We start from the raw sequence: 230,686 nt of genomic DNA on the forward strand, positions 1-230,686 counted from the left end.
TCGTAGCGAACCAAGAGCACTCAAGAAAAGGCCTAAACCTTTCCAAAGATTGATGTGTCATCGATCAAAATTTAAGGTCTCGAAATCCAGAAAAAACAAAGGAAAACCGAAGAAGAAAACGGTCGATAAAGCCGCTTAAGTCCGTGCCATTCTGACATGACCCGTTTTCAACCTGCAAGCTAAAAGATGGAGGTCAATGTTCGGACGATAACTCTAAGAGCTGACATGGAGCGAGGAACGAGCGGAATTGCTCAGTCTCGCTTGGTTATACCGTAAACGCTAAATACTATGATAATATCAAAATACCAAAGACTGTTGCTGGAAAACCTAGCGGAAGACATGCAATGGATGTATGACGACTCTAATTCTAGCGAACGTCGAACCTTAAAGATTTTGGAACGCAAAGGGCTAGTGATTATTGATAGGGATGGAGACGAGTGGTGCGTTCGGCTTCATCCGAAGGCACACAATTTTATTTCGGTATAACATAGGACATATCCTCTTTACTTATGAATACCATGATACCTTCAACTCAAATTCAGCGATCACCCCATTTTACGCGAGTAATAGAAATATTACCATTTGGAATACGATCTACTTTTCTATTTGAACTATCAGATTCCACACGCCAGACGCTAAAACTTCGCTCAAAAGAACAACAAGCCAGCAAAGCGCATAATGAGAAGATCTTTGGCCCTAAAGGGATAACAACTGGTCGAGTATTCTTTCGTTCCAATCCTCTGACGACACTGCAAAGTGAATTATAAACACCTGCTGGCGAATTAACCGAATACTCAACAACATCCCGAGCAGGAAATAATTCGAACAGCCCAAGATTAGTATCATCAATTGCCTTAGTATACTGGGGGTCATGATCACACGGCCTGAAGATGATACACTGACGAGGTTCTTGCTCCTCAATAACCCCCAAAGCAACGTCTCTCTCATATCCAACGCCAAGTATTACAGAGGTGGGGCCTGCTGCAGAGAGATTACTACCAACAAAGTATGGAGTAATATAATTATTAAACACGATTGGACCATAATGTTCCAAAGGAGCACTATATTCCGCGTGAGAATATACAAAATCACAAACTAAGGATAGTCCTTCCACATGATACAAATGATCTAATTCAGAAACAACTTCAGCTAAGATCGCTTTTGGCATGCTCGAATAATCGACAACTAATCTATCACCATCAGCTATCTGTCCCCGAAACAATGCAGAAACCTCGGAAGAAGCTACTTCAGCAAAAGCCCCAACATGCTCCTGCCAGCTGTTACAATCGTTCAACCCATCGAGTGCGATTAAATTTAATTTAGAAATCGGTCGTTTACAAAATTTACTAGAGTATGAATGCGAACTTCTGCTCTCATGGCTTCGGCAAAATAACCCGAAGGCATATCCATCCAACTGTTTGGTGCTATCGACAATTCTTAACATTTTTCTAAAATTCAAAACTAGTTTGAGTGGAATCGCCTACTAATCTCCGATCCTTAGTTCTATCCGACAGTAGTAAACCTAGCGCTTGATTACTCCCTTTTCGAAGCGGAATTTTATATTCCGTTGCTAATAAATAGGAAATACGAAAACGCTTCCCAGCAAGACCAGTTATCAGTTCCTTTCCTGCCGAATCCGGACAAAAAACAAACGCACCTGAACTCAATCCATCAGCAATTAAATCAAAATGAGTTTCAGCAGTTTTCTCATCTAATGTAAAAGATTGAACAGGTTCAGGAATGAAAGTTCGTTCGTAAACATAACTTTCGATTTTCCCACCAATAGTATCAACTAGATCCATCAAATTTTTCTCATTATAAGAAGCCCCCACCATTACAGTTTTCAACTTCGCTCGAAAGCGATGCCGTGCCGCTTCAATAATTTTAGACTGAACTGAAGTATCTATCAAGACCGCGTCTTCACTACCTTCCGAATTACTACCAATAGCCTTAACAAGTTCACTCATGCAACCAATAATCCATCGAGGATTACCTTCAAATATAGCACAAAATGCTCCCCATCCCGTGTATAGCTCATGTTTCTTTCGGCTTCGGCCTTTCTGATCGAGACCATAATAATCGCGAAAAGCTACAGTAGGAAACCCTTTCCTAATATATGAAGCTCGCTGAGTCGGCGACAAATCTTCTAAAGAATCTACACGTATGCCTTTGTTATCACAATACTCCTGAAACCCTGGATCATTTTTGTATGCGTGACTCAAGACTCCCAAGCGAGCTGGGTCCTTTAAATAGTCTACTTGATCATCTGAAAATGGCGTAAGCCCAAAAACTTCTTCTACAGAAAAAGACTTCTTAAAATGACGATTCAATAAATCACTAACCAATTCTTTAGTGAATTTCTCAGATGCACGCTTCTCATGATACCACAATGGGATGACTTCAAAGTCCTCTTTTTCCGAAGCGTCTCGTTCACTACCTCGCAATCTGGAAGCAGTCGCGCAAAAAGGACTCATTGATAACTTAAAAATAATAAGTTTACTGGTGCTCCTAATATACTCTAACAGATCCTCTTGTAGGAATTGCGGAGCAAGTTCTAACTCATCAAAACATAATGCCCACATTCTATCAGTGTCTTCATAGCTACGATTGAACGTTTCAAGAATCGCCGGCAGATAGCTCATAAAATCCAAGAAGAAAAAATCCCTAAACTCTGAGAGTCTATCTTGGTTAAAACCACCGTCCAAATATAAAGTGCTTTTGATTAGTTTCCTACAATGAACTGATCGTAGCACTATTGCAGCTCGAATCGAATCAATGTAACTATCCGCTTCGACAAGTCCTAGGATGTCAGACAGGAAAGCACAAACTTTTTGTTCTTTTTCATGACTATCCTCAAGCGCCAAAAAGCCCAATTCATCATCTTCATTCAGTCTCGACTCCCAAGAATCCAAAAAGGCGAGCAAAACTTTTTCAGTAATAAGTGACTGAATAATATACTCGCCAATTTCACCATCAGCAGACGATTCGACTTCCTGTAAAAACTTGAACCATTGTATATCGGTGGGAATAAATATACCGACAAAGTCAACGTGCGCCCGATAACCATCGGCATGCTCCGACCGCCAAGCGCTCAACGCTTTAACTTGTAACATCTTTAATAAGCTCGTTTTACCGCTACCACGAGGTCCAATAACCAAAGCATGGTTTCTAGAAACTAGAGAGTTATACTGTTCAGATGGAACAAATCGTTCAGCAACCTCAACCTCCGTCCAAGATCTGGCATTGAAAGCTTCATATATTGATGGTGCATTCATATTTTTCTAAAACGTTGCTTAGCGCCGTGATAGGCAATGCCATGCACATGCCTTAAATTATACTCTAATTTTTTACGGACGATTGGATCCAAATAGCGAAGCATGGGGAATTTCTCAATCAATACTGATAAATTAAGAAAGACATCACTTTCGCCAAAAGCGTCTGCGATTTGGCGACACAAAACACGAATTTGCGGCCGATGGCCAAAACCACAGATATCCGGAAGACCTCCTTCTGCTACACTAGGTAACCAGCCATTCACTTTGTCCCACTCATAACTTTCGATTGTTCCGAGCAGACCATTTTCGTTAAAATCATCAACCAAAAGTGTCACAAAGTGAATTTGGTTTTTACCATCTTTACCATAGTCACCAAATGGGTATGCTGACGCGCTACCTGAAGAAAGTAAGATCGGAGAATTAGCACTTCCCCTAGAATATTGTAACTTCGCAAAATGCTTATGCCCATAAATCACGAGCCAATCACCATAGTTCCCGTGGTCCAAAATGTGAATTAACTCATCCCCATTTTTTATATAATCACCATCACCTTGCTTTCCTTCTGATTGCCCTTGCGGGGGGTGATGGCACACTAATACATTGATATCGCAGGACTCACTAAGCAGATCATTTTTTAAATCATTTAGAGTTTTATCTGAGAGTCGACCGTAAGCTGACTCACCTGAACTTTCATGAAAACCACAGCTATTAAGCAATACGAACCGAATTCCACTTCGTTTAAATATACAATAGTGACGTGCCCAATATTGATCCCACAGAGACTGCTCTAATACAGGAAACTGAGGACTAAGCCCCTGAAGAACTCCCTTACAGTCTGCTTTATCATACAAGCGCTCTGAGTCCAAGTCGTGGTTACCCGCTGTTGCTAATACACTAGCTCCACAAATCCCTCCAATGTCCGCTAACTCCTTCCACCCAAAACGGATAGAATCTGGATCAGCAGCATCGCCAAGGTCGCCAGGGCAGACTAAAAAATCACAAGTCAAGTTATTCTGATAAAGGAAGTCCTTCAAGTCATGCAGTGGACCTTCATTCGGCTTCAAAACATCCACAAAAGAAGCAACTTCGACAGTTTCATTCGCGGAATTTGAGACATGTAAGTCGGAACAGATCAGTAATTTAATTTCCGCCATATTATAAAAATATTCGATTCGAAATAATTAATTCATCTACAACCTTTCTGTTACTACTAAAACTAGCAACCTGACGTCTCACCGACACACATTCTGAGTTCCAACGCCTTGCTATAGTAGCAATCTCGACAGTATCAAGATAGGAAAGAATAAAATGTGCCCCACGTTGGTCGATAAGTTCAAGGGCTGCTCCTAAACGTTCAATGTCCAGGCATGAAAATGCACCGACACCATATTCACCACGGTCAATCCGTCCGCTATAATCATAAGGAGGATCTAAATACACGAAGTCTCCTTCTGCTACATTTCTCAAGCTTCTAAAAAAATCTCCTCGAATAATCTCGGTCTTCTTCAAACTTTTGGATGCGCACCGTAATTCATCTTCAGTCGGCAATGCTCCAACTCTAGTCCCCATCGGCACATTAAATTCGCCCCGCATATTCGTCCGATAAATCGCATTAAAAGACAATCTGTTCAGATACAAAAAAAGAGCAGCACGCCTTAACTTTTCCGGCTGCTCATTATATTCAGCGCGGTATTGGTAATATGATCCGTCATTTTGATCCAATGTTGAAAATTCACGGTGAAGCTTTCTTGGCTGATACTTTAATTGTTTATAAAAATTAATCAGATTATCATTCAAATCTCCGATAACAGCACACTGAGGCTGAAGCTTAAAAAAGACACAACCAGACCCAAAGAATGGTTCAATATAACGGGCAGTGCACAACTGTTGAATCCGAGGCATCAACTCCGGCAACAACTTTCGCTTGCTTCCAGCCCACCGTAATGGGGGTGAAGGTGACTCATCATTAAGCATTTTGATACATAGGCGATTCAATTAGATGTGCTTAGGCTAGCAGACTAGTCGATAGTAAAAGTCACTCACTCCCCTTCGTCGATCAGCTTCTTGAGCAACTGATCCAGCATGGCGGGATTGGCTTTGCCTTTGGTGGCTTTCATGACGGGGCCTTTCAAGGCGTTGAGTGCCTTTTCGTTGCCGTCTTTGTATTGGCCGACGGCTTTAGCATTACCGGCGATGGCTTCGCGGCAGAGGGCTTCGATCTCGCCGGTGTCGTTGCTTTGCTTGAGGCCTTTCTTCTCGACGATGGCGTCGGGCATCTCGCCGGTGGCGAACATTTCGGTGAAGACTTCTTTGCCGATCTGCTTGGAGATGACGCCTTCGTCGATGATCTTGGCCAGGGTCGCGATGTGTGCGGGCGTGAGCTTTGACTGACCGACGGAGTGCGCGGATTCACCATGCTCGGAAACGGCGGACAGCTCGCGGAGCAAGTCGTTGGTGATGTAGTTGGCGATTTGCTTGGGCGCGTTATGCGTCTTGAGGGCTTCTTCAAAGAATTCGCTCAGTTCGCGGTCCACACAGAGCACGGAGGTAATGGTGAACGGCAAGCCCAGCTCTTCTTGGTAGCGGCGTTGTTTGTCCAATGGACGCTCGGGCAGCTCGGCTTCGAGCTCGGCCACGCGGGCACGGTCCATTTGCACGGGCATCAAATCGGGGTCCGGGAAATAGCGGTAGTCGTGGGCCTCTTCTTTGCTGCGCAGGGAGAAGCTGGTGCCGCTCTCGACATCCCAGCGGCGGGTTTCTTGGGTGATGCTGCCGCCCTCTTCAAGGATCTCGGTCTGGCGCTCGATCTCGTATTCGATCGCGGCCTTGACGTTGGAGATGGAGTTGAGGTTTTTCATCTCGGTGCGGGTGCCGAGCTTGTCGGAACCGACGGGACGCAGGGAGACGTTGGCGTCGCAACGCATTTGGCCCTTCTCCATGTCGCAGTCAGAGATACCAGCATAGACGATCATGTTGCGCAAGCAGTTGAGGAACGCAACGGCCTCGGTGGACGAGCTCATGTCGGGCTCGGTCACGATCTCGGCCAGCGGCACGCCGGCGCGGTTAAAATCGATCACGGTTTCGAATGCTTCGTGAGTGAGCTTGCCGGGGTCTTCTTCGAGGTGGATACGGTTGAGCGCAACCCAGCGGTGCTCGCCTTCGACGTTGCGCGAGGGGCCGGGGAGTTCGATCTCGACCTTACCTCCGATGCAGAGCGGCTCTTCGTTTTGCGTGAGTTGGTAGTTTTTGGGCGAGTCGGGATAGAAATAGTTTTTACGGTCCCACTTGCAGACCTCCGCGATCTCGCAGCCAAGCATCAGGCCAAGCTTGGCGCACTTCTCGATCGCGGTGTGGTTGAGCACCGGCAAGGTGCCTGGGAGGCCAAGCACGACGGCGTCGGTCAAGGTGTTCGGCGCGGCGCCATATTCGTAAGGCGCAGCGGTGAACATTTTCGTGCGGGTTTTGATTTGAACGTGAATTTCAAGTCCGATGACTGCTTCGTATTGCATGATAATAAAATGGCTGATGAGTGGCTTAGGGTGCGTAATTTTTAACCGCAGAGAGCGCTGAGGAGGACAGGAGCTAGGATTCTGCGTGATTGTTCACGACTCGACGGATACCGTCCTTTAAGAGTGGCACGTTGAAGTTAATGAGATACCCCAAACTACAACCTGATAGCTTTAGATAAGTCAGTAATTGGGCGAGATGAATGCTGTTAAGGTCATCTACGACTTTTAGCTCCAGAATAATCTGATCCTCAACAATGACGTCGATGCGATAGGCTTCGTCTATTTCCAGCCCCTTGTAGTGAATGGGTTGCTTCTGCTGTCGGACAGCCTTGATGCCCTGCAAATTTAATTCATGGGCAAGACAAGCCTCATAAGTGCTCTCTAATAACCCGGGGCCTAACTCCCGATGCACTTCGATGGCTGCACCAATGATTTTCTCACTCAACTCATTCATATCTCTGTGTCCTCAGCGAGCTCTGCGGTTAATAAATACGTTGTTAAAGTTTGGGTGTTTGTTGCGCATAATCATGCGCTTTTTCGAAGGCGTTGGCGACGGCGAACATGTCGGCTTCGCCGAAGGCTTTGCCAATCACCTGCAGGCCGATCGGCAGGCCGCTTTCGGTGAATCCGCTGGGCACGGAAATCGCAGGCAGGCCGGCGAGATTGACCGAGATGGTGTAGACGTCGCTCAAATACATGGCGAGTGGATCGTCGGCACGCTCGCCGCGTTTGAAGGCGGGCGTCGGCGAGGTGGGCGTGAGAATGGCGTCGACTTGTTCGAAGGCTTTTTCAAAATCGCCCAAAATCAAGCGACGCACTTTCTGCGCGCGCAAATAATAGGCGTCGTAGTAACCGGAGCTAAGCACGTAAGTGCCAAGGATGATACGGCGCTTCACTTCGTCGCCGAAGCCTTCGCCACGGCTCTTGGTGAACAGTGCCATGGCGTCCTTGGCCTCTTCGCTGCGGTGGCTGTAGCGCACGCCGTCGAATCGGGCGAGATTGGAGGAGGCCTCCGCAGTCGCGACGATGTAGTAAACTGGCACTGCCAGCTCAGAGTGCGGCAAAGAAATGTCTACGATTTCGCAGCCTTGGCTCTTATACCAGTCGATGGCTTTTTCGATGTTGGCCTTCACTTCGGGGTCAATACCTTCGCCGAAAAATTCCTGCGGCACGCCGAGTTTCCAAGGACCTTTCTTTTCTTTGAGCGCGGCGGCGTAATTGGTTTCCCCCTGCGGTGCGATCGAAGTGGAATCGAGATCGTCCTTCCCCAGCATGGCTTCCATCAGGATAGCTGCGTCTTCCACCGTGCGGGCAAAGGGGCCGACTTGATCGAGTGAGGATGCAAAGGCGACCAAGCCGTAGCGCGAAATGAGTCCGTAAGTAGGCTTCATGCCGACCACACCACAAAGCGCGGCGGGTTGACGAATGGAGCCACCGGTATCGGTGCCGAGAGTGGCGATCGCCTCCCCTGCTGCCATCGCGGCGGCGCTGCCACCAGAGGAACCGCCGGGAATAGTTTCCAAGTCCCAGGGATTGGCAGTGGTTTGATAAGCCGAGTTCTCCGTCGAGGAGCCCATGGCAAACTCGTCCATATTCAAGCGCCCCCAGATCACGGCACCCGCTTCGCGCAGCTTGACGATGCAAGTCGCGTCGAAGGGAGACACGTAGTTCTCCAGCATCTTGGAGGCGCAGCGCAGCGGCTGATCTTTGACTGCGAGCGTGTCTTTGATACCGATCGGAATGCCATCGAGCGGGCCAAGAGCCTTGCCCGCCGCACGACGCTCGTCGGACGCCTTGGCCTGGGCCAGTGCATCCTCCGCATCGGTGGAGAGAAAGGCTTTCACCTGTGCGTCGACTGCAGCCGTGCGGTCAATCACCGCTTGGGTGATTTCGACGGATGTAGTTTCACCCGCTGCCAACATGGCAGCAAGTTCGGAAATGGTTTTGAAATGAAGGTCGGACATTCTATGGATGAATAATGACTAATAAATAATGGCGAAGAATACCTGCATTTATTCGACGACTTTGGGAACGACGACTTGGTTGTCGCGCGACTCAGGGGCCATTTTAGTCAGCACCTCGGGCGCGTAGGTTTCGCCGGGCTGGTCGCCTTCGCGCCAGACATTGAATACGCGGTGCGCGTGAGCCATCGGCTCGACGCCATCGACGTCCACAGCGTTGAGCTTATCAAAGTAGCCCAGGATGTCATCCAGCTGAGTTCCCAGCTTGGCTTTCTCTGCGTCGGTCATATCCAGACGCGCTAAGTTGGCGACGTAATCAATGTCAATATGTGGTGTTTCGGACATAATGCCTATCTTTGAAACGGAACGCACGTGCTCAGGCAAGGGCACAAAGCAAAAAAATGCGTTTTTAGGTTCAGCCACTGCGCGCGCCAAACTCAATCCAAAGGCTTTTGCTCAGCAATCGTGCACGAGGCAATCATCCCCGTAGCAGAGCCTCGCCTTGGCAACTACGAAGCCAGCACCCACTTTTCAACTCGACAGTCAAAGCCTCCAAGATCGACGACATGCCTGGCCTTCAACTTTAGCGAGCTCACTGGACTGTCTATTTTCAATGGATTGATAAACACCAGTCGCCCCCCAGGACACAGTGTTTTGGCTGCAATATGATAAAGTTCGAGGATGAGCCCCTTTAAATCCTCAGTTCGGACTCGGCGCCCCAAGGGTGGATTTGCTATGATTAAGCTAATGCTCCCGGATGCGATGCCCGTGATTTTCTCATAGTTACGAAAATCACCACGACGAAGCTCCACAATGTCATTAGAGAGCCCTGCCGACGCAAAATTCAGACGGGCCGCCTCAATCGCATTCTCATCAATATCCGTGGCCAGAATTGACGCCACCCCTCCTAGTCGGGCTCGCTCAATCAACTCTAAGCCTGAGCCACAGAATGGATCCCAAACAACATCGTTCGCTTGAACGCCAGCCAACTGCGCCATCGCAGCAGCCAAAGGCGGGTGTGTGGAAGCCGGCACATCGTCCTTACGATAAGTAAACCGAGGATCTGGCAGTACCCGTGGTCGCAGCTCAACTGACAGTCCTACTTTCTCAGGATAGATTTCTATAGCCCAGGGTGATTGACGTGGGTCATTGAGTAAATCCGGGCACTGTAAGAAGGCTTCGTTGACAATTGATTGAACCTTACGTGCTGATACCTTGACACGCATAAACTGTAATCGATAGCGCGGCTGGCCCTGCGTAAGCTTCCGACACAACAATTGTGTTCGCTCAGACGCGATAATCTTAGCCAGCGCCTGAGTCTGCTTAGCTTCATTCTTAGCGACCACCCCCAACACAAAATGAATCGACCCTAAAGTACGCAATTCATACAGATCCTGCAACGTAAAAGGATGTAAGGCCGAAAGCGCGACACAACCTGGACTGGTACGAACAATTTTAAAGCGACCATTGAGCCTGGCATGCCGCTGTAATTCTTCGCGCACAAAAAGCTCCATACCACGCCGCGAACGCAAATGAATACGCAACTGACGCGTCGCCTTGATTTTAGCAGTGAGACGTATACGTGCCGGTGCTTCTTCCCGCGCAAGTTGCGCCTTCACCTTTTGCTCGACAGCATGCAAGACCTCATGCCCATCCGACAAAGACTCCAGCTTTTGTAGTGTGGCTTGGCCGCCGATCTTACTCAGCGTATGGCTCAATTGCTCCACTTCACGTGTACCTTCAGGCTTATCCAGCAGGTCCAGGACCGCTTTTTCTACTTCAACGCTACCGCCGATTTTAGGCAGAGCATTCATCGCGTAACGCCGGACCTTCTCCTCCTGATCTGTTAATAAACGAGCCAGCCACTCCCGAGTTTGCCGCTTCTGTTGTTGAGTTCCTTTCTCCAAGGCAACCACCCCAATCGCACGCACCAGCCCAACACGAGCGAGGCGAGTCTCCGCATTACCTGCATCAAAGCGTGGGACTTCGCGTTCCCACAAAACCTCCCAAGATTCTTTGCGTAACTGTTTATAAACTTCTTTAGCGAGATTATTAGATTGCTTCATTAGAAAATTGATGAGCCGGCAACATGAGGTACGATTCATCAAGGTCAACAAGCGTTCCCCCTAAATCCCCGTCCCAATGTCAGACACAGACATCTACAATTATTTGCTGAAAACCCGCTTAACGGTATTACCAAGTAAATACACCAATGCCGCAAGCAGGATAATTGTCGGTCCAGTCGGGAAATTGAGAGTATAGCTGAAGCCCAAGCCCAGGAATACAAAACTGGCAGTCAATGCGATTGAACACAGCAGCATCTGCCCTAAACTGCGCGCCCGTAATGAGGCAATGGCAGGTGGCAAAGTCAACAAGGCGATCACCAAAACAATCCCAACCAACGACACCAGAGTAACAACTGTAAGTGCAGTTAGCAGCAACAACAGCAAATACATACGATCCGCATGCACCCCCCGAATGGCTGCGAATTCCGAATCAAAGCAAACTGCAACAATCTGGCGATGCCAGAGCAAGAGAATGACAAGTATCAAAGTACCCACAACTCCGGCGATCCAAAGATCCGCAGAGGTCACTAACAAAATATCACCAAACAAGTATGCCATCGGATCCAAGTAGCCTGGTGTTCGGGAGATAAAGAGTAAACCAATTGCCATCCCAGTCACCCAAATAGCGCCTATCACAGCGTCCTCACGCTGCTGACTCCGCAATGAAACCCAAGCAATCACACTCGCAGCAATTAGTGCAGCAATCAAGGCCCCCAACATCGGATGAAGCCATGCAAAGCCCCACACTTCGCGTGCATAGAGTGCCGCACCAATTCCGCCCAAAACCGAATGCGCAATCGCAGCGGCCAAATAGCTAATACGCCGCGCCACAACAAAGGTCCCTACTGCACCAAGTGGGATGCTACCAATCAGCCCCAACAACAGTGCGTTGCGCAAAAATACCAAATCGGGATCAAACAGTGCACGAAAAAAATCAATCATCGGAGAATGGGCAAAAAATTGAGACGCGAAGATTAACCATGATGATGTCCCCCATGGCTGTCCAGATGCTCATGGTCATGCTGTACCATCCGCACCTCGTGGCCATATATTTCACGAATACGAGCTTCTGTCAGCTTGGCGGTAGGATGCACATGCACACAACGATTCACACAGACCACTTTAGGAACAGAGCGTGAGACAAAAGCCAAATCATGTGACACTGTAATCACGGTCAATTCACCTCCAAGCTTTTTTAAGCTATACATCAGTCGCTCCTCGGCAGCGACATCCACGTGCGCAGTGGGCTCATCCAAAAGAAGCAATTCCGTTTGAGCAACCAAAGCCCGTGCAATCAGAACAGCTTGACGCTGCCCCCCGGAAAGACTGGCAAAGGGTGCTTTTGCCTGATCGGCCAACCCCATTTTAGCCAAGGCATCCTGTGCCATCGCGCGGTCCGACTTAGAAACGAAACCAAAACTCCCGCGGCTCAAGCGCCCCATAAGGGCGACATCAAGTGCGGAGACAGGAAACAACGGGTCAAATTCAATCTGCTGTGGCACATAACCGACCCGGGTTCGTCCCAGCTGAGCCGGCTCTCCAAAGAGCCGTATCTCCCCCCGATCAGGAACCAACAATCCGAGCATCAGCTTGAGTAAGGTTGATTTCCCGCCCCCATTGGGACCAATCACACATACGGACTCACCCTGATATATGTCAAAATCTGCATCATCAATAATCAAGTTATGCCCATAACTAAACGACACTCCCTCAAAGCAAACCACAGGTTCTCCTGCATGCGCCTGACACTCACAATTGCTATGTGCCGAATCGCTCATTTCTTAAAGCTATCCTCCAAACGCTGTGCAATGTCTAGCATGTTACTGAAATAATCCCCGCTGAGCACATCAATTTCCACCACTTCCACATCTAATGCGCGGGCCAGTACGTTGGCACTGCTGTGTCCAAACTCAGGCTGAGTAAACACAGCATGCACCTGATCAGATTTAGCTGCCTGCACCAGTTCCGCAATTTGTTTCGCTGCAGGCTCACTGCCGGAACGCTCAATCGAGACTTGAACAATGCCATAGCGCTTTGCGAAATGGCCTAATGAGGGGTGGTTGATATAAAATCGCCGCCCTGCATAAGGCTGAAAACGAAGCGACAAATCTGCATCCAAAGCTCGCAGTTCAGCGCTAAGCGCCGCAGCATTGATAGTTAACAACTCGCGGGATTCAGGTGCTGCGACAATCATGGCATCCCGAACCTGGGCCACAAAACCAAGCATCCATTGCGGATCCATCCACAGGTGCGGATCCAGCTCTTCGTGCGAATGCCCTTGATGCGCATGTCCCGTCTCCTCTGAACAATGATGCAATTCCTGGATAAAATCAGCCGTCTGTACAAAACGCAACTGTGGCATGGAACGCTCCATCTTTGCGAGTATTCGACGTTCCAAAGGCATGCCAATTCCAAAATAAATATCCGCTTTGGCGAGCGCAGCCATTTGCGGCACACTCGGCGAATAAGTTTCCGGGCTCTGTCCGGGACGCACCATTAGTTGTACACTCGCCAATTCGCCTGCCACGGCCTGCACAATGGTTTGCTGAGGAAGCAGACTCACCCAAACCTCCAAACGCTGCGTCTCCTCCTCTTCGTGAGGTGCACAAGCCGCCAGCCACCAGACCAGCAAAAGTAAACATATAGTATATAATTGATTTCGCATATATCCGCTAAAAAATAAAGTCTAAGACAACACTTTGCGAAGAAACAGTGCTCGGTGCATTGGTGTCGATCCATGCAATTTCAAAGCAGCTCGATGTGCAGCCGTACCATAGCCCTTATGCTGTTCAAAACCATAGTCAGGAAACGTTTTTGCTAGACGCGACATGACGCGATCACGGGAAACCTTGGCTGCAATACTCGCCATCGCAATCGAAAGAGACTGACCATCACCTTTAATCACTCCCTCATGCGCATACGGGAAGGGCTTAAGTGGCCGGCCATCCACAATCAACTTCACATGAGTCGCACTTTCAAAGAGCGGGTCCGCTGCAGCTGGATGCGGTAAATGCCAGTCCACTGCCCGTGCCGCTAATTGATCAACAGCACGCCTCATCGCTAAGCGCGTGGCACCCAGTATATTAAGTTCTTCGATCTCCTCCACACTGCCCGAAGCAACTGCGAAGTCGATCAGTCCACTCATTTGCAAGGACTCCAATATCGCAAACTGCGCCTCTCGCGCCGTGGAGGATAGCTGCTTCGAATCATTTATAAAGGCACTGGCCTCGAGCGCCGCAGGTGAATCAAACAGTTGACGACTCAGGATGCATGCGCCAGCCGTCACCGGACCTGCCAAACAACCACGTCCCGCCTCATCAATACCGATGAGATGTGTCGCAGTGGCCAGTCGAGCGAGGTCATATTGCTGGAGTGAGTTCATTAATAAAAAAAGCGCAGCCCTACAGACTGCGTTCTTTCATGAAATGACCAAGATTTTATTTACTAAAGCTTAAAATGTATAGGTCACCGTCTAAACAGGTGCGAAAGCCTACTCTTCCCATGGCTCTGGCACGCGTTCTAAAAAAGGACGAAATTTTTGCTTATTGATGGACTTTTCATAGGCTTCTTCACCGCTGATTCGTTTAGCCATCAAATGCTCCATAATCGAGTCATCCAGCGGACGATTGCCTTTTTTGCGGCCGACTTCAATCATAGAAGGAATCTGAAAGGTCTTCCCCTCACGAATCAGATTAGAGATCGGCGTATCCACGACCAAAATTTCCAAAGCAGCCACACGCCCGGGTTCGTCGACTCGCTTAAACAAATTCTGTGAAACGACACCGACTAAAGCTTCCGCAAGTGTAGCTCGAACCTGATTTTGTTGCGACGAAGGGAACACATCAATAATGCGATCAACCGTTTTGGCCGCACTTGGTGTATGCAATGTGCCAAAAACCAAGTGCCCCGTGGCAGCAGCTTCCAGCGCGAGCGAAATCGTCTCCAAGTCTCGCATCTCTCCCACAAGAATCACATCAGGGTCTTCCCGCAAAGCGCCACGCAAGGCGCTCGCAAAGGACTTGGTATGCCCGCCCACTTCCCGGTGATTAATTAAGGCCTTCTTACTTTGGTGAACAAATTCAATAGGATCCTCGATCGTTAAAATGTGGTCAGATCGAGTTTTATTAGCCTGATCGATAATGGCGGCCAAGGTGGTCGACTTACCACATCCCGTCGGCCCGGTCACCACCACCAAACCCTTCTTCAGGCCCGCAAATTTACGACAGATATCAGGCAGCCCCAGTTGCTCTGCCGTTAAAATTTTAGCTGGAATAGTGCGAAACACACCCGCAATGCCCTTACTTTGTTGAAAATAATTCGCTCTGAAGCGTGCTTTATCAGCAAAACCAAGACCAAAATCAATATCCCCGGTTTCACGAAACTCGGCAATTTTATCTCCCGGGCAGATCTCATATAGCATCTCTGTCAACGCGGCATTGTCAAATGGCGGGTAATCCAACGATTCCAACTCACCATTAATTCGAATCAGCGGTGGATTACCTGCAGTCAGGTGCAAGTCAGAGCCTTTAAACTCAAGCATCGCATCAAAAAAAACATCTATCTGGGCCATATACCGTATATACATGCACAAAAAGGACGTAAGAATACAAGCTGTAAGTCAGCCTGTGCCGTTTCGAACATTCGCCTCCGCGTATTTGTGAAGCGAATTCTCCGCATAATATTACCATATACTTTTGGCCAGGAACAGCTCTGTCAACAGAAGGAGCGCACGACATGACCTAAAGCAAGGGGGACAACATCTAGCAAACTATTCCTGCAAATGATCTTCGCCGGCCACATGCCCATCGTCGTTAGCATCGCGATCGACATTCTTAAGCGTCCGGATCATATCGATCAAATCATGCACGCCTCCAATTAAGAACCAAACCGTGAAGGCAAGACCAACCACGATCGTGATAGAGACCTTAATTCCCCACCAAGTAATCCAAATAGAATCAGGAATGTCGACAAACATTGCGATGAGCGAACCAACTAAGAATACAGTGAAGAAGAACATCACCCATGCGATTTTGAAGATATAGATCGCCTTGTCTCCTCGAGTAAAATCATCGTTCACACCTAAACGACGCCAGATTTTATCACGCAAACGAAGCTCCACAGGTTCAGATACACTGGGAATGAGATCGCCAGGTTTAGACATCGGGTGATGCCCCACAGCCTCCACCGAATATTTCCCACGATGTAACAACTTATCCATGTCTACTGGCGGACGTTTCGAGAGTAAGGAGAAGAGAATATAGGAACTGCTTCCCGCGATAGCAACAATCAGCGACATTTGCATACCATTGAAAGGAAATTTTTCGGGTAATTCCTGCAACCAAATTAAGTTTGGATACGCAAGCTTCCAACCTTCAAGGAAGTGTGGCCAAATGATATTGCGCAACACCACTGCCGTCACGGCCAGCGACGAACCTATAATCATAGAAGCCCACGCACCTTCCACGCTACCGCGCTTCCAATATAAGCCACCAAGAATCACTGAGCCCGCTCCACCAAGGAAGATCGCTCCCGTGATCTGGAAATACATATAAATGTATTCATTCAGTGGGAATAGCAGACTGAAAAAGAAGGCAAACGCAGCGACGCCAAAAATAGCGCCACGTAGGAGTAACATATGCGCCCGCTTAGACAGGGGCTTCTTACGAAGGGGCATGACCACGTCTTGGATAAAGATACTCCCCCACGAGTGCAGGTAAGTGTCGTCGGTGGAAACCGCCGCCGCGATCACCACTGCAGCAAACATCCCCATCACTCCAACTGGCAAGAGTTGACTAATACCGACAGGCACCAGCATTTGCTTTTGAATTTGCTCACTTCCAATCGTCGCGATCGTCTCATTAACGACAGCCGCCTGCGGGGCAAATTCTGGCAGTGCCAACATCGCAAAAATATACAGCGGCACCAAAGTGCTCAGTAAGAACAGCACTTGTCCGCGAAATTCACCGAGAATACCCGCCATTTTCGCTTCGTGCGGACTTTTCGCAGAAGCGTTATAGCCTTGCGAACCCTGCCATGCTTTAAAGCTATAGATACTCAAGGCTGCCGAAATAAAGAAGAACCACATATTGAAGCCTTCAGTCTTTTCTTGTTTAAAGGGATTAATCCGTGATTGATCGGGCGCAGCGGTCTGCAGGCCTGTAATGAGATCACTCCAAGAGATCTGTGAGGCGACGACGAAAAAGATAACTAACAAGGCGATCTGCACAAACAACCCTTGGCAGAAGTCGGTGACCACCACTGCAATCTGACCACCCGAAAGCGTCAGAATCAGGGCTAGGCTCAACATGAATAACATCACTGGAGCCATCGTTGGCAGTTCCATTCCCAACAAAGTAAACTCAGTCGGCAGGCCAGTAAAATAGATCAAGAAACGTGCTGTAACCGCGGGAAAAATCCCGTAATTAAGAATGCCGGAGAAACAGGCAAGGAACCCCGCAAACACGCGAAAACGACGGCTGTAGCGCATCTCGAAAAACTGCGCCATCGTCATGGCTCGCGTTTCACGATAGCGATAGATGACAAAGCCAGACAACGCGAGAACCAAGCCCAAGGGTGCCATCAATGTGCCCCACCAAATCGCGGGAAAGCCTGCCTCGTAGAACTTCTCAAAGTTCGCGGCAATCGTGATCGCACCCAGGCCTGACATACCTGAGGCCATCGTTAACAAGTAACGACCACAGGAACGATTGGCCGCCAAAAAGTCGGCGACGCTGCGCGTCAGTTTGTGCGTTCCAAACGCAATAACAACCATCAGCAGCAAAAGCAACCCAATGATTGACCAGTCAATCCAGTGCATATTCATAAAATTTTTTAGGGAAAGTAGATTAAAGTATATGAAAGAAACAATGACTCCAAAGTCTCGTCAGCGAATAGAAAACAATGCCACTTCTTCAAGAACGGATGCGACATCCTCCGAACAACAGAGTACAACATCAGCTAAATGAGAGATTTTCTTAGTGAATCCCATAATGCTCGGAATGATAATTTATCGATAGTGGGATAGCTGTATATATTTTGAAAAATCCTTCCATTGTAGATCAAGCGATATTGATGAAGTCTGACTGCGTTAATCTGGCGACGCTTTTTCTTTATAAAGCTTAAAAGCTTCTCATTAATTTCCGCATACGGAATAGACCACTCATCAAAATTAGCAATTTGAGGTATAGCATTCCCCGTCTGCTTTACAGGAATAATCTTATATTTAAATCCTTCAGGACTGAAATCTATCTGCGCGATGATCGCCTCTTTATTCTCCTGCAGTTGCTTTAATTTCTTCTCTAAAATAGGTCCATCTTGATATTGGTATTTATACTGCAAATCTGGCATTATAAAATTGCCCAACCCATAGAAAATCACTCCATCACCATATTCCTCCATTCCTTGATATACATGTTGATGATGCCCAATAATGACGTCTACGCCTGCATCTATAATGGCATGCGCCATGTGAATTTGGTCATAGGTAGGATAAAACACGTTCTCAATTCCCCAGTGTAAATTCACCACAATATAGTCTACATTTTTTTGAATTGCCTCAATATCATGTAAAACATCAGGAAATGCTAACGGAGGAACTCCTAAAGAATCATACCTTGCCAGAAAATCAGAATTCGTTGTGACATCAACATAACTCAGACAAGCAATTCGACAGTTTTCATGCTCAAGGACTAAAGGTTTTCTTGCATCAAGCAAGCGATCACCATAGCCAAACCAACGCACTCCAAGTTCCTTAAATGTATCTATAGTGAGTTTGGCCCCCTTTTCTCCGAAATCACCAAAATGATTATTACCGACATTAAAGATAAAATTATCGACTGCTAAGGCCTCAAGCGATTCACGTCGAACAGGGAGACCTATCTTATGCACGCAGTCCCAATTCGGCTCAGTTATGGTACCTTCGAAATTTGCAATGGTATAATCAGCGTCATTAAGCAATTGCTGCACCCCCATCCATGACGAACTGAGGCGAAAGTCATCGGGTCTATAATTCTGAAGACAAATGTCCCCAGCAAAATTAATCTTCATGCTAGTAGATTCAATCATAATTTAGAGTCAGCCTTTACTATATTACAATTGACTGGAGCGACTAGGCATACGATCTACGCTTTAAGTTGCTTACGATGCTCTAAAATGGATTCCATCTCATCACGTGTACCGATTGCTGGTGCCGCATGAGCTTTAGCAAAGTCCAACATTTCTTGCGATACGCTAGACGCGATCACACTGTCACGCGCAGAAGGCAACCTAGAGTCATCTCCCGTATCGAGCGCCTCAGCAAATCGCTCACACATAACATCCGTCTTCTTGCTACCGTAATCTCCCTGCTTTATCTTCGTCGTATTCACGCCATGATACTCAATGGTAACAGTCTTCATGTCATGCTTCATACGAACCAGACCTTTAGTTCCGATCACTTCAATACCGCAACGCACAGTCCTGTCCTTCGCCATTTGCCCATACACAAAACCTTGAGTGATGTTAAAGACGACGCCATTCTCGAATTGACCATGCGCCGACAACCACCAAGGATCCTCCCAATCCCACATCCGCATCCCTTGCGCGTGCCACTCTTTATATTCACTGCCGGCATACCAACGAGCGACATCGACATAGTGCATACCGCAATCATGAAAAGGAGGCCCTTCTGGACTATGACCTTCAGTGGGCATTAAGCCCGGCGTCTGATGGTCAACGCTAACAATAGCGAGTTCTCCGATTTCTCCCGAGGCAATAAATGCCTGAATTTCATCATGATACCATGCGTTTCGATTGAAAATATCAACAGCCACCATAAGACCGGACGCTTCAATCGTCTTAAGTAATTCCCACTCACCCGCAATACTGTCTGCAAGCGGCTTTTCTGCAATCACATGCTTTTTAGCATTCAAAGCTTCCGTGAGTAACTTGGGACGAATATCGGCCAAAGTACAAATCGCGACTGCATCCACTGCGGGATCATTCAGCAAATCATCCAAATTTTTGGTGAACATGGCTGTCGGAATCAAGTCTCGCGCTTTTTCCAAACGCGCCTCATTTAAGTCGCACACATAGCCAACTTCCCACCGGTCAGATTCGATGAAGGAGTTCAAAAAGCGAAATCCCATTCCCCCCATCCCAACCACACCTATTGTATATTTCTTCATAATATTCTGTTCTAAATCTTAACTGATAAAAATTGAGCAAGAGAAAGCACTCGCTTAAACGTAGACTAGCTGATCAGGCTCTGAATTCAAATACGTTTCGGAAACCTTTTTGTTAATAGCATCCATCCCCTTTTCTATGTCAGCCCAAGAGACTTCCAGTGCTCGTTGAGAGTTTTTAGCAATCAGTGCGGCGGCCACTCCCGCCCCCTGCCCCATCGTGACTGCATTACCAGTCACTCGATAACTCGCATGTGCAAAAAAGTCACCACTAATACAACGCCCAGACAAGAGTAGGTTCCCAAATCCCTTAGCGATCAAAGCGCGATAAGGTATATCATAAGGCAAGGTCTTGGTTTTGTTCTCAGAAGCAAAATCCTGACTCACCTTATCATCGGTTGAATGCACATCAATACCAAAGCATACACGACAAATAGCATCTTCGTGACGAACTCCCTCAATTAAGTCCTGCATACGAACCACATACTCACCATGTATGCGCCTGCCTTCACGCACGCCAATCTGCTCTGCAGTGCCCACAATGTAAAGTTGATCCCAAGGCGGACCAAGACTGCGAAGAGCCGCCACTAATCGATGTATCTCAGCGCGTGCTGTCAAAGTAGCCGCAGAAATCTGCTCTGAGTTGACAGCTGAGACATCGTATTGGTGATTGGCCATCATCCCATAAAGTTCATCATGAATTTTAAACAACGTTGGTGCCGAGTAACTCGGGGCCACTCCCGCCCGCTTAAATTCAGCTAATAGTCGAGCCTTAGGCTCGCGCAGGCCACCGCCAATGAAGGGCTTAATTTCATCTTTTCTTACTCCGGACACCACAGCCATCAAACTCATGGGCTGACAACCACCATCTTCTGGTCGCCCCAAGTCATAAGAACAACCAGCAAAAGCTGCCAAGTCTCCGTCGCCTGTTGCATCAATAAAACAAGCGCCCTTGATGGCCTGACGACCACTCTTAGACTCTGTAATGACAACGTCGACATGATCACGCTGATCGCAACCGACTGCAACGATTCGCGTATGTATCAATACGCGTACTCCTGCTTCCAGCATCATCTCCTCCAATAAGAGTTTCATCTGCTCGATATCATAACCAAAACTGCGCCCATCTTCGACTCGGAGCGTACGTGCACCACGCTGATCCAATCGCGCTATAATCTCCTTCATTATGCCAGGCTTATCATGGCTATCAATCACCCAGCTCAACATACCAGCCGTCCACACGCCCCCGAGGCAACCATGCACCTCAATCAGTGTTGTCTTCGCGCCACTGCGCGCAGCGGATAACGCAGCCGCGATACCAGCCGGCCCCGAACCACAAACAACGACATCTGCCTGCTCCACCACTGGAATGGATCGACACTGTTCCTCGAAATAACTATTCTGATTCTTTTCTGGCATGGTTTCATTATTAAGAAATACTCCACCCATCCTTTAAACACACCATATATGCACACCAATGCACATGCATACCAATGCACATGCATACCAATGCACATGCTTAACATTGGTATGCATGCATCCAGAGTTTTGAACAATCCAGTATTCTGGAATAGTATTTATGATATGATTTGCAAATTCCCCCAACGTTCGAAGTTGCTACTTTTCCTAGCCCTAGCCTCGATATTTACCTACTCTGCCAGAGCATTAGACACTCGCTCGATTCAAGCCATTGGAGAAATGCTCCCGATCGAGCACCCATCGCTTTTCATCACACAGGATGAAGCCGACCAAATTCTGGAACAAGCAGAAGCCGACGAAAATTACCAGCAAGCACTGGATGCAGGCATTCTAAAGAATGCCATAATTGCCTACGCCGATTTAGGCCCAGATTCACTAGAAATCCCTCGGAAAGAATCGACACACCCTCACCATAAAATCATTCTGGACATGCAACATTTAGCAGTCGCCAGCTTGTTCACACAAAATCCAGCCTATGTAGAGCGTCTCACACAAGTCATGCTAGAGTATGCATCCTTCTACGAAACGATCACGCCTAAGCGAGGCAGTGCAGGACGACTCACCGCGCAATCACTGAATGAAGCCATGGTGATGGTTCAGTTGGCATGGATCTACGACATCATTTACCCCGCACTCAGCAAAGAACAACGAGAGCAGATCGAGAATCATTTGTTAAGACCAGGAGCGGAGCTGTTAATGGGGCAAGACCGCGGGCGAAGTAACTGGCAAACATGGCATAACGCTGCCTTGGCTTCGTTAGGCTTAGTCCTAAGTGACCACAACTATCTAAATCATGCAATCAATGGCCCATCGGGCTTTCTCTACCAATTGAGCAACTCCATCAATAAGGACGGATTATCGTATGAACTTTCGATCTCCTACCATGACTATGCAATGCACGCAGTTACCCTGCTAGCCCTTGCATGTGATCGCGCTGGTATCGACCTTTTCAACCAAGAAGATGGAAAGCTAGAATCATTTTATGCTGCCCCCATTTACTATGCCTACAGCAATTTAAAGCAGGCCCCCTTTCACGATGCACATCCTACTGCTCGTCTCAACATTGGCGTAACCTCATGGAATTATCCGTATGCATGGGAGCAATATCAAACCCCGGCCTTCCGCTGGCTATGGAAGCTACACAATAGTGTAGAAAAACGCGCTAAAAGTGAAAAACGCATTCCACCACTCATTGCCCAGTCAGTACTCGATTTTTCATCTCAACCACAGCCAGAGGTAGAAATAGATTCCTTCACTGTTGGAACGGATCTCCTATTCGATTCCAATTTGCGCAACGTTTTGGGCAGCACACTATTTGTAGATACGGGAATCGCGATCTTACGCGGGCCTGCAGGAGAAATTTCCCCCGAAATGTCGATGCTCTGGAAGCCCAATGGCACAGAAGCAGGACACCAGCACCCCAACAATTTGGCAATTGACTGGCAAAGTCCTTCCTACAGATGGCTATCTGCATCAGGAAAATGGGTCGGTTATTCTAGTCAAATGCACAAACAATGGGTCCAACAAACACTCAGCGATAATACCTTGGTCGTAGATGGAAAGTCGCAAAAGCCCGGTGGAGATGGAGTGCCAAACTGGAAATACGACGAGCCCAATGAAACCTCCGCAGGCAAGCTGCGAACTTTCACCAATAGCACCAGCTTCGGCTACGTCGATGCAGAGACCGAAAACGTGTATCCAGGCGTCCAACTGAATCGCCAAATCATCCACACGCAAAACTACTCCCTCGATCTTTTTCATGCAGAGTCGCAGGAGGAACACACCTATGATTGGTCACTCAATATCTCGGGCAGCTTGCGCTCCGCTACCACTGAATTCCAGCAAGAGGCCGATGCATTCGCTGACCGTGGAGTCGCCTACAAATACCTCTGGGATACACAGGTCGCACAGTTAAATAAATCAACGACCACCTATTGGATCGATCCAGATACCGTTGAAACATTCGCAGTCACCACGCTGCCTCAGACGGGAACAACTATGTACCTATCAACCAGTCCATGGAAGGACAGAGACCGATCCTCATTGATTGTTTCTAACAAAACCAAACATGCTGAATTCCTAAATATATGGCGGGCTTATGAAGACAATGATCCTATCAAAGAAATCATGCAGCCGGGACATGGCATTACTGCCATGATTACCCTCTCTTCGGGGTTAGTGGATGTCATCGCATTAGGGCGCGAAAAGACAGTTAAAGGCCCAATTGGAGGTATTGAAAGCTACAATGCGCACAGTCTTCTCGCTCGTATGTCGCATAGTGGTGATCCGCGCGACATTACCTTGGTCGAAGGAACTCGACTCAGTTTAGGGACCATATCGCTAAAGTTGGATTCGCCAGCCAACTGGAGTTTCAATAGAATCAACAACGACAGTTACCTCTTCATTTACGACAGCGCAGAAGAACGTCAGTTAAGCATTCAATCAGAAAAAAAATGGATTCTAAAACAACTCGATGCAAACGGCTCCATCGTTAAAATCATCGATCCAGATATTTCAAACATTTGGAAAGTTCGCCCCTTTACGAATTATTTACTAACTAGAGAGAATGACGATACGACAAAGCTCCCAGCACTGACAAAAACATTCCGACTTAATTAACTAGCACACAGCCGACACCGATCTTCAGACAACAGTGAAGGCCACTTTCATCGTACTTCAAAAATAGCACAAAACCAGTTTCTATGAGAAATCGTATTCTTACAATCCTAGCGATCACTATTTCAGCCGCCTTACAGCATAGCGCGGCAACCCCCATCTACTCAGAGACTTTCGATAACCGTGATGATAAATTCCCACAAGGCTGGTTCGATTCAAGCCACGGAACATTAACTCCGAAGGTGGTTGAAATTAGAAACAACGCTTTGTATATGTCTCGACCAGACCAAACCAATGACTCCGCAGCAACGCGCAATGCCCTGTATGCTGGATCAGGTTCTAGTGAGTTGACGGATTATACTGTTGAGGCATATTTTAAAAATAATCATGTAGCCAACCGCTCAGGAGTCATCGTCAGATGGCAAGACGATTCGATTACAAACTCGAACACGTTAAAAGGCTACTTAGCCACAATATACAATAACGAGATATACATTTCAAAAGATTCAAATCCCAATGGAGGCTTTAATCATCCAGACTACCTATTAGCGACAAACAAGTTAAATCGCCCTATTTTTGGTGATCAAAAGGTTCGTATAACATTTACTGTATCAGGATCGACCTTAACAGCCCGCGGCTATATAAAATCCAGAACGGGAGATTTTGATCGTCTCATCGGTGAAGTGACTACAACTGACAAAACTTATCAGCAAGGTTCGGCTGGAGTGATGTCGCGATTCCTATATCGAGGGCGCAGCACTCGATGGGATGACTTCTCCATAACAGAAATCTCCGGAAGTAAACAGTAGTTGAGATCTTTTACACAGATGAAGGAGTATAGCCGAGGTTCTTGCTGAAAGCACGGCTAAAGGTCGCCGCATCAGGGTAGCCAGCCCTCTCAGCGGCAAGTTGCACACTTAGCCCTTCCTCTCGAATCCACAGTGCAGCTCGTCTTAGACGACTTTGTCGTAAATAGCGTCCCAAGCTAATCCCAAATTCTTTTCGAAACCGCGCGCGCAGGTGACTCTCACTAATGCCTAACTGTCTAGCAACATCAGACACAGAAATGCCTGGTTGCGCCGAACACAACGCATAAATCCGCTCAAACAACGTATCTCGGTGTCTTACTGGTTGCGAGCTAGTTGACCAAAGCAAGCGTATTACCTCCAATAATTGAGCTGCAGCAATCGTCCCCGACACTTTCGAATACTGCATGGTCTTTATAAAGCATAAGAGCAATTCCTTCGCTTCTTCGCAAAGCGGTTGGATGGATGTGCAGGAATGGTCTGCAGGCGCATGTTCTGGCCAATCAAAGGTAACAAAAAGCCATCTCAAATTCGGCTCTGCATTTTTGTAACCATGCAAGCGCAATGGAGGAATCAATACAGCATGCCCCACAGGTATGGAAATAGAATGCTGATCCAGCTGCAAAGTCCCAGCCCCAGATAAAGCCACAACCAAAACCCACCGTTCATGTAAGCTAGGCTTATGACTCAGATGGCTCAACTGGTTTAGAGATTTCCTAACGAATATGAGCAAATTGTTCGGCAACTCTTCTGAAGAACGCAGCACCCCATCATAAAAGTTTTGCGGTTGTGACAGGCTATCGACCCTCTCTAACAGCGCTTGATCGTTCATCGTGGTTTTCATCGAAAATGCAAAATGATACATCGAAATGTCCATAGCAATCCTAAGTGCTAAACGGTAAACTACGACACTTATGAAAAATGACACAAAATCACCTATTGAATCGATGGAAGTTGGCGTGGGCCTAATCGGAGCAGGAATTAGATTCCTAAGTATTTTAAAGGAACTACTCCCTCTCTCGGCTGGGATACAAATTAAAGCGATCTACGACCCCCAAGAAGCTGCGGTCACGCGCTGCCAAGAACGCTTCGCAAAGGATGCAGTGGCTTGCACTTCAGTGGACGAACTCTGCGCACGAGATGATGTCGATTGGGTATTCATAGGCTCTTGGAACTCCAAGCATGCCGAACAAGCCATTACCGCACTACGTGCGGGCAAACATGTATTTTGTGAGAAGCCGCTGGCTCTCACAGCTGAGGAAGGCCTGTCAATCAAGCAAGCCTGTTTAGATAGCGGACGCACCTTTGCCTTAGGTCTGGTCCTTCGATATTCACCACTGTATCGTGCTCTGCATACCGCCATTCGCACTGGAAAAATTGGTAAAATCCTGAGCTTTGAATTCAATGAAACACTTAGTTTCAGACATGGTGGCTACATCCACGGCAACTGGCGAAGATTCACTGAGAATGCTGGACCCCATATACTAGAAAAATGCTGTCACGACATTGACCTAGCACTATGGCTGATCGACAGCTTGCCAGTCAAAGCCGCTAGCTTTGGAGGCCTCAATTTCTTCCTGCCGGAGAATGAACATCATCAAGAGAGATTGGGACCTGGTCCGAATGGAGAAGTGCCTTTTCAACATTTCGTGAGATGGGAAAATGAGAACCCGTTCAAAACAGAAAAGAATATAATCGATAATCAAGTAGTCATTCTAGAATTCGAAAATGAAGTCCGTGCGACGTTCCACACCAACTGTCTCTCTGCAATGCCTGAACGACGTTTCTATATTCTGGGCGACGAAGGCACACTGCGTGCCGATGCTCACACTGGGCAGCTTGAATTGAAGCGAATCGGCTGGGATGAGCCCGTTCAGACTTGGCACCCCATCAATGGAGGCGCACACGCCGGATCCGACATCCCAATGTGCCATGAACTTGCAGAGTGCATGGCAGGTCTACGTCCCCCCGTTGCTGGAATTGAAGAGGGCATGCGCTCGCTCGTGGTTGCAGAAAGTATCGATGCCGCGATGCGCACCGGCCAAGTAATTGATTTACGACCCGTTTACCGCGAATGCGCCATCCCACTGAAAAACAACCGATGAACAATTCAGAATTAAATTTTGCAAAGTAATATGAAACTCAAGCCATACCGATTTCAACTCACTCATTCTCCGACAGGGCGCTTTACTAGAACAGTGGATTTAGTTTCATTTATGCTCGATTCACTGAGTCATTGATGCTGTCTTAGATAGTACGTGTCTGATGAAGGAATCCCAACCAAATGTTATTCTGATTAACTGCGACGATCTGGGCTACGGTGACTTGAGTTGCTATGGTTCGACCCTCAATCGCACACCACACATTGATGCTTTGGCCGCGGACGGCTTGCGCTTAACGGATTTCTACATGGCCTCTCCGGTCTGCTCGGCATCACGGGCGGCGATGATGACTGGCTGCTACCCACCACGTGTCGGGTTTGGTGAGAGGCCGGTTCTGTTTCCTGGGATGCCTTACGGTTTGAATCCCGATGAGAAAACAGTGGCATCATATCTCAAGGATGCCGGCTATGCGACGAAGATTGTCGGCAAGTGGCATTGTGGCGATCAAGAGGCATTCTTGCCGACCAGTCATGGTTTCGATGAGTATTTCGGCCTTCCATATAGCAATGATATGGGGCGGCAGGCGGATCGCCTCGAATCACCGCCGCTGCCATTGTTACGAGATAAGACTGTAATACAGCAGCAGCCCGATCAGCGAGGTTTAACAGAGCGCTATACCGACGAATGTTTACAGTTCATCAACGCAAATCAGGAGCAACCCTTCTTCCTCTACCTCGCTCACATGTATGTGCATTTACCGTTGTTCGTGCCGAAGCAATTCCTGGATCGGTCGAAGAATGGTGCCTATGGTGGCGCCGTGGAGTGCATTGATTGGAGTGTCGGTGTATTGGTAGATCAACTACGAAAGTTGAACTTGCTTGATAATACCTTGATTATTTTTACTAGTGATAATGGTTCAAGAGCCCGCGACGGAGGCGGGAGCAATGCACCTTGCCGCGGAACGAAAGCAACGACGTTGGAAGGCGGTCAACGTGTGCCCTGCATTTTCCATTGGCCAGCGGAGATCACGCCGAATCAAACGAATGCCAGTATTGCTTCGTCTATTGATCTCTTGCCTACACTGTGCGGTCTAGCTGGGGTGGATGTCGCGGACGAACGCAGCATCGATGGCGTTGATCTGGGGAATTTTCTCCGTGGCGAGTCGGAGTCTTCTGGTCGAGACTCGTTCTTCTACTTTACAGGTCGTGCGCTACAAGCGGTGAGGGTGGGAGATTGGAAGCTCCGCGTCGATGGAAGTTCGATTTGGAGCAAAGCCCCAAGCGAACCGATCGCGGAACTGTATAACCTTAAGGACGATGTTGGCGAAACGCATAATTGCTATGATTCACGACCTGAAGTGGTGCAGGAATTAAGCGCCGCAATGACTGCCATGGCTGAGGAACTTGGAGATCGGCTCACGGGAGTCGTCGGTTTCGGTGAGCGAGCTAGTGGTTATATTGAGGATGCCAAGCCGCTGACCGAATATGATCCAGAGCATCCCTACATGATAGCTATGTATGACCTGCTAGACATGCCAACTTTAAGTGGGTAGTCATTTTTTTTATCGTCACATCCTCGAATATGAACGGATTATCGCAAATTCTTAAGTTTTTCCGTTGGCTGTGATCGTACAGGGCAGGTCGTCGACTTACGTCCAGCCTACCGGAAATACGCAATTACACTCACTAATGTCACATGATTACTTGGCGAGAGGAACGCCGAACTCAATACGTTGTAATAATAGCTCTGACTCTTCATTCTTCGCAGCGCCAACTAACCGCACTGAACCATCTCTAAGGAATTCAATATTGGATTTTTCAGTATCTGCACGAACTTGTAATCTCAATTGATCAAAATATATTTCACTCGGGACTTCGACATCACCCGTGTCCCAATAAATATGATCTGAATCAGCATTCGACAGTGTAAAGCGCATACCTCGCTCAGGATCATAGACCATCGTGAGTGTCATTTGCTCACCGACTGGAATGTAGAATGGCAATGCCTCGTGAACCCAATCACCACTCGCAGTTTTGGATTTCCAATCCCACATAGCTCCAGGTTCCTTTGCCGTACGATAGAGTGTCAAAGTATTCGAAACATCACTCCCTTTCTGTTCTAGAATCAACCGGACATGCGCATAACGATCTGAACGGTCTAACTGAAATGTAGTTCTGAAGGCAAATTTAGAGTTAGCCAAGACTGCTGGTACTGGCATGGAAACTGATTCAATATAGCCTTTTTTATTTCGCTTTAGCGAATCATCTTCGTAGACAACACTCAACTGCTTCCAACTCCAATCAGGACCTGAGCTGAGATCTGGCTCACTTAGACTTGCTCTTAAACTAAATGGTTCATCTTCCCAGATCTCCGGTTTAGCTAAAACAAGATAATCACTACCATAGTATGAAATTCCTTTATTGTTTTTCCCATTTAAATTAAGAGTATATTCATCTCCTGGTTCAATCAGTGTAATTTCATACGAACGATTTTCAATTGTCTGATTGCGCCCATCAATTGCAAACATGATTTGAGCACTTTTTGCCGTAGATCGTCCAATATTTCTGACAATCGCCTGCTTGTCATCGACTAACTCAACCAACAGCACTGGATTCTCGTAAAAGAGTTTTAATTCAGCATTCAACCATTTCACCATGGCTGGATTCGTACTGCCAAAAAAAGCAATTCCAGGCATCTCCGGGAAATAATATCGGATGAAATGCAACTGCCGACACAATTCACGTTGAGTCGTGATCCACTTTCCTCCAAGGCCTAACACCAGCACAGACTTGTCTTCTAAACCATTTTCAATGGCCGATTGATAACGAGTCTCGATCCATCGATATTCGGTTCTAGCGCTCCCGAGGTATGATTCTATTAGAACAAGGTCGGCTGCACTACGTAAACCTTCAATGAAATCATGGTCAGTAATTCCTGGGACAACGTATACCGCAATCATCAAATCAGGTGCCATCTCACGAGCTTTAATTAATGCTTTACCAGCAACTTCGCGTAGGTTGCCCTCTTGTGTAATTTCATCAATGAGTATTCCAGGCCAACCATCCTCTACAGGTTTGACCCAGTATTCAGCTAGAGTCTCTGGTGTATCATAGCCTTTTCGATAAGCCCAAATTCCGCCCCGCCAACGTTGCGGCACCACTCCGAGCTGCTGCCATTCTGAAATTTCTTGAGAGACCTGATGACTCCCCCCCTTTGGACTCATGTGGGCTGAAGTCACTCTCTCAATTCCATCTGGACGCCAATAGTGGAAGTGCATGTTTTCTTTCACCTGCTCTGCACCACACCAAGACTGAATCGTAATAAATCCAAAGACTAGGGAAATAAATGATATCGATAATACGTTCTTCATTTTAACTCAATTATTCTGAAAACAGAATTCGATTTTCTCCCCACTCATATCCACTCTCAACTCCAACGCGACTTAGCTCTTGAGGCGACATACTCCGAACGCTTCCATCAAGAAACCCGACATGTGCCATGCCATTCGACACCAAATTAATATTACCGGTATCAGCTTTTAATCGTAAGCGGAAAATTCCACGTTCCAGCACCTCGTCATTCGGATGAAGCGTCGTAGCTATAAGTGGATAATCAATTTCACTTTGTACCATATAGTTAAATTCCTTGGCACTACCACTGCCACTCCAAGCAGGAACCTCCGTATTTAGTCCATACGAGATGTACCATTGCCAAAAGTCGATATCACTATTATCCTTATAAAATGGGCTAAAAAACACCTTTTTGCTATCAATAAACCCCTTAGTGTATAGTTGTTTAGCATAGATCATATTTTCATTCCCCGCACCTCCGGTGAAAGCTTCCACAGTGCCACCACTGTCAACTATTAGCATTTTATACCCCACTATAATCTGTCGAATATTCGAGATATTAGTCGAGCTATTTGCCATGTCTTTAACTTGCCTCACTCCACTCAAGAGAAGCATCGCTAAAATTGCAGTTATAGCGATTCCAGCAAGTAACTCAATCAGCGTGAATCCACATTTTTCACATGTAAAAGGAGAACTGAAATAACTTCTCTTCATAACATTTGGAATTAATACTGCCCAAGAAAATACTATAGCTTATTGCACGCGATCGACCTCTGTGTTTTGAGGTCCTACCGCTACACTCATAGTTGAACGACCATTCAGTAGCGTTGCGTTCAAGCGAGGATCCACTTCAACAATGATTTCGTAATACCCCTCGCTCTTAGGCTGCCATACGACTGAATGCGTTTGGCGACTCTTGAGTGCCAGTACTTTGGAATTAGGCGCCAAGGTATAAGTATTGCCAAAAGCATTTGTAGTGGTGACCATGCTACTCTCATTCTTAAGCAAGCTGAAGCCAACATCTACTTCATCGATAGCGACCTGCTGAATCAGTTCAACCATGCCCGCACTACTCTTAGAATATATATTAACTGTAAATCCGTCCGACTTCATACCGCCAATGTTACTAATTTCAAAATTAATGGGGACTGACTCACCAACACGAGCACGTTCCATGCCGAAGAACACAGGGCCAAGATCAATGACAGGATCCACATAGTATTGACGAGCCAGATCCTCGGATGCCTGATAGAACCCAGCCGAAACCATCACATCTCGGGTACGTCCATGAGACCAAAAGCCAATACCTGGCATTTCGGGTGCCATACTCTTGATCAATTTCACAAAATACGCCATTCGATCAACTGCTGGCTCTTCATAAATACCACCCCCGACATAATTTGTGGATAAAAGTATAATCCCCCCGTGCTGCCTCCAGCTCGAAGGGGCTGACTCTTCCACCTGATAGCCACGCTCAAACAATAAATCCGTCCCGCGCATCGCTTCAATGCGAATAGCCAAATGCTTTTCTAAGCTATGCGTCGCATGAACAGCACCGTGAAACTCACCGTAAAATTCTGAGGCCACCAATGCTCCTGCAGTCTTATGGCCTGTTGAACTCTCACGTAGAATATGACCTCCGACCGCAGAGCTAAGCATTTTGTTGGGATACTTTTCACGCAACTCCAGTAAGGCTTGGTTCTCGATTCCGATGGACCACAACCCGATCTCATCTGGATAGGCAGTCAACTCATCCAGCCAGATTCCGTCCGAACCTGCCTCCAGAGGCTGACTCCACCGCTCAACAAGAAAATCTACATTTTCTTGATCACTGAGCTCGGGGTTCAACTGCCTTTTACGACGATAATTAACTGGAGTCAAAACACGGTTACCACGCTCTTGCCAAAACTTATTATCCTCCAAAGATTTAACTAGAACCGTTGACGCGAGTAACGGATAGCGGTCCGCTTCTTCTTTGGTAATTGAAGGATACGTTAGAAAATACAGCGATTGCCACACGACTGGAACCTCCATACGCAAAACATCTCCACCGTCGTCCGGTTCCCACTGCAGTTGAAAATATCCCGTCTGCTCAGGGGTCCAAGAAAACGCAATCTGCTCAGCTCCTGAGTCAGCTTGCAGTAATAACTCCTGACCACTGGAATCAGTGACAGTCAGCTTTCCGGTGCCCCAAAGCCCGGGATCGGCTTCTTTACCGCCAAGCAAGCGAACCTGCACGGGGTCACCCGCGACAGGTAAACGTGGCTCAATTGCGATAGACCAGGAGTGATCGATTTCGGACTCCACTGCATTCAGTGGCCCCAAAACAAAACTTAACAGTAAAACGAACAGAGTAATACGGAGATGTCCCATGTGAATTAAATATCTAGATTATTACAGAAAATGATCAGCAGGGCCGATCTCTAATATGTCGATGTGATTACGCGCGATTCGAACGACGACGAACGACTAGTAGAGTCATGAAAGCACAGCTCCCCATCAAAAGGCCGTACTGCGAAACTTCAGGAATAAAGGACATTTCTAAAAGAGGACTCTGTGTAGCGCTTTCTAAATCTGAACTGTAGAATCCTGCTTTGCGCCAGTATCCTGCCTTTCCTCCATAGAATAGTCGATCCTCATCACCCCCCACAGAGATCAGAAGACCACCATTAGGAGCACCACGGTAAAGCCAATCCATAACAATTTCAGTTACATCAAATACAACCGTATCGCCAACTTCCTTAACAACAAGAGCCTCACCATCTAATTTCAACAATGATGCTTCAACACGCGTGGATGCGACCACGGCTTCACCGATCTCGTCCTCTGAGCCTGCATCATCAGTCCATTCCGGCCATACGTTCGTGCCGTCGTAAGTCTCTCTTGTCGCCGCTGCATCCCAAGGAATCGAGACTCCCGAATCTGCACTGTTCAGCCCTCCGAAACGGTAAACATTGGCAATGCCATATTCTAGATCGCTCAACCGCACCTCTTCACCAATTGTGAGCGTCAAAGTAACCTGATCAATTTCATTCTGAGCCACTCCCGCAAATGAAGATAAATCGAACTTAATCAAGCCTTGAGATTGCCCAGCGTAAGCCCAACGTCCGGTCTTTATAACGTCATCAGTAAAGCTAGCGCTACGATCAACATTCCCATCCAAGGTCACATCATTATAGTCCAAGACGATAGGAGATGGGATAGGATCAACGGCATGAAGACTCACCGCCGCACATCCGAATGTAATCACTCCGCAAAGAGTTAACTTTACCAAGGAATTGTTGTATGTTTTGTTCATTTTTTTCATCGTATATTATGGGTTGACGTTGCTTGAACTGCTCGTTGGTTGAACTGCTACTAAAAATCACTTGATGGGAACTCCAACAGTATGCTCCTACTAAGTCCCCCCCAATAACGCACAGCAAACCATTATCAATCGAACACGTTCGATTTTCAGCGTGACATTTACGTAAAATTCGAGCGACCCCAACTGTGCATCCACAACAGGCGGGGAACATCTACTGGATTACACTCGCTGCTTTAAACTCGGACCATCCACCCATAAGCTGTCGACAAGCGATACTTGTGGTGAGGCTGGAATACCACGTTCATTTCGATCGATCTTTGCAGCAACCAAATCAATCGTGGTGGCACCGATTTGCTCGGGCTGTTGGTTAATACCAGCAAAAGGTAGGTAAACCTCCCCCTCCGAGGGTAAGTCGAGATGAGCATATCCAATCTCATCTGGTATCGAATAGCCCAATTCATTTAACCACCGAGGGACATCCGAATACAAGGCCATGACAACATCCGGCTTCTGCTGTTGTATCCAGCCAGAAAAATTATCGATATTAAAAGCCTCCTTAGAAGGGAAAAACGGCTTTAATTTCCGCAGCTTTTCCATCCGATATAGATTTGATAAATATGCACCAAGAAACATATCACCAGAGCGCAGATTGGTCCCCTCGGACATGGCCAAGCCAATGCGACGGTAACCACGAGCATACAAATTTTGCATACAAAGTGACACCGTATGGAAATGATGATTCGCCACTCGATCCACAGGTGGAACAACCAGAGAATATGCAATGGTACCTAAGGCGAACGCATCCCAGTTGAGATTATAACCACAAAAATCAGAATCTAGCGGCGCCAGCACAACTCCCTGAATATTTTGGTTATACAAAATAGAACCGACTCTATGTTCTCCTAGCTCACGGTAGTCCAGCACCTCCAAACTATACCCACGCTGATTTGCTCGGGTGCGTGCTCCATTCATGTAAGTACGAGGAATATAAAAATTGGGGTCATGGAACAATCGATCTATGCCTTGCGCATAATTAACCAAATACGCCAGCGTCGAGTGCCGAGCGGCATCCTTGCCTTGCCGCACGTGCGCCAACCATGCCGAAACCATCGGATTTGCCTTCCACCCCATACGCTCGGCGATTGCACGCACATGAACCGCGGTCTCTTGAGAGACATTAGGATGCCCTCTCAAAGCCAGAGAAACCGTTGACAAGGCAACGCCAGCTTTTTGAGAAATCTGACGCAGAGTGGGGATCGTTGTTTTATTTACATCTTCAGCCATGAGGAGCGAACAACAGAAACTTCACTGACTCTGATACATTGTTCAAGCTTTGACTGAACTGCTACGTCGCCCGACGACCTTTGCCTTCAACAAAATCAGTCACCTCTTCAAACATTAATTGTCCACATATTTTCGACAGATCTACATCGTTTACATTGTAAAGAATCAGACCTCCTCTACTTCCCAAATTACCAGCAGATTTCAGACGTACAGCTAGACCTTCCAGTTGAACACCTTCCGCATTCGCTAAAATAATATGATGATCCGTATTCAGATAGTCGGGCAAGCTGGGATCCTCCCGCATACGTCCCGCCCCGCGAGGCTTCACACGACTAAGAGCCATTCCTGTTAATTCACACTGAACATTCTGAATTGAAAGCCCGCTCAGGGGTGAGTCGACTCGTCCTTCAAATAGTAAACGTCCCGAGCCATGAATGGTGATGTCCTTAAAAAGCAGACCACTAATACGACCACAACTTTGACTCTGATCGGGCCATCTCGGACGAACATCGACCATAATTGCAAGCTGCTGATGTCCCTCGATATCAATACGCTCAAAGCTGAATTCCTCATAGCTCCCGATGTCCTTCATGTAAATGCCGATTCCCAAAGCGGGCCCCTTCGGAATTCCAATATCAGGGATACTACAATCGCTCACCTTGACTCGACGAATTGGAGCCAACGATTCTGTTCCAACCTTAATGGCTCCATGCCACGTTTTCAACACACAGTTACGAACTTCCACGTCCTCACACGGATCCCCGCAAGTTGATTTCATCACGATACAGTCATCTCCGGTTGCAATGACACAATTTCGAATAGACACACGCCTGCAACTATCTGGATCAATTCCATCGGTATTGATTCTATCGTAGTTATTAATAATCGCCACAGAATCGACTCGCACGTCCTGACAACGTAATAAATGCAAAGTCCAAAACCCCGAGTTCGTGAATTTCACCTCTGACAACTCCACATCTTGACAGTCCCTAAAAAAGCATAGTCTAGGTCGAAATTCATCACACAGCGGAGAATCAAATGTAAGCGATTCTGAGAAATTCCCATCGATTGTCCCACTGCCACGTATACCACAATTCTGACTTTGGTCCGCATGAATTAAGCAACGTAAATCCCCTGGAGCATGATCACCAAGTCCAGCAACAATCGGTTCATAGTCATCAATCAAACGACTTCCCACAATCCGTGCTCCACTCTCCAACACCAGATGAACCCCACTTTTTATTGAAATAGTTCCACACAAGTAAAGCCCAGTGACTAACCGAACTTCCCCTCCACCACTAGCATGGCACATATCAATCCGTTGCTGGATACTAAATGTATCTTTCGCCTGCACACTATAATCTTTAGTCCTTACCATCCTAATCAATTTAATTAAACTACTAACGTCGAAAGATTACGGATCGAAGAAGCCATGGATATAATCCAAGTAAATCGTATAACAGATCGCTTCTGGTGAATTCGTAATCGTAAATTTGTGTAGCTTACTTAGCACTGCCCCAGTCTTCGCAAAAGATATATGTGTTCGAACACGTTCGATGCATTGCCTAGTGACAAAAAAAGAACGCACATTCAAGCTCAGCTTGAATGTGCGTTCTGCATGCGAAACTCCTAGTATTACGTGAAGCCTGACGAAAAGCTAGTCCTCTTCTAAAGTAGGTGGAACCGTACGAACTTGCTCAATATTTCTGAATATTCGCATCCGGTATGCGCCTTCACGACTACCGGCCAAATAAAAGACCATTAAATAGGGGCGATCAGGGTTGATTCTCGTGACCGTAGCATACACGGGCTTCCATTCTTCTTTAAAAACTGCGATTCTTAGCGGCAAGCTATTCACATCGTCGTGTTCTTTGGGCGTAAAAACCTCCAGTTTTAATGGCGACAAAGTCTGTCGATCCCCTCGAAGATCCGCCGCTAGGCTCTCTCGCGTCAGATTTAGTAATCCGATCTGACCAGCAGGTATCGAGTTTGCAGAAATATCAATCGCTGCTGCGGTCACGCTAGATGGCTGGTTCTTCGATTCAGCAAGAAAAAGTAAAAATCGGTTCGTCGACGGCAACTGGACTGTCAATGCGGGCAAATACTGCCAAAGACCTTCATCATCAAGCTGACGTCGATACAGTATCATTTGAGATGGCCCATGATAATTCATCGCAGGCCCCAATTGACTCAAATAGGGCTCCAACAAACGGTAAGTCTGGCCTTCCTGAAAGTACAAATCAGGAGCTTCCAACTGTGCCGCCCCACTTCCTCTTTCAGACTCCATCCAATAAATTGAAGAAAAATCCGCCGACACGACAGTGCCCTCAGCCAAAACTCGATTAGAGATGACAATGACACCGAAAATAAATAGAAACGTTTTAAGTTTATGCATATTTGCAAATTTTTCGTTAATTAACTAAATCCTCTTTATTTAACCAACGCAATGAAACGACTTCAAATTTACGGCCAAATTTTTCATTAGAAACAGTTAAATCCGACAAGTCGTCCCACGAATCATTATCAAAGCTATCGACAAACTCCGGCTTACGCTGAACAATTGCCTCACAATAGACTTCAGCTTCAGGATCTCCAGTAAGCTTATTATTCACTGATGCATAGACGATAATAGTGAAAGTGTCCGATCGGACCGTCATCTGTGATCCCAGTGTGGATAGTAGATCCACCTGAGACAAATAGCCAGGCAGATCCGCTCCCACTGAGCCAACAAAGCCGCTCACTTCAGAACTACTGCCATCGATTCCGGAACTGGAGTCAATGACTGCCGAGGAATCATAAAAGTTTTCATTAGCAATCGACAATTCTAAAGCGGCACTCAGCGCACCTTGCCTCATCACCATTTCCTCTAAGTCATAACTACTTGAACGAAAAGAATGCGGATCCGGCGCATTCTCTCCAGTAAGATTTTTACGGTAAAGTGCCTCCGAATACATAACTCGATTCACGAAAGCAGACATGGATGGAAAAGGACCTCTCAATTTCACCTGTTCAACAATGCGTGTCGCAAGATCTTCAATCTGCTCGTCAGATAAGCGCCTAAAACCATAGACTGAGCCTGCTTCAAATGGCCCCAAATCCGAACTGCCAAGCTCTTTTCCAACGGGCTTATAGAAACGGGCGAACAAACTGCCATCCCCATTCAAGTCATCATAAGGCTGAGCACGAAATGCTGCAAGTAATGCACTCCAGGCTGCTACCGATGTAGAGTTCACATTAAAACCACCCTTCAAGTACAGGCCTGCAGCAGAGCGTTCAAAGCTTCGCAATTCGTTCACATCGGCGGCCGTGCCATCGATACTCTTGACCAAGGGATTCCTGAATGTATCAGGCAATGCGCCCGACTGCGGTACCGTCGAAAAGTAATACTGATCAAACAAAACCTCATTCACAAGATAAGGGAAATCCCAAACCATCTTTGCATCTGTCTTCGAATTCACATCGAAGAAGCGCCAAAAGCGAGTTTGATCAGCCCCACTGGCTTCCAAAGGGATATAGGGAGAGGCTCTCGAAGTGCCGACTGTGTATGCAGGTGTAAAATCATCACCAGTCCCCGTAAAAGATAGACGCAACGGCATCATGAACTCACCCGCCCAACTGGTAGGACGACTATCAAAAGGATCCGCCAAATCATGAGTTACAGAGTTCGTATAAACTGGTGGAGCAGTCAGATTAACATGTGCAAATTGAGCCAAGGAATGCGGAGCCTCACGTGGTAAATCGTATAGTATTGCTTGATCCGACCCTCCATAATTAGGCGAAGTCCCCACAAATCCATGCATCGCGTCAGCCGTCTGAATGGCAGAGTTAGCTTCCGCGTCACTATCCGCCAAGAAGCCCCCGACGTAATTTGACAGTGAGTTAGTATACCCCATCCCAATGACATCACTCGCTATCACAGTGGCTCGTGGATTAAATAAGCCTACCCATTGCCGAGGTGCTTGGTAACTAGTAAAGAAGTTTGTTTCCGCAAAGGGCATCGAAAAGACGAAAAGGAACTTCGGCTCAGGGAACCCATCCACAATCGGTTGGTAATATTGAACACTGGCGGTTCCGAGTGCTTCATTGGCGAGCATCCCTGTGACCAGTTGATAGAAATCTTGGTTAGATCTTGAATTATGAGCACCCTGTAAACGCTCATGTAAATCTAAATAAAGGCGACCATTCGAGTTCAACGCGAATTTAATATCTGGAAGCGGATCTCCTGGGGGAGTTTCGCTTTTCTCAAGTCCACTCAATTGATAGAAACCTGCGCCATGTCGATATCCTGGCAATAAATAATTAAACCAATTCGAATCACCATAAATACCCGTCCCAGAACCATTATCGGGTGAAAACTCAGCGATTCCATCAGCAGGTGAAAAGATGACCGCACGCCCCGCCGATATCGTGGTCGATGCAATAGTGAACGGCATCGAATTGATCTTAAATTCTTCATTATCTACAGCAGGATCGTCACGCACATCAATCGACTTAATTTCAATATCATTATTACCACGATCCTCCTTAAAGGTCAGGTGCAATTCAGGGATACGAATATCAAATCGATATGGGTTCCAAAGCACCAACACTGGATAATACACAAAACGTATTTCATTATCGACATAATCAGCGTAAATACCGACCTGAAAATGCGTGATCACAGGCTTAATTCCCATTCGATAGTCAACGGAACCACTAGTATCTGGCTTACGGTGCGATCGCGTGTCGACCACTTCATCGCCGATACGCGTATTGTAAAAGTCACGCATCACTCCCCACTGAATGAAATTTAAGTTTGGAGACCGCTCAGCAGGTGCACCTCCCAGATCACGTGCAAAAAGAAAATCGGCATCTTCGATACCAGTCGGCTGAGTATTACTGCCATCTAGGCCAAACGTTAAATCCTTTTTTAACCCACCATTCCGCACATCAGTAAACAGTGAATTTGAAACTAAGGAATAATCTGTAGTCAGAGAATAACTTTCTCCCGTAAAAGCTGGCAAAGCGTTGATGACTATTTCACTAAAACTCGAGATCTGTGCAAGCTGATCGGGTAAAACACTCTCAAACAATTCAGTGGTCTGCGGAGAATAATGCTGCGGTGCTAACCATACGGCATCCTCATGGAGCGTGGCATCGACGGGCTCATTCAAATTGAGTCGTGCTTTCACATTTTCATCGCCGACCCACCAAGCATAACTACCACTCGAAGCGCTCGTATTTGAATCAATTGATACGCGTGGCACACGTATTTGCAAAGAATCACCCCCATCGTAACTATCAAGATCAATCAGAGTGACGACATCTGCATCGCCTGGATCTAAGGCTGTATCCCCAGAGACATACCCCGAAGGATATACTTCGTCAGAAGCAGAATCAAAGCCTTTCTGCGCATTGCCGCTCACAAGCACTGCCGGTTTCCAAAGAGAATTATGCCCAGGCATTGTGCCAGGGGCTTGACCTTGCGCACCAGACACATTCCAAACTTGTGTGAAATAAGGATTTGCAATTTCAGTAAACTCTATGGTTGCTCCGTTGGAAGCTATGAGAGCCTCACTAATTTCAGCAGTCGCGGTTACTCGTTGATCTGCACCTGCATGCTTCTGCAACTCACCCAATGCTTCATTTAGTGCTAGAAGAGCATTTTGCCTAGCTTCCAAGAGTGTAACATTGTTACTGCTCAATGCCGTTTCCACACGTACAAAAGCAGAAATAGAAACCAGCAAAACCAGCACAAAAGCCATTAACGACAGGGCGATCACCAACGCAAATCCAGACTGCTGCTTCTCAACTCCAGAGCCAACGACATCTATTAATTTAAGCTTCATACACTAATCTAATCTGAGCTGTTGCGAAAAGTCGTAAGTTTGCTTTGTCATCATTGGCGCTATAACTAAGGTTAATTAGAATCTGTGTCTAATTTTTATGTAAATAAATACCTTCTTTTGAAGCTGTAAAACAAGAGAACATGCATACCAATGCACGCCTAACTCATGTCAATCGGCAATCAATAGTCGAACAAATTGATCATCCGTATTCATTTTCAATCGATAACGAATAAGTTGAGTTGAACCATCCCCCGTAAGGTCGTGATCTATTATAGTACGAACCAGTGTAAGCTGATCGGGAACAACTGTGGTCCAACCGATCAAATCAGTGCTCGTTTGAAAACTCATAGCGATTCTTTCACGAATTACAATTTCAAGATATCGAGTTCCAGCCTCTCGAAAGATCGACGTCTGCATTCTATCTGAAAGCAGTGTAGGCACCACAGGATTGAGGTTCATTGCATACTTTAGCATATTGTTAATGCCATCTCTTGACGGATTCGCCGTGGGCGCCTGCTGATCAATCGATAGGTCGAATTGGCCAATCCATTCATTAAAGTCATCAAGTATAGTATTAGACTTCGGTTCACCAAATAAAAGAGATTGATACCCGTGAGCTTCAATTGTCGTTTCTTGCAATATTTGAGTATCAATTTCTAGAGCATTAAGCGTGATTTCATGGTCAGTGAAATTAAACACGGTGACCAACTGCTGCCCCTCATATTCATGAGCCGTGTAGGCCCATGCGTCATGACTCAACTCAGCGTTCGGTGTTAAGTTGAACTGCTGACTAGCATCTATACCATCGAAATAAAATTGCTCATATTGCCAGATGAAGCGACTGGCATTACCAATTGAAACTAAAAATGCGCCGTCGATCCACCCTCTTCCCGGCCATATACCTTGCCGCTCCATACCCAATGCTGCGGTCATAACAAATTTTTGTTCGATTCGCTGCGGAGAGAGGCTATTCTCTACAGTCGCAAAATCCTGAGCTGGGCTGACTCGGGCAATGGCGCTAATTCCCCAGATCGGGTTCTGTAAATATGTCTGAGACAGTTGCACCTGATCAAAGAGTTCGCGATCGTTAACATGATAAAGGCTCAACAGGTGAACATCCACCAAATCGTACTGTTCGGTGAGTCGAGGATCCTTAGGAATCGACCAGAAACGTGTGTAGAGCGCCTCCTCATCATCATATGGAAACAGGTAAGTATAGGCAACTCTAGGAGCGTCTGGGTCTGGATGGTACGTATCTACCAGTTCAGCCATCGCACCATATACATCGTTGGAAACATGTATCCAATAATCAATCCAATCACGCTCTTGAGATGCTAAAATCTCCTCTTTACTTGGAACTGCGGCCAAATTCATCCAATCTGCATAATTCGCGAGCATTTCATCCATCTCGAGGGCTTTGCGAGGCACACTCCACGGCTCAAAATCAAAGATCACAGGCTCATCCTGCCCTAGATTAGCTACTTCGCCATATTTTCGAGATAGATAATTAGCTGTTGTCGTTTGAGGATCACTAGCCATGTCATACTGATCAGGTCCCCCCCAAAGACCAATCTCGTAAAGCGTGAAGCCGCGTTTTTTTAGATAACTATCGAAATCAACCCGAACTTGCCCTTTAGATCCTGAATAGAAACGCCCCTTCCCCCTCAGTCCGATATTATAAAGTAAATCGGCAGTCGAAGCCCACAGGTTCTCATCTGGATAAGCAAATGCGGTCATAATAAAATAACCGAATGCCTCGAAACGCCCTTGCTCCGATGGTATGACTGCCGGCGGTGGCGAAAGAAACTTAACAGTGGCCTCTGTAAGATCATGCTCCACCCCGTTATAATAGAGACCATAACGGATCGGTGCCTGGTCGACAGAAGTTAGCGCATCCAATGCCAGTGAGATAAAAGGTCCCTGCTTCCAACCGCCAACGCCATCCGCATCAGTCAGGTCAATTCCAGTTGTTTGGTAGCGCCGCCAAGTGCGCTCCTCAGTCTGAACGGTAGTCATCGAAGTGCTGACGCCCCCAGCTGCTTCATTATGATTGCTTTGATGCACAAGCTTTAGCTCAATCTCATCAGGCATGTAAAAAACGAGTGCGGGCTCACCCGCTATCAATTCGTCAGAGTTACGCTTAAACAAAAAAGTAAGCGGCACTGGCTGCCCATAAAAAGTGTGAAAGACTTTTTCACCGCCAAAGAAGACTTCATTTCCATCAATTGGCTGCACAGTATAATCTAAGTCAGGTGCTAATGGGACATAACTATCCCGATTAAGATTGAATCGCTCCAGATAAGATTCGAGCGAATCAAGTTGGGTTCCAATACAAACTTCGTCGAGCCAACCATCAAAAGCATATTGATCTCTGCCTGCGGTATCCAGCGGATAGCCTGCCATAAAAATGTTTCGCGAGGTTGAGGCGATAGCAGGAACACCCGTATCCTCCGAAAATAGTTCAACATTATCCAAACATAGTGTCACGATCCCCCGGTCAAACGTAACTGCGACGTGATGCCAGTACCCATCCTTCAGATCATCTAATGGAGCCCACACATCGTGTCGAGACTGCCCATCACCAAATGAAAAACGAAAATTTTCTCCCCATAAGAACAAAGCAAATCCACCCGTATCCGAGTCGGAGCGATTACTGATGAGACTGGCGAAATTATTCTTTTCCGAGCTGTCTATTTTAACCTCTACACTAACTGCAAGCTCTTCGGTTGAAGTTTCAAAAAGCTGCAAATCATCCATACGAGTATAGCTGCGGTCATCTGCAAAATAACGTATCGCATTTCCGTAACGACCAAGCACTCGGTAACGAGTCGGGTCTAAAGTTTCTGGATTATCTTGATCAAGGATAGATGCGGGCCAATGAGTACCAACTGCATTGAGCTCCGAATCAAGAATCGTACGGCTTGCTGCTTCCAAAGGTAAGTGCAACCGTATTCCAAAATCAATATGATACACATCCACGTCGAAACTTCGAAATTCGGCATGACGCCCATGATAACCAAAATAGGCGCGTATTCCCGGAGGGCCTCGAACATAGCTGTCATCCGTCACCGTGATGGACCCAAGAAGCTCGGAGTATTCTCCAGTTGTCGTATTCGCAGCAAATAGCTTAGCCGTTAAGTTTTGGCCATTAACCGTAAATACAAGTCTGGAAATTTCATCATCTGCAAGTGATCTGCTCAACACAGCAGAACCAAGCACTGAGCCCGAATGAATCGCAGCGGGCAGATCCTTCCCAATCACAATCGAACCACCTGACTCATAAGCATAATAGCCACCTTGTTCATTCTCATATCCTTGCCACCGAGCGATCAAGCCAGTGCCATGCGCGCTGGAATCCTGACGCGATTCGGACCAAAACGTTTCAACTGTGTAATCTTGCCAAAGAGCTGCATTCTCTCCCTGATAGACTAAGCACCTGCGTTGTCCCGTATTCGATTCAGGTGTATTTTCCCTCGCCGCATATAACACATTATTCCTAATCTCCATGACAGGAGGCGAGTTCTGGTTCTCAATCACATAAGACCATGCGTCAGGTATAGTACCATCAAGACCATGGAACGACTCATCATAACTATCCATAGGCAGCCTCGAACTCGAGACATCGACTGCAAATGAGTAAAAAGAGGCGCTTCTACTATGGTATGTGAAATTGCACCTAACCCCCGCAGAACCATGATTGTAACTACCATCAATCACACTCACACGCCCCAAAGAATCCGTATATTCCCCCTCGGACACTTCAGCAAAGATCTCCGCAGTGAGGGTATTCCCCTGAACTGAGAATGTCATGCGTGTCACCTCATGATCATGAATAGAACGAGACAACTGGGTGGACGCTAAAATGGCCGAAACATTCGCATCCTTCGGCAAACCTTTACCTATGATGATTTGTCCGTTTTCCTCGTAGGCATAATAGCCGTGCTCAGGCGCTGCCATACCTTGCCATCGAGCAATGAGCCCCGTCGAATGGGTTCGCGCGTCCTGACGCGATTCAGACCAGAGCGTCTCTATGGTATAATCCTGCCAATTCCAAGCCTGCTCACCATTGTAGACGGCGTTTCGTCGAATTCCAAGATTCGACTCTTCAGTATTGGCCCGCGACATGTAGAAGGCACCATCCCGAATTTCAGCCAGCGCAGGCGTGAAATCATTCGAATCACGATCTAACCAGTCAGCAGGAAACTCGCCATTTACCCCATCAAACGACATGTAATAGGTCTCTGCGATCAAAGGAGAAAGCAGCACCATCATGCACGATAGTTGTAATAGAATCTTCACCAAAACAATAGGATTAATGGCCACACAAACTCAATAAAGATGAAAAAAATCATCCAGACATTTAAAAGAAGCAAATCGCTTACATTGCGATATTCACAAAAAAAGCTTGCTGGCTGGCGTAAGCCAGCCAGCAAGCTTATAAAAACTCCTCAACTATATCAGGTGAAGCGAACTAGAAGTCTCACCTACCTAAGAAGTTGAATCAGAGCTATCGGGCCTGACGACGTCTCAGACATGCAAAGCCAAGAGTCCCGACTCCCAAAATGAGCGCACTGGTGCCAGGTTCGGGAACACTATGCACTTCCATCGACGTCACGCGCAAATAACGATTTGAGCTCGAACTGCCGTAACCGACGGATAAAAGTAAGGAATCAACCACACCATCAACCTGATAACCAACTGGACTCTCTAGGAGGCTTGATCCATTAAATAGAACATCCACGACTCCGTCCGTCCCATCAGTATTAGAGGACCAAATAAACTCATAGCTGTTGAAAGCATTAACGCTTCCTCCGCTAGGCAGCAAGTTCGGACCTCCAGAACCATCATAAACGCCATCCGCGTAAACATACAGCCCGTCATCTTGGCGCAGTTGCGTGCCGAAAAGCAAATCTCCACTCGCGTTAAGAAAGTGAATTTGCCCCACATGAGGTGACGCACCTGTGGCATTTGCAACAAAAGTAGCGTTCCCCTGAACAATGGCGTCATCGAAATCGTAAGTTATAATGGGATAACGCCCGCTAGTGTTGCCAGCCAAGATCAATGCATGATCTCCACCGCCCACAAAGACGACGTCATCATTGTCAGCGTCATCATTGACAGTAAAGCCAGCATCTTTGACGACCTGCACACTATTAGTCGTATCCCAGGCAAATTCATCCGTAAAATCATAATCGATTACCGTTTCGGCAAATGCGGGAATAATGAAGCCAAAAGCGAGACTAAGTGAGATAATATTCTTTTTGATATACATACAGCAGCAAGTTTATGATGGGTTATTGTTTTAATAGAGTAGACAGGAATTCCTGCACATAATGCGAGCTATAGTATAATTCAGCGTTTTAACGAAGAACGAAGCCGTGCATTCCAATGCATCAAGCGGTTTTAATATTTCCTCCGTAAGCCCCCTCGCTATAGGTAGATTTATAAAATAAACACATAGATCGGATCCTCGAATACCTCACGTCATATGCTCCCATCCCCTTTCTCCTCTATCGTCTACTTTTTATTATTTGCCAGCTATACCTTCATTTCATCGACCAGTGAAGCGCACACTCCCTGGAAAATCGATCGCGCCCCTGAAATCCAGCGAATGGCGCCTGCCATCCTAAAAGATCTAAACGGACACTACCGGGTCAGAGCCCCGATTAAGGCGGGTAAAACAAAGGATTACTTCAATGAACTCAACGAACAGGGAGTTTTCTCTGACCTCCCCGATGACGACTCACACTATGCACTGCTTCGCATTTGGGCCATTGCCAAGGATCTAAAAAGCAGAAATACACTCACTGCACCGATCCGTAAAAAGCTATATCTGTCCTTAGCCTACTACTGCAGCATCGAAGCCAAGGATCCCGCCTCTTGGCCGATCGGCTGCTTTCACTCTCCGCTCTATTTCTTAGGAGCCTGGTTTACGCTTGAAGATGACATGACGCAAGACTGGCAGAACACGGAAGAACTTCATCCAATACTAGAAACCGTTTGGCAACAGGGAAACATAGTCGCATCGCATGCTTGGAACAATCCTAAAGGAGGAAGTCGCCTCACCGATCCCCTCAGCATAGATAACTTCCGCAATAGTGCTTATTACATAGTCGCCAACTTCTACCCCTATCGTCCCCTATTGGCATACGCGTTATTCATGGGAAGCGACGACTATTTAACAATCATAGTCGAGACCGCCAAACGCTCGATAATGGAACCAGTCTACCCAGGCGATCTGAGTAAAGGATTCTGGCCGGAAGGCATAAACCCAGACAGTACCATCACTGCTCATGGGCAACAATCATTCATGTATGGTTACGGCAAAGACTATGTTCGCGGCCTATTCCGACTCATCTCCAACCTGAACGGAAGCAACTATGCCTTCGAACCTGCTCAGCTCAACAAATTGAGCGATGTCATTTTAGATGGCATGCAGTGGTTCGTCTATAATGGGCAAATCGACTACTCTGTAATGGGGCGCCATAATGTGTACCCCAAATCCGGTTCCAGTGGTGACAAATTACTGCTATCAATGAGCAACGCGCTATTGAAAGTGGCACAGCTGGAACTAACGCGCGAGAACGAGCTAATCACACTCAGTGATCGCCTAGAGAATGAGCAAGGCTTCTCCGGTAGTCGTTACTTCTGGAATGTCGAAGATTTCGTACATCGAACCGAAGATTTTTCCATCGTGATCAATGCGAGTTCCACCCGCGCTGCCGGGCCTGAAATCACCAGCAACGCGCAACAAAATCATCACTTCGGCAACGGTACCAATTTCATCTATGTACAAGGTGATGAATATATAAACGCAAGAGGTGGAATGAACTACAGCACCCTCCCCGGCATCACCGCCGAATTCCAAGACGCTCGGCTTCCCTCAATCACAAACTGGAAAGGGCTACACGGCCGCAACACTTACTCCGGCGGCGCCAACCTGAATCATAGCGGTGTCATCGCATTCCAGTCTGATCTAGACCTGAAAAGTCATTTTGTGAAAGCAAAAAAGGCATGGTTCCTTCACGGTGATACCATGGTCGCCCTCGGCGCAGACATACAGTCGAACCAGCCTGAGACCCAGATCAAGACCACGCTCAATCAAACCGAATGGCGTAGCCCCGTCTGGCTCTGGAAAGACGACACGACCGAAAACACACAAATCGAAGACCCAGCTGAATACAGCCTAGACTCGGACCAAAGGTCCGTCGTCTGGCAAGACCAGGTCGCTTACGTAATCGAAGACGGACACGCCAGCGTCTCGACTCAAAGCAGAGCAACCGACTGGTCTAGCTTGTCAGTCAGCAACACTGCCCACACCCCCACAGCCGAAGTGGATATTTTTCAAATTTCCATCGACCATCAAGGCAGCGAACAAACGACTTATGCCTACGCAGTCTATCCATCCGTGACAGCATCCGAAGCGGCTAAGCTCAAAGACTCCGTGGAATGGAAGATTCTATCTAACAATCCAAAGCTACAAGCCATCAATTTCCCCGCGAGCCAATGGACAGGCGCTGCCTTTTATGAAGCGGGAAAGATTGAGAACGACCAGTTTTCCATCCAAGTAAATGGCCCAATGGTGCTACTGATACAGGTGTTGCCAAACCACACGCTAGAAGTTGTTTATCAGGACCCGCTCCGCCGCGAAAATCCCCCGCCAGCAGAAATGACAATTCAGTTCAAAGATCCAGAAAGCCTAGTAAGCAATGAGCTGATATCCCTCAGCCTAGAGTTTCCGCAAGGCTACAACCTAGGAAAGCCCACGAAAAGGACCGTCAAGCGAGCCTCGACACAAGCAGAACCACTGGCATCAGCCCCCCGCCCCCTAAAAGTCCAGTAATATCGATGACTAAGGTTCCCCGGCATATGTAGGCCAAACACACTTATGCATACTAATGCATAAGTGTGTTTTAATGTTTCATACGATCCCAGTATAAGTATAACTCCACACATGCATCACAATGCACCAAGTAAAAAGATCAACATGGCCTACGTGGCGAAGATGGCAAAGGTTCATCAAGGCACAGTATCTAGAGCCTTGCGTAATGACCCACGTATTACCGTAGAGACGAGAGAACGCATTCAGAAGCTCGCAGATGAGCTAGGATACCGCCCCAACCCGCTGGTTTCTGCACTCATCGCTGAAAAAAGAAAGGGTTCTCCAAGTGGCTACGGCTCAACAATCGCATTTTTAACTTCGGGAGAAACGAAGGATCAGTGGCATAAGCTTTCTCCTCAATATGCTGTCATGCGAGAGCACCTACAGAGGCATGCATATAAACGCGGATATAACCTCGAGGACTTTTGGCTACATGACACTGAAATGCCATCCTCTCGTCTGCGTCAGATATTACACTATCGTGGCATACTCGGTGTAATTGTCTGCCCCCTGCAAGGATCGATTAATAAATTGGACTTCGACTTTGAGAAATTCGCCTCAGTCGCCATTGGATATACTTTGCGAGATCCGATTCTCGACCACGTTGCAATTGATTACTACAGCGTGATGCAAAAAATATTGGCGCGATTGATTCAAAATAAATCGTTCAAGCGTATTGGTTTCACGACGCCAGCCAGTATTAGCAGTCGTGTACAAGACCTGTCACTCAGTGCCTATTTAGGGCAAAAGTTTCAGCATCCCAAACGCCTACTGTCTCCCGTCATATCAGAAAACCTTAACTTAGAGGCTTCATTTACCAAGTGGGTTCAATCTAAAAAACCTAACGTCATCATTTGCCCGACCCATACATCCTATGTTGCCTGTCAAAATGCTCTAGAAAAAATGGGATTGTCCGTTCCTCGCGACATATCCATTGTCTGCGCGGACTGCCATATCGACAGTAGCGTAAGCGGTATCTTGCAAGATCTAGATGCTGAGGCATCTGCGGTGATTGAACTACTGACGAGTCGCATGGAACATGGCATCTTTGGCATCCCCCAACAACCACAAACCATTATGGTGAACGGAACTTGGCGTGATGGCGATACGCTTCGAGCAACAATAGATAACGAGGGCGCACAGGAAAAAAGAATCAAAACAATCTAGCCCCCTCGATTACTCGTAGAAAGACAGCCTTCAATACCAATTACCTAGATGATTCAGCGACTCAGCACTAAAGGAGAACATTATTTCTTTGGCTATTACGACCTGCCAGCCTGGGATTCGACAGGCCAGCGGCATCTGGCCCATAAAGTGCCATTCACCAATAAAATACCTCAGGCCCACGATATTGCCGAGCTTGGCTTCTTCGAAGCAGAGACGCAGGTCTTCCGTAAGATTGCGGCAACCAAGGCATGGAACTTCCAACAAGGTGCGATGCTGCAGTGGCTACCGCAGAGTGAAGATCTTATGATTTTCAACACACGCCAAGGGGCTCAATATCAAGCAGCTATTTATGATAGTCATGGTCAGCAGACAGCGCAACTCCCCGCTCCGATTGCCAATGTCGACCCCAAGGGCCGTTTTGCCCTAAGTATCAATTTCTCAAGACTGCTGGCATTCCGACCTGGTTATGGATACGCAGGCCTCCCCGATCCATTTGCAACACAAGCACAACCCGAAGAAGATGGGATCTTTCGCATCGATTTTGATTCCAATCAGAAATCACTCATTCTTTCCTTAAAAGATCTAGGAGAACTCTGTCGTCCCTATTTCGGAACGAATAAAATACTAGTCAACCACCTCAATTTGAACCCATCTGGCACTCGATTTGTGGCCCTAGTCAGAAACTTCCCTACGGAGCCGAACACTTCAAACAAAACCATCGCAATCACGGCCAATGCAGATGGCAGCCAAGCGTATATTTTATGGGATGGGGGCGTCGCCTCTCATTACCATTGGAAGACAGACACAGTCATCTCAATGGTGATCAAAGACGATCAAGGTCGAATCACAGTGGCAGAATTCATTGATCAGACTCCAAATTATACCTTGCTCAATCCTGAGTTCTTTTTGGATGACGGACACCAAAGTTACTCCCCTGATCTTAAACATCTACTCTACGACAGTTACCCCATCGACTCCCAAAGAGACCTGTATCTCTACAACTTAGAGACCAAGAAGGGATGTTGCCTAGAAACGCTACTGTCCGCTCCGATCGATAATTCCATCGCGCTAGAAACACGCTGCGACCTCCACCCGCGTTGGCACCCGAGCGGACAACGTATTTCCTTCGACTCCATACATCAAGGCTATCGAGGCATTTACACACTCAATTTGAATTTAAAACAACCACTCAGTTAATATTTATACATGAACAAATTCCGCACTATATTACGCTACTCAATCGATCCTCAAAGTGACGTTGATTTCTACATCGACGAACTACTCACCTTTTGCCAATCCTCACAAATTGAGGAGGTGATGCTGCTACTTTGCGCCGAGGAATTGAGCGTCGGACATATGACCGAAGATGAGCTCAAGCAAAACTGCGACTTAGGCAAAAGATTGAAACAAGCGCTGGACAGCAAAGGTATCGATCTGAGCCTAAACCCATGGAGCACGCTCTATCAAGTTCCGCGCGGCAGGAAGCTGCACTCAGGGCAACACTTCCGTACCATGGTGGGCGAAAGTGGCGCACACAGTCCACTAGTTGCCTGCCCGCTGTGCCAAAAATGGCAAAACTACCAGGCTGAGATATTTGCCAAGTTAACGCATGAATTGCAGCCCGTCGCCATTTGGTTTGAGGACGACTGGAGACTGCATAATCACGGTCCCGAATTGGGATGGGGTGGCTGTTTCTGCGAAGAACATATGCGTCGCTTTTCAGAGTTGGTGGGCGAAGAAGTCGACCGACCACGACTGCTCGAGACGATTTTGCAATCCGGCACACCACACCCGTGGAGAAAGCAATGGTTTAAGCTATCACGCCAGTCGCTCTTAGAGCCGCTCGATACCATTAGAGCAGCCATGAAAGAAGCACATAGCGAAACTCGCTTGGCATTGATGACATCACGCCCCGACCAGCACTCCATTGAAGGGCGCGACTGGCAAGCCATACAGGACGGATTCGGCTACGAACCCGCCTTCATGGTGAGACCACACATGGAGCCCTACACGGAAGAAAGAGCACTGCGCAGGACTGTCTCCGTCACAAGACAGACCCTCGCCTGCTTAACCGGCCCAATCGAAGTGTACCCTGAACTAGAAAACTCTCCGCGCTGCGGGATTTACTCTAAAAGTGCCCGCTACACGGTTTGGCAAATGCTGGAGTCGGCTGCCATTGGTAGTGACGGCATCACGATCAACCATTTCGATAATATGGGCAATGGTATTGAAATGGACCCAGACTTCAGTCGACACCTCGCCCGTGCCAAACCGATGCTAAATGCAATCGCAGCTCTCAATACCGATGACCGCAAGACCGATGGCGTACAAGTGCTCTTTTCCGATAAGATCGCCAGCCACTTACAACTTCCCGAAAGTGAGACAGCCGGTAAAATAGACCTCGAAGCGCTCTCTTTACAGATGCAAGAAAATCCCTCCGGAGGTGGTGCGGGCGGATACACCGGCAGTATGCAAAGCCTAGTCCACCCCTCGCCGCTTTGGGCAGAAACCTGCACAATATTGGGAATCGCACATCGCCTCACTCAGCAGATTGAACCCGATCGCGGCCCCATACTCGTGAACGGTCAGACTCTAAATACATTGAGTGATGCCCAGCTCGAAAAACTGTTCAGCGGCTTCGTCGTACTCGATGCACTGGCAGTGGAAACCGTCTGCAACAGAGGCCTGGGCCACTTGATTGGCATTGAATCCATCCAATGGCGCACACTTGAGCAGGATGCATATAGCTACGAGGCATTCGATGCAGATCTGGTAGGAGCGCACAGCCGAATGAATCCGCGAGTCTGCGCACAGCGACCAGCAAACCGCGTCTTAGAGATGGCCACAAAAAACGGCCAAGTACTCTCCCAGATACACGGCCCCGACCATGCAAAACTTTGGCCAGGCGCGATTCTAGCCCAGACGCCTCAGAACGGACAGGTGCTTTCTCTGACCTACCCAATGGATGGAGGCAGTCAGTTCTTTATGGCATTTTTCACTAAATACCGCCGTCTGTTCTTTCAAAATCTATTTCTGAAGAATGGATCCGGCGGAAAGTTACTAATGAGCCCCGATGGCACGCGTTGCTACCGAACGGAGACAAAGCAAGGGACCTTATTCTCGGTTCTCAATGCCACACTAGATCTGGTTGAAAACCTCAGTCTCAGGCATGACGATGCCAGCCAATTTAACTCCAAGTGGAGCCTGCTCAATCCAGACGGACAGTGGCGACCAATCGACGCGAGAGTTGAACAGGGGGCGATCCATTACGACTTAAATATCGAACCACTGAGTGCACTGTTTCTGATACACCACCAGTAGCTCGATCAACTGACAACACCTACGCAAAATGGCTCGTCCCAATATTCTATTCATCCTCACCGATCAACAGCGGTATGACACGATCTCAGCGCTAGGTAACGAGCACATCCACACTCCGAACTTTGACAGGCTCGTTCGAAAGGGAGTCAGTTTCACCAATGCCTATTCGACATGCCCGGTTTGCATGCCTGCACGCTATACCATACGTACTGGTTGCGAGCCGCCCAGAACTCGAATATTTTCCAATAACATGAGCTTGTCGGACCAAGAATCGCACAGTTTAACAACTCGCTGCGGTCCTTATTTGGCGGAAACGATGAAGGGCAGAGGCTATCGAACCTTCGGCATCGGAAAATTCCATAGCCGTCCATGGGACGAAGATCTGGGCTATGAAACACATCTACACAGTGAAGAAATGTATAGCACACCGGAGCAACGCAAGAGGGATGCATATGCTCAGTGGATTGCCCAAGAACATCCAGAATATGACTTCGTCGAAATGTTAATGGGGGAACGTTCAGAAATGTATTATATGCCACAAATGAGCCCCCTACCCGCAGATTTAGGCGTCGAATCTTGGGCGACCGATCGGGCCATTGAGCAAATTTCAGCACAAGACTCGCGACCGTTTTTTGGTGTGGTCTCCTACATTGGACCGCACCCTCCATTAGCCCCGCCCCTCCCTTATAACCGCATGTATGATCCGGATTCAATGCCACCGCCCAGCGTAGGCACACAGGAATCGGACCATTTAGATGAATACATTCCCTACGTGAATTATCGTGTATTCGCAGAAGACATTGGCAGCACACATGCCAAAATATTAAAGTCTCGTTACTACGGTGAAATCTCTTACATCGACCACTGTCTAGGTCGCCTACTGGACTCATTGGAAGCAAATGAGCAAACAGCGAATACCCTAATTTGCTTCACCTCTGACCATGGTGATCAGATGGGAGACCACAATGCCTGGCAAAAAGAATCCTTCTTCGATGCCTCATGTAAGATTCCATTTATTGTCAGCCAGCCAGGAACGCTGCCTGAAAATACTCGCAACGAACAACTGGTCTGCCTAACCGACTTGTTCGGACTGGCAACAACTGCTTCCGGAGAGCCTGAAGTTCGAGATGGCATCAATATTTTAAACGCGCTGCACGACAAAGAGCAGCAACGCTCGTATTTGATTGGTTACCATGGAACGCCTGGCAGCAATGATTTCAAAGCCATGGTTCGGAAAGATGAATGGAAGTATATCTTCATGGCCAACGGTGGTTTAGAGCAACTCTTCAATCTGAAGCTCGACCCGAATGAAACAGATAACCTATGTGCAAGCCATGCCAGCACCTGTGAACAATTAAAAACAATACTCACGAGTCACCTACAGAAAAACGGACCCGCAGAAGCCATAGATAATGGCAAATTACTCGCGCAGAAACACACAAAGAAAAGCCTCAGTCGCGCGTATCAATTCGACCGATCCAGAGTCGGAGAGCCCTACTCTCATAGCTCTAAAAAATAGTCATCCTACCTAAAAGATCACAATTATGAATTCCCTGAGTCCTCTCTTAGAAACCAACACAGACGCCAAAATCATGATGCGATGGTGGTGGTTCGGCCCGAGCATCACACCCGACGAAATCGATCGCGAACTCGGCATCATGCAAGCAGCAGGAATCGGAGGCGTCGAGATCGCATTCCTCTACCCAGTGACGACTCCTACCGAGGAGAGCCAGTTCCCAACATACGAGTTCCTATCCCCGAAATTCCTTGAAATCCTGCAACATGCAGCCCAAAGCGCCAAAAAACTTGGGTTGATATTCGATATCACTTTGGGCAGCGGATGGCCCTACGGGGGCGCACATATTTCGCAGAAGCATTGCGCTAAAAAATTAGTCATTCAAGACCTGCAAATTGATGCGGGCGTCAGTGAATATACTCTACCCGATTTAGATGAAGACACTGAGATCGTCGCAGCCACATTGAAGGGAGCATTAGTGAAATCAGAAGGCGGTCGATTATTCTTTGAGCAAGCGCTGGAAGAGACGTCTCCCCTACGCTTACTACTCTCCAAGCCCACAAATCAAGCCGTCAAAAGGGCTGCACTGGGAGCCGCAGGTCCCGCATTAGACCATTACAGCAAGGACGCACTCGACGCTCATTTATCCACGGTAGCGAAACCAATGCTGGATGTCGCCAGCCAGAACATTCGAGCCGCTTTCTGCGACAGCCTCGAAGTCTACAATGCCAACTGGACCAGTAATTTCCTAGAGGAATTCAAAAGTCTACGTGGCTATGATTTAGCCGAGCATTTGCCTCAGTTAATGGCAGCCATGCAAAGCGACCAGGACGGTGCTTGGCACCTAGAGTGTCAGCTAGAAGATGCAGACACGGTGCATGATTTGCTGCATGATTATGCACAAACCCTACAAGAGCTACTCGAACAAAAGTTCTTAAAGCCATTACAAGCATTTTGCGTACAGCACGATGTGGCCTGCCGCGTGCAGGTCTACGGAGTGCCACCCACATCACTTTCTAGCTATCAATACGTCGACATTCCTGAAGGTGAAACCACACTCGGCAGTTCTGAGATTTGCCTCCCAGCCGACTGGACCGAGCTGACTCCGATTCGCTTTGCAGCCTCCGCAGGCAAACATTACGACAAGAAGATCATCACCGGCGAAACATGGACGCGGCTCCACTCCCCGCCGTATGCGGCGACGTTGCTTGATATGAAAGCCGAGGCAGATCAGTTTCTGCTGCAAGGCATCAATCAAATCATTGGTCATGGCTGGTGTCAAAAACCAGCCGATGGAGATCCCTCGCAATGGCTCTTCTATGCGGCAGCCAATTTCAACGAGGCCAACCCATGGCACCCAGCACTGCCTGAGCTGACCCAGTATTTACAACGTATTTGCTCAATCATGAGAAGAGGCGAAGCGATCGCCGATGTTGCGATCTACTTACCTGATCATGATAGGATGTCCAATCGGACATTCTCCGAGAGCAAAGCGAATCTTCACCATGTAAACAGTCTCCGTGAGCACATCGGCACAGAACTTCCCAAGTCCCTATTAGCAATGGGATACAATTTCGATTTAATCGACGATCAAATCCTGCAAGAAACGAGTCGAGGCAAAGGACTTAAAAATAAGATTATAATACTGCCCAGCATCATTCGCATTCCCTTAAAAACCCTCGAAGCGTTGCAGCAGTACGTCGAAGCTGGCGTTTGGCTAGTCGCCTTGAATGGCATTCCAACTCGCGCACCAGGCTATTTACAGCAAGCAGTCGACTCCACAGCAGTCGCCCAATTGTCTCACGAATTATTTTCATCCGGGAAGTATCACAATGCGATCGCATGCCAGTCATTTAATCCTGCCGAATTCACCTCAAAGGTAAAACCAGATGTAGAGCTTCAGCAACAAACGCCACAGATCGGCTATGTCCACAGGAAGCATGCAGCTGCGGATCTGTATTTCTTTTCCAACACTTCGAATCAACCCATCACTTTTTCACCCAAGTTCCGTGCCTCATGTGACACGAATCACCAGGTGAACGCGATGTCGGGGAAGGTCATAAAAAACAATGCTGATCAGATCGAGTTACAGGCGTTTGAGAGTATTATCGTCGTCAGACTCGCAGACAACAAAGCCATAGAGGCGCCTCAGGTGCTTGCTACGACTGAGGCGCTCTCTCACGAAATGGTGCTCGATCAAGCATGGACACTCTCGTTCCCAGTAAGCGGCCACTCACGCGCACTCAAAAAGCTGCAACCGTGGACAGATTTCAGCGAATACCAAAGTTTTTCGGGCGAAGCGGTTTACAGTCATTCCTTTAATATTAAGGAAGCTCCAAAGCCCGAAGCAACGGTGCTGCTATCCTTTGATGACAGCATTGCGCAAACGCCACACCGCACGCAGCCCGACCGTAGAAACACGGGATTTTCGGTCTACTTAGACAGTCCAATCATGGACGCAGCCATCGTGTTCATCAACGGAAAGAAAGTCGGCACCTTGTTCGCTCCCCCATACAAAGTCGATATCACTCAAGCCATCGTTGCTGGACAGAATCAATTAGAAATCAAGGTCTATAATCGATTGGTGAATCAACTCAGTCATCAAGTGCTCTATGACTTCTCTGCAGTGCACGCTCAATATGGTCAACGCTTTGATGGCATTCAAGATGTTGAATCTTATCGCACCGAGAGTTCAGGCTTAAAAGGGACAGTCAAAATTCAAACCTACACGGGAGCACTTTAGTATGAATCTACTTCTAATCTATACAGATGAACAGCGTGCCGATGCGATCAGCCAGCTCGGACATCCACAGATATCGACCCCCAACTTGGATGCGCTGGCAAAAGAGAGTCAGGTCTTCGAACGCTGTTATGCCACGCAACCAGTGTGCACGCCCTCTCGCGCATCCTTGCACACAGGACTGTATCCGCATGCCACTGGTGCCACAGATAACAACCTACCGCTTGATTCAGATCTACGTTGTTTACCAGAATGGCTTTCATGCGGAAAACACGCAACTGGGCACATTGGCAAATGGCACTTGGGAGACGAGATTTTTGCTCAGCATGGTTTTGACGAATGGATTAGCACCGAAGATTTGTATGCAAAGCATTACAGCGATGGCCGTGATCGCCATGAAACCAGCGATTACTTAAAGTTCCTAGTCGAGCAGGGCTATCCGCCCAATGCGAACCGTTCCACTGTAGCTTGCATGCCCGAAGGCTTAACCAAAGCCGGATTCATGGGGGACAAGGCTTGCGACTTTATTGAAAGACACCAATCACATCCATTCGCGCTGGCTGTTAGTTTTCTAGAACCACACATGCCATTCTTCGGCCCTCGTAACACACAATATAAACCAGAAGCATGCCCCTTGCCTGGCAATTATGAGGCCATTCCTGATGAACGCTCGCACTTAAAAAAGCGTTTATGGCATGCCGCATTGCGTGAGCAAGGTTATGGCAATGTAATCAATCATCTGGGAGAACCCGTTCCCGCACACCAGTTGCGAGACACATCCGATTGGCGACGGTTGCAGGCCAACTACTACGGCTTGATCAGTATGGTGGATCATCAAGTTGGACGTATCTTGGAGAAATTAAGCGCCTGTGACTTAGATCAGGATACTCTCGTGGTGTTTACCAGTGACCACGGAGACATGATGGGGAGTCACCAATTACTCACTAAAGGTTTGCCTTACGAAGAGAGCGTGCGTGTTCCACTCTTTATTCGAGTCCCAGGCAAAGCAGCCGGAACCGTTCCCCATGCAGTCAGTTTAGTGGACTTGTTGCCGACGATGCTGGACCTCATGGGAGAGTCAGTCCCCGACGGATTACACGGGGCATCATTAAAGCCTTATATCGACGGACAAGTGCCCAAGAATATCGCAGACGTCCTCATCCAATGGAATGGGAATGCCAGCCCAATCTCCGTAGAAAATGCGATCAAAGCCTTCCCCGAACCTATCGAACAAGAACAAGTGGAGCAGGCCTTTTCGGATCCAGTGCGCACAATTATTTCTCAAGATGGCTGGAAACTCTCGATGAGTCCCCATGGCTTAGGTAACGAACTATATAATCTAAATGAAGACCCAGGTGAATGGGTGAACCTGTATCACACGACTGCGGGTCAGTCGATGGTTCCCTCATTGTATGATCGATTAGCCAAACGCATGAAGGCTGTTAATGATTCAGTCGCTCTACCGTGCTTGAATTAAATAAAAATAGACACTGTTGCATTCAACAGTGTTGATTATTAGCCATTGCTTGGCGCACATTATATTCTGCGAGCGACTTATTTACAGCATGAAACTATCCACATCTGATATACAATTTCACAATGCCCACTTAGAAGCACGTCCAGACGGCTCCTACCAAATCGCTCGCTACCCGCGTGATGTGCTCAATCAGATGAACGACGGTGCTCGAAGAACGGGCATTGACTCATGTGGCGCAGAAATCCGCTTCCACACCACCGCTCCAACAACACGCATTACCCTGAGCTGTGAACACGCAGAAGGTGAAGTGCAGATTTTCCGTGGTCCATTCTTATGCGAAACAGTAAAGCTTGAGAAAGGCGTGCCGACAGCCATCGACCTCACACCTAACGATCGCTTACAGGAAGCCACCGACGACATCCTCGAGTCCGGAGGCTTCTCGACAAGTGTCTGGCGCCTACTACTCGGTCGCGGAAGCTTCCGCTATCATTTCATTAATACCTTCGGACACAGCCTGCGGGCTCCCCGCCCCGAAGAGCTACCAAGCGTCAACTGGCTAGCCTACGGCTCTTCGATCACGCATTCACACTTAGCCGGGCACCCCTACCAAGCGTCGCGTTTACTACATTGGAATCTGCACGCAAAAGGTTTGTCAGGCTCTTGCCACCTAGAACCTGCAGCAACGGATTATTTCGCTAAGCAAATTAAGGAATCCAATTTAGACATCATTACTGCGGAATTAGGCGTCAACATGAGAGTCTGGTATTCGGTCGAAGAGTTTACCCAGCGGGCCAAATATTTCATAAAAACGCTACGTGCCGCCGCCCCAGGCAAGCCAATCGTTCTGATTACCATCTTCACCAATAGTGCTCATTATAGCCGAGATACAGAACGCGCTGGCGTACAAACTCAAATCGGCTTCGACAACAGTTTAAGAAAACTGCACGCAGACGCCAATGACCCCGATCTGCACCTGATCGAGGGCACAGAATTATTGCCCGATTTCACCCTACTCAACTCAGACGTACTTCACCCCAGCCCGAGTGGTCAGGCACTAATGGGACACCTACTGGCAGAACGTCTGCGTCGAATACTGCCCCAATCAATAGACTAACGACATGAGTCTAAGCACCCCGACTGGGGATTCTTCCTTACCTATCGCGTTCACACGCCGCGACACAACGCAAGATCAAGAGAAAGCAGTCTTCTCCGCAACGCTCAATTTCCCATGAACCTGAATTATGCATTAGAAAACCTGCGTTGAAGCTCAAGCGAGTGTTTACAAGGCTTTGATGCGCTTTATAGTTTCACCCAAATGGTGAACTTACCAATCGAGTATATCTCACCATCCGCTAATGGCTTTTGTTGGCGAGACGAAGATGGTGGCCAACGCTTGGCTGCGCCCTGGCAACACGCGGCCGCTTCCAGTAACTGCGAGACATTTATGGGGGAGATTTTCGAGCAAGCGCTCAAAGGTCAAAAAGTGGGCTTAGTGCGAGCTGATAGCAGCTTTTATACTGAGAATATTTTGAACTGCCTGGAAGCGCATTCACTCATCAGTCACTGCAAAAAGGCGCCAAGGCGCGCCGACAGTTTGTCGTGCGTAAACGTATTGAGCGACGGCCCATTTGATCTCTGTCATCGAAGGAGTCGGACCCGATGCAGTCAACTTCCCATTACCAATTGTATCAGACTATCAAGAAAACAACTTTGTAAGCGGTGAGCTCTAGTTACCAATGAGTCGGGAGTGGACAGGCGATCATCCAATCTATTACACGTTGACTAATCCACGTATGCAACAGGAAACATTCATAGGATGTGACTTTTTAATTAAAAGATTAAATACGAGACGTAATAACAGTTTACTATCAGTTTGATTCGAATCTGTTGTTTGCTAATTATTCTATGGCATCGCCTAGAATTGGTTTTAAGCCGAGCCCAGCCAATGTAAAAAATTGGCTGAGCTAATGCCTATTGGAATGCGCTCCCTTTGCTTAAAGTTTGAAATCACGCAGATACTCCCTTTTATTGCCAGTAGATATGGACATTATACCGAGCTTTAGCGGGCAGCACTCTTGGAACTTCACCCGCCGCGGCGGCATCTTTCAGGTTCAACTCAATACAGTGGAAGACCTGCGTGCGCTCGATACCCTCGACCCCAAACTTTGGGTTGCATTAAGTTGCCCAGTTAATGACCTCGAAATCGACCGACGTACACTTTCCATCATCGATCATGATGCCGATGATCGTGTGCGCATTGAAGAAATGCTCACTGCAGTGCAATGGACTTTACAGCGGCTATCCGCTCCCGAGTCTTTATTTCGAGGCGGGGCCCTCCCTCTCGCAGCAATAAATTGCAGCGACTCCGAAGGTGAAAAATTACTCGCCTCGGCTAAGCGCATCCTAGCCAATATGGGCGTGCCAGAGGCCACGTCGATCTCTGTCGAGCAAGCCGCCAATACAGAACAAATTTATGGTAAATCACGCCTGAATGGCGACGGTGTCATTGCCAAAGATGCCAGTAAAAACCCCGCGATCCAAGAGTTAATCATCGAGATCATGGACTGCCTGGGGCCGGAAATTGATCGCAGCGGAGAACCAGGAATCACCCAGGAAAAACTGGAAGCTTTTTTTGAACAACTCACCAGCTATGAGCGCTGGTGGCGACTGGGAGAAGTCGAGACTGCGCAAGGTGAGAACGTCTTTCCGCTCGGGGACGCTACCCCCGAAGCCTTCAAGCACTTCATCGCTGTGGAGAAAAAAATCGATGATTTTTTTGCACGTTGCCAATTGGCCGCTTATGACGCACGGGCCGAAACAGCCCTAAACCCTGGAGGCTCTCTCTACACAGACATCGCCAATGAGGATTTTTCGATGCCGCGCAAGGACATCGAAGCCCTCCCTCTAGCCAGAGTAACTGGGAGCTCTTCAGTGCCTATTTTAACAGGAATCAATCCAGAATGGCGCCCCCGCATGCGGACCCTTTGTGAAAAAGTCATTCGTCCACTGAACATAGGCCCTGGTGATGCTTTAGAACTCGAGGAATGGCAGGCAGTTAAAGCACGCTTTGAAGCCTACCGGCAATGGCGACAATCCAAGCCGGAAACAGGCATTGAAAAACTAAAAATCAAACGCGTACGCGCCCTACTCGCCAGTGACCTTAAAGACAAAATTAATCAATTACTCGAGGAAGACGCACGATTAGCTCCCGAAATGAAAGCCATCGATAGCGTTGAAAAACTAGCGCGCTACCATCGAGACCTGATTCAACTACTTAACAATTTTGTCAATTTCAACCAGTTCTATGATGAATCCGTCAACGCGATATTTCAGGCTGGTGAACTCTTTTTAGACGGTCGCGAATGCCAACTCTGTCTACGAGTCAGCGATCCCACTAAACACGCAGTACTGGCGACCTTATCACGCTCTTTTGTGGCCTATTGCGAGTGTCGACGCAAAGATTCTCCTGAGAAATTCTACATCGCAGCGGTGTTCTCAGCTGGTGACTCCTCTAACCTAATCGTCGGTCGCAATGGAGTTTTTCGAGACCGCAGGGGCTTGTTATGGGACACCACCATCGTACGCCTGATTGAAAACCCAATCAGCATTCACGAAGCTTTTTTGATGCCTTACGTTCGGATTGGTCGCTTTATCGGTGAAAAAATCGAAAAGTGGGCGGTCACCCGGGATAAGGCCATGCAAAAGCAAATGGAAACCGGCGTGGATTCAGTCACAAAAGATGCGCAAGCTGCAGACCCCCATCACAGCCCGGCAATCGGAGGCGTGGCTGCAATGCTAGCCGCTGGCGGAATCGCCCTGGGGGCAGTGGGCGCGGGACTCGCCTCACTGTTTAATACAATGAAGGCACTGGCATGGTGGGAACTCCCACTGGTCATCCTAGGGGTTATTCTAATGATTTCATTACCCTCCATGGTGATCGCATGGCTCAAACTACGTAAACGCACCCTAGCCCCGCTACTGGATGCATCCGGGTGGGCCGTGAATGGCCGCACACTCATTTCCGCAAAGCTCGGACGCGTACTGACAAAACGCGCAACCTTACCTCTCACATCCCACTGTCAGTTCGACGAACGCAGGGGCGTTCGCAGCGGACTGTGGGCCGCACTCGGACTGACAGTGATTGCGAGTTTAATCACCTGGGCCTATCTACTTTTTTAAGCGGAGTCAGCGCCATGCTTTTGGACCGCCATCATGTGAGCAGCCATATTTAAAGCCATACCCCGCATTCGACGCCTGGGTAGTTTTGTGCGATTAAAAACAATTAGCATTTTTCGTGCTAGATTAACAAAACATCTTGCGAAATCATCCTTAAAGTTATTTAGTGCGCCCAGTGAGTCACCTTAAACACATCTTCAATGAACTACATTTCAAACTCGTGCGAGTGATTGCCGAGGGCGGAATGGGGATTGTCTACGAAGCGGAACAGAGAGGTGCTGGCAAATTTGTAAAGCGCGTAGCGGTCAAATTAATCCGCGAAGAGTATTCAAAAATAAAGGAATTTCGCGATAATTTTGTCGGTGAAGCGCGCCTAGTCGCAGACTTGATTCACACCAATATTGTGCAGACCTATCACCTAGGCGAAATCAGCGGACAATATTTCATGACGATGGAATATGTCGACGGGATCACACTTGAAGATTTCCTACAGCGACACCGCGACACGCAGCAACTCATCCCCTGCGACTTAGCGACTTTTATTGTCTCACGAGTGTGCCGTGGCCTATCGCACGCTCATCAACGTTGTGACAAAACCGGACGCAACCTTGGCATCGTTCATCGTGATGTGAATCCGCGTAACATCATGCTGGCACGTGAAGGCGACGTCAAACTAACCGACTTCGGGATCGCCAAGGCCTTCGATCTCATGTACAATGAAGAAGGTGAAGTCATCGCAGGAAAGGACGAATACCTCTCCCCCGAACAAGCACGCCGGGAAGTTACTGATGCCCGCGCCGATTTATTCAGCTGTGCAATACTACTATCGGAACTCTTGCTAACAGAAAACATCTTCGAGACCAATCGCGAGGAAGCCACACGCAAGAATATACTGGAGCTAAGCATACCTGATTTCACTGAATTACGGCCCGAGGTCGACCCACGCCTCGACGACATTCTACAACACGGTTTCAAGCGTGATCGCAACAAACGCTATCAAAGTGCCCAAGCGATGCTAACGGCACTCGAAATGTTTCTATATGGTGACGGCTATGGTCCCACCAACGAAAAACTAGCTGCATACATGGCAGATCTCTTTGGAGAAAACGGCGATAGTGCAGCAGAACGATGGAATGAAGGTACCACTCCAGGACTTGCAGAATATGAATCCTACTAACCCATTCAGAGCGCTGACAATATGAGTACACAGGGATTTCACCAAGTACAAAAGCAATCGCAGACCCTCGTCTTAGCACCGCAGTTACGTAATTCACTCAAGATATTACAAGCGCCCGCGGTGGAACTACGCACCTCGATACTGGAGGAGCTTCAAGCCAACCCACTACTCGAAGAATTACCAATCGATAGCATCAGCGTCGAAGAACACCGCGAATCAGCCAACGACAATGAGTATGAGGCTGACGAAGAGCTCGACTTCAAGCCTGAAGATTATAGCGCACTCGATAAAATGAGTGAAGACATGCGCGAACATTACTCGCAAGAGAATAGTGGACAATCACACACCTCTGAAGACGACGAGCGACGCGACTATTTTATGAATTCGCTGACCGAAAGCGTTTCTTTACAACAGCACCTGATCAGGCAGGCTGAACTCACTGATTGTAGCGATGAAGAGTTGGAAGCATTGCTCTACTTAATTGGCAGTTTGGATGACAATGGCTACCTCACCGAAACGATTTCAAACGTGGCCCTCACCGCACGCATACCTTACGGCACTGTAACCAGCGCGGCAGCCACCCTCAAAACTTTCGACCCACCAGGCATCGGCACTGAAAACCTTGAAGACTGCCTAGCGACACAACTCGAACTACGCGGACGCGGCAGCTCACTCGCCGCCAAAATTCTACGGGAACACTTCGACCTGCTAGTGCGTCGTCGCGTTCCCGAGCTCAAGCGCAAGACCGGGGCCAGTCCAGAGGACATCCAGGATGCCATCGAAGAGATCTCGACACTGGAACCTGCCCCGGGTAAACGCTTCAGTCCGGATAGCAATAGCGTCATCCAACCTGATGTTACCGTCTATCAAGACGAATATGACGAGTGGCAAGTTGTACTCAATAGCGACTACATCCCACGCCTACGCATCAGTAACACCTACAAAGAAATGCTAGCCAAAGGCACACTTAGTAAACAGGAAAAAGATTTCATGTTGGAACGTATGCGTTCTGGTAAATTCCTGATCAATTCAATTGAACAACGCCAGCAAACCATCGAGCGTATCACCCGCGAAATTCTCAAATTCCAGAATGAATTTTTCGAAGTAGGCGTGTCCAAATTACGTCCCCTGACAATGAATACAATCGCAGAAACCGTCGGCGTCCACGAGACGACGGTTAGCCGTGCCATTGCTAATAAATATATACGCACACCACACGGCGTGTTTGCATTCAAATATTTCTTCACACCTGGCTATAAAGCTGGCAACGGTGAATCCGTTTCCAACAAGACAATCAAGGATATGATCAGCCACATCATCGAAGAAGAAAACCCTGCAAAGCCCTTTAGCGATCAAAGCATCGTCGACCAACTTAAAGCCAAAAATATCAAAATCGCACGCCGCACAGTCGCCAAATACCGCGAAGAACTTGGCATTCTACCAACAAACCTACGTCGACGTTACGATTGAAAAATAGGGTCGATTCAGCGACTCACGCCTCTAAACTTCCAGCAAGGCACTACCGACAGCATCGCAAACTAGACGACCTCGATGCGTGAGGCAATAATAGCTGCCGAGGGCCTGCAAGAGCCCCTCGGCTTCAAAAACTTTTAATTTCGCTTCCAAAGCGGAGCGATTGGAAGCTGCAGTAAATCGCTGCTGAATCTCTTGCAGGTCAATACCTTGATTCATACGTAATCCGAAAATAACTGCATCTGTCAGTAGCAGATCGTGATCCAACTCAACACGCTCAGTCTTAGGCGCTTGTCCGCGCTCCATTGCAGTGCACCACTCATCTAAATTGGCTGGACGCTGATAACGCTCACCGCCGAACTGACTGGCCGCCGAAGGGCCACAACCAATCCATTCATGCATGCGCCATGTATTCATATTGTGACGACATTCGGCATCTTGCTGAGCAAAATTCGAGATTTCATACTGCGCATAGCCCAGCTCTCCTAACAGTTGCCATCCACGCTCGTAGAAGCGTAACTCTTTCTCTTCATCTATCGAAACTTTCCCCTGAGATAGCTTTACATAGAGTACCGTGTCTTCCTCAAAAGTAAGGCAATAAGTCGAAAGATGGGAGGGTCCCAAACGTGCAGCTTCACGAATATCCGCCTCCCATTGTTCGATGCTCTGGCCTGGAATCGCAAACATCAGATCTAAATTCGTCTGCGGAAAGCCTGCCGCCTGGACGCGCTCCCAGGCAGTGTAAATTTGCTTCGGATTATGCAGGCGGCCAAGCGATTCAAGCAGTGTTGAATTAAAACTCTGCACCCCCATCGAAATGCGTGTCACCCCTAAACCCCGCAGAACCTCAAGCTTATCAGCCTTCACAGTAGACGGTGCCATTTCAATCGTCCACTCCAGCGGTGGCTGCTTTAGACGTTTTAATAACGAACTCCCCAGTCGCTCCAAGTCCTTAGCCCCCAGTAAACCAGGAGTGCCGCCTCCCCAAAAAACAGTATCAACAACACGGTTATCTGGCAATTGTGCAAACTCCAGATCCATCCCATCCAGATAACGGTCTAGGTCCCCGCGCCGGGGCTTTTCCTGATAGAACGCACAGAAATCACAGGTAGAGGCACAAAAAGGCACATGACAGTAGATGCCGATAGCCAACGGCGTGGTAGAGGCTCGCATCATATATAAGAATCCAATAAAAAACGGTTCAATTCACAAAGTCAGGGAACCGTTGCATTAAAGACCAGCTCAAGCCACACTAGTCACCTATATTCTGAATAGATTCCCCGAGTGACTCTACATCTTGCCCCAGCCCCTTCATCGTATTACAACCAGAAAGCGCGGCCAGAGAAACCAGTACGATAACTGGCGCTAGAAATTTAAGTAATAAGTGTTTCATATCTAGAGTGATAGTATTTAAATACAGACGCGCAAGCCGAAGCTGATAGCCCGCACCCGATTGCTCGAGTTCTTAATCCACAGAAGCAGCCAGTCATTTAACACCACTAGCAAGAACTGTTTGAAAATTCGGCTCTTCATTCTCACGTGCGACTACATTCACCTCAATTTTACGAAAGCCCGCGCTCTTCAGGTAATGATACAGTGTATTCTCTGAAAATCCAAGCCACACATCAGCATACAATTCGCGCGCTTTCTCAAACTGGTGTTCAAGTAAATCAATAATAATCAACTGGCCGCCTGGCTTCAAGATTCGGAAGGCTTCCCGAACCGCAGCATCAGGATGCTGTGCATGGTGAAGCGCCTGACTAAGCAGGGCGAGATCTACACTCGTATCCTGCAAAGGCACCTCTTCAATATCCCCGAGCTGATAACTTAAATTGGTAAAACCATTTTTCTTCGCCAAATCACGTCCAAACTCCACCATCTTGGGAGAATTATCAATGCAGGTCACCTGCTCAGCTCGCCGTGCGAGCAGTTGTGAAAGCAAGCCCTCGCCTGCCCCTAGATCCGCAATCTGAATTTTAGGCGTCAAATGTAATAAAAAGTGGCCAATCGCCTCCCAACTCCGACCGGGGCAATAATTTTTCCCCAAGCGGCCAGCCACAGAGTTAAAATACTGCTCCGACTGCTGCTTTCGCTTCTCCAAAATGCGTTTCAGGTTCGCGCAATCAGAAACAATTTGCTCAGACTTCTCAACCGAGACACAGGCTGCCTCCATCAGGCGTAGTCCCTGTGTCTCAAACTCTCGATTGATGGCGTAAAAAGTTTTCTTTCCCTCGCGACGATCATGTACCAACTCCCCCTGGCGCAAGAGCCCAAGGTGAGAAGAAATACGCGACTGCCCCATATCGAGCACTTCTTGCAACTCTGCCACCGATAGCTCCTCTCGCCTCAAAAGCGATAAAATCCGCACCCGCGTCGAATCAGCCAATAATTTAAGAGTTTCCCAAGAATCTGCCATCCAGAGAGTTTCAAAGCAGAATTACACGAGTGGCAAGCAATCTTAACCATGTGCTTGAGCCGGGTGAATTAAGAACGGCCAAGCACTTGAGACTGACGCAAAAATGACAAGCCCCTACCAAATGCTACTTCACGAAATAATAATCCTAAAACAGAAAATACAATAACATGTGCAGAGTCACACAGGCAGCCAAGCCAGCAGCCAAATCATCCACTGCGCAACCAAGTCCACCTGGAAGGTCTTGTAATTTGGAGATACCAAATGGTTTTAAAATATCAAATACTCGAAATAAAGCAAAACCAGCCAGCAGTACCGGCCAACTTCCATGTTGCGCAATCAAGCCAGAATGCCCTCCCATCCCCACAAATACCAGCGGAACTGCAACCACCTCATCAAGCACAATCATACCTGGATCACGCATTTGCAAGCGCTTCTCCGCAGCATCACAAATGGCGATAGCCAAGTAAGCGCTCAAACCAGCTAAAAAAATGAAGCCCAGCGGTGAGGCATGGTGAAAAAAGACCGCATAAAAAACCAGTCCCACCACACTCCCCCAAGTACCAGGAGCCTTTTTGATCCGCCCAATGGGACCAATTGTTGCCAAATTTACCACTAAAGATGTAGACAAGGCACGCGTCCAAAAAACATAACGATCAATCGAGCTCACGACTTATCCTCATTTTCACCTGTAAAAATCGACCAATACTTCACCATATACTGCGTGCCTGATGATACCGTCAATAGCGTCGCAATGACAAAAAACGTAAGCCCTCCCCAGTGCAGTACATCTCCCAGAATCGCTGGTAAAAGTTCAGGAAAATCCATTCGCACAGCAACCGCCATCAATAACAAAATCGCGGCGACAATTTGCGAGACAGTCTTATGCTTCCCCGACTTCTCAGCAGCAAGTACAATACCAGAACTCGCCGCAACCAAACGTAAACCAGTAATTAAGAATTCCCGGCTTAAAATAAGTAGCAAGAGAGGCAGAGTCCATGCAGGCAAAGTATTATGCGCCAATAAAGCAATAAACAAGCCCACCATAAATACCTTATCAGTCAACGCATCCATCAATTTTCCGAAATTTGAAACAAGACCTTGCTTACGCGCGAAATAACCATCGGCCCAGTCCGTGAGCGCCCCAATGATAAAAAGCACAAAAGCAACTGTGCTCGCCCCCGTAAAAGGTGCATACAGAAAGCCAACAATCCCGAAGAGGATTGGAATGCGAGAGAGCGTCAGTAAATTTGGAAGATTCACGTGGCTAAGGCTGCCTCAGATACACGCGGGCGGCTAGTCAAAAATTTGGGATTTTCAGTCGCGGACAATATGACAACCACACAAGATCTGAATAGGCACGAAAAGTCATGTTCCATTCTGTTCGAATATACCTCCCCCAGCCGATGATAAACCCAAAAAAAAGTGTGACCGCACTCAGACAGCCACACTCTCAATGTGTCAGTGAATGTGATTAAACCACTTAAAATTTATAAGCAGCAGACACAACAAACTCACGTCCCTTTGAAGCAAATCCAATGTTGCTACCAGTGCGTGAACTATACCCATAAGTGGCTTGGTCGTAGTAGTATTCATCAAAGAGATTATTGATCGAAAGCGACAGCGTCAATGGAGTGCCTTCGAACGGCACCCAATTTGCGTGCACGTCTGTTACGAAGTATCCATCCTTATCCGGAGCATCGGCAGCGATATCATTAGGCTCGCTTTCCACCAGACGTGCACGCACGCCGGTGTTTAGACGGTACTGCGGCAATGCATAATCCAACTTAGCAGTCCATGTACGCCCAATGCTAGTGCCCAAGCCTAAGTTACCATCAGTCAAGCGATCGCCGTTTAAGCTATTATCTGCCTCCCAGACTCCAAAGCTCAGACGCACATCTTCCCATTCTTTACCAATTTCAATTTCATAACCTTCGACCCGAGCATCACCCGCATTTCCCCAGTCATAACCACCACTGCCATTACTGACTAAATCGATGTAGTTGTCGATATGTTGAATATAGTATGTTGCACGTGCAAAATATCCATCGTTCTCATAAGCGACACCTAGCTCGAAATTATCCGCTTCTTCGGCATCCATATCTTCACCGTGCGCATATAAACCACTAAAGAAGGATTCACGAATAGTCACACCACGATAAGCCATCGAATATGCAGTGCGTAATGTCAGACCAGTCAGGGCTTCCCACTCCACACTAACATTAGGACTGAAGCCATCACTGTCATTCTTTACACCATCGCCGATTCCGGAATCGACCTCATGTCGATAGTTATCATAGCGTAAACCAGCGGAAAGCAGCCATGCCTCCGAAAGATTCCAATTGTCCTGCGCATAAAGCCCAAAAACCGAAGCACTCTGGTCACTCGAGCCAGAACCACGTGCCTGTTGCGCACCATAGCCATCGTCCAAACGCAGATCTGATCCGTATGTCAGCTGGTGATCAGCAAACCGCATGGTATTGCGTACATCGTAGCCGTAGCTAGTCAGCTCGCCCTCACCGTATAGATCACCTGTTGTGTTGCGATGATTGTTATAATCACTACTGGTCCAATACAATGTAGCCTCAATATCCAGTAAATCATCACCGGCATCAAAGTTATGGTTGTAAGTCAGTGTTTCCCGATTCATCTCATGATCCGAGAGAATGTAAGATCCGGTGAAATTCGTCATGTGCGGACGCTCATAGTAAGTACCGTAATCGTGCAAGTTTTCATATGAAAGACTCATCTCATGGTCACCAAATTCACCGTTGACCTTAAAATAGCCACGTTCGTGATCATATCCAGTCGGTTCAACACGATCGCCATGGCCGTCGTCATAATCGTTGCCACTTTCACGTGTCACCGCGGCAAGTACGCCGATATTTTCAGTCACACGTGCATAGGCTGAAAACACACCTTTATAACTATCATCGCCGTTCAGGCCTGCAGTGCCTTTGATGAAAGCACCGACATCCTGCCCCGGCTCTAGCATATCAAAGGCATTCTTTGTGGTCACACGTAGGGCACCAGTCAAAGCACCCGCACCACTCGTTGCCGCTCCGGCACCTGCGTCCAGCTCAATAGTTTTCACAAATTCTGGCTCTATCTGCACACGTCCTTGGTGATGGTACAGCTCACCTGCCTGCTGTGCGCCATCGATAGTGACATTCAATAAGGTATCTTCAAAGCCCCGCACATAAATTTTCTGAGCCACTGCAGAACCACCTCCCACAGCCACAGTTGATTCATACGAAAGCAAGTCGCTCAAATCATTTGCCTGAAGCAATTCTATCGTTTGCGAATCAACCGCAAAATTACCAGGCTCCTGCTCCGCAGTCAGCACTGATTCTTCGAAGTAAACCGGCGCCTGATCCGCCACACCCTGCGCCATTAAACTACCGGCAAGTAAGCTGCCAGCTAGATAGAATCCCGTTCTCGAATAAGTATTGTTTTTCATTTAAGTGTTCTTGTTGTTTGCTTGGCTTCAGTAAATCGGCCAAGTTAACAATGAGACTCAGTATCAAAAATGTCGTCAAGGATTGATATTGCGTCTCAATAGCTATTAGTGGAGCTATTGAGACCATTAGTGATGCTGTCATAAACAACGGCTCCAACTACAGGAGATTGAAGCGTATCAGTGAACTACGAGCGTTTAATTGCCACTGAAGTACGCGGTTTAAGTTGAATATCCCGATAGATACGTGTCCCCTGGTTAACTGGATCCATCCACTCGAAACTCTCATCGGGAAACAATTGCTTAAGATCGAACTCCACTGTATCTGGTGAAGGATTAATAAAAATAACCCCATTTTCAAATTCCCGATACACGACCGGACTCAGCCCCTCGACACGCATGTTTTTCAGGTTTAATGGCTGACGCCCAGTCCAGGAAAGTTCCGCCCACAGCTCAGCGGCTGGTAAATCACTCAGAGAGAAGCTAAGAGCTTGTAGCACCGGTCCTACTGGAATGGATTGACTGGAAATGTTAGCGAGTGCTGGAGCCACCTTCACGGGTATTTTAGATGCATTCAAGCTCATGGAGCTTAAATGAGTCCAAGCCAAGTTGGCTGGCCCACCAGCATGCTGTACTGCAAAGCGAAGTTGAATGCGCTGCCCCGCGTAGGCAGATAAATCAACACTATATTTGGAATCGAGCCCCTGCCCTGTAGAAGCTCGCTGAAGTTTCCATTTCCCAAGTGGAGCGGCGCTGCCATCATCATTGGAATCAACAACTTTTACAAAAGCCTCACGCTCTTGACCACTCACCCAGTTAAAGTGTAACCACGCTGCGCTTGCTGGAACCTCTAATACGATATCTATAAAGGAATAATCCGCCTCAGCCAACAAACGCCAGCGATAGCCATTGTGATGACTCATGAAATCCGTAAATTTATCATCTATAGGGAAATAATAACGCGGTTCTCCCTCCAGCATATCCCCCACTGCTACAGGATCTCCAAACCAGGGGGCAAGCACTGGCTGTAACGACAACTTTAATTCTCCCAATTCAGTCGAAGAAGCCTCTCCAAACAAATTCAGATCGGGATGCATATGACCATCAATTTTAAATCGATAGCGGCTCCCCATAATTGCCTGATCGTCCCCCGCTTCAGCAGTCTGATTCTGGCCAACACGTTTCGGATAAAGCGTATAAAGGTTTTCGCCTAAATCGATTTTATTGGAAACAGCATTCATTTCATCCAAATAGCGTGTAGCCCCCACAGCTTCGCCCAGCCATGCAGTAGGGTTCTCCCCTCCAAATACAGTATGCCGCTGCAGGCTGCCAAGATTTGGTGTCATCACGTAATGCGCAAACATACCAGCTAAACCGGCACCCACCGGATCCCAGAATTCGAACGCGATCGACCCCTCGTTGGCCTCGAGATACTTAAACGTATTCAGCCAAGTAGAAAAGTCGGACCAACGCCTTTTGAACAAGGAAGCATTACGTTTAATATAAATACCATCCAAACCACTTTCTATTAAATTATGAACAGCCCCTGAAGTATGCATCATTACAATCGAGGCTTCGCCGCCGAACTCGGCATCAAAGCGCTGGGTAAAGCGCAAATTATATTTAGATAAACGATTTGAAATTAAAAAGAATTGATCACGGATTCCGTTCAAATCAAAATCGAAAGCAGTTCCGGCATGCCAAACCTCAAAGACACGATTACGTGTATTCTGAGAGTCCTGAATAAGAACATCCCAAACACGTTCACCCGAGTCATTAAAAAGCACGGTTTCCACACGCTTCAAGGCAATTTGCAGCCCAGCCTCGGTGCCAAAATTGATCAACAATCCCTCCATTCCATCTCCATTCTCAGGAAGTGAAACTACGCTATAAACCCAATCTCCGGTCATCCAGACCTGACGATCCTCGGCCACTGCAGGGCGAGCAACTGTCAGGCGTTCCATCACTCCGTCAGCAGACTTTAGTTCCATCAGCTCCGTTTTAGAAAAATCGGGTTTTCCATCGGCAGTGCGGCCCACAACCAATATCCAATGAGAATCATTCAAGCGTTCAACATTCTCAACATAAAGAGAATGCTCCATCGTCTTATATATATAATCCTGACTGATCCGAGTCCTCAATCCTAAAACCAAGGCGTCAGCCACAGGACCATCCACAGCATCTGTGGGCAATGTCGACACATCAAACTGAATAAAACCGACACGATCAGGCTCATTCGCCAACCAACGCTCACAATATCCTTCTAATATTTTCCCAGCCTCAGTATTGAGTAAGGCAGCAGGCATGGTAATCCCCTCAGCCCAAGCGATTTCACGCTCAAAGTTGCGATACGTTAAATTAGCCAATTGCGCCTGCATAGTCACTAAACGGCTAATCGACGCTCGCTTGCGGTGCGCATCCTCGGATTCAGTATTTACAAGTTGCGAAACTGCGGAGTCCGACTCCGACTCTGGCCCTAATTCTGCCTCTAGTTCTGGCTCCAATTCAGGCTCTAACTCTAGCTCGGCAGCCCCCCCTTCGATGTAAGCCAGATCAGCAGCCGATAACATAGAACGCGGGATAGTAACGAATCGTCCATCCATATCCCGGCGCACATGAACACCTAATTCATCGACCGAAACCAGCTCGCCCTCCAAAGTACGGCCATCGGTCGAGGTCCAAGTTCGCGCCTCGGTCATACATCCTAAAAAGAAGCAAAATAATATTATTAATATATGAATACCAGTGGTCTGATTAAAGCGCATAAACAAATAGTTCCTAAACGCACACTGTCTAAAGAAAATTTGTATTAAAAGACAATTCTAGATTAAGCATACATGGAGCCGAACTAGCCATCTAACATACAGACCTAGTATAACTCTAACAAATGAGAATTAATGCGATTGAGTAATCTGAACATCCAATATACTCCCATGAAAGACAACACAGACACCCCCATTTAACCTGCCCGTAACAATCTAGAGATCAACAGGATAGGTGTCTGGCCTACGCGACATGAATAAAGTCTCAAGATTATGAGGTCTCCAGCTGTCCCTCATCATCCTGCTTCAAATAAACAGTGCGTGTCGGATAAGCAAAATCAATCCCCACCTCAGCAAACCAACGGCAAAGCGCTAAATTAATTTTCTGCTGTATATCCATATAAGCAACGTAGTCTGCCGACAGCACATAATAAACGACCTCAAAATCATATGAGCTCGCTCCAAAACCCTTAAAGTGGGCTCGGTCAAAGCGAGTATGATCAATATTCTCGATAATCTCTCTAAGCTTAGCTGGAATTGCTTGCAACTGCTCCGGAGTCGTTTGATACAGCACCCCAAAGCTGAAGGGCACACGACGTTCTTGCATACGCTTATAGTTGCGCACCCGGCTATTCAAAAGATCTGTATTCGAGAAAATTAATTGTTCCCCCGACAGGCTGCGCACGCGAGTGGTTTTAAGGCCGATCTTTTCCACTCCCCCCATCAGATCCCCCACAATGATAAAGTCACCAATCACGAAGGGCTTGTCCAACACGATCGACAATGAGGCAAATAGGTCCCCCAAAATATTCTGTAAGGCTAACGCAACTGCGATACCACCAATCCCCAAGCCAGCGACCAACGCAGTCACATCATACCCCAGATTGTCGATGACAAGTAGTAGAGCCAAGGACCAAATAATTAAACGAACGATAAAAGACATCCCTTGGACAGCAGAAACCGCACTCGGATTGTCCTGCATTTTTGCATCCGAATAAAAAGTAATATATGCACTCACCATACGGTTCGCCCAAATAGCCACCTGTAAGGTGATCACAATTAAAAGTGCAAAATCCACATAACTCTCTGCCTGACCCAAGTCAACGAATTGTAAACCACCCCAAGCGGAAGCAACCAACAAACTAAAATTCTTCGTCGCGTCCAAAGCCGCGGCCACTAAATCGTCCGCAATAGTTGCGGTCTTCTGACTTAAACTCCCCACGCGTCGCTTCAAAATACTGAACATCAAGCGCAAGGTCAAAAAGAGCACAAATGTAACAGCCAAGGCTAAAAGCCAATCCACAAGTAAATGATCTTCTGATTGAAAGGACTCGAAACGATCAAGTAATGTATTCATAGAAATAGTGGTTCCATAAAGACCGCATTATGTCAAAAATATGACACAATTTATAACGGGCTGTTCTCGTGTTGTAGCAAAATCAATTCCAAATCAGAACTTAGCCGCAGTATAATTCAGCCTTCAAAACAAACGGAGCCTGTTCGCAATGAACAGGCTCCGTGATAATAAAATGAGAATTAGAATATGGCGTTGGCAATACGAATTTAGAATGACATACCTAACCAAGCACCCACAACTACAGCGTCATCAATATCACCAGTGCCACCTGGATTTTTGATATACTGCACAGATGGCTGAATATAGAATGCAGGAGTCAACTGAACACGATGGCCTAATTCAAAAACCATTTCGTAGTCAAGATCCTCACCGATAGAATCGCCGTAATCATCACTGAGTTCAGCGTAGGTAACAAATGCAACCGTACGATCCTCATCACGTCCGGGGATCAAACCTTTGTAATTAGCACCCGCACTAACTTGTAACGGAGTCTGAGCTAACTCCTCTTGGCTAGTATAAGCACCAAAAGCAAACAAAGTTAGATTTTCGTTAGGCTGAAAATCAAAGTGAGCGTAGAGACGTGAAAGACTGTTGGCACTCTCCCCTTTGAAGTCAGTATAATCTAACTCAGTATGAGCCACACCTACATAAAGCTGAGCTGGACGATCATTGATCATGGGCGTCCAATCGTACTGAGCCATGTAAGTAATGCCATCATCCGAATCGATACCAAAATCTGTGCCTGGAATATTTTCCCAGATATTTTCATTATTTTGGTAAGCTCCGAACTTAAACATGTGTTCGTCATTGACCTCATATTTGATACGGGCATGCCAAACTGCCAAAGGAAAGGACACAATTTGGATTTCATTCAGCATCATTGCGCGAATGGGACCGTTAATTGAGGTGCTGAGTGAATAACGATACAGATCATCGTTCGCAAAATCAGAATCCTGACTATCACGTCCAAACTTCAACGACAACTGATCGTTGATGTAAGTATCAATTGCAATTTGATATAAGATCGTTTCCTGACCATCAGGGCCGCCATAAATAGTCATAGGATCGTAAATTCCGCCAACACTTTTGGAAACGCTATCACCATGGCGATTGACCATCGAAATCTTCATCGTGGTGGCCTCCCAATCGAAGAGTTTCTCTAGGTCCAGGTCCAGACCTGCGTAGATCTGCCCCGTAAATTCTTCGTCATCCTGAATGCCACCTGAAACATTGGCACCGACGATCGCATCGTAATAAAAGAAAGGCGTAATTCCAGCGTTCTCCAAGCTGGTCCGAGATCCGCCCCAGTCACCCGTGAGACGCTCACGTTCGAGTATGGGTCCGGAATCCACATAATCAGCCAGTGCACAACTGGACGAAGCAAGGAATGCTGCGGAGAGTAAGAAACGGGGATTGATAGTTTTCATATGATGTATGTTTTTGGGGGTTGTATTATTTGACTGAGGTGAAATGTATCGTTTGTCTGTGCGTATTGCCTAAGCGGTAACGAAGCACCGCAGGCTGAAACTAAACACGGAGCTCCAAAGCTTCTTCGATGGCACTCAATAAAAGTGGATCCACTTTGGTATTTTTCGCTAACAAGGCATTTGCAGGAACCGTCTTGGCCTCTAACATCGCGATGGCATCGATGATCCAGGCTTCAGCCGTTGTCGCAGGTATTAAATCGGTATTCATAACTAAATCGAAATCACTTTCATCGTGCCATTTGCATCCGTAAAATCGTTCCACGAATTTAATTCGTGCTTTGTCATCGGCCGCCACCTGACACGCTGCTTTAGATCGATCAGTAATGCGTTCACGCGCCATAACACGTTCCACTCGAACATCTGTAGGAGCATGAAGCCGCACATTGAGCACATCTGCGTATTTATTGAGTGCGACATAACCACCTCGAGCTAGAATTACAGTGCGTCCGCGGTACGCCAGCGCCTGCATGGTTTCGTTCAACATGGAAACCATTTCCAGATTCTTAGAATTAGCCAAATCCCAGAGATTGGGTGGCGAAGTGTAAAGCTCACCAAAGCGCGTCAATCCGTATTGCTGCAGAGTTCCTTGCAAAATTGATTTATCCACTAAGTCGTAACCTAAAGAATCAGCTACTTTCTGAGCGATTCTGCCGGCATCACTACCAAGCAGTCGGGATATTGCTATTGTATTCATGGTATAGACCTCCTGCGTATATGGGTTAACTTGCCTTGCGATGTTGCAAGCAATCGAATGCGACAGCGATCAACAACACGGATCCTTTAATCACCATTTGCGTGAATTCCGTGACATTCATCAAAACCATGCCATTACTAAGCACGCCTAGGATCAACACACCGGCGATAACATTTGAAATGCGCCCAACGCCACCAGTCACACTGACCCCGCCTAGCACGCATGCAGTCAATATTTCAAGTTCCAGCATTTTACCGGCCGTAACTGTTGCAGAGTTTGTCCTGGAAAGAATAACGATACCAGCAACGCCTGCGAAGAAGCCGGACAGCGAATACACAAGATATTTGACATTCTTAACTTTAATTCCGGAAAGCTTGGCAGCTTCCTCATTACCGCCCACGGCATAAAAATAACGTCCAAAATAAGTCTTATTAAGAATAAAGGCACCGATCGCCAAAATCACAATCATGATAACCACTGGAATCGGAATCGGCCCAAGATAGCCTTGACCAATCACAGCAAAGGAGTCTGGAAAACCATAAATCGGCAAACCTTTACTAATCAAGAACGCCACTCCTTCAATAATGATCATCATTGCCAGCGTCACAATCAACGGCGGCATCTCTATATTGGCAATAATCCAACCATTCGCAAAGCCAATCAATGTGGCCATGGTTAATGTAATAAAAATCGCCAGTACTGGATTCATACCAGCGTTGACCATAAACCAGCCACAGACGACGTTCACTAATGTGATGACAGAACCAACAGAGAGATCGATGCCACCTAATAATAAAACGAATGCAAAACCAACCGCAGCAATACCAAGCATCGATACCTGACGGGCAACGTTCATTAAGTTATGACTAACGAGAAAGTTCTCCGACGCGAAGGAGAAGAATCCGATGAGTGCGAATAAAACGATATAAATGCCGTTCTGTTTCGCGAAATCGACGGCCTTAGCCGTGCCTTTTAAATTTTCTAAATGTCCCATTATATTGTTCTCCTATTTTTGAGATGCGAAATTCATGATTGTTTCTTGATTAAAGTCCTTACGGTCCAAGCTCCCCGAGATTTTGCCGTCACACAGCACAACGATTCGGTCAGACATCCCCATTACTTCCTCCATTTCAGAAGAAATCATCAGCACAGATTTACCAGCTTCCACCAGTGAATTGACCAAGGTATAGATCTCTGATTTAGCTCCCACATCGATACCTCGGGTGGGCTCATCAAAAATCACTAGTTCAGGCTTGGAGGCCAGCCAGCGCGCAATGATCACCTTTTGTTGATTACCACCACTTAAATTCTTAATTTTCTGTTCAACCGAAGGCGTCTTGATGCGAATCGACTGCTTGTATTCTTCGGCAAGCCGTTTCTCTTCCTTGAGATCGATAGTAAAAAAATTAGAAATACGCTCTAATACCGCCATGCTGGTATTGCTGCGAATGGTCATATCCAATAAGGCTCCCTTCCCCTTGCGATCTTCCGGCACTAACGCGATGCCGCTGTCAATAGCATCACGAGGCGTCTTAGGATGAACTTCCTTACCATGAAGTCGGACGCTGCCGCCCGTTCGTTTAGCCGCGCCGAAGAGTAGTTCCGCAGTCTCCGTCCGCCCCGCTCCAATCAAACCGGCAAAACCGAGCACTTCTCCCTTTCTAATTTCAAAACTGATATCATTGACCCCGTTCCCCGAAAGGTTCTTCACTTCGATCAGAACCTCGTCAGAGATACAGGCCTTACGCTGCGGGTAAGTTTCTTTCAATTCACGCCCGACCATTAGCTTTACCAAGTCGTCCATGTTTGTCTCACTAGTCTTGACAGTGGCAATTTTCTGGCCATCACGCAGCACGGTGATGCGATCAGTTAGGCGAAATATTTCCTCCATGCGGTGCGAAATATAAATCACAGTCACACCCTTGGCCTTCAACTTTTCTACGACTTGATAGAGGCGCTCTGCTTCGGCCGACGTCAGCGGTGCAGAAGGCTCGTCCATAATCAGTATCCGAGCCTTTTGTGAGAGCGCCTTGGCGATCTCGACTAACTGTTGATAACCGACTGTCAGATTACTCACCAACTCATTGGGGTCGATATCGATATTGAATTGCTCAAAAATGGCAGCGGCTTCACGTGCCATGGCTTTTTTATTAATAACCAAGCCTTTGCGAATCGCTCGACCCAGAAAAATATTCTCTGCGACCGAAAGTTCGCCAACCAAATTAAACTCTTGGTAAATAACGCCGATACCATGTGCTTCTGAGATTTGCGGCGTCAGGGAGGTAAACACTTCGCCATCGATCACAATACTGCCATCATTTGGCTTAACTGCTCCTGTACAACTTTTGATCAGAGTCGATTTTCCAGCACCATTCTCGCCGACTAGGGCATGTGCTTCTCCTTGGACAAATTCGATGCTAACATCGTTCAGCGCAATCACTCCGGGGTATTTCTTAGTGATATTCTTTAGCTCTAGAATATTCATATATGCTAGTAAATAGGGGTTGGGGTTTATGATAAAAACAGGTTGGCGCAGGGCCTGTGGTATGTGTGGTGACAGGTAATTCGACCCACGCGCCAACCTGGAACTACTAGAACACTTTAACTTATTTGCCTAAGTAAGCGTCTACATTATCTTGTGTAACAGGAATAAACTCACGGTAAATTTCCTTGCTCTCGATCACAGCACCGGAATGAAGCATGGTTACCATATCCCAGATCTCTTTAGCGATATCTGTATTGGTGCCTGTAACAGTAACAGTCATACGAATGCCTTCGTTATTTTTCATCGCCGACAATTCGGGTTGAGTCGCATCCGCAGCAAAGATACCAAAGTCATCCGTAATCTTAGCTGCAGCCTTGGCAGCTTCGTTTGCGCCAACTGAACCACCTCCACCAATAGAGCATACTACTTTAACATTAGGGTTGGATTGAAAGATGGTTTCCATCTTTTCAATGCCTTCTTTGGTATCAATGGCACTGCTTTCTGCAACAATCTTAGCCTTAGGAGCCAATTCAATAATCGCATCGCGAATACCATTCCCACGCTCCAACAAAATAGGCAGTTGTGGGTAGTTCAGTATCGCAACCTCAGCGCTGCCTCCGAGCTTCTCGTTAATCCATTTAGCAGCATGCTCACCAATGGTGTAACCAAGCTCATGGTTATCAATCAACCACGCCAGATCAGCATTCTTCAGGTTATCATCCCAAGCGAGAACTTTGATTCCAGTATCGCGCGCTTGCTTTAAGGCAAATTCCACACCCTTAGGATCCGCAGGGTGAATAATAATCACATCCACTCCACTAGAGATAAAATTCTCAATCTGCGTAATTTGCTTACTCACGTTACTATCACAAGCAACGTAATTAATACTGGCACCCTGGGCTTTCACTTCTTTCTCGATCGCCTGGCAATAGCCAGCCCAAGTCGGGTTACTCAAGGACTGTACAGTCATGCCAATTTTAATCTGATCGTTATCTTTGGAAGCACCCTCGTTATCTTGGCCGCAGCCTACAATAAACAAGGAGGCAAGGAGGGTGAATAATCCAATTAATTTTTTTCTCATAGTATGGGGGGGGGGTTAGGTATTTTTATTGATGTTTTTTTATTAGACAAATCGAAGCATTGGTGGTCTCCGGGATGCAAAAATTCAAACGTAATTTTAATTATACAATAATACGCTAGGGCACAATTTTCGGGATGAGGTATTCACAGTAACAATGTTAGCCTGAAAACGAGAATTCGCATGAGGTAAAGGCTGACTCTATAAAGTAATAAATTATTACATATGTAAATACCAATAATTACATTTATACCACTTAATAATTACATTTGCATTACATTTAATCAATTCAAGCAGCAGACATCGCAACTAACGGACAATCCCCCCACCCCAGCGCACAACGACTCAAGAACTGAACTTAAAAAAAAACAATTGGGATAACTGAAAAAGTCTGTAGAGTAATGGTCATGAATACTCGGATCTATACATCAATTAATGAGCTCTCCGATGAACTCGAGACTCCGATAACAAAAATTCTCCATGGCGCGGATACGAAGCCCAAAGGAATTACAGGCTTTGACGGTTTCATCGATACCTTCATTCGAATGGAACAGCCTTCTACGATGGCAGAACTGGGGCCGAAAATCACAGCTGCAGCCGGAATCGCCGCCTCCTACCCGGTGCAACACAATGGCGACAAATTTGGCGGGAACGGCCCCCTACTCACCTCCGCCTTACACGGCATATACGACGGACAAATTGATCTGACCTATATCGGTGCAATGGGGCGCGATACAATTCTCCCAATATTCGAAGACGCGTTATCTGCAAAAACTACCCGCCTGTACTCACTCGCTGAACCAGCTCACAGCGATTGTCTAGAATTTGATGATGGAAAAGTGATGCTATCCGACATGCGCAGTTGCGCAGACATCACTTGGGAGCGCCTCATTGAAACAGTCGGGGCAGATGCACTGGATCAATTACTATCCAATTGTGATTTCATAGGAGCTGTCAATTGGGGTAAACTACCGCATGTCGGTAAAATTTGGAGTCAATTAGCCGGTCGGCTTCAGCAATTAGGCATCCGTAAAAAACAACTCCCCTTCTTTATGGATTTGGCCGAGTTTGAGCAGCGCCCACGTGAAGATATGAATCGCTTATTAGAGGAGCTCCCAGCAATCACGACTCAGTGTCATACAATTCTAAGCTTCAACTTAAAAGAAGCCTGGCAAATGGGGGCTTATTTTGGTGGCGAGTATTCGGGGCAGAAATCCCCGCAAGCAGTGGCCGAGCTCGCTGGTTTCCTACGGAAACACATTGATGTCGACCGCATCATCATCCACCCCAATGATGGTGCCGCATGCGCAAGTAAGCAGGGCATCGTATACATCCCCGGTCCCGTCGTAAAAAAACCACTCATTTCGACAGGTGCCGGAGACAATTTTGGAGCTGGTTGCCTCAGTGGCACCTTACTTGGCTTGGATGATATAGGCATCCTACTGTGCGGGGTTTGTAGCAGCGGCTACTTTGTTCGTACAGGTGCATCCCCCACCTTCGCACAGATCGGCTCCTTAATAAAACGGTGGCAGTCTAACGAACTTCCTGAACGCTTATAAGCGTCCACCCTAATGCAGAGTTAAAATACATACCTAGCGTATCGAACTCGCAGTCAGCACAACCCCGCCAGCATAGGCAAGGTTGTGCATCACAAAAGCAAGATTCGAATTATTCAGCGCTACTTCCGAATTTGGTACTCTGTCTTTTCCGAAATCAATTTCTGAATTGCTTCAAACGCGCGATTCACCTCCTTATCCTTGAGGGTACGATCCGCAGCGCGGAAGCTCATGCTGACAGCCAAGCTCTTCTTCCCCTCAGGTAGGCCTTGCCCCTGATATTGATCGAAGATACGGACACTCTCACAGTCAAAGCCCTGAGTCGCTTTTCTAGCGAATTTCGCGACGTCCTTTTCGACGTCTCCAGCTAGCACAGACTCATCAACAATCAGTGCGAGATCCTTAGCGGAAGCGGGCTGATTACTAATGCCGAGGTGACGGCCGCGCTTTGCTTTACGCTCGAAGAACTTAGGAGTCATTAGAATCGAACCAGCGATAATAGGTGTCTTAATATCCCATCGATCTTTCAAAATAGCCATATTCAATAGACCAGCAGTAGCTTGAAAGCCCATCTTTGCAAAATCGCCGGCCTCGGCCGAATGGCCGGGTTGCCAGAGCTGAGACTGTTCAATAGGTTTAAAGGTCAATTTGCTGGCTGCAGTGCCCGCAATTTCCAAAATCTCTCCAGCCAGGGTACGCGCCGTATAAAAATCTGCAACTTCCCGCTGACGCCACTCTCGGCTGAGCTGATCAGCCACAATTACAAAGCCGACAGACACTAGCTCCACCATCTGTCCTTTCACCTCGCGATAGACATGGCCTCGCTCGAAGAAACGCGTCGCGCCCGTAGCACGCGCCGCATTCAACTTCAGCACATCTAATAAACCGGGAATCAATGAAGGACGCAAATGGCTCTGATCGCTTTGTAGTGGATTATCCAATGCCAGCACCTTGAAGCTCTCCTCTCCAAAGAAAAACTTTGTCTCTTCAGGATCGCGCAACGAATATAGAAAGGCTTCGTCGAAGTTTTGCCCAGTCAAGTAATCGGCCACCGCCTCATTAACTGTGTAAATGCGATGATCCTGCGTGCTAATACCGCGGGCAACAACCTCAGACTCGGGAATCTTATCAGTGCCATAGACACGGATAAACTCTTCGATCAAATCAACGTCACGTTGTAAATCTTGACGATAGGAGGGTATCGACACTTCCCAACGCACAGAGCCGTCATCTGCATTGTGCACAGCAATCACCAGTCCAAGCGATTCGAGTACGTTCTGAATGTCCTCATCACTGACCTCAAAGCCAATGAACTGACGCACACGATCTGGTGACAGCTGCACTTCGGAGAGAGTGGGAGGCTCTGCCCCAACTTCAATTTGATTGCCGTCCACGCGGCCTCCCGCAACTTCGAGAATAAGGTCGACAGCGCGTAGGGCTGCATAGGTAACCCCTTTGGGATCGATACCGCGCTCGAAGCGATACGAACTATCCGAAGAAAGCCCTAATTTACGCGAAGTCGCGCGCACGGAGGTCGGAGAGAAATAAGCGGCTTCCAATACCACATCAACGGTGTCCTGATCGACCTCAGCCGCCAGTGAGCCCATAACACCTGCAACCACCAGCGGGCGCTCAGCATCAGCAATCACAGCCATGTCAGCCGTAAGACTACGCTCGACTTCATCCAACGTGGTGATTTCCTCGCCCGCTTCAGCCATACGCACCACGAGTTTACCACCTTGAATTTTGCCCGCGTCAAACGCGTGCAAGGGCTGGCAAGTTTCGTGAAGCACATAGTTCGTGACATCAACCACATTGTTAATCGAGCGCTGACCGGTAGCTTCGATGGCATCCTTGAGCCACTTAGGACTGGGCCCTATTGTCACGCCTTTAATACAAATCGCAGTATAGTGTGGACAAAATTCAGGCGCACTGACTTCCACACCAGAGATGAGAGCTGTTCCGTTACTTCCGTTCTCTATACTCGCTTTTACCTCAGGATACTGAACGCTCAATCCGAATTTGGCGGCTAACTCACGGGCCACACCAATATGGCTGAGCACGTCGACTCGGTTAGGCGTAATTTCCAAATCAAAGACGGTGTCACCATCCGTGTAGAGGTCGTTGAGCGGCATGCCCAATTCAGTATCAGCTGACAGTATCATGATGCCATCATGATCTTGACCAATTTGTAGCTCCTTAGCGGAACACATCATTCCGGCAGAAGGTTGCCCACGCAACTTGGAGGCCTTAATCTTAAAATCGCCCGGTAGAACAGCACCTGGCAGCGCGACCATGACTTTGTCACCTTGCTTAAAGTTTTTAGCACCACAGACGATGTCGTGGACTTCACCTTCGTTGCCAGTTGAGACCTTACAGCAACGCAAACGATCGGCATCAGGATGCTGAATATATTCAAGCACCTGCCCGACGACAACGTTGTTCAATTGAGGCGGGCCCAATTTTTCATATTCCTCGATGTCAAAACCGAGTAAGGGCAAGACTTCAGCCAGCACTTCAGGCGAGTGCTCGGCCGGATCGAGGTCGATATAGTTTTTAAGCCAGTTATAAGAAATTTTCATGATGAAAAGTAATTGAAAGAATAGATTCGATGCTTCGGATGCACAGCCGACGCTGCAGTTAATTCTGCCTAGGCAAACTGTTTTAGGAAACGGACATCGTTTTGGTAATAGTAGCGAATATCATCAACGCCTTGTAATATCATGGCGATGCGCTCGATCCCCATGCCGAATGCATAGCCAGTGTACGCCTCGGGATCGATACCGACAGCTTTAAACACCTCGGGGTCCACCATACCGCAGCCCATAATTTCAAGCCACTTGTTACTCAGCTTACCAAGATCCGGCGAAAAGAAATCCATCTCAAAACTAGGCTCGGTAAACGGAAAGAAACTCGGACGCAAACGAGTTTTTGCTTTGGGGCCAAAGATTGTTTTGACGAAATGATCCAGAGTCGCCTTCAGATCGAGCAAGGTGACATTCTTATCGACGTACAATCCCTCAATTTGGTGGAAGTTTGCGCTGTGTGTTGCATCAGGAGTATCACGCCGGAAACAACGGCCAGGTGCTACAATACGAATAGGAGGCTGCGATTGCAGCATGGTGCGAATCTGCACAGTCGAGGTATGGGTGCGCAACAGGTATTTCTCGTCTGCGTGCTTACTGACATTATTAACTTTCAAACTCTCAGGCAAGTAGTAGGAATCCTGCATATCACGTGCCGGATGATCACTCGGAATATTAAGTGCATCGAAGCAATAATGCTCCGTCTCGAGCTCAGTCGCCTCGGCCACAGAAAATCCTATACGTCGAAAGAGCGCCACCATCTCTTCACGCACCTGAGCGATCGGATGCAGGGTGCCACGAGCGGCATCGGGCGCGGGCAGCGTAGGATCGATGGCCGGGCCAAGCTTGGCAGCCAGTTCAGCTGCTTCAATACGCTCAACCACCTGGTCAAATGCTGCTTGCACTGCGGTCTTGGCCTCGTTGATTAACTTCCCCATGGCTGGCTTGTCCTGCTTCGGCACTTTTCCCATGCCCTTCATGACATCGGTCAAGGCACCCTTGGGGCCGGAAATAGTAGCCTTGTAGGCCTCAAATTCTGCGCGCGCTTGTATGGTAGGTGCAGATTTCTGTACCTCGGCGACGATAGCGTTTAACTGTTCTTGCATGATAGTCCTGTTTTACAGTGAAGCGGTGAGGGTTTCACTCTGAGATATTTTGTCGAGACGGTTTTCCAGTAAATCTTAGGTGAAATCAGCAAAACTTCCCCGTCATTTTAAAAAATATTGCTGCAATCACAAGGGTTCGGTAGCTTTACACGTGGAAAATCCAAATTAGAACACATACTTTTCATCGTCAATTAGCCTCGATTCACGGACAAAGGGAATTTAGATAATTCAACCACTTAGCATTAAGCTCATACAGTTTGGCGACTTCAAAAAATACAGAAACTCGGCACTTAAAGATCTTATATCAAGACGCCGACTACATAGCGATTGATAAACCAGCAGGTCTGCTCGTGCATCGAAGCCCGCTAGATCGCCATGCTAGCGAGTTTGCAGTCCAAATGCTGCGCGATCAGCTGGGGCACCCAGTCAATCCCTGCCATCGTTTAGATCGTCCCACCAGTGGCATTCTACTTTTTGCGCTCAACACGAGCGCGACTCGCGCCGCTCAAAATGTCTTTGCCCAACAACTCGCGAGCAAAACTTACCATGCTGTCGTACGCGGCTGGCTCGACGGAGCGGGCGAAATTGATTATGATCTGCGCAACGAAGAAAGACCGGACAAAATGCAATCCGCAGTGACCGCCTACCGCTGCCTGCGACAGTCTAGCATACAGGTGCCAGTGGGACGCTACCCCAGCGCACGACTTTCACTAGTAGAACTGCATCCGAAAACCGGACGCACGCATCAATTACGTAGACATATGGCACACCTGCGTCATCCGATTCTAGGTGACACCCGACACGGCGACAGCGCACAAAACAAATTCTTACGAGCTCAATGTGGTCGACAAATACTACTACTGCGAGCAGTCAGACTACAAATCCCCCACCCGACTAGCGGTCGAAACTTAGATATACACGCCGGTATGGACGCTGACTTTGCAGCTGCACTCGATCAATTAAAACTCATCCCCGCAGCAACTGCTCTAAAGCATGCACAGCCGCCGCAGGACCATCTTCTTTAGCCAACTCAACAGCCAAATCTCGAGCACGCTGTGGCATTTTCTTAGACTTCTCGATCATTCGCACCGCTTTCGGCAAATCTTCAGGCCAGCGCTTTCGTTTAACTTCCAAGCCCACTCCCAACCGTTTAACCTCAGAAGCAAAAAACCACTGATCACCAATGTGAGGAATGATGACATGCGGCACCCCGGCATGCAGCACACTCGCTGTAGTTCCCGCACCACCATGATGGATCACTAAGGAAGCGTATCGAAATAATTGATCATGTGACACGCGCCCAACTCGTAGCATCTGATCATTTGGCCGCTCGATCGTCAAACCAGCCCATCCGGATTGTATAATAATTTTTTTTCCAGCTGGCCAGTTACGCATAAAACGCGTCATCACCTTACGGGCTTCATCAAATGTCACGCTACCAAAGGTCAAAATCGGCACTGCTTCGTTCTGACAAAAATTCTTAAGAGTATCCTCCAAAGCTGCATCCTCTGGCGACTGCCATCGTAAATAGCCAGTAAATTTAAAACGGTCGCTCCACAGCCGCGGCGGCTGACAGAGCTTTGCCGATACAGTCACCAAGGCTAAATCTGCGGGTTCCAACGCAAAACTTTCGGCGCGCCCCATACCATGACGTGCCATCGCCTCGCCCACTACACGATTAATTTGCCAACACAGCACACGATCTGTGAGTTTCCACAAAACCTGATTCCAACGACGACGAAGAAAAGCGGGGGCAGCTAAACGTGGTAAGCCCTCTGGAGGATAACTGACCGAAGGCACCACATTGTGAGCAAATGTAGTCACCACACAGGGTACATTAGCTTGACGTGCAAGGGTGCACAAATTGGCAAACACATAACTGGTGACAAAAATATCGGCGCTCACCAACTCACGCTGTAAAGTCTCCAATATTTCATCGAGAAAAGGTAGGGATTCAGAGTAAATAATTCGTATCAAGTCCAAGGCGTGTCTGGCCTTAGTCAAGTCACGCATCGCTTCTGCAAAGCCACTCTGATCCCAATCCGGCGGGAGGTACACGAACTCGATACCCGCCGACTCAATTTCATCGCGAAACAGAGAAACAGTAGCAAAACGCACCTCATGCCCCGCCTCAACCAGTGCCCGACCCAATCGAATTACTGGATAAATATCTCCTGTCGAACCGTGTGAAGTAAGCAATACGTTCATAAAAATTGACTTTAAGTGTGAAAGAAACTCGAGAATCAACAGCATTCAATGACGACACCTAATTGTGACAGTTACACAGGGAGACATTTTCAAATTGCAGAAGCTCACCGCTCACGATTCTCTCAACATCCTGTGAAGAAAACAGCTATCATCGGTTCCGGAATCACTGCACTAACACGCGCTTGGCAACTCACACAGCGTGGGCATAGCTGCGTCGTGCTAGAGAGCTCCCCTCGAATTGGTGGTGCCATACAAAGTCACCGCTCAGGAGCCTACCTAGCGGAAGCTGGGCCGAACTCAATTCAGGTTAACAGTGCAGCAGTAGATCGTTTCCTCCGCAGTGTTCCCAACTTGGAAAATCGTATCATTACTGCCTCAGCTCGAGCTAAAAAACGATTTATTTTACGCAATGGACGCCCCCAAGCGGTGCCAATGGGACCATTATCGGCAATAACGAGCCCATTATGGAGCCTGAGCGGCAAACTGCGTGTTTTAAAAGAGCCTTTCGTTCGGCCAATGGCCCCTGATGTCGAAGAGAGTGCTGCTGACTTCGTACGCCGTCGCTTAGGCGAAGAACTTTATCAATACGCAATCAACCCACTAATCGGCGGCATTTACGCAGGCGATCCCGAGCAGCTATCCTTACGCTATGCATTCCCAAAGCTCTATGCCCTCGAGCAAAATCATGGCGGCATGATTCGAGGCGCCATCGCAAAAATGCACGGCAATCGTCAAAAACATGTGCCTACTGTGAACAAGCGCATTATTTCTTTCGAGAATGGCCTCGCAGAACTGCCACAAGCGCTGGCCGCTGCCCTTGGCGAGTGTGTACATACCTCCGTGTATTTAGAATCGATTCAACACATCGATTCACATTGGCAGATAAAATGGAATGGGCAGATACATCATTACGATGAAGTCATACTCACAACTCCTGCCCACTCATTGGCGATGCTGCCGCTCGACCTTACACTGGAAAAAGCACTACGTCCGTTAAAAGCCATCGACTATCCACCAGTTTCCGTACTCAGCCTCGCATTCAAACGTGCTGAAGTCGCACATCCCTTGGACGGTTTCGGCGTATTAATACCTGAATGTGAAAAACGCATGATTCTAGGAGTGCTCTTTCCCTCAAGTATATTCGCCCATCGCGCTCCTGCAGACGAAGTACTCCTCACCGTATTCGTGGGCGGCGAGCGTCAACCCAAACTCGCGCAGCCAGACACGGACACTCTGCGCATCAAGATACTCCCGGAACTGCGCCAAATACTTGGAGTCGCCGGCAAGCCCAAGTTTGTGCATCATACACACTGGCCCCGTGCGATACCACAATACAAGCTTGGCTATGGCGAATTACTCCAGCAAATGCAAACTGTCGAAGCTCATTTCCCGGGGCTGAAACTAGCCGGTAATTACCGTACGGGTATTTCACTGAGCTATTGTATCGAATCCGCGCTCGAAGCCTAGAGCAATGACTTCTCATTCGAAATACCCCTGCAATACCCAATACTAAAGCATAAAGCCTGGCACCCAAAAGGATGCCAGGCTCTGAAAACAAACTAAATAATTGTGAACTATTTACCTGCGCAACAAGCCATTTTCGGCATGGGGAGCGTGGGTGCTGCAGCCACCGCTTTTTTCTTAAGCGGATCACCACAGCCCTGCTTATCGCCACTCGCGGCTTTGTCATCGCAAGCCTTCTTGTCGCCGCAAGCGACTTTGTTATCGCAAGCTGCTTTATCGCCGCAAGCCTCCTTGTCGCCGCAAGCCTTCTTGTCGCCGCAAGCCTTCTTGTCGCCGCAAGCCTTCTTGTCGCCGCAAGCCTTCTTGTCATCGCAAGTTACTTTTTCATCGCAGTTGTTTTTAGTCTGACAAGCAGCCAGATCACTTGCTTGAGACCCAGGCCCCTGCCCACACGATGCAGATGATACAGACGATACAGACGATACAGACGAGCAGGATGCAGATGATCCACCCTGTAATTGAGCAGTCATTGCTGCAGCGATAAAGAAGATGGGAATAAATCGTAATTTCATAGTGTATGTATTAATAAATTGCATGCTCTTTAAACGAATCTCTAAAGCATGATCTGGTATCTGAATATGATTCCAAATTATTTTGCAAGTTCCACTCGCTGAAAACTTAGACTCAACCCCGAATCAGCATCTACCTCAATTAAACATCCGGCAATCCTGACATCACCTTCAGCCACGGGAAAACGTCGCTTCATACCGTCTTTGAAGGTAGCGAGAACTTGACTAACATCGCGTCCCAACACCGATGCATAAGGGCCACACATCCCTGCATCAGTCAAATAGGCAGTCCCTTGCGGCAATACGCGTCCATCCGCAGTAGGTACATGCGTATGCGTGCCCACGACTGCAGAAGCCCGACCATCCAAATGCCATCCCAAGGCAATTTTCTCAGATGTGGCCTCCATATGTGCTTCCACAAAAACTGCATCGCACTGAGATTTTAATTCGGTTAATTTCAAATCTGCCATACGAAATGGACAGCTAGACTTCAGAGCCAGATAATTACGTCCCAACAGCGTAAACACAGCGAGACGAAAACCATTCCTCTCCACTATCACATGTGTTCGACCAGGATTTTGCTCAGGTAAATTTGCAGGACGGCATACCGCAGCCAACTGATCGATTTCATTTTCAAAATTCTTCTGATCCCAAACATGGTCTCCAAGTGTAATCGCATCGACTCCTGCTGCAATCAATCCATCCGCAATCTTTTTAGTGATGCCCGCTCCACCGGCGGAATTCTCTGCGTTCGCAATAACAAAATCGGCATCCAACTCAGCACGTAGTGCGGCTACACGCTCCATCACAAAATGACGACCAGGGCGGCCGACGATATCCCCTAAAAACAAAATCTTTGGCATATGCCTGCATATATGGAGCTGAAGAGAGAACGCGCAAGACACGAAAAGCGCTTGCGGCTAAAATAAACACACTTCAGCCTTCGCGCGCTCTGCCAGCCTCAGTATTCACATGATTAAATAAACGTTTAAACTCACACAAGAAATCACAATGAATTGCAAGAACACGCAGACCGCCCCACCGCTCTTAGCCGTCGAATCCCTAAAAGTGACTCGTGGCGATGTCGACATATTGAAAGGTATCAATTGGCGCATACAACCAGGCGAGAACTGGGCAATCTTAGGTGCCAATGGTTGTGGCAAAACAACGCTGCTCTCTGCGATCACCGCCTACCGTGCCCCCTCCTCCGGCGAAATTCATGTGGTCGGCGAAACCTATGGTGAAAGCGACTGGAACGAAATTCGGCAGCAATTAGGCATTGTCAGCAGTGCCTTAAGCCAACGTGTTCCGAGCGATGAGTGGGCCATCGAAACCGTATTAAGCGGTCAGAGTGCGCAACTGGGTTATTGGACTCGGGAAAAGAAAGTCGATTCACACAAAGCATTGCGCTGTCTAGGAAAGATGGGGGTGCGCGCACTAGCGAAAAGGGCCTGGGGTGTGCTCAGCCAGGGCGAGCGACAAAAAGTTTTCATTGCGCGCGCCCTCATAAACGATCCGCAACTACTGATACTCGACGAACCCTGCGCCGGTCTGGACCCCGTAGCACGTGAACGCTTCTTAGTCAGTTTAACAAAATTGACGCGCCTGAAAAAAAGCCCCGCCATCGTGCTAGTGACACACCACGTCGAAGAAATCATTCCTCAAATCACACATGTACTCCTACTCAAAAAAGGTAAAGTCTTTGCTGCAGGCCCGAAACGAGAAGTGCTACTGCAGCACGAAAAAATGAGCAAAGCCTTCGGCGCAAACATACATGTGCAGGAGGATTCGGAAGCCCAGCGCTTTTGGATGAAATTTTAAGCGAGCTTCCGTGCTTGATTCGTAGGCGATTTACTGTCTTCTTCCTAGCCCTTTCACATGGGCCCAGTGCTCAGACATACAAATCACATAGCAAAAAACCACTCACGAATGAAAACCGATAAAGCAATCGACTTCCCTGAACAGGACGAAATTGGCCCCGAAATGAAGGGTGCTGATGTCTTGGTCGCCTCTCTAGAGCGCGAGGGTGTGGATGTGGTGTATGCCTATCCCGGTGGCGCTTCCATGGAGCTACACCAAGCATTAACAAAAAGCCAAAAGATACGCACAATCCTCCCACGCTTCGAACAAGGTGGTGGCTTTATGGCCCACGGTCACGCTCGCGCAACTGGAAAAGCCAGCGTATGCATGGCGACTTCCGGCCCTGGAGCGACGAACCTGGTGACCTGTATCGCAGATGCATTCATGGATAGCATCCCACTGATCGCAATCACTGGCCAGGTTTACCAACAGTTCATTGGAAAAACTGCGTTCCAGGAAACCGATTTCTTCGGCATGACTTTGCCAATTGTAAAGCATAGCTTTCTGGTATTGGATAAAGAAGATCTTCCACGCGTAGTCAAAGAAGCATTTCACATCGCGACCTCCGGACGCCCTGGCCCAGTAGTGATCGATATACCCAAGGATGTGCAGCAGGCCATTTACGCCCCCACATTCCCAGCAAAGATTGATTTACCAGGCTATAAAATTGAATCCACAAAGCCTCAGGCGAGCGATGAAGCGCTACAACAAGTGCTCGACCTAATCAGTGGCTCAGAACGGCCCGTACTCTACATCGGCGGTGGCATCATTTCAGCCGAAGCACACTTAGAGATGCGTGAATTTGCGGAGGTAACAGGCGTGCCTGTAGCTTCCACACTCATGGGACTGGGGGCATTTGACGCCGAACACCCACAGTCGCTCTACTGGTTCGGCATGCACGGCACCGTTGCCGGCAACTGGGCAGTCTGCGACAGTGATGTCCTCGTCTGCGCAGGTGCTCGGTTTGATGACCGTATCACTGGGGTTGTGTCTAAATTTGCCCCGGACGCCGAAATCGTCCATATCGATATTGATGTTTCTGAGCACAATAAAAATAAGCGCGTGCAGCACCCGATCCACTCAGATGTGAAATACGCACTGAAGCGTATGACTGAACTAGCCAAATCTGGCAAATTTGATAAACCTGATCTAACAGCTTGGTTCAAAACAATTAACGCTTGGAAGGCTGAATATCCCTTCTCCTACGACAAAAGTGGCCACATCACCCAGCAAGAAGCAATCGAAACGCTGTATGAGGTCACAAAAGGCGATGCCATCATTACAACCGGTGTGGGCCAGCACCAAATGTGGACAGCTCAATTCTTCAAGTTCCGCGAACCGCGCACCTACATCAGTTCACTCGGCCTCGGCACCATGGGCTTCGGCCTTCCGGCAGCCATTGGCGCCAAAGTAGCCTTTCCCGATAAGTTAGTTGTCAACATCGATGGTGACGGTTGCTTCATGATGAACATTCAAGAATTGGCTACGGCGAAAATCGAGAAGATTAATGCCAAGACCATTATCCTGAATAATCAGCATCTGGGGATGGTCGTTCAATGGGAAGACCTGCTCTACGAAAGTGTCCGCGGGCAAACCATTCTTTGCGACAAAGACAACATCGGCGGCCCGGACAACATCGATGCCATCTATCCAGATTTTGTTAAGATTTCTGAGGGTTTCGGCGTTGCTGGTAAACGCGTCGTCAAACGCGAAGACCTACGTGCCGCCATCGAAGAAATGATCGCTCACGACGGACCTTATGTGCTTGAAGTCATCGTGCCATACACAGAGCACGTGCTGCCAATGATTAAACAAGGCCTCTCAGCAAAAGAAATTCTAATCAAATCCGAATAAGGTCTAACACTTGCTTTTAATCGCGAACTCTCAAGCGAAGAGAGTTCGCATTTTTTTTGCTATGAAACGAACCACACAAATCCTCCTCTCCAGCCTGTTTATCAGCTCAATAGCGACTGCCGATGTCATACGCACCACTGACGGCGCACAACTCATTGGCACGATCACCCTGATCGACAAAGGTGTCATTCATTTGGACACAGCTTACGCTGGTGAATTAAAAATCAAACAAGACCAAGTCGAGAGTTTCCAGTCGGACGCCCCACGCGTGGTACGTCTCGCCAGTGGCACCGTAATGGCCGGTCCGATTGCTAGTAATGGCGGCGATACTATCCGCATTCAATCCGAAGACGGCGTACTCGAAACGAACACAGCCAAAGTTGCCGCAGCTTGGGCTCCCAGCGCAGAAGACCCGGAAATCGCACGTAATCGGCGCGGATGGCGCTATCAGGCCAGCTTGGATGTCACAGGCAAAAATGGTAATACCGACAAATTCAGAATCGGCGCCAGCTTTGATGCTGAATTAAAAGGACCAAACGACACACTCGCCTTCTTCCTAGACTACGAACAAGCTGAAGACAACGGCAATAAAACTGAAGATCGCACAGCTGGTGGCGCCTCCTATGAATCCTTCTTCAGCGATGTGCTCGGCTGGTATGTACGCACAGAACTTGAAAATGATCCAATCGATAATATTCAGCTTCGCTCCACTAGTGCAGGTGGTCTCTCCTATCGTTTACTACACAAAGACCACCAAACACTGGTCGCTCGTTCTGGTCTCGGTTATCGCTACACCGCTTACGAGAACGCACAAGCCGACGAATCCAGTGCAACTGTCGATTTTGGCTTAGCGCACACTTACCGCTTCAACAATCAATTCAAAATGCAGAACGATCTCACATTCGTCCCTGCAGTTGATGACTTCAGCAATTATCGTGTGGTACACGACAGCGGCATAGAAATCCCAGTCGGTAGCGGCGACCATTGGAAAATTCGCATGGGCATCAAAAACGAATACGAGAGCCAAACGACCGCCGAAGAAAAGATGGATACCACCTACTACACCAAGATGGTGTATTCGTGGGACTAGCTGCTAGATCAAACCAGCTTCCTACAAAAGCTACTTTTACAAGCTGACTCAAGTCATCCGACTGAGTCAGCTTTTTTGTGCCCGAATGCGTATCAGCGGCACAACAACAGCCAAGCCACTGCCATCAGCCCCCCCCCACTTGCTGTCGCGCGATGATTATAAACCACTAGGCCGCATGTATCTCAACCGTCACGTGCGGGAACTGAGTTGCATCTAAACGCGCCTGATACACCTCACTAACCTCAGGTCTGGCAGACACAATCGCAGCAATCACACTATAACGATTCGGACCAATTGACCAAATATGCAGATCACTTAATTGACTGTGTCCATCCGATTCAATCGCATGCTTCACCTGATCCAACACAGGCTGCGGCGCCTGAAAATCCAACAGTATCTGACTGGTCTGCTTGAGAAGCCCAATAGACCACTTTGCGACTAGTACCGACCCAACAATGCCCATGATGGGATCCATCCAAATCCAACCGAAGTATTTAGCTGCCAAAAGTGCAATAATTGCAGTCACCGAAGTTAAAGCATCCGCCATTACATGCAAGTAAGCTGAGCGTAAATTATGATCATGCCCAGCCTCTGCCTGCTCAGCTGCAGCATCGTGACTGTGGTGCGCATGCGAGTTATGATGGCCTCCCTGATTGTGGTGATGGTGATCATGGTCGTGGTGATCATGGTCGTGGTGATGATCTGCTCCCAAAATAAAAACTGAAACACCGTTAACAATCAATCCTACCAGCGCAACGCCAATGGCAGAATTGAATGCAATCTCAGTCGGATTCAGCAATCGCTCCACACTCTCCCACGACATCACAATCGCAAACACAGCGAGCAGCAATGCCCCGGTAAAACCACCCAGAGCATTCACCTTACCCGTGCCAAAACTAAAACGTCTATCGTGTGCATGCTTGCGGGCATACATATATGCGAAAGCTGTAATACCTAATGCGGCGGTGTGAGAGGCCATGTGTAAACCATCTGCCAGCAGCGCCATCGAACCAAACATAACCCCTGCCGCAATCTCGATCACCATCATAAATGCGGTAATGGCAATCACCCACAAAGTTCGTGACTCCCCCACCTTACGTGTCTCTTGCCCAAAACTATGGCTATGCTGCCATTTCGATACGTCTATTTGGCTCATAAGTTATACTATTTTAAATAACTATTAATGATCGCTTGCACCTCCTGGGAGGCAAGCCTGACAGAATCCGTAACCCCTTCGGCTCCTAATAAATGATGTTCAATGTGCTCATGAATCAACTCACGTGTCAATGAATTCAAAGCCCCACGACACGCTGCCACATTCTGTAAAATGGCATAGCAATCCTCCTGCTCACTCAACATACGCTCCACCCCCTCTAATTGCCCTTTTAAGCGACGCACCCGCGCCACCAACTTCTGAGTATCCTGATGTAAATGTCCCATCACCTTATACTATACCCTAGTATAGTATAGGCAAGTTCTTTTCAAGACCAACTACAGCTCATTCATACAAAGAAAATAGACATGTGTGGTGCCTTGCGCCCGCGTGAGTTCAGGTCGCAAGGCATCACGCGACTAAGTCATAAAACGTAAAAATCAGCGAGGCCGCTCTACAAATCCCGCTTTGCGATAAGCCTTCGCCAGCACTTTATATGCGCGCCGCTGTGCCACTTCAGCACCACTCTTTAGCACGCTCTCCAAATAAGCCTTATCGGTAATCAATTCTTTATATTTAGTCTGCACAGGTTCGAGCACGCTAATGACTGCATCAGCGACCTCTTGCTTTAGGCGACCATAGCCTTCGCCCCGCAATGAATCTTCAATATCAGCGATCGCACGGCCACTCATGGCAGAATAAATTTGCAGCAAATTACTCACTCCAGGCTTGTCCTCGCTAGACACGATCTCACTGCCGGAGTCTGTCACTGCACTCATAATCTTCTTTTTCAACGTAGTAGGTTCATCCAGAAGATAGAGTGTAGCGTTCTGATTGTCGTCACTTTTTGACATTTTGCGCTCTGGATTTTGCAGTGACATAATGCGGGCACCCTGCTTCGGAATGAAGGCCTCGGGGATCGTAAAGGTGTCTGAATAATTGTGATTAAACCGCTGCGCCAAGTCACGGCACAGTTCTAAGTGCTGACGCTGGTCGTTGCCAACGGGAACCGCATCAGCATTATACAGCAGAATATCTGCTGCCATCAACACAGGATACATCAGCAAACCTGAATTAACAGAAGCACCGGCACGAGCGCCGTCGTGAGTAAATTTTAAATCGTTCCCCTCCCCTACATTAAAGCCCAGCTTGGCAGCCTTCTCCTTAAACTGAGTCATGCGCTGTAAGTCACCGATCGGCGTGATACAACTAAGCAACCATGCCAACTCAGTATGGCCGATCACGTGAGATTGCACAAAAATATTTGAGCGTGTAGGATCCAAGCCGCAAGCGATGTACTGCGCCACACAAGAAAGCGTGTTTTTACGCAACTCAGCTGGACTATATTTTACCGTGATCGCATGCATATTAACCACGCCGAAATAACACTCATAGTCGTCGAGCATGGTCGTCCAATTCTTTACCGCACCCAGGTAATTACCCAGCGTCAATTGACCGGTAGGTTGTGCACATGTTAGAATGACTGGCTTTGCTTCGCTCATAAGACTTCGATTGACGGCAGCAGAAGCGCGCTTGTCAACCCAACTTCTCGCATTCGCACCTGATGGATGAGCAAGCAAAGAATAGCCAGCAACAGGAAACATGCACTACACCTCAGAATCCATGGTGCGTATACGAATAGACACGACGCAACACCCTTCCCCGGTACTTAGCATTGTCCGTCATACGTAATGAATAGATCACACTTGGCCTTACCGAATCAAAAGTCCACAAAGTCCATGATTCGGATTCATGCTAAGCTTCCTTCGGTAATTCAGCCACGATCACTCGAATCCCCGCTCTCTCATACAACTTAAGTAGGCCGGAAGCCGCCCGGTCATCGGTTACCAACACTGAAAACTGACTGATTTCACCAAAAATAAAGGGGCTCTTTTGCTCCAATTTTGTGGAATCACAGACCACACACACATTTTCAGCACGTGGAATCAGGCGTTCCTTGAGTACAGCTTGCCCGGGATTCACCTCCGAAGCTCCCAACAAATGATGCAATCCGTCCACGCCGACAAAAAGCCATTTAATGACAAAACGCTTCAAAGCATCCTCTGCCATTGCGCCTACATACGAACGCGAACGTTCTTCATAAGCACCGCCAGTGCAAATCAAGTCACAATTTGGACGACCGCCCAAGGCCACAATGACGTGGTGTGCGTTTGTCAGTACCGTCAATGGCACCTGAGGCAAATAATTCGTCATCGTCAACACAGTTGAGCTTGCGTCCAGAAAGATCGTGTCATTGGGCTGAATTAATTGCACCGCAGCACGAGCAACTACCGATTTCTCAAAGCGATTGGTCGATTGCCGCGCTGGCAGCGGCATATCATGCCGCGCATCAGTAATACGCGTAGCTCCGCCATGTATCCGGATCACACGCTTCTCGCCTGCCAAAGCTTCCAAGTCCTTACGGATTGTCTCGTTCGTCACTTCAAATTCACGAGCTAACTCTATGCTTTTAACCGATCCTTCTGCCTCGATTCGACGCAAAATAAACTCCTGACGTTGAGAAGGTAACATTTTTCTATAGGGTTATTCTTTGAGAAATTCAGAATCCTAAATTGGAATTCACAAGTTATACACCTTCTAAATATTGGAAATCAAAGAAATTCTTTTTGGATTAAGACTAAAAGTCCAAGAATAAACGCCTAAATTTTGTATTACACTAAGAAATCAAAACATAAATAAATACATAAGATACTTACAACAAATAACTTGCAAAATAAATAAACATATTTATTAATATAGACCTACCATTTCAACTATAACCCAAAAAACCAAAATACCCCAATGCATCCTTACTTTGCTGAAGTACTCGGTACCGCACTCCTGATTCTATTCGGAAACGGAGTTGTCGCGAATGTCCTCCTCTCTAAATCCAAAGCTGAAAATGGCGGATGGATTGTCATTACCTTAGGCTGGGGGCTTGCCGTCGCTCTAGCAGTCTACGTCGTGGGGCGCGTTTCCGGCGCGCACATTAACCCCGCAGTCACCATTGGCCTGGCTAGCATAGGAGCCTTCGAATGGTCTCAAGTGCCTGGATACATCCTCTCGCAAATTGCGGGTGGTTTCATCGGTTCCGTACTGGTCTACCTCAGTTTCTATGCACACTGGGAAGAAACAGAAGACCCTGGCCTAATATTGGCCTGCCACAGCACCTCTCCAGCCATTCGAAAATTTGGTCCAGCATTTATGACTGAATTCATCGGCACTGTAATCCTCGTCTTTTGTATTCTGGCTCTCGGCAAAGTGGCTCTCGGCGCAGATAGCACACAACTGGCATGGACCACAGCAATGGGCACATGGTTTGGGCCTTTGCTAGTTGGCCTACTAGTGCTTGCAATTGGCCTATCTTTAGGTGGCCCAACAGGCTATGCCATCAACCCTGCCCGCGACTTAGGCCCACGCCTCGCTCATACCATACTACCTATTAAAGGCAAAGGCAGTTCAGACTGGAGCTACGCATGGGTTCCGATTGTCGCTCCGATTCTAGGAGCCATCGCCGGCGCACAACTCTTCGTCTATTCCGCACTCTAAACATTCACCTCACCCTCAACCCAAATACAATACCATGTCTCAAGAAAAATACATTCTCGCATTCGACCAAGGCACTACCAGCTCCCGCTCTATCATCTTTGATCACGACGGCAAAGTATGCGCCGTCGCTCAAAAAGAATTTCGACAAATTTACCCCAAGCCAGGTTGGGTGGAGCACGACCCAATGGAAATCTGGTCCAGCCAAAGTTCCACCGCTGCCGAAGCAATCTCACGCGCCGACCTATCGGCAGATTCCATCGCTGCGGTTGGTGTCACCAATCAACGCGAGACAACTATCGTCTGGGACAAAAACACTGGTAAACCAGTCTATAACGCCATCGTTTGGCAAGATCGTCGCACTGCCGACTATTGCCGCAAGCTCAAAGAAGAAGGCATCGAAGCCATGGTCACTGAAAAGACCGGCCTGCGCTTAGACCCTTACTTTGCTGGCACAAAGGTTCGTTGGATCCTAGAAAACGTCGCCGGCGCACGCGAAAAGGCCGAAGCGGGTAAACTGCTGTTTGGCACTGTGGATTCATGGCTGGTTTGGCAACTCACCGGCCATAAGGTGCACGTCACCGATATCACCAACGCCAGCCGCACACTCTTCTACAACATCGAACTAGATGGCTGGGACGATGAGCTGCTGGAACTCTTTGATATCCCGCGCAGTATGTTGCCCGAAATCAAATCCTGCTCTGAAGTCTATGGGCACGTAGAGAAAAACCTCTACCCGGGCGGCGCCCCCATTGCTGGGATCGCCGGCGACCAACATGCTGCCCTCTTCGGACAAGCTTGCTTCGAACCTGGCATGGCGAAGAACACCTACGGCACCGGCTGTTTCTTACTCATGAATATGGGCGAGAAACCTATTCGTTCGAAGAACAATCTACTCACCACCGTCGCTTGGCGCATCGGCGACAAAACTGAATATGCACTCGAAGGTTCGATCTTTATCGGTGGCGCCGTAGTGCAATGGATTCGTGACGAATTACAACTCGTTCGTACTGCACAAGAACTGGATGCACTTGCAGCAACAGTCGAAGACGCCGGTGGCCTCTTCCTGGTGCCAGCATTCGCGGGCTTGGGTGCACCTCATTGGGACCCTTACGCCCGCGGGGCTGCACTCGGTATTACACGTGGCACCAATCGTGCACATTTCTGCCGTGCGGCACTTGAATCGATTGCCTTCCAAAGCGCTGACCTCATCACTGCAATGGAGAAAGATAGCGGTATTTCACTCAAAGAACTACGCGTTGACGGCGGCGCCTGCCAAAGCGATCCACTGCTACAATTCCAAGCAGACCTCTTGCAAACTGAAGTCATTCGCCCCAAGTGCATCGAGACCACAGCCCTCGGCGCCGCTTACCTCGCCGGCCTCGCAGTCGGCTTCTGGAAGAGCCGCGACTCGATCACCAAACGCTGGGAACAAGAGCGCTCCTTTGAGCCTCAACGTAAAGCTGAAGACATGACCGCTCTCACTGCCGGGTGGAACAAGGCCCTCGAACGCTCCAAGAAGTGGGAAGACGCCGTCGACGAATAAGCCACACATACGACACCAGACAAACAACTCCAGTCATTCCACACCCATGAAATCCTACCCCACCATCCTCAGTTTATGCAGCCTCGCACTACTCCCAAACATAATTTTTGGAGCCGACGAATCGCCCTACCTCTTCGGAGATTGGGGCGGGGCTCGCACTGAACTTGCCGACAAAGGCGTCTCGCTTAACCTGTTTCACATCTTCGATGTGTATGACGACTTCTCTGGTGCCGCCGAAAGCGGCGGCACCTACTTTGGTCGTCAACGCGTCGCCATTGACCTCGACTTAGAAAAACTTCTAGGTTGGGAAAATAGCTACATCGCAATCAGCGGCGTGCACCAATACGGAAACAACTACAATCGCTCTCGCTTCGGAGTATTCACTAACCCGAGTTCAATCGAAGGCACAGAAACCACCCGCTTGGCCAATATCTATTTTGGTCAAAGTTTGTTCGACGGACAGGTAAATTATCAGATCGGAAAAGTGGATGGCGTGGGTGCCTTTGGCTCACAAGAATATGGCAGCTCCTTCATGAACGATGAGTTCGCCTATGTAGCCAATGCCATCTTCGGTAGTGCACTCCCCTTCGATCCGGCCCAGAAGCTCGGTTTGATTGTGGAATATCAACCCAACGGCACGCAACTCTACCTCAAAGGCGGCGTCTTTGATTCCAATCAATTGGATGCCTATGCAGATGATCACAACGGCCTTAGTTTTGACTGGGAGGGGCCAATTGCCTATGCCGCGGAGCTTGGTTACCGTTCGGATCCTGATAAGACAGATAAACCGGGCTTCGTCAAATTAGGCTTCCATTACAACACGGGCAATTTTGCAAACTTCCTAGGCACGACAGAAGACGAGAATAACAAGCTCATCTACCTGAGTGCTGGCCGCACCTTGCACAACTTCGACAGTCAACAACAACGACGTATCGACGGCTCGATCACTTGGGTACACGCCCCCGAAGATCGTAACCTCTATGCTGATGAGCTCATCTTCGTTCTTCGTGCAATCGGCCCCTTCGCCGCCCGTCCGAACGATGAACTCGGCCTCGGTGTAGTCGCTGCTTATATCAGCGATGATTATTCAGATGCCTCTCAAAGCGCTGGTGGCCCCGTCGCCGAAGAAGAATACACCGTGGAACTGTCCTACAAAGCAGCCATCACACCGTGGTTCCAATTACAACCCAGCTTACAAGCCGTCATGAATCCGGCTGGCGACACTGATCGCGACACCGTCTGGATCGCGGGCTTACGCTCCGTGATCACATTCTAGAAATTAACTCATAATCTCAAACGAAAGCATCTCATGAAAAGATCAATCTCACTCGATCGCGCACAAGCCGCCGACAAAGTTTTCGACGTAGTCATCATTGGTGGCGGGGCCTCAGGTCTCGGCGCAGCTGTCGACGCGGCCGCACGCGGACACAGCGTCGCCCTCTTCGAACAAGCCGACTTCGCCAAAGGTACTTCTAGCCGCTCCACCAAGCTCGTGCACGGTGGTGTCCGCTACCTGCAACAAGGCAACGTCTCCTTAGTATTGGAAGCACTTCGCGAACGCGGTCGCCTCACACAAAATGCCCCCCACCTGGTGCACTCACAGTCCTTTGTCATTCCAAACTACTCTTGGTGGGAAGGCCCCTTCTACGGCATCGGCATGAAAGTCTACGACCAACTCGCAGGCAAACTGGGGCTCTCCCCGTCACGCCATCTCAGCAAAAAAGAGACTGTCGAGTTAATCCCGACCGTTGAGCAAAACAAACTGGTCGGCGGCGTCGTCTACCACGACGGTCAATTCGATGACTCTCGCCTAGCGGTCAACCTCGCGCAAACCGCCGAAGAGCTCGGCGCTGCGATGCTGAACTACTGCCGCTGTGTCGGACTCGTCAAAGAAAACGACGTCGTATCCGGCGTTCAAATACACGACATAGAAAACGACACTAAATTCACCGTGCGTGCCAAGAGTGTCATCAATGCGACTGGAGTTTTTGTCGACGACCTACGCAAGATGGATGAGCCACAGGCCAAAGGCATTATCGCCGTCAGCCAAGGCATCCACATCGTGCTGCCCAAGAGCTTCCTGCCCGGCAATGCCGCCATCATGATTCCCAAGACAGCCGACGGCCGGGTGCTCTTTGCGGTGCCATGGCACGACCACGTGATTGTCGGCACCACCGACACACCACTCGCCTCTCACAGCCTGGAACCACGCGCACTGGAAGAGGAGCGCGACTTCGTGCTCACCCACGCCTGCAAATACTTGACCAAAGATCCTAAGCCGGAAGACGTGTTGAGCATATTTGCTGGATTGCGCCCCCTAGTTAAAGCCGGCGACGGCTCCGACACGGCGGCACTCTCGCGTGACCACAGCATCATCGTCAGCGGCAGCGGACTCATCACCCTGACCGGTGGCAAATGGACGACCTATCGCAAGATGGCCGAAGATGTGATCGAACAGGCCGAAACCTTAGGCGGGCTCGAGCACAAGCGCTGCCAAACAGAAGACATGCAAATTCACGGTTGGACACGAGCCGCCGCCAGCCAAACCAACTTGGCCAGCTATGGCTCCGATGCACTACGCATCCAAGACCTCATTAAAGAGCATCCAGAACTCGGCGAAAAAGTGCACGCCCAGCTCCCCTATCAGCAAGCAGAAGTCGTCTGGCACGCCCGCGAAGAGATGGCCCGCAGCGTCGAAGACGTATTGGCACGCCGCACTCGCGCGCTGCTGCTCAACGCCCGCGCTTCGATCGAAGCCGCCCCAATGGTGGCCAAAATCCTAGCCAAGGAACTCAGCCGCGATGCCGAATGGGAAGCCGAACAAATCCAGGCCTACACCGAACTGGCCGAAGGTTACATCTTCCCGACGAGCTAAAGAATTCTTCATTGTAGTAGTGTATACTCCATATTGTAGTAAGTGTATACCGTAAGCCCGCTACGAATTTTCGTAGTGGGCTTTTATGGCTCTAAAAGTGCAGCCAATCGCCGTGGCAAGGCATCGAAAGAACCATTGGTTAAAAAGACAAATACACCGCCTTGCTGAGCCTTGAGTTGCTGCTGCAGATGCTCAAAGAGTTTCTCATTATTGACAAAAGCAGCCGCTTGCACTCCCCGTGCAACAAGAGATTCAGCCATCGCAACGGTGTTTAAACGCTGCTCTGGGCGCATGCGTTCCGCCCGATGCACCGCCCCGAGACAGACTCGGTCTGCCTGCGCAAGTGCGGCTTCAAATTCGACCTGAAACTGTGAAGATGCAGCCGTATTACTGCGTGGCTCAAAACAAACTGTCATCGTCCGGTCAGGATAAGCGGCTTGTAATGCCTCAATCGCCCCTGACACTGCCGTAGGATGATGAGCAAAATCCTCTAGAACAGTCCAATTCGCATCCGTGTACAACACATCCTGCCGACGACGTACGCCACCAAAATGCTCGAGCGCAGCTAGTGTAAATTCGCTTGGATCGCTGCAGCCACTGGCCAAGGCAGCTGCCAAAGCTCCCATTGCCGCATTGCGAGCATTAAACAGACCATGCAGCGGCCAGCGGACCTGCCCCCATAGTTTGCCCCGCCACACCAACTCGAACTGGGCACCCGTGGGTGCATCTTTAAAAGCACGAATGATTAAATCGTTGTTCTCACTGGTGCCGACTCGCAGCACCTGTGTCCATGGTGCAGGTAAAAGTTCAGCAATGTGCCTATCGTCGCCATTAACGAGTGCATAGCCAGAGCTTGGAATAATGCGTAAGAGATGCCGAAACGTGCGCTGCACGTCTTCAAGATCTCGAAAGATATCTGCATGATCGAACTCTAGATTATTAAGCACCGCAACCTGGGGGCGATAGTGGATAAATTTACTGCGCTTATCAAAGAAAGCGGAGTCATACTCATCCCCTTCGATCACAAAAGCCCGTCCTTTACCAAGTTTAGCACCTCCCGAGAGATCATTCGGCACCCCTCCGATCAACCACCCAGGCTGTGCACCCGCTTGCTCCAGCAAGTAGGCCGTCACAGTAGAAGTGGTGGTTTTTCCATGCGTTCCTGTGATCACCACAGGTTTACGCCGTGGCAACACCGTATCATGAAACAGGGCTGGCAAAGAGATGTAAGCGACTTCCGATTGATCCAGTAACCACTCCACCTCCGGATTACCGCGACTCATGGCATTGCCCACCACAACCTGATCCGGCTTGAGTGACGCTAAGCGAGCCGCATCAAAACCTTCCAATACATCAATTCCCGCATCCGCCAGCACATCGCACATCGGTGGGTACACCCCAGCATCGCAGCCAAGCACCTCATGTCCTTGTTCTTTAATGAGTAATGCAGCATTTCCCATGGCAGTGCCACAGATGCCCATAAAATAGATAAGCATCAGAGACTACTCAGGAATCTCAGCAAATTCAGACATCGGCGTGACCACCAATGTCTTGTCTATACGTTTGGCGAACCCTGCGAGCACCTTACCGGGACCACATTCGTAAAATTGACTAATTCCATTATCAGCAGCCATATTACGCAAATTATCTTCAAAGCGCACAGAAGAGACGACTTGACTAACCAATGCATCCTTAATTGCCTGCGGATCACTAATTTGCTGCCCAGTTACGTTGGTGTAGCAAATCAACTCAGGTGCTTTAAAATCAAAGTCTTGAATAAAGTCTGCAAAGGCATCACGTGCCGAAACCATTAATTTACTATGATAAGCCCCCGCCACATTTAATGGCTTGCAGAGTTTGAAGCGCCCCTTGGATGCGGCAACAGCTTCAAGCACCTTCGCATTGTCCCCCGAAATCACGATCTGTCCGGGACAATTTAAATTCGCAATTTCAATGTCGAATTCAGCGCAAAAACTTTGCACATCTTCGGGCTTGCCACCAATCACCGCCGCCATGCCCCCTTTAGTCGCATCGCAGGCCAATTGCATCAGGCGCCCACGTTCGGCCACCAAGCGTAAGCCCGTCGCGAAGTCATAGACTCCAGCAGCTGCCAGGGCTGTGAGCTCACCCAAACTCAGACCGCAAGCCGCCTGTAAATCTTGCAACTGACCGCGCTCCTTCAAAATGCTAAAGAGCACATAGCCCTGCACATAGAGTGCCGGCTGGCAAACCTTGGTTTCAGTCAGAGCCTCATCTGGCCCCTCGAAACAAAGCGACTTCAAATCCCAACCTAATACCTCATTTGCTTCGTCGTAGAGCGCTTTCGCGATCTCCGAGTTCTCGTAAAGCGAACGCCCCATGCCGACCGTTTGCGCGCCTTGTCCGGAAAAAAGAATACCTGTTGCCATAATATAATAAGATTCAAATGAGATGAAACCCGCATTATTTGCGCTGCAACGCTCGAGAATCAACTAGAAAGCGCAATTGAGTGCTATGATGACACTGCACTGGCAACTACATTTGGACACGTCGATGCGCTGGCGGACGCATGTTGTAGCGGAGAGACAGCGATCGGCTTGCTTTTTGCCAACAAGCTTGAACATTCTCCCCCATGACTCAAGCAACACAGAAACCGCTCTCTCCCTACTCTGAAATACGTGGCATGCTCTATTTTCCGCGCATGCTGGATAAAATCCGTAAACACGCGGCCTCGCAGCTACACGATGATTTTCACAAAAGCTTGGGTGTGGCCTTGGATGGACGCTGCTGCGCCTATCTGCGTGTCGCCTACCCCGACTTGGTGAAGCGCACTTTAGAGGGCGACAGCGACGAAGCCATCTTTGACTGGTGCCAGGAAAACGGCCGACAACTAGACGAAGTCGACGTATTTATTTGGAATGAATATGCGCGCAAGATCGGCTGGAACGACGCCCGCAGTGAAGCACTGAAAGGCTATAAGTCAGACAGCGGCATTCGCCACCGTGAAGACATACATACGATGTTTGACTACATGGAGGTCGACGAAGGCCGCGACGGCATCCAGATCGCATAGGCACACTGCCTAGTCGACCTCCACCGCCCACTTGTAGAACTGCTTATCGGTGTTCATTTGTATCGTGCGCTCAAAGGCATCTCCGAGTTCGATCCAGTCGCCGGATGACAGGTCATCGTTGCTCCAGAGTTGGATGCGGAAATGCAAGTCACCCTCGGCATCGGGTACAATTAATGTCTGCTCATAGTTCAAACCTCCCAGTGCACTGAGTGGATACAGCCCGGCTGCAGCTTGGAGTTCGCTGTGCGTGCGAATCAAGTCGAGCACACTGTCACTTAGCTCGGTATCGGCAATCAATGGATCGAGGCCAGCCGCGAGCTCGGCTCCGTCGTTGAAGAGATCGCCGTCGGTATCCGTCATCAGCGCGTTCGTGCCTAGTATTTGCTCCGCCGCATTGTCGAGTCCATCGCCGTCCAGATCCTGGCTCGCGGTGTAAACGAGGCTGCCAAATTGCTCCATTTCCCAAGCATCCACCAATCCGTCGTCATCGCTATCTACGACATCTGTGATCAGGGCAAAGTCGCCTTGGTAATCAAGGCGCGCCCAGACTTGTTGATTGTCCAAATCGATCCCCCAGCTGCCCACGCTGTCTTCAGCGGTGGGAGCTCGCATGAGGGGCGCCTCTGCTGCGAGTTCGAGAGTGGCCGAAACCGCGGGTAGCCAATCACCGGCATCGCTGTCTGCGGTATCGGCATCCAGGAAGGCGGCGATACGTAGCGACTGAATCTCCAGTGCGGATAAACGGCTGGCATCGTAGCTCAGCTTGATGGTGTAGGCGTCGCAACGATTGCGGCCAGGGGCCTCACGCATGCCATTTAGACTCACGATATCGGAAACGACTTTGCTCTCGCCGGCATCATACCAGTCATCGCGAGACCACCAACCGGTAGTGATATTACGATATTGTCCAAAACTGGTGCTTCCATAGCTGTGCACGGTTTCATCGCTATTAACACCATCGACCACTTCGACACTTGTTCCGATAAAGCCATCATCCAGTGGCGCACGGTCTTGAATATTACGATCATTGTAGTTCTCCCCGGAAGCGACGGTGAACTGCAATCCATTTCGGGAATAGGTATACGCATCCCAGACCGACCAGTCATCAAAAGTGCCATGGCCATCCGTGTCGGGCGACATATAAGTCTGCACCCAAACAAAGGGTCCGTTGATCTCGACAAGCAGGTAGGCAATCGGCCGCCCGGCGATCGTCGTGCTATCGATCAGGCAGTTCAAGTGTTGATCCTCGGCCGGACTACGGCTGATCGAGTAAAATTTCTCCGAAGCGGAGCCACAGGTAAAATCAAACATGTAAGGCTTATTACCATCATCCAGGCTAACCGCGACCGAGCGGTCGTAGATATGATTGTGGCCACTAAACCAACCATCGACTTGTGAGGCTTTGCCAGCTTCCAAATACGGTTGCGGGCTATCGACGTATTCCGTCATCGCGGGGTGCGATGCCACAGAGAACAAGCCTGGGTGAGAATAGCCGAAGATGTGCGCATAGGGATTCGCCGCGCGTATTTCAGCAAATTTCTCAGCCACCCAATCGGAGTAATTGTCCGAGCTACCACCGTTCCAGAGGTCCAGCGAGACGAAGTAAGTGTCCTGCCCTGCATCCAAGACATAACTGAAGTTATTTGGATTGGGCGATGCCTCACTGCCGCCGGGCACATCGCTCGGATCGACCACGGCCCCCTCACCTTCGAACAGATATGGGAAGGCGGCCTGCCACGCGGCTTCTCCCTCGGAGGTGGGCAAGTATGCGTTGGCATCGTGGTTGCCACGCACGGGATAGAAGCCGATCCCATTCTCCAGTAATGGAGTGGCCAGCACTTCTTTTAAATACTCCAACTCGGTCAACTTGGCATCGCCGCCCGAGTAACCATCGGTCACATCGCCAACGTGAATCGCAAATTCGGGCGCTTGCGCAATCAACTCACGTGCGATGGCGGAAGCCTCATCGGTCGGCACTCCCAGCGTGCTGCCCTGGGTATCGGGAATCACTGCAAAGCGTAGTGCCAGCTCACTGCCGGGCATGGCGGCGCGAGCCAACTCAGCCGGCTCTTCCACCATGATTTCTAGAATCACAGTAGTGGTGCCTTCGTCATTGTCGGTGACAGAAATCACAAAGGTATTGAGACCAAAATGGCTGGCACTAGGCGTGCCACTCAGGCTGCCGTCGGCATGCACGATCAACCAATCCGGTCCACTGACTTTGGCAAAATACATGGTATCGCCATCGGCATCACTGGCGTATTCGGCCACGCTGGCGGCGTAATCGCTGCCAGCGAGCGCATGGGCCGTTTCGATATGTTCACTCTCGAAAACAGGCGCATAGGGATGCAGGTCGGAGAGCAAGTTCATCCACAAGTCGAAACCGATGTCGGAGCTAAAGCCGTCGCGGTTATGAATCTCTACTGCGAGCACATTTTCGCCCTCGACCAGTGCATCGCTAGCCACACTGAATTCATAGAAGGTGCTCTCGGCCGCTCCGTCGGTGATGCTACTGGAGAAGGTCTCCGAGCTGATCTCACCGGCGGGCATGTTATCGCGAATGATTTCGATCCCATTGAGGTAGACGATCACGCCGTCATCGCGCAATACGCCGAACTCAAGCTCACGAACGCCTTCCAGATCTTCCAGCACGAAGGCTTTACGGAAGTAGTATGTAATGTGCTTATCGTTGCTATCGGAGCCGTAGCTGAGCGTGGTGACTTCGTTGGAGTCGCCATAGCCGAACTTCGCGGGTCCTTGCGCCCAGGTGCTGTCGTCAAAAGCAGCGGCGCGCCATGCTGTGCCGGCATCGCTCCCATCATCAAGATAGGCCCAGTCGGCACCGGCGGTGATAATGGACTCACTCACCTTTGGAGTATTGTCCGATTCCAGGATGGCAGTCGCTTGCAGATTGAAGCTTAAGTCGGAACTGCTGGCGTCGCTATTATGTAGTTCGACGGCCAATACATTTGTTCCAGTCACCAGCGCATCTGCGGCAACACTGAACTCGAAGTAAGTGCTTTCATCATCCCCACCCAGTGCAGAGGAAGCATAGGTCTGATAATTAACAGCGCCGCTAGGCATATTGTCGCGCAACAGCTCCTGCCCATTGAGATAAATGATCACACCATCATCCCGCAGCACTTCGATTAAGATCCCTTCGATCCCAGCGAGCGAGTCGAGCTCGAAGGCCTTTCGGAAGTAGGTGGTCGGATGCTTGTTGGCAACATCTGTGCCATAGCTGAGAACTGTGGCCTCGTCACCGTCTCCATAGCCGAACTCAGCCGTGCCGGTGGACCATGCACTGTCGTCAAAGTCGCTCGCTGTCCAGTCAGTGCCCTGATCGGATCCGTCATCGAGATACAACCACTGCGCATCTTTTTCAACAAATGGGGCTAATTCTGACGGGACGGTCTCGTCGTTGGCATACGCGCTCACCTCTTCGGCACTCAGGCTGGCGGAGAAAACACGTAGCTCATCGATCAAACCATTAAAGCCATAGTCACTACTGACCGACATGTTGCCGATGCGGAAGGGACGTTCTGCAGACAGCGTGCTTTGCAACGTATCAATCGTCACCGCGCGCTCGGCCACCAGTTGCCCGTTGACATACAGCAACACGGATTCACCGGGAACAAAAACCCCCGCAACATGCACCCAACCATCGGTGCCCTCGCTGGAGCGCACGGATAGGTTCACCGTATCGGTGGCGGTATACCCCACTCCGGCGGCAGTCACCTGAAAGCTTAATTGCTGGGTGTTCGAATGCGTCGTCTTCAAGACGTATTGATCATTGGCCGCGCCGCCTGATTGATCGATACCGGCAATCACACCATAGCTGCTGACACCTTCCGGTTTCACCCAGGCGGACACACTGACCGCACCGGTCAAGTTAAGCGCCTCGGGAGTGCCCACCAGCACTTGATCCTCACTGTTACCGGAAAAGCGGATCGCACCGTTGCGGTGCCCCACACTCTCCCATGCGGCAGACGCCTGCAAGGTGCCTGAAATCCCATTACCGGAAAAATCTCCAGCACTGGTTCCGGAACCTTCATCGAAGGGCCAGTAGGCGACTAATCCCGCAGCTTCACCTTCGATCGGCTCAGCGGCTTCGGTCTGGGCACTCGCCTCCGCGGACCATTCTGTCTGACGCCCTCCGCTCACACCGGAAATACGATAGCTGTAACTGGTATTGGGAGCCAGTCCGCTGTCATTGTAACTCGTGGCATCTCCTGCGAGTGCGCTGCTCACCACGAGGTAGTCACCTGAGCCGACTCGACGCTCCAGGATCAAATTATCATAGCTGGCGGAATCCAGATCCCAAGTGAGCGAAATACTGGATGTATCTTCAGCATTCGCAGTCAAATCAAGAATCGAACCGCTTATGTATCCCAACTCGACACTTGCCAAATCGGACCACTCAGAAAAGGCATCGGCAATGGTCAATGACCGGATACGGTAACTGTAAGTCACTCCGCTAACAACTTCGGTATCTAAATAGCTGATACTATCCGCCGCAAGTATTGCGACTGTCGCGTAGCCGGCATTCTCACCGGACGCACGACGCTGGATCTCCAAACTCTCCACCTCAGTATCTGTCAGCGCCGACCATGTCAGGCTCACACCGGCACCGCCATCACCGGCACTAAAGTCTGCCGGCACTTCCAAATCTGCATTGGCCAATTGTGGGAAGTAGAGAGTGCGATTTGGCTCGCGGCCCTCCCCCTTGACCTCGATGCGGTCCGTCCAAATCTCAATTTCGGCATAGGCAGTGGTGTCAGCGGTTTCCACCATACCTTCCAAATTTATAAAGTGTATATCACCACTCTGTCCGTAAGCACCCGAATGGTTATGCCCATTCATCCATGCGCGGATGTTGGAATAGTCCGCCAAGAGTGTCAGCAACTCACTGGCCTGAGGACTGATGTGGGCTGTGCCGGGAGGATAGACCGGATAGTGATCAAAAATGATGACCGGCTCTGAATTTTCCAGCGCGGCATCGAGTCCGTCGCGCAACCAGGCCAATTGCTCTGCGCTGTGGATACCGTAGCCCGCATCGTTACCATCGAGCACGAAGAAGCGCCAGCCCTCGACGACGAAGGTATAATAATTGGAGGGTATCTTAAGGGCTTCCACAACATCCTCCAAAGTGTGACTGCCAACCGCTAAGTCGTGATTACCGACGACTTGATAGCTGGGGTGAACCAGGTCATCCCAGATTTCCATCATCGGCTCGAAACTCTCAAAGTAGTTATCAATAAAATCTCCCAGGCAAATGACGAACTCCAGATCGCGCGTATTGAAGTCCTCCACCATCACCGGCAACTTCGTCAGACTGTTGCGATAATAACGCGAACCGGCTGGATCCGAATCTTTATATTGCGGGTCCGCCACAGCACCAAAAGAAAAGAGATAAGTGCCCTCTGCAGGCGACGTTCCATCGCGATCTGCAAGCTGGATAAGTTCGCTGGCATCGAGCCCGACATTATAAATCGCAACTTGATCGATGGCTCCATTAAAACCATAGCCTGAGCTTTCTGTCATGTTACCGATGCGAAACGGCACCGCCTCACTCAGGGTGCTTTGCATGCTCTCCAAGGACGTCGCTTTCTGAGCGACTTCAACACCGTCGATATAGAGCAGCAGTTCTTCACCCGGCAGGAACACGCCAGCCACATGAATCCAACCATCCTCACTGGCAGAGGCACGATCGACGATTGATTGGGTATCACTCACCGATACCGCGCTGCCCCCGGCACCGGTCACTTGAAAGCTGAGATAACTGCTAGTCGCCCCCGTCGTTTTCAATACGTATTGGTCATTACTCGCACCACCGGACTGATCAATGCCGGCAATCACTCCATAACTGCTCATGCCATCGGGATGCACCCAAGCGGCAACCGTTACAGCGCCTGTGATATTCAAGGCATCCGGAGCTCCAAGTAGCAACTGACTATCATCGTCATTGACGATCTGTAGCGCACTGCCCTCGACACCATCCACCCAACTCGCACTACCCGTAAGCGTGCCGATCAAATCATTTTCCGAATCAGTCGCAGTCGTGCCCGTGCCCTCATCAAAGTCCCAATAAGCGACGCGGCCGGACGCTTCACTCACGGGGTCTTCCAGAGCCGTGCCGGGCGCGGCGTGCAACTCAGCCACCGCAGTGCTGCTGATCGCGTAATCGTAAAGCTGCACATCATCGACAGCACCGTCCAAATAATAGGAAGTCGCCGTCGTCGTCATCGCTCCGATTTTAAAAGGCGCGACATCGATTTTTGACTGCAATTGTGCCGGCACATTAGTGTTTTCAGCCATCAATGAGCCATCCACATATAAACGTGCAAACTCGCCCGCTTGATACACCCCAACCAAGTGGATCCAGCCGTCGGCCGATGCTTCAGACAGATTTTTAAAAGTATCGGTCGAGTGTAAGGTGGCCGAACTGCCGCCCTCCCCGGTCACCTGAAAAATGATACGACCATCGCCCGAAGAAGCGGTTTTCAAGACAAACTGATCATTCGCAGTGCCGCCCGAGCTGTCGATTCCGGCAAAGATACCATAATTAGTGATGTCATTGTATTTCGCCCACACCGAAAGCGTCAACGAGCCCTGCAGGTTCAATGCATCCGAATCAAATTCAATGTAGTCACCCGATACGCCGGGGAAAACGGCCGCATTACCGGCCTTGCCGGCCCCCCAAGCAATCGAACCGGTCAGCTCACCATCGATCCCTGCGCCACTGGCATCGGCAGCCACAGTGCCCGATGTTTCGTCCAGTTTCCAATGCGCCACCAGCCCCGCAGTGCTGGCGCTCGCAAGCGCAGTACAGAAGCTGCCAATTAAATATAGTTTTTTGAAATTCATCTTATATGCCTCGAATGAAATGCTCTTCACAAAATTGTCGGATGCTCACGGAAGCTGCCCGCAAACATCAAAGCCGCGATCAATGAAGTGGAGAATCTACAAGTCAAACACTGGGACATAAGCTTAACCAAGGTCACGAATCGCGACATTTGACCGGTTTTCTTCACATTGCAGACGCAGCTTTCACATAAGATTTTCCAACGCCTTAATATCGCTCGTATCAGGAGGCATCCATTCTAACGTCAATAACGACCGTCAGTTGCATAACAAAATATTCAGTAGATTTTGATTAAGGAAAGATACAATCAAAGCAGGACATAGATTAGGCAAAGCAGGTCTTTAAAGATGAATTATGCATGATTCCAGATCCGTTCGACTCATCGTAAATGAAATGTAACAAATCACTCAAATCAGTTGATGCCCCGGATTCACGCCTGCAATGACCGGATTCACGAGCTGGCAAGCGTCCAATGATGCAGCTGCCACAGATATGCCCCGTCACACACTGTAATTTGTGTAGATTCCTGCTTTTTTAGCGTGGCATATGGACGACTTCTCTCTAACTATTTGCGAATTTATGCAAGCTATCGACTTAGACGCCCACTGGAACGAAATACGACGTCACGCCCATGACATCGTGGAGCGCGAACCTGCGCTCACGACTTTACTCAACGAAACGGTGCTCCACCGCGGATCTTTTGCGGAATGCCTGACCTTCCGCCTGACGCGCAAGCTGGTGAACCATTCGGCGTCGATTGAGGTGCTGCATGATACCTTCATGGAAGCTTTCCTGCATCAGCCGGCCATTTTACAACATGTGGCCTGCGATATGATTGCAGTCAACGAGCGCGACCCAGCCTGCCCCAACGTGCTCACCCCCCTGCTCTACTTCAAAGGCTTGCAAGCTCTGATCTGCTACCGAGTCGCTCACTACTTGTGGAATCAAAAGCGCACTGAATTTGCGCTCTACCTCCAAAGCCTGATTTCGGAGACTTTCGCAGTCGACATCCACCCCGCAGCCAAGATCGGCTGCGGCATTTTACTGGACCACGCCACCAGCTTTGTGGCTGGCGAAACCACAGTCATCGAAAGCAATGTATCTATCCTGCACGAGGTCACACTCGGGGGCACCGGCAAAGAACGCGGCGATCGTCACCCCAAGGTGCGCACTGGTGTGCTACTCGGGGCCGGAGCCAAAATTCTGGGCAATGTGGAGATTGGCGAAGGCGCCAAGGTCGGTGCAGGCAGCGTCGTGCTTAAAGATGTGCCCCCACACACCAGCGTCGCCGGCGTGCCGGCACAAGTCATCGGCCAGGCCTCCGAAGTCTGCCCGGCACTCGGAATGTGCCATAAACTGGACTAATCTAGACAAAGCTAGACAAACGGTGAACCCGATATAAACACACAACCAATGAATTCATTGACACAGCTCGCAATGGGCAGCTCCCAGGATGCACTCTGGGCCCTCTGTTTCGCGGTCGGCGCCGGTTGCTTGCTTACGGTGCTCTCGCGCCGCTTACAATTGCCCACCATCGTCCTACTACTACTGGGGGGCTTTGCTCTAGGCCCGGAAGGTCTGGAGCTACTGGACCCCAATGCCTTGGGCGACTTACTGCCGATGATCGTCTCACTGGCAGTGGGATTGATCCTGTTCGAAGGCGCACTCACGCTGGACTTAAAAGAGTTTAAAGAAACTTCAACCGTCATCAAGCGCCTGCTCACCGTGGGGGTGCTCATTACCTGGCTCGGCTCTGGTTTGACCGCCTATCTGGTCTTTGATACCTCACCGGCCTTTGCCCTGCTGATGGGCAGCTTGATTATCGTGACCGGGCCCACAGTGATCGTCCCCCTGCTGCGCCGGATTCGGGTGCAACAGAAACTGGGTAGCATCCTCCACTGGGAAGGTGTGTTAATTGATACGATCGGAGTATTCACCGCGATTCTCTGTTTTGAATGGGTCGTGGAAGGCGGCGGCGCAGTCGCCATTCCGAGCTTCCTATTACGCGTGGCCAGTGGTGCCGCGATCGGCTTTATTGGCGGCTACTCCATCTACTGGATGATGAAAAAGCACTGGGTGCCGGATAACATCGCCAATGCCTTCGCACTCGCCAGCGCCATGCTGATCTTTGGGGCCACCGAACTCATTAAGCCAGAGGCCGGCCTACTATCGGTCACGATTGCGGGCATGATTGTCGGCATCAAAAAACCGCGCCAGTTACGTGAGATAAAAGCCTTCAAAGCGGAAATCGTCGACCTACTGATCGGCATGCTGTTTCTGCTATTAGTAGCGCGCCTGGAGCTCCAACAATTCATCGACTTCTTTACCATGGGAGGCGGCTGGGTCCTCTTTTCGGTGATCCTGATCATCCGCCCGATCAGTATCGCAGCCTCGGCATGGGGCACACCGCTCAATATCCGGGAAAAAGCGCTGCTCAGTTGGGTGGCTCCCCGGGGCGTGGTCGCCGCCTCGATGGCCTCACTCTTCGCCTTGAGCCTCAGCCACAATGACAATCCGGTCGGTGATCCGGCGCTATTGGAATCATTCGTCTATTCAGTGATCTGCGCCACAGTATTGATCCAAGGCTTGTCTGCAGGATTATTTGCTAAGATGCTGGGCCTCCAGCGCCCCGCTCCCAATGACTGGGTGATCATCGGCGCCCATCATTTTGGACGCGAACTGGCGCGTAAACTGATGCGCCAGGATGAGCAACACGTATTGCTACTCGATACCAATGCCCGCAATATTGCACTCGCCAAAAAAGAAGGCCTGCCCGCCCTACTGCGCGATGGCATGGAAGCCGAGAAACTCTACGAAGAAGAACAGGCGCTCTTTGGCGCAGGTTACGTGCTCGCATTGACCGATAACATCGAATTAAACCAAATCCTAATGCAACGCTGGGGTGAAGTGCTGGATAACGAAAAAGTCTTTGGCTGGATCCCATTGGACAGCCCCACCACCGAGGATCAACTGACCGGACAGTCAGTATTTGGCGACCTATCACGCCCCGCCGTAATTGGCAGTGAACTACTACAGGGCGAAAGTAATTTCGAAACAGTGCTGTGGGAAGAGGGCAAAAGCCTCGCCTCCGGCGACTGGCACCCGCTCTTTATCCGACGTGGTAAACAACTCAAAGCCGTGCCCCACGACGCCAGCCTAAAAGAAATTGTGAAAACAGAAGACGAAGTTATATGCCTGCGCCGTTCCGAGGGATTCCTAATGCGTGCACTCCACAGTGGTGGCTTACTACGACTCGAATGCGATAGCATCGAGAGTCTCTATCAACAACTCGCACGCATCGCCAACGAACATGTACCCGCAATTTCAGAGGAAAAAGTACTCGCTGATCTAGCCGAGCAGGGCCGAGTCTTCCCAGCTTTTCTCGGACATGGGATCGCGATACCACATGTGTATTGCGACGATCTTGATTACCGTATCTGTTTTGTCGCTCAGCTCAATGAAGGCCTAACCATACCAGGACAAAGTGAAGCAATCGACTATGTATTCTTCATAATCAGCCCCAAGGGTGATAGTGAAGGCCACTTAGCCACGCTGGCCGATATTGCCAAAACCTGCCGAACTGAACGCTTGCGCAAACAAATTAAGAGCGCTGAATCCGTAGATGAAGTGATTGTCGCAATCAGTGGATAGTCAAAATCGCTTAGATCAGGTCCTCAGTGCGTGGCCAGGGCGAACAAAGACTGAATCGAATTCAAAAGCCTTGATAATTACCGGCGCTTAGAGCGTGTCTATCAGAATCGGACGCATCGGCGATGTATCCCGACCTAAAGACTCAGACAGATTAATCGAAAAATGCTTTAATACGCGCGTCCAGTCTTGTTCTCAAAGTAATTGATAAATGCCTTATTCACAGTCGCTGTACCACCGGGAGTGGGGTAATTACCAGTAAAATACCAATCCCCATTGTGCGCAGGAATGGCTTCACGCATTTTCTCAACAGGTAGGAAAACAATTTCCAACTCGCCCTGCCATGGCACATTTCTCGGATACACAAGCTCTGCGATCTTGGCAGATATCTGCTCATCAGTGTAACGATCATATAAACGCTTCACATGATTCACCATTTCACCTGCTGGTGAATCGGCCTGAGCAAGGCAGTCTTGATACACCTCTTGCAGTAGATGACTGCATCCTTCGTCCTTCAGCAGGGCAACCGTAGCCTTGAATGCAATAAATTTCCCGAGCTCAGACATATCGATACCATAGCAATCCGGGTAGCGAATCTGTGGCGCAGTCGAGGCCACAACGATCTTGCGCGGTTTTGTACGACTCAGAATCTTAAGAATGGACTCTTTTAAAGTGGTCCCACGGACGATCGAATCATCGATACACACCAAGCAGTCCTTTTCTTGAACCACTCCGTAAGTAATATCATAAACATGCGAAACAAGCTTAGCGCGCCCTTCCTCCTGAGAAATAAATGTGCGTAATTTTATATCCTTATGAGCGATTTTCTCGCCTCTAGGCCAATTGCCCATGATGAGTTCATCAATCAAATCTGCATCCAGCGTTCCGTTGGCTTGCGCCGCCAATAGGGAATCACGCACTTCTTTACGTCGATGTAAGCGCACCGAGTCCAATAAACCGTAATAAGCAACCTCGGCCGTATTCGGCACAAAGCTGAATACACTATCTGCAAAATTATTATCAATTGCAGCAACCACTTGCTCCAAGAGTGCACCTCCCAAGGCCTTACGCTCATTATAAATATCGGCATCATTGCCTCGAGAGAAATAAATACGCTCAAAAGAGCATGGGGTAATCGGACGTGGATCTGTGAAACGTTCACTGTAAATCGTGCCGTCCCTTTTTACTACAGTAGCACACCCCGGCTCCACTTCACGCACATTCTCGATCGGTTGATCAAAAATGGTCATCAACGCCACCCGTTCGGATGCAAAAGCAATAACTTCGTCGTTTTGAAAATAAAAACACGGGCGGATGCCTTGAGGATCACGCATGACAAAGCTGTCCCCATTCCCAATCAATCCGGCAATCGCATATCCACCGTCCCAATTCGAAGCAGCATGCTTCAGAATACGAATGGGATCAAGCTCTTGACTAATAATACTCGGGATCTGCGCGCCTTCAACATTCTGATCGCGCATTTTGTGATAGATGGCATCGTGCGCTTCATCGAGATGGAAGCCAACCTCTTCCAATACCGCCTGTGTATCCGTACCAAAAATGGGATGCTGCCCACGATTAATCAAATCTGCATTCAAGTCCTTCTCATTAGTAATCGTGAAATTACCTGCTAGCATCAAATTCTTGGTCGGCCAATTGGACTGCCTGACATAGGGATGGCAGCTATTCGATGAATAAACGCCCGAAGTGCCATAACGAAGGTGCCCGAGCAATATTTCCCCACCAAAATCAAAATTGTCTTTAACCGTCTGTGGGAACTCGGGATGAATGACCCCCTTATCGACCATTTTCTGATAAGCTTTGAGCTGCCCCTTAAAAATACGCGCCAGAGAATTATGCTTAATGGTGCGTTCACGCGCCATATATTGCTGCCCTGGAGCCACATCAAGCTTCACACAACCAATCCCAGCACCATCCTGACCACGATTATGCTGTTTCTCCATCAGAAGAAATAGCTGATTAAACCCATACAAAGGCGTATTATATTTCTCTTGGTAGTAAGAAATAGGCTTCAAAAGGCGGATCATTGCGATCCCGCATTCGTGCTTTAAAAAATCGCTCATAAGAGGAAAAAGACAGTCGCTAAAAGTGGCTAGTGGAGAGGTTGGCGAGAGCTTACGTTTCAATTCGGTTACGCATGCACAGACAAGCTATATTTCCCCAATCGGTGCGCTTTTCTCTTCAGAAATGTCCTGTCCAGATAAGCCTCGATTCATAATATGTTCTCTATTCGCGGGTTCCACATGCACCAAAACCTTAGATACCTCCGGATGTTTTTCACACATTTGCCTTTTAACCGCCCGCGCGATGGCATGCCCTGCCTCCACAGAGATCTCTGGATCCACCTGCAAATGTAGATCCACCTCGTAAAGGTCGCCGACACGACGTACTCTAAAGTCATGATAGGCCACCGCTCCCTGAATTGGTAAAATATGTTCGCGAAGATCTTCAACAATTTCACGTTCAGGAGCCGCGTCCAATAAATCAGAACACGCCCGCAAAAAGATTTTCGTCGATTCGAAGATCAAATAGCCCCCCAGCACCAGTGTCACCGCATCGTCTAGAAATGCCCAGTTTTCCCCGCCCAACCAGACACCAATCAGCGCGATTACCACTCCCAGCGAGGAGAGACTATCCATGCGATGATGCCACGCATTAGCCATGAGCAAATCCGATTTCAAGCGCCGAGCCACGTGCCGAGTCCACCAAAATAGTGCTTCTTTGAGCACCAATGAAACAAATGCCAGAAGCACTGCATCACCTGCCTTCGGTGCCCCAAATCCACTGCGATAGTCTATTAATGCCGTCACCACCAGCCCCAGCGAAAAAAGCAACAACATGCCACCGACACAAAACTTGGCAAAACTAGCAAACTTGTGATGCCCGTAGTGATGATTCTCATCCTCCGGCTTACTCGCCAACGAAAGTCCCACCAATACCGCAATATCTGTCAACAGATCGAGTAGACTATGCGCTCCATCAGCGAGCAAGGCCTTGGACTGCAAGGCCCAGCCGCCAAAAACCTTAATACAACCAATGATCAGATTAAGAAATAAACCGATCCACGTAATTTGCGTCGCAGTGCTTTTGAGTGACATGGTGATGCTTAAGTTTGATACGCTTGCGCTGAATCGATTGAATAGATAACTGCAGATCCAATAGTGCTTGAATAAATGAGCATGCACGATGATCCAAGCATTGAATCACACAGAATTTTCCAGCACACACATTGACGCCTCCAAATATCAGAAATTTTCACGCTTGGAGATTACGCTTTATTTGATATGCCACTTATCAGGAATATACACCCCCATTGCCCCCAAGTTAGCGCCTCTAAGTGCTCACGTAGCTATTTTTTTCTCAGCCCATGCCCAATCATTCAGATAGCCTCGAGCTTCCAGGCCTACGCGCCTCCGTAGACCGGCTCGTATACTACAACGACAAACAACAATTACCTAGCGACGCCCCACACGCTTTTATCTATTTTATCACAATCACCAACCTATCCAGTGTTACAGTCTCCTTATGCGGCCGTCGTTGGGTGCTGCGTGAAACCAGCGGGCACCAGCAAGTCATTGAAGGTGAAGGCATCGTCGGCAAAGAGCCCACGCTCGCTCCCGGCGAACATTTTAGCTATAACAGCTATCATATGACTCACTGCGACTGTACAGCCAACGGTTCTTTTCACGGGGTTGACAGCGAAGGACGCGCCATACATTGCCGCATACCTGAATTTGATATGAAAATTACGCCTACAGACGAATCATGAAGTTAACCGACCTAAACCGCCACGGCGAGATCGGCGCGAACTCTATGTTCGTGCAACTCGGCAGCTTTAACATCCTGATCGACTCAGGCCTACATCCTAAAAAAATGGGCTACGACGCCCTTCCCGAGTTCGAGCCGATTGAGAATATCGATCTAGACCTGATTGTACTGACTCACTGTCACTTGGATCACCTCGGTTCGATGCCGATAGTCACTGCCCATAATCCGCAGACTCCCGTAATCACCGCGGCCCCCAATGTGACGCTCGCCCCTCGCATGCTACGCAATTCGATTAATGTGATGAAACGCCAGCGCGAGGAACATGGAATTGCAGAATATCCACTCTTTCTACACCGTGACGTCGCTCAATTCACAAAGCAATTGACCGTTCAAAGGTTTGGACGCGGCGAGATCTACACAAAGGGCAAAGAACAAATCGAAGTAGTATTGCATTCCTCTGGCCATGTCGCCGGAGCCGCCGCAGTCGAGCTCATTTACCAAGGACGCCGTATCGTCTTTTCTGGCGACGTACTCTTCGATGCACAACGCACCTTGCCTGGCGCCTCGCTGCCAATGGGCACTGTTGACACACTGATTCTCGAAACCACCCGAGGTGCCAAGGGCCGCGAAGCTGAAAGAAGCCGCGACTCTGAAATCAATCATTTGATCACACAAATCAGAACTATACTTGAGCGTGGTGGTAGCTGCCTAATCCCGGTCTTCGCCCTCGGTCGCATGCAAGAAATGTTCAAAATCATCTACGACGCACGTAATGCGGGACATCTACCGAAGACCCCAATACACGCTGCCGGGCTCGGCATGGCCATTTGTGAGTACTTCGATAAAATCCGCAAGGAAACACGCCTGCTTGATTTCGATATCAACATTTTGGAGAAAATGAACGTCCGAGCCATCGACCTCAATATGCGCCCGGGCCGAGACCTGCCCCGTAAAGGCATCTACCTCGTAAGCAGTGGCATGATGGTCGAACATACGCCTTCTTATAAAATAGCAGCCTCGTTATTGCCACATTCAAATAATGGACTGTGCTTCGTAGGTTACTGTGATCCTGACTCCCCCGGAGGGCAGCTACTGGAACAACGCGACAATGCGACCTTCTTTTTCGACGCACTCGATTACAGTGCCCCAATACGTGCCAGTATTGATCAATTTGACCTGAGCGGCCATGCTGATCGCCGCGAATTAATCGAATACGCGGAACAAGCTACAGCCCGTGTGATTATACTCACTCATGGCGATCAAATCGCCCGCGACTGGTTCGCGCAAGAACTCACCTCAGCGCTTCCCGATACAAAAGTCCTCGACCCCGAGCCACTAACAGAGTATTCAATTTAGCTAATCTAGATGAAATACGCATTGCAATTCATTCCCGAGCACAGACTAGTGATAGAAACCATAACTGGTGATATCACTCTGGAGGGTATGATCGAAAAGACTCAATCGCTGTTGTCACATCCAGACTATAATCGTCTATATTCTGGCCTAGTTGACCTGCGCAGTGCGGTCACCCGTATATCCAAGGTCGAAATACTTGGCTTTGCTCAATTGATTGATACATCTGAGCAATTTGGCCATGCGCCTTGGGCAATTCTATGTGGAGACCCCATGATTCAAGGCTTAAGCCAAGTGTTTCAAATGCGACAAACAAGCCCAGAGAGTATCGGAGTCTTTACTACAGTCGCTGATGCCGCCAAGTTTTTGGATCGCCCCATAATTCTCGAGCTTCTCAACGATTAAGAACCACTCTGAGCACCGCCCATCAAGCTATTATAGCCGTGCTCCGGCAACTGTTAAGCCTCGTCTGTCTAGCAATCCTGGCCTACGCAGCCTACCTGTGGCTGCCCCAGCACGCTGATACTTATGATCCCGCTCAAAGCCATGAGCAGGATCATGCAGAACAAGCATCGACGCCCTCAGCTCCCAAACCGCCCACCTCCAAGCATCTTGAAAGGCCCAGCACGGCTCCCCTCCGAGCGCAATCAAAAACAAGCTCAGCTGCCCTTCCCCAGACACCAGGCCGGCCCATCGTAAATACATTAGAGCTACAAATGGCACTCGCACGTAAAGGCTTCTCCCCCGGCTCTATTGATGGAACCATCGGCACACAAACTCGACAGGCGATTCGTGCCTACCAAATTGCTCACAATCTATCTCCAACTGGGGAGTTTGATGTAGCTACGCAAGCAGTACTTCAGATTACCGACCCTATCTACGACCTCGTGACTCTATCTCAGTCCCACTTTTCTCGTATCGATCCACCACCTCTTAGTTGGAAAGAACGTGCAACACGCTCACGCATGGCCTATTACTCCATTCTCGAAATGCTGGCAGAAAGCTGCATGAGCGATCCAGACTTACTGCAGCAACTCAATCCAAACCTTGATTTCAATGCACTGCAAGCAGATGACCGGATTCTCATCCCCAACATGGCCCCAGTGCAACTAAGCACACGTGCCGATTACCTGCAAATTTCACTATCCGAACGAACGCTACAAGCAATCGACTCTCAAGGTCGCATTCTATTTCACTGCCCAGTCAGCATTGCTCGGCGAGTGGATAAACGACCGAGTGGCGCCCTGCACGTAAAGGTCCTGGTAGAAAAGCCCAACTACACCTTCAATCCTGCAATTCTCAGTAGTGCCGCAGCACGCGAAGGAATCACTCAAAAATTCGTTATCGAGCCCGGGCCCAATAACCCAGTAGGCAATATCTGGATCGGCCTGAACCTCCCCAGCTACGGAATACACGGCACTCCAGAGCCAGAGAAAGTTGGGCGCACAGAATCAAGCGGCTGCTTTCGTCTTGCCAATTGGAATGCCCAAACCCTGATCGATCTTGTCGAAGTCGGAACGATGGTCCAGGTCACTCCCTAATCCGACTCAAAGAGTCACCCACACCAAAACAGACACCTATCATCGCATAAGCTCCGATTGACTCATGATAGCAAGACAAGCGATATTCAGACTGAGCTTACAAACTAATATCCTATTTCCCAAAAATTTGCAAAATATGCCGTTCAAACAGATTCTCTGTCACATTTTTCGCAATCACGGATTCATTCGCTTTGAGTGCATCCGTATAGCGCTCTTTCATTTCTGCGGCAACCTTGAAGCCGACGTGAATGAGCTGTCGAAAGTTAAGATTATAATCAGGATGGCTTTGAACATGGCGAAGGGTGTTCACATATTTCGCGGAATCCCAAGAATGAACTTCTTCGGGCGTGGGCAGCTCAGCCTTGTCGATATCGATAACTGTCGCATACGGCGCTGTTAGTTCATCGAAACGACGATAGGCGCCGGCATACACATCCTTGGCAATTTGTAGTGCATCACCGTCAGCTTCAGCCAACCCAATAACCTCTTCGAGCCATGTGGTGCCCGCAGTTTTCACGTGGAGCCCGACATCATGCTTGGTGATCAGCTTCTTGATGATCGGATAGATAGAAAATTTATCAGAACCAGAATGCACACTTAGTTTCAGGCTCTTCGGTAAGCCAAATTCTTTAATGGCATATGCGATCACAGAGAGATCCTCATCAAACTCCTTCTCAAACTGAACAAGATCACCGACATAATCAACGCCCTTGTTAAAACGACCAGTAAACTTTGGCGCAATCGTCTGCGCTGGAATGCCTTCAGCTGCGATCATCGACAAAATAAGAAAGAGATCAATCGGCGTCTGCGGCAAATCGGTCTCATCCACCGACACCTCAGTAATAAAATTATCCGTGCCCTTGGCTGCGACGATGTGGTCGTAAATTGCTTTGGCCCCCTTAATTGCGACAAGAAATTTACCAGCAACTTCACGCAAATCCGCTTCAGTCACATGAAAAGGCGTCTGAATGCCGGGAATCAGCAAAGAACCTGTATATTTTTGATTCACCGCAATGAAAGCATCAACATCTGCTGCAGCAGGCGTTTCACCAACAAAATCAGCCACATCTAAAGTATAAAAATTACTACCAGCGAGGAAGCTATCGACCGTCTTTAAACCAATGTGATCGGCATCTACATAGAAATCTCCAGTCCATCCGAGTGCAGCGACGGCGGCATCCGCTTCTAAACGGAGATCGTCCGGTTGGCTCTTAACAATACTATGCTCACGAAATGACTTATTCCATGTCGGATAAAGATCAATGCCAGCATTCTTGCCATTAATGACAGACTGCAGCTGAGCTTTGCCTTGGTGCGCGAAACGATCGCCCATGCCTAAAGTGTATTTTTGAATCACCATAACACATAAGATAACAAAATAAGCTGATTTCGAATATTGCAAAACCGCACAGCCTATAGGCAAAATCGCTCATGATTAGCGGACATAAAAACCTTCGATATTTCACATTCGGCGAACGTCGCTATGGTTCACAACCCATTTTCGGAAAAAAACGAAACATGTGGGAGTTTGAATTCATTTTAGAAGGTTACGCCCACCCCAGCGGTGTACAAACACCTGTCATAGCAGATCCACTGCCACGTCTGTATATCTCACATCCTCATTCAGAGCATGGGTGGACAGACGATCAAGATAGCACTTCTGAGGTCGTGGTTTTACATTTTTATGAGGTTCCCGAAGAATTAAAAGACCGTATCGAACCCACAAAGCCACTACTCATCGAACTCGACCAGCCCACTCTCGATCGATTCAGTCCAATGCTTCAAAGTTTACGGGAACAAGCTAATAATGCTGATGCGCTCTCCTCCCTCAACATGCTAAGTATACTTATAGAACTGTGTAAGCTTGCGCTCAATAATATCTCAAGATTCACCCTCCCTTCAGATTCATTAGACAAAGTCAGTCGTACACTTCACTGGTTCGAAGAAAATCTAGGACGCTCACCAAGTGTCGAAGACGCCGCTCGCTCAGTAGGGGTATCCACCGCACATTTACGTCGTCTGTTCGCAGAAGCAAACCGCCCCTCACCTAAAAGCGAACTCGTGCGCCTACAAATCGAGGCCGCACAACGCGGGTTGCTTGAGGGTTGGACTCAAAAAGCAATTGCCGCATTTTTAGGATACAGTGAACCCAGCACCTTTGCACGCGCCTTTCGTGACGCTTGCGGTCAACCACCTGGAAGCTGGCTGAAGCAACGACAACGAGAGATCATTACCAGTAAGACCTCTAAGGCAAAGTAATCCAAGGCTTAGAGCTGAGGAAACATTTCAGAAATCTTAACCGGTAAACCAGTCGCCATAGACTGGTTCGCAGCAATTCCGGTAAGAATGGAAAGAGCTCCATCTTCATGACCTGCAGCACGCCCAAGTGAATCTTCCTGAGGCTCACCAAACACGTCACGCAATAAAATCGCATCCGCGCCACCATGGCCGCCTGTATTGCTTTCTTCCAACTCGATTTTCTGCGGCTCGCCCCAATGAGGACGATAGAGCAGAGTCGTCGGTTCCACGACCTGGTGAGTCGAGCCTCCTTTAACATTACGACTTAGATTATGATCCCCCTCGCCAGCACTCACATATGACTTCTCAGTGACATCAATCTCAAGACGTCCCTTTGTTCCATTAAAAGCGACACGATACCCCTCCCAAGGAGCAAAAGCCACCAAGTGATAAGTCATCACGGTCTTATTCTGATAACGAACCATCACACCGATATCATCCTCGATGGAGATACCATCTCCAAATACGTTCTGATCACGCTGATAACCATCGGCCGACTCACAATCATAATAAAGCGATTTAAGATCGGCCTCTTGATTCATATCTAAAGCAAAAGGATCATTCGCAGCCAAAGCATCTCCGGTACCGCGTGTATAAAATCGCGGCTCACCACGATTCTCTGCATTCTCACGCCCATAGAAACGCAGGTCCCCCATCGCCATAACCGTTTCCGGACGGCTCGATAGCCACCAGTTAACCAAATCAAAATGATGTGTGGACTTATGCACCATTAATCCGCCACTGTTGCGCTTATCCCGATGCCAGCGACGGAAGTAATCAGCCCCATGCTTAGTGTCCAACATCCACTCAAAGTGCACCGAGGTCACATTACCAATGATCCCCGATTGTAACAACTCCTTGACTTTTGAATTTCGCGGCGCGTAGCGGTAGTTAAATGTCACTGTTAGTTTTTTACCAGTGCGCTGCTGCGTTTCCAGAATTTGGCTACATTTTTCAGTATCTACCGTCATCGGTTTTTCAGAAACCACATCACAACCAGCTTCCATAGCTCGGCAAATATACTCATGATGAGTTCGATCCACACTCGTTACAATAACCACATCGACCGAATGCTGCTCGATCATTTTCTCGAACTCTGCCGGGGCATAGGTCGGCAGATCTAAATTTACAGTTTTCTGCCATGCTTGCATACGAAGCGGATTTACATCACACAAGGCAACTAGCTCACAGGTATTCGCATATGTGTTAAGAATGGCATTACGAAACATCGTAGAACGGCTCCCGGTCCCAACAATTGCATATTTTTTAAGATTTTTCATATATACATCAATCTAACATAACCATTCTATTTAGGAAATTGCAGAATCGCTCAGCCTATAGGCAAAAACGTACACGATTAAAAAACCAAACAGTGCAAAACCGTGCAACCTACGCAAAAGGTAAGATCATTTCAATAGTATCCAGCTCATCAGTCACCTGCTTACATTACTCATAAGCCGATGCCCCTCTGGGCAATGCGATTCATATTGGGATCACAGGCGTCAGTATGTCAGAACAATCATTTGATGGCAGAGTAATTCAGCAACCTTAAAGTAAACAATGCCATTGATTTGCTCAAACTCAAGCGACTCCCCTGACGGCTCAAGTCGAACAGAATTCACAACAATGTTGAGTCGTATTTCCACGGTGAGTCCAGTCAAAGGAACGAGGTCCTCAATCACTTCATAAGATTGTTGCGCCCCCGAAATATTACCTCCATGTAAATCAACCGCACCACCACGATTAATGGTATTCGCGTATAGAAGATGCAGAATAAAACGTTGCTCGTCACTTTGATGCATCAGCGACACACGTCCATTCGAAGGCAATCCTGAAACATTCAGCGAACGATCCTCCGCCATTAACTGCGCTAGAATCTTCTCAAAATACTGGCGCAGCGCCACCTGACCATAGCTACGGTAGATCGAAAAGATAGGATGCGCGAGATAAGCGATATTCCCTTTACGGACACCGCAACTAAAACCAGACGCTTCCGGCTGGTTTGGTGCATGTTGATGACTGCAGAAGTGATCCCATTGACGATTGAAATACGGATCATAAACATCACCAAACGATTCCCCATCAGTCACCTTCACGCGATGACTCTGCGCATACATTACCATCGGACGATTTACAAAATCCGCACGCAAGCCTGCTCTCGGCAACACATAATCAGGCGAATATTCTGAGAGTTCGCCAACCTCAGCACCCACGTCAAACAACATACCACGTTTGGGATCAATGCCACTACTTCCAGTCAATAAGAGCATACCGCCCTCCGCAAGATATGCCTTCAACTTGACTTCCAGCTCTGGCACGACATCGACATCGTCCGGCAAGATGAGTAGCTTATAGTTTGAAAAATCCATCTCTATATCCAGCACATCAAAGAGCACATGTGCCTCCAACAACATGCGTCCCGCACCGGTATCCGATGGACGCTCGCGGCGATTCGTTAGAAAACTATCTGCTCCATGAACCGCCGCACTGCAAATCAAACCAACATCCGCATAACTCTTTGCGCCCTGCACAAAAATTTCCTTCTGCGCCACCTCGCGATAGGCAGCTCCAATAATCTCGTATGTACTTTCGTCAAGTGTGCCATCGGGATGCAACTGATCCCCCACACTGCACTTAGCACCAAATGCCAGCATAGCGCAGCACTCATAGCGTAGCGCATTAGGATGCTTATAACCACCAAATTCCCCCCACGTGGAATGAAATTTCCCTGTCATACCTAGATAGTCTAAATCCAATTTATGAGCATACTTCGCGGACATTGGAAAGTGGTCATAGCCCCAACCACCCGTCGGCAAACTCTCCAGCTCCAAGTGACTGAAGAATTGCAGAATATCACGATACCCAGGCGTCACATGACCACTATTATGAAAGATCGGCATATTCGGATCAATCGATCTTACAGTTTCTGTTACACGCTGGTAATACTTCATCAACCCGTCTAAACGACTCTGACGGCGATCCTCTGGCTTTAAAGGGTCAAGCCCTTTCGCTTGCATATGCTGTAAAGCCCAAACAGAGCAATCTTCGTTTTGAGAGATGATGTCCAAAAAGATACCATCTGCATTCGGAAACAAATGCATCACCTCTTTAACCTGCTCACATAAATAATCCAAATACGGTGAGTGAAAACTTAGCATCTTAAAACCTGGCTTCAGGTTGGAATCAGTCCAACCTGAGTATTTACCTTCAGGGCTAATTTCACGCCATTCGGGATGCTCATCTGCGGCCAAATTGTGCACGCCAGCAGTCAAATAAATCGGGACATTAATACCAACTTCCTTACAGGCATCAAACTGCGCACGCAATAAGTCAAAAGACAAACCAGGATGACGCTTCCCCACCTTGGTATCGTAATAACTCCAGCCATGATGACAGGTCGCAAAAGTGGAAACACTATTCACCGCTGCTCGCTGCAGTGTCGCCTGATAAGCAGCCTTATCAAATTGAGTGCCGATGCCAGCTATGGCTCCAGAGGTATGAAAATCAAGATGGATTTGGCGAAAACGTAATGATGTAGTCATGCCGCTCACACTGTCATCATTTCCACTGAGCTAAAGCATAAACACTTGTGAATCTCTCGACATTAGTGGTATATTTTCACACAACTCCTCAAAATGGGATGATTCATGAAAATACAGACAATACCCAGAATCCATAAGCTGGCTTGGGCTCTCCACGGGCAGCAGGTCGAACAAGAAACGTATCGCCTGCCCAATTACTGGTCACTACACTTTTACGAATACAGCGGTTGGATCGACTGTGGCACACAACGCTATCAATTGAAGCCCGGCGCTTGCTCAATAGTTCCAGCGGACATTCCAATCACCTTTTACTATCAAGGATTGTCCAAGCATTTGTACTGTCACTTCCAACTGCAAACGAAGCCCCACATAAGCGAATTTAATTTCATTCAAGCTGACACACGACTACCACAACTTAAAAATTTGCTTGCAGGCGCGCACTCATTACTACGCACAGCGCCACAACGTGCCAACCTTAGATTATGGGACGTTCTACTTGGTCTACAGGATATTGTCACATACCCTGATAATCATTTAAAACACGAACGTATCCTTGAGACCGCAACGGAAATAGTGCAACAGGAAATGACAAGTCCATTAACTATACAAGAGCTTGCACGGCGCTGCCAGCTATCGCACAATCAATTCACCCGCACTATAAAACAACAAACAGGTGACACTCCAGCGATCTGGCTACGCAAACTTCGAACAGAGCGCGCCAAGGAGCTCCTCAGTTATTCCAACCTACCGATCAAAGTAATCGCGACAGAAGTCGGCTACCCCGACTTGCAACACTTTAACAAAGTTATTCGCCAACATCTGGGAGTATCCCCCCGACGTTTCAGACAAAATCAATCTAGACTGACTATTGCGCTATAAACATTATCATTGAAGCATGATATCCTGAAACCACACATCCCTGACGCACACATTGGGCAACCCATGCAACAATCAGGAATACTAATCTGTTCATAGGTAATCGAAATAAATGTTTGCCATTTAAGAAATACGATTGAAAGCAAGCGAAATATGGGCTGGAACTAATTTTCCTAGTAAACCTATTTCCCCCATATCACACATCATAATCCTTCCATCATTATGCCAGTCTTAGATCAGCCTCTTGAGCAGCTAGTTCAATACACAACCTCCACTCCTAAGCCGGCCAACTTTGAGGCATTTTGGAAAAATGGCATACAAGAGCTAGAGGCACTCGAGCCGGAAATCAGCTTCACAGAAGTCGATTTCAAAGCACCCTATGCGCAATGTCGCTCGATGCATTTCACCGGAACAGGAGGAGCGCGCGTTCATGCACGCCTAGCAACACCAATTAAACCTGCTAAAGAACCAGGACCAGCTCTGCTACTCTTTCATGGTTATTCCGGATCAGCTCCAAGCTGGATTGAGATGCTCCCCTACGTTGCAGCAGGCTTCACTGTCGCCGGTTTGGATTGCCGCGGACAAGGTGGACTATCAGAAGATGCTATTTCCACTAAAGGCAACACACTGCATGGACACATCATAAAAGGACTCGATGACGCCCCGGAAAAACTCTACTATCGAAACGTGTTTCTAGATACAGCGCTTCTGGCACGCATCATCATGGGCATGGATACTGTCGACGCCAATAGAGTTGCCGCATCCGGCGGAAGCCAAGGTGGTGCCTTGGCATTGGCCTGTGGAGCCCTCGAACCACGAATCAAACGTGTCTACTCACAATTCCCCTTTCTAAGTGATTATAAACGTGTTTGGGAGATGGATTTAGACCAAAATGCATACGTAGGTTTGAGAGACTATTTCCGTCGCTTTGACCCGCTACATAAACGTGAAGACGCGATATTTGAAAAATTAGGCTACATCGACGTCAGCCACTTATCCGCCCACATCAAAGGCGAAGTCCTAATGAGCATCACACAATTAGACAACATTTGCCCCCCCTCCACTCAATTCGCTGCTTACAACGCCATTACGGCACCGAAATCATATCTCCTCTACCCTGATTTCGGCCATGAAACACTGCCAGGTGCGAACGATGCAGCCTTTGAATTTATACTAGCCTTGTAACTTGCTGCGCAGGGCCAGTCTCCATTGCCCTGCATTGGCAACAAAGCTCTGAGCATTTTTCGCCATATCAAGCTACTTATTACTCTATATCAATAATTGCGTATCCAAATGGATTGATACGTAACGACTGCAGCGATCCCTGCCGCTCACAGCCCTGGTTCAATAGGAAGTTCCCACCAGTCAGATCCAGCGGCAATTCGCATACCTGAACACATTGGCTTGGGTTCAAAACAATTAAGCAACGCTGTGCCTCAAACTCGCGCACATAGATCATCGGATACTCCTGCCCCGGCTTCAAACGCACAAAACGAATCGACGCATCCGTGCCCAATGCTGATCGAGATTGACGTAAACGAATTAGCGAACGTACAAAATGCAGCAACGAATCAGGATCTTGCTCTTGATCTGCCACAGTAGGCCGCTGAGGATCGGGATCCAATGGTAAATATAGTTCACAGGCTGAAGCACTGGAAAAACCAGCATTCGGAGAAGTATCCCACTGCATCGGAGTTCGTGTGCCTGAGCGCTCCCCCATGCCAATCGTCCCCGCATTGACGGCGATGATTCCATCTAAAGTGGAACCCTCCTTAGCCACTGTTCCATCCACATAGCGCATCCCGATTTCCTCACCATAATAGATTGTCGGGGGTCCCGCTTGGGTCATAAAAAATACCCACGCGCAACGCAGCTCCTCCCAACCACGAGGCTCACAACGCAAGCGTTGGAAATCATGACACCCAACAGGCAACGTAATCAAGCCTCTGCCTCGAGTCGCCGCACGTTGCTCCTCATAAGACAGCTGAAACACCTGATAATTTCCTTCACCAGCAGCATCAAAATAACAGTGAGTCTGACCTTCAGGTGGGGGCAAAGTGCCGTTACCATTAAAAAAGAGCGAAGAATACCCTGGCGCATTAAAGTGAAGCATAAAATCCAGGTGAAACCCAGCATCTATTGCACGGCTAGGACAGCTCCACTCAGACATCAAAACACGATCTGGATATGCTTGATCCATCCATGCACGAATCTCTTGCCAAATTGCCTTTGTGGCCTGAATTGAAGCTGGAGTTCCTTCCGGCTTAACCAACGACCCAGCCATGTCCACGCGAAATCCGTCACATCCGAGTTCAAACCAATAGGCAAGAATCTTGCGCAACTCTGCACGATTCTTCTTTGGTCCAGGCGCATCGATAGGATCCTGCCAACTCTCCTGAGGTTCGGCATAGCCAAAGTTTAGAGCTGGCTGATACCAAAAGAAATTGGATACAAAATCTCCCTGAACAGGACCGTGCTTCGGATCAAAATCTCGGTTTATCCAGATATAACGATTCGCATCTTCGCTATGAGGATCATTCGCTTCTGTAATAAACCAAGCATGATCCATTGAAGTATGCCCAGCCACCAGATCCAAAATAACACGTATCCCTCGTGCATGCGCAGCACTCACTAAATCAACAAAATCACTCTCCTCGCCATAACGTGATGCAATACGGTAGAAATCTCTTACATCATAACCCGCATCTCCAAAGGGAGAATCAAAGCATGGGTTCAGCCAAATAGTATTGATGCCCAAACTCTGTAAATAGTCCAAACGCTGAATAACCCCAGGTAAGTCACCAATACCGTCTCCATTGCTATCCTGAAAACTCTGAGGGTAAATTTGATAGATGACTGCATCTTTAAGCCATGATGGTTGTAGCATAATTAAAATCAACTGTAGGGGAATAAAAGAATGTCGTCCTGAACAATAGACATTACATACAAATTTGAATTTCAACCACACTCTTCCTAAAACATAAATAAAATAAAAACAATAACGCTCAGATTTTGGCTATATCGCGAATACCTGCCTCTCACGTTGCTCAATTGGACACCTGGTAACTCGCAAACTACGCTCCTTCCGTACAAGACGACAACCTAGCAAAGCGTACACACACACTAAATCATGACGACAGTTTCTTGATCTTTACTCTAGCGAGCAATTGTATCAGATAATAGTGAATATGACTGATCAAATTAAAGTCGGAATTTGGGGATTGGGGCGCGCAGGGCTTAACATGCACGCAAGCGAATTAGCCCTCTACCCTCAATTATTTACAATACATTCTGGATACGATTTAGATCTAGAGCGAAATCGTATCCTGGAAACAAAATATGGAGCCAGGACTTACACCGATGCAGATGCCTTTCTGAATGATCCAGAAGTCGAATTAATTTCCATCGCGACCCGCTCTCCTGACCATGTCACTCATTGTGAAAAAGCCTTAGCTGCAGGCAAATATGCGTTTCTAGAGAAACCCATCGCGCTAACTTATGCAGAGGGTCGCAAGATACTAGAATTAGATCAAGCTTATCCGGGTAAGCTCTACTCCCGCCATAATAGACGCTTCGAAGCCCCCTTTAATCATATCAAAGAAATCGTAGCATCCGGAATCCTGGGTAAAGTCTATGAAATTAAACTCTGTCGTCATAGCTTTCAACGACGTAACGATTGGCAAACTCTCATCGAGTGCGGTGGCGGACAACTGAACAATTGGGGTCCCCACCTGATCGACCACGCCTTACAATTCCTGGACTATAAAGTCGTAGAAATGTGGAGCGACCTAAAGAAAACAGTGGCTTTAGGCAATGCAGAAGATCACTTAAAAATAGTTTTCAAGGGGGAAGACGGCTGTGTTGTAGACTTGGAGATTAGCGGAGGTGCGGCTTTGCCGCAGAATGAGTACACTCTCTTCGGCTCACTCGGCGCACTCACGTGCCAGGGCAGTGACATTCATCTCAAATACATACAATCTGGACAGGTATTTAAGCAGAACGAGGCATTTTCCGGCACCCCGCCTCTAAGTGGTGGCGTGCAAAATGCCTATGCCGACCAAGAGGAAATTAACTGGATTGAAGAACACATAAAAGTCGCCCCCAGTAAACCTATAGACATGCACTCAATCTGGGAGGCTCTCTATCTTGCGATCAAGAAAGACATTCCCTATCCCATTTCAATCCAGCAAGCTGTCGCCGTAGTCAAAATCACCGATGAGGTGAAATCCAAAACTGAATTCACCACAGCCTAAACCATTGCTTGACCACTCATTACTGCAAACTGCTGAGTTAATTGACTCAGCAGTTTGCAGCGCAACGAATCTTAGTCTTGCTCCAGTGAAATCATAAAGGACCATTTGTAAGTGCCTGGATAAATTTTGTACTGCTCTAAAGTGTCAGGACCGCAACTCATAGTTCCTAATCCGCGTTGCAGGTGATCGATGGAGACGTATGTTTCTGGCCGTGTCATTAATTCACATGTATGAGTCGCAGCGAATAAGTCAGCATCCGTATAATGACTCGCCTTAAACTCGAAGTGTTGATCCACTGCTTTCACACAGATGGTGATACCACTGGTCTCATTCCGAAACCTGCAATCACGCGCCTCAGAACGATTGCCACATTCCTGTGGCATAATGTATGGAACATGCATAGCCGTAACCTGAGTCTCAAAACGATCTAGCCAAACACCCGCTTTTCGGTCGCGATAGTTTTCATAAGGACCATTGCCACAATAGCTCACCTGTTCAAATCCGGGCACAAGTGCAAATTGCAGCCCAATCCGAGGCAAATCCGGTAAATCAAGACTACAACTGAGCTCGTTCTCAACCAACAAGCCCAGCGCGGTCAGACGTACGCACTGTCTTAATTTGCCAGCATTCTGATGCCCAGGAGTCTTCAAATTAAAGGTCGATTCGATCGTACCATCTGGTAGCACCGCTTGCCTAAGCAGAGATTGTGTTGTCTGCTGTAAACCAGCTGTTTTCCACCGCATGAGTGGTTTCTGATCCTGACCATCCCATAATTTAATGCCGTCATTATCGGTCCCCGCTCGCCACCAAGTGACCTGTAAGGGGCTCGCCAATACAGCCCCTGCTTCGCCTCTCAGCGAGAGCAATTGCCCATTTTCACGTGAAATTTCAGCCACTAATCCCGCCCCAGCCAATTGAAGGCGACCTTCAGTAATCTCTGGCTGAAGAACGGAAGGTAAATCGGCCGCAGTCGCAAGCGGACTTTCATGAAGTACAAAATGCTCCCAAGCAAGCTCGTGTCCAGCAGGCAGCAAGCCCTCGGCATCAATCAACTTGAAGGAGAAATGCAGCGTGAGCAATGCCCCCTCAAATGTTTGCTGATGTTCGGAAATATCGGCGAGTTCAATATCTAAGGATTCACCGGCTGCAATGCCCGGCAAACTGAAACTTCCCGTCGCCAAAGTCTCCCCATCGCCGGCAAGTGTCCACTCTGCCACTAGATAGTCCAGACTGCGAAAATCTTGCTTGGAACGAATCGTATAGCGAGTCGACAGCGCTCCTTGCGGCTCAACGGCAAGCGGCTGAGCGAGTTTTTTGAATTCAAATAACGCTGGATGTGGTTGACGATCCGGCCACACCAGACCATCGGCAATGAAATTGGCATCGTTTGGCGTGTCGCCGTAATCCCCACCGTAAGCCCAATACTCTTCACCATTCGCAGCAGTTTCCTTCAAACCATGATCAATCCACTCCCAAATAAAGCCGCCTTGTAGCCCCTCATATTGCTCGAAGGCGTCGAAGTATTCTTTTAAGCATCCATTACTATTCCCCATCGCATGCGAATACTCGCAAGGGATGACGGGCCGTGGGTCCTTTACCGTTTCCACCCAATCAATCAGCTCCTGTACCTGCGGATACATGGGGTTGATAATGTCAGTGGCCGCATGCCCTTGATCCCATTCGGCATGGCTTTGACCACGCGAAATGGCCCCCTCGTAATGTAACACACGACTCGGGTCGTATTGACGAATCCAGCCTGCCATCGCGTCGTGATTGGCTCCATAGCCGGACTCATTGCCAAGTGACCACATAATGATACTGGGATGGTTTTTATCCCGCATCACCATACGCATGCCGCGCTCCACAAAGGCATTTAAATAGCGCTTGTCTTGGCAAATTTGATTATGAAAATCGTGCGTCTCAATATTGGCCTCATCCACAACATAGAAGCCATACTCATCGCAGAGATCATAAAACTTAGAGTCGTTGGGATAATGCGCGGTGCGAATTGCATTCACGTTAAAAGCCTTCATCACTTCGAGGTCTTTACGCATCAGGTCCTCAGAGACTACTTTACCCTCGGTATCTGAATGGTCATGGCGATTCACTCCCTTGATCAGTACCGCCTTACCATTGATCAAGAGCTGGCGGTCCTTGATTTCGACACGTCGAAAGCCGATCCAAGTTGCGGTGCTTTCTACCGTTTCACCAGCAGCAGAACGCAAGCTAACAACAAGCCGATAGCGCTGTGGTAGCTCGGCTGACCATGGCTGGACCGCAGCCAATGTTTCCGCCACTTGAACGCCGACACGCGGCCAGTGTAATAGATGCGCGCGTTCCGTCACCACCGACTCAGTCCGCACATCTCCTGATACCGATGCACCGGCATCATCGAATAGCTGCCAATCCACGGACCAGCCCTCTTGCGGCACAGCGCCCATCTCTACCCGCACCGAGAGATCTAATTGGCCCTCACCGGAGGCCGGATCGTAATCCGTGCGAGCAAACACATCTTCTATATAAATACGATCAGTGGAATAGAGCGCCACTTCACGATGAATCCCGCCGAGGCGCCATTGATCCTGGTCTTCCACAAAGCTGGCGTCACTGTATTGGATCACCACGGCTGTCAGCCTATTCGACTGATCCCATAACACACGCTCGGTAATGTCATACTCCGAAGGCAGGCGGGAGTCCTTGTTCATGCCTAAGAATTTGCCGTTCAAATACAGCTGCAGGACGCCTTCCACCCCACCGAAATGCAGCACCACACGACGCCCCTGCCAGCTGGGATCGACCTCAAAGCTTCGGGCATACACGCCTGTCGGATTGCGCTCCGGCGTAAAGGGAGGCTCCTCGCGAAAGGGCATTTTTACATTAGTGTAATGTGGATAACTATAGCCATGAAAACTCCACATCCCCGGCACGGGAATATCCCCCCACTCGTCACTCTCCAAGGCCAACGTCTCAATGCCCGCGGGTAACTCCTCCGGCGATTCGCGATACAAAAAGCGCCAACTGCCATCCAAAGAACGCCACCAAGGCGATGCCTCACGTGGTTGACTGAGCGCCTCCTTGGCACTTGGAAACGATACCTGCGTCGCGCGCATCGGCACACGATTGATACCAGTCAGTTCTGGCTGTTGAAAAGTTTTACCAAGAATAGAATCAATGGAGGGTAAAGGCATGCAGACACAATAACAGCTTCGGGCGCAAACGGGAATAGCTTGCATGACTAATCACATGTCATTTTTGATTAGCACTACTATGCATGTGCACGAAAAATGGTTGATTCAGGATACGATGTACCGCGGGAGCGCAGTCAAGTCGTTCTCTCAGGGCTTGAGTTGCGGTTTTCTAAATAAATCCGGCAAGACGGAAGACGTCTGCGATGAGCACTATGACCGACTCGCCATGGTATATGTGCTTAGAGGCCGTGGTACCTACCATGATAGCCTGGGCCATCAGTTTGAACTGCGGCAAGGCGATGTCTTTTTTCGTTTCCCCGATCGCTCGCACACCGGAACTATCGACCCCGACAGTCAATGGCACGAGTGCTTTGTTTCTCTGCGTTCAGAGTGGTACCACATCTTCCAGCAATTGGAACTGATACGTCCGCACCAGGTACGTTTTGAAATGGGGATGACAGAAAACATCCCGACTCGCATCCACGGTCTGATGGAATTGATTCGCAAGGCTGACACCCCCACCGAGATCAGCTCCATAGAATTCGAAATTGCGGCCTTGATCCGACGCGTGCTGGCCAGCGCTCAAGAAAACCGCTACGCAGATACGCCCCACGTAGATCGCCTCAAGCACGCACGTGAAATCATCCGCTCGCAAGCAGCACAAAAATGCAGTATTGAAGCACTCTTATCGGATATCGGGCTGAGCTACTCACGCCTGCGAAGCCTTTTCCGTAGCGCGTATCACATCAGTCCCGGCGAATTTCGAATCCAGGTGCGCATTGAAAATGCCTGCACACTGCTGGAAACCACCGATCTGCCGATCAATAAAATTGCCGACCAACTGGGCTACGCCGACGCCTTTACCTTCTCCAAACAATTTAAGCAACGGGTCGCCCTTTCGCCACAACAGTTTCGCTCGCGCTAATTGATTTACTTTTTCATCCAGCCGAGCTGAATGGGCTTACCGGCTTTCTTTTTGGGCTTCTTGGGCAACTGCCCTTCGATCCAATTGATAATCGCACCGCGCCCCCGCTTGGTCTTCGCACTGCACTTGAAAATTTCATTTGGCTTAAGGCCGTAGTCTTCAAGCGCTTTCAGCAGTTGGACCTCGTGGCTTATGACTTTGTTATCCGCGCTACGATCCGTTTTGGTAAAGATAATCGAGTATGGAATCTCGCACTGCTGCAACCAATCGATAAAGGCTAAGTCGGTATCCAGCGGCTCAAGCTGTGAATCCAGCAAAGCAAACACTTGCTTCAAATTCTCACGGCCGGTCAGATAGCCACTTACTTGCTGGTTAAACTCTGCTTGCTTGGCCTTGGAAACTTTCGCGAATCCGTAACCGGGCAAATCAACCAGCGTCCAGTGATCATTGATTCTAAAAAAATTAATCAGCTTCGTTTTACCGGGTGTGCCGGACGTCTTGGCCAAGCCTTTGACCTCTGCCAGCATGTTCACCAATGAGGACTTGCCCACGTTGGAGCGCCCCACAAAGGCAAATTCTGGTAAACTAGAGGGAGGACAGTCTTCAAGATCGACGGCGCATCCGATAAAACGGGCTGATGTAATTTTCATAGTGGCTTTACTTAATCAAGCAATGGCCCGTCATCGCCTCTGGCTGTGGTAATTCCATCAGCTTGAGCAAAGTCGGTGCGATATCGCCCAGCGCACCAGAGTCCAGCAGTTCGGCGTTCTTATACTTCTCACTGTAAACAACGACTTCAACCGGATTCAGCGTATGTGCGGTGTGTGGACCGTTACTGTCATGATTCCAGAGTTGATCGGAGTTGCCATGGTCCGCAGTGATGACGGCAGAGCCCCCCACTTCATCAATCGCAGCCAGTAGATCTCCCACGCAACCGTCGACGATTTCACAGGCCTGAATACAAGCATCCAATACACCCGTGTGGCCGACCATGTCAGGATTCGCAAAGTTGATTACAATGAGACCATATTTACCTGACTTGATCGCCTCCACTGAAGCGTCACGAATTCCATAAGCAGACATCTCTGGCTTTTCGTCATAAGTCGCGCAATCCTTACGGCTTGGCACCAATTCACGGTCTTCACCGGGGAACGGCTCTTCACGATAGTCGTTAAAGAAGAACGTTACGTGCGGGAATTTTTCGGTTTCCGCACAACGGAATTGATTGATCCCCTGATCCGCAACGTAACCGCCCAAAATGTCCTTCATCTTGGCAGGCTTTTGAAAGACGATATTAGGGCAGAGTCCTTTTTGATACTCACTAAGAGTTGCAAAGAAGACATCGGGCTTTGGCCCACGTTCAAATTCCTTGAAATCGTCTTGAATGAAAGCGCGTGTAAGTTCACGTGGGCGGTCACCACGAAAGTTAAAGAAGATCACCGAGTCACCGTCTTGCACGGCAGCAATCGGCTGGCCATCCGAATCGACAATCGCGGTGGGCGGGCAAAATTCGTCGCCCTTGGTGCCTTCAGTCTCCGGAGAATCGTATTGTAATTGAATCGCAGCATCAGCACTGACTGCACTGCGGGCAATCTCACGCCCAGTGATGCAATCGTAGGCACGCTGCACGCGATCCCAGCGGTTATCGCGGTCCATCGCCCAATAGCGACCAGCGATGCTGGCAATCTGCCCCACTCCGATCGCTTTCATCTGTGCTTCCACTTCGGAAATGAATTGCTTCCCCGAGAAAGGCCCGGTGTCGCGACCATCGGTGAAAGCGTGAAGGTACACCTTTTCGATGCCTTCTTCTTTAGCGATCTTCAAGAGGCCGTAGAGGTGGTCCAACATCGAGTGGACACCCGCATCGGAGACAAGGCCCATGAAATGCAGTGCAGAACCTTTGGCGCGCACATTATCAAAGGCCGACTTGAGCGCCGGGCTGTCTTTGACGCTACCGGTTTCGATCCCCTTGTTAATACGGACCAACTCCTGATCGACGACACGACCCGCGCCGATGTTCTGGTGCCCGACTTCGGAGTTTCCCATAATGCCTTCGGGCAGCCCCACAGCAAGACCACAGGCGGCAATCTCAGTGCGCGGATACTCCGCAGTCAAACGATCTGCAACCGGAGTCTTTGCCAGCTTGACGGCGTTGTAAGCATCGTAGGATGCATCATGATTGGCTCCCCAACCATCACGGATGATGAGGACGACAGGCTTTTGTTTTTCAGACATTATTTTCAATTAAGAATTAGAAATTAAGAATTCGGAATTTTTTTAGAAGAAATAACCGAACTGCGAAAGTGCGGAAAGAGAAAGAATGCCGAAGTAGATGAAAAGCAAGGCCACACCTTCACGGCGGGAAACTATATGACCACTCTTAAAGAACCATAGTAGCAGTCCTGAAAGCAAAACTAATGCCGGGAACTCTACCAGCAGCAAGTGATAATGCACATCCATACCCGTAATCGCGGACACGCCACCACCGATAAGGAGAATATTAAACAAGTTCGAACCGACAATATTTCCCGCACAGATATCACCATGTCCCGCCCGCACAGCCGACACCGAGGCCGCCAATTCCGGCAAGCTGGTGCCGATCGCCACAATCGTTAATCCGACAAACATCTCACTGGCTCCCATCCGCATCGCCATCTCAACCGACGCTCCCACCAGCACATCGGCGCCCAAAGCAAGCAGTGCGGCTCCGATCAGGATTAAAATGACAGCCACCTTCGTCGAACGCCCGGCAAACTCTTGGGCCCCTTCTGCAAACTCCTGAATCGCGCTCTCCGAATCCTTGGACTTCGCACTGCGGACGACGTACACCAGATAGACCACCGTCAAAACCAGCAAAATGAGGCCCTCCAGCTTGTGAAAGCCGCCTCCCATCGCAAATAAACCAAAAATCACAGTGACTCCGATCAGGATGGGCACCTCTCGCTGAATCATACGCAATTCAATCTTCAGCGGAGCGATGATTGCGGCTATTCCCAAAATCAAGCCAACATTGGCAATATTACTGCCCAAAATGTTGCCGAGTGCGATCTCTGGATTGTCCTTCGCAGCCATCAGCGAGGTCGCCATCTCAGGCATCGAGGTGGCGATCGAAACGACCGTCAATCCCACCACGATCGGGTCGATCTTTAAATTGCTCGAAATCGACGCCGCCCCACCAGTCAAGATATCGCCCCCATAAGTGAGGGCAACAAAGCCCAACATCAGACATAGCAACAACCAGAAAAGGTGAAGTTCGGAAAAAGGCAGATTGATGAGTGCGAGAAGCATAAGTAACGATTGACTGGCGACAAAAATAGTAGGCCTGACAGCTGGGCAGGAAAGGGATTTCAAGAAACTGCGGCGAGAAAATTCTGAGTGCTTGACTTGAGGAAGCAAAAAACCACACTGCCGCGCTTTTCAACGGCCTCCGGTCTAATATTATGGCGCAAGACCTCAAAGATACGCTCAACCTCCCACAAACGAATTTCCCCATGCGGGGTAACTTAGTGGAGCGCGAACCTAAGCGAATAAATCACTGGAAGAAAATCGGTCTCTACGATCAGATCCAGGCTAAAAACAGTGAGGGTGAAAGCTTCATCCTACACGACGGCCCGCCCTTCACTAACGGCGACCTGCATCTGGGGCATGCGTTAAATAAGACCTTGAAAGACACCATCTTACGATACAAGTGGATGGCTGGTTACAACGCGCCCTACATTCCAGGTTGGGACAGCCACGGCCTGCCAATTGAACACAAAGTGTCTCGCGAATTACAAGACTCTGGACGCACCGATTACACTCCACTGGAAGTGCGTAAAGCCTGCGCCAAATTTGCTGACAAGTATCGCCTCATCCAAAGCGAGCAGTTCGAACGCCTGGGCGTGACTGCCGACTGGGCCAACGAATATTGGACGATCCACCCCGAATACGAAGCCGCCGAACTGGAAACTTTCGCAAATTTTGTGGAACAAGGCATCGTCTATCGCAGCAAAAAACCAGTGTACTGGTCGATCCCCTGCGCCACCGCGCTTGCAGAAGCCGAAATCGAATACAAGGACCACACCAGTATCTCGATTTTCGTAAAACTACGCCTCAGCGAGGCAGCACGTACCCAACTGGATCTACCCGACGAAGATAGCTCGATTCTGATCTGGACCACCACTCCCTGGACGCTGCCTGCCAATCTCGCGGTCTCGGTACACCCGAACATCGAGTATTCTGCGATCAAGACACAGGCGCACGGCACACTAATCGTCGCCACACCTTTGCTGGATTCCGTAACGAACGAGTGTAAGCTCGAAGGCGTCGAGACTGTAGCCACATATCTAGGCTCACAGCTGGAAAAACTCGAAGCCCGCCACCCATTTATCGACCGCGCCTCTCCGATCCTACTCGCTGAGTATGTGACCACCGAAAGCGGCACGGGCTGCGTGCACACGGCACCTGGACACGGTTTGGATGACTATATCACAGGTATCAATAATGGGCTGGAAGTATATTGCCCCTTGGATGACAAGGGTTGTTACGTAGACGACGGTCAGGTACCAGCCGATCTCGTCGGCCTCTCGGTACTTGAAACTGGTAATGGCAAACCTTCGGACGCGAATCTCGGCGTGCTCAAGATCATTGCTGGCAACGGGTCACTCATCGCCAAAAAGAAGATCAAGCACAGCTACCCACACTGCTGGCGCTCGAAGACTCCCGTCGTCTTTCGTGCAATGGACCAGTGGTTCGTCGCGCTCGACAAGAATGGCGACCGCGCACGTGCGCTCGAATCACTCAACCAAGTCAACTTCATCCCAAGCTGGGGTGAAAACCGCATCCGTGCCGCTGTTGAAAACCGTCCCGACTGGTGCATCAGCCGCCAGCGCACTTGGGGCGTCCCGATCCCAGCCTTTTACGACGAAGACGGTGGCGCTTACATCGATGCCGATGTCATTCGCGCAATTTCCAAGAAAGTGGCCAGCTCCGGCACCAATCTTTGGTTCGAACAAACAGCTGCCGAAATCCTCGATGGCATCCAACTGCCCGCAGACTGGCCAAGCGCCGACAAGCTCAAGTGCGGCACCGACACACTCGACGTGTGGATCGACTCCGGCTCCAGCCATCGTGCAGTGCTGCAAAAACGTCCCAACCTGAAATGGCCAGCCGATCTCTACTTGGAAGGATCCGACCAACACCGCGGCTGGTTTCAAAGCTCACTATGGACATCCGTTATTGCAGATAAGGCAGCCCCCTACAAGAATCTGTTGACTCACGGTTTTATCGTAAAGGAAGATGGCACCAAGCTCTCCAAGAGCGACGGCGCCGCCCGCCCATTGAACGAATGGATCGCCGGTTACGGTGCCGACATCATTCGCCTATGGATCTGCTCGCAGGACTATCGTGGCGATGTGCCCGTCTCCGACAAAATCGTAAAGAATGTGGCCAACAACTACCGCAATCTACGCAACACCTTAAGATTCCAAATTGGCAACTTACACGATTTCGATGTCGCTCGAGATGCCGTGCCACTCGACCAGCTCAACGCCCTCGACAAGTGGGCCCTCAATGAACTGGCTCAACTAGTGCGTAAAGTCACCGAAGCTTACGATGCCTACGAATTCCACCGGGCATTCAAAGATCTCATTGATCCATTCGTAGCCAACACCCTTTCGGCAACCTATCACGACGTATTAAAGGACCGACTCTACACCCGTAGCCCGAACGATCCACTTCGACGCTCTTCCCAGACAGCGATCCATATCATCTTCTCTGTCTTCACGCGTTTGATTGCCCCCTTAGTGCCCTTCACTGCTGACGAAGCTTGGAGCTATGCACAAAACGACAGCGACTTTGGCGATCAAGCAATTGCACTCACCGACTGGCCAGTAGTGGATAGCACTTGGGATGACGCCGAAACCGCAAGCGACATTCGGGCTCTACGTAGCTTCCTCTCAACACAACTTAACGACCGCTTGGAAGCACTGCGCCAACAGAAAACAATCGGTCAAAGCCTCGACGCCAAAGCAATCATTACTGGCAACTCAAATGATGCCGAATTTGCTCGGCTCAAAAAATACGAAGCCGACTTAGCGGAACTCTTCATCCTTTCAGAGGTCAGCTTGATCGAATCTCAAGAGGTTAGCGAGCTCGAGATCGAAGTCGCTCATGCCGATGGAGTCCGCTGCCCTCGCAGCTGGCGCTGGGTGCCAGAGCTCGTCGAGACTGAACGCTGGGGAGCCGTATCAGCCCGCTGTGCCGAAGCACTCAAATCCATTTAATCAACCAGTCACAATTTCAAACATCTATCTCTGAATATTTAATAATCATGCCTACCAATAAAAAGACTACAAATGCTGAAGCCCATACAGACTCCACCGAAAAGTCTAAAGAGGTTAAAACTTTAAAAAAAGCGGTGGTTTCCCGTGAAGGTGCAGCTGCCAACAAAAAATCGACGCCAATCGTATTTTCCCTCGACGATGTGGAAGAATTAATGGCAGCCAAAAAGTCTCAAATATCCAAACAGGAAGAAGCCCCGAAGAAAGTCGCCCCGGCCCCCAAAGTGCAACCGACCAAGAAAGTCATTGTCGATGATCAACCAGTTGAAAAGCGCGTATTAGGTGCGGCATCACTCGCCGATATATTAGGTTTCAATCCAGGCGAAAAAAAGAAAACCACTGAACTTGGTGAAAGTGAAATTCCGCAAAAGTGGAAAAAATACTACGATTTATTAATTGAACTACGCGCACACGTAAGCGACGAAATAAATCTACACACCGCCGACACGCTCAATCACACCTCTCGTGATGATTCGGGCGATTCCAGTTACGGCAATCAAGCCGATTCTGACAGCGACACCTTCGATCGTGACTTTGCACTTAGCCTAGTATCGAGCGAGCAAGATGCCCTCAATGAAATTGAAGCGGCCATACTTCGAATCAAAGACGGCAGCTACGGAGTTTGCGAAATCACAGAAAAACCAATCCCAGCGGCACGTCTCACCGCAGTCCCCTTTGCTCGCTACTCCGTAGAAGGCCAAGCGGAGCATGAAAAGAACCAACACCGCAAAAACAATCGTATCTCGGCAGGTGGTATTTTCGGTGACGTTACAGACGCTCCAAAGCTGGAATCCAGCGATGATGACGAAGAGTAAGCAAAGAAATCTCTAAACTTTTGACGTAGCGCATTCGATCTAATTCGAATGCGCTATTTTTTTATCCCGTAAGCCATTAGCATTCGCAGCGTAAAGAACAAAAATTAAAAGGTCAGAGTCGATTCTAAATTGTAGGAGCATATTCAGTCTCAATAAACACTTCATTCAAGCTCTCACTGAGACAAACCAACTCAGCAGACTGCACAGAATCGCGAAATTACTGTGTTAATAAAGTATCAGACCTAGCAATCAGACATGGTGAAGCGCAGATAGTGTATGTTATAATGCATGCTTTCAATTAAGTATATATATATGACAACAGTATCAACATGTGCCCCTCTAAAAAATGGAGAGGATTTTGCTAAACTTCGCTATGGAATGTTTATTCATTACGGACTCTACAGCTTACTTGAGCGTGGAGAGTGGGTCATGAACCGAGAGCGAATTCCATCCCAGGCCATGAGAAAATTGGCTGAAAGATTCACTGCCGATAAATTCAACGCGGATGAAATCTGCAAACTAGCAATACGGGGAGGCATGCGTTATATCATTCTAACTTCGATGCATCATGAAGCATTTTGTCTATATAAAACAGAAACTACGGATTTCAATTCATGGAATTACTGCCAGCGTGACTTAGTCGACGAACTGATTGTAGCGGCTCGCAAGCATGGACTCTATGTGGGGATGTATCATAGTCTAAATGACTGGTTTCATAAACCTGACGCAGTCGATGCCCTGGAAGACAAAGATGCTTATGATCAATTTATAGAGCGCACGCATCATCGTGTCGAAGAATTGGTACGTAACTATGATTTTGATATACTCTGGTATGATGGATGGTGGCCGTATGATGGCGATGGATGGCAGGGTGAAGAAATGAATGCCAAGCTTCGAAAAATACGTCCAAATTTACTATTTAATCCCCGTAACGGAGCTGAAGGCGACTTCTGCACACCTGAGCAACACATGTCAGCACCACGTCCTTGGCAGCCTTGGGAGGGCTGTATGACCCTGAATGAGCACTGGGGCTACCACAAAGGTGATGACATGTGGAAATCACCGAAAGAGGTCATTCATTTACTTTGCACTGCGGCCTCTGGAAAAGGGAACTTACTACTCAACATTGGTCCGAAGGGCGATGGTTCTATTCCACAAGCATCCGTCGAAATAATTGAGGCGGTCGGTAAGTGGAAAGCTTCCTGCGGCGAAGCGCTCGAAAATACCGATTTATTCACCTTTGCTCTAGAAACTCGTGACGACCACCGTGGTGACTGGTGCTCTCAGGGACCAATGACCGTGAGCGGAAATAAGCTATACGTAGTCATGACTTCATGGGCAGACGATTCATGGGGCTTGGCAGGCCTAAATGCACATGTAGAATCGGCAGAATTGCTGCCCTCAGGAGTCACCGTTCAATTCGAACAAAATGACGACAATACAGTGCGTTTCTTTGGTTTACCTCCTAAGAGTCCAACAGAACTCGCGCCCGTTTTACGAGTTCACTGCGACCGCCCCCCGACGGTATATAACTGCGGCGGCATGCGTATCCCGAAGGTCCCTCACCCACCCTATGATCCATTGCCCTCTGATGTCGCACTTTGAGCAATCTAGAATAATTCGACAATGAAGTCTTTGCTGCTTTTTGGCTTGGTGATTTGCAGTCGATTAAATCTAATCGGAACCTTGTTGATCGCATTAACGTATGCGACTGCTAATGCCGCTCGTCCACAAGCTGAGGCTCCAATAGTAGTCTCAGACAGTGGCGCGGAATTTTGGAATTCCGGCGAACTCATACTAGCAATGAATGTTGGTAACGGAGGGAGCGGATCGACAACTATCAACAAAGTTGTTTTTCAGAAAGGCGGCCGCTATGGTAATTTCCAAACTCAGAATCAAAATGGGGTCAGCCTCACTGTCAGTGTTGACCCTGGTGGAGATCAAAATAATGGAATTGCCGTTAATATCTATGAGAACACAGAGCTGGACGATCCCTTTGATTTGTTTAATTCTAACTTTCTCTCTAGTTTTAGTACTGGATGGATTCAACTCAGTTTCTCTGGCTTAAAGATTGGGCAAAGCTACCGCTTACAAACCTTTCATCTCATCAATACGGGAGACGAAGTCAGCAGAGATATGGTATTTAGCCAAGGCGGTGTTCCATTCACAGCGAACTTCAATCAGTTCTACTCAGGAGGGAATCGCAGCGCAGACATCTCGAATGCTGTTTCCATCGTGTCCACATTCACTGCAGATAGTGCGTCACAAACGATAGATCTCATGCCATATAGTGACGACCGCTGCTACCTGAATGCCCTCGCCTTGTATGCCGTCGAAATGCCCACAGACTACACGCTCGGCGATAGCTGGAACAGTGCTGTCGATGCATACACTGCTTCACTATATTTAAAAGGTGATCCCAAAGACTCATTAGAAGACTTTTCCTTTTCCATGAGTTATCAACCTATGGATGAAGACTCGCAGGTGCTACAATCGGTCCTCATTGAAAACTCGACTTACAATCCCAGTGATGAAGGAGAATTACTCTATCTTGATTTCAGCAGTACATGCACCTCAAATGCCAACACTAGTTACAGCCTTGGGCTCATTCAGGATGGACATAGTTATTGGTCTCAGGGCAAGGGAGAATATGTCACGATTGAAGCAGGAAGCACCCGCGATATTGCCCTCAATCATTTGGTTGCCTCTGACTTCAAGCGTATCGACGGTAGTTCTGGATTCCCAGATTTTAAGGAAACCGGCAGTCCGATAACCTTCCAACTGTTCTTTCAATATGAGAGCACTGACGCAAACGTTCAGACCATGACGACCGTGTCAAATTTACGCCTTTCCAACTATGCCCTAACAGAGCCAGATATTCTAAGTGAGCGACGCGACTGGATATTAGAATCGTCGTCATGGAACTCGCCCACCATCGGAAACAACCTAAAAAACGATGGCTGGCTGGCTCTAATCAAGCTTTACCAAAGTGCTGGTACAGATGCGAACTCACTTGAATTCCTGTCTAGTAGTTTAGATGACACTATTGTAAGTGAAAGCAATTGGAACGACAATGATAAGCAAACTTTCTATCCGGTCCCTCTAGTCAGGGGCATCCATACCTTTGGAGACAGCTTTACTCCACAGCAGTTAGCTCTAATCGAATCGAAAGTTCGCAGTTTCAGCAACTGGGCTAGCGATGGCGGAACAGAAAATCACTACCTGATGCGTTGGACCAATGCCTACTTACTTGCACAGAAATTCGATGGAGAATGGTATTCAGGCACCGTTTCCAATGGAACAGTCACGACAGCCGAGTTCATGGGAATCCTCAAATCAAAGCTGTTGGCTGAAGGTGCATTCCGCTTTCAAGAAGGCGGCATGGGCGAATACCTATCCCCTAACTATTTACAGACGCACATACTGCCATTACTTAATCTCTACGACTTCACAGAAGACCCAGAACTCAAAGATGCCGCAGAAGCCATGCTCCATCTACACCTGACGCATCTAGCTCTGAATGCGCACAATGGATATATTCTCGAGCCCCATTCTCGATTTGGTGGCAAGCAATTCGTCAATGGCTACAAGGTTCAAAATAATAGTGCCCAGTTTTTAACCTGGCTCTATTTCGGACAAATGAACCGTCCCGATGATATCATTCTCAGCGAAGAGTTTCTGATCGGCTGTGCGCTCAGTAATTATCGTCCTGCAGCCTACACCCAAGACCTCGCAAACGGGTCATCAGATAGCTCCTTCCCTTACGAAACACGCAGCGCAGTAGTGCACAATCCACATATTAGCGAAAGAATGCCACGCACAACTTTACGCAGCGTCTATCGCACTGAAAAATACTCGATTGGAACAGCTTACACAAAGTTTATGCCTGATGGCTACTACATGCAGCATAGTAATTTCGGCATTGCGTGGAACAGCCTAGACGATGAATTAGCCAGTCTAAGCTGTGGACACCCCTATTGGCGTGCGGACTCAGCAAGAGCCTCTTGGGCCTATTCAACTGCCTCTCCCTTTCAGCAAATCGCTCACGACAAAAACACTGCAATTGTTTTATTTAACATACCAATGGCGGATCCGTGGCCGCAGCGTGGCCGCAGCGATTGGATCGCCGAACGAGATGACCACGCCCAAGACTTAATCAAATATGGAGTCATCTATCTGCCACAAATGATTGGGCAGGCAAGTAATCTGAGTCAGAGCAATCATTACATTGACCAGATTGTAAAAGCAGACTGGGACTACGAATCCGACGGTCAAATTGATGGAAAGTGGTATTTCTTACGTGAAGCCGATGTTTATATCGGAATCCTTGCCTTAACGACAGGAGGCATGCCAGACTTAGAGACGGATCGAAAAATGATTTTTGCAAATGGACTGCAACAAGGCGACTATTTTCAAACTGGATTCATTTTCGAAATTGGCACTGAAAGCGAATTTGGAAATTTCGAAACCTTCATCGCTCAAGTTCAAACAAATCAAATAAACCTAAATTGGGATACATCTCCCAACCCCGCTCCTTATGCCAGCTATACCGATTCGCAAGGCGACCTGTTAACACTCACTTACAACAGCACTCAAGCTGAGGACTCGATTGGAGTCATTAACAATCTCCCAACAGTCACAATCAATGGAGAAACGCTCGCATTCGATCAAACTTGGCCAGACATTGAAGGCCCGGGCATTTTACTTGAGAATGGAATATTTTCACTGAAAGGGCCTAAAGAAAATTTCCTCATCAACTGGTCAAATACTTTGCCGACAATCACTTATTCAAGACAGGCAATACAATCAGATAGCTATAGTGCATGGAAAGACGCGAATGGATACGATGCCTTAAGTGATAATTCTAAGCTAGACCACGACGCGCTGAGTCTAGCGATGGAATGGGCTTTCAATGGTGAGATTGGCAGAAATGATAACAATCGATTGCCCTATTTAAACTTCGTAAAAAACGATCAAGTCAATCTTATCTACCAAAGACGTATCGGTTATGAAAATAGCTACCTCATTCAGGAATCTGTGAACTTAATAGAATGGCAATCATCTAAATGGGGAAGCGAAATTATCACAGGATCCAATTCAGAAATGGAAGAAGTCAAATTATCCATCCCGACAAACTTGAGCTCACAATTCTTCCGAATCAAACTAGTCCCTCAGTCAACAGATTGAACTAAAATCGGCATTCAACCCAAATTATACAATCACGTCTTGGAAACGAGGATTCTAAACGCATAAGTTGTTGAATAATCAGATTTAGTCGCCTCTTGGAAAACTCTATCTAGTGTAGTGTCAGCGAAGTTTCATTCATTAAATCTTGTACTTCCGTTTTCGGTTACCATCGTCGTTTGAATGGAACGACGAGGCCGCAAAGTATTACCGATTAAACTGAATGAAGATGAGTTGGACTATCTTGGCAGTCTGCTGAGGCGTCGCAATATCCCGAACGGGGAAGCGCGGCGAGCCAAAGCGTTGATGCGCATGCATGAAGGTTGCACCAACAAGGCGATCGCTCAGGAGTTGGGAGTGTGTGCGCATACTGTAGGCATTTGGCGTAATCGGTTCGCCAAAGAGCGTTTGCAGGGAATCAGCGAGTTGCCGCGCAGCGGCGCTCCCCGCACCATTACGGACGAACAAGTGCAACAGGTCGTGACGATGACTTTGGAAGAAAAGCCAGAAGATGCGACCCACTGGAGCACACGCTCGATGGCTAAGCGCTGCGGCTTATCGCACGATAGCGTCTCGCGCATTTGGAAAGCCTTCGGGTTGGCACCTCACAAGACCGAGAGCTTCCAACTCTCGACCGATCCGAACTTCGTCGACAAGGTCAGGGATGTCACAGGGCTGTATCTGAGTCCGCCGGAAAACGCATTGGTCTTTTGTGTCGATGAGAAAAGCCAGGTTCAGGCACTCGAGCGCAACCAGCCGATATTGCCGATGAAGCCAGGACAGCCCGAGAGGCGCAGCTGGGACTACTGGCGACACGGCACGCTCAATCTGTTCGCAGCCTTGAATGTGAAAACCGGCGAAGTGCTGGGCAAATGCTACTCAAGGCACCGAAGCAGTGAGTTCCTCGCCTTCCTCAGGGAAGTCGAGAAGTCGTTGCCTGAACGCTCTGATGTAGATCCCTATGAAGTGCATTTGGTCATGGATAACTACGTCACACACAAGGCCGCTCGAGTGAACGCATGGCTGGCGAAGCGCCCTCACTGGCACATCCACTTCACACCAACTTACAGCTCCTGGCTCAATCAGGTCGAGCGCTTCTTTGGTATCATCACCGACAAGCAAATACGCAGAGCTTCATTCAATAGTCTTAAATCACTAAGAGAGGCTATTTACACGTTCATCGAAAAATACAATGAAGACCCGAAACCATTCAAATGGACTGCGGACGCCGATCTAATCCTCGGGAAGGTTCAGAAAATATGTAGCGAACTTCGCTGACACTACACTAGAGCATTCTGCATTTAGTTAGATGAGTATTTCGCATGCGTAAGAAAGTTTGAGCAGATTGTTTCTGAGAAGGAATCCAACGACTCGGCCAACCTTTGAACGATCCGTTCAAAGGATTCGGAAGGGTGAGCTCTGAGGTAGGCTTTGATTTTGGAAAAGACCATCTCGATCGGATTCATATCGGGGCTATAAGGAGGCAGATAGATGATATCGGCTCCGACCTCTTGGAGGGCTTCGCGCACCTCCGAACTTTTGTGGCTGGAGAGGTTGTCGCAGATGACGATGTCCCCGGGGCTCAATGTAGAGGCGAGTATCTGTTCGATGTATTGCAGGAACGTCACTGCGTTCATCGGCCCGTCGAAAAGGATAGGCGCGTCTATTCGGTCGTGGCGCAGCGCTGCGATGAACGTGTTGGTGTGCCAGTGCCCGTGTGGGGCATAGTCAATACAGCGCTCAGAAGACAGGCTGCGTCCATAAAGACGCGTCATTTTGGTGTTGATCCCACACTCGTCGATAAACACGAGCTTGCGGCGATCCCAGCTCTGTTGAAGCTTCCTCCAGAGTGTGCGTTTTTCTTGAACGTCATCGCGGTTTTGCTCCCGTGCGTAGAGAGTTTTTTTATAGCTATATCCCCACCTGGACAGGGCTCGCATCACGGTAGTGTGGTGCACCTGCAAGCCCACTTCCTCAGCAAGGCGTGCCGTCAGTTCCTCAAGAGTGGCTCCACGGGCCTTCTCAACCCATCCGGTAATGAGAGCTTTGTGAGCATCGAGCTTCGAGCCTTCGGGCTGCCCCATCTTCTTCGGCTTGAGATCCCCAGACTCACGCTGCCTTCTGAAGAAACGATAGACACTACTGGTGCTCACGCCAAGCATCTGGCTGACGTCGGCTTCGCTGTAGCCTTCTTCTCGTTTTTTAACGATGCGTTTACGCAGATCTTCGCTGAGTGGTCGTCCCATCTCATGCTTATCAAGCAAAACTCAAGGAAAGTACAGCTTTAATTCAACTTAAATGCAGAATGCTCTAACTATATATCAACTTGATGCAGCAGATATATTTGTTTTTAATCGACCAGTAAACTCGCTTAAACGCTGAAAAACTGGTCATTTTAATGAAACCGAAGTCCCGTTCCGTCGAACCCGCTCAATTCCCTTCACGATCCGCAGGTGCTGTGCATCGCCAAAGGTAAGGTCCACAAAAAGTATGAGTTCGGAAGGAAGGCTTCCAACCGTGTTCATGATCCGCCTCATCCTAGGGATGATTGTACCCTATCGAGCCTCATTCGGCATTACGAGACGCAATGCCTAGCCTGGTCGAAAAGAGTCAGCGCATCACACTTCACATGCCACTTACCAGTCATGCAGGTACGATGAGCCATCTAAAATAATTTACTCTTGCAAAATTAACTTGGGGGCGATCAGCAAGGTTAAACGATCTGAGGGTAAGTTCAACGCACGATAGATGAGACGATCAATACTGGTACGAATAATATCACGAAAACCAAGATCGATCAAAAAGGGTCGAGGTGAAAGATTCCCAACGAAATAGGGCGTCGACCCTGCGATGACCAATTTAACAGCTCCACTTTGCAGCAAACCTTCTTGGCAAAGCGCTTTATGCAATTGGCTAGCGCGATCTTCAAGAGTCAAAAAGACTCCAATTGGATTCTTCTTTGAGGCACCCATTTTAGAAATTTGTTGAGCAACCTCGGCCATCTGTTCAAAAACACTAAGAGGGCTCGGCCAAACTCGATCTGCTTGGCCTTGTACCATCTTTTTAGCGAAACAAAAGCTAGGATGCTCATCATTCTGAGCGCGATCTAAAAAAGCGCGTCCACGCACCAACAAAGCTTCGTGAAAATCAAGGTTCGCAGTCACCGCCACAAATTGGCGACAGCCCTCATCAAGCAAAGTGCGATAAGCCATCGCCCCGACCGCCACATCATTGGTTGTAGCATGATCAACCGTATCAACCGAATGCCCCGGCGCAAACAGCTGCACACATGGTAAAATCTCTGCCAATCGGGTAATCGCTTCCCTCTGAGATTGAGGACGCCCCGCCACCATCAAAATAGCACCATCTACCTGCTGCCCCTGGACGCAAAAGGGAATCTCATCGGGATGTGCCATTTGATCTAGAAGCAGGTGAAGTTGACGATGCCGACAGCACTCTTGCAACTTATCAATGACCGAAACCATAATCGGTTCTTGCAGCAAATTAGAGGTAGCACCAATAGTGATCAGAGCCACCGTGCCATTCGTAAGCCGCGAAGCATGCGCATGCTTCGACTTGGGCCCCGGGCGCCGCATTGATGGAACATATCCAACTTCCTCCATCACCCTTCGGACTCGTTCGGTTGTTCCAGCCTCGACTAAATGACTCCCATTTATAACTCTAGAGACGGTCGCACGAGAAACCTTAGCAATTTGAGCAACATCTTCTATTCGAACTTTTTCCATTACAATAGTCAGTGAACCATGAAGATTAATGTTGCAATGCAAAAAGCACAGCACTGACGCAACTTAAGCGATGCTATAATGGCTTATGTACAAGCCCCCCAAAAAGATACCGCATCATATAACAATCAAACACTTACACCCACTAGATAACGCATCATAAACTAGTTTAATTTGCGTAAAAAAAAGGAATCGGCTCAAAGCCAGCGACCTGCCGAAAGATAATCGAGTAACTTTGCAGTAAACAGTCTTTACTTTCGATATTTACAATTTTTGGATCCTGCCGCCAAAGGACAGCAACGCCGTCCTGGCTTTCACTCATGATACCAGCTGTTTCATCTAGATAAGCGGAATAAATTATAAGGCAGTCAGCAGTTCCCGCATCGCGACTTTCCAGCTTTAACGCATTTTTAAAAACACATTTTCCACTTCGGATTTAAGCAGTGATTGGCGAATCAATAGCTCCGCATGGAGCAAAGCGGGCATCAGCGCACTCGCAGTATTAACAGCTGCGTGGCGGTCTTTACAAAGCAATTTTGCATATCAGTCCCAAGAAATTAAATCACTTAGCGAGTGCCTCCTCAATGACTGCGATGCTCTGCTCTGCAATCAACTCATATACTGGAGCCTGCCAATGAAAGCGGTCGCCTCGAACTAAGTCCAGATGCTGAACAGTCAATCCATAGAGATCGTTCACGGGAATGCCTTCTTCATTGCAAATTCCGGCTGCGATCGCATTGCGCTCCACTATAATCGGATTCAACTCAGCATTCAGGGTCTGCCCATTCTGAGTATGAATAGGTGTCGTACTCACCCAAATAATTTCAGCATCTGGATTGGTCTCTTGGATCACTTCGATGTATTTTTTAAACAGGGAACCATACTGCCCTTCAGGAATTCGCCCTGCGGCCCACCCATGCAAGCCGATATTAAAATGAACCACATCGTAGTGATCGCGTGTCGCAAGCGCCTTGCACAGATTCTTGTGTAGATTCGGGGAATTTAGATGCTCGGGTGTCGTCCAAATATCGACGTTTGCCTTCGAAACGAGATTGCGACGAACGTGCCCTTGATAGCCAATCAAGATCGAGTCGCCAACCAAAAGAACATTCGGAAGGCTGGGATCAATCTCTTCTTGCCACTGTATTCCCCACACACCTCCATCAGAATGTAAGCCTAATCTTTCATCCTGTGTAGGCACGGCTGCGTTCGAAGGAGTCGCACACCCCAAGAGTAAGAGCGCTAAGCTGCCAAGAAGTCGTTTGTTAAATTGTGTTTTTTTCATTATTTTAGAGTATTTTGCTATTCTCCAGATTTAAGAGGCAATAGACTTTCTGCGTCAAAATGAGTTGGTAGCATATAAATAAATGGCGCATTAACATCTCGAAAGCCGCAGCAAGTACCATAGCAAACATTAAACTGTCAGTTATTTGCAGATAAAAGCAAGCAGAAGTAACAAATAAACATATCAATGTAACATTACCACAACAACTCGACAATTAGCCCAGCAAGCAAGTGACTTCCCGTTCTTCAGCACGACTTACCACGCACACGCCCCATAAGCCACAACATCCCATACTCCCGCATCTTTTCACCCCAAGGTAAAGCCTATTCTAGTTACATAAGAACGCCAACGTAACACTCAAAGATCACCCTTTATCATGATAGAACCTTGACAATCAAATCAGACTCGCAAGAATCCTTCCCAACTTCTGCTTCAGCTGCCCCCGAACAAACATACACATCTTATGAAAACCTCACAGATACGAGCGCTTCAGTTTAAACAAATCGGAGCCCTCGCCATCGCAAGTATTGGCCTCTCCATTGGCCTCACCATTGGCCTAACCTCGAGTGCGCAAGCCCAGTCCTACTCCTATGACTTTGAAGAATTAACACCTGGCTCTATTTCCCCGACGGTAGATGGTAATATCAATGCAATCGGCACGAACCTCCAAGGTAATCCTTACGGTTGGTATGGCGGTAACTCCTCCAGCACTGAACGCGTGACGGTCTCTGGCGCCATGAACTCACCCTGGGATGTTGGCGGCAGTCAATCAGCAGTCATGTATACTGTTTCTGACGGAACTGAACCGACTCTCTATAATTATTTCACAGACCGCACAGGGCTAGCGAACTATAGCAACCCCACATCAGTTAATGTGGATGGTTCTTTAGGGGCCAGTCTGACGGGCAGTGGCTACTCGGTCTCATGGGACTTTTATACCGATTATCTGGCCTCTCAACCCTTATTTGAATTGCGCTCATCTGACGCAAATCCAGTTCAGGCACTTTCCTTGGACGTTCGCTACGACACTAAAAAACTCCGTTATTATAATGGGTCGACCGCCATTTTGAGTGAAAATGCATTGCTAGATGACACTTGGTATCGATTTGAGGTTGTCGATATTGACGTCGCCAACGGCACTTATGGATTTAACCTCATAGAGTGGGACTCAATTAATGAGACTGCCACTGTTGTAGCATCAGATTCTGACTTAGAATTTAGAAATACGGTGACAGATATTGATTACTTCCGCATGAAGGTTAACGGCGGAAGTAGCCCCACCTATTATCTGGATAATTTCTCCATTGTTCCAGAAGCGAAATCCGCCTCGTTGCTATTCGGCCTGGGTGCCTGCTTGGCAGTTGCTGGCTTAAAACGTCGTAGATAACCATTCGACACGCCCTCTCGCGCTGACCGACTTACTTAGTGCCGCGCGCAGGGAGCTTCCAGTTTATCTTTTCACATACAATGCCTTCCTGCCTAACGGGCAGGAAGGCATTTTTTGTATTGTGAGTGGTTAAATTGCAGCTCGCAGGAACCACACAGCAAGAGCTCAGTGGTCGCGGGATCCCCCCTCTCCTACAACAATCGAATCAAGCGCCCAATCAAATTAATTTCCAGAGATACCCACTAATTTTCTCAAAGTTAAAAATGAAACGAATTCTATTATTCCTGTTAGCAATCCCTCTCATTGGTTCTGCAGAACCCTCGACGTCGCTCAACCCACGCACGTCATTCCTCAATCCACCTGAGTATGTGGGCCCTCCTGACGCAACTCGTAGAGTTGACAATCGCGCAATCACCGAAGTTTCCAGTATCGCCATCACTCCCACAGGTCGCCTCTGGGCGACTTGGTATGCAGGCGTCACCCCTGGGGAGGATCGCAATAACTATGTTATTTTGGGCACTAGTGAAGATAACGGCAAAAGCTGGGAAGAAGTCCTTGTCGTGGACCCGGATGCCTCTGGCCCCGTCAGAGCCTTCGACCCTGAGGTCTGGATCGCTCCCGATGAAAACCTTTACTGGACATGGGCTCAAGCAGGCATTTCGAAAGCGGAATATGACGAACGTATCGCAGGCGTATGGGCAATCAAAATCACGAACCCGGAGTCCCCCACTCCGGTTTACGAAGCTCCTGCCCGCTGGACAGATGGCATCATGATGTGCAAACCGATCGTGCTTTCGACAGGAGAATGGGCACTGCCGTCATCCACTTGGAGAATGAGTGACTTTAGTGCTCAAATCGTGGTCTCTGAGGATCAAGGAAAGACTTGGACCGTCCGAGGGGGCGCAAATGTGCCGGTGCAAGTTCGCAACGTCGACGAGCACATGATTGTGGAACGTAAAGACGGCTCACTCTGGTTACTCTGCCGCACAGCCTATGGCATAGGAGAGAGCATATCGCTTGACCGCGGAAAAAGCTGGTCAGAAGTGGCTCCCTCCAAAATCGCCCACACTTCTTCACGTTTTTATATCTATCGACTACAATCGGGAAACTTACTTTTAGTCAAACACGGCTACATCGATGAGAAAACAGGTCGCCATCACCTCAGAGCCTTCATTTCAGATGATGACGGCTACACTTGGGAAGGTGGCCTCTTACTAGACGAACGGCCTAATATCTCCTACCCTGATGGCGATCAAGCGGCCGACGGCACCATCTACCTCACTTACGACTACAGCCGCACAGGTGCTCGCGAAATTCTCTTTGCCACTTTCCGTGAGGAAGATGCCTTAGCCGGTAAAGACGTGTCGGGTGAAGTCAATTTGCGTCAATTGATCAGCAAAGGCTCGGGTGGCCAAAGTAAGGATCCTAAAGAGAAAGCTCAGCGCAGTGACAATAGCGACGGAGTCGCCTTGATCAAAAAACCTGCAGGGGCACTAGAGCTGGATGGATTCAATGTCGTCCCCATGGCAGTTGGTGAAGTCTTGTTTTCAGACCGCCAGGACCCGCTGAAGGAATTACCAGAGGCCTTAGAGGGCTTCTCGATGCTTCAGGTGCCGCGCGAAGGCAGAAGGGTTTACACCTGTTCCAAAGAGGGCATGTTATATTTCCTGACCCCGAAGCCCAATCGCACCTGGGACAGTCAGGAAGCCAGTCTATATTTGCATGGCTTTGAAAAAGTCGCATTGCCAGAAACACTGCTATTCAGAACCGAAGCAAGTCAACTCAGCTCGCTTTATCAAAAATATTGCAAAGTAGGCGAAACCATTGACGTAGGCAAATGGGCTGTTCCCTTACTCGCTCCAAAAGCACCCTAAATCTTTTTTTGTCTTGATCCTACGATGTCATACCAAGCCAATCTTATACTTTCTAGCTTACTCGTATTGTCATCATTGACGATGACTCTCGCTGCAAAAGAAGCGAATGAGTTCTCAGATCCAAGGACATTCGTGGTTCGTGTCTTATCGGACGAACACACTGCAAATGCAGATGAGCTTACACTCGTAAATTCACCAAAACCAGTAGGCATGAGAAGGCACTCGAAATGGTCTCAAACAGAATCGAAGACGGGACGGATGGCCTCGACAGAATCGTGGCACTGTTACGAGACGGTTACCATCTACAAACAAATCAGTCGAAATTCGACCAGAGCACAGCTCACCAGATCTGGATGTTTATATTCAATCCTACCCAGGCGAACAGGCAGTGATCAGCGGTGCATTGAGTGTCGCAGGTTGACAGCTTAAAAAAAACTGTGGCAAGCGAAAATTCCCAATGATTTCAAGTTCGATTAGCTCTATGTGAACAATCAATGGAGACAGCGCGCTCGAGTGCCACGCGCAGGGTCCTTCTTCAGAATCAACGGCATGGTGCAAGGAGAAGAAGCCAAGGGCCTCAAAAACGTATCCATCGAAAATTGCGAAATCGCAAATTCTGGTGGTCATGGTATTTGGATTGGTGAAGGAGCATCCGACGTCACAATTCGTCAATGCCATTTACACGATTTATTAGGAGGCGGCATTTACATCGGTGGCGGATGGGGCGTTAAAGATGCCTACCCAACGACTCGCGTCACTATTGACAATAATTTTTACCTTCCAAATTTTCAAATCGAGAATATACGAATGTTCGAGATGATAGGGCACGTGATCCTTAACGTAAATATCGTCGCAGTTCGACCAGGATATCACAGCACTAAAATTTCGAGAGACCAAAGCACGTAGCGTGGAGATCGGGAAACTCGAAGTGCACCGGTAGGTGTGCAAAATTAAAAAGAAAAAGGAACAGCCCATGTATCGAACTCAATGATCTCGCCAGTTTGACACAATTTTTGATACACGGTTGAATAATTAGTCACTGCTTCAGGCTTAAATAAGGGTATTTCTGGCAGAGAAACCTTCTCGAATCCCTGCTGCTCTAAGGTCGCAGACTGGCTGTCCTTATTCCGACTCAGTTCAGGTGTTAAAAAATAAAGCATGCCAGATGATTTACAACTGATTGTTTTCTTACCACTGATGGGAACTTGCCAAAACATTGCACTCTCTAACTCCTTTGGCATTTCCCGGAGTGTGTACGACCTATTGGAGAATAACTTTTTCCCTTCCTGCAGTGGAATCGTTTGTGCATTCGCCATCTCAAACGTACCGGACTTCTCCCGCGAAAGTTTCGCCCCGCCCTGATTCGAGGCTGGCGGACTGAGCACCCCTTGACTAATCAATTTCCTCAACTCAACTTTACCCGAGACTGCTTTTCCCGCAAGCGCGTCTTCCTCAGTAAAGGAAGCCATGTAGATCGCCTTGTTATCTGTTCGATTAAAATCATACGTAATATAAATAGTACCATCCTTCGCCTCTTGACCATCGGGATATGAAACACCGCCGCGCGCATCCAAAAGGAGGCCCCCTTCCCATGATTTTCCATCATCACGGGAAATGAATGCAGTGAGGTCCCTTCGACCGACATTTTCATCAATCGGCCCGTGTTTCACCAGAAGGATATTACCCGAGCTCAAGCGACGTATAAAAAATCGGCTTGAGGTGTGCTCGATCTCCGATGCTTGAGGTAAACTCCAAGTCGCCCCTTGGTCTCGAGAGAAGCTTTCTGCGATGCCTTCTTTTGTGCGAATAAGCATGCGTATCGTTCCATCCTCGAGCTCGACAAACATATGCTCATCAAACCAACGCCATTCAACGGGAAGAATATTGCATGCACCCACCACTTCAAATGACAGTCCATTGTTATTAGAGGCAACGGCTCTAGCACTATAGTCCGTAGCTCTCCAAGTGGATGCAGGGAGCAACCAACGCCCTGAATCGAGCACGGTTGGCTTACACATCATAATGCCCTCGGTGATACGCCGAGGCGCAGTCCACTGAGGCTTGGCCTCGTCGGGATTCTCAGTTATGATTGCCCAGGTGCCTGAATGTGGGTTTAGGCGATCCTTGGTGATATGCTGAGCCCAAAATACCCAAAGCCTTCCTTGAGGGTCGAGCCAAACTTCTGGGTCAAATGCACGAACCTCTCCGGCTCCATCGGGATCAATTTGTAGAACTTCTTCCCAAGTATCCCCATCATCGGCACTGGTGGCTAATACCACATAGTTATTTCGATCTTCTCCAGGACTGATCCCCGCATACCAGACTGCCCAAAGCCTGCCATTCGGGCTGACCGCTAGACTCGGAATCCCTTGAAACTGACGTGATTCTAAGTCCTGAAAACTTTCGTCCTCTGGAGTTAAAATATCAGGTGGATTAAAAAATGACTTAGCCTCAGCACTTAAAACTAGGAGTAACGAGCAAATGATTCCGACAATGATTTTCATAATATGAAAATTTGTTGCTAAAAAACAAGCGAGTCAAATGCAATTAAAGCAATACTCTCATTACATTAAAAAATGTAACAAAGCATCATCCCAAATTCGCGCAAATACCAAATTCATTCAACTGTTATCCACATCGGTGAACTCCAAGCAAGCTCATCGTCCTCTTGCATAACGCGCACATAATAATGACTCTCGCCATTCGTTGGATCTTGATCTTCCCAAGTGAATTTCACCTCCTGCTGCTCGTCTGGATGGACAGTTTTTACAATCTGGCAGTTCTTTATAATATCGATCTGCTTTATTTTGTCAGTACCCCTCACATTAATATCTAGCTTCACAGCGTCCGCCGCGACGAAGCAGTCTCCCATCATTTTGTCACCACATTTGAACTCAAGAATGATGTTATCAGTAGCCCCATAACAATGCCGGTTACGTAAGGCTTCAATAATTCCCATTCTGCTGTAATCATCGAGATAAACCATCGCATAACTACTATGCGTTGACTTGTGGTCAGAGCTCGAGATCACCCCCATTTTAAAACCTTTTTTCAGGGCATCCCAATAAAACCCAGGATTATCGCTGTCTGAATCTACAGACCTAGGAGCACCTGAGTACTCATAAGAATTGCGAGCCCCCTGATAGATTTCCATAATGGGTTCGGCCACTGGATCGTTAAAACTCCAGTCAGTGCCTGCGGACCTAGTACCAGTCGTGTGAGGAATACTAATGGCATCAAATTCACGGCAAAATTCATACAACTGATTTTCCCCAGCGTCTTTATACCTAGGTAAAACTCTAAAACCTCGATGCGCCATAAGGACATTTCGATGCCCCTTAGGATAGCCTATACTTCGCTCATAGCTAAACATCGGCACGAAGTGATCCTGAATCTTGAAAATATCGAATATTTTTTGCGTCATATACCAAGAATACTCTCGATAACCATTGTCATGATCGCCGTTCGTTAACCAGTCTAGCGAAGACACATCTAAACCATACCGCATACAATCGAGTATAGAACCATCCCCACCGCCGTCAGCGGAGAAAGTCGTGTGCCGGTGTGTATCACCGCGAAAGATTCGAAATTCAGAATCATTTGCTTGAGAACGAAACTCTCGTATAGCCGCAACATCCTCTTTCTCTGCGAGAATTTCCTGAGTGGGTCGATCCACTGCAATCTCGTCAAGATGCATCATTCGGTAATTCGATACCTTACCCTCGAACGCTACCTTTGAAATTCTTACGTTCTGAAAATCTCCATAACGCGAAGCGCTCAGGTTGCCCCCACTGGCGATGACAAGTCCATTCTTGAGTTTGGCGACCTCTGGCTTTTGAAAACTATGCCCTTCGCTATTCACCAGATAGACAGGATCACTCCAATAAGAACCATCAAAACGCGTAAGATAATTAGCAAAAACAGTCGCGTTAGACATATCCACCGCATTCAGCAATTGCTTCTTGTAGATCAGGTTCACACCTCCATTTTCATCGACAGACAAAACTGGGAGAGAGAGGTAATACTTAGGAGTCGTATAGGCCGCATATTCCCGCGGATTCTGAAACTTTTTGTAATAATAGACATACGACTCATCTCTATCAATGACATCCTCCGGCAATGTCGAAGGCTGTAGTGGCTTGCCATCTTTAAAACACATTAGACCAATTTTGCTTCCTCCCATATGCAAATTAGTTGCTTTGCGGGTAATGATACTTTCATCGCCAACATCCTTGCCCCAATTCTCACCAGCTTCTTCATAGGCCACCCAAAGCACTCCGTCCTGATCGAAAGCGACCGAGGCCCTCGCTTCATACTTACGGCTGGCCGCCACAGGAGATGCATCACTCAAAAGGCCCTCTCCATCCAGCAAGGAATAATAAACATCATAATCCCCCTTGGCATAGGTATCCCAAGCAATCGCCAATACTCCTTGCTCAGAGACAGCAATCGCAGGATCCCATTCATTGGCATCGGTGGCAGCTACAACTCTCTCTGCACTCACACTGCCCTCTGGAGCAATGTGACGATACAGTATATCAGAATTGGTCTCGCGAAATCCTTGCCAAACAAGGTGAAGCCCTCCCTGACCATCAGCTGCGATTACCGGATGAATGTCGGGATTGAGGTCGGTGGTCAGTCGATGAGTGTCGCTCCATTTATTATTTTCACGGGTTTTAAGATATAGATCCCAGTTGCCGTCAAGCTGCTCGCTCCACACGATCCAGAGTTTACCAGTCTGACTGACAACGATTTTCACTCCGTAAAGATCTTTCCCGTTCTCAGTCACTGGCTCTGGGACGGACATTTGACCATTACGCTCCTCAACAAGCATAATCTGATCACCAACTAAGGGATCGTTTATTTCGCTGAAATCCTGAATGCGTGCTCTAGGCGTGATGATACTTCCAGGCGTCAACAAGGGGCTGGTTCCGCCAACAAATGAAACGAATGCTGTATAAATGGCACCTGACTCGTCTGTATCAACAGAGGGGAAATCATTATATCGCATGGGCAAGCTCGTACGACTAATCTCCATGACCTCGGTGGACGGCGCGCACGCGGCCACTTCCACCTCTCCTGCGAGATATTTCTTGCTCTCCCCTAAAGCCAACTCATTGGCGTCTAATGAAAATTCGCCGTGGCTTTGCGTCTTAATATAAATCTGCGCATTTCCAGCACCTTTCAGAGTAACGATAAAAATATAAGGTTTTGTGATCGAATAATCATGAACCCCAGGCTTATAGCCTGGCACCTGCTTGTTATTAGCTTGAACCCAACTAGGATCCTTCTCCCTTTTTGAGCTTCCGGTCCAAGTCATTTCTACGCCGCTAATATGAAAATCGGCAGCTGATTCCGAAGGCCAGACGTCAAGCAAGGACGCCTCTAGAATTTCTCCTTCAGAAAGCTTCAGGCTGCCATTCCATTCAACTGCGACATCATCCTTCAAGCCAAAGGTGAGCATAAAACTCATTAAATGATCATCCACGCGTTCAGCTCTTAGAGCAGATATCGGAAAAAGACATGCAATTAGAACACTTATTATAATATGATTTTTCATTGTGATCTTCATCAGATAGCCAAATAATTTCTATATACTGTAAACCAGAGGATTGCAGTACCCCCCAAAAAACAAAAGCGATATCCTTACTCTACATCAGAACGAAGGATTGGCCCGGGAAGTTGAATCTCCGTCGCGTTTCTAGCCGCTCCGGGAAACTCACCGCGCTCGCTCATGTTAACATTCCCAATTTTCACAGTGGGATTCTCAGGAATCGTATCACCGGTATCTTGGGTCCATACATCCAAGGCCTTCCTGAGATGATTGAGCATTTCCGCGTAGCGTCCAGAGTTCACAAAGTTCTCAAATTGGTTAGGATCCATCCTCACGTTATAAAATTCCTCATATGGGCGTGGCTTCAGGAAGATATCCCGCTGTTCTGGCTGAAGTATCCCCGCCGCCTCCGCATCCCAAAGTTCCTTGCCCGCTGGAATAGCACGCCCGGACTCGGCACACATATTTTGATCCAAATAATTGTAGTTACGAATGTACACCCAATCCCCCAAGCGAACCATGCGCTCATTGGCAGGATAGGTGTGCCAATTATGCTCGACAAAAATATAGTCACGCACGGCAGCTTTACGCCCCAATAGCAGAGGCACTAGGCTAACACCTTGAAAGACCTCTGGAATCGGGATATCTGCCAGCTCTAATATCGTCGGTCCGATATCAATCAAACTAACAAGCGCTTCCAAGCTTTTGCCTTGCGGCACCCCCGGACCGGAGATCACCAGCGGCACCTTGGAGCCTGAATCATAGAGCCGTGTCTTATCGCGCGGGAAAGGGCGACCATTATCACTGGTGTAAATCACATAGGTATTATCCGCTAACCCTTGTCGTTCGAGCTCCTCAAAAATGAGTCCTAAATAGTAATCTGTTCGCGCCACCTCATGATAGTACCCAGCCAGATCTTCACGCGTCTCGGGGCCATCGTAGTGATACGGAGGGACGAGAATCGCTTCAGCAGAAAATCTTGATGCTTCTTCCGTAAACTGCCATTCGCGATGCGCATCATGCGAAGCCAACCAATAAAAGAACGGCTTGTCTTTAGGACGTTTTCTTAATTGCTGGACCCAATTAGCCGATCCACTGGGACGCCCTCCTTTCCAAATATCATCAAATGCATCAGCCAAACGCGAATTGTCATCGATCACACCATTCCAGGTCATATGATTTTTCCCACTCAACGCAGAATAATACCCATTCCGCCGCAGTCGGCCGGGAAATTTCCACTGATTCTGCGGCAAGGGTGTGTGCAACTCCGGCGAGCCGGAATTATGCGGATATCGGCTAGTAATGATACTAGAGCGACTAGGACTACAGCTGCTTGCCGTCACGTAAGCATTTTCAAACCGCACGCCCGAAGCCACCATTTTGTTCAAGTTTGGGGTGGGAATGGGACCTCCGTAAGCCTCTAAGTCAGCCACAGAAATATCATCGGTAATAAAGAATATAAAATTGGGCGGCGCAGCCGCCTTAATCTCTAGATTAAAAACGATTACAAATAAGGCGAAAGCCCAAGTAAGCAGATACTGTTTACCATTCATAGTGTTCAATTAAGTAAGGAATTCAAGCGATCGTCTAGTGCCCACACCATTTCAGAAAATCATCCACACTGACCGATGCCAAACCAGTTTGAGAGCGTGCCCCCCGGACGTAGGGTCTGTCTCGGTCATACCTGGGCTTTCCCGTCCCCCAGCCTTCGTAATACATGTAGAGCGTGCCCTCATACTCAAAGACTTCACCATACCAGATACCCCCCTCATCCCAAGTACCGGCAGGCCCCCGAAGAAAGAAAGGATGCGGATTATCGACCTTATTCCAGCTTAGCAAATCATCCGACCAAGCCACATGAAAGCGATTCGGATAATCCATGTGCCGATCACTGCACTGATACACCATATACCAGCGGTCCTTGAGCTGAAAAATACGCCCGCCGTGGACGGATTCACTATCGAAAGCGCCGTCCTGCCCGACATCCAGTACCAATGAACGCTCCGCATCAGGGAAATCCCGGATATCATCGACCACGGCCAGATAAGTCTTTAGCTTTGATTGATTGCGACGGCTGACGACGTCGTATTTCGTATTTCCATAGTAGATATAATACTTCCCCTCATGATAAACAACATCGCAGGGGCCAACACGACTCTGTAATGGATTGCTGAGAAATTTTGTAAAGTCGTCGCCTGGCATCGGACTAAAGGCCGCCGCAAGAGATCCGCCGCCACCATAGGATATCGCTTTGTAGATTAGATAAAGCGTATCTTCACCCTGCGCGTCCTGTCCCCAGACTGGAGCGCAATCAAGCAAATGCTTACCATCGTGGGCGTCGCGCTCGCCATGTATGAGTAACGGGTTATCCGGATGCTCCAACCAAGGCCCACGTGGTGAAAAATCCACTGCTGTCTGATAGAGCAAGCCAATAGAATCGTGGTAATAGTCTTCAGGGGCCCCTCCATGATTCGGGTAGAATGCGGAACCGCGAACATACATTCTCCACAACGAGTCAGGGGATTCCTCGGGCCTTAGAATTGCCGCGTTGGCAACATGTACCGAACGCCAATGCGGCGCCCCTTTAATTCCAAGCACGGGCTTTGGGGAATCCCGCTGCATCAGCATCTCTGAATCCTCGCTGTGCAAACTCAATGGCAAAACGAGAAGCGCGCAAAGCAATAAAGTGGCCAATCCAAACGCCTGAGCGATAGAATGACGCCAATGAGACAATACAATCTTCATACACGATCAAAGTTACAGAATTAAGCACGAGTGTCGGATACAAAAATACCTTCCCGTCATAAGACAGGAAGGTATGAATCGATTAAGATGATACGTATCGCGAACTCGCGCCTGACTATAGAGAGTCTCGACGTGCCATTAAAACAGTTAGCTGCGGCGACGCTTTAGCACGACAACCGAAAGGCAAGCAGACAAGCCAAGCAGCATCGAAAAGGACCGAATTTCAGGGATAATCGAAACGTTATCCAGATAGTATTCAGTTGTAGCATTAGAGTTCACTTTCATCCGGAACATATCGAGATCTGAAACGTCACTTCTAAAATCTAAATCCGAAGCGGATGCGATAACTGTTCCTCCAGTGCCATTCCACTCATAGACATTGAAGCCATAAGTATCGTTCAGTACGTCGATATCAATAATTTCAAAACGATACCATGTGTCATCCAGGATTGGAGTATCATCCAGCATTTCAGTCGCACCGTCATAATAGCGAAGAACATTGCTAGAGGCCTGACGCACATCCAAAGTAATGACCTCCGTCCCCGAAGAGTCAGCCAATACAAAAACAGGCTGCGACTCAACATTAGTTGTTTTAAAATCCCATGACATACTGTAACCGCTCCCCGTCATACTGGCCCCTAAGGCTCCGGTTACGCTTGTCGAGGGAGAACCTGTAGTCGTTCCGGTGTGATCCGTAAAATACAGATATGGTGAAGGTTTAAAAACGCCCGAAGGGGGAGTCACAGTACTATCAAACGACTGAAGCAGAGACCCACTGCCAGCGCTCCAAGGAGAGTTCTCCGTCGAAGCGGACACGCCGTATGCCGAAGATACATAATTACTACCGTACCAACCGGAAGCATTGGCATTCCCATTTCCATTGATACTGGAACCGTCAGTAGTCAGACCTTCAAAGTCGTAGGAATATGCCTGAGCAATGGAGGCAATACCTAAACTCGACAAAGCAAGGACAGCAATTTTTTTAGTAAGGAATAGTGATGATGTGGATATGTGGATCATGATCAATTGAGGATTATTAATAAAGAAAACAGGCGAGAGTAAACATGAAGGTGCAGCAACCTTCAACAATAAGAACTTAAAACTTTCAGCAATGTAACATGTAGCAAGTCACAACAGTAACTATAGTGACGCAACTCAAAGCTATTTACTATATTTAAAGTCACGGACATAGGCAAGCTAACTCCCCAAAGTGACCAGTAGATACAGACTAAAAATGACGCCTCCTGCCCCAATCATCACGTAGCCCTGCCCTATATAGTCAGCCTTGGTCCACTTGCGAAACTCCCAGTCAGTCCCGGGGAACAAGCGATCCTCATCACGGATTGAAGGATTGGCCCGCACTTGTTCCACGATGCGAGCATCCTCGTCATGGTCGCCGCGCGCAGGTGTGCGCAGGCGGGCATAAAAGAAATCCAGCTTTTCCTTAGATTCAGGCCGAGTGAATAGCGATATTCCAATAAGCAGGCCAAAGGGCACAATTAAACGCAAGATCGCAGTAAAGGTCTCATTCAACCCAAAACTGTTTGACTGCAGATCAACCCCCAACCAATCCAAAAGAACGAGTTCAACCTTGAGCATACCACTACCAGAGACATGTCCGTCCTCATTTCTAGAGAGCCCCCCCTGCCAGAAGATACTTCGAGGAGCGATAAAGTCACTTTTTACAAATTTCTCTCCCAGCTCCAAAAACTGTGGCCGGCGACCGGTGGCCTCTCCTCGTAATTGCAATGCGTCCCAAACAGCAATCTCTTCATTTCTAGCCTGCACATCAAACTCCTTAGCGGTGTAAGTTCGTTCGACATCATAGCCATGCGTCTGCATCGCCAAATAATCACTGTTACGAATCGAGGGTGACAATGGCAACAAGACAGGCAGAAGAAGCGTAAAAACAGTAGTCACCCCAATGGAAACCCACGCAGCGACGCGACTGGCCCTGCGCCAAATCATTCCCATCCAAAAGCAAGCGGCGATGACCGAATTAAAGGTCAACATAAAGATGAACAAGGTAAACACGTCATCAAGAACAAGCGCGATGGCAAGCCCACCTACGATATAGAACACACAGAAGAGTCGCCCCATAAAAATGTAGTGCTTATCACTTTTACCCGGAAAAAGAGGCTTATAGAAATTGTTCGTTAGTAGAGATGAACTGGTCAACATCAACGCATCTGCCGTCGACATCAGAGCGGCCATCAGACAGGCAATCATCAGCCCAACTAAACCGACTGGTAACAGGTCACGCGTAGCCATGCCCCACACCATATCTGGGTCTGTAACTTGACTACCATACAGCAGTAGTGTCATCATCGCAAGAAAGCCCCAAATCACTGAGCAATATCGTTTAATAAAAATCCCGGTCAAAAATCCGATGCGCGCAGTTTCGTCATCTTTAGCCGAACCAGCCGCAGTTAACTGATTTGCCTGAACGCCTGTATTTATCAAAAATAGGAGCCCAAAAGCCAAGATATAATACCAAGTAAACTGTGGCAAATTGGGAGATCCCAAGACCTCAAAAAAAGCTTCAGGCAAATTATGATGCAGCGCATGAAAGGTACCCATAAAACCATCATAGCCAAAAATAGAGTTAATTTTGATCATGGCGAACGGGATCAACATCAAGGTAAGTATGATAATAAAGATCCCTTGTATCATATCCGTAATGAAAGCCGCCTCTAAGCCACCAGAAACAGCATAAAGCAAAATAATGATCGCTAACGCAATAGTTAGATAGGTGCGATTAATCGTGCTAAAAGTCGCCTGAGGACGCATTTCAGACAGTGTTTGCAAGCGAGCTGTTTCTTCCTCTGAAAGTAAGCGAAAGTCCTGCTCTTTGAGTATTTTCCACTCTGCCGCCAGTGATTGCTCTTCGAGCTCAACCTGAGTGAGTGACTCTTGTGGTTTTTCTGCAATAGCGGCAATCGTTTTACTCATAGCAGTAAAACCAGCCGCGGCCACAATCATAAACATCAACGTTGAAATCACGGCGTAAAAGCCTGCCATACGCTTTGAACCATATCGTTCAGTGAAAAATTCAGCTAAACTAAGATAACGGAGACGACGATACCACATCGTGATCATCCAGTAGATCGGCATACTTAAAATACCACTAATAAGCCCCATGCCGATACCAGCGGCACCATTCGTACTGACCATAGTGGTGGTGGTGACGGCAGATTCCGCACTAGTCCCCTGCCCAAATGCAGCAAAAGTCTGAATTCCTTTTCCAAATTTACGGCCTGCCAAAAAATAGTCTTCTGAACTATTGATTCGCTTCATCGCACGAAAGCCAATCCACAGTACGACAGTAAAGTAAGCGATAATAACGATAATATCAACAATGGGTAAGCCAAGAAGCGTAAAATTAAACATAATAAAAATTTGTCTTGAGATGCGGGTATTTAACTAAGGTTAGAATGAATATCAGGAAGCTCCAAAGAGACGGCGCGCAAACTTACGAGCAACAGGATTAGTCAGCACTCTATTACGCAAGCTAACTTGGCAAACTCTCCAGACGCCCTTACCATCACTTCGTTCAATTGCAGCGGGGACAGGCCTCCAGGGACGTCCCCACCCACCATCACCACTTTCGAGAACAGTTTCCCAGGAATCTTCTAATTCGATCACCGAAGTCAGCAAAGGAGTCGTGTAGCCGCAGGATTCATCATACCAGAACTTGAAAGCGTTCTTAGAAAAACCACCCACGATAGCAGCTTTCGTTTGGCAAGATACAAAATGCCTTGGTCCCATACCGGCCTTGGCAATTTTAATGTCCGAATCATTTATTCGATAGCGACCAAGCGGAAGCGATAGATAAACAGCAGTCGCTCCATTGACAACAGCTTCCTTCACTATTGCGTCACGCGTATCATTGGTCTCCTCATCTACGATGAGAAGAGCGTCCGCGTTTTTAAGATCTTCATTCTGGCAAACACGTAAACCAATCGACTCAATGAATGGTGTCCATATCGCTTCATCTCCAAGAATACAGACCGACTTTTCTTCCTCCTCTAATTCGACAGCAAATACGGCAATCTCCATTTCGGTATCATGAATCGCCTCACCTGCCTTGTTGATTAAAACCGCTGCAACTTGAATAGAATCATCTTGGTCTACACTAGGAAGTGTCACCATAATATTTCCTTGCGAGCGAGGCGCACAGACAACGATGTTTGCCTCTTCCGTCCCGCTAGCAAGTAACTGACCATTTTGTGTAATTTGATACGCAAGTGTAGCACCTTCGAGTGTTTGATTCGTATCATTAGCCACCCAAAGTTCTATAGGAATCTCTTCGCCACTGAAGCCTGAGGCACGATCACTACGCAGTGAAACTGCAACAGGTGCCAGCGAGTCACGATAAGAAAACCAAGATTTCTTTGGGGTTCGATTTACATCCATTATCGCTTTCATCCAACCAGCAGGCCACGCGTCAATAAAGAGATGAATGGCAAATGTATTCATTCCATCCATACGTCGAAATGCATCTGTCATGATACGATTCACCCACTCTTGATGATCTTGGCTGGCATCAATCCATTCCGCAAGCGTCTCAGGCGTTGAATACCACAAATAATGGAAATTCATGGTCTGTGATTGAGTAATCACGCTAGGATTCCACACTTGATTGAGTGCCAACGATCCCCAACTTTCAGGATAGTTAGCATCCATCACTTCAAAAGAATCTAGACCTTCCGCACCAAATTCCCCACAACCATAATGCCAGCCTTCCTTGGCTGGCATCCAATGTCCGGCATGTACGCGCCCCAAATCGATACCATGCCCCAGATACCAACCACAATAACAGTGATTATCAGGCATACCAAATTTAGCAGGTGGATCATAATCGCCATCCACACACTTGATGACACGATCAGGGTTTTCTCGGTGAACCGCACAAGTCGCCATTTCAAAAAATGACTGCATATCCTCGCGATCGATGAATCGATGCGGGCGCCCACGACCGTTCGGCATAGGCTCATTTATAAATGAAACTAAAATATTACTAGGATGGGAACGAACCAATTTTTCCATTGCAGATGCTTGCCGCACGCACTCCCAAAACTGATTATGACGTATGGATGCGAATAAAGGTAAATCAGTCTGAAGCATCATTCCCAGGCGGTCGCAATATTCATACACCTCTTTTTGTACTGGATGCTGCGTTAAACGAAGGAAATTCATATTCGTCAACCGAGCGAGTAAGATATCATCACACAATTGATCCATCTCATCACGAAAGACACACATATCAAGGTGTCCCATCGTATTCGCACCGCGTAAGCGAATCTCTTCGCCGTTAAGAAAAAATTTCCCCTTAGGCACAGAAGTTTCACTTTGCTTAAACGATCGCATTCCAAATTGCTGCGAAGCATTATCGAGGACCTGCTCATTCACATCCAACAGGTCTACTTGCGCACGATACAACCAGGGGTGATCTGGATGCCAAATCTTTGCATTATCAATCGGGAGCGAGAAACGAAAATAATTTTTGCCCCCTCCAACCCGCATGGGAGACTCACTTGGCAACTCTTTATCCAAATCACCAAAGCCACCTTGTGGAACTGTAGTTGGATGATAGATAAAGTCTCGACAAACTTCCTCTTCAAAGTTCTGCCCCCAGAGGTTAAACCGCAGGCTCACTGCGATCTCTTGCTCCTCACTTGCATTGTGAACTTCGACCAAGACATCAATACGATCCAAATTTTCATTTGGACGAATAAATAAATCACTGATAACAAGGCTGGAGCGGCCCTCCAAGCGAAAGGGTTGCCAGATCCCCATCCCGGCAGGGCAGTGATGCCATCCATTCGACGGGTCATCGTATCCTAGGCCAGTTGCAGCATACACTTTGTCACCATCGATCTCTCCCTCCGCAAAGGCCTGCCCTAACATCGTGAAATCGTTTTCAACATAGATAAGCAGAACATTACCTCTCGCTTTTAAAACATCTGTAACCTCGTATTCAAATGGTTCAAAAATGCCTTCGTGCACTCCGAGACAAACTCCATTCAAATATGGCTTACAAATATAATCTACCGCTTTAAAGCAGAGAAATTGAGAAGGAAGCGCGGCGAGTGCATCGGGTGCATCAAACTCCACACGATACAGGGTAAATGCCTGCCCAAGAGGGGGCCCGTAATGCGGAATACTGACTGCCTCCCAATTACCTTCACCTTTAATTGCAGCACCTAGATCAACAGCGTCCCCCGCGGCCCCAACTCGCCACAAACATTCGCTAAAAACGTGTTCCTTACGCAGCTCAACTTGGCGCGGTGAAAAGTCGTTTAAAAACGGCTTCATCTTTTGGCGCTCAGCAGCCAAGGCAGCCTTTAACTCTGCCGCGGTCGACATCCTTGAAACACGCACAATAAAGTCCTGATCAGAGACCGATGATTTCAAGCTCAAAGATCTTTCATTCACTTCAGGAAGTGCTGGCGTCTTTAAACCATCGCGTTGAATTAAAGAAGAACCAGCAGCAATATCTGCAAAAATATCTGTTTCTTTCGGCATTTTCTCGGTCTTAATGTTCATTTAATTAAAAATTAATTAGCAGCTTTCATAAGATCCCACAGCAATTGCAACATAACAATGAAATTAATTGACTCATGCAGCAATATTATTGCATTAAACACACACAGCCTAAACAGCAGAAAAATTGTAAGAACAATAAAACAAAAAGACTAGAATGCATCAGTTAATGTAACATCAAATCAACACAGTACCGCCTAACACCAAGATACTCCCCTCACCCTTAACTCTTAAATTCCTAATATGCCCCAAGGCCTTAAGCTCTATTTAATTGCGTTACTAGCAACTCAGACAGCAAGCGCAGCAATTTTCTACCTGTCCCCTGCCGGCAATGATTCCAACCCGGGAACTATAGAAGCCCCCTTCGCCACCCTCGAGCGCGCACGCACCGCCACTCGAGCAACAAATGGCCCGAGCACCGTAATCCTCACCCCTGGCAGGTATCCACAAATGAAAACGTTCCAACTCGACGAACGTGACTCCAACACCACCTTTAGCGGCAAGGGTGCACTCATAACGGGCAGTAAAATTATACCCAACCAAGCAATTGAGCCCGTCACTGATCCAGCGATACTAAAACGACTATTACCCTCAGTTCGCGAAAAAGTAAAAGAAATCGATTTGGGCAAACTTGGAATTAACGATTTTGGTGAGATTGGTCCACGCGGATTCAGACGCCCATACGCACCAGCCCCCTTAGAATTATTCATTAATGGAGAGCCGATGAGTATCGCTCAGTGGCCAAACCCAGAAGAAGCCCCCATCCCTATCGGCAAGGTCCTAGATAAAGGCCCGGTCACACGTAATGGCGACAAACCAACACGGGGCGGCACTTTTGAATTTTCAACACAACGCCCCAATCGCTGGACAAGTGCTGAAGATGTATGGTTGACAGGTATCTTCAGCGTCGGCTGGGCGGACAATACGGTCAAAATCAAAAATATCGACCTCGAAAAACAGACCATCACTACCCAGCACCCCCACATGTATGGCTTCAGCTCTGGAAAGCCGTGGAACACCTGGACTGCCTTGAACCTACTAGAAGAGATCGATCTAGCTGGCGAATTCATGTCAGACAAAAGTAGCGGCAAAATCTACTTCCTCCCCCCCAACAATACGGACATGAGCAAGTGCCAGATCGAGGTGACAATAATGAAAGATCCCTTAATCAGCATAGAAGGTTCAACAGAGCTGATTTTAGATGGTCTCGAGATAGGATACTCCCGGGGCATGGGAGTTTACATCGAACGTGGCAGCAATAATCGCGTTCAAAATTCAACATTGAGTAACTTAGGTATCGTTGCGGTTTGCATCGGTCAAGGCGTCAAATCAGACACAGAATATCGGCACAATTTCACGGGGCAACCCACATCTCGCGAGCTAGGGTCATGGCATGAGCACCTTTACGACAACACGACCTTCAATCGGCAAGCTGGCAGCGGGCATGGTATCATCAACTGTGAAATCTACAATATCGGCGCCGGTGCGATATCACTCGGTGGGGGGGATCGACTTTCCCTAACTCCAGCAAACAACTTTGTCGATAACTGCCATATTTATAATTTTAATCGTTGGGATCGCACCTACCGCGGAGCGATCAACATTGATGGAGTTGGCAATCGAGTGAGCCACAATCAAATAAATAATGCACCCGGAGTCGCCATCTACCTACATGGCAACAACCATCAGATCGAATACAATGAAATCCACCACGTAATGCTGGAAGGTGACGACATGGGCGCCTTTTACATGGGGCGAGACCCTTCAGAGCGTGGCAACGTGATTCGCTACAACTACTGGCATGACATTGGTGTCGCACACTCAACTTACGCGCTCTATTTTGATGATTACGGAGGCGATGGCAGTCACGTCTACGGCAACGCGTTTGAGCGAGCGGGTACTAAAGCCACAATATTCATCAATCACAGCAGCGACATTCTAGTGGAGAATAATTTGTTCATCGACTGCAACGCCCCCTTTCGAATCAATGGCAACATTCCCGAGCAAGAGGAACTATTCAGCAAGCGCCTCGCGGCAGTTCGCTTTGATCAGCAAGTTTGGACACAGCATTATCCCAATTTTAAAAATTATTTTAAAGTTGAAAGAAGGCGCAACATCATACTAAAGAACAATTTAGTAATCAAAAGCAATGACCCATACCTTGCAGACGGAATCAATGGCGACTTCAATCTAAACATTGAAAATGAGACAGATTCAGCCAATTCCCACATGATCCCATTTGATAAAATAGGACGCCAAAAGTTGTAAATATACGCACAACTAAGCAGTGATCACTCCAAACTGATCTAGCCGCAATCCCACAAGCTAGACTGATCAGTCAAAATTTAATACAACAATTTTATTTATGTAATATTTCCATTTCATAAAACCACTTTACCGTGCAACAACCATAGGACGGCATGTATTTTTTTCTCAGTAGTCTGTGGCAACAGCACATTGACACTGACGCACATCCCTAAAGTTTCGGAAGTAAAATCGCATTGGATAAAATGCCATACTCTGAACACTTTAAGAGCGCACAATAGCGACACCGAACGCGGGCACAGTCAAACTACCATCACAATATTTTTCTGTAATCAATTCTCGCCCAAGCGGTAATCCTTCGACCAATTTCATTTCGGGATAATTATTTAATACGAAGGTTAAGCGTCGATCTTCTGCACGACGTTCAATGATACAGACGTTGAAATCCGCCACGCCCAGCGTTTCGAGACCAGACTGCTCACAAAGCATCTGCAACAAAACGGAGGCGCTGCTCGCATTCATAAAGCTGCCAAGATAGAAGGCTTTGCCCTTACCAAATACGTTGCAAGAAAGCCCCACTGTTCCCTCAGCGGCTTCAGAGCCAGGGTTGGCTTCAAAACGCCAATGCGCCAGCGGCTCAGCAGTCACACATTTTATGATCTCATAATAATCGGCCGGCAGCTCGAGACCAGCCCCTTTCAGGCACATTTTGCGATGCTCAGTTTTGCCAAATCCTTCCACAGTGATTCCAAGCACCTCACTTAACAACCCGGGCAGCGTTTGCTCTATGGCATGATTATTCACATCACGTTGCCCCGTTGTCGCAGTAACTAAGAGCACCCCACCCGCGGCGACGAAGGCTTCAATTTTCTTGGCACGCACTGCATCAAGAATGATAGCTGATGGCACGATTAGCACTTTTAAGCCCGCATAACTGTCGGCTTCATTCACATAACCGACTGCGATCTTACGCCGCATCAATTCTGCCAATATTAATTCGCGCTGAGCATCGGGCTGTGGCCTCGAAAAGTTCATAACTGCATGTGCATGATCCTGCTCATAGCCAAAACTGATACCGACATCCACGCGCTTGGTAGTACCCAGAATCTCACTACCTATCCTTTTAAGCTCTGCTCCCTCCTGAGTAAATTCTTCAAAACGACGGCGTGGCACGTTGTCGTGATCCAAAATACCATGCCAATGCAGCTCAGCACCGTAACGGCACGTGCGCCAGCGAAAATGTAACATACCATCGGCACCGTGTGCGATGGATTGATAAGCCCACAAGCGCATGCGCCCAGGTTCGGGTGTGGGCTGCAAAAAATCAAGCTGCCCACCAGGCCCACCGCATTGCTCCGGCACCAGAAAGGTACCAGTCGCCTGACGGCAACGCTCGTTGAGCTGACTTGCCCCGATGAAACACTCTGGCTTAGTGCCCCAAAAGGCGGGATACACATCCACCGACAAGAAGTCCAGATCTTCGGCGAAGGTATAATAATCTATATTATAAAACACACCATTATGGGTGATCCACCAACTGGGATTTACCTCACGTAATATCTCGACTTGTTCACGTTGAAAGGAGGTAATCGAATCGCTCAGAAAACGACGATAGTCCAGTAATGCGCTCGGGTTGCAAGGAGCGGGCTGACGCCACTTCTTAGGGATTTCAATTTCTGTAAAGTCGTCATATTGCTGACTCCAGAAGAGAGTGCCCCAAGCGTGGTTTAACTCTTTAACGGATTGATTGTATCGCGCACGAAGCCAATCACGGAAAGCAATTTGACAACTCTCACAATAACATTCGTCCACGTGACAGTAGAATTCATTATCGGTCTGCCAGCCGATTACCGCCGCATCATCCTTAAAAGCCTCGGCCATGGCACGTGTGATACGGCGCGACTCCGCGCGAAACTCCGGATGATTGGTGCAACAATGCTGACGGGTACCATGTGAAAAAGGCACGCCATTGCGATCCACACGCATCCATTCGGGATGATCCCGGGTCAACCAACGCGGAGGCGTCGCTGTCGGCGTGCACAGGATAGTGTCGATGCCTTGAGCCTTCAAAGCCTGCACCGCCGCTTTAAACAGACTGAAATCAAACGCACCTCGCCTAGGCTCCATCAAAGTCCAGGCAAACTCCGCCATGCGCACCACATTAACATGCGCCTGAGCCATGAGGGCCGCATCGGTTTCGATCCAAGAGCGATCCCAATGCTCGGGATAATAACAGGCTCCAAAAAGAAACTGGTCAAATGTCGAAGGCCTTTGGTGACGAGGTAAGCTAAGCTGATTCATGGTATGTTAAAATCGTAAGCGGCGGGATTAATCACGCCCGCAGTCAATTTGCCAACTGATGCAGACCGCATATACGGGGCGGACTTCACCAGTAAGCCCCCTACGTAGACTCAATTCACCGCATCAATCAAATACACAGCACGGAGCGCCCTATTTGCAACAGTATAAGATTTGATCACCTAGGGGTCTAAACGGCAACATGTGTGCAATGTTTCCTTTAGCCCTTACCAACCTGAGCGCCATTGACCTGGCTATCGTAGGCGTGATCTTAGCGATCGTGGTCGGAGCCTCGATCTATACCCGCCGTTATACCCGTAGTGTCGCCGACTTCCTATCAGCCAATCGTTGCGCAGGTCGCTATTTACTCACACTGGCTTCTGGAATGTCGGGACTGGGCGCAATCACAATCGTCGCACAATGGGAACAAGTCTACCAAGCAGGCTTCTCTGCGGGCTTTTGGGGGCAAATGATGGCCCCTCTGGGCCTGATTCTCGCACTCTCAGGCTGGATCATTTATCGCTACCGTGAAACGCGCTCGATGACGCTGGCACAATTAATGGAAAAGCGCTACAGCCGAAAATTTCGAGTCTTCTCAGGCTCGCTGTGCTGGATTAGTGGAATTCTGAATTTCGGCATTTTCCCTGCCGTTACCGCCCGCTTCTTCATCTATTTCCTCGATCTCCCAGTACACACATTCGAAGTCCCTGGACTGGGCCTGACATTAAACCTGACACTTGGTATCGTCATGGCCATTGAACTCGTTTTCGCAGTCATGATCGCACTGAGCGGCGGGCAAATCTCTGTAATGGTGACCGACTTCATCCAAGGGCAACTGAGTAATATTATTTTCCTAGCCTTACTCGTCACCATGTTGCTGCTGTTCCCTTGGGATGTCATCGTAGAAACTCTAAAACAAGCGCCCGAAGGCCAATCCAAGCTCAACCCTTTCGATATCGGACGTCTACCAGACTTTAACATCGGGTTCTTCATGATGATGCTCTTCATCACGATTTATAACTTCATGGTATGGCAAGGCACACAGGGCTACAACAGCTCGGCAATCAATCCTCACGAAGCGAAGATGGCCGGAATTCTGGCCCAATTTCGATCGGGAGTGACCTATCTACTCATCCCACTGGCAGCCATCTGCGCCTACGTGCTCATGAATGCACCCATCCACCAAGCCGCCACGCTCGCCACGCAAGCAACGCTCGACGGCCTGGGAGATGCACAACTCGCGAAGCAACTAACGACCACTGTGGCGCTCTCAAACGTATTACCAGTCGGCATCATGGGCTTGTTTGCCTCCGTCATGATCATGGCCGCGGTCAGTACAGACACCACCTACCTGCACTCTTGGGGGAGTATTTTTATTCAAGATGTGCTCATGCCATGGCGCCGCTTACGAGGACATCAGGATCGGCTGACTCCGGAAAAACACCTACGCTGGCTAAAACGCTCCATCATTGGCGTCGCCATCTTTGGCTGGTGCTTCAGTATGCTGTTTCCGCTAAAAGAGTTCATTCTGATGTATTTCCAAGTTACGGGTGCCATTTTTCTCGGTGGCGGTGGTGCTGTTTTAATCGGCGCACTATACTGGAAACGCGGCACCACTTCGGGCGCATGGGCCGCAATGATCACAGGCTCTTCACTGGCAGTCAGTGGCGTGCTGATTAATAACGTGCTATGGCCCAAGCTGCTGCCTGTAATTAAAGAAAATTATGCCACAAATGAATGGCTGACCAAGCTGCCGGAAACCTTCTGGCTAAATGGCATGCAGCTGGGTTTCCTCGCCTCACTCACTGCCATCGCGGCATACATCATCGTATCTTTAATGGCACCGAATCCCGAGATCGAAATGGACGAATTACTACATCGAGGCAAATACTCAGGTGTCGATCCCGAAGGCCCGGACCATATCGCGCCTCCCAGCACTGGCTTGGCGGCCTTGGGCTTTACTAAAGAATTCACCAAGAGCGACAAGTTCGTCTACGTGCTACAACTCGCCTGGGTGGCGTTCTTTTTCTTCTCTTTCGTCACCATTTGCGTATGGCAAATCTTTCAAAAATGGTCGGAAGATTGGTGGGCGAATTGGTGGTATTTCAATCTGCTGTTTACCGGTATCGCGGGTGCGATCACCACCGTCTGGTTCCTAATTTGCGGCACATTCGATCTCAAACGTATGTTCCTGCGCCTAAAAACAATTCAACGTGATGAGAACGATGACGGCACAGTGGAAAAACACCTGACAGACAAACATTCATGACACGCACTCACTGCATATACAGCGCGTTTTTAACGCTCATCTGCCTGTTCTTATTCACCGCTTGTACTACGATGAACAATACACCCACTACAAACACCTTCTTACTGCCAGCGAACGAAGTGGAAACGTTTAAACTTTCACAACCATGGTTTGACTCCTTGCAAGACGATTTCCGCGAGGGCGCAATCGAGCTTCATTGGACACCTCAAGCACTCATCATCAATGCCATGCTCAACGATGATGACATCTACACCACCTCCGCCGCCGATAACCAACACATGTGGGAGCTCGGCGATGTGTTTGAGGTATTCCTACAAATCGAAGGACATGAAGACTATTTTGAGCTGCACATAACACCCGCCAACACTCGCTTCCATGCACATAAACCCAACGTGCCCGGCAACGATCCAATTACGGGCGAATGGAAATCCATCGATCACTGGCTAGTCACCCCTGTCGGCTTCGATGCACAAGCAAACTCCAGCGAAGACGGCTGGCAAGCCGCCCTACAAATCCCTCCCAGTGTGCTAGGTCTCACAAGCTTTCAGCCAGGCACCTCACTCCGAATCGCATTCGCTCGCTACGACGGTGCACCGGGACGTGAAGCGACGCTCTCGGCCAGCTCTCCTCATGCACAGAGCGATATAATTACTTTTCACATCCCAGCAGACTGGCACCGCATCGTGCTGACCCAATAGCTTTCCTATGAGACTCCCCACCGAGAAAAATTCCTTCCATGCCCAACACTCTGCTGTAGGCGCACACAGTTCGTTCACCCTAGGCATGCATGGAGCCCCTGGCGGCCTAGCTCTGGAAAAGGGGCAACCCGCGGACGGCGCAGTCTACGTGGGCACCATCGTGAATGATCAAATCACTGTGCTACCTTTTTTTGAGCACATGAACAATTCGGAAATCGCACGCTTCGATCACCAAAACCAGCCCGAGACCTGCCATGATGCATTGACAGTGCTAGAGGCTAAAGACATCACCCGCGATTATCGCTTTGCCAGCGATCACTTCATCACCGACGACATTCACTTCGAAGTCATCTCTCCCTTTGGGGACTTACCCGACCCTAGTACAGCCGATCAAGCCACAAATAAGCGTGCGGCCTGCCCTGTCGTCTTTGCCAAACTCACAGTCGACAACCGCCAAGGGAAGCAAACTAAAACGGCACTCTTCGCACTGGGCGAACACGGCTGTCCGATGCCCATCCACGAACCCGGCAAGTTCACTGGTTTCCTCTTCGGCAATGGAAATCTCGGCTTCGCCACCGATGCCCTCGTGGAACCACTACAGACATTTGACTTATCTAAGGCTAAAAAGCCCGATGGCACGCAACTCGTACCACGCTTCGGAGGCAGTTACGGATTCATGATGGATGTAGCTCCTGGTGAGTGCCGCGAGATGCATATCAGTCTCGGCACCTTTCGTTCCGGCACCGCCACACTAGGTCTCGAAATGCCCTACTGGTACACACGCTTCTTTACCAATTTACGCGATGTGCTGGAATATGCACTCGAACATAAAGATTGGTATTACCAACAAGCCGCTCAACGTGATGCCGAACTGGAGGCCACCACACTCAGCGATGCACAGAAATTTCTAATCGCGCATGCCTCTCACTCTTACTACGGCTCCACCCAGTGGTTTGACGATTCCGGCAAACCCTTCTGGAATGTAAATGAAGGAGAATACCGCATGCATAACACTTTCGACCTAACCGTCGACATGCTCTTCTACGAGATGCGCTATTCTCCATGGACAGTGAAAAATGTATTGGAAACCTTCATACAGCGCTACTCGTACTACGATGAAGTTCGACTCCCCAACAGCGACACGACCTACCCTGGCGGCATTAGCTTTACCCACGACCAAGGCAATCACAACAACTTCTCCCCCGAAGGTTACTCTAGCTATGAAATCAGTGGCATCGACCGTCGCTGTTTCTCTTACATGACACATGAGCAGCTCGTCAACTGGATCTGCTGCACCGGCGTCTATGTCTGTCAGAGTCAGGACCGTGCGTTTCTGACGCGTCATTTAAAGACAGTCAAAGACAGCTACACTTCCATGCTCAACCGCGACCACCCAGCCCCCACACAACGCACCGGCGTGATGGGCTGCGAATCCAGCCGTTGTAACGGAGGCGGCGAAATCACCACTTACGATTCACTCGACAGCTCGCTCGGCCAGGCACGTAACAATCTCTATCTCGCAGTCAAATCATGGGCGGCCTATCTCGCGCTCGCCGAGCTCTTCCGACAAACCGACGAAACCGTGCTCGCACAACAAGCCACAGCCTCCGCCAAACTGTGTGCCGCCACCGTCATGAGCAAATGGGACGATGTTTTAGGCTATATCCCCGCAGTATTCGAAGACGACAATCAGAGCGCAATCATTCCAGCCATCGAGGGTTTGGTCTTCCCCCAAGTAATGGGCCTAAAGGATGCCATCGCCTTGGAAGGACCACACGGAGCATTCATTGCCACCCTCAAACGTCACTTTCTCGCGATATTTAAACCCGGCATATGCCTCTATCCCGATCAGGGATGGAAGCTCTCTAGCACCGCCGACAACTCATGGATGAGCAAAATCTGTCTCAGCCAATATGTAGCGCGCAGCGTATTTGGCATCGACTTTGGTCAAGAGCAAGCTGCCCACGACCAAGCTCACATGGACTGGCAAATTTTCGGCTCCACCTTCAATGCATGCTCCGATCAATTCAGCAGTGGGAAGGCCATGGCCAGCCTCTACTACCCACGCATTGTCACTAATATTCTGTGGCTGACTGAATAAACGATCCTAATTCATAATGATTATATTTTGCCGCTAATTGCTAAATACAACAAACCTGTTTAGTTGCATATAAAGACTAGCAAAAATCAATCTAGATATGCCACGCAATCTCACAACGTACACCAAAGCCGCCCGAGCTGGCATACTCGATCTAGTAAAAAATCTGGCAGAAAATGCACCTCTGCCCTCCTTAAGGCAGCTGGCCGATCAATTCGATTTACACTCGACCACCATCTTCCGCCTCCTCCACGATCTCGAAGCTGAGGGCTATGTATGGCAAGGTCCCAACCGTCGATTTTATCCCGTCAGTGCACAGAGTCACACACTGCAAGGTAAGCCGATTTGCTTTATCGGTCGACAAATTCAGGACTGGAGCCAGCTCTATCAAGAAATCTTCGAAGGTGTCACTGAAATTTGCACGACGAATGGCAGCCCCCTCATTTTACACTCCTCCCCCACACTTGTGCAGGTCCCCGTTGAGCTAGAACCAGCTATTATTGCAACCGAAGCGGAGCAACAATCCGAACTGCAAAAATTGCTCAAAACGATCCCCAAAGGCTGCGCTGGCTTTATCTTTGACCACCTATGGTGTGATGCCGCGCTCGAACAGATCCCCTTTTCACGCAATCAATGCATACAACTGCTAAGTGGCTCCGAAACACATGCCAAAGTCATCACACCCAATTACTCCGCTGGCGCACAACTCATAGCCGACTACGTACAGTCGCGCGCATTCAATCAAGTCTATCTCGTTGAAAGCACTCCCGAGGAACCGCTCTTGCATCGCAGTGTGGCTCAGATGCAAGAGACACTAGCGACTCTATCCACTCATAGCCTCTCGTATTACGACGAAAAAGCTGTGAACGAATTGGTTCGTCAAATTCCACCGCATAGCTGCTTTATATGTACGGAGGACAACACCGCCCTCGGCCTCGCTTCCCGCATCCGAGAGGCCGATCGAAAAACCGTAGAGATGGTTGCCATCCAAGGCACAGGTATCGTGACAGCACCGCACACACGTTTACGCTACGACTATCGCCGTCTCGGCCGCTCCGCGGCCTCCGGTATTTTACACGGCACAGCGATCAAACAAATGGCTCCGCGCTTAGTGACGCAACAGGAAGACGATTAGTTCACCCTAGCAACTAAACTCCCTCATATACTAAACACTGCCGCGCAAATAGAAATAGCTTTGCAATTCAGATATCAAACGATGGTCAAAATCACTCCCCTTACGGCACCAGCATTCTCGAGCTGGGTGTAAGTTCGCACCGAATTCGTTAAAATCTCATAAGTCGCTCGCTAGCAGAGAGCAATCTATTCGCAACAACCACAAAATTGACCCATAAAGAATCTGGTTCATATTCATTTTCACAGTCACCACATGTAATCACAGAACCACCCCCAAAAAAATCAAGCACACTATGAAAATGATAAAGTCACTACTCACCGTAACCACACTTAGCGCCAGCACACTCGCGCTCACAGCCCAAACAATCATTTACGAATTTAATTACGATGGAAAAAACCCATCATCAGATACAGCAGGTAGTGCATTGAATAGGTCGTATTCAATTACCGCAGATGGCGTCGAAGGCAGCAATGCAGGCAATGCCACTTTTGACTCCACTAATGCCTCAGGCAGTTTTTCTTTCGGACAAACGCTTAGTAATGGTAGCAACGGAGACACTGCCGACAGCACAAATGCCTCGGACTATATTCTCAGTTTTGATGTAAAAGCAATTGGTCTATTAGCTGGGCAATCCATTTCAGGGCAAGCCCAACTCTCCTTTAATTTCTCCGATCAAATTACAGCAAGTGGTTCAAACGCGATCATTATTACAGAGACTTTTCAAAGCTATACACTCAACTTAGGCAGTGATTTCAATACTGTAGCCAACATTAATATCGCAAATATTAATAATAACATGCAGTTTCGCATCGATGATTTTTCCGCACATGAACACTTTGGCTACGATGCGGGTAACTCCATTATATTCGATAATGTTAAACTCACTCAGATCCCTGAGCCATCTACATATTCAGCAATCGCCAGCCTATTGGCACTTGGTTTAGTGATGATCCGTCGGCGCGGCGAGTAACAAAAGCAACTTCCCATATAGGCTGAGTCCCGTCATAGAATTATGACGGGACTTTTTTTGATATCCATCGTCACGAACAGAAGAAGGTCTGCATGGACAGATAAACTCTCATCATCCAACCATACGCTAATTTTCGCAGAATGATTAAGTGCCGGATCTTTATCGTATCGCTCCCCCCATCGTATAATGAGTCCCAATCAGAATCACGTCCTAAAATGCAGAATTGGACGTCTCGAATGCGCTACTTCGTCGATATAAGACAATAGACAAAATTAAATTTCTCACGAGAGACAATGGTATACTTATAATATACTTATGACTTGCTAACTGAAAACAAGTGCGAGTAACATCGGCAGCCAGATTCGCATATAACCCAAACAGTAGCCAAAATGTCTCAGAAATCCCCCATTATTCTGCTAACTTTAGCAATCAGTCTTTCGACCAATATAACAAGCTACGCAAATACCATACATAGAGTATTGCCACAACTAAAGACCACGGAACAGACCATTCACCCAATTCCACTAGGCTTCACCTCTCGGAGCCTGCTGCCCTCAGTGACAGAGGGCGTAGCCCCTTGCGTAATGGTCAGTAACCACGGAGCGTACTTAGCTAAGCGAAACGTGCTATACACTCCAGTCGCAAAGGACGGAAAAAATAACTTTTGGTCATTACCCGCCGATTACCCTATTTATGATGTAGGAGTTCAATTTGATGGCCTGAAAGGCAGTCGTTACATCCCAATCACTCGCAATGATGGTATCTACGATTTAATTCGTCCAAGTGATTGGATGTACCTCAGCCAAAGCGGCACCCCTGAATCACCTCAGTTCCAAGATAGCTACAAAATCGAATTTGATGGTCCTGTCCCCAAAGGTAAAGAGTGGATTGCAGATGTCGATGGAGACTCCATCCCAGACTTACTAATTGGCGCCAAAGAACCCGCAGAATCCCAATTTCAGATGTATCCGAACCATGAAGAATACGGACATCCATGGTCAGGTATACTTAATCCCAATCTCGGAATGCTACCCGATTCAGATATTCAAAATTTTCGTGGCTATGATATTGCTGGCAACTGGTTAGGTAGTCCAATCACACGTTACCTCTGGTGGGCGAAAGGCCGGTTCGAGGACAGCCGCTTGACCTTTGGTCAATTCAGCAAGGTACGTTACGGGTCAACCGACTACGAGCTACAGTGGCGCAGCTATGGCTTCGACCTACACCCCGTGGTGATTGAGCTTCAGGATGGCCCTATAATCGTTCTATTCACAGACAACGACAAAGCGATGGGAATGCCTATCAAAGAAATAAAGAATGGCTATCTTCATGTAGGCAAGGCACGCCCACTACTCAAAGACGCCGCCACATTAAAATCAGCAGTTCACCCCAATGTCATCGGCATCGCCGATCTAAACTCAGATGGTCAAGATGACATTGTGATCGGATCGGGAGCGAATGGACGACTGACCGTATTAAGCGGGGGGGAAATTGGCGAATTTGTCGAACTCGGGAACATTTTCCATACTGGAGGTGAAGTCTCCGCAGACACACTCGCGGTCCCCGCTCGTCAAGACTGGAACCAAGACGGCTACCCAGACTTAATAATCGGAGACGGATCAGGGGTATTGTCACTTCGCCTCGGAACAACAGATTCAACCATCTACGACAACTACGTAAACTTTAAGACAGCCTCTGGCTATATACGCCACCGCCCAGTGGATGGAAACCTCCAAGGCGACAATGAAACGGCATGGAGCTACACCCAACCGGAGGTCTTCGACTGGGACGGTGATGGCAATCTCGATATTATCACAAACGACAATGAAGCGAAACTCTTCTACTACCAAGGTACAGGCACGAGCAACCTAGTGAAGGAACGTCAACGCCTAATGCTGGGCAACAAGCCCTTACCTACAGCATGGCGAACTCGCCCAGCTGTCATCGATGGCAAATATGGCATCGCGGGAGATACCCGCAACACACTCCTGATGATACAGTGGAACAGCGACTTTGGAATCGCAATTCCAGATGCCCCAGGAAGCCTCAATTTCGAGCGCATCATCCCCCTCAAAGATATCACTGGCGAGACAATCAATCTATCAGGACCAGGTGGCAACTCAGGACGCATAAAACTCTCGGTAGCTGACTGGGACCAAGACGGAGACTGGGATATTGTGTTTAGCAGTCAGAAATCACTTCAAAAATTCTTTCGCTTAAACGGAAACGAATCTCCTACTGCGGCCGCGTTCTGGATGAGTAATGAAGGCACGAACGAAGCTCCTGTCTTCAATCTACCACAGATGATTACCTTTGCTGACGGCACTCCAATAGCAATCAACAAGCACAACTTCAACGTCTACCCGACCGACCTTAACGAAGATGGCGCACTCGATATCATATTTGGAGACGACGAAGGCTTCTTATTCTACCTCTATCGCAAAGATCTCGCATGGAACGAAGACGTCACAGCGGAGAAGGAATTACGCATTTCACTAAATAAAGCCAAAAAGAACACAGGTAATTTCAAGTCAGGCGATACGATTGCCAGCGACGATTGGTCAAACAATCGCTCGAATGATCCGTTCTGGGCCGTCAACAGTTGGCTGCACACACAAGATAACATTTTCCGCACAACAAACGGAAAAATGCAATTAAGAGGCAATCCACCGCGGGTGTCAGAGACGAAGCGCTACCTAGCGACTCCAATCGATTTCAATCCTGAGGCCCCTATAAAACTACACTACGCCACCACCTTCAGACGCATCGACTCTCGCAACGCGGGAGGCAACGAATTCCTGGAAATAATCAATTTAAGATCGTCTATTAATGGCAGACCTCTAGCCGCGGTTGGCTTCAATTCCTCCGAAGAACTTGAAATTAAGTCACTCGGCGAGAAGCACACGGTGAGTAATGCAAAGATTCGGCTCAATAAAGAATACACAATTGACGTCGAACTAGCCCTAAAACCATCTGGGACAAAAGATGTCATTTCCGTAGTCGTGTCTGAGAACAATGGATTGGAACGCAATGAACTGCCACGCGGACGGCTTGAAACCGAGATTCACGGCGTAGCTGATCTTCTAGAAATCGAAATTGGAAAAAATGCCGGTCGTCTCGAGCTCGGCCCCTTCACGCTCCGAGCCAAATAAGATGACATCAGATTGAACAATTCTAATCCCCATGAGACACAGCAAGCAACTCAAACGATCCTACTGCATTTTAATCCTCCTAGGTGCACTAAACACCAACGCAAAAACCATCGAAACAATGGCGACTTTAGGTGGATACATAAAATCAGATTTGGATGGAAAAAATGCCAGCTTTATATCGTCCGAAGATACACAGATCAACTTCATAGGTGCACTGGGCAAAAATGGCGCCCGTCAAATCATATTCGGTTTTAACTTACCGTCTCTAAACGGAAAATTCAAATCTGCAGTAGTAGAATTCGACATGCGAAAACAAGATGCAACTAGTTCCTTCCCATGGTTCAATATTGATGCTTATGGGTTCACTCATAAGCCCACCATTGACGACCTATATATCGGCCCTCTCGACCAGACAAAAGTATTACTAGCGAACGACCTAATGAGCAATCAATGGACACAAAATGGTGAAACCATCCAAATCGATGTGACCGATTATTTAAACAAACTTTACCGCGGCAGAACAACGAGCGAAGAAAACTTCTACATACGCCTCAATCCCGACGACCCCGATGGAGACCTAAGCACCGGCGACATGCGCGAGGGTAATTTCGCACGCTACCGCCCATTGATAGGCACCAAAGAAAACAAGAGTTCTGCCATTCTCAAAATTTTAACGGACTAGGTAGTGTAGGAATCGTGCAATACAAATTCCCCGGATCCAAATCGTTTTTGTAATGATCAGCACAGCATGCGTAGATGCTGCACGTCAGAACAGCTTTTCCCTTCGCGGAAAGGGAGTTTTTTTGAACTTCCGATGAATACGATTCTAAATTTAATCAATTTCAACCCCACCGCGCCAAAATTGCAGCGCCTCTAACTCAGCTAAATCGGTAGGAATTTGGCTGACTTCCATTTCAGTGACGTGACCATCGAGAAATAAAACCAGCACTGAGTCGTTAAATACGGGCGTTACCACATTAGCGTAACTTTCACTAGCACTCGCACTAAAGCTGTTCCCATTCCAGACACCATTTAACAAGAGAGCAGTTTTCGATGGATTAACCGCCTGCAGCGGCGTTCTGGCACCCACATTTACATTTTCACCAGGATAACCACCAATACGTTGATTCATACCATAAGTCCTCAAATCAGGGACATCTTTATCATATATTTTAGGAAATTGGGTGCGCTGTTGAGGACACCCCAGAACAGTGGCTTCCAACATACTGTCAGCATCCGTCTCAATATATCCATCGCGAAACAATTGATTCGCCCAAGAGCCCATAGTACGCCCCTGGCTATCTCTGCGAGTTGAATAAGCGAAAGGCAACAGATTGTTATCCTGGGCATATAGTGAAATTGAAGTATGCAAGGAGCGAAGATTAGAGACACTCTCCGCCTTTCTGCCTGATGTTCGAACTTGAGCAACTGCAGGAATCAAAATTGCAGCGAGTATGCCAATGATAGCGATCACGACCAAGAGTTCGATCAGAGTAAAGCCAGGCAGTCGGCGCTTAGGATGCTGTTGTAAGCAATAGGTTAGAGTAGTCATATAATAGCAGTGGGGGTTGTTAACTGAGGTAGTAAAATATATTCAAGAATTCATTGGTATTTGAGCTGTGCATAACGCTCAATCGCGTCACGATCAAAATCAGGAAAAGGAGACTTATCCATATTTCGATATGCAGCTTCAGCCACAATCATGTTTTCGCCGACAACTGAATGTTGCCCCAACGACACTACAGGCACATCGGCGACATAGTTGATATGATTATTAACGAATAAGTTTTCACTACAGTCTGCAGCTTCATAAATCGCATGTGACATCGGTGGCTGATCGCCCCAATTAAAAATTGTATTACCAACAATCTGTACGCCTTTAGTATCTGAATGTAACAAGATACCAACACGCCTCCGCTCCTTCAAATCTCGCACCCCTGAATCAATAACTTCGTTGGCATTGATCGCCGCCCAATTCACATTATTAAGAACAATACCATCACTACGTTGCCAACAGAATACATTGCTACTGACATTTAACTCATGAGCATTCTCGACATAAACAGCCGATTGCTCGCATTGAAATGTTCGACAACCACTGATTAAAACACTATTGCTGGTTTGATGGACCTTGAAGCCATGACCACGCGATTGAAATGCAGTTGATGCGGTAATATTAAATACTGTCGCTTGGTGCACCTCAAAACCATGTCCACCGCCGATCGATGTACAGGCCGTCACTGTATTGGGAGGGAAATTACCAAGACGCCCCGCAAAAGCAAGATTCTCAAAAAGGAAATTAGCTCGTTGATTCTCAATAGCAGTACAATTTGAAAGGGTGCAGCAGGAGCTATTGTCTCGACATACAATCCCCGCATCAACACAGCAACTTGCTGTAACCTCAGCGACTCGACAGTCCACCGAATCACAAAGCATTACACCATAGCTAACGCGCCCCAGTCCATGAAGTGAAAGATTACGAACACTTGAAGCATTCGCACTAGCCATAACAATTAATGCCTCCCCGACAAACGTCGGACTTGGTACTACACGCGTTGCCGTTCCACTTCCCTCAAGATAAGTATTCGACCCCAAACTGATTGGTCGAGATATCTCTAGTTCATCTGCAGAAATGCGAAGTAGACCACCCCCTGCTAACATTTCCTCAACTAAAGGCCAGAGCATTTCGATGCTCTCCGATTCGGCATATTGCTCCGAAGAAAACTCAGAAATTAAAGCCCATTGGGATTTTTTTTTATATAAAACAATATTCATGCTTCAAAATTCACTGGAGTTCAATCACCTTGACTTCTGTATACCATTCGTATACCTAAAGTATAACGTCAAGCCATTTGTAGAATAAGAAAAACGATATCCAGCATCCTCGAGTAGCAGATAGAATACAAATCAAAACATTTGACACCAACACTGGTATACTGAAGATATTATCTATACTACCTAAACACCCCTCACCCCATAAAGAAATGCATACACACATCTACGCCCTCGCAGTCCTAATCACAACAAGCGCCAGCGCACAAACTATAATCAACGCAAAAGCAAGCGGCAGCGGCCACATAACCGCCGAATGGGACGGAGCAAACCCGAGCTTTATCGAAGCTAGTAGCTCGGCAATCAACTTCATAGGATCAGTCAACGGCACAGCTCCAGGAGATTCGCGACAGGCCTTCCTAGCCTTCGACCTACCCACACTTACAAGCGCCCCCACATCTGCAATAATATCATTCAATATGCGCAACGCTGACGCAGTCAGCTCCGCCCCATGGTTCAACGTAGATGCCTACGGCTTCACAACAAGCCCGAGTATCGCAGATACTTACATTGGCAGCGACGACTCTAGCAAAACAAAACTGTACGATAACCTGCTCACACCCGCCACCCAGAACAACGAAACGATCAGCTTCGAAATCGCCCCCTACCTACAGACCCTCTACTCTGCCGGCACCCCTACAGTGACCACCGTATATATACGCCTCAACCCCGACGACCCCGACGGCGACTTAGGAACCGACGGCGACGACTACGGCCGCTACCGCCCACTCCTATTCAACGGCCTCGGCGAGGGCATAGCCACCCTTAGCATCGTCCCCGAACCCTCAAGCTACGCAGCTCTGCTAAGCGCCATAGCGCTCTCACTCGCCACAATCTACCGCAGGAAGTAATTCGCTCAACAAGACAAAGCCCTAACGCCAGAGAAATAGACAGTGTGGCATCCAACAAGCATAAGATCCCATCGAGGGAATAAGAAGAACAAAATTCCATTGACATACACCTAGTATACTAGGAATACTTAGAGCTAATTTTCTCTAAGCTCACTCGCTCAGAGAAAATTAGCACATGCCCCAAATGGGACGGCACAAGCACCACAATTCGCCGTAGAGAATAGCCAGAGTACCGCCACACACCCCCAAGGGCAGATCCACAGGTAATTCGCCCTATTCATTCCCCAAAGCTTCACCCATGCTTGAATCAAACTTCCGCCTCATCGACATCATTGTATTAGTATGCTACTTCACCGCCATCGGCGGAATGGGCTATTACTTTTCACGCCGCCCCAAAACCACAGCCAATTACTTTCTCGGCGGCAACCACCTACCAGCATGGGCAATCGGCCTCTCAATGGTTGCCACGTCCATCAGTTCTGTAACCTTCATAGCGCTACCAGCTGCTGCCTATGCCCTCGACTGGCGACAGCTCGTCCCAAACATGGCAAACCCCATCATAGCCATACTCGCAATCTGGCTACTCATCCCTTTTTTTCGACGTACCGCACAAACATCGGCGTTTGAATATATCGAGAAGCGCTTCGGCTCAACCGCAAGACTATACACCGCCTTCATGTTTCTGGTCGGACAGTCCATCCGACTAGGCTCCATCCTCTACCTAATCGCCATTCCCATCAATTTAATCACGGGAGTACCCACTTTCTGGATCATGCTGATCACAGGAGGCTTTGTCGCTACATACACCATCATTGGCGGCATTGAAGCCGTCGTCTGGACAGATGTCGTTCAAGCCTTCGTTCTTTACTTCGGCGGCGCAGTCGCACTCTACGTGATGATTAGGCAAATTGATGGTGGTCTATTTGGAATGATAAACGCCGCCAATATCGATAACAAATTTAGCCTCGGGCCCACCCACTGGGCCCCCAGTGAGCGAACAATTTGGGCCCTAATCATCGTAGGGCTAACCCAATGGATATTCGGCTACTCAGCTGACCAAAACGTAATTCAACGCTACCTAGCCGCAAAAAACCTGCGCGAGGCTCGTAAGGCCACAATCTTATGCGCACTACTCAGCCTGCCCACATGGGCTTTTTTCTTCCTGCTGGGAACGGCACTCTATGTCTTCTATCAACAAAACCCAGAGCCAGTAATAACAGCCTTGCAGACAGATGCCATCTTTCCGCAATTCATACTTGACCATATTCCAGTTGGCCTCAGCGGCCTGGTCATTGCCGGCGTGCTATCCGCAGCGATGTCATCTCTAAGCTCAAGCTTAAACTCATTCTCCACAGTTGCGACTATCGACTTCCTAAAACCATATCTAATTAAAGACAAAAGCGACGAATTCTACGCATGGAGCGCAAGAGCACTGACTCTAGTTGCCGCAGCACTCATGTTCACAATCGCATTTGCGTTTACTTTTGCCGATAAAGAGAGCTTCTTCGACCTCTCAATGAAAATTACGGGGCTCATCGGAGGCGTCGTCGTTAGTTTTTTCGTATTAGGCTTCTTCGCTCCGATAGTACACAAGAAGCCATTATGGCAAGCGTTCACCATCGCGATTAGCTTCAACTTCTACCTACTTGCAGTCCAGCTAGACTGGATAAAAAGCCTACTCCCCTTCCACATTCACCCCTATTGGGTCATGGCCCTAGTCAATGCCTTAATGATCTCACTCGCCTTGATTTTTGCACTACTTCAACCAAGAAAAACACAAATCGAAGACGGTCTTACTATATTTTCAAGTGACAAAGCTCCGAATACAAAGCTTCCATAAAGAAAACAATCAGATTACAAAAATCCTCATTGTTGCCCGCCCCCCCCCCACTAGAACATCATTAAAACGCCAATGATATGCCAAAAATAAAGGTTTAATTGATCTCAGCTACTGCCCCCTCGTCCCACACATCATCATGACAGACAGTTTCGTCAACCTTACCAACTGGAGCCTTGAGTCAGCCCCAAGAGAATTAAATGAGCTAGAGTCATGCGCAGCGACAAAAACTTCAAAAAAATATGGCCCCGACTCCTCCCTAACGGAGGCCTCATCCACGAAACGCTAATTGATGAGGATATAATTGAAGCCCCCTTAATCGGCGAGAATTGCTTTAAGTCTGAATGGGTTGAAAAATTTGATTGGATTTACGTGACACACTTAAAACTCATGCTGATTTAATCGAGCCTGGATAAAATACAATCCGATGTCGTTCCCCCGGAAAAGTAAAGTTAAACTAAGAAAATTACTTGGCTCCCCCCCCTTCAATAATCCCCTCCTCATGAACACACCCCATCACATTAGTCACTGTCAACAGTCCTGCAAACGAGGTTTCGCGTTAGTTATCTCAATGATGCTAATGGGCTTCATTCTACTGCTTTGCATCTCAATCACCTCACTCGTACAAGTCGAAACACAATCTGCAAATAATCAAACAGAAACACAACAAGCACGACTGAACGCACTATTAGGTATCAACCTAGCCCTAGCTCAGCTACAATTATACACAGGAAATGACCAACGAGTCACCGCAAACGCGGAGATCCTAGAAGAACCAAACGACAACATCAAAATCGCCCATCCAAATTGGGTTGGCGTTTGGGCCACTGCAGACAGCAGCTTTACCCCACAAACGCTAGAACATTATTCAAATTCTGGAAGCAAAGATGCGCTAGGGATTGAAACAGCTGCCATAAGTTGGCTGGTCAGTGGCAACAATACATTGTCTACCACTTTTTTACCTAGCCAACAAATCAGCACAGATAGTGTCACCTTATTAGGTCCGGGATCAGCATCCACAGCAGAAGACTACGTAGAAGCCCCAATCGTAGAGTTCACATCAAGTCAGAATAAAATAAATAAATACGCCTTTTGGATCAGTGATGAAGGAGTCAAAGGTAACATTGCCTTTGAACAAGAGCCATCAGATCTCATCACTTTGGCAGAGTATCAAAATTACCCTCTAAAAAGTGGAAGCGCAGTACTTCAATCAGGTGACAACACAGAGGCTGCTCCAATATTTGGAGACATCAGCTTAATGTCCAACCGATTAGTCAGCCTCAGTCAGCTCGATAACTTAAGTACTCAAAACACTGTAAGCAAAGAGCTAGCCCACGACGTCACCACCCGCAGTCAAGGCGTGCTAGCAAATGTTCGGGATGGAGGACTACGTAAAGACTTGGCTGACTATATGCAACTACCGGATGGAGAAATGTTTACAGACCCTAAAGGCTATGTTGCGACACCTGATTGGCGTCAAATTAAGTCATATCTAAATCTAAGTGAAGACCTCACTGGCAATACAAATGGCGCACTCAGTATTACTGCCAGACCTTATTATCCCAATAACCACGAAGAGGATAAATATCAACAAGGCATTCATCCAGTACCAGTGCGCCTAGGCATTTACGTCGATGCCGCTTTTATCGAAAAAGGCACTGACCAATATGGCATAAACTTGTATTTCTTGCCAGTCATTGCCCTGTGGAATCCCTACGACGTCGCAATTAAACCCCAAAAATATTACCTTTCTCAGTGGGGTGGTGCCGGAAACCAAAAACTACAATTTGCCGTGGGTAAATGGGATGGTGGCAACAACTGGGAGCATAAGGCGATGCTACTGAACGACGGAGTCACTGAAGATGCAACTCCTCGTATCTATGGTATCGATAGTAGTCCCATTTTATACAATCAGGGCGCAAATGAGATACTAGTGATGCGCTTTATGATAGATGATGAGAACGGCTTAGAACCCGGAGAAACAAAAGTCTATACGGCCGAAGGCCTTAGCCTTTACCAGAATCATCAACTCAAGAATGTCTTAAAAGAAGGCTTTCGTCCCGGAGAGGGTTTCTATGTCGAATTAGCCCCTCCGTCTGGGTCCAGCTACGCGAGCCCTTACCTGTTTGAAACAGACGCCAGCGATCCGATTCAAGACTTAAGAATAGATTTAGGCGTAGAGCAACTATCGGGCACCAAAAATGCCGACTTCTTAAACGAATGGTGGTATTTTAGTGCAGAAGGAACGACTACGTTAATGACCATCGCTGGTTTAAATCGCGCTGGCTTAACTTACAGCATTCCCACTTCGGACGCGAGTTATGGCAGTAACACTTGGAATATCAACGAAGACGGTCGACCGAAGGCCTATTATCCGACAGTTCGTACAGCGAGCGATAACTCTGCCATGCCCTACGGAATTATCGAAGGAGAAAACGCGCAAAACAGCTTGGACGACTTCCCTGCATATGGCTTTTTATACGAACTTAAACAAGCGTATAACGATCAAAATTTCGATACACAACTTCGCCGCCGACGCTGGCTGGCTAACTTCAACCCACGGGCACCTAAATCACAACAATATGGCCCACTCGGCGGTAGTGTCGGTCAAATTAACCAAAATTACATCGGCCAGTTACGTGCACGTAGCTACGATACCAATGACAACCAATCGGATCTCTATTATTCGCCGACCATTATTGGAGAAGACAATCAAAACACATACTTTGGTTACTCCTCCCAATCAGGATCACAGCGAACAATTCTTTACAATCTCCCACGAAAAAACATTCCAGTATCTGGAGTTGGCAGCCTAATGAATGTTAACTTTGCCAGTACCTTCACACACAATACTGGCTTGCGAAATCCGGCGAATATGGTCCCTGCTTACGTGATCGGCAATTCGCTAGCTGATCCGCATTTACCAGATGGTGAAATTGAAATCGGTCATGCTTTTGATAAATTTTCGCATTTCGATTACTCCTACAAAATCAACAAACTGCTCTGGGACGACTATTTTTCCTCAACCGATTTATTTAACGGTAACGGACCACATGATCCTCGCTTCATATCCTATCCCAACAAGGATACAATTCCCAGCTACAATGAGGACGAGCGCCCTTATACACATGCAGCTGCAAAACTGATGCAGGCAGGAGCCTTTAACATTAATTCGACATCAGAGAAAGCCTGGCAAATGCTCCTGGCTTCAACCTTTGGCAGTGATGTTCAGAAAAGTGATGGCAGCATACAAGAACACGCGGACATGGCGAACTTCTTACGACAGAGCCTAGCCTTCGGAGAGGCCTTTAAAGGTAATAGTGAAGACGAGCAATCCGCCTATGACGGTTATCGTGTTCTCAGTTCCAAAGAGATTATTGAACTCAGCCAGGAGATTGTTAAGCAAATAAAAAGCCGAGGTCCTTTCACATCGGTTTCTGATTTTGTAAATCGCACAATAGACATCAAAGCACCTGATGAACATAAACGAATGGGAGCTCTACAAGCTGCGATCGACGCAACGCAGATTAATAAAGCCTTCGTCGAAGCGATCACATCCGACAGTTCTGACAATGAGCTCGATCCGCTATCGAACTATCCAAATACAGAAGCTCTCTACGGTAAAGTAGGTGCAAATGCACCTGGTTACCTTTCTCAAGCTGACTTACTCAATAAAATTGGTAATCGTCTGAGCGCTCGGTCAGACACTTTCGTCATCCGTGCCTACGGGGAGACAACAGATCTCAACGGAACGACCTCTGCGCGCGCTTATTGCGAAGCCGTGGTTCAACGTACTCCAAACTACATCAATGAAAGCCTGGATGAAGCAACCGCATTTCCACCATCGGATTCAGTTAATAAAGCTCAAGGCAGACGCTATACCATCCGCTCAATTCGCTGGATTCGTCCTGATGATGTCTAAGCTAATCTAATGTGCCACGCACCAGCACCCCCACCTCTTAATAATAAAAACTCCCCCGCAACGTAATGTCATTAATACAGCCATGGCGCTTAGCGCTTCTATTTATTCTTAGCCTGTCGTGCATCCAAGCCCAAGACAGTAGCACGACGCAAACGCGGTCTATTCGACTACAACTCTTCTATTGGCATGAATCCAACAGCGCCTTTATACTCACCGAGGATAATATCGACCAAAAGCGAGAAAAACGCTTTATTGAACCCATCCAATTCTGGTACAAACAGGGCCAAGAAATAAAACGCGTCCAAGTACGCCCGGGGCAACGCAGTTCTCTCATAACCATAGCAGTCCATGATAATATCGAATTCTATCGGGTCAATCCAATCGGATTAGAAACTATTCCGGATTCCGATATACTGCGCATTCCCGTAAATATTTCAATTCAACAGGGGCTAGTACTTGTCCGTGGACAGGGCAAAAGCGCTCGTGCAAACCTAATCGATGTATCCGATGCTCGAATACCCAAGGGAGCACTACGCGTCGTCAACTACACCTCGCGCGAAATCACAGCTAAAGTTGGAGCAAAGGTGATTCATGTCTCGCAAAGCGAATCGGCTATAGTCCGACAAAACACAAATAAGAATTCTTCGCTTAAACTCATGATCGCAGAATTAGAGCCCGAAACAGGTTGGGAAGTATTTTACTCAACAGTGCTCTCCATTGCACCCGAAAGACGTATGCTAGTAATGGTATATCCTAGTGCGGAGAACAGTGATAATCTAAAAGTAAAAATCCTCAACATCCCGGGATCATCTTAAGTAAAGTCTGCCAATACCGACAAAGGTCTATCCGCACTCCTTCAATCTCATCCCATGGAAACAGCAAAATCCTTTTTTAATGCACCCAATATAATCATCATTTTCGCCTACTTCGCGATCATGGTAATGATGGGGGTTTATTTCTCACGTAAAAACTCAGGTACCGAAGATTATTTCCTAGGGGGCAAAACTCTTCCAAGTTGGGCCATCGGACTCTCGATGGTAGCAACCTCTATGAGCTCAATTACTTTCTTGGCCATGCCAGCAGCAGCCTTTGCTTTGGACTGGCGAATGATAGTTCCAAGCTTCGCCTCCCCCATTGTTGCACTAATCGCCATGTGGATTTTCGTACCCTTCTTTCGCAAGAATGCTCAAGTCTCTGCGTATGAATATTTACATAAACGATATGGCAATGGTGTTAGACTCTACTCTTCGATTGTCTTCCTAATCATTCAAGCAGTACGCATGGGTGCCATCCTATACCTTTTAGTGATTCCGCTCAACCTCATTACTGGAATCGATCCATTATGGATTGTTTTGCTCACTGGGGGATCTGCAACGATCTACACTCTCCTAGGTGGAATGTCCGCTACTGTGTGGACGGATGTCATACAATCCTTCGTTCTTTATATCGGTGGATTTATCGCAATTGCAGTCATGGCTTACTTAGTCCCCGGAGGGCTAACGTCTTTGATTCAAACAGCCAATGAACATGGAAAATTTGGTTTAGGAGCAATGGAATGGGATCCTTCGCAACGTACCTTCTGGACAATGTTATCAATAGGAATCGTCGGAGCAACCGGAGGTTTCACGACTGACCAAAATGTAATTCAACGTTACCTGTCAGCGCGCAGTACCCGAGATGCCCGCAAGGCCACCTTTCTATGCGCGACCCTATCGCTACCGACCTGGGCACTCTTCTTCCTGATAGGATCCTGTCTATTTGCTTTTTACCAAATCCTGCCCGATCCAGCTCTTAACGAACTGCCCGTAGATGCGGTATTTCCATATTTCATCCTGAATAGCCTCCCTCCCGGCGTTTCAGGCCTCGTCATTGCAGGAATACTCTCAGCCGCGATGAGCACACTTAGTTCTGGCCTCAACTCTTTTGCTACAGTCATGGTCACCGACATATGGAAACCTTATTTATTAAAAGGTAAAACAGATCAATTCTACACAAAACTCGCACGCGGCTTCACAGCGCTGGCAGGAATATTAATGTTTATAGTTTCTTACGTGCTACTCCGTTCAGAGGGTGAAAGCATACTTGATTTCAACTACAAAGTCGCGGGACTGCTCTCTGGCGTTGTCGTTTGTTTTTACCTACTAGGATTTTTTGCACCACAGGTAAACCGCCGCATCATATGGCAGAGCTTCACGATATCCTTCGGACTAAATGTTTACTTAGTTTTGGTTGAATTAAAACTCATTCCAAACTTTCTCCACCTACATATTCATCCCTACTGGGTATATCCATTTGTGGTAGTGGTAATGATCGTGCTCAGCCTTGCCTTAGCTTACTTACAAAAATCTAAACCTGATAAAGAAGAAGAAGAAAGATAGCCAAAGAAGGATGCACGCATGTAAGTGGCACAATACAAATCAAAACTATATAAAGTAATTCAAATCCTTTCAATAATATGAACTATTATGATTAGAAAACTTAGACTCCTTGTAACTAATTCCAGCCTATTCCTCGGCAGTCTAGCGATTTCACACGCACAGGAATTTCGCAAACTCCCTCCACTAACTGTAGAACCAGATGTAACTCATGCCCTATCGCTGGGATTTACCGGACGCTCACTCATTCCATGGTTCGGTATCGATGAAGCTCCTGCCGTGCTCATCACCGGACATGGACCTTATTTCCCACAACGTGATCAAATCTACCGAGCCACTGGATATGACGGCACTGGCAAAGCCTTCGCCTTACCAGCCGACTATGCACTCTACGAACCCATGCCATTCGATGTGGAACACGCGGGCACTGGAGCCAAGATTGGTGGTGGCTACGCTCAAGCGATCCCCCGTGCGGATGGTCTTTTCGATTTGATTCGCTTCAGCAGTACAGGAGCACGCTACTATCGTAATACTGGAAATATCAGCACACCGAACTTTGCCGAACCTTACACGATCGAGATGAAGCAATCGATTAAACCAGGCAATAAATGGGTCGCAGATGTCAACGACGACGGCGTTGTCGACCTTTTAATCGGCGGCATGAACCATGACTCTGAAAAATTCAATCAATACCCTGATTGGCCTAAAGAAAAAGGTCCTTGGTCAGGCGACAAACACCCAAACATGGGCATCTTACCTGACACGGACATCCAACCTTTCCGTGGGTATGATATCGCAGGTAACTGGATGGGCAGTCCCGTACGTAAATATCTATGGTGGGCCAAAGGAAGCCTAAGCGACACAGGGGAACTTCAATTTGATGTATTCAAAAATGTCCGCTACGGTGAAACCGATTACAAGGTTCAGTGGCATGACTTTGGAACTCAACTCTCCCCCATTGTCATGTCGCTTGAAGGCCAGACTTACATTATTGTATTTTCTGGGCCACAGGAAGTATTAGCACTGCCCCTTCGCGGTGAAGACGAAAGCGGCGAACTGCGCACAGGTAAATCAGTCCCCTTACTCAAAAATGGGCAACGCACTATGAGTTCAGTAAACTTACCTTACGTGGTTGGTCTCGGTGATATGAACAATGATGGACACGATGACATTGTTGTCGGATCCGGTGCCAATGGACGCCTAACCGTACTGAGTGGCAAACGTATGGGAGAATTCGAAGAAATGGGCAACGTCTTCAGTAAAGGAGGTATCATTTCAGGCGACACGCTCTCAGTACCGGCTCGCGCCGACTGGGACAATGACGGCTACCCAGACATTGTTGTGGGAGACGGATCCGGGTTTTACTCCTTATGGCGTGGCTCAGAAGACCCACTGGTCTATCAGTCATCCGACTATCTGCGCACCGAATCTGGCGTCATTCGCCACCGTCCTGTCGACGGAAACTTACAAGGAGAGGTTGAAATGGCCTGGAGCTACACCCAACCTGAGCTCTTTGATTGGGATGGCGATGGATACATGGACTTAATCTCAAATGATAATGAAGCCAAACTATTCCTCTATCGCGGTAACGGTAGTGCCATAACCGCAGAGCGCGAGCGTTTTATGCTGGGCGAAAAACCATTACCAATCGCTTGGCGTAGTCGTCCTGCAGTTGTGAACGGACAATACAAGCTGGCGGGAGACAATCGCAATTGCCTCTTGTTGATGACATGGGACAATAAACTCGCTTATGCAGTGCCTGATAGCAATGGGAGTCTCAACTTCGAAAAGGTCATTGATCTGAATTATGAAAATGGGGCTCCCATCATTCTCTGTGGACCAGCAGGTTTATCAGGTCGGCTCAAATTTGCAGCCGTCGACTGGGACGAAGACGGCGTATGGGATATCGTTACGGGAGTGCAACGTGCACTGCAAAAATACTTTCGTGCACCTGGAACAGAGTCGCCCAGCTCAGCTCCTTACTGGCTTCGCAATATTGGTACGAATGATCAGCCTATTTTCGAGCCGGCACGCATGATCACTTTTAAGGACGGAACCCCCATACGAGTCAAAGGCCACGAGTTCAGCGTATACCCAACTGATTTAAACAAAGATGGTCACCTCGACATAATCTTCGGCGAGGACGAAGGTTTCGTCTTTTACCTAATGCGAGATCAACTCGCTTGGGATGAAGATATCAGCGCAACTAAACAGATGATGAATGCTGAAGTCCAGGCACACCAGAATGCAGCAAATCTGGAGCCTGGTATACTCGTTGCAGAAGACTGGAACTACCCGAATCAAATATCAATCGAATCGAATAAGCTCAATCGTGGTCAGGGTTGGAGTGCTCCATGGAATATCCATGCTCCCACAGCAAAGATCACAAACGATTATGTAAATACGCCGAATGTTTTTTCAACTCGCAGCAGTGGCAATTTCATCCGTATGCTTGGAGATGGCAAACAAACAGCCAGCATTGAGCGCATGCTGGCTCAGCCCTTCAACTTGGAACAAGAGGTCCCCACGACCTTGATTTATCAGATCGACTGGCAGCGGACCGACCACTCAGACAATGATGGCAACGAAGGTGTAAAACTGTTGGGATTGTCCACACTACAAGGTAAGACCCTGATTGCGATCGAAATTAATTCCGCAGAAGAACTAGAAATACGCATCGACAATAGTACCACTAAAACCGATGGAAAACTCAGCTTCGTTGGAGCTTGGACATTGCGTGCAGAAATTGATCTCAACTCTGAAGGAAAAGCGATAGAGGTGCGCGCAATCGTAGCTGAAGAAGTTTTACCGAAGCATATCAACGATGAAGACTGGAGCTTAAAAGCAACAGGCAAGGTGGATGGTATCATCAGTGCACTCACCTTAAGCGTAGGTAAGTACGCCGGGTTCGTTGATTTTGAAAATCTTCAACTTTCCGTAAAGTGAACCTGAGGACTCACGAAAGTATGTGCAATCAGAAGAGCGAAGTATCCCAACCACCAGCGCAGCCCCCCTCATCCATACAGCTAGATGAGATTTATCGCTTCGACGACGAAGGTGGTGCAATCGACATCCTACAGCCCGATCTACCTGCCCCATGGATTAACTACCTATCCAACGGCACCCTACATGCTTTCGTGTCACAAGCAGGAGGTGGCTTTACTTGGCGCAAGAGTCCCGTAACCGGACGTTTGACCCGCTATAGGATGCAGAACTTACCGGTCGACTCACCAGGATTCTACATTTATCTGCGCCATGTCGATGGAAGCACTTGGTCCCCAACTTTTCGCCCTTGTGAAGTAAGACCCGACAGTTGGAGCGCACGCCACGAACCGGGACTCACACGCTTTCGTGCGGAATACAAGGGACTTGAAGCAGTGTTAACACTCTTTGTGGCTCCCAACAGCGACACATTAATCTGGGACCTTGAACTCACAGCTCACTCAGAAGACAGCATCGAAGTCGATGTATTTGCTTATGTTGAACTCTCACAGATGATGTGGCAACGCGAGCAATTCCATGGTTACTACTGGCGACACATGCTCAATGTGTGGTGGGATCCAAAGCTACAAACTCTTATTTACCTGGATCACAATCAATTCCATCCCAAGATCGACGAAGTTCCACTAGTTTACTTTGCATCAGACAAAGCGGTAGATTCTTATTCCGGTGATCGCGATGCCTTCATAGGCAGTTATCGAACAGAGCGTACCCCACAAGCGATCGAACGTGGTCACTGCGGGAACGAAGAACTCTCCACGGGCGAAGCTTGCGGCGCACTGCATCGTAAACTCATCCTCTCACCTGGAAAAACAAATCGTCTAAGCTTCTACTTAGGTACGATCACCGGCGCCCTTGTCGATTTCAAGACTGCGAAAAAAGAAGTCGAAATACAGTTAGAAAAGCTTCGACAACCTGACAGGATAATCAAAGAACTCACAGTCTTAAAGGATTGGTGGTCTGAGCATCTATCACATTTCAAATGCGAACTCCCGGATGCCGATGCACAGCGCCAAATCAACCTGTGGGGCCCCGTTAACTGTGTACAAACCGCACGTTACTCACGTTCTGTTAATGCCAACGCCCCCGGCATCCGTGGCATCGGCTTCCGCGACTCTTGCCAAGACATGCTGGCCATGGTTTCGAGAAAACCTAATTGGGCCCGCGAACTCTTTCTTAAATTGCTATCCAAGCAATACCAAGACGGTCATACCGTGCACATGATCCCACTCGATGAAACTGCGATGCCGGGGATCAATACCCACAGTGACAACCACCTCTGGCTCCCCTTCCTCGCATACGCAATATTAGCTGAAACTGGAGACCGGGTATTCTTTGAAAAAACAGTTCCTTGGCTCGCAAAAGATCACCTACACACCGAGGGTGAAGCAACAGTCTGGCAGCACCTCTTAGCAGCGGTTAAGTTCACCCAGAATAACCGTGGCACACATGGACTACCGCTCACGCTAGCTGGTGACTGGAATGACATCATCGGACGATTCTCCACCCGGGGCTTGGGCGAATCCATCTTTGCGGGGCAACAGTATGTATTAGCTCTACAATACATGATAGAGATGGCAGAATATCTAAACGATAACACTTCGCTCACATGGCTACAGAATTGCCGTCAAGAACAAGAAAGAAGCATCGCCGAACACGGTTGGGATGGTGCGTGGTGGCGACGCGGATACGATGACGATGGCAAAGCAATCGGAAGTCACAACTGCACTTACGGTAAATTATTTCTCAATCCACAAAGTTGGAGCGTGCTCAGCAACACCGGTTCTCGTTCACAACAAGAAGCGTCGATGCAGACCGTATATGAACAGCTGAATACTCCAATGGGCGTCAAGAAGCTCACCCCAGGCTTTCCAACTTGGCCAGAAGACCAAGATCCATTCACCGGATACGGGCCGGGCTGCGGAGAAAACGGGGCTGTATTCTGCCATGCACACGCTTGGGCGGTAATCGCGGAAGCCTCGCTGGGAAACAGCGAACGCGCATGGCTCTATTATCGCGAACTCATGCCACATCTGGCCTTAAAAACAGCAGGACTAGAGCGCTACCAAGGAGAACCTTACGCTTGGGCCAGCAATATTGTGGGCCCAGAGAACGCCCGATCTGGCTGGGCCAACGTCACTCATATTAGCGGCACCGCCGCTTGGATGGATGTGGCAGCGACCCAATACTTGCTCGGAGTCCGGCCTGAACTAGAAGGCTTACGACTTGCCCCCTGCGTTCCCGCAGACTGGAAAAATTTTACAGTACAACGAATCCTACGTGACTGTAAATTGACAATCAATTTCACCCTCAACTCACCAAAACCCATTCATAAGTATCTAATCAGAGTCGACGGAGAAGAACTCTCAAGCGACGTAGAAAACTTGATCCCATATAACTTCTTCCCGGCAAAATCATCTAGAACTCTCGATGTATTTGTAAAATGAACGAGACATATCATGGCAGACAAAAAAGTACAAAAACGGATATACACACTCTTACTCCTGCTGTTGCCTATTGGTATTCACGCAGCTCAACCAAATTTTATTATCATCGTCGCCGATGATATGTCTTGGACCGACTCAGGTGCCTATGGTCATCCAACCATAAAAACACCCAATATTGACCAAATGGCATTAGATGGCATGCGTTTCGACCAAGCCTTTCTAACAACTAGTTCGTGTAGCCCTAGCCGTGCATCGATAATGACTGGACGTTACCCACATAATACAGGAGCCCCAGAGCTACATTCCGAAATGCCTGCCACCCAGGTCATGCTAACGAAAGTTCTCAAAGAAGCAGGCTATTATACAGCCTCTGTCGGGAAATGGCATTTAGGTGAAAATGTCAGAGATCAATTTGACCTGATAATTGAAGACAAAGAAGGTGCTGGTACCCAACAGTGGATAAAAACACTACAAGAACGCCCCGCAAATCAGCCTTTTTTTCTGTGGCTGGCTTCAAACGACCCTCACAGAGTTTACTCTCCAGAAAAAATCAAACAAAGCAACTCCCCCTCGATGGTTGTGGTCCCTCCACACTATCCTGATACCGCAGAGGTACGAAAAGATCTTGCGAATTACTATAATGAAATATCACGCCTAGACCACGACCTAGGACGCGTGCGTGCAGAAGTGGCTGCTCAGGGCATTACTAAAAATACATTCATTCTTTTTCTCTCAGATAACGGAAGACCCTTCCCTGCAAGTAAAACTCGGCTAACCGACGAAGGCATCAGGACTCCATTTATCATTACCTATCCACAGCGAGTACAATCCAACACAACTACCTCAAGTTTGATCAGTACAATCGACATCTTTCCTACCATTGCAGACATCGCAAATATTCCAATTCCAAGCACAGTATCTGGAAAAAGCTTCCTTGCCGTGCTAGAGAATCCGCAAAACAGTATTCGAAACCGTATTTACGCAGAGCACAATTGGCACGATTACCAGGCTTATGAAAGAGCAGTGCGCAATGAACGCTATACCTACATACGAAACGCACTGCCAGAACTAGCAGCCACCCCCCCAGCTGATGCCGTAGGCTCACCAACTTACCAAGCCATGCGTAAACTACGCGATGCAGGTGAGCTGACTGCACTCCAAATGGACTCCTTTACTCAACCACGCGCTGTCGATTTCCTATATGACAATATCATGGATCCTTATTCGACCGTAAACTTAGCCAATAAAACTGAATATCAATCCATATTAAAGACTCTAAGCGCAGATCTCGATAAGTGGATCCAAAGCACCAATGATGTAATGCCTAAAGAACTTACACCAGACCTCTTCGACCGCGAAACTGGAAGAATGTTACCAATTCATCGAAATTATATGAAATAAGTAAATATTCCTTGAAATCCTGAGTCGCAAACGTATACTAATAAAACACTAATTAGTGCAAGCACCTGTTCCACTGTTAAATCCTCCATATACAAACTCCAGTATGATGAAAAACACCCCAATCACAATCACAGCTCTATCATGTATACTAACCATGGTGTCACACGCCGACTTAATTGTCTCAGAAACATTTAACTACACCATAGACGAATCCGTAGACGGAAAGAATGGCGGAACTGGATGGAGTGGAGCATGGAATGCGGGAAGCGGAGGGGTTTCACCGACGACAGATTACAATATTAGCGCTCCCACTGGATATTCCGGCAGCAGCAGCCCCGTTCTACGCATAGCTTCGGACGGAAACGGCACACTCAGCGTCAATCGCAATCTAGCCACAGGAATTAACATGAGCCCAAGCAGTGAAACTAGCTTATACTTTAGCTTTCTCTGGGCTCGCACCGACACCAATGCAACAAATGGATCAGAAGCAGCTCAATTCACATTTCAAACAACTTCGGGAACGCCACTAGCTAAGGTTGGTATTAACGGTAACGAACAAATATTTGCGGGGTTTGACTCAACAACTTCTGACGCGTCTCAGACACTTTCAGTTACGAATAACACCACCACCACAGGGAACTATTTACTAGTAGGAAAAATTTTACTAAATCAAGATGGCACCGACGACGAGCTTTACCTCAGCGTTTTCGATAGCTCAGCAAGCATCACTGGCGAGCCCACATCTTGGGACCTGTCTACAGCAGACGACATCAGCGGCACTATCGGCAGAATCAATCTAAGCTCTCAAAGATTTGCCCAAAGCACCTACTGGGACAATATTAGCATTGGAACTAGCTTTGCAGATGTCACTAATATCCCTGAACCATCCGTATTTGCTTTGACTATGGGAGTCGGCGCCCTATGCATAATGGGTAGCCGGCGTAAACGTAGCTACACTGAATAGAAGCGTATTGGCTTAGTGGTTGATTACAGCGAAGGAATCACTGATACTTTAAATAACATGAGGCTCTCCTGGCGGGGGCCTTTTTTTTTTTTTGAATTATAGATGAAAAGTAATACCAATTTGCATAAAGTTTGAAGCTAATCGAGATATTCTTCACAACTTCGGTTATCATACCACTTCTAAGAATATATGATCTATAAGCTTGGCCTTAGCGTAACCTCGAAACTTTGTTTCGGGGAGGGATTAACATCACCCCGGTTCCGAAAACCGAGGATACAAAAGATATATTTATTAGGACCAAACTTTTTTCGAATTGGTATAAAATAACAGCGATCAGCGCTACTGTATAATTGGCTCAATAACCGGTAATATCCTGCTGCAGATCGAGCATGACATCTAGTGTGCTAGAATCAACTAAACCTACAGATGGGTCCATTTTCGCCGCCGCTTTAATCAGCTCTCGGTCCTGATACACCGCGCCCTTAGCAAGCATGACATGCGTATCAGAAATTTGCCGGCAAATAGTCGCCACTTTCTCAGGCAGATGCCCCACCGCAACACCTTGAATAAGACCCTCCACAATCCTAGCGGGAACCTCAACAATGTGCGACTCAGGTAAATTCGAAACATATCCACGATTCTGTAGATTCAGCATATCCATATGGAGCGTAGCCTTCAATTCTCTCGCTTTGATGAGTTTAATCGGTTTTTCCCACGCATGAGCAGGTCCGTTCTGCCGCCAATCCACCCGTCCTCGCGCGATCGCTGAAAGCAAGTCCACACGAGCTTGCCTGACCTGCTCACTTCCATGAAAGGGAGCAACATCAAGAGTGAAGTGATTGCGCACCTTTTGCTTCGAGAGGTAATCACACATATGTGATGCGCCCGAGACACCAATGGCCTCATACTCCTCGAAGAGATAGCGCAAATCTGGATCCGCCTGACTCGTTCTAGTATAATCAATTATACCAGGCATTAAATCCTCCTGGGTTCGACGATCATGTATAGACAAAAGCCAAGCGAAGTGATTCAACCCCGCAGTCACAACATCAATCTCATCAACACGGCGCCCTACTGTCTGCGCCAATAATTCATAACCAGTAGCCCCTTGATGTGCTGCATTACAAAAGCCATAACAAGCGATTTTAGTGAAGGCATTCACCGCGAAAGTAACACGAGGCAGAGGATTTGTCACATTAAGCAACAGGGCATCGGGGCAGTATATTTCCATACTGCGGGCAATATCCATCAGCAAATGAATCGATCTTAATGCATACATTAATCCACTCAAGCCACCACATTCACCGGAATAGCCCTGATCGAGCTTCCGCTCTTTTAAAAAATGATAGTCCATCAACCAACGTCGATGCCCCTGAATCGCAGCACAAGAGATCACATAATCGGCCCCTGGCAATACTTGCTGCCAGTCCATCGATGTCTCTATCATTACGCTACGGCCTTCGTCCAGCGCCAAACGCTCGGCATAAGACTTCATTAGCTCCAAATTGTTGGAATCTAAATCGACCAATGCAAGCGTGCAGCCTTCAGTGTCTATTTCGGTCATAAAGTCCATGATGACGCCTGGTGCGAATACATGGCTCCCCACTCCTATAATTACTATTTTCATATTCAATTTTCGGTATATTTTATCATGGTACCGTAAATTTGCGTTCACAATTTAACCTGGTATAATCGTGCACATTCCCCCCTCACACAAAGCTCCCTTTCCTCTCCCGATTCAGCAACTGGCCATGCCAATTCTGACAACGGGAGGCTTTCATCAATTTACTTGCTCCATATCTTCACAGCGCCGCAGCATTTCCGACTGGCATCTAATCTATATGACTAGCAAACGTTGCACCTGGATCATAAACGATTCAACTGAACTGGATTTAACTGGAGGCAGTATTGCAATCATCCCCCCCAATACAGTGATTCAAGGACGCCATGGATTTGATGAGCCCAATAGTCATTATTGGTTTGATTTGAATTTCGAAGCTGAAAAAGCCACGCAGCACACCTCCTTTGATAAGAATTTTCTGGAAAACGCTGCACACACTTTCCAAGAGGTGCAGCTCCAGAATATACAAATGCAAAGTGAATTTATCCAACTAATGGACACATTCAAAAGAGTTCACTTCAGCGCTACAAAAATAGACCTGATATGCTTAATAGAGTTACGCTCATTGTTTTGCTTAATCTTAGTAAAACTATTACAACAAATCAGACAAGAACCTGCCAGTGAATCCTCTAAGTATATCTTTCAAAAAGTCATCAATTATTTCTATGAGCACTTTGATCAATCGATCCAGCTGCAAGACTTAACACGTGTCACAAATGTTTCTAGCCAAACGCTGAATCGAATTTGCAAAAAAGAAACAGGCTGTACACCAGCAGACTACTTACTCAAGCTGCGGCTAGCAAAGTCAAAAGAACTACTCAAACTCACGTCAAAAAGCATTCTAGATATCGGTTTGGACTGCGGCTTTAGTTCAAGTCAATATTTTGCTCGCAGATTCAAGCAACAATATGGCTTATCTCCGAGGGCATACAGAAAACATTCAGACTAATCCACATTTAGTTACAATCGATCAAACAAACCTTTTTCGATTAATTCAGTCAGGTCGAGACTGAATCAACAGCTGAGCTTAGTCATCACTGAGCGTCCACATAACGTCGTACAAAAGGCTCAATGCTTTCTGCCCAGATCTCGTGAGCTCGACGAGTCGGATGTAATTCATCATAAAAATAGAGCTCATTTGCCTCAGTCGCAACCGATGCGTTAACACCTGTAGTTACCTCCGAAAGCGATAAAGTAAGCCCCTCCAAGGAGTTGGCCCCGAAACTAACTACTTGTTGACCATTCACATCGCGGAAGAATAAAAAACTTAAGTGCTCATAGGCCCCCGCTACCAGATCCACTCGAGAGAAAAGCAAACTGAAATACAGTGTCGTTTCACGCGCAGGGTTCAGCGTAAAGGACGAATCCAGACTTCGTCGAACTTCCGCAGTTCGTACGACAGGAACAAGACGCAAACTGTTTAAACGCACCGCTTTTCCGCCATTCGACATTGGAGCAAGCGCTTCAGCTTCGATCGTTGCAGCGGCATCCCCACCGACCGCCCAAGCACCATTCCACCCAAAGCCACCATTCTGCCCCGAAATCGGCCCCAAGGGATAATTAAAATCGTCCTGTAACAGAACCACAGCAAACACACATACTGGAAGTGAGCAAAATAGACACACGCCTGACACAATTTTATAGATTTTTGTCATAATAAATAAATTTAAATTTCATTTCACATCTAGCGTAGAATCTTATACAATTGAAATAGTGTATTAATAATATACCAACTGACAATGGTAACTTCATATAAAATGATTCATTCAAAACAGGCGTAATTCGGCGAAAACAATTATTTATGCTTAAAACATCACAACGACTCCATGAACAGGACCCCGTCCTATCCCTAGCCAGGCTGCACCCATACCTATTAGAAGATGACAATAATTTTCCATTTGTGCTAGTGATTCCCGGAGGTGGCTACGAAGGTATCAGTTGCCAAGAAAGTGCGCCCGTCGCAGGATGGCTCAATTCAATGGGAATCTCAGCAGCCGTGCTGGAATATTCAGTCAGCTCCAAAGAAGGAGTCGACATCTACCCACGACCACAATAACAAGCACTGTATGCGATTCGCTGGATCCGCGCCAACGCACACAGGCTCAACATTAATCCCGATAAAATTGGAGTGATCGGCTTCTCAGCGGGAGGCCATCTCGCCTGCTGCGTTTCAAATGGATTTAATCGGGCAGAATGGCAACTTGATCCCGACAACTCCCTAAGTGAAGTTTCTGCACGACCGGATGCCAGCATCCTAGCCTACCCCGTAATCAGCACCGGCACACAATATGCCCACCACAGCAGCATGGAGAAGCTACTAGGACAACGCTTCGAAACAAAAGTGATGGATAGCTTGCGCTGGGAAGATCACGTTCACCCAAACTACCCAAGCACTTTCCTGTGGCACACAAACTAAGACACCCTCGTGCCAGTCGAGAATAGCTACATGATGGGATTAGCACTACAAAAAGCAAAAATACCACACGAATTACACATTTTCCCGCAAGGCACCCACGGCTTAGGACTAGGGACGATCGGCAGGCGTCGACAAGGATCAGCCGATCAATGGCGTATTTTAGCAGAGCGCTGGCTAAGAGAACTAGGCTTCTAGTTCACACAACACATACTGCGCATTGCAAACCTCTAGAAGGATCCACTTGACACCCCACTAGTATACCAGCAATAGTATACTACCCCCCCCCCTAACCATAGCTTAAATCCACCCTCTACGAACGATGAAGGACTAATCATCAACTACCCTGCAATGGAACATCCCAAGCGACCGACTAACTGTGGTTAGTCTAAATTCCAATAAAATGCGAAAAAAACATACCTTTTCAAAAGCAATCAGGCCCACTTCGGGTTTTCACCTGAACGGATTCATCCTAATCGCATTGATACTCTATCAATGTGCAAGTGGAGCTGAACTAACAACAGGAACACCATTTCAAGACGGCGCAGTTTTACAACATGGTAAAGTCCTTCCAATCTGGGGCACAGCAGAGCCAAAAGAAAGCGTCACGCTTAAGTTTGCGGAACAAACAACCGTGACCCAAGCCGACCAAGAAGGCAACTGGATGGTTGAACTCCAACCATTACCGATCTCTCGCCAAGGATTAGAAATGACGATCAGCACACCAAGCCAAACAAAACGAGTGAAAGATATTCTGGTCGGTGACGTATGGATATGCGCTGGACAGTCAAATATGGCGTTTAAACTTCGTCAAACGGAGAATGCCGACGAAGCAATCGCAACGGCCGATTATCCCTTGATTCGCCAACTGCTGATGCCCAATAATCCAAGTGGAGATAAGCCGCAATCATTTGTAAAAGCAGAATGGACAAGCGCCTCCTCAAGCACCGCAGGTGAATTCTCAGGAGTCGCCTATTACTTCGGGCGCGAACTGTATGAATCGCTAAACATTCCAATCGGCCTAATTAACGCGAGTGTCGGCGGCACTGGCGTTGAGGCTTGGACAAGTCAAGAAGCGCTACAGAACGATCCGAACTACCCTGCGATACAGCAACGCTGGCAGCAAGTCATGGCGGTATATCCAGCCAAAATGGAGCAGTTCAAACAAAATGTCGAAGTTTGGAAGAACGCCCGGGAAGACGCCATAAAGCGTAACATAAGCCCATTGCCCAGAGCTCCCCGTAAACCCGCAGGCCCGCAGGATCGAAACAGACCCTCCGCCTTATTCAATGGGATGATCAATCCACTGATCCCGTATGCAGCGAAAGGCTTCATATGGTATCAAGGTGAGCACAACGCCTTTCGCAGCGACGAATACGCGAGTTTATTCATGACAATGATCACGCAATGGCGCAATGATTTCGCACAAGGAAGCCTTCCTTTCTACTTTGTACAACTCCCGAACAGAGACCTAGAAAGCGACGGATCTCGCGTGGCATGGGCAGCGCTTCGCTTAGAGCAAGCAAAAGCACTCACCCTCCCAAACACAGGAATGGCTGTAACCATTGACATCGGAGATTCACGAGACACTCACCCGAAGAACAAGCTGGATGTCGGACGTCGCCTAGCGTGGATCGCACTCAGCCAAACTTATCACAAAAAGATTCCCTACGCGAGTCCGACTCTAAAGCAGGCAAAAGCGCAAGGGTCTGAAATGCTGCTAACCTTTAAAGCGCACGATGGACTCGAACTTCGCGAAGATGTGCTACCAGCTTTTGAAATCCGCGGCAGCAGCGACTACGAACTCGCAAACGTATCCCTTAGCGGCAACACCGTCACGCTCTCCTCACCAAAAGTTAAAAATCCAACAGCCGCCCGTTACGCGTGGTCAAACGACCCTCCCGTTGCACTCTACAGCAAAGCGGGCTTGCCCGCAGCCCCTTTTAGCATCGACATCACAACATCCGCAAAACTGAGCAATTAAACTTAGGATAAAACACAAAGAAGCGGAAAAAAATCATACTACCCCTAAGACCAAACCATATACAAATAATGAAACAAGAATTCACCTCTTCTCGCCCCTTCATCGTTACATCTGCACTGCTTATGACTCTCGTATCTTCAATGGCTCTAGCCACTGATGGAACATGGAGAACCTCTGCAACACGTTCAGACTGGAGCGACACGACGAAATGGATTGATGACGAGATAGCAAGCGGAGTCGGAGCCACTGCGACATTTGACCGAGAATACTATGCAACAGGTAGGTATATCGTACTAGACACTGATCGTACAATAGGCCAGATCCAGAACATTAATACCTACAATGGAGTTGGTAAAAATATCATTATTGAGGTTAGTAATGGAAGTCTACTGACGATGAATAACGGTGCCAACGATGCCATAATTAACAATAGTGGCGATGGCGCGGTTCGCATTGATCCTACGATCTCCTTACTTTCAAATTTAAAAGTAACCAACACTACATCTACTTTCCTGAGCATAAACGCAGTTTCCTCAGGCAGTGGCTTAAAAAACATAACATTGGGAACTTCGGATAACCGAATCAACTTAAGTGGCTCCATCAGCGACGGAGCCGGCCAAATTGCTATAATTGTAGATACCGGTAGCTTGAATGTACCAGTCAATTTTTTAGCCTCTAATACTTTTTCAGGTGACATAACTATCCACTCTGGAACAGCCACCACAAACACCTCCACCAGTAACCTCGGCACGGGCAATATAGATTTGCTCGGCGGAAGGCTGGATATGAACAATGCTAATTCCATCGCCTCAGCCGCCATTCTAAACTTCAACCTCGCTGCATCAATTGAGCTCAACTATGCAGGTGCCATGACAATTGGAGGCCTAACCTCAGGATTGAATACGATCTCCAACGGAACATATGACATTTCTGAACTCAATACTCACTTCGGGACTACTAGCTTCTCGGGCACTGGCCTGCTAACAATCGCGGCTGTTCCCGAAGCAAGTCAATATGGCATACTACTCGGATGCCTGCTTGGCGGATTCACAATAGTCCGTCGTCGCCACACTCCGAGTAAAAGGTAAAGCATACATTCCCACTCCTTCGAACTCGTCAGTACTCGATTGTACTAAACTGCTAGAGAATGGGAATCGGAAGATGAGCTACGCCAAAGCCAACTGCATCTCCCTCCTCTTTTGCAAAAACATAGGTAAACATTGAACCCTAATGAAAATTAAACAGCAAGTAGCCATTTGCATACTCACTCTCAGCGCACAGTTTATATCAGCAAGCGATGGCACGTGGACTTCCGACACGAACGGTCATTGGTCCAATGAAAATAATTGGCAAGACTCAATCGTTGCAGACGGCCCCCGGTCTATTGCTACTTTTGACCGATCTAACTATAGCCTCGGACGGACGATACTACTCAACAAATCCATCACCTTAGGGAAGTTATTATTCATAAACTCTGGCACCGACGGAGAGCAACGCAACGTCATTATAACAAGCGACGACCAAAGCTTACTCACACTCGACAATACGCCCACAGCAATCCTCACAAACAGCGGTGCGGGCGCCGCCCGTATCGATCCAGCTGTCGCCCTCTTGTCAGACCTGCGCATCAGCAATTCCACGACAACTTTTCTCGGCGTGAACTCCCCAATTAGCGCCGCATCTAAAGGCAAAAAAGTAATCACTTTTATGCCCTCAAACGCTCGCATCAATATGGCGGGCACGATTAGTGACGGTTCCGGTGAACTCGCTCTCATCATTAGGACTGATAACTCCAGCGTCAATTTTCACGCGAACAACTCATTCACAGCCGGAACCACTATCCAGTCAGGAACCGTAACAACGAACAAGCAAGGCACCTTAGGAACAGGCGACATAAAGTTAACTGATGGACGGCTAATACTTGGTCATGCGAAATCCATCCACCACACAGCCACTCTCGATTTCGGACTCCGCTCCAGCATTAATCTAAATTACAACGGCAGCATGAGGATAGCGGACGCTGTCATTAATAATACCTCAATCGGTCCGGGCACCTACACTAGCTCTCAGCTAAACAAATTCTTCGGTGCAAAGTTTTTTTCAGGAAAAGGCAAACTAACAATCACATCTGATAGAACGAACAAATAGACATGATAAAAAAGCAATCGATCTTATCTGCGACTGTCACTCTACTAGCGCTGACTGCACCACAATCCAACACCTTCTCGCAGCAATTCACTGAACTACCACATCTACGCGTCGAAAAAGATACCATTCATCCGCTCTCTCTAGGTTTTACTGGACGTTCAATTATTCCATGGTTCGGGCCCGATGAAGCGCCTGCCATCCTAATCGGCACCCACAGCAAATACTTCCCCGTCCGAACCAATCTTTATCGTGCAACAGGCAATGACGGGAGTGGCAAAGCTTATGCCTTACCCGCAGACTACCCTCTTTACGAAGCCATTCCCTTCGACGAGGCCCACCTGGGACGAGCTGCCTCAATCGGCGCTGGACACTATCAAACGATTAACCGTGAAGACGGACTCTTTGACCTCATCCGCTTCAAGTCAGACGCACCCTACTACTTCCATAATATTGGAGAACCCGGCGCCCCAATCTTCGCTGAACCTTATGTGATAAAAATGGCACAAGAAATGCCTTCCAACGAAAGGTGGATTGCCGACGTAAATGGCGATGAAATCCCAGACATTCTGGTAGGCGGCCTCACCGATAAATCTCAACGATTTAATCAATACCCGGATTGGCCACAAGAAAAAGGCCCTTGGTCTGGCAATGATCACCCCAACATGGGCTCGCTCCCTGATACCGATATCCAAAACTTTCGTGGTTATGACATCGCAGGCAACTGGATGGGCATGCCTATACGCAAGTATCTGTGGTGGGCAAAGGGAAGTCTAAATGAAAAAAAACAACTAGAGTTCGGAGCTTTTCGTCACGTGCGTTACGGACAAACCGACTATCCGGTTCAGCTACAGGACTTCGGCACACAATTATCCCCAGTGGTCATCGAAGACGAAGGTCAAAAATATATAGCTCTGTTCACCGGTGTGGATAAATCAATGGCGCTCCCTCTACGCGGTGAAGACAATGGGGAACTGCGCACAGGAAAATCAGTTCCACTGATGAATGACAACGCTCCTTTAATAACGGTTAATTTTGCCAATGTAATGGGGCTAGCCGACATGAATGGCGACGGACATGAGGACATTATAGTCGGATCGGGCGCGAATGGTCGACTGACCGTTATCAGCGGCACTCGCATAGGTGAATTCAAAGAAATTGGCAATATTTTCACTAAAGGTGGCCGGATCTCTGGCGATACACTGAGTGTGCCCATTCGCGGCGACTGGGACAATGATGGCTATCCAGATATCGTGCTAGGTGACGCCTCGGGTTTTTACTCTTTGTGGCGAGGCAGCGCAGACCCTCTCGTCTATCAGTCCTGCGATTTCTTCTCTACAGACTCAGGTGTAGTCCGTCATCGTCCAGTTGATGGCAACCTCCAAGGCAGCAACGAAGACGGATGGAGTTACACGCAACCAGAACTCTTTGACTGGGATGGCGACGGGTACCTAGACCTCATTTCCAACGACAACGAAGCGAAACTATTTCTCTACCGCGGCAACGGCACACCACACGTCAAGGAGCGCGAACGCTTCATGTATAAAGGAAAGCCTCTCCCACTCGCGTGGCGTAGTCGGCCTGCCGTCATCGACGGTAAGTTCGGCGTGGCTGGAGATGATCGAAACTGTTTACTATTCATGACTTGGGATCGCAAACTCGCCTATGCAATTCCAGAGAAAAACGGTAGCCTTAACATGGAAAAAATTGTCGAAGTCACCTATGAATCAGGTTCCTCTATCATCCTTTCCGGGCCAGCAGGGCACTCCGGCCGTGTTAAATTCGCGATCGCAGACTGGGACGAGGACGGAACATGGGATCTCGTTTGTGGCGTTCAGCGCAGACTGCAAGCCTACTTCCGCTACGGATCCACGGAATCTCCTAGTTCAGCGCCATACTGGTTCCGCAACGTCGGAACGAATGAGCATCCAGTCTTCGACCCCTCACGTCTGATCACCTTTAAAGACGGCTCACCCATCGTCGTGAATGGCCACGAGTTCAGCGCATTTCCCACGGACCTAAACGACGACGGCCATCTTGACATTATTTTTGGCGAAGACGAAGGATTCGTTTTCTACCAAATGCGTGATCAGCTCGCTTGGGATGAATCAGTCGACACAATTAAACAGGCAATGGCTACCGAGGCTAGATTACTAAAAAACTCCCAAAATCTACCTCAAGGGCAGTTACTCTTTGAAGGCTGGGAATACCCTCTAGGCTCCGTTAAGGAGGGCACACTCAACAACGGGAAGGGCTGGAACAGTCCATGGGAAACCAACGTACCCAAAGCGAATATTCTCGAAATCCCACTTCACACTATAGGTGCTTTCGCCGCAAATAAGCACGAAAGATTCATCCAAATATCCGGAGATGGCAAAGAAAACGGCAGCATCCGACGTGATCTAAATCAGCCCTTCAATCTAAATCAAGACCAAGCCGTTACCCTCGTTTACTCCATAGACTGGGAACGGGAAGATAGCTCGAATAATCTAGGTTACGAGGCCATCACACTACTGAATCTCTGCAATCCGACTGGCAGCAGTTTAATAGCAATAGGTACGACCTCAAACGAAGAACTCGAAATTAGCTTCGGCAACACCGCACAAAAAACGACTCAGCGCCTAGACGCAGTCGGTAGTTGGACCCTTAGAGCCGAAATCGACCTAACACCGAAAGGAGAACCCACCGAAGTTAGAATAATCGTAAGCAAAGATACACTCCCGACGAAGATCCACACAAACCAGTGGCAGTTAAAAGCGAATGCAAATATCGAAGGTGTGGTCAATAATCTGGTGCTAAGCGTCGGTAAATTTGCAGGCCGAGTCAGCTTTGATAATCTTGAACTCTCGACAAATTAAGCAAAATACTCCAAAGCGATCAATCCAACTCGTTTGTATTAAAACGTAAGTCCCAAACGACCGTGATCATCTTCCTTTTGTTCAATTTGGTTCAATTGTTTTTTCATATAAGCCACCACTCCACGTTTACTCAAATCGATATGATCAGCTAATAACTTACGAGCGGAATCTCGGTCATGACGACCAATGGCATCTACAATGGCCTCATGATCCTCACAAATATCAGCGATATTCGCAACATCCAACTGTGGCACGCGTGATGTTCCCATCAATCGAGCCAAGACTCGATTATCATTAATATGCTTCACAAGCATCCGATTACCAGTCGCTTGCAAAATTGCCAAATGAAAATCATAATCAATTTGAAACATCTGAAGCACTTCATCCGTATTTAACCGTAGACGAGAAGACTCTCCCAATCCCCGCAATAGTTCACGCATACCCAGGCAATGCCCTCGCAACGATTCAAGCTCTTCTGCAGTAATCAGAGACACAGCAACTTCAACTGCATAACATTCCAAAGCACGACGCACATCAAATAGCTCTTCAAACTCACGCAACTCAGGAGTTCGAACGATGGTGCCATAACGCGGAACCCGCTGTAGCACTCCCATTTGAGTGAATATATGCAAGGCCTCCCGCACAGGCGTCCGACTAATACCAATGTCCTTTGCAATTGCTTCCTCCGAAACAAGATCCCCCCATCTTAATTTACCACTGAGAAATAGCTCATGTACGTGATCCACAGCCTTACGTTTTAAATTTTTCTGATCTGCCATACTATAATAGTATACATCACCACTCAGAATTCCACTAAAATATGAACCAGACCCCACCCATCTGCATATATTTTCTGCAGCGAGCGAATGATGTTTCGAAAACTAAGAACTGCCCCACAACACACTTAATTACCTAATTTTACGCTGGACTGGCTGGGGATGCCTAGCACACACTAGTATACAATAAAAATACAATGAATTTCGCAGGCACAGATACACAAAGCATTTCCAGCTCACAATCAACGGTACCCAAACTGCACCAAACGCTAAACGGCGAATGGAACTACCACAGCAAGGGCGATAATAAAATAAGTGGCAAAGCCACGGTACCAGGTTGCATCCATACAGATCTCTTAAGAGAGGGAAAAATTGATGCCCCTTATTTCAGAGACAACGAAGCCAAACTTTTTTGGATCGGCGAAGAGAATTGGATTTACGAAAAAGAGTTCAAAGTGGAGGAGCATATTCTGGCGCAACCAATTCACAGCTTGCATTGTAAGGGCCTCGACACTCTTGCCCAATTAAACTTGAACGGACACACCATCGGGCAAACTGACAACATGTATCGCCATTGGTCTTTCGATGTCACACAATATTTAAAGCCTGGGAAAAACTTGTTGAGAATCGAATTTCAAGCAGCTACTCCTTGGTTGCGCGAGCGTAAAGAAAGCTCTAAAGTAGCTTTGCAAAAAGTCGGCAGTTATGAAGCGCTTCCACGGGCAGAACTACGCAAAGAACCTTGCAATTTCGGATGGGACTGGGGCCCGGTCTTGACAACCTGCGGCATTTGGCTCCCCATCTACCTCGAGGGTCATCAAGGCACGAAACTACAAACTGCAAAGATCGAACAATTTCACAAAAATGGACAGGTCGAACTAAAAGTTTCGCCCGAGTTCGAAGGCAACAAACAGACTACTGGCCAGACTGTGGTCCGCCTTTATCGCAATGATCTTTTGATCACAGAAAGTATTCAAAAAACGACTGAACCACACGCACTAACAGTGAAAGACCCGGACTTATGGTGGCCAGCAGGCATGGGAGAAGCCGCGCTCTACCAACTGCAAGTCCAACACAAATCACCCCAAGACGCAGTAATTAATACCATTAACTACCGCATCGGTCTACGTACAATTCGACTCATAACCAAAGATGAAGCAAACGGCCAAAGCTTCTACTTTGAGGTGAATGGCAAACCCATATTCTCTAAAGGTTCAAACTGGATCCCAGCCGACAGTTTCCCAAACAATGTCAGCGAGAGCAAAATGCGTCAATTGCTAGAGGATGCAAAAGCTGCCAACATGAACATGATTCGAGTGTGGGGAGGCGGATACTACGAGCCAAATGTATTCTTCGACATTTGTGACGAGCTAGGCTTAATGGTTTGGCAAGACTTCATGTTTTGTTGTAGCACCTACCCCACCGACAATGATGCTTTCATGCAGAACGTTGCGCAAGAATTACGCGAGCAAATCACACGCTTACGTCACCACGCCTCTCTCTGCCTCTGGTGCGGAAACAACGAGTTAGAAATGTATCATACTGGAGACAGATGGGATGCAATGCACATGCCATGGTCGGAGTACGCAAAGCTCTTCGATCAACTCATGCCTCAATTAGTCAAAGAGCTTAATCCCGAATGCAACTATTGGCCGGGCAGCCCCCACAGCCCTCAGGGAAATCGACTGGATTACAACAATCCATCCTGTGGCGATGCACACATTTGGGATGTCTGGTTTCATGACAAAGAAAGCAGCTACCACCTAGATTGCTCGCATCGCTACATCAGCGAATTTGGTTTCTCCTCCTTTGCACACCCGACGACAATTAATTCCTTCACCGACCCTGAAGATCGTATCATCGGTTCCTATGTACTCGGACAGCACCAACGAAACCGCAAGGGCGATGGCATGATACTCAATCATATTTTCAAGCGTTTCAAATTACCCAGCTCATTTGAGAAAATTGTCTGGCTCAGCCAGATCACACAAGGTGATATCATGCGCGAAGCAATCGAACACTGGCGACGCCTACAACCCCACACCATGGGGGCATTATACTGGCAACTCAACGATTGTTGGCCCGTGACCAGCTGGTCAACACTAGATTATAAAGGACGTTGGAAAGCATCTCACTACATGACTCGTCGCTACTTTGCACCACTGCTACTATCAGTAAAAAAACTAGGTGAAGGCAACGCCTTCGAAATATGGCTGACTCAAGATGTTGAAAGCGAGATAAGCGGCCAGCTTGAGGTCAAAGCATGGCGTACCTCTGGAGAGTTGCTGCACACTGAAAATCTCACATTAGGTCCCACTTTAATCCTAAGTGACGCGATTGCTCGTTATCAAAACAGTCAATTTTTAAAAAAAGCTTCAAAGCAAGAGGTGATCATTGAAGTAAAATTTAGAATGAACGAGCAAGTGAGTACGGCGCTGCATCATTTCATACCACTGAAACATGTGAAGTTAGAGAAACCAGAGATCCAGGTCGAATTCGATGTGCAGGTAGCTGAAAATAAATTACAAATTAAACTACAGACCAATCGCCCCAGCCCGTTTACTTTCGTCGACTTAGCAGATCAAGAACTTCGCGCATCCGATAACTTCGTGCACTTGTTTCCAAATGATACGCAAGTACTCAACGTAGCTCTTAACAACAGCCGTAAAAGTAACGACTGGCTACAGAAACTGACAATCAGTAATCTCTACGAACTGTGCAAATCTGAAGTAGAGCACGATTAAGCAACATAGAATGAAAACAGTCTAAGAGAAGGCGAATAATTTATGAAATATCTAAACATAAAATACCTCCTACTAGGCCTATTTTGCTTGAATCTAGCAAGCTATGCAAAACGCCCCAATGTAGTATTAATCACTATAGATGATCTCAATGATTGGGCATCTTGTATGGGCGCCTATCCTGATGCACGCACTCCCAACATTGACCGGCTGGCTGACAGTGGCTTACTCTTTATGAATGCCTACTGCACCACCGCGCAATGTGGCCCCTCCCGCACAGCGATGTTAACGGGCCTTGATGCTAACACCACAGGGCTCTACAGAAACGAAGACTACTGGAAAGTTCGCTTCCCTGGCCTCCAATCTATGCCCATGCTTTTCGGCAAAGCAGGTTATGCCGTATATGGCACAGGAAAGGTCTTCCATGGAAACACACAAAAACAAATTCAAGAGTACTGCTTCGAAAAAGACTGGGATGAGTATTTCGTGCCCAACGATTCTCCAACTCCCCGCATAAACAACCAACCAGTCCATCCAATGGAAGACGTCAAACCATGGATCGACTGGGGAGGCATTGATACAGACGACAGCGAGATGTTCGATTACAATGTAGCTAGTTACGCAATCAGTAAGCTAGAAGCCAACCATGGAGATCAACCTTTTTTTCTAGCAGTCGGATTTCACAAACCGCATGCCGAGTGGTTCGTCCCCCAAAAGTACTTTGACGCACGTCCTCTGGAAGAAATCACTCTCCCGCTTTACAAAGCCAATGATCTAGAAGACTTACCCACTGGTGCATTCAAACTAACACCGAACGACCCCATCTTCCAACGTCTGAATGAAAAAGGTTGGTTAAACGGAGCCATTCAAGGTTATCTGGCTTCCGTAGACTTTATGGATGTTCAAGTGGGCCGTGTACTCGATGCAATCGAAGAAAACGGTCACACTGAAGACACCATTGTGATTATTTGGAGTGATCATGGCTTTCATCTTGGAGAAAAAGAGCACTGGATGAAGCATCGCCTTTGGGAGCGTTCAACCAACACCCTGTTGATGATGCGCGTGCCAGGCAAAACTACCGCGAAATCAGTGCACGCCTCCCCTGTCAGCTCGCTAGATATTTTCCCAACACTAGCTGATCTCTGCGACCTACCGAAGCGCAAATATCGATGGGATGGCTACAGCTTATCTGAACTTTTAACGAATCCAGATTGGAAGCGCCCCAAACCAGTCTTAACGACACAAGCTACGCATAATTACGCAGTAAGAAGCGAACGTTACCGATACATTCTCTATGAAGATGGTGGCGAAGAACTTTACGATCATTTAACAGACCCCAACGAATGGAATAATTTAGCACATGACTCCAACTACGATACAATAAAGACTGAACTTTCCTTGCACATTCCGGATCATAAAATTAAAGCACCACGTTATCAGAAGGAATTCAACAAACGGGCTAAAGAATTACAAAACCTTACTTTACTTAAATAAATCCCCACAATGCCCAATAAAAAGCCAAATGTAATTTTTATCGTGTGCGACGACATGGGTGAATGGGCAATGGGATGCAGCGGACACCCCAACGCCCTGACTCCCAACCTCGATCGACTCGCTCGTGATGGAACTCGTCTGAGTAACCATTTCAGTGCGTCGGCAGTTTGCAGTCCCTCGCGCGCCTGCTTATTAACCGGCAAGTACAGCCTTGAAGTTGGCATTCCTGATATCCTATGCACTGGCGAAGGTGTCGGCCTAGACCCTAAATATACGACGACCGCCAAGGCCTTTCAGAAGGAAGGATATCGCACGGCTCTCGTTGGTAAATGGCACCTCGGCGATGACGATCGGTACCATCCCACACAACATGGTTACGACAGCTTCACTGGCTTTCGAATCGGTGGCGAAGAAGGGCCACTCAGCTCAAAAGATCCAGGCATTGAAATTGACGGAACGTATCAAAAAGTCGAAGGATATACATCGGACATCCTGACTGACCACGCTCTCGATTTTATCGAAACAAAAGATTCAGAAAGCCCATTTTTCCTCTCATTACATTTCTGGGCTCCGCACGCCAATCAAGGCGTCAGCACAGAAGATGGCGACCGAACTTGGCACCCTCTCAAAGACGAAGACTGGGATCCTTTCAAAGACCTCACTCCAGAAGTTCCGAATCCCAATTATCCGAAGCTAGACATAAATAGAATTCAACGTATGACACGTGAATATCTGGCGAGTGTGCATAGTGTAGACAGAAATATTGGCCGTCTAATTAGAGCATTAGAAAGTACAGGTACCCTCGACGACACGATTATCGTGTTCACCTCAGACAACGGATACAATATAGGTCACAATGGAATATGGCACAAAGGCAACGGCTGGTGGATACTCACTGACAATCGTGGTGATCGACCCAACCTTTACGACCATTCAATGCGCGTACCCGCAATTATAAGCTACCCAAATTGCGTAAAAGCAGGCCAAGTTTGTGATCATCCAAATACCTCGATGGATTGGTTCCCCACCCTCATGGATTTTGCAGGAATCAAAACTAAAGCGAACTGGGAGCTTCGGGGCGAAAGTATCGCTTCCATTTTAAAAGGAGAACGCTCCCTTACCGATCGACCTATTTTCGGACAATACCAGATGTGGGACTGGCATCAAACAGGAGCTGCGATGCGCTCATGGCGAACCAATGAATGGAAACTCATGCTCGACTTAAAAGAAACCGTTCCAAACGAATTCTATGATTTAAGAAACGATCCCAACGAAGCAATTAACATATATAACTCAGAGGATCCTAGCATAAAAGCTGCCCAGGTCGCGATGGAACGCTCCCTCCGCAAACACATCACCGAAGTCGAGTAGCAAGCCATGATAGTAGATAAATCTAATAATGCCTCTCAATACACCATGTGCTCAGCATGGAAAAAAGCCTTTGATTTTATTCATGAAGTTACACCAGAGACTCCCGACGGCCGATATGAAATCGATGGAGCTCGTATCTACGCCTTAGTAATGAGCTACATGACAAAGCAACCTAGTGAGGGCAAATTAGAAGCACACAAACAGTATGCCGACATTCAAGTCATACTTTCGGGTGAAGAACGTATTGCTGTAACATCAACAGATTTTCTAAAAAGCAGCGAAGCCTACAACCCCAAGCAAGACCTTGTTTTCTACGAATGTCCAGATTCGTTCAGTGCACAGATCAACCTACGAACTGGAGACTTCGCGTTCTTCTTACCACAGGACGCCCACATGCCAATGATATGCATTGATCAACCGAAATCAGTAAAAAAATTGGTTGTTAAAATCGACTTACAAACTCTAGCGCGATAAACAATAGACCCCACTCATTCAATCAATGAGGAACAGAACAAAAGCGCCCGCTATATCTCAAATCAACTGCAGTCTCACAAATTGGTCCTGAGGCGCATCATTAAGGTAAAGGTGCTGCTTAAGCGCATTCACCATACGCTCTTCAATCTCTGCTTGAGATCGAATCGGGTTCAGTTGTTTTGGATCCTCTTTAACGTCATAGAGGCAAGTTTGTTGTAAAGGTTCGCGGATACCAGCAGCCGTGGCTCGAATCGTTTCAGCAGCTGGAACCTTGAGAACCTGACAGTTCTTTGTAAAAGAGAATGGCGGATGTAATTCGATCCCTGCCTGCAACTCCTCTGGGCCGAAAAGCGCGTTAGCATGTGCGGGCGTTAACGTATACTGATTGAGCGGCTGATTAGAATGCTGCGCAGCCCGCATATAGACATAACGACCGTCCGTCACATTCACCTGTCCACCATAGATGCCAAAGATTGCGGTCTCACGAACAGCTGCGTCCGCGTCGATAGTCGCGGCGAGGTTGTATCCCAGCATGTCAGGACTCGCCTGCTCCCCGAAATAATCGAGCAAAGTCGGCGCAAGATCAATCGCCGGTTGGACCAGCGCGTCGCGACGTTCCCCGGATTTACCAGTGCGCGGATCCCAAACAAAAAATGGGGTGTGAGCGATTTCCTGATAGAATGGGATCCAACACTTCCCCCAACTATCATGCTCTCCAAGACAAAACCCATGATCTGTCCAAACGATTAGCATGGTATCCTCCCACATCGATTCTGCATCCATTAAATCGAGCACCTCACCGAGCTTCTGGTCACACATCGAAACCAATGCAGCATTTTCAACAATAACGTGTTCGACAGCTTCCCGCGACTCTTTCACAGGTCGATATGGCGGCCAGTCGAATTCCGGCCCCGCGTATGAGTCATAGTGTGATTTGTAGAGATCTTTAAAATTATCCGGACTAAAAAATGGCTCATGCGGGTCAAAGGTTTCGATCTGCAATAACCAATTATCAGCATTTAAGTTATCACGAATAAATTGCTTTCCCGCTTCAAATGTCTTGGTCTGACAAAAGTCTGCATCAACTGTCATCGCCGCCCGGTTTTTCAAATCTTGTGCATGCCATGCGTCATGAATCGCGTTCTGACCAACAGCATTTACATCCGCCGGAGGGTTCTTCACCTGAGCCTGCCACGGATCCCCTTCTTGGCCACGAATAAATTCAAAGGTATTGTACTTAGTATGATAATTCGCCCCACCGGTTTCCCAATAGTGATAATGGTCAGTAATCAAATGACTATGCACTCCCTTACCTTTGAGAATTTCAAAAACTGAATCATCATAAGGTTCGAGTGGCCCCCATCCACGGTGCAGAAAATTAGGTCGCCCAGTGTGCAAGTCGCGACGTGCTGGCATACAAGGCATCGAGCAAACATAGCTATTATCAAAAGTAACAGCCTTATTGGCGAGTCGTTGAAAATTTGGCGCTTGAACCCAGTCTCCACCATAAGGTGGCAATGCATGGCGGTTCAAAGAATCATACATAATAATTATTGCTTTCATGATGAACTAACGTCTAAAGGAAGAATACGGCTCAACATTAGAGATTAAAAATTACGCCACTTCAGATACATCATTAACATACAAGTATAATACCAAGCGTCAAAGTAAATATACTCTAAACCACTTATAACGGTGTCATCAAAAGTGCAGGAAACCTTTAAATTTTGCCACTGACCTATCAACTGTGACGCTCCCTTTGACGTATCTCTATCAATTCACACCAATTAATCGCACAAATAAATGTCAATTTTGGGGAGTTTTTATAGCTAAATTTAGGTAACACCACTCATTAAAAACGTGCTTTAATCAAGCATGACCGCAACACAGCCCCCCGCCGTTCCCTCAATTCTTAAGAAAGCTCAATGGATTTGGCCAGAAAGTCCTAGTTGGAACCTACATAATTGCTATGCTCTCTTTAGAAAATCTTTTGATCTGAAGTCATTGCCAGAGAAGGCGCCACTTCATATTACGGCCGACCAATCCTACCAGCTTTATATAAACGGCCACTATATTTGTCGTGGTCCAGCTCGTGGCTTTCAGAGAACTTGGCCCTACGACACAGTCGATATCGCGAAATGGCTTGTCCCCGGGGTGAATTTAATAGCTGTTCGCGCCCACAACCCGGGGTTTGGAAATTTTCAATATGTACATCAGGGCTATGCGGGACTACTCGTTGCTGCACAATGGGAGCAAACTGAACTACTCTCAAATAATACATGGAAAGGCCGCCGTCAGACAGGCATACGTAAGGACACTGTCCCCACGAGCCTCCAACTTTTCTCACAAGAAGTTATTGATCTACGCATCGAATCCCCAGACTGGATGCTACCGAATTTTAATGATAGCCAATGGAACGGTCTAATCAGTGAGGTACCATGGAACAGCATGCCATGGTATAGCCTACAAGCTCGTGGAATCCCGATGCTCGATGAAGGTATCCTAAAAATCGGGAAAGTGATCGGTCAGGCCAAGGGCAAATCTACTGCGAACTATCAATCGACATGCAATTTGTCGCACAATAAACTAGAAGAGGGCTTATCGCATACCCCACATTCAGCGGACGCCACGGAGCTGCCCTTTGCCAAATGCAGCGATGGAGAATGGCGTAGCCAACTAATTGATCTGGGCAAA

At 48.0% G+C, this 230,686-nt stretch carries 156 protein-coding genes (1 of these 156 cut by a window edge); 75 read left to right on the top strand and 81 right to left on the bottom strand.

The annotated features are described in order from the left end of the window. Window positions 1-288 precede the first annotated feature (288 nt). A complete protein-coding gene (locus tag QEH59_RS00005; RefSeq protein ID WP_308983295.1) occupies window positions 289-486 on the top strand; it encodes a hypothetical protein in 198 nt (65 codons plus the stop codon). Window positions 487-538: 52 nt separating this feature from the next. Here the strand turns inward: QEH59_RS00005 and QEH59_RS00010 are convergent, their stop codons facing one another. The 18 genes from QEH59_RS00010 to QEH59_RS00095 form a co-directional block, all read right to left on the bottom strand. Next, complete coding sequence (locus QEH59_RS00010) at window positions 539-1,444, bottom strand: hypothetical protein (protein WP_308983296.1); 906 nt, start codon at window positions 1,442-1,444, stop codon at window positions 539-541. A gap of 4 nt (window positions 1,445-1,448) precedes the next feature. Continuing rightward, window positions 1,449-3,275 carry an ORC-CDC6 family AAA ATPase gene (locus QEH59_RS00015; protein ID WP_308983297.1) on the bottom strand — a complete coding sequence of 609 codons (1,827 nt, stop codon included), beginning with the start codon at window positions 3,273-3,275 and terminating at the stop codon, window positions 1,449-1,451. Beyond that, window positions 3,272-4,429, bottom strand: a complete 1,158-nt coding sequence (locus tag QEH59_RS00020) for a metallophosphoesterase family protein (protein ID WP_308983298.1) — start codon at window positions 4,427-4,429, stop codon at window positions 3,272-3,274. Before QEH59_RS00020 ends, QEH59_RS00015 begins: the two co-directional genes overlap by 4 nt. 1 nt (window position 4,430) lies before the next feature. Further along, on the bottom strand, window positions 4,431-5,249 hold the full coding sequence (locus QEH59_RS00025) for a DNA adenine methylase (protein WP_308983299.1): 819 nt from the start codon (window positions 5,247-5,249) through the stop codon (window positions 4,431-4,433). 65 nt (window positions 5,250-5,314) lie between these two features. Further along, on the bottom strand, window positions 5,315-6,784 hold the full coding sequence (gene gatB, locus QEH59_RS00030) for an Asp-tRNA(Asn)/Glu-tRNA(Gln) amidotransferase subunit GatB (RefSeq protein ID WP_308983300.1): 1,470 nt from the start codon (window positions 6,782-6,784) through the stop codon (window positions 5,315-5,317). A gap of 73 nt (window positions 6,785-6,857) precedes the next feature. Next, window positions 6,858-7,238: a GxxExxY protein gene (locus QEH59_RS00035; RefSeq protein ID WP_308983301.1), complete on the bottom strand. Its 381-nt coding sequence runs from the start codon at window positions 7,236-7,238 to the stop codon at window positions 6,858-6,860. A gap of 43 nt (window positions 7,239-7,281) precedes the next feature. Beyond that, window positions 7,282-8,748 carry an Asp-tRNA(Asn)/Glu-tRNA(Gln) amidotransferase subunit GatA gene (gatA, locus tag QEH59_RS00040; protein ID WP_308983302.1) on the bottom strand — a complete coding sequence of 489 codons (1,467 nt, stop codon included), beginning with the start codon at window positions 8,746-8,748 and terminating at the stop codon, window positions 7,282-7,284. Window positions 8,749-8,796: 48 nt separating this feature from the next. After that, the gene (gene gatC, locus QEH59_RS00045) at window positions 8,797-9,090 is read right to left on the bottom strand and encodes an Asp-tRNA(Asn)/Glu-tRNA(Gln) amidotransferase subunit GatC (RefSeq protein ID WP_308952151.1); all 294 of its coding nucleotides are present in this window, start codon (window positions 9,088-9,090) and stop codon (window positions 8,797-8,799) included. A 164-nt stretch (window positions 9,091-9,254) separates the two neighbouring features. Next, window positions 9,255-10,811, bottom strand: coding sequence for a TRM11 family SAM-dependent methyltransferase (locus QEH59_RS00050; protein ID WP_308983303.1), 1,557 nt, complete (start codon window positions 10,809-10,811; stop codon window positions 9,255-9,257). Between the two features lie 99 nt (window positions 10,812-10,910). Beyond that, window positions 10,911-11,753, bottom strand: coding sequence for a metal ABC transporter permease (locus QEH59_RS00055; RefSeq protein ID WP_308983304.1), 843 nt, complete (start codon window positions 11,751-11,753; stop codon window positions 10,911-10,913). 32 nt (window positions 11,754-11,785) lie between these two features. Beyond that, window positions 11,786-12,589: a metal ABC transporter ATP-binding protein gene (locus QEH59_RS00060; protein WP_308983305.1), complete on the bottom strand. Its 804-nt coding sequence runs from the start codon at window positions 12,587-12,589 to the stop codon at window positions 11,786-11,788. Then, window positions 12,586-13,476, bottom strand: a complete 891-nt coding sequence (locus QEH59_RS00065) for a metal ABC transporter solute-binding protein, Zn/Mn family (protein WP_308983306.1) — start codon at window positions 13,474-13,476, stop codon at window positions 12,586-12,588. The genes QEH59_RS00060 and QEH59_RS00065 overlap by 4 nt, the downstream gene beginning before the upstream one ends. Before the next feature lie 21 nt (window positions 13,477-13,497). Beyond that, on the bottom strand, window positions 13,498-14,193 hold the full coding sequence (locus QEH59_RS00070; protein ID WP_308983307.1) for a ribonuclease HII: 696 nt from the start codon (window positions 14,191-14,193) through the stop codon (window positions 13,498-13,500). 108 nt (window positions 14,194-14,301) lie between these two features. Then, a complete protein-coding gene (locus QEH59_RS00075; protein WP_308983308.1) occupies window positions 14,302-15,381 on the bottom strand; it encodes a type IV pilus twitching motility protein PilT in 1,080 nt (359 codons plus the stop codon). Between the two features lie 198 nt (window positions 15,382-15,579). Beyond that, window positions 15,580-17,634: a sodium:solute symporter family protein gene (locus QEH59_RS00080; RefSeq protein ID WP_308983309.1), complete on the bottom strand. Its 2,055-nt coding sequence runs from the start codon at window positions 17,632-17,634 to the stop codon at window positions 15,580-15,582. Window positions 17,635-17,768: 134 nt separating this feature from the next. Beyond that, window positions 17,769-18,875, bottom strand: a complete 1,107-nt coding sequence (locus QEH59_RS00085; protein ID WP_308983310.1) for a CapA family protein — start codon at window positions 18,873-18,875, stop codon at window positions 17,769-17,771. Between the two features lie 56 nt (window positions 18,876-18,931). After that, window positions 18,932-19,975, bottom strand: coding sequence for a Gfo/Idh/MocA family protein (locus QEH59_RS00090; RefSeq protein WP_308983311.1), 1,044 nt, complete (start codon window positions 19,973-19,975; stop codon window positions 18,932-18,934). A gap of 54 nt (window positions 19,976-20,029) precedes the next feature. Further along, entirely contained in the window at window positions 20,030-21,391 is a 1,362-nt protein-coding gene (locus QEH59_RS00095) for an FAD-dependent oxidoreductase (protein ID WP_308983312.1), read from the bottom strand. A 90-nt stretch (window positions 21,392-21,481) separates the two neighbouring features. Here QEH59_RS00095 and QEH59_RS00100 point away from each other — a divergent pair, with 90 nt between their 5' ends. Continuing rightward, a complete protein-coding gene (locus QEH59_RS00100) occupies window positions 21,482-24,070 on the top strand; it encodes an alginate lyase family protein (protein WP_308983313.1) in 2,589 nt (862 codons plus the stop codon). 83 nt (window positions 24,071-24,153) lie between these two features. After that, window positions 24,154-24,876: a hypothetical protein gene (locus tag QEH59_RS00105; protein ID WP_308983314.1), complete on the top strand. Its 723-nt coding sequence runs from the start codon at window positions 24,154-24,156 to the stop codon at window positions 24,874-24,876. A gap of 10 nt (window positions 24,877-24,886) precedes the next feature. On the opposite strand, the gene QEH59_RS00110 is transcribed toward QEH59_RS00105, so the two are convergent. Beyond that, window positions 24,887-25,750: a helix-turn-helix transcriptional regulator gene (locus QEH59_RS00110; protein WP_308983315.1), complete on the bottom strand. Its 864-nt coding sequence runs from the start codon at window positions 25,748-25,750 to the stop codon at window positions 24,887-24,889. Between the two features lie 37 nt (window positions 25,751-25,787). Here QEH59_RS00110 and QEH59_RS00115 point away from each other — a divergent pair, with 37 nt between their 5' ends. Together QEH59_RS00115 and QEH59_RS00120 are read left to right on the top strand one after the other, a co-directional pair. Continuing rightward, entirely contained in the window at window positions 25,788-26,978 is a 1,191-nt protein-coding gene (locus tag QEH59_RS00115) for a Gfo/Idh/MocA family protein (RefSeq protein WP_308983316.1), read from the top strand. A gap of 160 nt (window positions 26,979-27,138) precedes the next feature. Then, window positions 27,139-28,527 carry a sulfatase family protein gene (locus QEH59_RS00120; protein ID WP_308983317.1) on the top strand — a complete coding sequence of 463 codons (1,389 nt, stop codon included), beginning with the start codon at window positions 27,139-27,141 and terminating at the stop codon, window positions 28,525-28,527. A 147-nt stretch (window positions 28,528-28,674) separates the two neighbouring features. Here QEH59_RS00120 and QEH59_RS00125 read toward each other — a convergent pair whose 3' ends face one another. From QEH59_RS00125 to QEH59_RS00170, 10 genes are all read right to left on the bottom strand, one after another. After that, complete coding sequence (locus QEH59_RS00125) at window positions 28,675-30,345, bottom strand: hypothetical protein (protein WP_308983318.1); 1,671 nt, start codon at window positions 30,343-30,345, stop codon at window positions 28,675-28,677. Window positions 30,346-30,355: 10 nt separating this feature from the next. Beyond that, a complete protein-coding gene (locus QEH59_RS00130; protein WP_308983319.1) occupies window positions 30,356-31,039 on the bottom strand; it encodes a type II secretion system protein in 684 nt (227 codons plus the stop codon). Between the two features lie 39 nt (window positions 31,040-31,078). Further along, entirely contained in the window at window positions 31,079-32,698 is a 1,620-nt protein-coding gene (locus QEH59_RS00135) for a CARDB domain-containing protein (protein WP_308983320.1), read from the bottom strand. Window positions 32,699-32,765: 67 nt separating this feature from the next. Further along, on the bottom strand, window positions 32,766-33,623 hold the full coding sequence (locus QEH59_RS00140; protein WP_308983321.1) for a hypothetical protein: 858 nt from the start codon (window positions 33,621-33,623) through the stop codon (window positions 32,766-32,768). 228 nt (window positions 33,624-33,851) lie between these two features. Then, on the bottom strand, window positions 33,852-34,916 hold the full coding sequence (locus QEH59_RS00145) for a LacI family DNA-binding transcriptional regulator (RefSeq protein WP_308983322.1): 1,065 nt from the start codon (window positions 34,914-34,916) through the stop codon (window positions 33,852-33,854). Between the two features lie 61 nt (window positions 34,917-34,977). Further along, window positions 34,978-36,294, bottom strand: a complete 1,317-nt coding sequence (locus tag QEH59_RS00150; RefSeq protein ID WP_308983323.1) for a glycoside hydrolase family 28 protein — start codon at window positions 36,292-36,294, stop codon at window positions 34,978-34,980. Between the two features lie 279 nt (window positions 36,295-36,573). Beyond that, window positions 36,574-37,311: a hypothetical protein gene (locus QEH59_RS00155; RefSeq protein WP_308983324.1), complete on the bottom strand. Its 738-nt coding sequence runs from the start codon at window positions 37,309-37,311 to the stop codon at window positions 36,574-36,576. Between the two features lie 16 nt (window positions 37,312-37,327). Beyond that, window positions 37,328-40,744 carry a hypothetical protein gene (locus QEH59_RS00160; protein WP_308983325.1) on the bottom strand — a complete coding sequence of 1,139 codons (3,417 nt, stop codon included), beginning with the start codon at window positions 40,742-40,744 and terminating at the stop codon, window positions 37,328-37,330. Between the two features lie 168 nt (window positions 40,745-40,912). Continuing rightward, window positions 40,913-45,043, bottom strand: a complete 4,131-nt coding sequence (locus QEH59_RS00165) for a LamG domain-containing protein (protein WP_308983326.1) — start codon at window positions 45,041-45,043, stop codon at window positions 40,913-40,915. Between the two features lie 208 nt (window positions 45,044-45,251). Next, the gene (locus tag QEH59_RS00170) at window positions 45,252-46,016 is read right to left on the bottom strand and encodes a PEP-CTERM sorting domain-containing protein (protein WP_308983327.1); all 765 of its coding nucleotides are present in this window, start codon (window positions 46,014-46,016) and stop codon (window positions 45,252-45,254) included. A gap of 216 nt (window positions 46,017-46,232) precedes the next feature. Here QEH59_RS00170 and QEH59_RS00175 point away from each other — a divergent pair, with 216 nt between their 5' ends. The 11 genes from QEH59_RS00175 (at window position 46,233) to rpoN (ending at window position 65,670) form a co-directional block, all read left to right on the top strand. Continuing rightward, window positions 46,233-48,587 carry a polysaccharide lyase family 8 super-sandwich domain-containing protein gene (locus QEH59_RS00175; RefSeq protein WP_308983328.1) on the top strand — a complete coding sequence of 785 codons (2,355 nt, stop codon included), beginning with the start codon at window positions 46,233-46,235 and terminating at the stop codon, window positions 48,585-48,587. Between the two features lie 111 nt (window positions 48,588-48,698). Further along, window positions 48,699-49,793, top strand: coding sequence for a LacI family DNA-binding transcriptional regulator (locus QEH59_RS00180; RefSeq protein ID WP_308983329.1), 1,095 nt, complete (start codon window positions 48,699-48,701; stop codon window positions 49,791-49,793). A 48-nt stretch (window positions 49,794-49,841) separates the two neighbouring features. Further along, on the top strand, window positions 49,842-50,990 hold the full coding sequence (locus QEH59_RS00185) for a TolB family protein (protein ID WP_308983330.1): 1,149 nt from the start codon (window positions 49,842-49,844) through the stop codon (window positions 50,988-50,990). A 9-nt stretch (window positions 50,991-50,999) separates the two neighbouring features. Further along, a complete protein-coding gene (locus QEH59_RS00190; protein WP_308983331.1) occupies window positions 51,000-53,114 on the top strand; it encodes a hypothetical protein in 2,115 nt (704 codons plus the stop codon). 28 nt (window positions 53,115-53,142) lie between these two features. Next, a complete protein-coding gene (locus QEH59_RS00195; RefSeq protein WP_308983332.1) occupies window positions 53,143-54,633 on the top strand; it encodes a sulfatase family protein in 1,491 nt (496 codons plus the stop codon). A 25-nt stretch (window positions 54,634-54,658) separates the two neighbouring features. Then, entirely contained in the window at window positions 54,659-57,373 is a 2,715-nt protein-coding gene (locus tag QEH59_RS00200; protein ID WP_308983333.1) for a glycosyl hydrolase, read from the top strand. A 1-nt stretch (window position 57,374) separates the two neighbouring features. After that, a complete protein-coding gene (locus QEH59_RS00205; protein ID WP_308983334.1) occupies window positions 57,375-58,847 on the top strand; it encodes a sulfatase-like hydrolase/transferase in 1,473 nt (490 codons plus the stop codon). Window positions 58,848-58,935: 88 nt separating this feature from the next. Next, window positions 58,936-59,961 (top strand): GDSL-type esterase/lipase family protein, encoded by a 1,026-nt coding sequence (locus QEH59_RS00210; RefSeq protein WP_308983335.1) that lies wholly within the window; start codon window positions 58,936-58,938, stop codon window positions 59,959-59,961. A gap of 926 nt (window positions 59,962-60,887) precedes the next feature. Then, the gene (locus QEH59_RS00215; protein WP_308983336.1) at window positions 60,888-63,026 is read left to right on the top strand and encodes a hypothetical protein; all 2,139 of its coding nucleotides are present in this window, start codon (window positions 60,888-60,890) and stop codon (window positions 63,024-63,026) included. Between the two features lie 172 nt (window positions 63,027-63,198). Continuing rightward, the gene (locus QEH59_RS00220; RefSeq protein WP_308983337.1) at window positions 63,199-64,200 is read left to right on the top strand and encodes a serine/threonine protein kinase; all 1,002 of its coding nucleotides are present in this window, start codon (window positions 63,199-63,201) and stop codon (window positions 64,198-64,200) included. Between the two features lie 21 nt (window positions 64,201-64,221). Next, a complete protein-coding gene (gene rpoN, locus QEH59_RS00225) occupies window positions 64,222-65,670 on the top strand; it encodes an RNA polymerase factor sigma-54 (protein WP_308983338.1) in 1,449 nt (482 codons plus the stop codon). A gap of 30 nt (window positions 65,671-65,700) precedes the next feature. On the opposite strand, the gene hemW is transcribed toward rpoN, so the two are convergent. The 13 genes from hemW to QEH59_RS00290 form a co-directional block, all read right to left on the bottom strand. Then, complete coding sequence (hemW, locus tag QEH59_RS00230; RefSeq protein ID WP_308983339.1) at window positions 65,701-66,849, bottom strand: radical SAM family heme chaperone HemW; 1,149 nt, start codon at window positions 66,847-66,849, stop codon at window positions 65,701-65,703. Between the two features lie 76 nt (window positions 66,850-66,925). Then, the gene (locus QEH59_RS00235; RefSeq protein ID WP_308983340.1) at window positions 66,926-67,066 is read right to left on the bottom strand and encodes an entericidin A/B family lipoprotein; all 141 of its coding nucleotides are present in this window, start codon (window positions 67,064-67,066) and stop codon (window positions 66,926-66,928) included. A 93-nt stretch (window positions 67,067-67,159) separates the two neighbouring features. Further along, a complete protein-coding gene (locus tag QEH59_RS00240) occupies window positions 67,160-68,089 on the bottom strand; it encodes an ArsR/SmtB family transcription factor (protein WP_308983341.1) in 930 nt (309 codons plus the stop codon). Window positions 68,090-68,234: 145 nt separating this feature from the next. Further along, window positions 68,235-68,756, bottom strand: coding sequence for a phosphatidylglycerophosphatase A family protein (locus tag QEH59_RS00245; protein WP_308983342.1), 522 nt, complete (start codon window positions 68,754-68,756; stop codon window positions 68,235-68,237). Continuing rightward, window positions 68,753-69,349 carry a CDP-diacylglycerol--glycerol-3-phosphate 3-phosphatidyltransferase gene (gene pgsA / locus QEH59_RS00250; protein WP_308983343.1) on the bottom strand — a complete coding sequence of 199 codons (597 nt, stop codon included), beginning with the start codon at window positions 69,347-69,349 and terminating at the stop codon, window positions 68,753-68,755. The genes QEH59_RS00245 and pgsA overlap by 4 nt, the downstream gene beginning before the upstream one ends. 220 nt (window positions 69,350-69,569) lie before the next feature. After that, window positions 69,570-71,546 (bottom strand): TonB-dependent receptor domain-containing protein, encoded by a 1,977-nt coding sequence (locus tag QEH59_RS00255; protein WP_308983344.1) that lies wholly within the window; start codon window positions 71,544-71,546, stop codon window positions 69,570-69,572. Between the two features lie 185 nt (window positions 71,547-71,731). Beyond that, window positions 71,732-74,242: a hypothetical protein gene (locus QEH59_RS00260; RefSeq protein WP_308983345.1), complete on the bottom strand. Its 2,511-nt coding sequence runs from the start codon at window positions 74,240-74,242 to the stop codon at window positions 71,732-71,734. A 334-nt stretch (window positions 74,243-74,576) separates the two neighbouring features. After that, window positions 74,577-75,662, bottom strand: coding sequence for a mechanosensitive ion channel family protein (locus QEH59_RS00265; RefSeq protein ID WP_308983346.1), 1,086 nt, complete (start codon window positions 75,660-75,662; stop codon window positions 74,577-74,579). A gap of 206 nt (window positions 75,663-75,868) precedes the next feature. Then, window positions 75,869-77,089 (bottom strand): carbohydrate porin, encoded by a 1,221-nt coding sequence (locus QEH59_RS00270; RefSeq protein WP_308983347.1) that lies wholly within the window; start codon window positions 77,087-77,089, stop codon window positions 75,869-75,871. Window positions 77,090-77,189: 100 nt separating this feature from the next. Then, the gene (locus tag QEH59_RS00275) at window positions 77,190-77,843 is read right to left on the bottom strand and encodes a cytidylate kinase-like family protein (RefSeq protein ID WP_308983348.1); all 654 of its coding nucleotides are present in this window, start codon (window positions 77,841-77,843) and stop codon (window positions 77,190-77,192) included. A gap of 25 nt (window positions 77,844-77,868) precedes the next feature. After that, window positions 77,869-78,837: an ABC transporter permease gene (locus QEH59_RS00280; RefSeq protein WP_308983349.1), complete on the bottom strand. Its 969-nt coding sequence runs from the start codon at window positions 78,835-78,837 to the stop codon at window positions 77,869-77,871. A 12-nt stretch (window positions 78,838-78,849) separates the two neighbouring features. Continuing rightward, the gene (locus QEH59_RS00285) at window positions 78,850-80,328 is read right to left on the bottom strand and encodes a sugar ABC transporter ATP-binding protein (RefSeq protein ID WP_308983350.1); all 1,479 of its coding nucleotides are present in this window, start codon (window positions 80,326-80,328) and stop codon (window positions 78,850-78,852) included. Between the two features lie 121 nt (window positions 80,329-80,449). After that, window positions 80,450-81,409 (bottom strand): sugar ABC transporter substrate-binding protein, encoded by a 960-nt coding sequence (locus tag QEH59_RS00290; protein ID WP_308983351.1) that lies wholly within the window; start codon window positions 81,407-81,409, stop codon window positions 80,450-80,452. Window positions 81,410-81,813: 404 nt separating this feature from the next. On the opposite strand from QEH59_RS00290, the gene QEH59_RS00295 reads away from it, so the two are divergent. Then, complete coding sequence (locus QEH59_RS00295; protein ID WP_308983352.1) at window positions 81,814-82,965, top strand: hypothetical protein; 1,152 nt, start codon at window positions 81,814-81,816, stop codon at window positions 82,963-82,965. A gap of 119 nt (window positions 82,966-83,084) precedes the next feature. Here the strand turns inward: QEH59_RS00295 and pheT are convergent, their stop codons facing one another. Both pheT and pheS read right to left on the bottom strand, forming a co-directional pair. Next, a complete protein-coding gene (gene pheT / locus QEH59_RS00300) occupies window positions 83,085-85,544 on the bottom strand; it encodes a phenylalanine--tRNA ligase subunit beta (RefSeq protein WP_308983353.1) in 2,460 nt (819 codons plus the stop codon). Between the two features lie 68 nt (window positions 85,545-85,612). Then, window positions 85,613-86,653, bottom strand: coding sequence for a phenylalanine--tRNA ligase subunit alpha (gene pheS, locus QEH59_RS00305; protein ID WP_308983354.1), 1,041 nt, complete (start codon window positions 86,651-86,653; stop codon window positions 85,613-85,615). Between the two features lie 257 nt (window positions 86,654-86,910). Here pheS and QEH59_RS00310 point away from each other — a divergent pair, with 257 nt between their 5' ends. After that, window positions 86,911-87,678 (top strand): pseudouridine synthase, encoded by a 768-nt coding sequence (locus QEH59_RS00310; RefSeq protein ID WP_308983355.1) that lies wholly within the window; start codon window positions 86,911-86,913, stop codon window positions 87,676-87,678. Here QEH59_RS00310 and QEH59_RS00315 read toward each other — a convergent pair. Beyond that, complete coding sequence (locus tag QEH59_RS00315) at window positions 87,620-88,861, bottom strand: glycosyltransferase (RefSeq protein WP_308983356.1); 1,242 nt, start codon at window positions 88,859-88,861, stop codon at window positions 87,620-87,622. The two genes, QEH59_RS00310 and QEH59_RS00315, sit on opposite strands and share 59 nt — an antisense overlap. A 132-nt stretch (window positions 88,862-88,993) precedes the next feature. Between QEH59_RS00315 and hemG the strand changes: the two genes are divergently transcribed. Further along, on the top strand, window positions 88,994-90,328 hold the full coding sequence (hemG, locus tag QEH59_RS00320; protein WP_308983357.1) for a protoporphyrinogen oxidase: 1,335 nt from the start codon (window positions 88,994-88,996) through the stop codon (window positions 90,326-90,328). Window positions 90,329-90,435: 107 nt separating this feature from the next. Here the strand turns inward: hemG and QEH59_RS00325 are convergent, their stop codons facing one another. Both QEH59_RS00325 and QEH59_RS00330 read right to left on the bottom strand, forming a co-directional pair. After that, window positions 90,436-90,897: a hypothetical protein gene (locus QEH59_RS00325; protein ID WP_308983358.1), complete on the bottom strand. Its 462-nt coding sequence runs from the start codon at window positions 90,895-90,897 to the stop codon at window positions 90,436-90,438. A 77-nt stretch (window positions 90,898-90,974) separates the two neighbouring features. Next, window positions 90,975-91,757 (bottom strand): TIGR00282 family metallophosphoesterase, encoded by a 783-nt coding sequence (locus QEH59_RS00330; RefSeq protein WP_308983359.1) that lies wholly within the window; start codon window positions 91,755-91,757, stop codon window positions 90,975-90,977. Window positions 91,758-91,905: 148 nt separating this feature from the next. Between QEH59_RS00330 and QEH59_RS00335 the strand changes: the two genes are divergently transcribed. From QEH59_RS00335 to QEH59_RS00345, 3 genes are all read left to right on the top strand, one after another. After that, window positions 91,906-92,715, top strand: coding sequence for an ABC transporter ATP-binding protein (locus QEH59_RS00335; protein ID WP_308983360.1), 810 nt, complete (start codon window positions 91,906-91,908; stop codon window positions 92,713-92,715). Between the two features lie 108 nt (window positions 92,716-92,823). Next, window positions 92,824-94,608, top strand: a complete 1,785-nt coding sequence (gene ilvB, locus QEH59_RS00340; protein ID WP_308983361.1) for a biosynthetic-type acetolactate synthase large subunit — start codon at window positions 92,824-92,826, stop codon at window positions 94,606-94,608. Between the two features lie 61 nt (window positions 94,609-94,669). After that, window positions 94,670-95,698, top strand: a complete 1,029-nt coding sequence (locus QEH59_RS00345; protein WP_308983362.1) for a DUF481 domain-containing protein — start codon at window positions 94,670-94,672, stop codon at window positions 95,696-95,698. Window positions 95,699-95,864: 166 nt separating this feature from the next. Here the strand turns inward: QEH59_RS00345 and dmeF are convergent, their stop codons facing one another. The 4 genes from dmeF to QEH59_RS00365 all read right to left on the bottom strand — a co-directional run bounded on the left by dmeF (window position 95,865) and on the right by QEH59_RS00365 (window position 99,383). Continuing rightward, complete coding sequence (dmeF, locus tag QEH59_RS00350; RefSeq protein WP_308983363.1) at window positions 95,865-96,854, bottom strand: CDF family Co(II)/Ni(II) efflux transporter DmeF; 990 nt, start codon at window positions 96,852-96,854, stop codon at window positions 95,865-95,867. 8 nt (window positions 96,855-96,862) lie between these two features. Next, complete coding sequence (locus QEH59_RS00355) at window positions 96,863-97,138, bottom strand: metal/formaldehyde-sensitive transcriptional repressor (protein WP_308983364.1); 276 nt, start codon at window positions 97,136-97,138, stop codon at window positions 96,863-96,865. Window positions 97,139-97,291: 153 nt separating this feature from the next. After that, window positions 97,292-98,353 (bottom strand): tryptophan--tRNA ligase, encoded by a 1,062-nt coding sequence (gene trpS, locus QEH59_RS00360; RefSeq protein WP_308983365.1) that lies wholly within the window; start codon window positions 98,351-98,353, stop codon window positions 97,292-97,294. Between the two features lie 253 nt (window positions 98,354-98,606). Further along, window positions 98,607-99,383: a DeoR/GlpR family DNA-binding transcription regulator gene (locus tag QEH59_RS00365; RefSeq protein ID WP_308983366.1), complete on the bottom strand. Its 777-nt coding sequence runs from the start codon at window positions 99,381-99,383 to the stop codon at window positions 98,607-98,609. Between the two features lie 270 nt (window positions 99,384-99,653). Between QEH59_RS00365 and QEH59_RS00370 the strand changes: the two genes are divergently transcribed. From QEH59_RS00370 to QEH59_RS00385, 4 genes are read left to right on the top strand one after another with little or no spacing between them, the layout of a single operon-like run. Continuing rightward, on the top strand, window positions 99,654-100,400 hold the full coding sequence (locus QEH59_RS00370) for an MIP/aquaporin family protein (RefSeq protein ID WP_308983367.1): 747 nt from the start codon (window positions 99,654-99,656) through the stop codon (window positions 100,398-100,400). Between the two features lie 34 nt (window positions 100,401-100,434). Next, complete coding sequence (gene glpK / locus QEH59_RS00375; RefSeq protein WP_308983368.1) at window positions 100,435-101,943, top strand: glycerol kinase GlpK; 1,509 nt, start codon at window positions 100,435-100,437, stop codon at window positions 101,941-101,943. Between the two features lie 46 nt (window positions 101,944-101,989). Beyond that, entirely contained in the window at window positions 101,990-103,219 is a 1,230-nt protein-coding gene (locus QEH59_RS00380) for a carbohydrate porin (protein WP_308983369.1), read from the top strand. A gap of 33 nt (window positions 103,220-103,252) precedes the next feature. Further along, a complete protein-coding gene (locus QEH59_RS00385) occupies window positions 103,253-104,818 on the top strand; it encodes a glycerol-3-phosphate dehydrogenase/oxidase (protein ID WP_308983370.1) in 1,566 nt (521 codons plus the stop codon). A gap of 83 nt (window positions 104,819-104,901) precedes the next feature. Here QEH59_RS00385 and QEH59_RS00390 read toward each other — a convergent pair whose 3' ends face one another. Both QEH59_RS00390 and fabD read right to left on the bottom strand, forming a co-directional pair. Then, a complete protein-coding gene (locus QEH59_RS00390) occupies window positions 104,902-106,314 on the bottom strand; it encodes a UDP-N-acetylmuramate--L-alanine ligase (RefSeq protein WP_308983371.1) in 1,413 nt (470 codons plus the stop codon). Between the two features lie 6 nt (window positions 106,315-106,320). After that, the gene (fabD, locus tag QEH59_RS00395) at window positions 106,321-107,226 is read right to left on the bottom strand and encodes an ACP S-malonyltransferase (RefSeq protein ID WP_308983372.1); all 906 of its coding nucleotides are present in this window, start codon (window positions 107,224-107,226) and stop codon (window positions 106,321-106,323) included. 203 nt (window positions 107,227-107,429) lie between these two features. Between fabD and QEH59_RS00400 the strand changes: the two genes are divergently transcribed. Then, the gene (locus tag QEH59_RS00400; protein WP_308983373.1) at window positions 107,430-107,870 is read left to right on the top strand and encodes a DUF5069 domain-containing protein; all 441 of its coding nucleotides are present in this window, start codon (window positions 107,430-107,432) and stop codon (window positions 107,868-107,870) included. Window positions 107,871-107,879: 9 nt separating this feature from the next. Here QEH59_RS00400 and QEH59_RS00405 read toward each other — a convergent pair whose 3' ends face one another. Continuing rightward, window positions 107,880-114,737 (bottom strand): LamG-like jellyroll fold domain-containing protein, encoded by a 6,858-nt coding sequence (locus QEH59_RS00405; RefSeq protein WP_308983374.1) that lies wholly within the window; start codon window positions 114,735-114,737, stop codon window positions 107,880-107,882. Window positions 114,738-115,314: 577 nt separating this feature from the next. Between QEH59_RS00405 and cysE the strand changes: the two genes are divergently transcribed. Both cysE and QEH59_RS00415 read left to right on the top strand, forming a co-directional pair. Then, on the top strand, window positions 115,315-116,100 hold the full coding sequence (gene cysE, locus QEH59_RS00410; protein WP_308948878.1) for a serine O-acetyltransferase: 786 nt from the start codon (window positions 115,315-115,317) through the stop codon (window positions 116,098-116,100). A gap of 48 nt (window positions 116,101-116,148) precedes the next feature. Continuing rightward, window positions 116,149-118,386, top strand: a complete 2,238-nt coding sequence (locus QEH59_RS00415) for a cation:proton antiporter domain-containing protein (protein ID WP_308983375.1) — start codon at window positions 116,149-116,151, stop codon at window positions 118,384-118,386. A 167-nt stretch (window positions 118,387-118,553) separates the two neighbouring features. On the opposite strand, the gene QEH59_RS00420 is transcribed toward QEH59_RS00415, so the two are convergent. After that, entirely contained in the window at window positions 118,554-120,467 is a 1,914-nt protein-coding gene (locus QEH59_RS00420) for an amidophosphoribosyltransferase (RefSeq protein WP_308983376.1), read from the bottom strand. Between the two features lie 87 nt (window positions 120,468-120,554). Continuing rightward, window positions 120,555-121,502 (bottom strand): cation diffusion facilitator family transporter, encoded by a 948-nt coding sequence (locus QEH59_RS00425; RefSeq protein ID WP_308983377.1) that lies wholly within the window; start codon window positions 121,500-121,502, stop codon window positions 120,555-120,557. A 269-nt stretch (window positions 121,503-121,771) separates the two neighbouring features. Here QEH59_RS00425 and QEH59_RS00430 point away from each other — a divergent pair, with 269 nt between their 5' ends. From QEH59_RS00430 to QEH59_RS00445, 4 genes are read left to right on the top strand one after another with little or no spacing between them, the layout of a single operon-like run. After that, a complete protein-coding gene (locus QEH59_RS00430) occupies window positions 121,772-122,173 on the top strand; it encodes a Co(2+)/Mg(2+) efflux protein ApaG (protein ID WP_308983378.1) in 402 nt (133 codons plus the stop codon). Beyond that, entirely contained in the window at window positions 122,170-123,528 is a 1,359-nt protein-coding gene (locus tag QEH59_RS00435) for an MBL fold metallo-hydrolase (protein WP_308983379.1), read from the top strand. Before QEH59_RS00430 ends, QEH59_RS00435 begins: the two co-directional genes overlap by 4 nt. Window positions 123,529-123,537: 9 nt before the next feature. After that, a complete protein-coding gene (locus QEH59_RS00440; protein ID WP_308983380.1) occupies window positions 123,538-123,930 on the top strand; it encodes a hypothetical protein in 393 nt (130 codons plus the stop codon). Between the two features lie 38 nt (window positions 123,931-123,968). Beyond that, window positions 123,969-125,066: a L,D-transpeptidase family protein gene (locus tag QEH59_RS00445; protein ID WP_308983381.1), complete on the top strand. Its 1,098-nt coding sequence runs from the start codon at window positions 123,969-123,971 to the stop codon at window positions 125,064-125,066. A 112-nt stretch (window positions 125,067-125,178) separates the two neighbouring features. Here the strand turns inward: QEH59_RS00445 and QEH59_RS00450 are convergent, their stop codons facing one another. Continuing rightward, window positions 125,179-126,426, bottom strand: coding sequence for a tagaturonate epimerase family protein (locus QEH59_RS00450; protein ID WP_308983382.1), 1,248 nt, complete (start codon window positions 126,424-126,426; stop codon window positions 125,179-125,181). Window positions 126,427-126,497: 71 nt separating this feature from the next. Here QEH59_RS00450 and QEH59_RS00455 point away from each other — a divergent pair, with 71 nt between their 5' ends. Continuing rightward, the gene (locus QEH59_RS00455; RefSeq protein ID WP_308983383.1) at window positions 126,498-127,325 is read left to right on the top strand and encodes an AraC family transcriptional regulator; all 828 of its coding nucleotides are present in this window, start codon (window positions 126,498-126,500) and stop codon (window positions 127,323-127,325) included. Between the two features lie 8 nt (window positions 127,326-127,333). Here the strand turns inward: QEH59_RS00455 and QEH59_RS00460 are convergent, their stop codons facing one another. Next, a complete protein-coding gene (locus QEH59_RS00460; protein ID WP_308983384.1) occupies window positions 127,334-128,644 on the bottom strand; it encodes a Gfo/Idh/MocA family oxidoreductase in 1,311 nt (436 codons plus the stop codon). Window positions 128,645-128,866: 222 nt separating this feature from the next. Further along, entirely contained in the window at window positions 128,867-130,906 is a 2,040-nt protein-coding gene (locus QEH59_RS00465) for a beta-galactosidase trimerization domain-containing protein (RefSeq protein ID WP_308983385.1), read from the bottom strand. 105 nt (window positions 130,907-131,011) lie between these two features. Between QEH59_RS00465 and QEH59_RS00470 the strand changes: the two genes are divergently transcribed. Together QEH59_RS00470 and QEH59_RS00475 are read left to right on the top strand one after the other, a co-directional pair. Then, complete coding sequence (locus QEH59_RS00470; RefSeq protein ID WP_308983386.1) at window positions 131,012-131,785, top strand: AraC family transcriptional regulator; 774 nt, start codon at window positions 131,012-131,014, stop codon at window positions 131,783-131,785. A 219-nt stretch (window positions 131,786-132,004) separates the two neighbouring features. Then, window positions 132,005-132,967: an alpha/beta fold hydrolase gene (locus QEH59_RS00475; RefSeq protein WP_308983387.1), complete on the top strand. Its 963-nt coding sequence runs from the start codon at window positions 132,005-132,007 to the stop codon at window positions 132,965-132,967. A gap of 79 nt (window positions 132,968-133,046) precedes the next feature. On the opposite strand, the gene QEH59_RS00480 is transcribed toward QEH59_RS00475, so the two are convergent. Beyond that, window positions 133,047-134,669 carry an alpha-amylase family glycosyl hydrolase gene (locus tag QEH59_RS00480; RefSeq protein WP_308983388.1) on the bottom strand — a complete coding sequence of 541 codons (1,623 nt, stop codon included), beginning with the start codon at window positions 134,667-134,669 and terminating at the stop codon, window positions 133,047-133,049. A 301-nt stretch (window positions 134,670-134,970) separates the two neighbouring features. Here QEH59_RS00480 and QEH59_RS00485 point away from each other — a divergent pair, with 301 nt between their 5' ends. Then, window positions 134,971-136,035 (top strand): Gfo/Idh/MocA family protein, encoded by a 1,065-nt coding sequence (locus QEH59_RS00485; protein WP_308983389.1) that lies wholly within the window; start codon window positions 134,971-134,973, stop codon window positions 136,033-136,035. A 71-nt stretch (window positions 136,036-136,106) separates the two neighbouring features. Here the strand turns inward: QEH59_RS00485 and QEH59_RS00490 are convergent, their stop codons facing one another. Beyond that, complete coding sequence (locus tag QEH59_RS00490) at window positions 136,107-139,223, bottom strand: glycoside hydrolase family 2 TIM barrel-domain containing protein (protein WP_308983390.1); 3,117 nt, start codon at window positions 139,221-139,223, stop codon at window positions 136,107-136,109. 55 nt (window positions 139,224-139,278) lie between these two features. On the opposite strand from QEH59_RS00490, the gene QEH59_RS00495 reads away from it, so the two are divergent. Then, window positions 139,279-140,148 (top strand): helix-turn-helix transcriptional regulator, encoded by an 870-nt coding sequence (locus tag QEH59_RS00495; RefSeq protein WP_308983391.1) that lies wholly within the window; start codon window positions 139,279-139,281, stop codon window positions 140,146-140,148. A gap of 5 nt (window positions 140,149-140,153) precedes the next feature. Here QEH59_RS00495 and yihA read toward each other — a convergent pair whose 3' ends face one another. Genes yihA through QEH59_RS00510 form a run of 3 tightly spaced genes read right to left on the bottom strand, consistent with a single transcriptional unit; the run spans window position 140,154 to window position 143,436 of the window. After that, window positions 140,154-140,798 carry a ribosome biogenesis GTP-binding protein YihA/YsxC gene (gene yihA / locus QEH59_RS00500; protein WP_308983392.1) on the bottom strand — a complete coding sequence of 215 codons (645 nt, stop codon included), beginning with the start codon at window positions 140,796-140,798 and terminating at the stop codon, window positions 140,154-140,156. Window positions 140,799-140,805: 7 nt separating this feature from the next. Next, window positions 140,806-142,383 (bottom strand): 2,3-bisphosphoglycerate-independent phosphoglycerate mutase, encoded by a 1,578-nt coding sequence (gpmI, locus tag QEH59_RS00505; RefSeq protein ID WP_308983393.1) that lies wholly within the window; start codon window positions 142,381-142,383, stop codon window positions 140,806-140,808. Between the two features lie 42 nt (window positions 142,384-142,425). Continuing rightward, a complete protein-coding gene (locus QEH59_RS00510; protein ID WP_308983394.1) occupies window positions 142,426-143,436 on the bottom strand; it encodes a calcium/sodium antiporter in 1,011 nt (336 codons plus the stop codon). A gap of 152 nt (window positions 143,437-143,588) precedes the next feature. Here QEH59_RS00510 and ileS point away from each other — a divergent pair, with 152 nt between their 5' ends. The 5 genes from ileS to QEH59_RS00535 all read left to right on the top strand — a co-directional run bounded on the left by ileS (window position 143,589) and on the right by QEH59_RS00535 (window position 153,745). Further along, a complete protein-coding gene (gene ileS / locus QEH59_RS00515; RefSeq protein ID WP_308983395.1) occupies window positions 143,589-146,411 on the top strand; it encodes an isoleucine--tRNA ligase in 2,823 nt (940 codons plus the stop codon). Between the two features lie 47 nt (window positions 146,412-146,458). Continuing rightward, window positions 146,459-147,283, top strand: a complete 825-nt coding sequence (locus tag QEH59_RS00520; protein WP_308983396.1) for a TraR/DksA family transcriptional regulator — start codon at window positions 146,459-146,461, stop codon at window positions 147,281-147,283. A gap of 312 nt (window positions 147,284-147,595) precedes the next feature. Beyond that, complete coding sequence (locus QEH59_RS00525; protein WP_308983397.1) at window positions 147,596-148,888, top strand: alpha-L-fucosidase; 1,293 nt, start codon at window positions 147,596-147,598, stop codon at window positions 148,886-148,888. Window positions 148,889-148,909: 21 nt separating this feature from the next. Beyond that, window positions 148,910-152,470, top strand: a complete 3,561-nt coding sequence (locus QEH59_RS00530) for a hypothetical protein (protein ID WP_308983398.1) — start codon at window positions 148,910-148,912, stop codon at window positions 152,468-152,470. Window positions 152,471-152,650: 180 nt separating this feature from the next. Continuing rightward, the gene (locus QEH59_RS00535; RefSeq protein WP_308983399.1) at window positions 152,651-153,745 is read left to right on the top strand and encodes an IS630 family transposase; all 1,095 of its coding nucleotides are present in this window, start codon (window positions 152,651-152,653) and stop codon (window positions 153,743-153,745) included. Window positions 153,746-153,768: 23 nt separating this feature from the next. Here the strand turns inward: QEH59_RS00535 and QEH59_RS00540 are convergent, their stop codons facing one another. The 3 genes from QEH59_RS00540 to QEH59_RS00550 form a co-directional block, all read right to left on the bottom strand. Next, complete coding sequence (locus QEH59_RS00540; RefSeq protein WP_308983400.1) at window positions 153,769-154,713, bottom strand: IS630 family transposase; 945 nt, start codon at window positions 154,711-154,713, stop codon at window positions 153,769-153,771. A gap of 429 nt (window positions 154,714-155,142) precedes the next feature. Further along, window positions 155,143-156,213 carry a LacI family DNA-binding transcriptional regulator gene (locus QEH59_RS00545; RefSeq protein ID WP_308983401.1) on the bottom strand — a complete coding sequence of 357 codons (1,071 nt, stop codon included), beginning with the start codon at window positions 156,211-156,213 and terminating at the stop codon, window positions 155,143-155,145. 559 nt (window positions 156,214-156,772) lie between these two features. Further along, the gene (locus QEH59_RS00550; protein WP_308983402.1) at window positions 156,773-157,495 is read right to left on the bottom strand and encodes an SGNH/GDSL hydrolase family protein; all 723 of its coding nucleotides are present in this window, start codon (window positions 157,493-157,495) and stop codon (window positions 156,773-156,775) included. Window positions 157,496-157,958: 463 nt separating this feature from the next. On the opposite strand from QEH59_RS00550, the gene QEH59_RS00555 reads away from it, so the two are divergent. The 3 genes from QEH59_RS00555 (at window position 157,959) to QEH59_RS00565 (ending at window position 161,662) form a co-directional block, all read left to right on the top strand. After that, window positions 157,959-158,882, top strand: a complete 924-nt coding sequence (locus QEH59_RS00555; protein ID WP_308983403.1) for a hypothetical protein — start codon at window positions 157,959-157,961, stop codon at window positions 158,880-158,882. Between the two features lie 263 nt (window positions 158,883-159,145). After that, complete coding sequence (locus tag QEH59_RS00560; RefSeq protein WP_308983404.1) at window positions 159,146-160,756, top strand: sialidase family protein; 1,611 nt, start codon at window positions 159,146-159,148, stop codon at window positions 160,754-160,756. A 513-nt stretch (window positions 160,757-161,269) separates the two neighbouring features. Next, window positions 161,270-161,662, top strand: a complete 393-nt coding sequence (locus tag QEH59_RS00565) for a right-handed parallel beta-helix repeat-containing protein (protein ID WP_308983405.1) — start codon at window positions 161,270-161,272, stop codon at window positions 161,660-161,662. Between the two features lie 44 nt (window positions 161,663-161,706). Here QEH59_RS00565 and QEH59_RS00570 read toward each other — a convergent pair whose 3' ends face one another. The 7 genes from QEH59_RS00570 to QEH59_RS00600 all read right to left on the bottom strand — a co-directional run bounded on the left by QEH59_RS00570 (window position 161,707) and on the right by QEH59_RS00600 (window position 175,604). Continuing rightward, window positions 161,707-163,260: a sialidase family protein gene (locus QEH59_RS00570; protein ID WP_308983406.1), complete on the bottom strand. Its 1,554-nt coding sequence runs from the start codon at window positions 163,258-163,260 to the stop codon at window positions 161,707-161,709. 113 nt (window positions 163,261-163,373) lie between these two features. Continuing rightward, window positions 163,374-166,244, bottom strand: a complete 2,871-nt coding sequence (locus QEH59_RS00575; protein ID WP_308983407.1) for a hypothetical protein — start codon at window positions 166,242-166,244, stop codon at window positions 163,374-163,376. A 158-nt stretch (window positions 166,245-166,402) separates the two neighbouring features. After that, the gene (locus QEH59_RS00580; RefSeq protein ID WP_308983408.1) at window positions 166,403-167,863 is read right to left on the bottom strand and encodes a sulfatase family protein; all 1,461 of its coding nucleotides are present in this window, start codon (window positions 167,861-167,863) and stop codon (window positions 166,403-166,405) included. Between the two features lie 34 nt (window positions 167,864-167,897). Next, complete coding sequence (locus QEH59_RS00585; protein WP_308983409.1) at window positions 167,898-169,055, bottom strand: glycoside hydrolase family protein; 1,158 nt, start codon at window positions 169,053-169,055, stop codon at window positions 167,898-167,900. A gap of 147 nt (window positions 169,056-169,202) precedes the next feature. Next, the gene (locus QEH59_RS00590; protein ID WP_308983410.1) at window positions 169,203-170,075 is read right to left on the bottom strand and encodes a hypothetical protein; all 873 of its coding nucleotides are present in this window, start codon (window positions 170,073-170,075) and stop codon (window positions 169,203-169,205) included. Window positions 170,076-170,252: 177 nt separating this feature from the next. Next, window positions 170,253-172,445, bottom strand: coding sequence for a sodium:solute symporter family protein (locus QEH59_RS00595; RefSeq protein WP_308983411.1), 2,193 nt, complete (start codon window positions 172,443-172,445; stop codon window positions 170,253-170,255). Window positions 172,446-172,496: 51 nt separating this feature from the next. Beyond that, window positions 172,497-175,604 (bottom strand): glycoside hydrolase family 2 TIM barrel-domain containing protein, encoded by a 3,108-nt coding sequence (locus QEH59_RS00600; RefSeq protein WP_308983412.1) that lies wholly within the window; start codon window positions 175,602-175,604, stop codon window positions 172,497-172,499. Between the two features lie 240 nt (window positions 175,605-175,844). Here QEH59_RS00600 and QEH59_RS00605 point away from each other — a divergent pair, with 240 nt between their 5' ends. Then, window positions 175,845-177,869 (top strand): right-handed parallel beta-helix repeat-containing protein, encoded by a 2,025-nt coding sequence (locus QEH59_RS00605; protein WP_308983413.1) that lies wholly within the window; start codon window positions 175,845-175,847, stop codon window positions 177,867-177,869. 261 nt (window positions 177,870-178,130) lie between these two features. On the opposite strand, the gene QEH59_RS00610 is transcribed toward QEH59_RS00605, so the two are convergent. Continuing rightward, the gene (locus tag QEH59_RS00610; RefSeq protein ID WP_308983414.1) at window positions 178,131-180,167 is read right to left on the bottom strand and encodes a beta-galactosidase; all 2,037 of its coding nucleotides are present in this window, start codon (window positions 180,165-180,167) and stop codon (window positions 178,131-178,133) included. A gap of 208 nt (window positions 180,168-180,375) precedes the next feature. Between QEH59_RS00610 and QEH59_RS00615 the strand changes: the two genes are divergently transcribed. The 7 genes from QEH59_RS00615 to QEH59_RS00645 all read left to right on the top strand — a co-directional run bounded on the left by QEH59_RS00615 (window position 180,376) and on the right by QEH59_RS00645 (window position 191,168). After that, on the top strand, window positions 180,376-182,433 hold the full coding sequence (locus tag QEH59_RS00615) for a sodium:solute symporter family protein (protein WP_308983415.1): 2,058 nt from the start codon (window positions 180,376-180,378) through the stop codon (window positions 182,431-182,433). 71 nt (window positions 182,434-182,504) lie between these two features. Further along, window positions 182,505-183,131: a DOMON domain-containing protein gene (locus QEH59_RS00620; RefSeq protein ID WP_308983416.1), complete on the top strand. Its 627-nt coding sequence runs from the start codon at window positions 182,505-182,507 to the stop codon at window positions 183,129-183,131. Between the two features lie 7 nt (window positions 183,132-183,138). Continuing rightward, window positions 183,139-185,232, top strand: a complete 2,094-nt coding sequence (locus tag QEH59_RS00625) for a glycoside hydrolase family 52 protein (RefSeq protein WP_308983417.1) — start codon at window positions 183,139-183,141, stop codon at window positions 185,230-185,232. 97 nt (window positions 185,233-185,329) lie between these two features. After that, on the top strand, window positions 185,330-186,364 hold the full coding sequence (locus QEH59_RS00630; RefSeq protein WP_308983418.1) for a helix-turn-helix domain-containing protein: 1,035 nt from the start codon (window positions 185,330-185,332) through the stop codon (window positions 186,362-186,364). Window positions 186,365-186,656: 292 nt separating this feature from the next. Beyond that, window positions 186,657-187,334, top strand: coding sequence for a hypothetical protein (locus QEH59_RS00635; RefSeq protein WP_308983419.1), 678 nt, complete (start codon window positions 186,657-186,659; stop codon window positions 187,332-187,334). Window positions 187,335-187,957: 623 nt separating this feature from the next. After that, a complete protein-coding gene (locus QEH59_RS00640; RefSeq protein WP_308983420.1) occupies window positions 187,958-190,486 on the top strand; it encodes an FG-GAP repeat domain-containing protein in 2,529 nt (842 codons plus the stop codon). A gap of 31 nt (window positions 190,487-190,517) precedes the next feature. Then, complete coding sequence (locus tag QEH59_RS00645) at window positions 190,518-191,168, top strand: hypothetical protein (RefSeq protein ID WP_308983421.1); 651 nt, start codon at window positions 190,518-190,520, stop codon at window positions 191,166-191,168. 150 nt (window positions 191,169-191,318) lie between these two features. Here the strand turns inward: QEH59_RS00645 and QEH59_RS00650 are convergent, their stop codons facing one another. Together QEH59_RS00650 and QEH59_RS00655 are read right to left on the bottom strand one after the other, a co-directional pair. Beyond that, window positions 191,319-192,038 carry a type II secretion system protein gene (locus QEH59_RS00650; RefSeq protein WP_308983423.1) on the bottom strand — a complete coding sequence of 240 codons (720 nt, stop codon included), beginning with the start codon at window positions 192,036-192,038 and terminating at the stop codon, window positions 191,319-191,321. A 50-nt stretch (window positions 192,039-192,088) separates the two neighbouring features. Continuing rightward, complete coding sequence (locus tag QEH59_RS00655) at window positions 192,089-193,261, bottom strand: right-handed parallel beta-helix repeat-containing protein (RefSeq protein ID WP_308983424.1); 1,173 nt, start codon at window positions 193,259-193,261, stop codon at window positions 192,089-192,091. 476 nt (window positions 193,262-193,737) lie between these two features. Between QEH59_RS00655 and QEH59_RS00660 the strand changes: the two genes are divergently transcribed. From QEH59_RS00660 to QEH59_RS00700, 9 genes are all read left to right on the top strand, one after another. Next, window positions 193,738-194,169, top strand: coding sequence for a PEP-CTERM sorting domain-containing protein (locus QEH59_RS00660; RefSeq protein ID WP_308983425.1), 432 nt, complete (start codon window positions 193,738-193,740; stop codon window positions 194,167-194,169). A 298-nt stretch (window positions 194,170-194,467) separates the two neighbouring features. Continuing rightward, a complete protein-coding gene (locus tag QEH59_RS00665) occupies window positions 194,468-196,009 on the top strand; it encodes a sodium:solute symporter family transporter (RefSeq protein ID WP_308983426.1) in 1,542 nt (513 codons plus the stop codon). Window positions 196,010-196,508: 499 nt separating this feature from the next. Then, window positions 196,509-199,928 carry a hypothetical protein gene (locus QEH59_RS00670; protein WP_308983427.1) on the top strand — a complete coding sequence of 1,140 codons (3,420 nt, stop codon included), beginning with the start codon at window positions 196,509-196,511 and terminating at the stop codon, window positions 199,926-199,928. 65 nt (window positions 199,929-199,993) lie between these two features. After that, a complete protein-coding gene (locus QEH59_RS00675) occupies window positions 199,994-200,743 on the top strand; it encodes a hypothetical protein (protein ID WP_308983428.1) in 750 nt (249 codons plus the stop codon). A 54-nt stretch (window positions 200,744-200,797) separates the two neighbouring features. Next, a complete protein-coding gene (locus QEH59_RS00680; RefSeq protein WP_308983429.1) occupies window positions 200,798-202,306 on the top strand; it encodes a sodium:solute symporter family protein in 1,509 nt (502 codons plus the stop codon). An 87-nt stretch (window positions 202,307-202,393) separates the two neighbouring features. Then, window positions 202,394-205,249 (top strand): FG-GAP repeat domain-containing protein, encoded by a 2,856-nt coding sequence (locus QEH59_RS00685; protein ID WP_308983430.1) that lies wholly within the window; start codon window positions 202,394-202,396, stop codon window positions 205,247-205,249. Between the two features lie 20 nt (window positions 205,250-205,269). Then, window positions 205,270-207,750 carry a GH36-type glycosyl hydrolase domain-containing protein gene (locus QEH59_RS00690; protein ID WP_308983431.1) on the top strand — a complete coding sequence of 827 codons (2,481 nt, stop codon included), beginning with the start codon at window positions 205,270-205,272 and terminating at the stop codon, window positions 207,748-207,750. Window positions 207,751-207,762: 12 nt separating this feature from the next. Then, the gene (locus QEH59_RS00695) at window positions 207,763-209,151 is read left to right on the top strand and encodes a sulfatase family protein (RefSeq protein WP_308983432.1); all 1,389 of its coding nucleotides are present in this window, start codon (window positions 207,763-207,765) and stop codon (window positions 209,149-209,151) included. A 103-nt stretch (window positions 209,152-209,254) separates the two neighbouring features. After that, a complete protein-coding gene (locus QEH59_RS00700; protein ID WP_308983433.1) occupies window positions 209,255-210,115 on the top strand; it encodes a hypothetical protein in 861 nt (286 codons plus the stop codon). 355 nt (window positions 210,116-210,470) lie between these two features. Here QEH59_RS00700 and QEH59_RS00705 read toward each other — a convergent pair whose 3' ends face one another. Next, complete coding sequence (locus tag QEH59_RS00705; RefSeq protein ID WP_308983434.1) at window positions 210,471-211,742, bottom strand: family 4 glycosyl hydrolase; 1,272 nt, start codon at window positions 211,740-211,742, stop codon at window positions 210,471-210,473. A 214-nt stretch (window positions 211,743-211,956) separates the two neighbouring features. Here QEH59_RS00705 and QEH59_RS00710 point away from each other — a divergent pair, with 214 nt between their 5' ends. Further along, window positions 211,957-212,685: an AraC family transcriptional regulator gene (locus tag QEH59_RS00710; protein WP_345785314.1), complete on the top strand. Its 729-nt coding sequence runs from the start codon at window positions 211,957-211,959 to the stop codon at window positions 212,683-212,685. Window positions 212,686-212,770: 85 nt separating this feature from the next. On the opposite strand, the gene QEH59_RS00715 is transcribed toward QEH59_RS00710, so the two are convergent. After that, window positions 212,771-213,391, bottom strand: coding sequence for an SGNH/GDSL hydrolase family protein (locus QEH59_RS00715; RefSeq protein WP_308983436.1), 621 nt, complete (start codon window positions 213,389-213,391; stop codon window positions 212,771-212,773). A 146-nt stretch (window positions 213,392-213,537) separates the two neighbouring features. On the opposite strand from QEH59_RS00715, the gene QEH59_RS00720 reads away from it, so the two are divergent. The 6 genes from QEH59_RS00720 to QEH59_RS00745 all read left to right on the top strand — a co-directional run bounded on the left by QEH59_RS00720 (window position 213,538) and on the right by QEH59_RS00745 (window position 221,136). Next, entirely contained in the window at window positions 213,538-213,792 is a 255-nt protein-coding gene (locus tag QEH59_RS00720; protein ID WP_308983437.1) for an alpha/beta hydrolase family protein, read from the top strand. 15 nt (window positions 213,793-213,807) lie between these two features. Continuing rightward, window positions 213,808-214,152, top strand: coding sequence for an alpha/beta hydrolase (locus QEH59_RS00725; RefSeq protein WP_308983501.1), 345 nt, complete (start codon window positions 213,808-213,810; stop codon window positions 214,150-214,152). Window positions 214,153-214,552: 400 nt separating this feature from the next. Next, a complete protein-coding gene (locus QEH59_RS00730; RefSeq protein WP_308983438.1) occupies window positions 214,553-216,133 on the top strand; it encodes a sialate O-acetylesterase in 1,581 nt (526 codons plus the stop codon). A 68-nt stretch (window positions 216,134-216,201) separates the two neighbouring features. Then, a complete protein-coding gene (locus QEH59_RS00735; RefSeq protein ID WP_308983439.1) occupies window positions 216,202-217,221 on the top strand; it encodes a hypothetical protein in 1,020 nt (339 codons plus the stop codon). Window positions 217,222-217,363: 142 nt separating this feature from the next. Next, complete coding sequence (locus QEH59_RS00740; protein ID WP_308983440.1) at window positions 217,364-218,281, top strand: hypothetical protein; 918 nt, start codon at window positions 217,364-217,366, stop codon at window positions 218,279-218,281. 2 nt (window positions 218,282-218,283) lie between these two features. Beyond that, window positions 218,284-221,136, top strand: coding sequence for an FG-GAP repeat domain-containing protein (locus QEH59_RS00745; RefSeq protein ID WP_308983441.1), 2,853 nt, complete (start codon window positions 218,284-218,286; stop codon window positions 221,134-221,136). Between the two features lie 38 nt (window positions 221,137-221,174). On the opposite strand, the gene QEH59_RS00750 is transcribed toward QEH59_RS00745, so the two are convergent. Next, window positions 221,175-221,915 (bottom strand): GntR family transcriptional regulator, encoded by a 741-nt coding sequence (locus tag QEH59_RS00750; protein ID WP_308983442.1) that lies wholly within the window; start codon window positions 221,913-221,915, stop codon window positions 221,175-221,177. 194 nt (window positions 221,916-222,109) lie between these two features. Here QEH59_RS00750 and QEH59_RS00755 point away from each other — a divergent pair, with 194 nt between their 5' ends. Genes QEH59_RS00755 through QEH59_RS00770 form a run of 4 tightly spaced genes read left to right on the top strand, consistent with a single transcriptional unit; the run spans window position 222,110 to window position 227,992 of the window. Then, entirely contained in the window at window positions 222,110-224,656 is a 2,547-nt protein-coding gene (locus QEH59_RS00755) for a beta-mannosidase (RefSeq protein WP_308983443.1), read from the top strand. 42 nt (window positions 224,657-224,698) lie between these two features. After that, entirely contained in the window at window positions 224,699-226,147 is a 1,449-nt protein-coding gene (locus QEH59_RS00760; RefSeq protein WP_308983444.1) for a sulfatase, read from the top strand. A gap of 9 nt (window positions 226,148-226,156) precedes the next feature. Beyond that, entirely contained in the window at window positions 226,157-227,518 is a 1,362-nt protein-coding gene (locus QEH59_RS00765) for a sulfatase family protein (protein WP_308983445.1), read from the top strand. Between the two features lie 6 nt (window positions 227,519-227,524). Further along, window positions 227,525-227,992 (top strand): NanQ anomerase/TabA/YiaL family protein, encoded by a 468-nt coding sequence (locus tag QEH59_RS00770; RefSeq protein WP_308983447.1) that lies wholly within the window; start codon window positions 227,525-227,527, stop codon window positions 227,990-227,992. A gap of 57 nt (window positions 227,993-228,049) precedes the next feature. Here the strand turns inward: QEH59_RS00770 and QEH59_RS00775 are convergent, their stop codons facing one another. Further along, complete coding sequence (locus QEH59_RS00775) at window positions 228,050-229,555, bottom strand: sulfatase (protein ID WP_308983448.1); 1,506 nt, start codon at window positions 229,553-229,555, stop codon at window positions 228,050-228,052. Between the two features lie 312 nt (window positions 229,556-229,867). Here QEH59_RS00775 and QEH59_RS00780 point away from each other — a divergent pair, with 312 nt between their 5' ends. Next, window positions 229,868-230,686, top strand: partial view of an alpha-L-rhamnosidase-related protein gene (locus QEH59_RS00780; protein WP_308983449.1) — the beginning only. The gene runs 1,533 nt beyond the window's last position; the window shows 819 of its 2,352 coding nt (coding positions 1-819); it begins with the start codon at window positions 229,868-229,870; its stop codon lies beyond the right edge, outside the window.

Origin of the sequence: Thalassobacterium sedimentorum (assembly GCF_031127905.1) — a bacterium.
GTDB lineage: Bacteria > Verrucomicrobiota > Verrucomicrobiia > Opitutales > Coraliomargaritaceae > Thalassobacterium > Thalassobacterium sedimentorum.

Coding starts and splice junctions, on each gene's coding strand:
- QEH59_RS00005 (WP_308983295.1), top strand. CDS start 289: ATGATAATATCAAAATACCAAAGACTGTTGCTGGAAAACCTAGCGGAA.
- QEH59_RS00010 (WP_308983296.1), bottom strand. CDS start 1,444: ATGTTAAGAATTGTCGATAGCACCAAACAGTTGGATGGATATGCCTTC.
- QEH59_RS00015 (WP_308983297.1), bottom strand. CDS start 3,275: ATGAATGCACCATCAATATATGAAGCTTTCAATGCCAGATCTTGGACG.
- QEH59_RS00020 (WP_308983298.1), bottom strand. CDS start 4,429: ATGGCGGAAATTAAATTACTGATCTGTTCCGACTTACATGTCTCAAAT.
- QEH59_RS00025 (WP_308983299.1), bottom strand. CDS start 5,249: ATGCTTAATGATGAGTCACCTTCACCCCCATTACGGTGGGCTGGAAGC.
- gatB (WP_308983300.1), bottom strand. CDS start 6,784: ATGCAATACGAAGCAGTCATCGGACTTGAAATTCACGTTCAAATCAAA.
- QEH59_RS00035 (WP_308983301.1), bottom strand. CDS start 7,238: ATGAATGAGTTGAGTGAGAAAATCATTGGTGCAGCCATCGAAGTGCAT.
- gatA (WP_308983302.1), bottom strand. CDS start 8,748: ATGTCCGACCTTCATTTCAAAACCATTTCCGAACTTGCTGCCATGTTG.
- gatC (WP_308952151.1), bottom strand. CDS start 9,090: ATGTCCGAAACACCACATATTGACATTGATTACGTCGCCAACTTAGCG.
- QEH59_RS00050 (WP_308983303.1), bottom strand. CDS start 10,811: ATGAAGCAATCTAATAATCTCGCTAAAGAAGTTTATAAACAGTTACGC.
- QEH59_RS00055 (WP_308983304.1), bottom strand. CDS start 11,753: ATGATTGATTTTTTTCGTGCACTGTTTGATCCCGATTTGGTATTTTTG.
- QEH59_RS00060 (WP_308983305.1), bottom strand. CDS start 12,589: ATGAGCGATTCGGCACATAGCAATTGTGAGTGTCAGGCGCATGCAGGA.
- QEH59_RS00065 (WP_308983306.1), bottom strand. CDS start 13,476: ATGCGAAATCAATTATATACTATATGTTTACTTTTGCTGGTCTGGTGG.
- QEH59_RS00070 (WP_308983307.1), bottom strand. CDS start 14,193: ATGAACTCACTCCAGCAATATGACCTCGCTCGACTGGCCACTGCGACA.
- QEH59_RS00075 (WP_308983308.1), bottom strand. CDS start 15,381: ATGGCCCAGATAGATGTTTTTTTTGATGCGATGCTTGAGTTTAAAGGC.
- QEH59_RS00080 (WP_308983309.1), bottom strand. CDS start 17,634: ATGAATATGCACTGGATTGACTGGTCAATCATTGGGTTGCTTTTGCTG.
- QEH59_RS00085 (WP_308983310.1), bottom strand. CDS start 18,875: ATGATTGAATCTACTAGCATGAAGATTAATTTTGCTGGGGACATTTGT.
- QEH59_RS00090 (WP_308983311.1), bottom strand. CDS start 19,975: ATGAAGAAATATACAATAGGTGTGGTTGGGATGGGGGGAATGGGATTT.
- QEH59_RS00095 (WP_308983312.1), bottom strand. CDS start 21,391: ATGCCAGAAAAGAATCAGAATAGTTATTTCGAGGAACAGTGTCGATCC.
- QEH59_RS00100 (WP_308983313.1), top strand. CDS start 21,482: ATGCACATGCTTAACATTGGTATGCATGCATCCAGAGTTTTGAACAAT.
- QEH59_RS00105 (WP_308983314.1), top strand. CDS start 24,154: ATGAGAAATCGTATTCTTACAATCCTAGCGATCACTATTTCAGCCGCC.
- QEH59_RS00110 (WP_308983315.1), bottom strand. CDS start 25,750: ATGGACATTTCGATGTATCATTTTGCATTTTCGATGAAAACCACGATG.
- QEH59_RS00115 (WP_308983316.1), top strand. CDS start 25,788: ATGAAAAATGACACAAAATCACCTATTGAATCGATGGAAGTTGGCGTG.
- QEH59_RS00120 (WP_308983317.1), top strand. CDS start 27,139: ATGAAGGAATCCCAACCAAATGTTATTCTGATTAACTGCGACGATCTG.
- QEH59_RS00125 (WP_308983318.1), bottom strand. CDS start 30,345: ATGAAGAACGTATTATCGATATCATTTATTTCCCTAGTCTTTGGATTT.
- QEH59_RS00130 (WP_308983319.1), bottom strand. CDS start 31,039: ATGAAGAGAAGTTATTTCAGTTCTCCTTTTACATGTGAAAAATGTGGA.
- QEH59_RS00135 (WP_308983320.1), bottom strand. CDS start 32,698: ATGGGACATCTCCGTATTACTCTGTTCGTTTTACTGTTAAGTTTTGTT.
- QEH59_RS00140 (WP_308983321.1), bottom strand. CDS start 33,623: ATGAACAAAACATACAACAATTCCTTGGTAAAGTTAACTCTTTGCGGA.
- QEH59_RS00145 (WP_308983322.1), bottom strand. CDS start 34,916: ATGGCTGAAGATGTAAATAAAACAACGATCCCCACTCTGCGTCAGATT.
- QEH59_RS00150 (WP_308983323.1), bottom strand. CDS start 36,294: ATGGTAAGGACTAAAGATTATAGTGTGCAGGCGAAAGATACATTTAGT.
- QEH59_RS00155 (WP_308983324.1), bottom strand. CDS start 37,311: ATGCATAAACTTAAAACGTTTCTATTTATTTTCGGTGTCATTGTCATC.
- QEH59_RS00160 (WP_308983325.1), bottom strand. CDS start 40,744: ATGAAGCTTAAATTAATAGATGTCGTTGGCTCTGGAGTTGAGAAGCAG.
- QEH59_RS00170 (WP_308983327.1), bottom strand. CDS start 46,016: ATGTATATCAAAAAGAATATTATCTCACTTAGTCTCGCTTTTGGCTTC.
- QEH59_RS00175 (WP_308983328.1), top strand. CDS start 46,233: ATGCTCCCATCCCCTTTCTCCTCTATCGTCTACTTTTTATTATTTGCC.
- QEH59_RS00180 (WP_308983329.1), top strand. CDS start 48,699: ATGCATCACAATGCACCAAGTAAAAAGATCAACATGGCCTACGTGGCG.
- QEH59_RS00185 (WP_308983330.1), top strand. CDS start 49,842: ATGATTCAGCGACTCAGCACTAAAGGAGAACATTATTTCTTTGGCTAT.
- QEH59_RS00190 (WP_308983331.1), top strand. CDS start 51,000: ATGAACAAATTCCGCACTATATTACGCTACTCAATCGATCCTCAAAGT.
- QEH59_RS00195 (WP_308983332.1), top strand. CDS start 53,143: ATGGCTCGTCCCAATATTCTATTCATCCTCACCGATCAACAGCGGTAT.
- QEH59_RS00200 (WP_308983333.1), top strand. CDS start 54,659: ATGAATTCCCTGAGTCCTCTCTTAGAAACCAACACAGACGCCAAAATC.
- QEH59_RS00205 (WP_308983334.1), top strand. CDS start 57,375: ATGAATCTACTTCTAATCTATACAGATGAACAGCGTGCCGATGCGATC.
- QEH59_RS00210 (WP_308983335.1), top strand. CDS start 58,936: ATGAAACTATCCACATCTGATATACAATTTCACAATGCCCACTTAGAA.
- QEH59_RS00215 (WP_308983336.1), top strand. CDS start 60,888: ATGGACATTATACCGAGCTTTAGCGGGCAGCACTCTTGGAACTTCACC.
- rpoN (WP_308983338.1), top strand. CDS start 64,222: ATGAGTACACAGGGATTTCACCAAGTACAAAAGCAATCGCAGACCCTC.
- hemW (WP_308983339.1), bottom strand. CDS start 66,849: ATGATGCGAGCCTCTACCACGCCGTTGGCTATCGGCATCTACTGTCAT.
- QEH59_RS00235 (WP_308983340.1), bottom strand. CDS start 67,066: ATGAAACACTTATTACTTAAATTTCTAGCGCCAGTTATCGTACTGGTT.
- QEH59_RS00240 (WP_308983341.1), bottom strand. CDS start 68,089: ATGGCAGATTCTTGGGAAACTCTTAAATTATTGGCTGATTCGACGCGG.
- QEH59_RS00255 (WP_308983344.1), bottom strand. CDS start 71,546: ATGAAAAACAATACTTATTCGAGAACGGGATTCTATCTAGCTGGCAGC.
- QEH59_RS00260 (WP_308983345.1), bottom strand. CDS start 74,242: ATGACCGAGGCGCGAACTTGGACCTCGACCGATGGCCGTACTTTGGAG.
- QEH59_RS00265 (WP_308983346.1), bottom strand. CDS start 75,662: ATGAATACATTACTTGATCGTTTCGAGTCCTTTCAATCAGAAGATCAT.
- QEH59_RS00270 (WP_308983347.1), bottom strand. CDS start 77,089: ATGAAAACTATCAATCCCCGTTTCTTACTCTCCGCAGCATTCCTTGCT.
- QEH59_RS00275 (WP_308983348.1), bottom strand. CDS start 77,843: ATGAATACAATAGCAATATCCCGACTGCTTGGTAGTGATGCCGGCAGA.
- QEH59_RS00280 (WP_308983349.1), bottom strand. CDS start 78,837: ATGGGACATTTAGAAAATTTAAAAGGCACGGCTAAGGCCGTCGATTTC.
- QEH59_RS00285 (WP_308983350.1), bottom strand. CDS start 80,328: ATGAATATTCTAGAGCTAAAGAATATCACTAAGAAATACCCCGGAGTG.
- QEH59_RS00290 (WP_308983351.1), bottom strand. CDS start 81,409: ATGAGAAAAAAATTAATTGGATTATTCACCCTCCTTGCCTCCTTGTTT.
- QEH59_RS00295 (WP_308983352.1), top strand. CDS start 81,814: ATGAATACTCGGATCTATACATCAATTAATGAGCTCTCCGATGAACTC.
- pheT (WP_308983353.1), bottom strand. CDS start 85,544: ATGAAAATTTCTTATAACTGGCTTAAAAACTATATCGACCTCGATCCG.
- pheS (WP_308983354.1), bottom strand. CDS start 86,653: ATGCAAGAACAGTTAAACGCTATCGTCGCCGAGGTACAGAAATCTGCA.
- QEH59_RS00315 (WP_308983356.1), bottom strand. CDS start 88,861: ATGAACGTATTGCTTACTTCACACGGTTCGACAGGAGATATTTATCCA.
- QEH59_RS00325 (WP_308983358.1), bottom strand. CDS start 90,897: ATGAAATTACGATTTATTCCCATCTTCTTTATCGCTGCAGCAATGACT.
- QEH59_RS00330 (WP_308983359.1), bottom strand. CDS start 91,757: ATGCCAAAGATTTTGTTTTTAGGGGATATCGTCGGCCGCCCTGGTCGT.
- QEH59_RS00335 (WP_308983360.1), top strand. CDS start 91,906: ATGAATTGCAAGAACACGCAGACCGCCCCACCGCTCTTAGCCGTCGAA.
- ilvB (WP_308983361.1), top strand. CDS start 92,824: ATGAAAACCGATAAAGCAATCGACTTCCCTGAACAGGACGAAATTGGC.
- QEH59_RS00345 (WP_308983362.1), top strand. CDS start 94,670: ATGAAACGAACCACACAAATCCTCCTCTCCAGCCTGTTTATCAGCTCA.
- dmeF (WP_308983363.1), bottom strand. CDS start 96,854: ATGAGCCAAATAGACGTATCGAAATGGCAGCATAGCCATAGTTTTGGG.
- QEH59_RS00355 (WP_308983364.1), bottom strand. CDS start 97,138: ATGGGACATTTACATCAGGATACTCAGAAGTTGGTGGCGCGGGTGCGT.
- trpS (WP_308983365.1), bottom strand. CDS start 98,353: ATGAGCGAAGCAAAGCCAGTCATTCTAACATGTGCACAACCTACCGGT.
- QEH59_RS00365 (WP_308983366.1), bottom strand. CDS start 99,383: ATGTTACCTTCTCAACGTCAGGAGTTTATTTTGCGTCGAATCGAGGCA.
- QEH59_RS00370 (WP_308983367.1), top strand. CDS start 99,654: ATGCATCCTTACTTTGCTGAAGTACTCGGTACCGCACTCCTGATTCTA.
- glpK (WP_308983368.1), top strand. CDS start 100,435: ATGTCTCAAGAAAAATACATTCTCGCATTCGACCAAGGCACTACCAGC.
- QEH59_RS00380 (WP_308983369.1), top strand. CDS start 101,990: ATGAAATCCTACCCCACCATCCTCAGTTTATGCAGCCTCGCACTACTC.
- QEH59_RS00385 (WP_308983370.1), top strand. CDS start 103,253: ATGAAAAGATCAATCTCACTCGATCGCGCACAAGCCGCCGACAAAGTT.
- QEH59_RS00390 (WP_308983371.1), bottom strand. CDS start 106,314: ATGCTTATCTATTTTATGGGCATCTGTGGCACTGCCATGGGAAATGCT.
- fabD (WP_308983372.1), bottom strand. CDS start 107,226: ATGGCAACAGGTATTCTTTTTTCCGGACAAGGCGCGCAAACGGTCGGC.
- QEH59_RS00400 (WP_308983373.1), top strand. CDS start 107,430: ATGACTCAAGCAACACAGAAACCGCTCTCTCCCTACTCTGAAATACGT.
- QEH59_RS00405 (WP_308983374.1), bottom strand. CDS start 114,737: ATGAATTTCAAAAAACTATATTTAATTGGCAGCTTCTGTACTGCGCTT.
- cysE (WP_308948878.1), top strand. CDS start 115,315: ATGCAAGCTATCGACTTAGACGCCCACTGGAACGAAATACGACGTCAC.
- QEH59_RS00415 (WP_308983375.1), top strand. CDS start 116,149: ATGAATTCATTGACACAGCTCGCAATGGGCAGCTCCCAGGATGCACTC.
- QEH59_RS00420 (WP_308983376.1), bottom strand. CDS start 120,467: ATGAGCGATTTTTTAAAGCACGAATGCGGGATCGCAATGATCCGCCTT.
- QEH59_RS00425 (WP_308983377.1), bottom strand. CDS start 121,502: ATGTCACTCAAAAGCACTGCGACGCAAATTACGTGGATCGGTTTATTT.
- QEH59_RS00430 (WP_308983378.1), top strand. CDS start 121,772: ATGCCCAATCATTCAGATAGCCTCGAGCTTCCAGGCCTACGCGCCTCC.
- QEH59_RS00435 (WP_308983379.1), top strand. CDS start 122,170: ATGAAGTTAACCGACCTAAACCGCCACGGCGAGATCGGCGCGAACTCT.
- QEH59_RS00440 (WP_308983380.1), top strand. CDS start 123,538: ATGAAATACGCATTGCAATTCATTCCCGAGCACAGACTAGTGATAGAA.
- QEH59_RS00450 (WP_308983382.1), bottom strand. CDS start 126,426: ATGGTGATTCAAAAATACACTTTAGGCATGGGCGATCGTTTCGCGCAC.
- QEH59_RS00455 (WP_308983383.1), top strand. CDS start 126,498: ATGATTAGCGGACATAAAAACCTTCGATATTTCACATTCGGCGAACGT.
- QEH59_RS00460 (WP_308983384.1), bottom strand. CDS start 128,644: ATGAAAAATCTTAAAAAATATGCAATTGTTGGGACCGGGAGCCGTTCT.
- QEH59_RS00465 (WP_308983385.1), bottom strand. CDS start 130,906: ATGACTACATCATTACGTTTTCGCCAAATCCATCTTGATTTTCATACC.
- QEH59_RS00470 (WP_308983386.1), top strand. CDS start 131,012: ATGAAAATACAGACAATACCCAGAATCCATAAGCTGGCTTGGGCTCTC.
- QEH59_RS00475 (WP_308983387.1), top strand. CDS start 132,005: ATGCCAGTCTTAGATCAGCCTCTTGAGCAGCTAGTTCAATACACAACC.
- QEH59_RS00480 (WP_308983388.1), bottom strand. CDS start 134,669: ATGCTACAACCATCATGGCTTAAAGATGCAGTCATCTATCAAATTTAC.
- QEH59_RS00485 (WP_308983389.1), top strand. CDS start 134,971: ATGACTGATCAAATTAAAGTCGGAATTTGGGGATTGGGGCGCGCAGGG.
- QEH59_RS00490 (WP_308983390.1), bottom strand. CDS start 139,223: ATGCCTTTACCCTCCATTGATTCTATTCTTGGTAAAACTTTTCAACAG.
- QEH59_RS00495 (WP_308983391.1), top strand. CDS start 139,279: ATGTCATTTTTGATTAGCACTACTATGCATGTGCACGAAAAATGGTTG.
- yihA (WP_308983392.1), bottom strand. CDS start 140,798: ATGAAAATTACATCAGCCCGTTTTATCGGATGCGCCGTCGATCTTGAA.
- gpmI (WP_308983393.1), bottom strand. CDS start 142,383: ATGTCTGAAAAACAAAAGCCTGTCGTCCTCATCATCCGTGATGGTTGG.
- QEH59_RS00510 (WP_308983394.1), bottom strand. CDS start 143,436: ATGCTTCTCGCACTCATCAATCTGCCTTTTTCCGAACTTCACCTTTTC.
- ileS (WP_308983395.1), top strand. CDS start 143,589: ATGGCGCAAGACCTCAAAGATACGCTCAACCTCCCACAAACGAATTTC.
- QEH59_RS00520 (WP_308983396.1), top strand. CDS start 146,459: ATGCCTACCAATAAAAAGACTACAAATGCTGAAGCCCATACAGACTCC.
- QEH59_RS00525 (WP_308983397.1), top strand. CDS start 147,596: ATGACAACAGTATCAACATGTGCCCCTCTAAAAAATGGAGAGGATTTT.
- QEH59_RS00530 (WP_308983398.1), top strand. CDS start 148,910: ATGAAGTCTTTGCTGCTTTTTGGCTTGGTGATTTGCAGTCGATTAAAT.
- QEH59_RS00535 (WP_308983399.1), top strand. CDS start 152,651: ATGGAACGACGAGGCCGCAAAGTATTACCGATTAAACTGAATGAAGAT.
- QEH59_RS00540 (WP_308983400.1), bottom strand. CDS start 154,713: ATGGGACGACCACTCAGCGAAGATCTGCGTAAACGCATCGTTAAAAAA.
- QEH59_RS00545 (WP_308983401.1), bottom strand. CDS start 156,213: ATGGAAAAAGTTCGAATAGAAGATGTTGCTCAAATTGCTAAGGTTTCT.
- QEH59_RS00550 (WP_308983402.1), bottom strand. CDS start 157,495: ATGAAAAAAACACAATTTAACAAACGACTTCTTGGCAGCTTAGCGCTC.
- QEH59_RS00555 (WP_308983403.1), top strand. CDS start 157,959: ATGAAAACCTCACAGATACGAGCGCTTCAGTTTAAACAAATCGGAGCC.
- QEH59_RS00560 (WP_308983404.1), top strand. CDS start 159,146: ATGAAACGAATTCTATTATTCCTGTTAGCAATCCCTCTCATTGGTTCT.
- QEH59_RS00570 (WP_308983406.1), bottom strand. CDS start 163,260: ATGAAAATCATTGTCGGAATCATTTGCTCGTTACTCCTAGTTTTAAGT.
- QEH59_RS00580 (WP_308983408.1), bottom strand. CDS start 167,863: ATGAATGGTAAACAGTATCTGCTTACTTGGGCTTTCGCCTTATTTGTA.
- QEH59_RS00585 (WP_308983409.1), bottom strand. CDS start 169,055: ATGAAGATTGTATTGTCTCATTGGCGTCATTCTATCGCTCAGGCGTTT.
- QEH59_RS00590 (WP_308983410.1), bottom strand. CDS start 170,075: ATGATCCACATATCCACATCATCACTATTCCTTACTAAAAAAATTGCT.
- QEH59_RS00595 (WP_308983411.1), bottom strand. CDS start 172,445: ATGTTTAATTTTACGCTTCTTGGCTTACCCATTGTTGATATTATCGTT.
- QEH59_RS00600 (WP_308983412.1), bottom strand. CDS start 175,604: ATGAACATTAAGACCGAGAAAATGCCGAAAGAAACAGATATTTTTGCA.
- QEH59_RS00605 (WP_308983413.1), top strand. CDS start 175,845: ATGCCCCAAGGCCTTAAGCTCTATTTAATTGCGTTACTAGCAACTCAG.
- QEH59_RS00610 (WP_308983414.1), bottom strand. CDS start 180,167: ATGAATCAGCTTAGCTTACCTCGTCACCAAAGGCCTTCGACATTTGAC.
- QEH59_RS00615 (WP_308983415.1), top strand. CDS start 180,376: ATGTTTCCTTTAGCCCTTACCAACCTGAGCGCCATTGACCTGGCTATC.
- QEH59_RS00620 (WP_308983416.1), top strand. CDS start 182,505: ATGAACAATACACCCACTACAAACACCTTCTTACTGCCAGCGAACGAA.
- QEH59_RS00625 (WP_308983417.1), top strand. CDS start 183,139: ATGAGACTCCCCACCGAGAAAAATTCCTTCCATGCCCAACACTCTGCT.
- QEH59_RS00630 (WP_308983418.1), top strand. CDS start 185,330: ATGCCACGCAATCTCACAACGTACACCAAAGCCGCCCGAGCTGGCATA.
- QEH59_RS00635 (WP_308983419.1), top strand. CDS start 186,657: ATGAAAATGATAAAGTCACTACTCACCGTAACCACACTTAGCGCCAGC.
- QEH59_RS00645 (WP_308983421.1), top strand. CDS start 190,518: ATGAGACACAGCAAGCAACTCAAACGATCCTACTGCATTTTAATCCTC.
- QEH59_RS00650 (WP_308983423.1), bottom strand. CDS start 192,038: ATGACTACTCTAACCTATTGCTTACAACAGCATCCTAAGCGCCGACTG.
- QEH59_RS00655 (WP_308983424.1), bottom strand. CDS start 193,261: ATGAATATTGTTTTATATAAAAAAAAATCCCAATGGGCTTTAATTTCT.
- QEH59_RS00660 (WP_308983425.1), top strand. CDS start 193,738: ATGCGCAACGCTGACGCAGTCAGCTCCGCCCCATGGTTCAACGTAGAT.
- QEH59_RS00665 (WP_308983426.1), top strand. CDS start 194,468: ATGCTTGAATCAAACTTCCGCCTCATCGACATCATTGTATTAGTATGC.
- QEH59_RS00670 (WP_308983427.1), top strand. CDS start 196,509: ATGAACACACCCCATCACATTAGTCACTGTCAACAGTCCTGCAAACGA.
- QEH59_RS00675 (WP_308983428.1), top strand. CDS start 199,994: ATGTCATTAATACAGCCATGGCGCTTAGCGCTTCTATTTATTCTTAGC.
- QEH59_RS00680 (WP_308983429.1), top strand. CDS start 200,798: ATGGAAACAGCAAAATCCTTTTTTAATGCACCCAATATAATCATCATT.
- QEH59_RS00685 (WP_308983430.1), top strand. CDS start 202,394: ATGATTAGAAAACTTAGACTCCTTGTAACTAATTCCAGCCTATTCCTC.
- QEH59_RS00690 (WP_308983431.1), top strand. CDS start 205,270: ATGTGCAATCAGAAGAGCGAAGTATCCCAACCACCAGCGCAGCCCCCC.
- QEH59_RS00695 (WP_308983432.1), top strand. CDS start 207,763: ATGGCAGACAAAAAAGTACAAAAACGGATATACACACTCTTACTCCTG.
- QEH59_RS00700 (WP_308983433.1), top strand. CDS start 209,255: ATGATGAAAAACACCCCAATCACAATCACAGCTCTATCATGTATACTA.
- QEH59_RS00705 (WP_308983434.1), bottom strand. CDS start 211,742: ATGAAAATAGTAATTATAGGAGTGGGGAGCCATGTATTCGCACCAGGC.
- QEH59_RS00710 (WP_345785314.1), top strand. CDS start 211,957: ATGACTAGCAAACGTTGCACCTGGATCATAAACGATTCAACTGAACTG.
- QEH59_RS00715 (WP_308983436.1), bottom strand. CDS start 213,391: ATGACAAAAATCTATAAAATTGTGTCAGGCGTGTGTCTATTTTGCTCA.
- QEH59_RS00720 (WP_308983437.1), top strand. CDS start 213,538: ATGCTTAAAACATCACAACGACTCCATGAACAGGACCCCGTCCTATCC.
- QEH59_RS00730 (WP_308983438.1), top strand. CDS start 214,553: ATGCGAAAAAAACATACCTTTTCAAAAGCAATCAGGCCCACTTCGGGT.
- QEH59_RS00735 (WP_308983439.1), top strand. CDS start 216,202: ATGAAACAAGAATTCACCTCTTCTCGCCCCTTCATCGTTACATCTGCA.
- QEH59_RS00740 (WP_308983440.1), top strand. CDS start 217,364: ATGAAAATTAAACAGCAAGTAGCCATTTGCATACTCACTCTCAGCGCA.
- QEH59_RS00745 (WP_308983441.1), top strand. CDS start 218,284: ATGATAAAAAAGCAATCGATCTTATCTGCGACTGTCACTCTACTAGCG.
- QEH59_RS00750 (WP_308983442.1), bottom strand. CDS start 221,915: ATGGCAGATCAGAAAAATTTAAAACGTAAGGCTGTGGATCACGTACAT.
- QEH59_RS00755 (WP_308983443.1), top strand. CDS start 222,110: ATGAATTTCGCAGGCACAGATACACAAAGCATTTCCAGCTCACAATCA.
- QEH59_RS00760 (WP_308983444.1), top strand. CDS start 224,699: ATGAAATATCTAAACATAAAATACCTCCTACTAGGCCTATTTTGCTTG.
- QEH59_RS00765 (WP_308983445.1), top strand. CDS start 226,157: ATGCCCAATAAAAAGCCAAATGTAATTTTTATCGTGTGCGACGACATG.
- QEH59_RS00770 (WP_308983447.1), top strand. CDS start 227,525: ATGATAGTAGATAAATCTAATAATGCCTCTCAATACACCATGTGCTCA.
- QEH59_RS00775 (WP_308983448.1), bottom strand. CDS start 229,555: ATGAAAGCAATAATTATTATGTATGATTCTTTGAACCGCCATGCATTG.